The sequence below is a fragment of the Clostridium hydrogeniformans DSM 21757 genome (genome assembly GCF_000686705.1).
GTDB lineage: Bacteria > Bacillota > Clostridia > Clostridiales > Clostridiaceae > Clostridium_Z > Clostridium_Z hydrogeniformans.
Genome location: NZ_JMLJ01000006.1, coordinates 57,672 through 288,357, shown reverse-complemented (window position 1 = coordinate 288,357; position 230,686 = coordinate 57,672). Strand labels below are relative to the sequence as shown.

Sequence of the window (230,686 nt, the reverse complement as noted above, 5' to 3'; positions counted from 1 at the left end):
TGCCAACTATATCCTGAAACATAAAGTTTAAAAAATACAATTTGTTTTATTAATATCATTAGGGTAGTAAACCAAAAGATAATATCATACCTTAAGTTTACCTTAGTATTATTAAAAATTTCTTTTACTTTATTCATAGGTCCGCTCCTTTTAATGATGTTCATACTAATTATACACAAATTGTTAAAATATAAATAGCATAAATATAACAAAAAGACCTAAAATATTTGATATACTAAATATTTCAGGTCTTTTTCTTGTATTAAAATATAATTAAATTGTAAATTAAAGTATACAGCTATTTATTACTTCATCTATAGTGCTTAGTTTCTCCATAGCTATGATTATTTTAGCTGCCTTTGAAGTATCTCCAATTAATATTCCACCAACTATTATCTTATCCTTAAAGAATAGTTTCTTATAAGTTTTAGAGCTATTTATAACTAAAGTATCATAAGAAGAATCATTAAAGTCAATAGTTCCAGCAGAGAATATTTCAGTGTTTAATCCATTAAATATTACAGAGGATACAAATCCTTTAAACTCTACATTATCTCCTGAAGCATTACCTCCAGCAACCTTACCCATGTCAAGGGCAGCAGGCCAGTTACCATAAACTATTCCAGACAGCTCAGCCACATCACCACAAGCATAGATGTTTGGAATATTTGTCTCCATTTTTTCATTTACAATTATTCCACGGTTACATTCTATTCCACAATTTAATGCAAGATCTATGTTAGATCTTATACCAACAGAGAATAGAACTAAGTCAGCTTCAAGAGTTTCTCCATTATTTAATTTAACAGCTTTAACTTTATTGTTTTCTGTTATAATTTCTTCCACACAGGTTCCAAGAAGAATATTTATAGAAGAATCATTAGTTAAGGATTTAAATAACTTAGAGCCTTCATTATCAAGCTGTCTTGGAAGAAGTCTATTAGAGAATTCTACAACAGTAGTTTCAATACCTTGGCTTTCAATTTCAGCTGCTGCTTCAAGTCCTAGAAGTCCACCACCAATGATTATGGCTTTTTTGGTAGAATCTAAGGCAGATTTAAGAATTTTAGCATCTTCAAGATACTTTAATGTATAAACTCCAGAAACCTTATTGTAGTTTTGGGAGTTTAATGTAAGCTCTTCTGATAACCCAGAAACCTTAGTATTTGGGATAAAGTTATAGCTACCGTTAGCTAATATTAGTTTATCATAAGCTATCTTACTTCCATCACTAAGAATTAGTGTGTTATTATCTTTATCAATTTTATCTACAGTTACTCCAAGCTTTTCAATTATATTATTTTCCTTAAACCATTCTTTAGAGTTTAAGAAGAATCCATTATTATCGAATTCTTTTCCAAGATAATCAGAAAGTTGAGGTCTATAATAAGTAGAAACATCTTCTTTAGAAATCATAGTAATAGAAGCATTTTTATTTCTATTTCTTATAGCTGTAGCAGCTTGAAGACCAGCAGCTCCATTTCCTAATATAACAAAGTTTGCATTTTCAGAAGATGTAAATCCTGTATCATCACTTTTTACTTCAACAAATTCATCAGAAGAAGCACCACAAGCAGGGCATATTTCAGGAGGTTCATTTCCTTCAAATATTTCTCCGCAAATTACACATTTCCAAAGTTTAGTTTTATTTTTTTTACCATTATTAATCTTAGGCTTTCTTTTTTCATTAATCTTTTCTGCAAAGGATTCACCAAATTTATAGGCTTTAGTTAAATCAGTTTCAGATGGTTTAAAGTTTATCTTAAGGCTTGGAAGTAGAAGATCCATTCTAAGTTCCTTAAGTCTATTTTCCATATTAGGAATAGCTTCACCACTCCAACCATAAGAACCAAAGGCTCCAGCAACCTTATTTCCATGAACTATAGGGTTAAGCTTTGTTAAAACTTCTCTAACTGGCTCAAGAAGATCAGAGTTTATAGTTGGAGAACCAAATAATACTCCATCAGAATCAGTTATATCATTTACTACGTCACCCATTTCATGGTGGATTATATCGTACATTTTTATGTCATAATCGCCCTTAGAGTTAATTCCTCTAATTATTTCATCAGCCATAGTTTTTGTATATCCATAAGCTGAAACGTAGGAAATAGTTATCTTAGCCTTTTCACCCTTAGCTTTAGGAGTACTCCATTCCTTGTATAACTCTACAGTCTTCCATGGATTGTCTCTAAGAACAGGGCCATGACCAGGACAGATTATATCTATGTCTAAATCTTTTATCTTATCAATAGCCTTTAAAACATAAGGCTTAAATGGTCCAAATATACAATCATAATAATATCTTAAAGCTTCCATGTAATGCTCATTATTTTCAATTACATCATTAAAGATATTATTAGTGCAGTAGTGGGATCCGAAGGAGTCACAAGTAATAAGGACCTTATCCTCTGGGATATAAGTGTATATTGAATCAGGCCAATGAAGGAAAGGCGCTGATATAAACTTCATAGTCTTATTACCTAGGCTTATAGTAGTATTATCATTAACTGTTATATACTCAAATTCCTTATTAGCTATCTTTTTAACAAAATTAATAGCAGCTAAGGATCCAATTACTTTAGCCTTAGGAGAAAGATCTAAAAGCTTTGCTACTGAACCAGCATGGTCAGGCTCTGTATGATCTACTATAATGTAGTCGATTTTAGTAACATCAACGTCTAAGGAATTTAGTCTCTCTAGATATTGCTCAAAGAACTGCTCTTTAACAGTTTCAAATATAGCAACTTTTTCACTACCTTTAACTACATAAGAATTATAAGTTGTTCCATATGGTGTATACATTATTATGTCAAAAATTCTAAGGTCTGGATCTAGGGCTCCTACCCAATGAATATCTTTTTTTACTTCTAATGATTTCATAAAAACATCCCTTCCTACTAAAATAAAATTTTACTTTCCAAGCGTTATCAGCAATTGTTTAACATATTAAATTTAAATTACAAAAGAAAAAATTTTATTAACTAAATATGGAATTTTTATTAATAATATATTTTAATTAATAATTATTATTACAAGATTCATTATATACAATTATTATTTCAAAATCAACTGTATAAAATAAGTTTTGTTAAAATAAACACAATAAATTAATTCCATATAAATTTTTAGAAAAATATCTATAAATTTAAAATGAATTTAATAATAATTTCTTTAATTTAAATAGTATTTTCCGTGGATTGTTCATAAATCTCCTATTAGGATTCCCTAGATTAGGTTAGCTAATTCTTCTGTAGATATATTAGAAGTTTCTCTTGTTTTATAAAGATTATGTAAATACACTTGTAAGGCTATAGAATTATTATTATAATTATTTAAGTATTTATGTAAAATAAAGGAGAGAATATTATGATTTCAGCGCTCTTAAATAACGCAACTTTTATGGTTTTTATATTATCAGCTATTCCAGTAATGGAGCAAAGACTTGCAATACCTTTAGGGATAATAAAATATAATATGGATCCCATATATACAATGCTAGTAAGTTTTGCAGGAAGCCTTCTTCCAGTTCCTTTTATATTATTGCTTTTTAATGTAATTTTTAAATGGATGAAAAAGATTAGTTTTTTAAGACCACTTAATAATTTTATTGAAAATAAGATACAAAAGAATACTGGAAAGATAGAGAAGTATAAGGAGATAGGTCTTATACTATTTGTAGCTATTCCTCTTCCAACTACAGGTCTTTGGACTGGAAGTGCAGTAGCGTCGTTCCTAGGACTTGATTTTAAGAAGTCATTTATTTGCACTGCCTTAGGTGGAATAATTTCTGCAATAATAATAACTGTAGTATCTGTAATATTCCCATCCCTACTTGGATATTAAAATATGCTTTAAATTAGGAAGTAATAAAATAAAACTTGATTTAGAGAAGGGCATTACTTTAGATAGTGTAGAAAAGCATTACTTAAACTATGCAATTATTATAAAGTTTAAGATATGAGATGTTTAGAAGGTTTAGATATTACATTATTTTTATAGTACATATGGTTTTAAAATTTAAAAGTATAGATTATAACTTAAACACATAACTTAATATATAAAGCTTTAGAGAAACTTAAAGATCTATATATTAATAAAAGTATATAAGTAAATATTAAAAATCATAAATCAACTTAACAATAAAAAGTATATATTCAAAAAAGTTTTCACCATAATGTATAGATTTACTGAAGAAAAATTTAAAGAATAAGTTAGTGCTAGATTCTGGATATCTATATAGGGTTCCTTAATATAAAATTAACTTATATATGGTATTTATTCATTGATAAATCAGGTTTTTAAGGAATGTATAAGTTAAGAACTGACATAGTAACCCGATAAAATTTATAAACAATGAAAATACATTAAAAACTTAAGAATAAATTATATTAAAGGGTATAAGGAGAAGGATATGAATATTAATAAGGAGAATTTAACTAGGGTTTGTTTTGTACTTTTAGGTAGTTTTATATGTTCTGTATCTATAAATGGATTTTCAGTACCTTATAAGCTGCTAAGTGGAGGAGTATCAGGGATAGCTCTTATAATTCAATATGTTACAGGATTGCAGTCAGGATACTTAGTATTACTTATAAATATACCTATATTTATATTAGGATTTAAAAAAGCAGATAGGGAATTTGTGACCTTTAGTTTTATAGGAATGATAGCTTTATCTACATTTCTTATTTTAACAAAGGATATAGGTAAGTACATTCAATTAAATGATATAGTTATATCTACCTTATTTGGGGGAGTATTATATGGATTTGGAGTTGGACTAGTATTTAGAAATAGGGCTTCTCAAGGTGGATCAGATATAATAGCTTTTATACTTAAAAATTCTAGTGGCATGGATATATCAAAAATAGATTTTATAATAAATGTTATTGTGGTATTTTTAGGAGCTGTAGTAGGAGATTTAAGATTAGCTTTATACACATTACTATTAATGTATATAAAATCTGTTCTAATCCATAAGGTTATAGTTGGTTTTGATAAGAGAAAGGCATTGTTTATTGTAAGTGATAAGCATGATGAAATTGCAGAAGCTATAATGCTTAAGATAGGAAGAGGAGTTACCATGTTCTATGGAGAAGGAGCTTATACAAGGGAAGACACAAAGGTTCTTTATTGTGTAGTATCCATAAGAGAACTTGCAAGAACTAAGAGTCTTGTAGAGAAAGTTGATAATAAGGTTCTTATGTCCATAATGGATGTTTCAGAAATGAAGGGAAATGGATTTCTTACAAAGTCTCTATAGGGAAATAGAGTTATAAGAGAGAGAATTTCTTACTTATTATTGTTTATAAAGGGGTTTTATGATAATTTACTTAATTATCATAAAACCCTTTTAGATTAGCATAATTATTTGTAAAACTATTTAAGAATTATATAACTTTATATAGGTGTTAAATAGAAATAGAGAGACATAAATATATGTAAAAGAAGGTAGATGAGTTTAAGTAATTATTTATTATATTATTTAAACTATAGGACTTACCCTTATCTTTTACTATATCTATGTCTTTTTGTGTAAAGTAAACTATTGTTGAATTTTTATATGAATTAAGAGTCGAGATATTAAAATAGATTATATGAAAGTATTCTATAATTATTATAAAATATAGAGTACAAAGGGTTAATTTGTAGAATAAGGTAAGTTTTCATGGAAGGTTAATAAAAATGGTGATAAAATATATATACTGAAAAGTTTTAATATTCTTTAAAGTGAAAGGGGGAAGCTATATTTGATTTTAATATAGCTATGATTATATGAAAAAAGCAGATTTAAATATAGAAAAGTTTATTGAGTTTAAGAATAAGGTTCATAATAATGTAGGAAAAGTAATAATAGGGAAAGAAGATAAAATAGATAAAATAATAGTTGCTTTTATAGCTTCAGGACATGTCCTTCTTGAGGATGTACCTGGCACAGGAAAAACAAAGCTTGCTAAGGCATTTGCAGCTACTTTAAATTGCTCATTCAAGAGAATACAATTTACTCCAGATTTACTTCCATCAGATTTAACAGGGATATATTTTTATAATCAAAAAGAGTTAGATTTTCAATTTAAAAAGGGACCTATATTAAGTGAGTTTGTTTTGGCTGATGAAATTAATAGAGCTACCCCAAGAACTCAATCGGCTCTTTTGGAAGCTATGGAAGAAAGACAAGTTACAGTAGAGGGAAATACAATAAAATTATCCAAGCCCTTTTTTGTTATGGCTACAGAAAATCCTGTGGAACAATATGGAACCTTTCCTCTGCCAGAAGCACAGCTAGATAGATTTTTCTTAAAGTTATCTCTTGGATATCCTGAGTTCTTAGAAGAAAAAGCTATATTAGATAGGTTTATTCAAAATGATCCTTTAGAAAAACTAGAAGGTATCATTGGTAAAGAGGAAATAAGCTATGTTCAAGAAAATTACATATATGTTGAGGTAAAGGATAGTATAAAGGAATATATATTAAATATTATAGAATCAACAAGAAGCCATAGAGATATACATCTTGGAGCATCCCCTAGGGGAAGTCTTGCTCTTATGAAGGGAGCACAAGGCTATGCTGCTATAAATGGAAGAGACTATGTAATTCCAGAGGATGTAAAGACAATGGCTATATCAATACTCAGCCATAGAATAATTCTTAAATCAAGCCTAGGAGGAGAATCACATAGAGCTAAGGGTATTATTGAAGAGATCCTTAATACCGTAGAATCACCTTTAGAAAAAATATAGGTGGTGAGGAGCATGGGGGCGTATATATCATTTGTAGTTTTATTAATTATTGGAACAATTTTAGCTAAGAAGGTAGTGGACACTGGGTTTTATAATTTAGATATAAAAAGAGAGATAAGTAAGTCAAAGGTAAATATAAATGAAGTTTTTGAAATCACAACTATTATAGAAAATAAAAAGAGACTTCCTATATCTTTTATCACAATAGAAGAGGAGTATAGTGGAGAAGTTAAGAGACTTCTCAGTAATGATGATTTTCAAGATAAAAGTCATTTTTATTATAGTACATATAGTATTTCAGGAAATGAGAGACTTAAAAGAACTTATAAGGTGACCGCTAGTAAAAGAGGGGTATATATTCTTAAAAATATGAATGTATCCATAGGGGATTACTTTGGATATGCCATGGAAAATAGAGCTATAACAAATCTTTTAGAAATAGTAGTATATCCTAGGGTGATAAGTTTAAGAGAATTAAATCTTAACAATAATTCTCTTCAAGGAGAAGAGATTGTTAAGAGATGGATATATAAGGATCCATTATATGTGAAAGGTATAAGAGATTATACTCTAGAAGATAGGATGAAGGATATACATTGGAACTCTAGTATGAAGATGAATAGACTTATGGTAAAGGAGTATGATACTACATCAGAGAAAAAAGTTATGTTTATATTTAGTAATCAAAATACCACTCCTTTTTGGTCCGTTGTAAATACTGAGGATATAGAAAGAGGAATAGAGGTTATTGTGGCCTTAGGCAGAGAATTTATAAAAAGTACTACTCCAGTAGCTATTTCAACAAACAGTCAGATAATAAATATGTATGAATCAACAGAGATAAGAACTTTTCCTTATACTAATAATTTCTCATATTTACTAGAGATAGGAGCAAGAATAGATATAAGGTCTAGGGGAGAATTTAGTAAACACTTAAGAGATATTTTAAGAATATTAGATAGGAATACCATATATATTGTAGTGGCAGCTTTCTTAGATGAAGAAAGTATAAATATAATAAGTAAAATAAACTCCTTAGGCTTTACTATAAAGATAATAGATACATCAAAGGATGAGGCAATACCTAAGATATCATTTATAGAAATCATAAGCTATAAGGGGGTAAGAGGATAATGAAATTTATAAATAAGCATATAAATTCTTATAGAATTATAAAATTGTTATATACATTTTTTATAGCCTCTTTTATGTTTGCTTTAGAGATAAGTATTGTATCGCCTATGTTTAAAGTTAGGGTAGGATATAAGGATTTATTGATTTTAATACTTCTAGGACTACTTATACAAGTGGCTACTATTAAAGAAATAAAGACTAAGGTATATTTTCCTATAATAATTATTTTGGAGCTTTTATATAGCTACCTTTTTTATAGCTTTAATAGGCCAGTAAATAATATGATTTTAATATTTACATTCTTAATAGTTTATTTATTGATTTATATTTCATTAGATGAAAGTGCAATATATCATGAGTATTATAAAAGACTTGGAATTAAAACTAGTATTATATTATTAAGTCTTATAGTAAGTTATATTTTTATAGATGATTATAATAAAAATATTTTAGGAAAAGTATATATAATATATATACTAAGCTATATAAGCCTTCTTAGAGCCAGTAGGAAGGTATTTTTTAAAGTATATACTATGAAAGATGGGAAAATTAATTTAGCCTTATTAGTAGGAAGCATGTCTATTTTTCTTCCTTGGACTAATAGCCTTATTTATAGCTTAAAAACAATATATGAAGCTATTATGGAGCCCATAGTAGTTTTAGTAGCCAACATCCTATACTACATTATAGGATATCCACTTATGAAAATAACTAGAGGGGGAGGAAATAAGGCTGTAGAATTCAATAACTTTAGTAATTTAGAGAAGTTTGAGGGGAACTATAGGGAAGACTTATATTACAAAGAGTTTAAGATTATTGCCTATATTATATATGGAATAACCTTAGTTCTTTTCATATATATGGCATTTAGAATACTAAAAAGGATAAGGATAAAAAAGACTATTAAGGATGAATTTATGGAGGAAAGAGAAAAAATATCCATAAAAAAAGATAAGAAGATTTTTAATATGTATAGGGAACTTAGGAATAAGGATAATAGAGAAAAAATCTATTATTATTATAGAAGTTTTTTAAAGAAAGCTAAGGAAAAGGACTTATATAAACCTCATATGACTGCAAGACAAGTTTATGGAAAGGTTAGAGGAGAAATAAGAGGAAAGGATAAAGAACTTTTAGATTTAAAGGATATATATAATAAAGCTAAGTTTTCTAGTGAAGAGGTGACTAGTGAAATGACAAGTGCTGTAGAAAATGCATATAAATCTGTAGATAGAACTTTAAAGTAAATCTATAGTGTTTATGTAGTATATGGCATCGCTATAAGGCAAGAGATATAATTGAATTATGTGTAAGAGAAACTATAGAGAATCCTAAGATTACTCATTGTGATAATGCTGACTGTGAACGGTGTTATGGAATACCCAACAAAAATGGAGATATGCTACTCTTTTATGGAGCAGCATATCTCCGTTTTTTGTAAGCGTCCCGTTTTATGGGCTGCATATAGTTCATGGTAAACTGATCTAAGTGGAATTTTAAGTATGATTTTTTAGTTTTTCGACTAGTTTAAATCCAGTCTTTAAACTTATATAATTCCTTTTCTGAGTTTGGTGTTACTGTAACAAAATATATATTTATTGCAAAAGTATTCTTAATTAGAATTTCTAAAACAATTGGTGACTTTATTTTTAATAAATCATTCATATATAAAATCATTGTATTTAACATATTGAATATAAATATATTATGAAAATAGCAAAAAGTAAATAAAAAATACAAATAAGTAATAATATTGAAAATGAAGTGAGTGGAAATTGGGGAAAGTATTCATTATTGACTAATTAAAGTTAATTTAAGGATTAATATAGTTATCTTTTGTATTTATCACATTATAATAAAAGCTTTCGAGTAGATTCATAAAAATAAGAGATGTGAATGTGTTACATCTTATAAATGATTCTTAAAAGAAAAATATTTTTATGGTTTATGGTTACTCTAAGAATAGGAAGTAAGATTTTTATTTTAGCTATGGATAAATCCTTAACTTATCCATTAAAAATATCATTGACTTGTCTTGCTTTAGCCAGGTGGATAAATTAACTTTAAAACTTAAAACCCTATATAGGGTTTTAATATAGATACTTAACTTATCCATTAAAATATCATTGACTTATCTTGTTTTAGCCAGATGGATAAATTAGCTTAAAAACTTAAAACACTGTAGAGAATTAGTAAGAATATAAAGTTACATACAGCTATAAAAGGTATTTACAATACTATAGATAAAATAGGAGGTGGTAATATGGAGAAGAAAAGTTATTTAAATAAGAATTATAAAAATTTTAAAGAGTTTCTTTCAAAGGCTTCCTCCATGGAGCTACAAAGTTTTATACTAAATTCAAAATTTAAGAACAGATTTAACTTAGAGGTAAAAGGCATTATAGATGATATTAAAAGTAAAGGAAATGTCTTAGAAGTAAGTTCTAAGGAGATTATTTTTAATTCTAAGGGAGAAATATCTATAATAAGTTCTAGAATAATAGGAGAATTTATAGGGTCTAAATATGAAGAGGATATAATAAAATATTATAAAAATACAGGGATAAGTAGAGTTATACATGCTGTTATAGATGGGAATGAGAAGGTTCAAGGAGATTTTATCAAAATAAGTTACAAGGTACTACATGATATTTTAAATATTATATATTATGACTTAAATTTTATAAAAGATATTAGTGAAGAATTTAAGGAGAAGTATATATTGAAAGATAAAAATAATAATATTAGTCCAATTAGTATGATATCACTTTTTATTGTAGAAGATATTTGTATGTATTTAGGTATACCATTAATACTTTTTAGAGAATGTATAATAGGTTTTAAGATAACATAATGTTACATATTTTGTATATTTAGAATAAGTATGGAAGAGGGAATTTTAAAATTGATAGGTTATATATTAAAAAATATAATTCATTAATTCTGAAGTAGAATAAAAATATAGAACTTTATTATTTACTTTGATTCTATTAAAAAAATATATAAAGAAAATTACGACAAAAAAGTGGATGAATCATAGAATAAGAGCTCCAATGTAGCAATGTAAAGAGAGTTTAAAGATATGACGGAAAGATATTGTAGGATTGTTAGGAAAATATGTCATACTATGTTGTAAAAATCTTTTTTTACAAACATGGTATGACAGTTTTTTTATATTTTTAATGATATTATATATATACACGAATTTAGGAGATATTTAAGAGAAAATCATTGTTAATTATTTAGGGGGGAATCTTAAGATGGTAATAGTAGAACAACTTACAAGAGCTGACGAAAATGAAGGGAAAAATATGATATACAGCTATAGAATGATAAAGAAAATTGTTACACTTCCGTTTTATGATTTAGGTAGTGAAGTTCAATGTTTTGGCATAGAAGTAGAAAGACAGGATTTAATAAATGGAGTGGTAGTATCTATAGAAAGAGATTGGGTGGAAGCCATAAGTCCTTATAGACATAAGGTTAGAGATCTTTTGAAATTATTATACGATAATAAAGTGTCGCCACTTCACTTAGTAGACATACTATCTGAGTATATAGATGAATACGTTTTAGATTTCAATGAAAGTGAATTTCTAAAAGTTTGTACAAACTAAAACATATATAGAATGATATACAGTAACAGTATTAATTTTATAAAGATAATTTTATAGGGTTTAACTTTACTTAAATCCTAGATTTATATAAATATTTTAAACTATATTTTATATTTCAAAGTATCTTAAAGAAGATGTGATTTAGCTATTATTTTTATAATCTAATATCAATGAACTTCATCATAATATGTATATTTTAAACATTGTATATAGCCTACATCATTAAATATAAGAGGAAAATCCTTAATATTTTAAAGACAATTAAGGAGAAATATATTTATATTAAAATAATATACTTTATATTAATTTAACTCCTTGTGCTAGTTAATTTATAATATTAAAATTATTAGCTTTTAGGAGTTAAACTTTTATATAGGATTTTTAGTTTATATATGATTAACTTCTGGGGAATGAAGGTATTAAGCTTCCTATAAGGGGAGTTTTCACTTAGAAATCTTGTATAGAGTTCCTCAATCTAAAATTAACTTATACATGTTATTTATTCATTAATAAGTAAGACTTTTAAGGTATGTATAAGTTAAGAACTGACATAGTAAACCTATAGGGTTTTAACATAAACTCTTAACTTATTCATTAAAAATATACTTAGTTTACCTTGCTTTGGATAGATGTATAAATTAACTTTTAAAATTAAAACCCTGTATTTTATAAACTTAAGTTAGGAATGTTATTACAACTAAGAAAGTAAAGGGAGAAATTCATATTATCAATATATTTATGTTACTATAAATACATAGGGTGAAGGGAAGAAGGCTAAGGCTTAAATAAAATTAAAAAAGATACTAGTGGATAGGTTCGATATTAATAAGTAATATACTATAATATATAGTTAATTTATATTATTATATGTAGTTGTAGAAATAGTTAAGGTTATAGGAAACTTTGGAGGGATAAACTTGGTAACTAGTATAGGGATAGATATTATTGAAATAGACAGGATAGAGAAGGCTTGTAAAAATAATAGGTTTATAAATAGAGTTTTTAGTACTAGAGAAATAGAATATATAAAGTTTAGAGAGAATAGCTATGAAGTTATAGCAGGAGGTTTTTCAGCTAAGGAAGCAATAAGTAAGGTTTTAGGAACAGGTATAAGAGGATTTTCCTTTAAAGACTTAGAAATATTAAGGGATGATCTTGGTAAGCCTTATGTAGTACTTAATAATGAAGCTAAGAATATTGCAAAGAATAAAGAGATAGACAATATACATATTTCTATATCCCATAGTAAGGGAAATGCCATAGCCTTCGCACTAGGTGAAGGAAGAGGAAGAATAAATAAAAATAACAATAATAAATATAGAAATTTTATAAAGTCTCTAATACCTATAAGAAGTAAGGATGGTCACAAGGGAACCTATGGTAAAGCATTAATTTTTGCTGGATCTCCTGGATATACAGGAGCAGCTTATTTAAGTGCTTTAGGTGCTGTGAAAAGTGGAGCTGGAACTGTAACATTAGCTTGTAATAAGGATATTTTAGATATAATGTCTATTAAACTAAATGAAGCTATGGTTAGGGAATGGGATTTTAGTCATGATAATAATATTATTGAAAAAGCATCATCTATAGCTGTGGGACCAGGGCTTACTACTAAGGATTCAACTAGAGAAATACTTGAGAAAATAATTAGAGATGCTTCTTGCAATATAGTAATAGATGCAGATGGGCTAAATGTACTTAAAAATAATTCAAGTATACTGAAAGAGAGTAAAGAAAAAATAATTATAACACCTCATCCAAAGGAGATGAGTAGGCTAACAGGATATGAAGTTTCTTATATAAATTCTAATAGAATAAAGGTGGCAGAAGGGTTTGCCAAGGAAAATAATATAATAGTTATTTTAAAAGGGATGAATTCAGTAATAACTGATGGAGAAAATACATATATAAATCCAACAGGAAATTCATCTATGGCCTCAGGAGGAATGGGAGATGTACTTACAGGAATTATATGTGGTTTATTAGCCCAAGGAATTCCTCCCCTAGATGCTACTTTAATAGGAGCCTATGTCCATGGATATGCAGCAGATTTACTAGAAAAGGATATGTATTCTATAAGTGCCACAGTATTGGCAGAAAAAATTCCATTTGTAATAAAACATATAATAGAATAAATCCTCTTAAAAGTGAATATTAGTATTAGTAAGAACAATTTTTAAGGAAGGGGCTTAATGAAAAGAAAATCATACCTATTAGTAGTAATTATAGGGATAGCTATTATTTTATCCTCTTGTAATTTAAAACAAAAATCAGAAAAAAATATTATAAAAGATCTTAGTAAGTTAAAAACTTATGAAGCAAAGCTTAATGTAACCTTTAATAATTTTAGGGAAGAAAGAGAAGAGAATTGGACACAAATATACTCAAAAGATTTAGGTTATATAATTAAGCTAGGAGAAGATAGAACATATTTTTATAAGGATGATAATATATATGTTACAGATAACATAGCTAATAAAAAATATGTTTTAGAAAAAGAGTTTGATGAACTCTACAAATATACGGTGGTAGAAGAGGTTCTTAAACTTTTAAATAACCCAGATAGTAAAATTAGTTGTAAAAATATAGAAGGTAAAAACTATACAATTGTAGAATTAGTAATACCAGGAAGTAATAGAAATCTTGTTAGGGGTGAGGTTATTATAGATAACAGCACAGCTAAATTAGATAAATTTACAATATATGATTTAAAGGGGGATGAGAGAGTAAAGATATTATATACAGAATTTTTAAAAAACAAAGAAGTGGATAAATACTTGTTTCAAGAGTAACTTAGGAAGATAGGTATAAGTAACTATTAGTAAAAAGTAGAAAACTATAAAATAGAAGTTAAACCATATAATCCTAGGATAAAAGGAAATATTACTTTAAATTATAAAATCAATATAAGACTATTCCTAGATTCATGGTTAAATCATAGGAATTCATGGTAGCTATATTTGATATTCAGTACGAGTCTCCATGGAGGATTAGATTAGATTATTAGAATAAACAATAATGGATAGAAATTGAGGCAGTAATAGATTAGACTTGATGGAACCATAATATACAAAATAAATTATTAGAAAAAATAATTGGTTCCAAAGGTATACATAAGGGATCGAGAGGGGATAACATAAAGAAATTATGTCTAATCTTACAAAATCCTTTGACATATTGACAAAAATAGCAATATAATTATATAGGATACATATTTTTCGTCATAGAAAATAGGAGGTATTGTATTAATATGTCAATTGTCAAAGGAATAAGAAGAAACCTCTCTGATAAACATAGAACAAAAAAAAGTGATATAGTTAGTAAAAATCAGTGTCAATTTGAGGCGGAAGACCTTATATTATATAGAGATAAGGATTGTAAATACCAGGACTTAAAAAGTGGATATCAAGAGATGGCACAAATCAATTTAGAGTTTTCAGAATTATCATGTGCCTATGATTTAGATCAATGTTTAGAATATGAGTCATGGCTTTCGGAGAGTGATATGTCTAATGACACAAGTTATAGTAAAAAGAGGAGATATATTTTATGCAGACCTTAGTCCAGTAGTTGGATCAGAACAAGGCGGTATAAGACCAGTTATTATCCTTCAAAATGATATAGGAAATAAATATAGCCCTACAGTTATTGTTGGAGCTATAACTTCACAAATTAACAAAGCAAAACTTCCTACTCATGTTGAAATATCATCAGAGGAGTATGGACTAAATAAGGATTCTGTAGTATTGCTAGAGCAAATAAGAACTCTAGATAAAAGAAGGCTTAAAGAAAAGATAGGACATATGACAGACAGTGATATGGAGAAAGTTGATAAGGCTTTGTTAATAAGTATGGGATTAAATTTAAATACTTAGAATATAAAGAGAGCTGCCTCAAAATAAAAATTGAGGCAGCTTATTCTTTTATAAAATTGGGGACGGTTAACAACAAAGAGTACTTAAAAATTAATATTTTTAATAAAATATTGGGGACAGTTAACAATAAAATTTACTTAAGTGTTAAGGATTTTAAGTAACAAATAGGATTTAGAGAGAGAAATAAGAACTATAGATTAAGGGAACCTATGATTAAGATTTAAAGTATAATTTCTTAATAAAAGCATATTTGTTGTTAACCGTCCCCATTAGATTAACCTTAAACCTATATTAGAGAATAATAATAAAGATTTAAGATAAAAAAGGATAGTAAATATATATTTATATTAATAAAAAGAGTTAAAAACAAAATAAAAAGGATATATTAATAAAAAAATGTGCTACATCTTAGTTGTTTTTTTTAGTTTTTATGATACAATTATTTTGGAGATTTTTAAGAGAAAAATAAAAATAGTTAAATACTTGTTTGAATAATTTAGTATAATAATAATTAATAATATATTATTCAATTAAAATCATAGATAGTGATTGAATAACTCCATTACATAGAAAAATCAGGAGGGGAAGCTATGAAGATGAATATTGAAGAATTAAAAAGCATGGCTAAAGTAATAAGAAAGGATATTGTTGCTATGCTTACTGAATCAGGTTCAGGACACCCAGGTGGATCACTTTCAGCAGTAGAGATATTAACAACTCTTTATTTTAATGAAATGAACATAGATCCTAGAGAACCAAGGAATTTAGATAGAGATAGATTTGTTTTATCAAAAGGACATGCAGCACCAGTACTATACAGTACTTTAGCAAGAAAAGGTTTCTTTAATCCAGATGAACTTATGACTTTAAGAAAAATAAATTCTAACCTTCAAGGACATCCAAATATGAATGAGGTACCAGGAATAGATATGTCTACAGGATCTTTAGGTCAAGGTATATCTACAGCAGTTGGTATGGCTATAGCTGGTAAATTAGATAAAAAAAATTATAGAGTATACTCTTTACTTGGAGATGGAGAATTACAAGAAGGTCAAGTTTGGGAAGCAGCTATGTCAGCAGCTCACTATAAGTTAGGGAATTTAACAGCATTTATAGATAACAACGGATTACAAATAGATGGTAAATGTGAGGATGTAATGAATCCAGCACCTATAAGCAATAAATTTGAAGCTTTCGGATGGAATGTTATAAGTATAGATGGACATGACTTTGAAGCTATACTTAAGGCTATAGAAGATGCTAAGAAAGTAAGCGATAGACCAACAGCAGTAGTATGTAATACTGTTAAGGGTAAGGGTGTATCATTTATGGAAAATGAAGCAGGATGGCATGGAACAGCTCCAAATAAAGAGCAATGTGAAAAGGCTATATCTGAAATAGGAGGGGAGAACTAATGGGAAAGAAGTTAGCTACTAGAGAAGCTTATGGAAAGACTTTAGCAAAACTTGCTACTGAAAATGAAAATGTTGTAGTTTTAGATGCAGACCTTTCAAAATCTACAAAGACAGCAGACTTTAAAGCAGTGGCACCAGAAAGATTTATAAACATGGGAATAGCAGAAGGCAATATGATGAGTGTTGCAGCTGGAATATCAACCTGTGGGAAAATTCCATTTGTTAGTACCTTTGCTATGTTTGCAGCAGGAAGAGCTTTTGAACAAATAAGAAACTCCATAGGATACCCTCATTTAAATGTAAAGATATGTGCAACTCATGCAGGGCTTACAGTAGGAGAAGATGGAGCATCTCACCAAGCTATAGAAGATTTAGCTTTAATGAGAAGTATACCAGGAATGACAGTTATATGTCCTTCAGATGATGTAGAGACAGAAGCAGCTATAAGAGCTGTAGCCAAGATGGAAGGACCATGTTATGTAAGACTTGGTAGATCAGCTGTAAATACAGTTAATGATAATGAAGAGTATAAGTTTGAAATAGGTAAGGCAGTAACCTTAAGAGAAGGAAAGGATGCTACCATAGTAGCCACTGGTATAATGGTGGATGCAGCATTAGATGCTTATAACACTCTTGCAGAAGAAGGAATAAAGGTAAGAGTTTTAAATATCCATACAATAAAGCCTATAGATAGAGAAGCTTTAGAAAAGGCAGCAAGAGAAACAGGGGTTATTGTAACAGCAGAGGAACACAATGTAATAGGTGGACTTGGTTCAGCAGTAAGTGAAGTTATAACAGAAACTTATCCAGCTCCAGTATTAAAGGTTGGGGTTAAAGACACCTTTGGAGAAAGTGGAAAACCAGCTGAATTATTAGAAAAGTATGGCTTAACAGCTTCAGATATAGTTAAGACAGTTAAAAAAGCATTACAGTTGAAATAATATGTAAAAGACGTAGCTTAAAATGTAAGCTACGTTTTTTTATTAAATAACTTAAAACTTCATGGGACTTTCTAAATCTATGAGTAAGGATAGTGTATATGATTTATATTTAGGTGGATTATATAAATTTATTATGAAGGAATGAATAACCATTAAATAAGGTATGTTTAGTTGTATCAAAGACAAAAGAAATTTTATATGGTAGCACAATAAAGTATAAAGTAATAAATTTTATCTTTATAAATTTCTTAAGTACAAAAATACGTAATAACTTTCAAATAATTTTATATATTTACAAAATACTCTTTTTTATAATAATTATTTATCTTATAATAATTAAGTAATTTTAATTATTTGAATTTATTATAAGATAAATCATTTAAATCTTTAGGGGGTAAACATATGAAAGTAAATAAGACTTTAAGGGAATTTTCTATAATGAGTTTAGGAATGCTCCTAGTTGCTATTTCAGCTGAACTTTTTCTTATTCCAAATAATATTGTTTCTGGAGGGATAACAGGTCTTTGCATTGTGGTAAACAATTACATTCCGATGATATCCGTTGAAGCCTTATCTATAATTATAAATATGGTATTATTTGTAGTTGGTTTTATATTTATTGGAGGAGAGTTTGGTGGTAAAACCATATATGCTGCATTAGGACTATCAGGTACAATGTGGATTATTAAAACTTTCTTAAATCCAGTAGCTATAACAAGTGATTTAATGTTAACAGCTATTTTTGCACCAGTATTAACAGGTACGGGACTAGCACTAGTTTTTAGTCAAAATGCATCCACTGGAGGGACTGATATAATAGCCAAAATAGTTAATAAGTATGTAAAACTAGATATAGGGAAATGCATGCTTATAATAGATGCTATAGTAACTATTATGGGGGCAATAACTTTTGGGGTTCAAAAGTCTATGTATGCAATAATAATAGTATTTCTTAATGGAATGATTATAGATAAAGTTATAAATGGATTCAATGCATGTAAACAAATAATGATATTAAGTCATAGCAATGATAGAATAAGAGATTACATAATGAATGAAATTAATAGAGGATGTACTGTAGTGCCAGGAAAGGGAGCCTATAGTGGGGTGGAAACAGATATTCTTTATTCTGTATTAAGTAGAAAACAGTTTATAGAATTAAAATCTTTTATAAAAGAAATCGATCCATCTGCATTTATAATAGTAGTTGATGCTCATGAAGTACTTGGAAAAGGATTTGGAAATATAAATTAATAACTAAATAGAATATCTATAAAACACTATAAGTTTATTTAGAAGATAATAAATTATAGTGTTTTTTTAGTTAACAGAGGATTTTTAATATTTTCATCTTAGAAATTAACTTATACATAACTTCAGATTTCGAATAATCAAGGTGAAATTTTATGTATAAGTTAATATAAATGAAGTGTATTTTTAATATAGGGTTTTAAGTTTAAAAATTAATTTATACACCTTGATGAATCAAGATAGATCAATAAAACTTTAATGAATAAGTTAAGACTTAATATTAAAGCCCTATAAGTAAGTTAAGGGGTTAAGTTTAATATGTATATATGAGTGAAGTAATATGAACTCAAGGTGTTTTAATGAATAATTTTAAGAGTTATATTAAAAACATATAAGAAAGTTAAGAGAGTAGTTACCTATAAATGGTATTATAGATTAATCAATCTTTGAATTCTAATAAGGGAATTAAAGTATAATAGAATTAACATATTGTATAGTATATATAAGAAAAAGTTACAAAATATAACCAAAAATATAACTATTTTTTTAATAATAAAAATAAAACTACAAATACCTCCATGTTATGATATAATTATAAAGAATATTATGTATGAGATTATTGAGATTATTGAGATAGATAAAGTATTAAGAGTTAAGGAGTTAAAGGCATGATTGAATTTAAGAATGTATGTAAAAGCTATGATAATAATGTAATGGCGCTTAAGAATGTTGACGTTAAAATTGACAAGGGTGAATTTATATTCTTAGTAGGAGCTAGTGGAGCAGGAAAATCTACTTTTATAAAGATGCTTCTAAAGGAAATAGAACCAACATCAGGATCTATTAATGTTAATGGAAATGACTTAAGTAATATAAAAAGAAAACAAGTTCCTTATTATAGAAGAAAAATAGGAATGGTATTTCAAGATTTTAGATTAATACCAACCTTAAGTGTTTATGAGAATGTTGCTTTTGCTATGAGGGTTATAGAAGCAAATCCTAAGGATATAAGAAAAAGAGTACCTATGGTTTTAGCTATGGTAGGACTTTCAGATAAGCAAAAAATGTTCCCTACAGAACTATCAGGAGGAGAACAGCAAAGAGTATCTCTTGCAAGAGCTATAGTTAATAATCCAGCTATACTTATAGCAGACGAACCTACTGGTAACCTAGATCCAGAGACAGCAAGTGGAATAATGGAAACATTAGATGATATAAATAAATCAGGTACTACAGTAGTTATGGCAACTCATGCTAAGGATATAGTTGACATTATGAAGAAGAGAGTTATTGCTATGGAAAAAGGAAGCATAGTAAGAGATGAAAAGAGAGGTATGTACGGTTATGAAGATTAATACTTTTAAAAACTTTATTATGGATTCTTTAAAAAGTTTAAGAAGAAACAAAACTATAAGTATTGCATCTTCCCTTACAGTTGCAGCTACTCTATGTATATTTGGAGTATTTATGCTTGTTGCTTTAACTGTTAATAAACAAGTGGAAAATGTTCAATCTAAAGTTGAAGTTGTTGTTTACTTAAATGAAGGAATTACATACGGCGATCAAAGAAATGTGGAAAATAAATTATCAGAAATAGATGGAGTATCAGAAATACGTTTTGAAAGTAAAGGACAGGCCTTAAATAAGTTTAAGGATCAATTAGGAGAGAATAAAAATCTTTTAGATAGTTATAGTGAAAATGAAAATCCAATGCCAACTTCTTTTATAGTGAAAATTAATTCGCCAGAGCTTGCAAAAGAGGTTGAGGGTAAAACAAAGGACTTAAAAGGTGTTGAACAAGTAGGTAATCAAAAAGATCTTATAGAGAAGGTATCAAAAATATCATCTAGTATTAAATGGGTAGGTGTTGCCGTATTCATAGTACTTACTAGTGTATCTTTATTTTTAATTGCCAATACTATAAGACTTACAGTGTTCTCAAGACGTCGTGAAATAGGTATAATGAAGTTTGTAGGTGCTACAGACTGGTTCATAAGATGGCCATTTATAATAGAAGGAGTAATTCTTGGAGTAATTGGAGCCTTAATTTCTAATGTGGTTTTATACTTTGGATATAAGGTTTTCTATGGAAAACTTACAGAGACATTAATAACTTCCCAACTAGTATCTCCAACATATGTTGTAACCTATATGTTAATTGAATTTATATTAGCAGGTATGTTTGTAGGAGCTCTAGGAAGTGCATTATCTTTAAGAAAGTTCTTAGATGTTTAATATATAAGATAAGATAGAATTCACCTTTGCATTTTGCAAAGGTGAATTTATTTGATTTAATTTAATTATGTTAAAATAATGTATGATAATTAGGAAAGGTTTAAATATATGTTGTTATAGGGTTTAAAAGTGAAAACGTAACTTATACATAGCTTCAGGTGCCCATTAATCAAGGGGGAAGTTAAGAGTTTAGTTAGAAACCCTATAGGTTTAAGTTAGAATTATAAAGATTAAAGTATATAAAAAATTTTATATTATAATATATATTAGTTTAAGTATAGACATACTAAGACTTTAAGAATAATATATTTTTATGATAGGAATGTTTAGGCAATATAAATAATATTTATCTAATGAATATTATTTATATTTATGGTTTAAATTAATTAGTATTCACATTGCATATTTATAATATTAAATGTAGAATTGAACATATGAATATATTAGAAGTTTATAAATAATAATATTTAAAATAAAATAAATTAATTAAATTTAATTTATTCTATAAACATAGGCATCTATAGTGAAATCTAAATTTATTGAAGAAAAATTTAAGGAATAGTTTGAGTTTAGATTATGGATAATTATATAGGCTTACTATGTAACTTCTTAACTTATACATCCATTAAGAGTATGATTTCTTAATGAATCAATGAAATGTATAAGTTAATTTTATATGGATGAACCCTATAATTAGGGCCGTAATATTTTATTTACTTAAGAGCAAGATATAAATAGGAGATAGAAATTAAAAAGTTACATATTATATTAGGTATTTATACTATAGGGATTTAAGAATAAAATTTAACTTATTTATTAAAGTTTTATTGATTTATCAAGGGGTATAAATTAAGTTTAAAACTTAAAACCCTATAAGAAAAATTAAATTAAAACTTAATATATATTAAGTTTTAATTAAGGGATTTCATTAGTAACTTAAGGTTTTTTAATGGAAAACTTGTCTTATACATTACTTAAAGGATACTTTTATAAAAACATAGGATAATGTATAAGTAAAAAAGTCTAAAATAATTTTTTAGTATGTAAAAAAAGCTAAGTTGTTTTAAACATATATAGAGATTGGATGGGTAAATTATATAATAAATTAATATTTAAATTTAATAATAAAAAATTTATAGGTAAATAATAATAGTATTACAGTAATAGATGGTTATAAATGAAAGGGTGTTATATATATGGATAATGAACAAATCAATAAAAGTAATAGAAAGAAGAAAAGAATACGTAATATAGCTATTGGGGTTGCAATCCTTTTAGTTACTAATGTATCTGCTTTTTGCTTTGGAACTGTAGCAGCGGTTTCTATACCAGGGATGGGGGTTAATTCCTTTAAGATTTCAAAATCCTTAGAGGGAGTAAATGATGTATCGAAATTTAAGAAGATGTTTGAAGTTAGAGATTTAATATATAAGCTTTATGATGGAGAAATAGATGAAGATAAATTAGTAGAAGGAGCGGTAAAGGGAATGACTAACTCCTTAAACGATCCTTATACTGTATTTATGAATCAGAAGGAGTTTTCAGATTTTAATGAGAGAAATGAAGGCAGTTATGTGGGCGTAGGACTTCAGGTTGGAGTAAAAGGTAACGATATAGTTATAATTGCAGTTTTTGAAGGATCTCCAGCTGCTAAGGCAGGCGTATTACCAGGAGATGTATTAAAGAAGGTAAATGATGTAGAAGTTACAGGGAAAGAATCAGATAAGGCTGTTTCTATGATGAAAAATGGAAAAGTAAAAGAAAAAATAACCTTAACATTAGAGAGAGAAGAAAAGGGAAGTTTTACAACTGATGTGTATAGAGATACAATAAGTATGGTAACTGTAAAAGGAGAAATGCTTCAGAATAATGTTGGTTATATACAATTATCAATGTTTGATGAACATACAGGTGATGCCTTTAATGCTAAATTAAAAGAACTTCAAAGTGCAGGAATGAAGGGATTAATTTTAGATATTAGAGAAAACCCAGGCGGACTTTTAAATGAAAGTATAAAGGTCTTATCAAACTTTGTAGAAGAGGGAAAAGTAATAACCTCTACTATTGATAAATATAAAGCTGAAAAGAAGTATACATCTAAAGGTGGAAGTGCTATAGGAATGCCTCTAGTTTTACTTATAAATGAAAATAGTGCTAGTGCTTCAGAAATAGTAGCAGGTGTAATAAGAGACTATAAAATAGGAACTTTAGTTGGAAATAATACCTTTGGTAAGGGAATTGTTCAAACGGTGCTTAATCTTAATGATGGTACTGGATTTAAAGTTACAATATCAAAATATTACACACCAAATGGAGAAAATATTCATAAAAAAGGTATAGCACCAGATGTAGAAGTTAAGATGCCGAACGAATTAAGAGGCAAGGATTTTGATAAAAAGAATGATCCTCAATTTAAGAAGGCCTTAGAGATAATTAATGAAAAAATTAAGTAGGAGGGTTAATTAATGAATTTGACTATATATACGCTGAAGTCATTAGCTTATACCATAGCTAATCCTTCAATGGCACTTGTACTAATACTCCTATGTGTATTTTTATATAGAAAAAATAAGAAAATTACTATGATGCAAAAAATTATGGTGGGAGAGAGATTTATCTCTCCCTTGGAATTAACTATTTCTCAGTTAGTTCTTGGTATTTTAGGCGGTTTTATAGGAAGTATAATTTTAACTAACCTAGGGGTTATGTTTCATGAAAACTCTGGAATAGATTTAATATTTTTATTTTCATTTTTACTTATGTTTATTAAACCTAGATATATATGTTTTTCCTACTCAGGGGCAGTTTTAGGTTTGCTGGTTATAACATTAAATTCATTAGGAAGTTTAGGAATAATTAAAAGTACATATTTATCCAATATACAGTTAGATATTATGTCACTAATTACTCTTATAGCAATACTTCATATTATAGAAGGGATTCTGATTGCTATAGACGGTTCTAAAGGAGCTATACCAGTATTTACTCATAAGGATGGTAAATTAGTTGGTGGATTTTCTTTTGAAAGATATTGGCCTATACCTATAGCTATAATGTTTCTAACAACTAGGGATGCATCCATAACAGGAAGTTTTATAGATACGCCAAGTTGGTGGCCATTAATAAGAGGAGAGGTAAATATGGCACTGATTGGTGCAGCTATTGCAAGTGTGATTCCTGTTTATGGTGTTCTCGGATATAAGAGTATTACTTTTACTAAAAGTAAGAAAACAAAGGTTTTAATATCAGGAATATTTAATGTTATATATGGAATTATATTATTTGGAGTAGCTTATTTAACTAAATTTGGACTAGCTGCTAGTATTATGGCTTTAATTTTAATGCCAGCCTTACATGAAGGGATGATATTTCTTCAAGTGCTTATGGAAACAAGGGATAAGGCAAAATTCTCAAGTGATGATGAGGGGATTACAGTTTTAGAAGTAGCACCTAACTCAGAAGCTTGGAAGGTAGGCATTAAAAGTGGAGATAAAATTTTAGAAATAGATAATAACAAGGTTCTAGAATATACTATGATTTATGAGGCAATTAGTAATGGAATTAAGGAATTTAGGTTAAAGATAAAAGATGCTAAAGGAACTATAAAAGAGGTAAGTATAAATATGCCTAATGGAAATAGAAGGCTTGGATTAGTACTTATACCTAAGGTGGTTCCAGGATATGATTCAATGGTTCAAATAAAATCAAAGAGTTTTAAAGACATATTAGACAATTTTAGAGATAAAGATAAAAAGTAATAGGTAAGTATAAGGCTTCAGAAATAAGGAGTTTTATACTTACCTTTTATTTTAAAACTTTTGAAATCTTTGGGGACGGTTAACAACTTTAATGACCAATCTAATGATAAATATAAGGGACAGTTAACAACTTTATGTACTTTATATTTATATAAAAGTAAGAAATTTTGCAAGAAATAAGTTATTCACTGTATAAAAATATAAGTATTTTAATTATTAAGTTAATGCTTATATAGGGATTTAAGAATAATTTTTAACTTATTCATTAACGTTTTATTGATTTATCTTGATTTATCAAGGTGTATAAATTAACTTTTGAACTTAATTTATACATATATCCAAGGACAGATAGATCAAGGATATTTTTAATGAATAAGTTAAGTGTTTATGTAAAAAACCCTATAAATAAATGATTAAGTTGTTAACCGTCCCCAATTACAATTAGGATTATTACTAAACTGTAAGAAAAGAATATGCTTAATAGTAAGATTCATCATGTAATATTAATGGTATAAAGAAAGTAAATAATTTAGGGAGTGAACATATATGGAGATACTTAGGATTGAGAATTTATCTAAGATTTATGGAGATAAGAATAATCAGGTTAAAGCTTTAGACAATGTTAGTTTTACTATTAATAGTGGAGAATTTGTTGCTATAGTTGGAGCATCAGGGTCAGGAAAGAGTACTTTACTTCACCTAATAGGAGGATTGGATAGACCTAGTAGTGGAAAAGTTTATGTTGATGGTCAAGATATATATAGCTTAAAGGAAGAGAAACTGTCTATTTTTAGGAGGAGAAAAATAGGTTTTATATTTCAATTCTTTAATTTAATACCTATATTAAATTTAGAAGAGAATATATCGTTACCAGTACTTTTGGATGAGAGTAAGGTGGATAAGGAATATTTGGAAGAAATAATAGACCTTTTAGGACTTAAGGAAAGAAAGTCTCATCTTCCTTCTGAACTTTCAGGAGGACAGCAACAAAGGGTTTCAATAGGTAGAGCTTTAATCACTAAACCAGCAATAGTTTTAGCTGATGAGCCTACAGGAAATTTAGATTCTAAAAATTCAAAAGAAGTTATTGAACTTTTGAAATTATCAGCTAGGAAATATAAGCAAACATTAATTGTTATAACTCATGATAATAACATAGCATCAGAAGCTGATAGAATCATAAATATAGCAGATGGAAAAATAATTAAAGATGAGTACTTAAGGTAGGGGGGAGTAATATGATTAAATCTTATAAGGAGTTGACCCTTAGGTATTTAAAAAATAATAAAAAGAGAAGTATTTTCACTTTAATTGGGATAGTTCTTTCTGTTGCCTTAATAACTGCAATATGTAGCTTTTTTCCTTCTATAGATAAGTCAGGAATTAACGCTGTTAAGTCACAAAGAGGGGCATGGCAGGTTGGATATAAGAATCTAAATAAGGACTTAATAAATAAACTTAATAGTAATCCTAAGGTAGAGGATATGGTAACCATTAAGACTATTGGGAAAACAGAAATAAAAAATGGATTATCCATAGATTTATTATCATTTAAAGGTAATATAGCACCTCTTATGGCACTAGATGTTAAGGAAGGAAGTTTACCTAAGAACACTGAGGAAGTTGCATTAGAACAGTGGATAATTAGATTTTTAGGAGAAAATATAAAGGTTAATGATAAAATTTTTTTAAATACAGGTGGGGATGACAAAAATCCCAAGATGGAAGAATTTAAAGTGGTGGGTATACTCAAAAATAATGAAAAAACCCAACAAAATAAATCGGCTAGGGCAATATATTATGATGAGAGTTTAGATGGAAAGGGAGAGCAAGTTTTTATATCTCTTTATGAAAAAGGAGATTTGAAAAAGAACATAAATGAGCTTAAAAGTATACATGAGGAAGGAAGTGTTTCTTTAAATAATGATCTTCTTAGATATCAAGGGGGGTTAGAAGGTGATAATGGATTAAATTCCATACTTTCAATGGTATTTATAGTAGTAGGAATAGTTGTTATAGCCACCATAGCTATAATTTATAATGCTTTTAACATAAGTGTAGTTCAGAGAATAAAGGACCTGGGACTATTAAGAACCTTAGGGGCAACTCCAAGACAAATAAAAACCATAGTAAGAAAAGAAGGAATAATATTAGGAATAATAGCTATACCACTTGGAATAATTTCAGGTATTTTAGCCTTATTTATAATATTTATAATTTTTAATGCAATGCCTTCACAGTTTTCAGAGGGAGGATTTAAGCTAGAAATAGCAATAAAATATAATATTCTTTTAATAAGTTCAATTATTGGATTTATAACTATATATATATCTGCTATATTTCCCGCAATATATGCTTCTAAAATATCACCATTAATTGCGGTAAATTCAAGAGCTTTTGTAACTAAAGAAAAAATAAGTAAGAGAAGAGGAAAGCTTTTAAAGAAATTTGCTAAAATTCATGTAGTTATGGCATATAAAAATATAAAAAGAAATAAAAAACGCTACAGAGCAACCATTTTTTCTTTAACAATAAGCATAGTTTTAGCTATAGTATTTATAACCTTTGCTAATATAGCCTTTGGCGGAATACCTGTTGATAATAATTTATCTAGGAAAGTAGATATAAGTATAAATTTAGATGAAAAATCTAGAGATAAGGCAGAGGATATTTTAGAAAAAGTAAAAGCATTAGATGAAATAGAGAAAATTTATGTTCATTATAATACCTCTACTAGGGTTGCAATAATAAAAGAAAAGAATTTAGATTCTAGGCTTGTCGATTATTATAAGGAATTAAAGAACTATAACGAAATATCAATTAACTACAAAGGAGAAGAAGCTTTAGGGATTCCAAGTGTTGAAGTAGGATATGATCAGTATAATCTTAGTGGAATTAAGGGTTATTTAAAAGATGGTAAAATAGATATAAATGAAATGGAAAAAGAAAATGGGGTTTTAGTTGTAAATGATAATAGTTTTAGTATTAAGGGAAAAGGGCCAATAAGTGGAGATTTAACAAAACTTAAGGTTGGAGATGAAATATTAATAGGAAAAAAGGAAATGATCAATGATAATGGGGTAAGTATTGAAGAAAGGGCATCTTTAAAGGGAGTACCTATTGATGAGAATAATTTTATTAGGGTAAAGGTTCTAGGGGTTCTCAGTAAAGAGCCTATGGATATAAGAAAAACTAAGGGAGCGAAAATTATAGCTTCTCCAAAGACTTTGAAATTAATAGATGATATGGCAGAAAATAAGGTTGCCATTAATCTTACTTTAAATAAGGCTGAAGACATAGATAAGGTAATAAAAGAACTTGAGAGAATATCTGAAGAATTACTAGTTTTTCCAACTATTGTAAATGAGGTTGATGGAAATAGATCTTTAAGAAATACCTTTCTTCAAGCTAATATTTTAATATATGGTTTTGTAATAGTAATTGGGCTTATTGGAGTAGTAAATATAATAAATACAGTGAATACTAATTTAAGTTTAAGACGTAGGGAGCTTGCAGCTTTAAGGTCCATAGGAATGACTATGAAAAGATTAAATAGGATGATACTTTTAGAGGGATTACTACATGGAGCAATAAGTTCATTAATTGGAGGAATATTAGGAGCATTGATTTCAAGCTTTATGGTTAAGGCATCTAGTGGTTATGGAGGTATGAAGTTTTCTATGCCATGGGGAACGATTCTTATAACTAGCTTTATAGCTATACTGGTATCATGTTTAGCAGTAATTCCAGGAATTAAAAATCTAAAAAAAGTAAATTTAATTGAGGTTTTAAAAGAAGACATATAGGGACGGTTAACAACTTTTAGCACAATTTTAAATAAATTTAATTATCTTTATTATAGTTTAAATAGGGGTATAGGGAGTAGAATACTCCCTATAGTATAATTTATATAAAATACTAGGGACGGTTAATAATATTTAAGACAATTTGTATTTATATTTGGGTATGATTAATTAATATTAATATAGTCTAAATGGAGACTTAGAGAGGATTAACAATCCTTAGCATAATTTATATAAAACATTAATAGGGCTTTATTACTAGAGTAAGTTTAGTAGTAAGGCCTATTTAATATATAAATATTATTAAAATATAAGTGACTAGAAAGTAATATGGTAGAATATTCATTAGGAAAGAAAATTATAGGTTTTATTTAAAGAAAAATATATAAAAAAGTGCGATAATTTAAAAGATGGCAAGTTTATAATTATATAAAAGTAATCATATGTAGTTAAGTTCATAATACTTAAAATCTTATATGGTTAACTCAAGTCCTTAAAAAGTTAATAATATAAAAATAGACAGGTTTTTATATATAACCTTAAAAATTATTTATATAAGAATAGATTTTAGAAAAGGATAAATGATTTTATATAAATATCTACAGAGTGGAGGGAAGAGTATGAAAATATTATTATTAGAAGATGATGAGGCTCTAGCCTTAGGAATAGAATTTACTTTGAAGGGTGAAGGATATGATGTTGTAAGGTGTTCACTCTATAGTGAGGCTATTAGTACCTTCAAAGAAGAAGCTTTTGATTTAGCTATATTAGATATAAATCTTCCAGATGGTAATGGCTATGATGTTTGTAGATTTATGAGAAAAACTAGTGATATACCCATAATATTCTTAACGGCTTTAGATGATGAGGTAAATGTAGTATTAGGATTAGAAATAGGAGGGGATGACTATATAACTAAGCCTTTTAGGGTAAGAGAATTAGTATCAAGGATAAAGGTTATCTTAAGGCGTGTTAATAAAGAGAATATAGAATTAGATTGTTTAAAGTCAGGAGATATAGAACTAAACAAAAAGACTGCTGGTGTTAAGGTTAAGGGAGAAGAAATTTGTATTACTGCTCAAGAATATAAGCTTTTATTAATATTTATGAATAATCAAGGAAGGGTTTTAGGGAGAGAGGTAATATTGGATAAGCTTTTAGAAGGTAATGGGGGCTTTGTAGATTCTAATACTCTTTCTGTTTATATAAAAAGAATAAGAGAGAAGATTGAAGATAATCCTAAAAGTCCAAGATATATTTTAACAGTTAGAGGTCTTGGTTATAAGTGGGATGAGAAAATTATTAAGGGGTAGTGAATATGAATGATTTAATAAATAGAGAGGTTAGGGTTTCTTTAAAATCTATACTTATCATAATCTTTATAACCTTAGGATTAAATATAATTTTTTTAAATATAAAATTTAATGAAATAAAGGTGTCTTATATAAGATCAAATGAAGCTTTAATTGGAAAGGTTTATAGAATAAATCCTTATGATATAGAAAAGTTTATACCAATAATAACAAAGGGGAATAGTAAAGAAGATGAGGAAGTTGGCAGAAGTATATTAAAAGAATATGGATACCATGAAGATTTAGAAGTAGAATTCGTACCGGAAATTTATAGAGCTTTAAAAGGAGTAACAGTAAGTATTATATTATCATTAGTATTTGCTGGTATATTAATCTCTATATCAATATATTTAAACTTTAAAAGTATATATAATAACATAAGAACCTTAACAAAAGATATGAAATATGTATTAGATGGAGAGTTAAAGGATAATAGTAGTAATATGGAAGGGGATTTTGGTAAGTTAGAATTTGCTTTTAATGATGTTAAGAAAAGGCTTAGGACTAATATAGATAAGTTAAGTAAAGAAAAGGTGTTTTTAGTTGAGTTATTATCTGATATATCCCACCAACTTAAAACGCCTTTATCTTCTCTTATGGTGTTTAATGATATATTAAGTGAAAGAGAGCTTTCAAAACATCAGAGAATAGAATTTTTAGATAACTCTAGGATACAAATTAATAGGATGGAGTGGCTTATAAAGAATCTCTTAAAGCTTGCTAAGTTAGATGCAGGAGCAATAATTTTTAATAAAAATAATTATAGTTTAAATAAAACTATAGAAAATTCAATAGAGATATTAAGCCAAAAAGCATTTGAACATGAGGTGAAAATAGTTTTTGAAGCTAAAGAAGAAGTTTTTATGGTTCATGATAAAGAGTGGTTTGAAGAAGCATTAATAAATATTGTGAAAAATGGTATAGAGCATAATAATGCTAGCGGATACGTTAGAATATCCTTAGAAAATAATTCTTTATATAATAAGATTATTATTGAGGACAATGGAGTTGGGATAGACAAAGAAGATATATCAAAGATATTTATAAGATTTTATAAAAGTAAAAGAAATAAGAGTAAGGAATCGGTAGGAATAGGTTTAGCTTTAAGTAAATCTATAGTGGAAGCTCATGGGGGAATAATAGAAGTAGAGAGTGAAATAGGAAAATTTACAAAGTTTATAATTACTTTTTTAAAGTACTAAGTGAGTTATTATGCTAGTTAATTAATATTATTTAGAATTAATAATTTTTAGATGATGAATTTTTGTAAATTAAAAATTAAGGACTAAAGGCTCAATTGAGATTATCCTAAAATCTTAATATAACAAGATGTTAAGGTAAGGAGTAAATTGAATACTTTTAAATGTAAAACATATGAAATATAAATTTATAGAATAAGTATGTACATTTAATAAGTAAACTCAATATTAATGTGAATCTATATGGATTAACTTAGGCTTAAATATATTAAGGAAGAATAAATCATATTACTTTAATTAAGAATATATGTTCTCTTTAAGGAACACATATGATAAAATTTATATATATTTATTTTTATATAATAGTTTTAGAGTTTAAGTAAAATGTGTATTAAGTGAAGTTATAATAGTTAAAATTTATGAGAGAAAGATAAAATTTTTATATATAAATATAGGGTTTTAAGGTTAAAAATTAATTTATACATAGGAATAATAGCGTATTATTTAAAAAAATTTTAAAATAATAAACTAAAATTTTAGGTTATTATTCTATAGGAGATTTTAAATATTAAACTAGGATTTTAATATTATTTTATAAAGTTAATAGTTTTAATAATAAATTTACAAGGAGGTTGTAATAAATAATTATGGAAGAATTTAAGATTGTTTCAAAGTTTAAGCCAAGAGGTGACCAACCAGAGGCTGTAGATAAATTAGCTACTGCCATAGAAAAGGGAGAAAAGTTTCAAACCCTTCTTGGAGTTACAGGATCAGGTAAGACCTTTACCATGGCTAATATAATAGAGAGAGTAAAAAAACCAACCCTTGTTCTTGCCCATAACAAAACTTTAGCAGCCCAATTATGTTCAGAGTTTAAAGAATTTTTCCCAAATAACTCTGTAGAGTATTTTGTATCCTATTATGATTACTATCAACCAGAGGCTTATGTACCTCAAACAGATACATTTATAGAGAAGGATGCGGCTATAAATGATGAAATAGATAAGTTAAGGCACTCTGCAACCTCAGCTCTTTTAGAAAGAAATGATGTAATAATTGTTGCATCGGTATCGTGTATATATGGATTAGGTAATCCAGAAGAATATAAAAAGCTTACTATATCATTAAGACCGGGAATGATAAAAGATAGGGATGAGATAATAAAGAAGCTTGTGGAAATACAATATGAAAGAAATGAGATAGATTTTTCTAGAGGTACATTTAGAGTACGAGGAGATGTTTTAGATATTATACCAGCTTCATCTAGTAGTAAAGGAATAAGAGTAGAGTTTTTTGGAGATGAAATTGATAGGATAAGAGAATTTGATGTATTAACGGGTAATATATTAGCTGATAGAAAACATATTTCAATATTTCCTGCATCTCACTTTGCTACTTCAGCAGATAAGATTGAAGGAGCAGTTAAAGAAATAGAAGGAGAACTTGAAAATAGACTTAAGGCTTTAATATCCCAAGATAAACTTTTAGAGGCTCAAAGATTAAAACAAAGAACAAATTTTGATATAGAAATGATAAGAGAAATGGGATATTGCAGTGGTATAGAGAACTATTCTAGAATTTTTGATGGAAGAGCATCAGGTAGTTCACCACTTACTCTTATGGATTATTTTCCAGATGATTTCTTAATGTTTATAGATGAGAGTCATGTAACTATGCCTCAAGTTAAGGCCATGTATGGAGGAGATAGATCAAGAAAAGATTCCTTGGTAGAATATGGATTCAGATTACCTTCTGCTTATGATAATAGACCATTAAAATTTAATGAATTTGAGCAAAAGTTAAATCAGGTAGTCTTTGTAAGTGCAACACCAGCTGCCTATGAGATGGATCATTCGAAGGTGGTAGCAGAGCAAATAATAAGACCAACAGGACTTTTAGATCCAGAAATTGAGGTTAGACCTATAAAGGGACAGATTGATGATTTATATGCAGAAATAAATAAGACAATAGAAAAAGGCTTTAGAATTTTAGTTACAACGCTAACAAAGAGAATGTCAGAAGACCTAACAAAATATCTTAAAGAACTTAATGTAAAAACTACATACCTTCATTCTGATATAGATACCATAGAAAGAATGAAAATAATAAAGGAACTTAGGACAGGCGAATTTGATGTTTTAGTAGGGATTAACTTACTTAGGGAAGGTCTAGATATACCAGAAGTTGCTTTAGTTGCTATATTAGATGCAGATAAAGAAGGGTTCTTAAGGTCAGAAACTGCTTTAATTCAAACCATAGGTAGGGCAGCGAGAAATTCAGAAAGTAAAGTCATAATGTATGCAGATACAATAACTAGATCTATGAATAAGGCAATTAGTGAAACAAATAGAAGAAGAGAAATACAAATGGATTACAATGAAAAACATGGAATAATACCAACAACGGTTAAGAAGGATGTTAGAGATATAATAGAAACTTCAACAGTTGTAGAGGAAAATAAAGATACTGAATTAAAAGAAAATATTATGACAAAAGAAGACATAATAAATCTTATAGATGGATATACTAAGGAAATGATGGAGGCAGCAAAAAGTCTTGAGTTTGAAAAGGCAGCTAAACTTAGGGATAAGATTGATGAGCTAAAAAAGAATTTATAAAATTTAATTTAAAACTATTTACATTATAACTTATCAGTTGTATAATTAAGATAAGTTATTAAGAGATAATTATTATCAATTATTTAATTTATTAGGAGGTTTTTTTATGTTAGTTGAATTATGCATGAACAATGAAGGTCATGAGGAAATAGAAAAGTTAATAAAGGAAAAGTCACCAGAAACAGAAGTAGAAATACAAGGATGCTTAGGATACTGCCACGTATGTGCTACAGGAAGAAGCTTTGCATTTGTTAATGGTGATCCTATGGAAGCAGACTCAGCAGAAGAATTAGTAGAAGAAATACTTTCTAAGTAGTTACGATAATTCTCAAAAACTCCGACTCAAAATTGAGTTGGAGTTTTTTTAATGATAATTGGGGACGGTTAACAACTTATTTGAATTTAACAAATAAAAAACTAAATATATAAGTAATGAATAATATCATATTTCCATGTCTATAATCAGTTTAATGGAGGTGATATTATGCCAAGAATAGCTAGAATTAAGAGTGAAGATGGTATATACCATATAATGGTTAGAAGTATAAGTGAGGTGGATCTTTTTAAAGATAATGAGGATAAATGTAAATATATGAGTATATTAAGACATTATCAGAAGATGTATTTATTTAAGGTATATGCTTTTTGCTTAATGAGCAATCATGGGCATTTTATAATAGATGTTAACGGAGCAGATATTTCTAAGATAATGCATTGTATAAATTTTAAATATGCTAGATATTTTAATACAAAGTATAAAAGGCATGGACATTTATTTCAGGATAGATTTAAAAGTAAGCTAATAAAAGATGATAGATATTTATATAGTCTTTCACTATATATTCATAATAATGTTTTAGATATAAGGTCTTATAAAAAGGCACCAGAGAAATACAGATTCTCAAGTTTAGGTACATATATTGGAATAAAAAAAGATGAGTTTCAGGTATTAGATAGTGAGTTCATACTGGCTATGTTTTCGAAAAACTCTAATATTGCAAAAGCAGAATATATGAAAGCTATATTTATTTGCAAAGAAAAACATAAAGATGATGTAGAATTTAAAAATGAAAAAACAAAATATGAGAGCAAACGATATATAATTGAAAGAACAATATCATGGGATAAAGTAATTAGATTTATTTGTAATAAGTTTAATCTTTCATTAGAATGTATACAAACTAAAAATTTAAGAAAAGTATCAAACCCTAAGGCGTTAATGATAGTTTTGCTAAGAAGTTTATGTGATATAAATTATGATGAGATATGTAAAATTATTGGTAATACAACTGAAAGTAGGGTATCTAAATTATCAAATATGGGCTTGAATTTAATTATTGATGATAAAAGATATAGTAATATATTTGATGAATTTTTATGTGATAAATAAAAAAATAAAAAATAAATTTTGTTTTTAGTTTTGGTGAAATGTTATTGGACAAGCATCTTAAATTTATAAAAATAAAAAAATTAACATAGAAAAACTTAAAGAAAGTTTATAAACTAATAAAAAAATTTTAAAGAAAGATAATTGTTAACCGTCCCATATTGACACAAACGTGTGTTTGGGTTTAAGATTAATATAGTTAATAAATAATATATATGTGTGATGTTTAATAAAACCTATTTTAAAGGAGATAAGTATGAAGGATAAAATAGTTATAAAAGGAGCTAAGGTAAATAACTTAAAGAATGTATCCTTAGAGATCCCAAGAGATAAGCTAGTAGTTTTTACTGGACTTTCAGGATCTGGTAAGTCTTCATTAGCTTTTGATACCTTATATGCAGAAGGTCAGAGAAGATATGTTGAGAGTTTATCCTCTTATGCAAGACAGTTTTTAGGACAGATGGATAAGCCAGATGTGGAGTACATAGAAGGACTATCACCAGCAATATCAATAGATCAAAAGACTACTAGCAGAAATCCACGTTCTACAGTGGGTACTGTTACAGAGATATATGATTACTTAAGACTTTTGTATGCAAGAATAGGAACACCTCATTGTCCAAAGTGTGGAAAAGAAATATCTCAACAAAGTGTTGATCAAATGGTGGATAAAATTTTAGAATTACCTGAAAGAACCAAGCTTCAAGTACTTTCACCTATAGTTAGAGGAAGAAAAGGAACTCATGAAAAGGTAATTGAGAACATAAAGAAGAACGGATTTGTTAGAGCAAGAATAGATGGAGAACTTTTAGAAATTACTGAAGACGAAATTAAGCTTGAAAAAAATATAAAGCATAATATAGAAGCTGTCATTGACCGTTTAATAGTAAGGGATGATGTAAGAAGTAGACTTACTGATTCTATAGAAACAGCTCTTAAGCTTTCAGAGGGTTTGATAATAATTAATGTATTAGAAGAAGAGCCTTATGATATGCTGTTTTCAGAAAAATTTGCATGTATAGAATGTGGTATAAGTATAGATGAATTGGCACCGAGGTTATTTTCTTTTAACTCTCCTTTTGGAAAATGTGATCATTGTGATGGTCTTGGAACTTTAATGGAAATAGATGAGGATCTTATAATTCCAGATAAGACTAAAAGCATAAGAGAAGGAGCCATATCTCCTTGGGGAGAAGGCAGAATGAAAGAAGATTCATGGACTTACGCTGTCATGACTGCATTAACTGAGAAATATAAATTTTCTTTAGATACACCTATTAAAGATCTTAAAACAGAAGTTGTGGATGTACTTCTTTATGGAGTTAAAGGAGAAAAGCTTGTAGTAAAGTATGAAAAGGAAAATGTACAAGGAACATATATGCATAACTACGAGGGAGTAATAAATTCTCTTAAAAGAAGATATAGGGAGACAGGGTCAGATTACATAAAGCAAGAAATAGAAGCTTTTATGAGTGATAATCATTGTACTAAATGTAAGGGAGCTAGACTTAAGCCAGAGGCTCTTTCAGTAAAGATTGAAGATAAAAATATAAATGATTTTTGTGTTATGCCTATAAAAGAAGAGCTTGAATTCTTAAATTCATTAAATCTTTCAGAGAAAAATAAAATAATAAGTGATCAAATACTAAAAGAAATCTCTTCAAGACTTAAGTTTTTAATAGATGTAGGATTAGATTATCTAAATCTATCAAGAAAAGCAGGAACATTGTCAGGAGGAGAAGCTCAAAGAATAAGACTTGCAACCCAAATTGGTTCTAGTTTAGTTGGAGTTTTATATATTCTTGATGAGCCAAGTATAGGACTTCATCAAAGAGATAATGATAGGTTGATAGCAACATTAAAGCATCTTAGAGATATTGGAAATACCTTAGTTGTAGTAGAACATGATGAGGATACCATAAGAGAAGCTGACTATGTAGTTGATATAGGTCCAGGGGCTGGAGAACATGGAGGAGAGGTTGTTGTTGCAGGAACCATAGATGAAGTTAAGGCATGTGAAACTTCTTTAACAGGACAATATTTAACTGGTAAGAAAAAGATAGAAATCCCTAAGGAAAGAAGAAAAGGAAACGGACTTTCCATAGAAATAATTGGAGCCAAGGAAAATAATCTTAAAAATGTTAGTGTGAAAGTTCCATTAGGAAATCTTACAGCAGTAACAGGAGTTTCAGGATCAGGGAAGAGTACTCTTATAAATGAAATATTTTATAAGGGACTAAATAAGATTATAAATAAGTCTAAGAATATTCCAGGAGCCTATAAGGAAATTAAGGGATTTGAAAATATAGATAAAATAATAGATATAGACCAAAGTCCTATAGGAAGAACTCCACGTTCAAATCCTGCTACTTACACAGGAGTTTTTGATATAATAAGAGAAGTGTTTTCATCAACTCCAGAATCAAAAATGAGAGGATATAAGCCAGGCAGATTTTCCTTTAATGTAAAAGGAGGAAGATGCGAGTCTTGTAGTGGAGATGGAATAATAAAAATAGAAATGCAATTCTTATCTGATGTATATGTACCATGTGAGGTATGTAAAGGAAAGAGATATAATAGAGAGACCTTAGAAGTTAGATATAAGGGTAAAAATATAGATGATATACTAAAAATGACTGTAGAGGAAGCAGTAGAATTCTTTGAAAATATACCAAGAATAAAAAATAAACTTCAGACTCTATATGATGTAGGACTTGGATATGTAAGACTAGGTCAGCCATCTACTCAGTTATCGGGAGGAGAGGCTCAAAGAATAAAACTTGCCTATGAACTTTCAAAGAGAAGCACAGGAAAGACATTATATATATTAGATGAACCTACTACAGGATTACATGTAGATGATGTGGCAAGGCTTGTAACCATACTTCAAAGGCTAGTAGAAGGAGGGAATTCTGTAGTTGTAATAGAGCATAACCTAGATGTTATAAAATGTTGTGACTATATAATAGACCTTGGTCCAGAAGGTGGAGACAAGGGAGGAACTATTATAGCTAAGGGAACTCCAGAGCAAGTAGCTAATAATAAAAACTCTTATACAGGATATTATTTAAATAATATTTTATCTAATGGTTAGAATAAGGGTAATCTAAATATAAAGACTTATTAATAAATTTTTAATTGATTTTAATAATATATAAGGCTTTATTACTAAATTAGAATTAATTTTAGTAATAAGGTCTTAATTTTTCAATGGAATAATACATATTTATTATTGGATATTTAGTAATTAAATCATGTTATATTTTTAGAAATGTTTTTTTAACATTTTTTCCATGAAATGATGGTATAATAATAGGGATGATTTTAAATAAGTCGAAGAGGTGTAAGGAATGAATAAGATTTTAACTTTTGCATTTACAGCAATATTTATAGTGATTCTATATTCTATAATAATATTTTCTTTAAAGATAATGGCAAAGGATGTACGTAACGGAGGAAAGAAAAAGAGATTAAAAAAGGCTTCCTTAGGTCTTGAGGTTATATCATCAGGAGAAAATAATACTTTAAAGGTTGGAGCAGTAGTACCTATAAATGGGGAAATTACCTTAGGAAGAAGAGATGATAACTCTATAATTTTAAATGACCAATATGTATCAGGATATCATGCAAAAATATATTTAAGAAATAATCAATGCATAATAGAAGATTTAAACTCAACTAATGGAACATTTATAAATGAAGAAGATATAAAAGGAAAAAGATATGTTGAAGAAGGGGATAAAATAAAAATAGGAAGCGTAGAATTTAAAATAATAGGATAAGTAGAATTAAAAATAATAAGGTAAGTAGGTGAGTCTGTGAAAAGTAGCTTAAGAGATGAAAAGAAAATGCTATTCTTTGTGTATTTATTACTTTTTGCTATGTTTTGTAATTTATCTTTATTAAAACCAGAGTTTGATAAGAGGGCAGTAATTTTAGGAGTAGCCATGGCACTTCTTCTTGCATACTCTCATTTTATAATAAGAAAGTATTTTTCAGATGGAGATAAATATTTATTACTTTTTGTGTTTATATTATCTATGATAGGTATTGTTATTCTATATAGAATTAACCCATCCATTGCTATAAAACAAACTGTTTGGTTTACAGCAGGAATAACTGCCTATGTTTTAACAGTGGTTTTACTTCCAGATTTAAAAAGCTTTGCTAAATATGACAAGCTATATCTTATAGGCACATTAATATTTATGGCAATGGCTACATTTATAGGTAAAGAAGTTTATGGAGCCAAAAACTGGGTTATAATTGGACCAATAAGTTTTCAACCATCAGAAATAGGGAAACTTTTCTTAACTGCTTATTTAGCATCAACCTTAAGGAATTATGATGGACATTTTCACTCATTAATAAAACCAGCTTTAGTTGTTATATATTCCTTAGGATTTATGGTAATACAAAAGGATTTAGGATCAGTATTAATATTCTTTGGAATATCTGTAACCATGCTATATCTTTCTACTTCTAAAGTAAAGTATATTATAGCTACTTTTGTACTTTCAGTAGGAGGAGCCATTGCTAGTTATAAACTTTTTAGTCACGTAAGAGTAAGGGTTATGATATGGAAGGATCCGTTTAAATATGCTAATGAACAAGGATATCAAATAGTTCAGGGACTGTATTCTATAGCATCAGGAGGATTATTTGGAGCAGGCCTTGGAAAAGGATATCCAGGATTTGTTCCTGTTAATACCACAGACTACATATTCGCTATAATATGTGAGGAACTTGGAATTATAATGGGATTTGGGATAATGATTCTATTTTTCTTAATGTTCTACAGATGTATGAGGGCAGCTATTTATGTAAATGATAAATTTTCACAGCTTTTAGCAGTTGGATTTAGTGCCATGTTTGCAAGTCAGGTTTTAGTTATAGTTGGGGGAGTCATGAATGCTATTCCTTTAACTGGAATAACATTACCCTTTGTAAGTTATGGAGGAAGTTCTATGCTTACTGGATTCTTTGCAATGGCAATAATTCAAAAGATATCTGAGGAGGGTTAATATGAAGCAAGATTTAACAAATGAAGTAAAAAAAGTTTTAATAGTATTCCTCCTTTGTTTTTTAGCTTTAATAACCTATATAGCTTATTTCACTACATTTAAAGCACCAACTCTTGCAGCTAGCACCAGTAATAAAAGGCTTTGGGCTAAGAGAAATGAAGTGTTAAGAGGGACCATATATGATAGGAATGGAAAAGAGCTAACTAAGAGTGAGAGGAAGGATACTTTAACTCAGAAAAGATCCTATCCATCAGGAGACCTTTTTGCTCATGTACTAGGTTATGTAGATCCTAAATATGGGGTTACAGATCTTGAAAAACAATATGATGAAGAGCTTATGAATACTAAAAATACATTTTTTAATATAAAGGAAGCTCTAAAGAATTTTAGTATAAAAGAAGCCTTTAACAATAGGCAAGCAGAAGAAAAGGTAGGAAACTCTCTAAATACTTCCTTAGACTATGACATTCAAAAGGCAGCTTATGATGCTATAGGAAATAATAAGGGTGCTGCTGTTGTTTTAAATCCTAAAACTGGAGAGGTTTTAGCTGTGGTTTCAAAGCCTACCTATGATCCTAATAATTTAGAAGCTGTATATAATGATATAAACAATAAAAAAATATCAGGAGAGGATTCTCCTCTTATAAATAGAGCAACTCAAGGATTATATGCTCCAGGATCCACTTTTAAGGTAGTTACTGCCACATCAGCCTTAGAAAATATGCCAAATCTTACTACTAGGGTTTTTGAGGATAATGGTAAGATAGTCTTTAATGAAAAACAGTCATTAAGTAACTATGGAGGATATGCTAATGGAAATATAAAGTTTGCAGATGCTTTTAGAAAGTCCAGTAATGTGGTTTTTGGAACCTTAGCTATGGAGCTTGGTAATGATAAATTAAAGGAAACATCAGAAAAGTTTTATTTTAATAAACCAATACCTTCAGAAGGTCTAAGTATAGCTAAGAGTAGTTTTCCAAAACTTGAATCCTATGAGAAGGGAAATATAGCTCAAAGTGGTATAGGGCAAAGTAGTATATTAGCGAGTCCAATGCAAATGGCTCTAGTTGCTTCAGCAGTAGCTAATGATGGAGTTATAATGGAGCCGAAACTTGTAAGTAACATATTAAACTTTGAAGGGAAAACAGTGGATACTGTAAAGTCTAAGGAATTAGGAAGAGCAATGTCAGCTAATACAGCAAAAACTTTAAAGCCTTATATGAAATCAGTAATAGATAATGGAACTGTAGACTCATCTATTTTTAAAGGATTAAATGCTGCAGGGAAAACAGGAACAGCAGACCACCTTGATAAAAATGGAAAAGATGCAGTGCCACATTCATGGTTTATAGGATTTGCACCTTATGATAATCCTAAGATAGCCATTGCTGTAATTATTGAAAATGGAGGCGTTGGAGGCGGTAAGGCTGCAACAGCTGCATCCAGCATAATGAGAACAGCTTTAAGTAAATAATCTTAAGGAAAAGTCTTAGGACTTTTCCTTAAAGTATATTAAAGAGAATAATTAGTGAAAAGGATAGGAATATTTGGTATTAGACAATAAAATATATTATGTTTATACTAGGTGTATAAATAAAGTATATTTATGAAGTTTAAAACAAAGTCACTAACTTTGTAGCTAATTATTTTTAAGCGTCTTTAAGTCTATTTAGGAGGAATATGATGTTTGATTTTGAATATCAGTTAAAAATACTTCCAGATAAACCAGGAGTATATTTAATGAAAAACTCTTTAGGAGAAATTATATATGTGGGTAAGGCTAAAGTACTTAAGAATAGGGTAAGACAGTATTTTCAGAACTCTAAAAACCATTCTGAAAAGGTAAGAGTTATGGTATCTCATATTTCTGAGTTTGAATATATAGTAACAGATTCTGAAATGGAGGCCCTTATATTAGAATGTAACCTTATAAAAAAGTATAGGCCTAGATACAATATATTATTAAAGGATGACAAGCATTATCCATTTATAAAGGTAATAACTAATGAAGATTTTCCAAGAGTTATAATGACAAGAAGCTTTCAAAAGGATGGAAATAAGTATTTTGGACCATATACTGATGCATCTTCTGTATATGAGACCTTAGAATTAATTAAAATGATATTTCCTATAAGAACATGTAAAAGAAATATATTAGAGGAAGGACCTTTTATAAAGCCTTGCTTAAATTATTACATAAAAAAATGTAATGCTCCTTGTGCAGGATATGAAAGTAAAGAAGAATATAAAAAAACTATAAATGAGATTATAAATCTTTTAAATGGTAAGAATCAAGATATAATAAATAAAGTGAAAAAGGATATGGAAGAGGCAGCTCTAAATTTAGAATTTGAAAAAGCAGCCAATTTAAGAGATAAAATTAATGCTATTGAAAAAATATCAGAGAAGCAAAAGGTATTCTTAGGTAGTGTAGATGATGAGGACTTTATAAATACATATAGTGATGAAAAAGATACATGTATCCAGATTTTCTTCTCAAGGGATGGAAAAATTACTGGAAGAGAGGATTTCATCATTGAGAACAGGAATGAAGAAGATAAGAAAGAGATAATAGCAGAATTTATAAAAAGCTTTTATGGAGGTACAGCTGTTGTACCAAAACATATATATGTTCCAGATATTGAAGAGGATGAGAGGGATCTTTTAGAACAATGGCTTACTCTTAAAAGAGGGAGTAAATCATTTATTAAAATTCCTAAAAAGGGAGAGAAAAAAGACCTTATTAACATGGTTTTAAGGAATGCTAAAATAACCCTTGAGCAGTTTAAGATTAAGATTCTTCAAGATAAAGAACTATATAAGATTTCTATGGAAGAACTTCGTGATATTTTGGATTTAGATGAAACTCCACATAGAATCGAGGCTTATGATATTTCTAATCTTCAAGGATTTGATTCTGTAGGTTCTATGGTTGTATTTGAAAATGGAAAACCTAAGAACAGTGATTATAGAAGATTTAAGATAAAGACAGTATATGGAGCTAATGACTATGATTCTATGAGAGAAATTCTTACTAGAAGATTTAAACATGGATTAGATGAGGTTAAGGAAATTCAAGAGAAAAAGCTTAACTTTACTTCAGGAAAATTCTCTGTATTTCCAGATTTGATTCTTATGGATGGGGGACGTGGTCAAGTTAATGTTGCTCTTGATGTATTAGATAAATTAGGTGTTACAATCCCAGTGGCAGGAATGGTTAAGGATGATAAGCACCAAACTAGGGGAATTATATATAATAATATAGAGGTAGAAATTGGAAAGAAGAGAAATGCATTAAAGCTTATAACACGTATACAGGATGAGGTTCATAGGTTTGCTATAACTTACCATAGAACTTTAAGAGATAAGAAGAGTTTCTACTCTATTTTAGATGAAATACCAAATGTGGGCTCTAAAAGAAAGCGAGAACTATTGACTAAATTTACTTCTATAGATAATATTAAAAAGGCAACTTTAGAAGAATTGCTAGAAACCCCCTCCATAGATAAAAAAAGTGCAGAAAGTATAATAAACTTTTTTACAAAGGAGGAGAAATAAATGAAATGGGTATTAGACACTCATACACATACTTATGTTAGTGGTCATGCATATTCTACCTTAATGGAGAATATACAATATGCAAAAAAGCAGGGACTAGAGATACTGGGAGTAACAGATCATGGTCCTAAAATGCCAGGAGGACCTAATATATTTTACTTTGGAAATTTAAAGGTTATTCCAAGAGAAGTAGAAGGAATAACTATATTAAAAGGTTGCGAAGCTAATATAATAGATTTTAATGGTAATCTAGATATACCACTTATAATACAAGAAAACAGACTTGATATTATTATTGCAAGCCTTCATGATGTTTGTATAACTCCAGGTACATTAGAAGAAAATACTAATGCTCTTTTAGGAGCAATGGATAATAAGTTTGTAGATATAATAGGACATCCTGGAAATCCAAGCTTTCCTATAGATGAAGAATTAGTTGTAAGAAAAGCAAAGGAAATGGATAAAATTATTGAAATAAATAATAGCTCCTTTAGATCAAGACCTGGTTGTGAAGAAAACTGTTTAAATATAGCAAGGCTATGTAAAAAATATAATGTACGCGTTATCATGGGAAGTGATTCTCATTTTTGTACTGAAATAGGTGTTCTAGATAAGGCTTATTCTTTGTTACAAAAGGTTGATATGCCAGATGAACTTATAATGAATACTCATAAGTATAAGATAATAGAATATTTAAAAGGAAAAGGAAAACTTAAAGATATATAAATTATATAATTTATATAATTAAATCCTTGATTAAGGTTATAAAAATATTTTATACTATACTTATGTTTTGGATTTAAACTAATAAATAAGGGCTGAGGAGTACGGAAATGAATTATTTTAAAAATTGTGCATTAGAGCTAAAATCTTTAGTTGGAGAAAACAACATTTTACTAAATGAACCTATGAAAAACCATATTTACTTTAAGGTTGGAGGACCAGCAGATATAATGGTTATTCCAGATACAATTGAAAAAGTAATAAGTGTAGTTAATTATTGTAGAGATAAAGATATCCCTTATTTTATTATAGGAAATGGGTCTAATCTTCTTGTTAAAGATGGGGGCCTAAGAGGTGTTGTTATAAAACTTACAGAGCTTAAGGATATAACTGTTGAGGGAGAAATAATAACGGCGCAGTGTGGTGCAGAACTTAAAAATGTATCTAAAGCAGCCTTAGATAATTACTTAACTGGATTTGAGTTTGCATGTGGGATACCTGGAAGCATAGGTGGAGCTATATTTATGAATGCAGGAGCTTATGATGGAGAAATGAGCTATGTTACAGATAAGGTAGTGGTTTTAGATAATGATGGTAAGATATTAGAAGTTCAAAGAGATGATTTAGAACTTGGATATAGAACATCAGTAATAATGAAAAAAGGTTATGTTGTTTTAAGCGTTATCCTAAAACTTAAAAAAGGTGAACATGTAACTATAGATAGTAGAATAAAAGATTTAACTAAGAAAAGAGAAGATAGGCAGCCATTAGAGTATCCATCAGCAGGAAGTACTTTTAAAAGACCAGAAGGATACTTTACAGGAAAATTAATTCAAGATTTAGGACTTAAGGGAACTTCTATTGGAGGGGCCGCTGTATCAGAAAAACATGCTGGATTTATAATAAATAAAGGAAATGCTACAGCAAAGGACATATTAGATTTAATAGAGCATGTTCAAAAAACAGTTAAGGAAAGTTATGGAGTAGACTTGCATCCAGAAGTAAGAATCATTGGAGAAGATTTATCTTAATTAAGATTCTCTAGGGGATTTTAAGTCTAATCTAGTATAGATGCCCTAAGAAAATTCAAATTAAAATTATCTTTAATCTACACAGTAGAGAATGAAATAAGAGAGTATAATAAGAAGTTAATAATATATATAATTAATATTATATAGGGCATACAAAAAGAGTTTTATTGTAATTTCAATAAAACTCTTTTTGTATGCTTAGAAATTCCCGAAGATTCGGCATATTTGTTGAAAAGCTTATAACTAATTTTTAATATTATAGCAAACAATTTAACACGTTTAAGAGCTAAATTGACAGTTATAATTATATTATGTATTATAAGATTGTGAAAAGAGAGATTTGTGGGAATAAAAATATTTAGGAGGTGGCTTCAGGTAATTACCTGGAAAAATTATGGATAAATTAGTTAGAAAACAGGTTTTAAACACCGATAAGTATGTTGCTGGTAAGCCTATAAGTGAAGTTAAAAGAGAACTTGGATTAGAAGAAGTAATAAAATTAGCTTCTAATGAGAATCCAATAGGATGTTCTCCAAAAGTTAAAGAAGCTATAAAATCATTATTAGATGATACAAGCTTATATCCAGACTCAGGAAGTTTTGAGTTAAAATCTTCTATTGCTAAGAAGTTTAATGTTTCTAATAACCAAATATTCTGTGGAGCTGGATCAGACTCTTTAATAAAAGTATTATGTAATACCTTCTTAAACGAGGGTGAAGAAAGCATTATGGCAGAAGTTACATTCCCAAGATATGAATCAAACACAAAGCTTATGGGAGCAGAATGTGTAAAAATTCCTATGAAAAATAATGGATTAGATATTGAAAAAATGGTTGACGCAATAACAGATAAAACGAAGATAATATGGTTCTGTAATCCAAATAATCCAACAGGTAACATTTTTACTAAAGAAGAACTAATGAAGGTATTAGATAGAATACCAAGTAATGTAATTATAGTTATGGACGAAGCTTATGTAGAATATGTAGAAAGCAATGATTTTCCAAACTCTTTTGAACTATTACCGAAGTATTCTAATATGATAATCTTAAGGACTTTCTCTAAAGCTTATGGACTAGCTTCCTTAAGATGTGGATATGGAATCGCTAGTGAAGATATGGTTCAATATATAAATAGGGTTGTAAATCCTTTTGATGTTAGCTTATATGCTCAAGTAGGAGCAACGGCAGCTATAAATGATGATGATTTCTTAAAGAGGGTTTTAGATACAAATAGAGAAGGTAAAGAATATTTATATAAAGAATTTAAGAATATGGGACTTACTTATATAGATACTCATACAAACTTTATAATGGTAGATTTAAATAGAGATGATAAACCAATATTTGATGCTCTACTTAAAAAAGGAATAATAATAAGACCGGGATTCCTTTTAGGTATGCCAAATTGGCTTAGAATAACTATAGGAACTATGGAAGAGAACAAAAAACTTATACAAGCTATGAGAGAGTTAATAAAATAGGGACGGTTAACAACTTAAAGTCTTAATAAATAGGGACGGTTAACAACTTAATTGCATTTAAGATAGTAAAATTCTTAAATATTAAGTTCTTAACCATCCCTTTTTAATTTAAATTAAAAGCTTAAAAGTTGTTAACCGTCCCTAAATTTTATAAAAAAACTAGTAGTCTAAAAGTTGTTAACCGTTCTAAGAGTTTTCTTAAAGGTAAAGTTGGTTGTTAACCGTCCCCGTTAAAATAACAGTAAAAGGCACATATTATAGGTGGCATGACTTAAAATACTTGCTATAAGAGAATCAGTTTTTTTATAAATATAAGATAGCCAAAGACTTACTATAAATATTTGTATTAAAGGTATTAAGTTTAATGATCCATTACTAATTAAATTAGGAATATGAACAGAAGCAAAAATTAATGACGTAAAGATAGATGCCTTAAGTAAATTCATATGCTCATTAAATTTATTTAAGTAGAATCCTCTAAAGGTTATTTCTTCAAAGGGAGCAACTAAAGCTCTTCCCAAAAGTATATATGGACTTACAGTTAGGTTAACAATTAAATTATTTTTAAGAAATAAAACTAAAAATATAAATGCACTAATTAATACACCTTTTACTACTCCGTTTAATGTATTACTTTTACCTTTAATATATACTAGGGGGTTAATTTTATCTATAAACTTTAAATATAACAATGGTGGTAAAATTGAAAAAAATAAATATGTGAAAAAAGTAATAAGAAGGAGATTTAGCTCTCCTTCTTTAGATAAGTTTATATTTTTAGATAGAATAGAGATTATAAAGTTAATACATATATGTATCACAATAAATAGATATAATTTTTTATTTAATCTAGTTTTCATAGAAGAATCTCCTATTCTTTTAAATAAGGCTACTAAAGGCATCGTCATGATCCTTAATAATATCTATAAATTCCATAGCTATATCTGGATCAAATTGGGTACCAGAGTTGCTTTTAAGCTCTTCAATTCCCTCTTTAAATGATTTTCTTTTATTATAAGGTCTATTAGAGGTCATAGCATCAAAGCTATCTATAACAGTTAATACTCTAGATAAAAAAGGAATATCTTCTCCTTTTAAGCCATAAGGGTAACCCTTTCCATCATACCTTTCATGATGGTGAAGTATTAATGGAGATACATAGTTTAACGAAGCAACCTCTTTTATTATATTTACCCCTTCAGCAGGGTGCTGCTTTAGAATTTCCCATTCATCTTTGGTTAAGGGCATTTTCTTATTAAGAATATCTGAGCTTATATTAATTTTTCCGATATCATGCATATAAGCACTATATATTAAGGCTTTTTTATCTTCCTCACTTAAGTTTAATTTATCAGCTATAAGCCTGCTATACATAACAACCCTTTCTACATGGCCATAGGTATATTTATCCTTAGCATTGATTACACTTATAAGTGTTTTTATAGAAGTAACTAGATCAATTTCATTTTCCTCAATATCCTTTTTTAATTCATCTAATACTGAGGTGTAAGTCATAACTTGGTTTTTATTAAAGAATTTTGCCCTATAAAGTGCATCATCAGCAGACTTTATAAGATCTATATCATCTTTTGCCTTAGATGGAAAAGATGATATTCCAAGAGAAATAGTTAGTGTGCCATTAGGCTGATTTTCTTCACCGAAGAAGTAATACTCTTCTATTCTTCTTCTTATTTCTTCAGCTAATAAAACAGCATCGTTTTCATTAGTGTTAGGGAAAATTATAGAAAATTCCTCCCCACCATATCTAGCCACTATATCAGAGGGGCGTACTGCTTCTCTTAATATATTTGCTACCTCTTTTAAAACTAAGTCTCCTTGTTGGTGACCATAAAGATCATTATAATGTTTAAAATAATCTATATCTATAAATGCCATGGAAACTGGCTTATTTTCTTTTTTATGATAATCAATAATATAGGTTAAAGAATCATAGAAATACCTATGATTATAAAGTTCTGTAAGTCCGTCTAAATTCACCATATCTTCTAATTTCTTTATATATCTTCTTTCAGACTCCACATAATAACCAAGAGGCCAGGCAGTTAAGATAAAAACTCCTGCTATTAGTAAATCATTTTCAAAATAGATATTAACAGGACTAGAAGTTCCATATATTAAATCTATAATTAGTACTATTGTGGAAGAGATAGTAGCAGTAATTAAGCCAGACCTCATTCCAGACTGAATAGTGGATGTTATAATTATTAGTAAAAATAAAAGCTTATAATTACTTTCATGAGCGCCAGAGAATACAATTACTAACGTAAACACTAAAGAAAAACTTAAATTTTCGCCAAGGATAATTAATTTCAATACTCGGCCTTCAAACTTTGGAATGGTAGAGAAAGACCATAGAGCATATATTAAAGTTAATGAAAATAAGACTATAAATGAAGAGTACATATTATAGGTTAATATAGTAGCGTGGATATTTTCAAAAGAGGAACTAAATATTGCTATTCCTGAAAATAGTAATGAAGCTAATTTAACCATGGAAAGTATATTATTTATTGTATCTTTTTTGTTTTCTATTAAATGATTCTTCAAAATTTCCGCACCTCTTTATACTTTTAGAAGAAATAAGGTCGGAAATTCCGACCCTATTTCTTCGATTATTTACTCTTCTCTTAAGGACTCTGGTTCTTCAGGTTGATATAAGAACCAGTTACATGCTGTTGAAGCAACATTAGTTGCAAGCAATGTTAAAGCAGCAGCAGCTAATGTGAAAAAACCTTTACTAAACTTTTTCATAAATACTCCTCCATAATCTATTTAAGAAACTATCTATATTAATTAGTAGTAATTTACCAATACTAGTGAGAGTAAATACTTGCCATAATGTTCCGGATAATAAACTAATAGAATAAGATAATGGAAGGCTGTTACGGTAGTATGTACCACATATAAATAACACTAAATATAAGGTTATTACATTTATAGATTTTATTTTTAAACTAGCTCTCTTATTTAAATTTTTAATAGATTTATTTTTACTATCTACAGGAGCTAATTTATAAACTATGCAATAAGTAAAAGTAAATGATAAAATACATAAAATTAATAGCATATCAATATTCATTAATAAAGAAAGTTTTTTAGAAACTAATCCTTGAATTACACAAAAGAAGGTCCCAATAAGGAGACATCTATTTGGAGAGGTAGCATGTACACCTCCAGAAAATTTTCTAAGTATACTAACCGAAAATGAGATTATTAATACTTCTACAAGTATATTTAAGAAGTATCCTATAATAGAAACAACTAAAATTGAAATAATAATTTGTATAAATGCAAAGGCACCATAGGCTATAACTTCATTAGATTCCCTATCTAGTTGGAGTTCTTTAGAAAGTTTATCTGATATACGTTTAGATAAATTAAGCATATTCATACTGCTATAGAACCTTTCTTTTCTTAGAATGAAAATAGTATAATGATGTAAGTATAATCATAATTATTAGTGAGGGTAATCCATATAAGGTTTTACAAATAGGGCCTAAGTTATTTAAGTCTAAATTAGGTGATATAAAAGTAGTTATAAGAAATATATTTGCAGCCTCACTAGTAAGTTGTAAAATAAAGGTTATAATTGACGCGGAGACGGCTTCGTTTAGGCTAAAATTTAACGTATTTACTAATATTAATATATAAATAAATACATTAAGTACTATATGTACCCCATAATGTATTGGAAGGAGTCTAACTAAAAAACCTAAGGATGTAAGTAAAATACTAGAAATAAGACAATTTTTTCTGTAAATAGGTTTCCTTAAGAGTAAGTGCGATAATAAAATTACGATAAAAGTTTCTGGAAGTCCCCTTAAAATCAGTTCTATAAATTTAGTTTCTAACATTGCGTTCACTCCTAATTACGTATATAAGAGTAATTATAGCATTAAATACAATAAAGTAGAATACTTTACCTTAAATGTATACTCGTCCCTTAATGTGAAAAATATATAGTATAAAAATCATTAAATTTACTTATTTATTCAATTATATATATATTATACATATTTTTTCAAGTAATTACCATAAGTATTTGAAAATAAAATACTATAAAGTTAATTAAATATTTATATATAATTATGATAGATTTTAAAAATATATGTAAACTTATAGAAAGTGATTAACATAACAATTTTATAGAGAAATTATAATACATATATATTTATGACTATGATATAATATGAAAAAGAAAGATGTTTATATTAAAAATCGGATTATTTTAACAAAGCTTTAATAAGGACATCATAGGAACTTAAATATAGAAATAGTAATTTAATAAAAAGTAAACCAATACGTATATTTTAAGTTAAGTTAATGTGTTAATTTATCTATTTTAAGGTATATTATTAGATTTAAAAAGGTTTAAGCTTTTGTGGTTAATTAAGTTTAGATTTGGAAAGTTTAAGTTTTTAGGTTTAATTATCATAACATACAACATTACTAATTGAAGAAAGTAATTTTATAAATAAGGAGGCAGAAGGATGAGATTTGTTATTGTTACAGGATTATCAGGGGCAGGAAAGACGCAGGCCACAAGGAACTTAGAGGATTTAGGATATTTTTGTGTAGACAATCTACCTCCTACATTAATACCAAAGTTTGCAGAGGCGTGTAGCCAGAGCCATGGAAAGATAGAGAAAATAGCTTTAGTTATGGATATAAGAGGTGGAAAATTCTTTGATGGAGTAGCTGAAAGCTTAAAATATTTAAGTGATAATGAATATAAATATGAAATATTATTTTTAGACGCTTTAGATGAGGTTTTAGTTAAAAGATTTAAGGAAAGTAGAAGGAAACACCCTCTAGCTCCAGATGGTAGAGTTATAAAGGGAATATCTCTTGAACGTAATAGATTAAGAGAACTTAAGGATAGGGCAGATATAATAATAGATACATCTAAACTTGAAATAAAAGATTTAAGAGCTAAGATAAACGAAATCTATGGGGAAGAAGGTCAATTAGAAAGAGAACTTGCTATAACAGTTTTATCCTTTGGATTTAAGTACGGTATACCAGTGGATTCAGATCTTGTTTTTGATGTTAGGTTTATACAAAATCCTTTTTATATACCAGAGCTTAAGAAGTTTTCAGGAAAAGATGATAAGGTAAGAGATTTTGTAATGAGCCATGATGAGACTAAGGGATTTATAGAAAGACTTGATGATATGTTAAACTTTCTAATACCTAATTATGAAAAAGAGGGAAAAAGACAACTTATAGTTTCCATAGGATGTACAGGTGGTAGACATCGCTCTGTGGCTATAGCTAATGAAATATATGAAAGACTTTCAAAAGAAGGAAGAAGTGTTACTGTTGAACATAGGGATATTTCAGAAGATATAAATAAAGGTGGAATGAAGCTATGAGGCTTTCAGATTGGTTAAAGCCAGGAATTAAAGTGAAAAGATGGATTTTACTGGCTCTACTTGGAATTCTTATAATAGCATTTGCTTTAAATGAGATGATCACTTATAGATGGTACAATGTATTCTATAAGTGTTTCTTTGCTTTTTTAAATATAACAGGTATATTCATATTATATATATCAGTAACAGAGGGAGTAAAATCTATAATTGCCTTAATTAATAAGGGATATTTAAAGTTTTCTTTAGATTCTAGAAAGCTTGAAAACCTATTATATGAAAAAAGACTTTTAATTAAGGGACCTAAAATTGTAGTGATTGGTGGAGGAACAGGACTCTCTACTATGCTGAGAGGTCTTAAATACTACACATCTAATATAACAGCTGTAGTTACAGTTGGAGATGATGGAGGAGGGTCTGGTGCTTTAAGAGAGGATCTTGGAATACTTCCTCCAGGAGATATAAGAAACTGTATACTATCTTTAGCAGATACAGAACCTCTTATGGAAGAACTTCTTCAATATAGATTTGAGGAAGGTAGACTTAAGGGGCAAAGTTTTGGAAACTTATTTCTAGCTGCCATGAATGGTATCTCTGATAATTTTGAGGATGCTATTCAAAAGATGAGTTCAGTTTTGGCTGTAACAGGTAAGGTATTACCAGTTACTTTAGATGATATGGTTCTTAAAGCAAAGCTTAAAAATGGTAATATAGTTGTAGGAGAGTCTTTAATACCAGAGGAGGCTTTAGCCCAAGGTAGCCCTATAGATACCATGTTTATAGAACCTAAAGATGCTAGGGCTTTAAAGGAAGCAGTGGAAGCTATAAAAGAAGCAGATGCGGTAATACTGGGACCAGGAAGCCTTTACACTAGTATTATACCTAACTTACTTATAAAGGATATAAGTAATGCCCTTCAAAAGACAAAGGCATTAAAAATATATATATCTAATATAATGACTCAACCAGGAGAGACAGATAGATTTTCAGTTTCAAATCACATAAAAGCTCTTTATAAGCATGGTGGAAATGGAATTGTAGATTGTGTAGTAGCTAATATTGCAGATATAGATGATGAATTAAAACAAAAGTACCTATTAGATAAATCAAATTTGGTTACTATAGATAAGGAAGAATTAAATAAATTAAATGTAAAGGTAATTGAAGGAGATTTAGTTAGAATAAAAAATAGATTAATAAGACATGATGCAGATAAGCTAGCGGCTATTTTAATAGAGACAATAATGGATAAAAAGTTATTCTATGATAGAAAGAAGATAGTAGAGTATTTCTATTTATCTGAGAGATTAAAGCAAAATAAAAAAAATATTTAGGAGTAGAGAGCAATGTCATTTTCAGCTAAGGTTAAAGGAGAAATATGTAGATACACGGAATTATCAAAGGAAGAAGCTATTGCAGAGCTATCAGCAATAATGAAGGTAAGTGGAACCATATCTTTTACCAGTGGAATGCAGATAAGCTTTAAGGTGAATACAGAAAATCCCGCAACAGCTAGACTCATGTTTAGGCTTTTAAAGGACTACTTAAATATTCATGCAAGGCTTATGGTGAAAAAAAGCAATTCCTTAAAGAAGAATAATATATATATGGTAATAATAACAGAGGAAATGGGAGTTAAGGATTTATTAAAGCTTACAGGAATTCTTAAAGAAGAAGATGGGATGATGGCTTTAGACTATGGAATAAATCCACACCTTGTTAAAGATGAAACTTCCATGAGAGCTTATATAAGAGGGGCATTTTTAGGAGGGGGAAGTATCAGTAACCCAGAAAAAACCTATCACCTAGAATTTGTAACTCATAGTATTGAATATGCTGAAGACTTAAGTAAAATAATAAATAAGTTTGGACTTAATTCTAAAGTTATTCAAAGAAAATCTAGTTATATAATTTATGTAAAGGAAGGGGAACAGATAGTAGACCTTCTTAATATAATAGGTGCTCACAATGCTCTTTTAGAACTAGAAAATATAAGAATAATGAAAGAAATGAGAAATAACGTAAATAGGCTTGTTAATTGTGAGACTGCAAACCTAAGTAAAACTGTTAATGCAGCAGTAAGACAGGTGGAGAGCATTAAGCTTATACAAAGAGAAATAGGTCTTGGAAGACTTCCAAAAAACTTAAGGGAAATAGCTGAACTTAGACTTTCTTATCCAGATGAATCCCTAAAGGAATTAGGGGAAATGCTAGACCCTCCAGTGGGAAAATCAGGGGTAAATCATAGACTTAGGAAAATAGAAAAGATTGCAGAAGAATTAAGAAAAGAAGGAAGGTAAATCTATGTCTAAGCAAGAAGATATAATGCTTTATATTAAAACCTTGGAGCCAGGACATAAAATATCTGTAAGATCTATAGCAGGAGATCTTGGGGTAAGTGAAGGAACTGCATATAGGGCCATAAAGGAATGTGAAGCTATTGGGATAGTAACTACAATCCCAAGGGTTGGTACTGTTAGAGTTGAAAAAATTGATAAAAGGCATATGGAAAACTTGACTTTCTCCAAGGTTTTAAGCATTGTAAATGGATCAGTCCTTGGAGGAAAGGAAGGGTTAAATAAAAGCCTAAATAGATTTACAATTGGAGCAATGACAGTGGATGCCTTCTCAAAGTATGTATCCCCAGGAAGTCTTGTTATAGTTGGAAATAGAGAAGAAATACAGAGGTTTGCTTTAGAGCAAGATGCGGCAGTTCTAATAAGTGGAGGATTTGGATGTAGGGGTGATATTAAAAAGTTAGCAGATGATAAAAAGCTTCCTATAATATCATCAAACTATGATACTTTCACCATAGCATCTATGATAAACAAGGCATTATCTGATAATAAGATTAAAAATGATATAATTTTAATAGAAGAGGTTATGATGGAAAATCCAGCTTGTCTAACTACTGAGGATACCTTAGAAACATGGATGGACTTAGTTAAGAAGACTAAACATATAAGATATCCAGTAGTGGACAAAGATATGAGGGTTGTTGGTATAATGACTGCTAAGGATTTACCAGATGATTTAAATACAAACGAACCAATTAAGAAGCTTATGATAAAAGATCCTATTACAGTAACTCCTAAAACCACGGTTTCTTATGCAGCTCATATTATGGGATGGGAGGACATAGAATTATGTCCTGTAGTAGATGGTCGTAAATTAGTGGGGGTCATAACAAGAAAAGATGTTATAAAAGCATTTGAGTATATGAATACCCATGGATATGATGTAGAAAATCTTGAGGAATCTATACTTAAAAACTTTACCTGTGCTAATGAAGGTAGTGATAGGGTATATGAAGGAAAGATAACCCCAAGAATGCTTGATAATGTTGGAACAGCCTCATGGAGTGCTTTAAATATGTTAATAAATGCAGTAGCAGTAGATACACTTAAAAAATACAATATAACCATATCTGTAGACAATATAAGTACTTATTTTATGAAACCGGTACAAGTAGATAGTAATATAATAATAAGAAGCAGGATTTTAGATCTTGGAAGAAGCTTCTGTAAGGTAGAGGCTGAGATGTTTAATGTAAAGAAGGAATTAGTAGGTAAAAGTCTTTTATCAGCTATAATTATAAAGGAATAGGAGGAATAGTTATGTTTACACATATTGTGATGTTTAAGTTTAAAGACAAGAGTTTCACTGAGGAAGCTAAAAGTATTCTTCTTTCTATGGAGGGAAAAATAGAAGAACTTAAGTATTTAGAGGTTGGAGCAGATGTACTAGATACTGAAAGATCCTTTCATATTGTACTTATAACAAAGTTTGATTCAAAGGAAGATATGGATAAGTATCAGGTAAGTGAGTACCATGTAAATCATGTGTTAAAAAATCTAAAACCTATGATTGAAAAAAGCGTAGCAGTAGACTATTAAAAGTTTAAAATGAAACCATAAGTTGCCTTACAATTATTAAGATGGTGTAAGAGTTATAATAATTGTAAGGCAACTTATATAGAATACTAATATTAAAAATAACACATATAAATTTATATATAATAGCAACTAAGGAAGATTTTAATTAAGTCTTCCTTTTATTTATAGGATTAATTTTAGAAGTTAAAATATTTAATGCTTAATATATTAGATAATTAATCTTCTTAATTAAGAGATAAAACTTTGGTTAATTTATAAGTAGGGGAATTAAATTTATTTATGATAAAGTTTTATATTAAGAGTCTTTTTAGGGGTTATGAAAAAGCACTTTAACTATTATAGAAATTAAGGGGGATAGGTAATGAATAATTATATATGTTTTGATGTAGGGGGAACAGCAATAAAGTATGGAGTGATTAAAGAAGATGGAACAATAATATACAATAGTAAATATGATACAATACCAAAAGAAGAAGAGTTCTTAAAAAGTATAGTAAGAATTGTAGAAGAGAATAAAAAAATCTATAATGTAAAAGGAGTTTCATTAAGCCTTCCAGGTGTTATAGATCCTTTTAAAGGAGAGGTAGTTTTGAGCTATACCTTAAGATTCTTAGAAGGGAAAAATATTAAGGATTTATTGGAACAGGATGTAAACCTAAGGGTGGAAATAGAGAATGATGGAAAATGTGCGGCACTTTCCGAAAAGTTCAATGGCAATGGGAAGGACTGTGATAATTTTATATGTATAACTGTAGGGACAGGCATAGGTGGCGGAATATATGTAAATGGAGAGCTTTTAAGAGGTCATAACTTTATGGGTGGAGAGTTTGGATTTATGATAACAGAGGGAGTAAATGAAGGGGAAAATGACTTTAATATAGTTAGTGATAGAGCATCCGTAGGGTCTCTTATAAGAAGATATAAAAAACTAAAAAATATAGATATTAATGAAAAGGTAGAGGGAGATGAAATATTTGAGGAAGCTAAGGAGGATAAGGATGTAGAAAATCTACTAGAGTCATTTTATAGGAGTCTTAGTTACTGTATTTTTAATTTAAGTGGAGCAATAAATCCAGAGAGAATTCTTTTAGGCGGCGGTGTTAGTGAAAGGGAAGATTTCATATATAATATAGATAAACATCTTAATAATATAAAGTGGTGGAAGGATATAGGTTGTGATATATATACTTGTAAACATAAAAATAATGCTGGTATCCTTGGAGCGCTATACAATTTCCTTACCATAAAAAGATAAAGGGGAGAGCCTATGATTTTAGAAAATAATTTTTCTGAAATTATAGGCTTTTATTATAATACAATTCTTTAATAGTTATAGTACATTTACATAAAATTATTCTTGAAATTTACATTAGTTTATTATTGCAAGTTTAATTTATTATTTCAATTTATTATTAAGGGAAGAAGAAATCCCATTTTAAATTATATATAATACAATTAAATTATACAATTTATGTAAAAGTAATAAAGAATTAATAATTAACTACGATAAATCTACATAATGGAAGAAAATAATGTAGATACACATCTTAAAATGTAGAAATTGCAGTAATTATGTTAAAGGAGTGTTATTATACATAGAATCGGAGGAGTCTTAAATGAAAAAGCTTAAGAAGTCTTTTAAAGCAAAATTAGTAATTACATTTATATTAATAGTAACTATACCAACCCTTCTTTTAGGCTGGTTAACTTATAGTAAATCTAAAAATATATTATTAGATGAAAAGCTTCAGGAGCTTGATATTATAACTAAACAAATTGATTCTAATATAGATGAATTCTTACTAGGAAATGAATATAAAGTAAAAACCTTATCTAAGGATAAAGGGCTTATTGATATTTCAAACCTTACTAAGGAAAATGAGTTTTTGGAAAGAGCAAGACAAAAAGAGGATGGATATGAAGTACAGGAAGCTCTTTTGAATTCTAAAATTAAGGGAACTAGGGAAAATATGATGTCCCTTACAGAGGACCCAAATGTTAAGACAGCTTATATGGCAATGCCAAATAAACATATGGTTTCTGGAAAAACACAGTATATATTTAATAAAACAGAAAAAGATACCTTTGACCCTACAGAAAGGGAATGGTATAAAAGTGCAGTAGAATCAAAGGGTCAAGTTGTGTGGAGTGAGCCGTATATAGATAGAGAAGAAAATATTATGTTAGTTACTGCATCTAAAGCAATAGAAGAGAATGGAACCCTCTATGGAGTATTAGCTATAGATATTAAGCTAAATAGTCTAATTGATAAGGTAAGTTCTTTTAAGGTAGGAAAAGAAGGTAGGATTTATGTTTTAAGCTCTGATAATAAATATATAGCTAATTTGGACAAAGATTTTCTAGGAAAAGATGTGGATGATAAGAAACTGGCTCAAAATATAAAAGATAATAAAGAGCTAGGTAGATATGACAATAAGGAATACATATATAAGTTCTCAAGAAATAAGGAGACACATTGGACAACAATGGTATCATTATCTCAAGATGAATTAAGTGAAAAGTCTTATATATTAAAGGAGTTTACCTTTATTTTAACCCTAGTATTTATAGTGGTAGCTATTGCAATAAGTCTTCTTATAAGTAAACCTATTATAAAAAAACTTAATGATCTTAATATGGCATTCAAAAAGGCATCCCTTGGAGATTTAACTGTAGAGGTAAGTATTAAAGGGGAAGATGAGTTTAAAGATATTGGAGATTCTTTTAATCATATGATAAAAGATATAAATACATCCTTTAGAGAAATAGTTAAGGTGTCATCGGAAATATTAGAGAATTCTAAGACACTAGAAACCATTGGAGAGCAAACAAAAATAAGCTCTAATGAAGTAGGAAAGGCTATTGTTACAATAGCTGAAGAAACATCTGAACAGGCATTTAAGGCTGAAAAGGGAAAAGAATCTGTAGAGGGATTTTCTATGAATCTTGATCATGTATCTAAGGGAATAAATAATATAGATTTATCCATGAGAGAAACAGATCAATCTAGCAGTGAAGGAAAAGAAATTATTAATGATTTAACTATTAAGGCTTCACAAATGATAGAAAATAATAGAGAGTTAAGCCATAGTGTTTCAGAGGTTAATGAAAGTGTAGAGGAAATAACAAGTATATTAATAGCTATAGAGGGAATTGCAGAACAAACTAATCTTCTATCTTTAAATGCATCTATAGAAGCTGCAAGAGCAGGAGAAGCAGGACGTGGTTTTTCAGTGGTTGCAGAAGAGATTAGAAAACTTGCAGAAGAAAGTTCTAAGTCTACTAATGTAATAAAGAACATAATAGGAAACGTACAAGATAAGTCTAATAACTCTGTATTAGCTATAAATAATAGTACAAGCATCTTAAAAGAATATATAGAAATAGTTAAAAGTACTGAGAAGGTATTTGAAAGAATTTCTAAGGATATAAGTAAGGTATTAAAAGAGGCTATAGAAGCTAATAGACTTAATGAAAATATAATAAATGAGAAAAAAGAAGTTGAAGATTTTATAAATAATATAACAGTTTCAATAGACACTACATCAAGTACCACAGAAGAAATTTCAGCTAGTGTAGAAGAAACCATAGCTATGATGGAAAGCCTAGATAACAATGTTAAAGATTTTAATGCTCTAGCAAATAGATTGCAAGAAAAGATTGATAAATTCACAATTTAATAAACCATTCAAGGAGGAACTTATGAAAAAATTAAAAGGTATAATGGGTCAATTAATGGTAAGGAGCGTAGGTCTTGTGCTTATGCTAAGCTTAATTCTTTCAGTAAGTGCTTACTTTATAAGTAAGAATAGTTTAATAAAAAACTCTGAAATGCTTCTACAGGAATTTTCGAAAGAGGCAGCAGAAAATATACAGGCTACATTAACAGCAAATCAAAGAATAGCAGAAACTCTATCTATGTCAAAGGTGCTACAGGGAGATTCTTATTCTTTAGAAGAAAAGATAAATGTAATTAAAGAAAACCAAGATAGATATAACCACAAAAAGATTAGAATAGTAGACTTAGAAGGAAATGCTAAAGGTCCTGACGGGGTGGATATTAATGTAAGTGATAGAGACTATTTTCAGGAAGCTTTAAAAGGAAACTCTTATATTTCAGATCCATTTTACAGTAAAATAGACAATACCTTAGAAATAGCCTATAGTGCTCCTATTAAAGAAAATAATAAGATAAAAGGGGTACTTGTAATCATAAGGCATGGAAATGATTTTTCAGATGTATCAAATAGAATAAAGTTTGGAGAAACAGGAAGTGCTTATGTAATAAATAACAAGGGAACAGTTATAGCTCATAATAATAAAGAGTTAGTTGAGAAGATGGATAATACCATGGAGGCAGCTAAGAGTGATAAAAGCTTAGAAGTTTTAGCTGGAATAGAGAAAAAAATGGCAGGTGGAGAGAGCGGTATAGGAGAGTATAAGTACAATGGAAAGCAAAAGTTTATAGGTTATGCCCCTATAGCATCAAAGGGATGGTCTATTGGAGTAAATACAGAAGAAAAAGATATGCTAGCAGGGCTTAATGATCTTATTAAAATATTAAGTTTATTAACCTTAGGATCAATATTAATAGGTATGGTATTAAGTTACCTTGTAGCTAATAAAATAAGTAAAAGACTTAATCATGTTAAAGAGAGTGTAAAAGTGTTAGCTACAGGAGACTTTACTTTAAATGAGATAAAGGACATAAAAGAAGATGAGATTGGTGAAATTTATATAGCAGTAGAGGATACTAAAAAAGCAGTGGGAGATATGATAAATTCTGTTAAGGATACATCTTATAGTGTAGAAGAACAATCTACAAGTCTTGCAGCTCTTTCAGAGGAATTTGTATCATCTATTCAAAGTATAAGTGCAGCTATACAAGAGGCAGCAGAGGGAAATTCAAAACAATCTGATGAGCTTCTTCAAATAAATACATTACTTTTAGCTTTTGATAATAAAATGAATAATAATTTAAGTGAGATAACTAAGGTAAATTCTATGGCTGGAGATATAAGTGTTAAAGCAGAAAAGAGTAATGATGATATGGGATCTCTTGCAAAGTCTATGGCTACCTTAAGCAATTCATTTAAAGAATTTATTACCTCTATAAATACAATGAGAGGAAATATAAAAACAGTAAATGATATAACTACAATGATAAATAGTATAGCAGAGCAAACTAATCTTTTAGCTTTAAACGCAGCAATTGAAGCAGCAAGGGCAGGAGAAGCAGGAAGAGGATTTACAGTAGTTGCAGAAGAGATAAGAAAGCTTGCAGAGCAAAGTAAGGAATCTTCAAAAGATATATCAAGGGTAATAGATAATGTATTAAATGAAACTGATAGTATAGCAAATAAGAGTGACTCTATGAGTGGAGAACTTTCAGATGGAATAGAAAATATAGAGAGTGCAATAATGTCCTTTAAAGATATATCAGATTTAGTTATGGATATAACTCCTAAGATAACTACAATTAACAATGATTCAAAGGATATGGTAGATGATAAAAATGATATAGTAGAAAAGCTTGAAAATGCAACAGCTATATCAGAAGAGATAGCTGCAACCACAGAAGAGATAGCTGCATCAGCACAGGAACTTGGATCATCCAGTGACGAAGTTGCTAGAGCATCAGCAACTCTTCAAGAGCTTACAGAGAATGTTAAAGAAGATGTAGATAAGTTTAAGATATAAAAATTAGGGTATATGAGGTATAAGTTTCATATACCCTAATTTTATTACCACAAAAAGTTAAAAATATACAGAAAAATATATATTTACTAAAGAAGTGACAAAAATAAACGATATTATTACGGATATTTAATAAATATAAAAAAATATTTAATAACTAAAATGGTTATTATTTTAGGTATCTTAAAGAAAATGAATAGTTAAATAAAGAGAACCTATTAAAATTAAGAAATTTTTAAATATGGTATATAAATTTATATGAGTATTTATTTTTTTCAAGATATCTTTATACTAAGGAGGGAGAAAATGAGTAGACTTAAAGGAATAAAAAAGGAGCTTATGATAAATAGCTTAGTTTTAGTAGTTTTATTAAGTTTAATTCTTTCACTAGGCGCATATTTTATAAGCAAAAAAAGTTTAACCACAAATTCAGGATTACTTTTAAAGGAATTTGCAAAAGAGGCTGCTTCAAACATACAATCTACCTTAGAAGGTAATGTGAAAATAGCAGAGACCCTATCTATGGGCAAAGCTATTAAGGATGAAAATCTTTCAATGGATGAAAAATTAAATGTATTACAAGAAAACCAAGATAGATATCATCACAAGATGATAGGAATAGCAGACTTAAATGGACAGTATAGGGCTACTGGAGGAATGGATGTTAATATAAGGGAGAGAGAGTATTTCCAAGAAGCCTTAAAAGGAAAGTCCTATGTATCAGATCCCTTCTTAAGTAAAGTAGATAAAAGCTTAGAGGTGGCATATAGTACTCCTATAAAATCTGGAGATAAGATAACAGGAGTATTAGTAATTATAAGAGAAGGTACTGATTTTTCAGACATATCCAATAAGATAAAATTTGGACAATCAGGAAGTGCTTATATAATAAATCGTAAAGGGACGGTTATTGCACATAACAATAATGAATTAGTTGAAAATATGGATAATACTATGGAAGAGGCTAAAAAGGATAAAAACCTAGAGCAACTAGCAGAAATTGAAAATGGTATGGCTAGTGGTAATGTAGGGGTAGGTGAGTATAGTTACAATAAACAACATAAGTTTATCGGTTATGCACCTATAGCCTTAACAGGTTGGTCTATTGGAATAAATACAGAAGAAAAAGATATGTTAGCAGGTCTGAATACCCTTGTTAATACATTGATAATATTAACTTTAGTAGTGGTAGTAATAGCCTTAGCTTTAAACTATATTGTATCTAATAACATAGGAAAAAGGCTTAATAAGGTTAAGGATAGTGTAAAATTATTAGCTACAGGTGATTTTACTGTAAGTGATATAGGAAGTATAAAAAAGGATGAAATTGGTGAAATATATATAGCAGTAGAAGATACAAAAAAATCAGTAGGAAATATGATAAGCTCTGTTAAGGAGAGTTCTTACAATGTGGATGAGCAGGCAACAAGTCTTGCAGCTCTTTCAGAGGAGTTTGTATCATCTATTCAAAGTATAGGTGCTGCTATTCAAGAGTCAGCCTCAGGGAATTCAAAGCAATCAGAGGAACTACTTCAGATAAATACTGTGCTTTCAGTATTTGATGATAAGATGAATAATACATTAAATGAGATAGTTAAGGTAAACTCTATGGCAGGGGATATAAGTGTTAAGGCTGAAAAGAGCAATGATGATATGGGATCTCTTGCAAAATCTATGGCAACTTTAAGTAATTCATTTAAAGAGTTCGTTACATCAATAAACTCTATGAAGAATAATATAAAAACTGTAAATGATATAACAACAATGATAAACAGTATAGCAGAGCAGACAAACCTTTTAGCTTTAAATGCAGCTATTGAAGCAGCAAGAGCAGGAGAAGCAGGAAGAGGATTTACAGTGGTGGCAGAAGAAATAAGAAAATTAGCAGAGCAAAGCAAAGAGTCTTCAAAAGATATATCAAGGGTAATAGATAATGTACTAAATGAGACAGAGGATATAGTAGATAAGAGTAATTTAATGAGTGAAGATCTTTCAAATGGAATAGAAAATATAGAAGAGGCTATAGTGTCCTTTAAGGATATATCTAAGCTAGTCATGGATATATCACCTAAAATAACTGGAATTAATCAAGATTCTAAGGATATGGTAGAGGATAAGAATAATATAGTAGAAATGCTTGAAAGTGCCACTGCTATATCAGAAGAAATGGCAGCTACTACAGAAGAAGTTGCTGCATCAGCTGAGGAACTAGGGTCATCTAGCGATGAGGTGGCTAAGGCATCAGCAAGTCTTCAAGAACTTTCAGAGGGTGTTAAACTTCAAGTAGATAATTTTAAAATTTAAAGCTTAGGACATATGATTTTAAATATTAAGAATCATATGTCCTAATTTTATATATAGATATACCACAGGATAATTGAAACTAAATCACCAGCTATAATTATTTAATATGTATTATGTTTACCTTTAATGTATATTAATTTATAATAAGAACTTAATAAAAATAAATAGCAAATATGTAATGCAGCATATTAAAACTTAAACAATAAACTTGATTTAAATTCACATTATATAAATAAAGTTATATAATTATATCCATAAGAACTGTGTAAGGAGGTGGAGAACTATGGAGAACAATGCCTTGAAAAGAGACTTTTGTCATCTACATGTACATACAGAGTATTCACTTCTAGATGGATCAGGAAAGATCAGTAAGATGATTAAAAAGGTTAAAGAGCTTGGGATGAGTAGCATAGCTATTACAGATCATGGAGTTATGTATGGCTGTGTAGATTTTTATAAGGCTGCAAAGGAAGAAGGAATTAAGCCTATAATAGGTTCAGAAATATATATAGTTCCAAAGTCTAGACATATTAAAGAAGCTAATAGTGATAATAGTACATATCATTTAGTACTTTTAGTTAAGGATGAAGAGGGATATAAAAATTTAATGAAAATTGTGTCCTATGCATCTATAGAAGGATTTTATTATAAACCAAGAACAGATAGGGAGTTTTTAAGAGCTCATAGCAAAGGGTTAGTTGCCTTAAGTGCTTGTCTTGGAGGAGAAGTACAAAGACACCTTAATGGAGGCAATAAAGAAAAGGCAAAGGAAGCAGCCTTATTTTACAAAGATGTTTTTGGAGAAGATTTCTACTTAGAGCTTCAAGATCATGGACTTGAGGAAAATAAAAAGGTTAATAAACTTCTTATAGAACTTTCTAAAGAACTTAATATACCTTTAGCAGCAACTAATGATGTTCACTATATAGAAAAAGAAGATGCTAAGGCTCATGATATACTTCTTTGTATACAAACAGGGAAAACAATAAATGAAGAAAATAGGATGAGATATCCTTGGGAGAGACTTTATCTTCAGTCTCCAGATGATATGTATGAAAAATTTTCTTATGTAGAAGAGGCACTGGAGAATACACTAAAAATAGCTGACAAGTGTAACTTTGATTATGAATTTCATGTATCAAAACTTCCAGATTATCCTCTGCCTAAGGGGGAAGATCATTATGGGTATTTAAGAAAACAATGTTATTTAGGACTTGTTGATAGATATGCATCTTTAGAGAGATTTAGAAATAAGGATTTAGATGTAGAGGAAATAATTGAATACTCTAAGAGTGAAGATGAAGTAAAAGAAATAACAGATAGGCTAGAATATGAATTAAATATAATAAAACAAATGGGATATGTGGATTATTTTCTTATTGTTTGGGACTTTATAAAATATGCTGTGGACAATGGAATACCTACAGGACCAGGAAGAGGATCAGCAGCAGGATCTATAGTTGCTTATACATTAGATATAACAAAGATAGACCCTATAAAATATAGTTTGCTATTTGAGAGATTCTTAAATCCTGAGAGGATAAGTATGCCTGATATAGACTCTGACTTTTGCTATGAAAGAAGACAAGAGGTTATAGATTATGTTGTAGATAAATATGGTAAGGATAATGTGGCACAAATAATAACCTTTGGAACTATGGCAGCAAGGGCTTGTATAAGAGATGTAGGAAGGGCAATGAATTATTCCTATGGAGAAGTAGATAAGGTAGCTAAAATGATACCTACTGTCTTAAATATAACCATAGACAAGGCTTTAGATATGAACCCAGAGCTTAAGGAGGCCTATGATAAGGATGAAAGGGTTAGAGAACTTATAGATGTAAGTAGAACCCTTGAGGGACTTCCAAGACATACATCAACCCATGCAGCAGGAGTTGTTATATCCTCAAAACCATTGGTGGAATATGTGCCTCTTCAAAGAAATGAAGATAACATAGTAACTCAGTTTACCATGGGAACCTTGGAAGAATTAGGACTTTTAAAAATGGATTTCTTGGGTCTTAGGACTCTTACAGTTATGAAAGATGCTGTAAAGATGATAAAGCAAAATAGAGGGGATGAAATTGATTTAGATTCCTTAGATTTTGATGATGAAGATGTTTATAAAATGATAGGAGAAGGAAAGACTGTTGGAGTATTCCAGTTAGAATCTCCAGGAATGACTAGCTTTATGAAGGAGTTAAAACCTGACTCCCTTGAGGATATAATAGCTGGTATAAGTCTTTATAGACCAGGCCCAATGGCAGAGATTCCAAGATACGTAGAATGTAAGAGGAATCCAGATAAGGTTCAGTATGAAACTAAAGAACTAGAGAGTATTCTTAACGTAACCTATGGGGTAATGGTTTATCAAGAACAAGTAATGGAAATAGTTAGAAAACTTGCAGGATACTCCATGGGAAGAAGTGACCTTGTAAGAAGAGCCATGTCTAAGAAAAAGCATAAGGTCATGGAAGAAGAAAGAAAGAACTTTATACATGGAGTAGTAGATGAGGCTGGTAATGTAGAAGTTCCAGGATGCGTAAGAAATGGAATAACTGAAGAAGCAGCAAATAAGATATTCGATCAAATGATGGACTTTGCATCCTATGCATTTAATAAAAGTCACGCGGCAGCCTATGCAGTTATAGGATATCAAACAGGATACCTTATGAAATACTATCCAGTAGAATATATTGCTGCCATGTTAAACAGCGTTATGGGTAATAATGAAAAAGTAGCTTACTACACAGCCTTTGCAGAAAGCCTTGGGATACAGGTATTACCTCCAGATATAAATGAAAGTTATACAAGATTTACGGTAAAGGAAGATACCATAAGGTTTGGTCTAGGAGCCATAAAGAACGTTGGGTTAAATGTAATTGAGAGTGTAGTTGAATCTAGACGGAAAACTGGACATTTTAAAAGCTTCTATGATTTTTGTAATAAGGTAGATATATCAGCAGTTAATAAAAGAGCAGCTGAAAGTTTAATAAAGGCAGGAGCCTTTGATCAATTTAAAGTATTTAGATCTCAAATGTTAGCCGTTTATGAAAAAATTATGGATGGAATAAGTAATCAAAAGAAAAAAAATATAGATGGGCAGCTCTCCTTATTCTCAGCTATGGGAGAGGAAGAGGAATCCACAATTACAATAAAATATCCTAATATAAAGGAATTTGAGAAGAAATATAAGCTATCTATGGAAAAAGAAATGATAGGTTTATATCTTTCTGGTCATCCTCTTGAAGATTATGAAAGAAGCCTTAAGATGCAGACTTCGATTAGTATTTCAAAGATTCTTAAAGATTATGCTGAAACCTTTGAAGAAGTAGAGTTAGGTACAGAGGATGGAATGGCAACTATATCTAGGGCTATATTAGAGAATAATAATATTGTGCGAGATGGTCAAAGAGTAAAGGTTGGAGGAATAATATCTGAGCTTACTAGAAAGATAACAAGAAACAATGCCTTTATGGCCTTTATAAAACTTGAGGATTTAACAGGAACCATAGAGGGACTTGTATTTCCAAAGTCTTATGAGAGAATAGGACCAATGCTTAATGTGGATGATATGGTAGTAATAGAAGGAAGAGTAATGATTAGAGAGGATGAACCTCCAAAGATAGTATGTGAGAATATAATACCTTTAGAAAGGATAGATTCATCTAAGGTATATATAAAAGTTAAAGATGTAGAAACCATAAAGACAATAAAACCTTCCTTGAAAGCCCTTGTATCTAAACATGAAGGAAGCACTCCTTTACTACTATTTGCAGAGAAGGAGAGAAAGGCTTTTAAGATACCTAAGGATATGTGGGTAAACCTAGAAGGTCAGGTTCTAGATATCCTAAGGGATGCCTTTGGGGAAGAGAATGTTAAAGTAGTTGAAGAGAATTAAACATTGTATAAATTTTTCTATTATGTTAGTTAAGTCTTGAGGGAGTCAGAATTTGTGATTTCAAATTAAAAATTTTGAAATCAATGATCTAAAAAATACCGACTTAGAACATTAATTTCACTAACAGAAGAAGTTGAATTAACTAAATAATAGATGAAGGTGTGCATATAGTAGGGAAAAATCTACTATATGCATACCTTTTTTATTAGTTATAGATAATCACAGTGAAATCTAAGTTTATTCAATTAGATAATTGGATATTATTATATATATGGATATAGGAAACTAAGGTTTAAAGAGGGAATATTAAGAGCAATGTGGAATTTTTTATATAATAGAAAGGGGCGAGGATATGAAAGAAGTTTTAAAAGTAGAAGGACTTACTAAAATATATGGTGGTAGAAAAGTAGTAGATGATTTAAGCTTTTCTGTTAAGGAAGGTGAAATCTATGGATTTTTAGGACCTAATGGTGCAGGGAAAACCACTGCAATCAAGATGATACTAAATCTTATAAAGAGAGACAAGGGAAAAGTATATATAGATGGTTACGATTTAGATTTAGACTTTAAAAAAGCCATTAATAATATAGCTGCTATTGTGGAATATCCTAAGTTTTATTTGAATTTTTCTGCCTATGATAACCTAAAAATAATAAAAAATTATAGGGGGAAGGTAGAAGATGAAAAGATATTAGAGGTTTTAGAGATAGTTGGTCTTAAGGGAAGGGAAAAAGATAAAGTAAAGACTTATTCCCTTGGAATGAAGCAAAGGCTTGGCATAGCTATGACGCTTATAAATGATCCTAAAATAATACTTTTAGATGAACCAACCAATGGATTAGATCCAAAGGGAATAATTGAAGTGCGTAATATAATTATGGATCTTTCTAAAAAATTCAATAAGACAGTTTTAGTATCTTCACATTTATTACATGAGATAGAAATCATGTGTAATAATGTAGTAATAATAAATAAGGGAAAAACCATAGCTCAAGGTGAGGTTAAAACTTTAATAAATAAAGATGTGGATACTATTCATGTAGTAACTAAGGAAAAAGAGAAGCTTAAAGAATTAATGGACAAAATAGATTATGGAAATTATGCAAATGATATGAATGACGGACTTTTAATTGAACTTAAGAAAAATATGTCATGGAAGCTTATTAAGGAATTAGTAGAAAATAATATAGAAGTAAAATATATAAATGAAAAGAATCAATCCTTAGAGGAAATTTTTATAGACATTGTTGGAGGTGAATAATAGAATGGGATCAATAATAAAAAATGAATTTTTTAAGGTCTTTAGAAGTAAGGCCATATACGTTATGGAGCTTATAGGAATATTCTTAGGTGGGGGAATATTATTTTTCTTAAAAACCTTACAAAAAGGAGTATTTGGTGCAGAAGGTATGAAAGAGACTCTTACTTTTTATGATGGGCTTTCAAGTTTTACCAATGTAATAATATTTATCTTAAGTATATGGGCAGTACTCCTTGTTACCTCCATGATTACAGAGGAAAATAGAAATGGAACCCTAAAATACACTTTAATAAACCCAGTAACTAGAATAGAAGTAATAATTGCAAAAAGTATATTCCTTTATTTAACCCTTTTTATAATGGTTGCAGTACATATTATAATTGGAATTATTGCTAGTGCTATTATAGTAGGTGGGGTTAATATTAACGATATAGTAGAAATACTTATAAAGGGAATTCTAACTACCATACCAATGTTTGGATTATCTATGGTGTTATTTATACCTGCTCTTTTATTAGAAAGTACCTCTCATACTATAATAATAGGGTTTATAATAACTAATTTTATAGATGGTGTTCTAAGAATAAAACCAGCAATTCATAAATACAGTATAACTGCATATACATCTACATTTTTAAATGGTAATTCAGAAGCATATATGATCACATTAATACTATCTGCAATTTATATAATTATATTCCTCGTTTTATCAATTCTTTTGTTTAACAATAAGGAAATTAAAGCCTAAATATTTATGATATTCATGCCTTATTTATTATTTAAATAGTAAATAAGGCAAAAATTTTATATAATATTTTTAGGTAGGATGAAAATAATATTATTAAAAGTATATATGATCTTTATTAATATTATTTAGTAATAAACTTTAGTTGAAAAATATTACTAGTAGAAGTAAAATTACACTATAGAGCACTTTAGTCGTTTACATTTTGATAAAAGATAATTAATAAAATTTGCAAAAATCTTAGAGATTTTGTAAAATAATTATGATTGATAAGTGTGTTGGGAAAATTTTAACACTGGTGGGACTAACTAAGTCCCGGTGGTGATAGGAGGAATTAGATATGAGAAAGATTGCTGTATTAACTAGTGGTGGAGATGCTCCAGGAATGAATGCTGCAATAAGAGCAGTTGTTAGAACAGCTTTGGACAAAGGCTTAGAGGTTATGGGAGTTCAAAGAGGTTATTTAGGGCTAATAAATGGTGAACTATTCCCAATGGATAGACATAGTGTTTCTGATATAGTTCAAAGAGGTGGTACAATACTAAGAACAGCTAGATGTTCTGAGTTTAAGACAGAAGAAGGAAGACAAAAGGCTGCTAATGTGCTTAAGGTATATGGAATAGATGGACTTGTTGTTATAGGTGGAGACGGTTCTTTCACAGGAGCAAGACTTCTATCAAAACTTGGAGTTTCTACTATAGGATTACCAGGAACCATAGACAATGACCTTGCTTATAGTGATTATACTATAGGATTTGATACAGCTTTAAATACAGTTTTAGATGCTATAAATAAATTAAGAGATACATCATCTTCTCATGAGAGAGTAAGTATAGTTGAGGTTATGGGAAGACATTGTGGAGATATTGCTCTACATGCAGGTATAGCAGGTGGTGCTGAAGGAATAATAGTACCAGAGAAAGAGTTTGATAAAGAAGAACTTTGTAAGGTTATACTAGAAGGAAAACTTAAGGGTAAGATGCACAACTTAATACTTCTTGCAGAAGGTGTTGGTGGTGCTTATGAGCTTGCAGAGTATGTAGAAGAGATGACAGGAATAGAAACAAGAGCTACAATTTTAGGACACATACAAAGAGGTGGAAGTCCATCAGCTTTCGACAGAGTTTTAGCTTCTAGAATGGGATATAAGGCAGTTGATTTATTACTAGAAGGTAAAAGTGCAAGAGTAGTAGGAATAAGAGATGGAAAAATAGTAGATGATGATATAGATGAGGCTTTAGCTATAGAAAGATCCTTTGATGAAGAATTATATGAAATATCAAAAGCTTTATCACAATAAAGTTTAAATATACCTAAAAAATGTGCTTAATCAACGATAAGGGAGTGTATTACATGAGAAAAACTAAGATAATTTGTACAATAGGGCCAGCAAGTGAAAAAGAAGAGGTACTATCAAAAATAATTGAAGCGGGAATGAGTGTTTCAAGACACAATTTCTCTCATGGAGACCATGAAGAGCACAGAAAGAGAATGGAACTTGTTAAGTCTTTAGCTAAAAAGCATAATAAGCCAATAGCTGTAATGCTTGATACAAAGGGACCAGAAATAAGAACAGGTAACTTCTCAGCAGGTAAGGTAGAACTTAAAGAAGGTAGCAACTTTACTATATATGCAGGTGGAGATGTAGCTGGAGATGAAACTAAGTGTTCAGTTACTTATGAAGGACTTGCTAAAGATGTTAAACCAGGAGATATGATACTTATAGATGATGGTTTAGTTGGATTAGAAGTTCAATCTGTAGAAGAAAACAAGGTTACTACTTTAGTTAAGAATAGTGGAATGGTTTCAAACCATAAGGGAGTTAATGTGCCTGGGGTTTCAATAAAGCTTCCAGCAATAACTGAAAAAGATATAGCAGACTTAAAGTTTGGTTGTGAATTAGAAGTTGATTTAGTAGCAGCATCCTTTATAAGAAAAGCTTCAGACGTTGAAGAAATAAGAAAGGTTCTAAAGGCTAATGGAGGAGAGAATATAATGATCTTCCCTAAGATAGAGAACCAAGAGGGTGTTGACAATATAGATGAAATAATAGCAGTATCAGATGGTATAATGGTAGCAAGAGGAGACCTTGGAGTTGAAATTCCAATAGAAAAGGTACCAGTAGTTCAAAAACTTATAATAGAGAAGTGTAACAAGGCTGGTAAGCCAGTTATAACTGCTACTCAAATGCTTGATTCTATGATAAGAAACCCAAGACCAACAAGAGCAGAAGCTTCAGACGTAGCTAATGCAATATTTGATGGTACAGATTGTATAATGCTAAGTGGAGAAACTGCAAATGGAAAATATCCAGTAGAGGCAGTAGAGACTATGGCTAAGATAGCAGAATCTGTAGAGGCTGAGTTAGATTATGCTAAGATCTTATCAAGAAAGAGAAAAGAGCATGTTCCAGGAGTTCCAACAGCTATAAGTTTATCTTCTGTTTCTTGTGCTATGGAGCTTGGAGCTAAGGCAATAATAGCTGCAACTCAAAGTGGAAGTACTGCTAAGATGGTATCAAGATATAGACCAGAATGTACAGTAGTAGCTGTAACTCCATATGAGAAGGTTGCTAGAAAGCTTGCATTAAGCTGGGGAGTTTATCCAATATTAGCTGAAAAGCAAGATAACACAGATGCTTTAATAAATAAATCTGTAGAAGAGTGCTTAAAGGCAGGATTTGTAGCTAAGAATGACTTAGTTATAATAACTGCAGGAGTAGCTGTAAATGAAACAGGTTCTACAAACTTATTAAAGATACACCAAGTTTAATTAAAAGATTATTAGTATATAACATAAAGGATAGATGAAAAATTTCATCTATCCTTATTTTTAATAGCAAATTGAGTGAAATTAACAAAAAGTTAACAAAATTTTGTTAAACTTTGGTATATAACCTATAGGAGTAGTAAATAAATAATGATATAATTAAAATTTGTCTAAGTAGAATTAAGAAAATGGCAACTGATTCTAAATAAGGCTATTGCACCCTAACCAGGTGCATTTTTTTTGCCTTAAAATAAGGTGAATTTACACTTCAGAAATTCTTTTTAGAAAAGTAAGGGTAGATGTAAGGATAAACCTTCTAAGAAACTTTTATATATTTTCAATGAATTAAAATATATAAGTTATAATATTAAAACTACATTAGATTCAGTTAAAACTTATTGAGTCATCAATCAGTGAAATGTAAATTATTTAATTAAATATATAGAGAGAAAAAGAAAAGAAATAAAATAATCATGGAAATTATTATTTTTAAATATTCATATAGATTATTAGTTAATGTATAAGAGTAAAGTTATGATAAAATATATAAGTGTAATATCAAATTTTTATCATAGAAGGAATCTTCCTTTAGATGGTGTTCTTTCTATCATCTGAAGGTTAGATAAGCTCATCTAGGGATGTGGCAACTGTTATCCCAACCTTTTAGAGGGTGGGGGTGTTGAAGCTTATAGCCATGAGATAAAGTAAAATATTAAAATTAATAGGGTAAAATAATATATACTATGAGGTGAATGGGGAGAGTAAAATGGAATTTATAGTAGATAATAAAATACAAGAAATAGATACTATAATAGATGCTTTATTTGTTAATGCTAATATGGAGGAGCTTGAAAGGACTTATAATCATTATAATTTAAGACTTTTACCTAATGAAAAAGATTTCTTAAAAGAAATAGAGAGCAAAGTGGACAAGGAGAAGCTTAATTATTTCTTTAAGGAATATGGGGGAGAGGTAAGTATAGCCAAGGCTATGTATTCTACAAAAACTTTATATGGAAAAACTTTAGAGGAATCCTTAGATTTTATAAGAGATGAGGAGAATTCTAAGATTTTAGAATCTTTAGTAGCAGATATGTTGTTTCTTAAGTTTGGAGATAGAAGTATAGTTAGGCAAAAGCTTATTAAAAAAAGTGTAGATAAGCACTATGCTTTAGAAGTTTTAGAGGAAAGCAGTATAGAACCACATTTAAAGTGGCATATATACATGTTTATAAACCATATAGAAGAGAAAAAGAGGGAGTTCTGCAGCTTTATAGAGGCAATATATATGGAGGCTAAGGAATCCATTGATAGGCTTTTAAGAGAGTCTAAAAAGTGGAGTAATGATATTAAAAGAAGTATAGAAGAAGAAGGATTAGAATACATAAAAAATACTTTTAAAAATATTGATATAGATGATAAAGCCTATGATAAAGTCTACATATATGTTAAAGCTCTTTTAAGTTATAACTTTCAATATGTAGGATACACTGGAGAAAGAGAGTTATATATAGGATTTGGAGTGAACTATGAAAAAGTACTTAGTACATTATGGGGAAGGGATACTTTTCAATGGTTTGAGGTGGTAGCAAAATGCATTGCAGATAAGGAGAAGTTTGAAATAATTAAAATTTTAAGTGAAGAAGAAAACTATTCTTTAGAGCTTTCCAATAGACTTGGAATTGCTACATCGGATATATCTAATCAAATAAAGAATTTAGGTTTAAGTAATCTTTTGATAGAGACTAAAAGGAATAATAAATATTATTATAGTTTAAATAAGGATTCTTTAAGAAGCTGGATTGAAGTTTTAATAGAGACCCTTAAGCTTTAAATAATTAGAGAGAGGTTTATTAAATAAGATATAAATAAAAGGTAAAATCTTTATTTTAAATAGGAACTATGTTTGAATAAAGATATATAATTAAAGACACTATAGAATTATTAGAGTAAGAGAGACAGTATATAGGTTTAGCTAAAGAGCCTATATACTGTTTTAATTATAGTATAAGAAATAATTTTATAGTGTTTATAAATTATAGAAGTTACTGTTGTAATATTCTCACCTAAAAGTATGCACTAGAACTTAAAACTTTAGGATAAACTATTTATAAGTTTTACTTCAATAAGTCATAGGTTTTGATTATTTAACGCAATCAATGGTTTAAGTTCTTAGTTATTAGGGAATTAAGTAAAAATTATAAAAGAGGAGAATTTAAATGATAGAGTTAGCACTTTTAGGAATAGGTGGAGGAATGCCTATGCCGGGTAGGTATTTATCGTCTCTACTTATAAATTATAAAGGCAGAAAGATATTATTAGATTGTGGAGAAGGCACTCAAGTGTCCATGAGAGAGTTCTCAAGAGGATTTAAGACCCTAGATTTAATATTAATAACCCATACCCATGGAGATCATATAAATGGACTAGTAGGGCTTTTAGCAACCCTTGGAAATAGCGAGAGAAAAGACAAGGTCACAATAATAGGACCAGAGGGGATAACTAAGGTTATGGAGGCATTTAAAATACTTATTCCTTATTTACCTTACCCAATAGAGGTTATAGAGGTTAAAGAAAATCAGGATTTTTCATATAGATTTATGGATATTAATATAGAGGCAATATATGTAGAACATTCCTCTCCATGTATGGCTTATAACTTTTTTATAGCTAGAAGAAGAGAGTTTATAAGGGAAAAGGCAGAGGAGCTTAATATACCTAAAGAAATGTGGGGATTACTTCAGAAGGGGGATAAAGTAAATATAGTTGATAGAATTGTTGATTCAAATTTAGTATTAGGGCCAGAAAGAGGGGGAATTAAATTTTCCTATGTAACTGACACTAGGCCTATAGAAAAAATAAAGGATTTTATTAAGGATAGTGATGTTTTCTTTTGTGAGGGAACTTATGAGAGTGTTGATAAATTGGATAAGGCATTAAAAAATTATCATATGACCTTTGAAGAGGCAGCTACATTAGCTAAGGAGGGAGAAGTGGAAAAATTAGTTCTTACACATTTTTCACCCTCTATAATTAATCCAGAAGGTTTTATAGAAAATGCTAAGAATATATTTGAAAATAGTTTTATAGGGAAAGAAAGAGAAGTGATTAGCTTAAAGTTTTCGGAAGACAAATAAAATTTGTATATTGAATAGGAACCAGGGGAAAATATTAAGATAATATAAGAAAAAAGGTGGTAGCTTATGAATAAATTAACCTGTAATGCAGTTAATTGTGTAAATAATATGGGAGGCTTCTGTACAGCAAGGGTTATACATATAAATGGTATACTAGCAGATGAAAGCGCGGATACTGAGTGTGGAACCTATGGGGAGAAGATTACAACTAAGGCATTAAAGAATATAACAAATGTAAATTTAGGTGGAGCTATAGCCCAAGGTCTTAATATGAATTCTGTAGAGATATCCCCAGGCATTGTTTGTGATGCAGTAAAGTGTGTATATAATAATGGGAAAAGGGGATGTAGTGCTAAAAATCTTTTAATAAATACTGATATATTAATTGCGGCAGAAAGTCCATATTGTGAGACCTTTGTTGAATAATAATAATTGTTTTCTTTAATGTACAGTATGTATAAGTATAAAATAACTTAGATGTATAATAACTCCTCTATATTCTGAAAGAGGGGTTATTATCTATAAGTTTTATAGAAAATTTATACTATTCTATATTTTAAAATAGTATAATTGAGTAAAGTAAAACTTAATTTTTTTATTTACTTAAAGCTTAGGATAACAATTATTGTTTTATAAGTTTAAATAATAAGATATTAGGTTTTAAACTTTATATATGAATATACACAAACTTATAGGGGAGGGGTAGTAATGAGAGCATCTAGCGATAAATGTATTTATTTCTTTGGTGAAGAGGTTAAGGTTGCTTTGCACTGTAAATCAGGACAAGTAATAACTATGGAAACTAAGGATTGCTTTTCCAATCAATTAGAGGATAAAAAAGAAATAGAAAATATAAATTGGAATAATATAAATCCAGCTACAGGACCCATATATGTAGAAGAAGCTGAAGAAGGCGATGTACTTAAGATAACTATATTAGACATAAATGTAAATGGAGAAGGGTTTATACTAGCAGGAGAAAAATTAGGGGTATTTGGAGATAGTTTAAAAGGAACCACCACAAAAACAGTTAAAATAGAAGATAATAAAGTGATTTTTAATGATAAAATTTCCATACCATTAGAACCTATGATAGGTGTTATAGGGGTATATCCAAAAGAAGATAAAATTAATTCTGGTACACCAAGAGAACATGGTGGGAATATGGACAATAAAAAAATAAAAAAAGGATCAACTGTATATCTTCCTGTGTTTAAAAAAGGTGGATATATAGCTCTTGGAGACTTACACGCCGCTATGGGAGATGGAGAGATAGGTGGATCAGGAGTTGAAGTTAAGGGAGAAGTTACCCTCAAAATAGAGGTTATAAAAGAAGACATAAAGCTAAGTAGCCCTATGATTAAAGATGATAAAGGATATTACACTGTAGCTTCAGGAGAGACTTTAGATGAAGCTATAGAAATAGCTAGTTATAATATGGCTAATATTTTAATGGAGAAGACTAACATAAGTTTTGAGGAAACTGTAATGCTTTTAAGTATATGTGGAGATTTAGAAATATGCCAAGTTGTAGATCCTCTTAAGACTGTAAGATTATTTGTTCCATTAAGTATCTTTAAAAGTTATGATATAGAGTTTTAAGTTAATAAAAAAAACCTAGAGAATTAATATTAGAACATTAATTCTCTAGGTTTTCATTTTATATTTATTTAGTGAAAATAAAGTGTTTTTATATGGGATGATAAATTTTTAGAAATATATCATTTTTATATAAGTTCTATAATAAGCACCTATATTAAGTGATTGTTATCCAAACAAGTTAACAAATAGAGTTATAACTAAAGAATTTGAAAAGTCTATTAAAAATGCTCCTACAACAGGAAGGATAAAGAAGGCCTTTGGAGAAGCTCCATATTTAGATGTTATAGCCTCCATATTAGCCATTCCATTTGGTGTTGCACCCATTCCAAAGCCACAATGTCCAGCGCTCATGACAGCCGCATCATAGTCTTTTCCAAGTAATCTAAAGGTTATAAAATAAGCGAATATAGCCATTAGTATAGTTTGCCCTATTAATAAAATCAGGAGAGGACCAGCAGTACTCTTTAGTTCCCATAATCTAAGATTTATAAGAGCCATGGATAAGAATACATTAAGACTAGTATTTCCAATTATATCAACGCATTTTGAGTTTATTTTCCACTTGTTTGTTTGCTCTCCTAGATTTAAGATTATTGCTGCTATAATCATTGAATCTATATATGAAGGTAGAATTATACCTATGCTATTAAAGAATATTTCAAGGATAGAACCAAGACCCATGGATATAAAAATAACCGAAAATGTATTAAAAAGGCTAGTAGAATTTACTGGTTCTAAGTTCTCCTCATTAGCTACAGTAAAAGAATCAGCATTACTTTTTAAATTATTTCTACTTATTAAAGATTTAGCTATTGGTCCTCCTATAAGGCTACCAAAGATAAGTCCAAAGGTAGCAGCTGCCATGGCTGTAGCTGATGCTCCTTGGAAACCGTGATTGCTTTCAAATAAGGCTCCAAAGGTGGCTCCAGTTCCGTGTCCGCCAGTCATGGTTACAGAACCTGAAATAAGACCAAGCAAAGGATTTACCCCTAGTATTTTAGACAAAAATACCCCAAGTATATCCTGACATATAACTAATAGAAGGGCAGAGGCAAAGAATAATCCTACCTGAAGTCCTCCTTTTTTTATAAGTTTAAAGCTAGCCCCAAGTCCAATGGTTGTGAAAAAGGCTAACATAAAGGGTGTTTGAAGGGTAGAATCTAAGGTTATAGATATAATACCACTTTCTGTGAAAAATAAATTTAATAAAGCAAAAAGTAATCCACCTACCACTGGAGCAGGAATACAAAACTTTTCAAGAATAGAGACCTTAGATTTTATAAAGGTTCCTATGTAATAGAATAAAATAGCTAGTGCTGTAGTTTGTATCATATTAAGTTTTAAAGTCATAAAAAACCCCCCTTTTTATTTGTGTATAACAATTTCTAAATAGGCAATAATGAATTATTTAAAAAAAAATATGCAAAAATAGAAAAATTCAAATATATTATTGATTACTTAAAATAAATTTTATGAAGAAAAATAATATAATTATTATATAAGCATTTTATGATATTCGTCACAAAAATACAAGGTTTTAATACTGGGAATTTTAAAAAGTAGAATATTAACTAATATTTTCAAGGATAAAACAGTTAAAATAAAAATATTATTAAAATTCAGAATATTACAGGATTGGTTGAAAAACTTTTAAAATAAGGTTAAAATAGAGGTATATATTGCAAAATGTAATAGTATTTAACAATTGGATTTGATTTACAAATAATGAGTGAGATTTATTGTTTTAAATATTTCTATATGATACTTTGTAATTAAATAAGTAAACATTTTCAAGGGGATGTAGACTATATATAATTAGGAGGAATTTATAATGGGAAAAAGTCCAAGAGAATTATTAAATGGGTTTAATAAGGGATTCAAAGAATTTTCAAAGGAAATGCCAAAGGAAGCTAAGAGCTTTATGTCTCTTATAAACACTACCTATGAGCCAAGCTATTTAGATTTAAAGACTAAAGAACTTATTAGTGTTTCCATAGGATTATTTTCACGCTGTGAATATTGCATAGCTGTACATGTACATAATGCCTTAAGTGCAGGTGCTACTAGAGAAGAGATATTAGAAGCAGCTATGGTGGCAGTAGCCTTTGGGGGCGGCCCTTCTATGGCTTATGGTGTAACAACTGTTAAAGATTGTTTAGATGAATTCGAAAAAGATTTTCATAAAAAAGGTAACACTGAAGAAGAAGTTGGTTAATTAGTTTTAGTTAATAAGCTAATATAAACAAAAGAAGCTATTACATAGGTAAATGGAATAGCTTCTTTTTGTTTAAATATAAATAAATTTTTTTACTTAAGAAAAATTAATGGTTATAAAGTAAGGGACATATTTTAATCTTAAAGGGGGGAGTATTTAATAATTAATAAGTGTATAGAGTATGTAAAATAGCTATCAGCTAAAAGAGTAAAGGTATAAAATAAGGTGATTCTTAATATTTATATAACTATAGGGGAGATAGAGTAAAAGCCTTTACACAACATATTACATTATTTATATCTTAAAGAAAATAAGAGAATTAAGTATTTATAGTAAAAGGTTAAAAATAAGTTAGAGGGATAAATTTATATATTTGGAGGGATATTTATGGCAAATAGAAAAGATTTTCTATCCTTAGATGGAAAGGTGGCAGTTATAACTGGAGGAGCATCAGGAATAGGACTTGCTACAGTTAAAAAGCTTGGAGACTTTGGAGCAAAGGTAGCTATGGTGGATGTAAATGAAAAAGAGGGAAAGAGATTAGAAGAAGAACTAAATAAAGAAGGATTAGAAGTTAAATTTTATAAATGTGATGTTACAAGTAATTTAGAGTGTAAGGACTTAGCTGAAAATGTACAAAAAGACTTTGGAAGAATAGATATACTCTTTAATAATGCAGGAGTTGCAAGACGTAAGAGTGTTGTGGATTTAGAAGAAAAAGAATGGGATATAGTTGTAGATGTAACATTAAAGGGAGCCTATTTAATGTCTAAGTATATAATCCCTATAATGGCTGAAGGTGGTGGAGGAAGTATTATAAACACTGGTTCTGGCTGGGGATTAAAAGGTGGAGATGATGCAGCAGCCTATTGTGCAGCTAAGGGAGGAATAGTAAACCTTACAAGGGCAATGGCTATAGACCATGGAAAGGACAATATAAGGGTAAATTCAGTGAATCCAGGAGATACAGATACACCATTACTAAGGGATGAGGGACGTCAATTAGGATTTAATGAGGAAGCATTTTTAAAGGATTCAGCTAAAGGAAGACCTCTTGAAAGGTTAGGAACTCCAGAGGATATTGCTAATTCTGTTTTATTCTTTGCAAGTGGACTTTCAGAATGGATTACAGGAGCAGCACTAGTTGTCGATGGAGGAGGAATAGCTTAAAAGTAAAAGTGTTTAGAAAAGGTTTCCTTAAGCAGGAGCTATGGCTAAATTGGTTCTAGATTTTACAATATATCTAATTATTATTAAGAAAATAAATTATTAGAACTGCATAGTCTATTAGTAAAATAAATTAGGAGGGAAGATAAATGACCATAAAGGGACTTAAAAATCATCCATATATTCCTAACTCTGTTTTAGAGGTTCAGGAAGAAATGTTAAGGGAAATAGGGTTGAATTCTTTAGAGGAGCTTCATGAAGAAATTCCAGAAAATCTAAAGTTAACTAAGAACCTTAAATTACCAAAGCCTATTACCTCAGAGTTTCAGTTAAAAAGACATGTGGAAGGATTATTAAATAAAAATATAGATTGCAGAGAGTACTTAAACTTTTTAGGAGCAGGTTGTTATGATCACTATGTTCCTGCTATATGTGATGAAATAAATTCAAGAGCAGAGTTTTTAACAGCTTATGGTGGGGAGCCTTATGAGGATCATGGAAGGTTCCAGGCTTTATTTGAATTTCAAAGTTTAATGTGTGAATTACTAGAGATGGAAGTTGTAAATGTACCTACCTTTGATTTTACTCAAGCAGCTGCAACAGCTATAAGAATGGCATCAAGAGCCACAGAAAGATTTCAAGTTATTGTACCAAAATCCATGGATAGAGAGAAGTTTTTGGGTATAAAGAATTATTGTAGTCCTCAAATATCCTTTATAGAGGTTGAATATAACCTAAAGAACGGACAGATTGATCTAAAGGATTTAGAGAGTAAGCTTTCAGATAAAGTGGCAGCAGTATATTTTGAAAATCCGACTTTCTTTGGAGTGTTAGAAGAAAAGGGAAGGGAAGTTTCAGACTTGGCTCATAAATTTGGAGTATTGTCATTAGTATATGTAGATCCAAGTACCCTTGGAGTTTTAGAACCACCAGTTAGATATGGAGCAGATATAGTTTGTGGAGACGCTCAAACCTTAGGAGTTCATATGAACTATGGAGGAGGACAATGTGGCTTTATGGCTACCATGAACAACCCAAGGCTAATTAATGAATTCCCATCAAGAATATTTGGAGTAGCTCCAACAGAGGTAGAGGGAGAATATGGTTTTGGTGATGTTGCCTATGAAAGAACCTCCTTTGCTTTAAGAGAAGGGGGAAAGGAATACGTAGGAACTCAAGCAGCTATATGGGGAATAACAGCAGCAGTTTACTTATCTCTTATGGGACCAAAGGGCATGAAAGAGATAGGACAAACTATCCTTCAAAAGTCTCAATATGCTGTGGAGGAAATTTCTAAAATATCTAAGGTTAAGGGTTCAAGATTCCATGGATGTTACTTTAAGGAATTTGTTGTGGACTTTAATGAAACAGGTAAGACTGTGGAGGAAATAAATAAGGCTTTATTAAAAAGAGGAATATTTGGAGGAAGGGACTTATCTAAGGATTATGAAGACCTTGGACAATGTGGGCTTTACTGTGTTACAGAGGTTACTTCTAAAGAGGATATAGATAGGTTAGTTGATTCTTTAAAAGAAATATTAGCATAATAGGGTACTGAGATTTAAAATATAAGTTAAGTTTTCACCTATAAATACTATAAATAAGTTTAGCTTAAGAACTTAGGATATTAGAAGAATAAGTTTTTTAAAGAGATATAAATTTAGTTATAACTAGGGAAGAGAGAATTATATATGTTGTAATCATGATAATCTATTAAAAAATATAAGATTATAAAATAATATATATAAGAGAATAAGTAAAAAGTTATTATTTATATTTAGAAACTAATTTCAGAATATTATGATTATAAGGTGGGGATACCATTATTATTTCCTAAGAAATATATTATGTAAGAATCAATAATTAATAGAATAGATATTTACCTTTTAACTTTAAGGAAAGGAGAAAATATTATATGAAAAAAATAAATAGAGACCATAAGGTTAGAAAGTTCCACCAAGCAAAGTGGGATGAACCTATAATATTTGAGTTAAGTAAGAAGGGGCAAAGAGGAGTTCTTCCTCCAAAGGTAGAGGAGGAAATAGAAGAGGCTGTTGGGATAGGATTATCAAGAATCCCAGAATCTATGAGAAGAAGAGAAGAACCTAATTTACCAGAGGTTTCTCAACATATAGTTTTAAGACATTATTTAAGGCTTTCTCAAGAGACTATAGGAGCAGATTTTAATGTGGAGATAGGTCAAGGAACTTGCACCATGAAATATAGCCCAAAGGTAAATGAAACTTTAGCGAAGATGAACAAAATTACTGAGCTTCATCCTTATCAAGATACATCAACAACCCAAGGAATATTAGAAATAACATATAAGTTAGATACTTTTTTAAGAGAAATATCAGGTATGGATAGATTTTCTTTTCAACCAGGAAGTGGAAGCCAAGCAATTATGGCTATGGCATCTATAGTTAGGGCATATCATGAAAAAAATAATAATACTCATAAAGATGAAATAATAACCACTATGTTTTCTCATCCTTCTGATGCAGCAGCACCAGCATTAAAGGGATATAAAATAATAACCATATATCCAGACAAGGAGGGGTATCCAGACTTTGAAGCCTTTAAGGCAGCTGTATCTGAGAGGACAGCTGGATTTATAATAGCTAATCCAGAAGATACAGGAGTTTATAATAGTAGGATAAAAGAATTCACAGATTTAGTTCATAAGGTAGGAGGATTATGTTGTTATGACCAAGCTAATGCCAATGGACTTCTTGGAGTAACAAGGGCAAAGGAAGCAGGATTTCATATGTGCTTCTTTAATCTTCATAAGACTTTCTCTACCCCTCATGGATGTGGAGGACCAGCAACAGGGGCTTTAGGAGTTACTAAAGAATTAGAAAGCTTCTTGCCAGCACCTATTGTGGATTTCAATGGAGAGGAATATTTCTTAAACTATAACCTTGAAAATTCTATTGGAAAGGTTAGATCATTCTATGGAGTACCACAGGTAGTGCTTAAGGCATATTCTTGGATTATGAGTTTAGGTGGAGAAGGATTATATGAAGTTGGAAAGGTTGCAGTTTTAAATAATAACTATTTATTTAAAAAGGTATTAGAAATAAAGGGAGCTAGTGCTCCTTATATAGAAGGAAAGCAAAGAATAGAGCAGGTTAGATATAGCTTTGAAAAGTTATATGAAGACACTGGAGTTACCATTGAGGAGTTCCAAAATAGGATGTTCGACTTTGGATTACATTTCTGGACTAGCCATCATCCTTATATTGTTCCATCGCCATTTACCTTGGAGCCAACAGAAACTACTTCTAAAGAAGATTTAGATGAATATATTGAAGTATTAAGGCATATTTCAAAAGAGTGTTATGAAAATCCTGAAATAGTTAAAACTGCTCCTCATAATAGTGTGGTTCACAAAATAGATTACACTGTTCTAGATGATGAGAAAAAATGGTGTCCATCTTGGAGAGTTTATAAAAATATAGCTAAATAGTTTTAAACATTTAGTATATGTTCAGCTTTAGAATTTTATAAAAAGTAAGTAGACATAGGTTTTTAAAGTTTGGTATTAGGAATTTCTCATAATCTTTATCTCAATTTAAGAAAATAAGAGTTTAAAAATAGTGATTTAAAGTAAACCTTTATAAGAAAAAATAAAACTTAGCTAGGAGCTTTATAATATTTTATTTATATTTAATAACACTAAATAGTAGAAGTATAAAGCTTCTAGTAGAACCTTAAGTTTATTTATAGATAAAGAAACTTAGGGTTTTAATTTTAGGTATATTTAAGGAGGGGGAGAAGTTGAAAAAGATAGGTTTAATAATAAATCCAGTGGCAGGTATGGGAGGAAAGGTTGGGCTTAAGGGTACTGATGGAGAAGAGGTATATAATAAGGCGATTACTCTTGGGGCTGTTATGGAATCACCTTTAAAAGCTAAAAGGGCTCTAAAGGAACTTCTTCCCATAAAGGATAGTGTAGAAATCATAACTTTTAAAGGGGTTATGGGAGAGGATATAGCTTTAGAATTAGGTTTTAATACTAGGGTTATAGAGGATGAAAGTTTTAAAGAAGATACTCATAGTAATATTGAAGAGCATGAAGAAATTAAAAATGAAAGAACATATATAACTACTTCTGAGGATACCATAAGGGGGGCAAGAGCCTTAATTGAAGAAGGAGTTGACTTAATAATATTTGCTGGAGGAGATGGGACTGCGAGAAATATATATGAAGCTGTAGAACTTAAGGGAGTAGTTCTTGGAATTCCATCTGGAGTTAAAATTCATTCTCCTGTATATGCTAAGTCCCCAGTAAAAGCAGGAGAGATGGCAAGAAAGTTTTTAGAGGATAATAGGAAGACCCATGTAAAAGAAGTAGAGGTAATGGATATAGATGAGGATTCCTTTAGAAAAGGTCAGGTTAGAACAAGGCTTTATGGATATTTAAAAGTTCCCTATGATAAACAATATATGCAAAACTTAAAGTGTGGAAGTTCAATGAAAGAAGATGGGATAAAAAAATCCATGGCTAAATATATAGTTGATACCATGGAGGAAGATACCTATTATATAGTAGGACCAGGATCGACTACCAAGTTTATAATGGAAGAGCTTTCTTTAGATGGAACATTATTAGGGGTAGATGTAATTTATAATAAGAGAATAGTGAAATTAGATGGAAGTGAAAAGGAAATACTATCAATTATAAGAGGGAAAAAGTCAAAGATAATAATAACTCCTATAGGTGGACAAGGTCATATATTTGGAAGAGGTAATCAACAGTTAAGTCCAAGGATAATAGGAGAAGCTGGAAGAGACAATATAATTATAATAGCCACAAAGGAGAAAATCACAGAGTTAAAGGGAAGTCCTCTATTAGTAGATACAGGCTATGAAGTTATGGACAAGTATCTATCAGGCTATGTAAAAGTCATAACAGGCTATAAGGATATGGTAATGTATAAGGTGGAGTGTTAAATTTTATTCTTTAAAGCTAATATAGTAATAATGAATACTTATATTGAAGAAGTTTAAAAACTAATGTATACACCTAACTAAAGGAATATAATTTAAAGATCTTTTTAATGAATCAATTAAGATTATATATATGAAAAACTTAGATATATATTTGATTTAAAATAAGAGATATACTGCTAAATTACATCTATATTTTAGTTAGGTATTAAACAGTAGTTTTAATTAAGAAAGTAGAGAGGGATGGTTTATAATTATTTTATTATAAACCATCCCTCTTAAGGTTTTTATATTAATTTGTTGTAAGGTAATAATATAATTAATACTTAAAATATGTAAAGCTCTTAAGGGAAGTATATATGGATTTACATAGCCTAAGCATTAAGGTATACTTTTATAATGTATAAATTCTAGGGAAAGAATTTTATTAAGTCTCCATATAAAGTATTAGTTGAATCAATGGAGGGTTATGGAAAGTTAATCTCTACCATAGACTTTACTATTTATAAGTCATTAAGGTGAGATTTTATTAAAGTTTAATTAAGAAAAAGTATAGTGATTTAAACATAGGAGGGATTTCTTTGGTAGAGAAAAATAAGGATTATATATTAGATATAGTTTCTTTAGGATATGAAGGTGAAGGAATAGCAAAGGTAGATGGGTTTCCAGTATTTATAAAGGGAGCTTTAGAAGGAGAAAAGGTTAAGGTAAAGATAGTAAAGGTGAACAAGAACTTTGCCTTTGGAAAATTAATAGAGATAATAGAAGAAAGTGAACATAGAAAAGAACCAGTATGCTCTATATATAATAGATGTGGAGGATGTAGTCTTCAACACTCTTCCTATGAAAAACAATTAGACTTTAAGACAAAAAGGGTTGAGGATTGTTTAGTAAAGATAGGAAAGCTAAAGGATGTTAAGGTAAACCCTACTTTAGGTATGGAGAACCCTTATAGATATAGAAATAAGGTTCAGCTTCCAGTAGGAGAGAATAATAAGGAGATAAATATAGGCTTTTATGCTCCAAGAAGTCATGACATTATAGATATGAAAACCTGCCATATACAACATGAAGAGGCTGATAAGGTAGGAGAAATCATAAGATATTGGATGAAAAATAATAACATAAAAGCTTATGATGAGAAGGAACACTTAGAAAAGAAGAATAAAGCAGACCTTAAAAATAGAGTAAGACATATAATGGTGAGAAAAGGCTATAAGACAGGAGAAGTAATGGTAGTTATGGTAACTGCCTCAAGAGAATTAAAAGGAAAAGAGGAGCTTGTAGCCTTACTTAAGGAAAACATAAAGGGGTTAAAAAGTGTAGTGCAGAATGTGAATTCTAAGAACACCAATGTGGTCCTTGGAGAGGAATGTATAACCTTATGGGGAAGTGATACCATAAAGGATTATATAGGAGAATTCCACTTTAATATATCTCCATTATCTTTCTTCCAAGTAAATCCAGACCAAACAGAAGTTTTATATGGGAAAGCTCTAGAGTATGCAGGGCTTACAGGAGAAGAAACTGTCTTTGATGCTTACTGTGGAACAGGAACCATATCCTTATTCTTATCTAAGAAAGCTAAGAAAGTATATGGAGTAGAAATAGTTGCTCCAGCCATTGAAAATGCTAAAATAAATGCAAAGGAAAATGGAATAGAGAATGCGGAGTTTATAGTAGGGGAAGCAGAAAAGGTAATACCAGACCTTATAAGAGATGGAGTATATGCAGATGTAGTTGTGGTAGATCCCCCAAGAAAAGGTTGTGGAGTAGAACTACTAGAAGCCATAGGGAAAATGGGACCTAAGAGAATAGTATATGTATCTTGTGACCCAAGTACTCTAGGAAGGGATCTTGGGATATTAAAGGAAATGGGATATGAAGCAAAAGAGGTGCAGCCAGTGGATATGTTCCCTCATACGTCACACGTGGAGACGGTATGTTTGCTCACAAGTATAAAATAAACCTTTTGGTAAAAGGGATTTAGAACCCTTTAGAATAGAGCAAATTAAACTCTAAGGGGTAAAATGATAGAGAAGAGACAAGTAAAAGGATGGTAAATCAGTTACTTGTCTTTTTTGTTTTTGGGAAGTCTGTTTACTTGGACTGGTAGAGTGGAGATATATGCGTAGTGTTTGGAAATAAAAAAGATATGTAACAAAACTAAACAAAATGGATTAATTGCCGGATTTAGGGGGTATCAATATACTCTTTTATATATATTTTCCAAATTTGAAATCGATTATTCAGTCTAATAACTGTGGGGAACTCTGTGGAATGCTAGAGGATTAATTTGAATAATTTCATTTATGCATATAAAATTTCACATAATCGTGATATAATGTTAATTAAAATAGACACTATAGGAGGTTGCGACAGATGGCAGTGTGCTATAATAAACTGTTTAAGCTATTGATAGATAAGAAGATGTCTAATGCTGAACTTGCTGAAAGAGCAGGATTCAGTGCTAATATTATCACACGCCTTAAAAGGGATAGGTATGTTTCTCTTGATAGCATTGAGAAAATATGTGGTGTTCTTGGTTGTGGTGTGGATGATATATTAGAATTTATAACAGAAGACTTAAATAGCAGGAGGTTATAAGTAAATGGTAAAATCAATAGAACCTAATATTGCAGATTTAGCGAACACTTGGCTTAAATCTTACAAATTAGATTATAAATTAGAACAGGAATCTTTAAATACTGAAATAGAGAAAGCACTTTCTGATTACTTTACTAAAAATGGTGGAGCAGGTGCAAATCGTCCAGATACAAAATTACTATTACAAGACAAAAATTTAGATTTTTATCCTGTTCTCATTGAGTATAAGGGCTACAAAGATAAACTTGTAAAACTTGATGATAATGGACAAGTTGAAAATAGAACCAAAAAAAATGAGCCACATTTTAAAAATATAAATTCTTTTGCAGTAAACGGAGCAGTGCATTATGCAAATGCTTTGCTACATCATACTAGTTATACTGATATTATTGCCATTGGTATGACGGGACACAAAGATGAAACTGGAAAAATCAGACACGAAATAGGAGTTTACTATGTTTCAAAGAGTAATTTTGGCGTAGGGCAAAAAGTTGGGGAGTTTACAGATTTTTCTTTTTTAGCACCTAAATATTTTGATAAGTTTATTGAGAAAGTAAAAACTTTACATTTATCACAAGAGGAAATTGACAAACTAAAAGAACAGCGTGAAAAAGAAATTGATGCTAGTTTAGTAAAGCTCAATAATGATATTTATCAAAATGAAAAAGGTTTAGGTGAAAATGATCGTGTTTATCTCGTTGCTGCTTCTATTATTGCAACAATTGGAATACCCGGAAAAGTTAAACCACTCGAAAAATCTGATCTAAAATCTTCTACTGAAAAAGGAAGTACTGATGGCGAAATAATAGTAAGAAAAATAGAAGCTTTTTTGGGTGAAAAAGAACTACCAAAACAAAAAAAAGAACTGATTGTAAGAACTTTACAAAATACACTTTTAACTGATAATATCAACAAAGTTGAAAATGGTGAAAGTCAATTAAAAAGGGTTTTTACTAAAATTGTAGATGATCTGGGAATATATTACAAGATAGGTTTAACAACTGATTTCACAGGGAAACTTTTTAATGAAATGTATGGATGGCTCGGTTTTTCGCAAGACAAACTTAATGATGTAGTGCTTACCCCATCTTATGTTGCGACTCTTTTGGTGAAATTAGCACGGGTAAACAAAGATTCTTATGTGTGGGATTTTGCTACAGGATCTGCTGGATTGTTGGTTGCTGCTATGAATGAAATGCTCATTGATGCCAAAAACACAATTACTTCACCTGAAGAACTTACTCAAAAAGAGATTAGAATAAAAGCTGAACAATTGCTAGGTTTAGAGTTGCTTTCAAGCGTGTATATGTTAGCAATTCTAAATATGATTTTGATGGGGGATGGAAGCTCGAATATTTTAAATAAAGACTCTTTAAAAGATTTTGATGGAAATTACGGTTTTGGTAAAATAGACAGCAAATTCCCTGCTGATGCTTTTGTTCTAAACCCCCCGTATTCTGCTAATGGAAATGGTATGAACTTTGTAGAAAAAGCCCTTGGAATGATGAATAAAGGCTATGCTGCTATTATTATCCAAAACTCAGCAGGTTCAGGAAAAGCCAAAGAATACAATAAGAGAATTTTAGAAACACACACACTTTTAGCAAGTATTAAAATGCCTGTGGATATCTTTATCGGTAAATCAAGCGTACAAACTAATATATATGTTTTTAAAGTAAACGAAAAACATCATAAAGATGAAATGGTGAAGTTTATTGATTTTTCTAATGATGGATATACTAGAACTAATCGTAAAAAATCAAGTAATAATCTAAAAGATACAGACCGTGCAAAAGAACGATATGAAGAATTAGTAAACTTAGTACGTTTTGGGAAAAGTAAACTCAATATTTTTACTGATAAAGAATATTATGAAAACACCATAGACCCCCAAAATGGAGCTGACTGGAATCAAACAGTACCTATAGACACTAGACCAACATTGCAAGATTTTAAAAAAACTGTAAGTGACTATTTGGCTTGGGAAGTTTCTAATATCTTGAAACAGCAAAACAAAGAGGATCAAATCCTGGGAAAATAGATGCCCCACTTAACAAGAAACTGAAAAATGTTGAGTGGGGCGAGTATAGAATTGAAGACGTATTACAATGGCAGTCACAAAAAGAAATTGACCCTCTAAAACTTGAAGAATTAAAAGATGAGACAGAAAGCATATATCCTTTTTACGGGCAAGCGACCATAAATAATGGAATAATTTCATATCATCAGTTAACAAATAAAGTTTTGAATAATAAAAATGGAAAGCCAACAATCTTAATACATTCAAACAATCAAAATATTGTATATCTAGAAACACCTTTTTATTTAAAAGATGGACACGGTGCAACAAGTGTATTACAAAGTGAAAAATTAAATAAAATAAATCAAATGTTTATTATTGCTTCAATTGATAAAGTTATTAAAAGCAAATATTCTTATAATAAAAAAGCGACAAAAATTGAATTAAAGAATACAATTATAACCCTCCCTACAAAAAATAGTAAAATAGATTTTGAATTTATGGAGAGTTTTATAGTGGAGCTAGAAGCGGATCGTATAGCGGAGTTAGAAGCATATTTATCAGCTACCGGACTAAAAGATTATTCTTTAACAGCTGAAGAACAAAAGGTTTTAGATAATTTTGAAAATATGAAGTTTGAAAAGTTTAACGTTGTAGATTTATTTAATGTAAAAAACTCTGGAAATATTTTATCTAGAGATATTGTTGAAAATAGTGGAGAAACTCCTTACTTGTGTGCAAGTAGTGAAAATAATGCAGTAAGTTCATATATTTCTTATGATGAAACATATCTTGATAAAGGAAATTGTATTTTTATTGGTGGAAAAACTTTTGTTGTTACATACCAAGAAAAAGATTTTTATTCAAACGACAGTCATAATTTGATTTTATCTCTAAAAAATGAAGAAGAAAAAAGTAAATTAAATCAATTATACTTAGTAACTTGTATTAATAAAAGTTTGGGACATAAATATTCTTGGGGTGATAGTATAAGTAATAAAAAAATACAAACAGACAAAGTTTCACTACCCGCAAAGAACTATAAACCAAATTACGAAATAATGAGAACCTTTATCTCTGCTATTCAAAAGCTCGTTATAAAAGATGTTGTTTTGTATGCCAATAAAAAATTAGATAATACAAAAAGTATTATAAATAAAAAAGCATAGAAAAAGTAAAAGAAGTTATCGAAGTAGTCGCCAGCTCCTTCCTGTGGGTTGTTATATCTAATACGACCACAAATGATTGTTTCATTCACTATCAATTATCCTAACACAAGAGTTTACTCAATATAGACTTTTAAACCCTGATATTCATGTGTTTATATACTCAAATGAAAGAATGCTTGCCTACATGAGAGGGATGGAGAAGAATTGGTTATATTGGCGGTTTGAGGAAGTTAGCAGAGTTTATTATTCTCAGAAGATTTTTTAATACTGATATTGCTTGTCAAACAGAGTTAGCAAAATTACCTTTTTAGTAGCAATACTTTTGAGTAATAACTTCATTTTCTTTTTAAAACCTATACGTATACCATTTATTATAGGATAATACCCTCATCGCATGTGGAGACTATGGTTAAATTAGTTAAATAACATAATGTTTTGTAGATAACTTTAGAATTAAATAGAACAGTTAGTATAAAATTGCCACCATATTATATAGTATGGTGGCAAATGATTTTATAACATTTTCAAATATATTAATGTTTCTGTGGGTATTGATATGTAGTGTGGGAACATAAAAAATAATTACATAGAAAATATGGAATACAGTAGGGCTATTTGACAATTACATAGATATCCCAATTTCATTGTCTAATTCATTAACTCACACCGTTTTCGCAGAATAGTACCACAACGGAACTTTCTACTTCTTTAACTGCAATTTTGTGCTTCCTGTGAAACTAACAACTACCTTCACCAGTTCATTCAAGGTTACATGTGGAGTGTATTTTAAAGATAAAGAAGAAATAGATTTTCTTAATTCACTCTTTATTGACTTTTTCAACGCATAATGGTACGATGATAAAAAAATGAAATTTGAGGTGAAAAAATGATTAATTTTTCTTGCTAATTTTTAAAGTACATTTAATACAAGGATAAACAGGTGTGTTCTGTTTTTTTGTTGTACTTATGCAAGAAAGTTATTCTTTTTTCTCTTAATATATATTTGTGTTACGCTATAATAATTAGCTTAACTACGTATATCTATGAGCTGTAAGAATAATTATTCTTGCAGCTCTTATTTTTTTTATCAAGTAATTCTTAGCTTCAGATGGAGTTTGCTTAAAAGGAATACTTACTCCAACTGAAGTTTAGAAGAACTTATCCATGTACGTAGCATCCGTTATCTCCCATTTGTAGAAGATGGGAGATAACGAATGGTGTCATAGGATAAATAATTTCAATAAGGAGTATGAATAATATTATGATAAATAATGATACTTTGCTAACGCATGATAATCTCCATATAGAGTCGGATACTACAGGCGACACTTATATGGAGTAATAACAAGGTCGCCTATTGTTCTGATTTTGATATTTATAATATTAAATACAGAGGAGGACAAAAATATGTCTTTAATAAATGTTACAAATCTAACCTTTGGTTATGAAGGTAGTTATGATAATATTTTTGAAAATGTAAGTTTTCAAATTGATACAGATTGGAAATTAGGATTTACTGGAAGGAATGGAAGGGGAAAGACTACTTTTCTAAATCTTTTGCTTGGAAAGCACGAATATAATGGAAACATCTCAGCAGATGTGACTTTTGAATATTTTCCTTATGAGGTGCAGGAGAAAAGCAATTTTACAATAGATGTTATAAAAGAGATTAGTCCAAATTCAATGGATTGGGAAATAGTAAAAGAGTTATCTTTGTTAGATATGGATTATGATGCTTTATATAGACAGTTTAACACACTATCTAAAGGAGAGCAGACCAAAGCTTTGCTAGCTGCTATGTTTTTGAAGGAGAACTCCTTCTTACTTATTGATGAGCCTACCAATCATTTAGATTCTGAAGCTAGGCAAAAACTAAGTAATTACTTGAAAAAAAAGAAAGGATTTGTTCTGATTTCTCATGATAGGTCTTTTTTAGATAATTGTGTTGACCATATCTTGTCTATTAATAAAACTAATATTGAGATACAAAAAGGTAATTTTTCTTCATGGTGGAGAAACAAAGAATTACAAGATGGATTTGAGCAAGCAGAAAATGAAAAATTAAAAAAGGATATTAACAGACTTTCCAAATCAGCAAAACGTACATCTACGTGGTCAGATAGTGTTGAAAGCAGCAAGTATGGAACTACTAATTCTGGGAGCAAGTTAGATAAAGGATATGTTGGCCATAAAGCCGCAAAAATGATGAAGCGTGCTAAAAATATAGAAGCTAGACAACAAAACATGATTGAGGAAAAATCAAAGCTTCTTAAAAATGTTGAATACAATGAAAGTTTAAAGATAGTAACGATTCCTTTCCATGATAAAAAGCTTGTAGAACTTACAGAGGTTGTAATTAAATACAACGATAGAATTGTATGTGAAGGAGTAAGTTTCACTATAGAGCAAGGTGAAAGAATTGCTATTCAAGGAAAGAATGGCAGTGGAAAATCAAGTATATTGAAATTAATTTATGGAGAAGACATCCCCCATAGTGGAATTGTAAGAAAGAATAATAAATTAATTATTTCCTATGTATCACAAGATACTTCAGATTTATATGGTAACTTATCTGAGTATGCAGATAAACACTGTATTGACGAGAGCTTATTTAAATCAATTCTTAGAAAACTTGATTTTTCAAGAGAACAGTTTGAAAAGAATATGGAGGATTTTAGTGGGGGACAGAAGAAAAAGGTATTGATTGCCAAAAGTTTGTGTGAACGAGCACATTTGTATATTTGGGATGAACCATTGAATTTTATCGATGTTATTTCTCGTATGCAAATTGAGAAATTGTTAATTGAACATGAATCTACAATTTTGTTTGTTGAGCATGATAGTGCATTTTGTGAAAATGTTGCAACAAAAACAATAAGATTGTAAAGGGATAAATGGTAATTAGTGTATTTAATGGGAATATAAAAGTAAGATTTGAGTAAATAAATGATCTCCATTTTAAAGCTTTTGAAGATCTTTAAGTAAATATTGAAGAGTGTTGTATGTCCCTCAGACCTTTTTAGGTTTGAGGGGCTTTTGGTTAAGATGGGCTAATTCAGAAACACCAGATATACATAACTTAAAGCAATTAATATGTTTTGTATTATATTCTTTTGGGAAGAATTCTTTTACTTATTTTATTAAAGTACCTTCTATGTGTCTATCAAATCATGTATACACCATGCATTTACAAATGAAATACCTGTACACAATTTATATGATAGAATAACTTGTTGATATAGGTATAATCCTCTATTGCATAAAATAATACGAAAGGTAAAAGATATATTCATTATGATAATGATTGTAGATTCTTATGTGCTGCAAATCATGTTAGTTGATATAAACTGAAAAGGGAATATATATAAATTCAAAAAGCATATATATAAATTAAAAGATGGGTAGTATCTACTCATTTCTACAATAGGAGGAATATATGTATGGAAAGTTATAAATGCAAAGTATGTGGTTATATTCACAAAGGAGAAACACCACCTGAAGAATGTCCAGTATGTAAACAGCCTGCAAGTGCTTTTGAAAAAATAACAGACAGTAAAGAAATAAACAAAAAAGAGGATGAAAATATTAAGGTATATAAAGGTGAAAATAATCTATCCTATTTAAAGGAATATGAAAGATCTGATAAAAGCAGTCGTTATATGGATGAAATACATCAAATGGCAGTTACAGGAAAACAAATCATTGGTTCAATGGGAACAAAAATGTATATTCCAAATTGGGATGATATTCTTATATTAGGAAATCAGCTAAATCCACCTCCTTTAGATGAGTTTGCTGAAGTTGATACAGTAACAATAATTGGTAAAAATGCAAAGAAGCCAATGAGACTTGAGAACCCTGTTTATATTTCACACATGTCATTTGGAGCTTTATCTAAGGAGACAAAGATTGCATTGGCAAAAGGAAGTGCTATGGCTAAAACTGCAATGTGCAGCGGTGAGGGTGGAATTTTACCAGAAGAAATGAATACTTCTTATAAATACATATTTGAATATGTACCAAATCTTTATAGCGTTACTAAGGAAAATCTTCAAAATTCAGATGCTATTGAAATTAAAATTGGGCAGGGAAGTAAACCTGGAATGGGTGGACTTCTTCCAGCGGAAAAAGTAACTAAAGAAATAGCTGAAATAAGAAATAAACCAATGGGTCAAGATGTTATTAGTCCATCTAAATTTGATAGTATTAACTCAAAAGAAGATCTGAAGGAGTTAGTAAGTAAACTAAGAGATGAATCAGGGGGAAGACCAATTGGTATTAAAGTCGCTGCATGTAAGATTGAAAGTGATATGGAATATTGTGTGTTTGCAGAACCTGACTTCATTACAATTGATGGAAGAGGTGGAGCCACTGCAGCAAGCCCTCAGATAATTAGGGATGCCACAAGTGTTCCAACAATTTATGCATTATATAGAGCAAGAAAATATTTAGATTCTGTTAAATCAGATATACAACTTATTATTACTGGAGGATTAAGGGTATCCTCTGATTTTGCAAAAGCACTGGCCATGGGTGCAGATGCAGTTGCAATAGCTTCTTCAGCTTTGATGGCAGCAGCTTGTCAACAGTATCGAATCTGTGGAACTGGATTGTGCCCAGTAGGCATTGCAACACAAGATCCGGAACTTAGAAAACGACTAAATGTAGAAGCTGGCGCTAAGAGAGTAGCAAACTTTTTAAATGTTTCTTTAGAAGAACTTAAAACATTTGGAAGGATTACTGGACATTCAAAGATTCATGACATTTGCATTGATGATTTATGCACGATCAACAGAGAAATATCAGAATTTACAAATATAAGGCATACGTAAAACCAACTACCTATATTAGGACATAAGACTTATTTATATGATAATAAAAAATAATGGTTTCTAAGTATTGTTATAATAGTAAATAGATTACTGATGTTACTTCAATGCTTGGAAACTTTTTATATTTTATAAGAATTTATAGCAATAAAGTTAGGATAAGTATTTAATGACCTTGTCTTTATATGGTAAAGACCCAGATAACTGGAGGAGTCTCTTGTGAGTTGGATTTTTATCTGATGTCTACCAACTGTTATCCATTCTCTTAAGAGGTTGGGGATAACAATTACTAGACTCATAGACTAATTCATCTAAACTTCAGATAGTGGAAAGAACACCACCTGAAGAAAGATTTCCTCTATGAATAAGGTGTTAACTTAAGTGCATAATAAGATATAGATTTATCTTATAAATCATAGTAATAAATATAATAGGGAGGAATAAAGCAATGGCAGATATTAAAATTCAAGTACTTGATAACGCACCACTTATTATAAAAGGTGAAGCAGAATTAATTGATGGGGAAGGTAAAACTATGGAAACCTCCTCTGAGTTTCATTTATGTAGATGTGGTTTATCACAAAATAAACCTCATTGCGATGGTGCTCATCAAGGTAAATTTGAGAGTAAAGTTCGTACAAAATAATAATTAAAGAAGAACAAAAAGATAACTTTGTTTAATGTTATCTTTTTTTATTTTGGATACTTATTATATCTAAGGGATAAACAAAAAGCATATTTAGAAGTTCAATTTTTTATGCCCAAGATATCAACATACATCCATATTCTTTTACATAAAGAGAATTTTATTTGAGAAAATCTTTATGTAAAATATAAACAATGATTATAATAACACTATATTACTGTATATAATTTATCTATATACATTACTCAATAGATGTGTAGACTATGGTTAAATTAGTTAAATAATATAAGGTTTTATAGATAACCTTAGGCTTAAATAGGACACCTAGAATCAAATTGACACCATAATATATATTATGGTGTCAATTTATTTTATATTATTTTCTAAAATAAAAATAATAGATTATGGTGTTTTTGGTAGTAGGGGGGTAAGTATTGAGTAGTATTAAATAAATTAATTTGAATTATATGGTATAATTACCAATATAGTGATTGGGGTTAGTGGATAAATGAATGTACTTATTTTATAAGGAGAAATTGAATTACCATGACAAAGACTATATTCATATAATTTAAAGAAGACTAACCAGTTGGAAGATAACAAAAATGAATATTTGAAAGATATAGTGATGTTTTATACAGTTAAGTAATGTAAATATATAGCTTGTTAGGGAGAAGTAGGTGGAGGATGATTTATGAAATTATTTTTGATAAGACATGGACAAACAGATTGGAATTTAAAAGAAAAAATACAAGGAAGCTGTGATATTGAACTTAATGAAACGGGAATTAAACAGGCAGAAAAACTGAGTAATAAACTATTAGAGAAAAATTATAGATTTTCAAAGATATATTCAAGTCCACAAAGAAGAGCACTTAAAACATCAGAAATTTTAAGTGAGGCAACTAATGTTGACTATATATCAATAAAAGAATTAGAGGAGATAAATTTTGGACAATGGGAAGGGCTATCATGGACCGAAGTAAAAGAACAGTATCCAGTAGAATATAAGGAGTGGTACATAAATCGAAGATATACTAAACCTCCAAAAGGAGAATCATATCAAGAGATGTTAGAACGGGTTGTAACAGCACTTCATAAGATTATCAATGAGAATGATGATGTTGTAGTTGTAACCCATAGTGCTATAATCATGTGTTTACAATGTTATATAACCAATACGCCTTTCGATGAAATGATGAAGTTTAAAACAGATAATGCTGTAATTACTGAAATTGATAGTGAGTTGTTAGTGAAAATGTAATTAAGTAAAGATTTTAGTTTCAAAAGGTGGCTATTATGAAGCAAAATTTGATGTGGTTTTCACACTATATTCTTGGAGAAAGTATGAAAGATTTTAGGGTTTTATGATTAATAAATGGATATCCTTACAGGATATATTATTAGAAAGAGGGAGATATTATGAAAAAGGTGTTATCTTGTTTAGTCTTTATATTTGTATCAATAGGATGTTTTTATTTTGCCTTTCAAAGAGAGGTAAGTGCTACATTAGGAGTAACTCTAACAATAGTTGGTTCAATATTTGTAGGAATTGGACTTTATAAAAGCTGGCGTTGTGGAATTATTAAAGATGTAATAGACGTTTTATTTCATTTATAAAGCATAATATATTTACAATAGCAGAAGTTATAATTACTTGAATTAGAACAGGGGTAATTAATAAAAATTTTATCTAATCACTTCGACTAGAATAAAAATAATCTTCCAATATTTCATAGTAAGCTTAATATTTTCAAATATAATTTTAAGAACTTTATATAATATTAAGATCTAATAAAATTATGTAATCTATGAGCAAAGAGATATGTTTTTATGAAAATACATCTATGGGTTATTTATATGTAAAGATTAAGAATGAGTAGCTTAATCAGTATAGTATTAAAGATATTTTACAATTATATGAATTAACTTTTGAAAATAATTTACTATATGTTATAATTTTGAATAAAGATAAAGGGTCAAGGAGGTGGGGACTTGGCACAGCAATATACCAGAAAAATCATTCGTCAGGTATTTATAAAGATGCTGAATGAGCGTCCTCTTAACAAAATCACAGTTAAGGATATTGCTACAGAATGTGAAATCAACAGAAATACTTTTTATTATTACTACACAGATGTATATGCACTTCTATCAGAAATATTTCAAACAGAACTTCAGACAGTCATTGATGAATACAATGATACTCTCTCTTGGGAGGAGAGTTTTATTTTAGCTGCTAGATTTGCTTTAGAAAACAAAAAAGCTATTTATCATGTATATAATTCCATGCAAAGAGAGGAATTAGTAAATTATATATACAATGTATCAGGAAATGTGATGGTTAGGTATGTGGAAAAGGTAAGCGAAGGAATCTCAGCTTCTTTAGGAGATAGAAAAATAATTGCTTCCTTTTATCAGTGTGCCCTAACTGAAATGGTACTACACTGGATTGCCTCTGGAATGAAAGAAGATCCTGATACTATCGTCAGAAGAATTGGGCAGCTTTTTGATGGGAATATTGAGTTATCTCTTAAGCGAAGTGCTGATTTAGGCAATCTTTAGTAAAAAGCAAGAGGTTATTCTTTTTTATCAGACACTTTAAACTAAATGACTAAAAATTAAGCAAATAAACTGCCATGTTCGAATTTCGAACATGGCAGTTTGTTTATCTAATGAAAAAGACACAAAGAAACTATATCATAGACTTATAGAAATCTTACAGACAATAAGTATCCATAAAATTAGAAGAATACTTATTATTTATTACACCATATGGATATATTAAATAGAGTGAATATAAAGATCTCTAAGTATAATAGTAAGATTTAAAAGCTATTAAAATATTAGGAAAGAAGGAGATAAAATGAAATTAAAGACACATGATGATAGACTTACACTTACAAATGGAAGTTATCATGCTTTAGTAAATGCAAGAAAGCCTAAAGGAATTGAAGATAAAAAAGCATATTTAATTGGTACTGGAATTGGAGCTTTAGCTGCTGGTTGTTTTTTAATTCGTGATTCTCACATGGATGGCAGCAAGATTACCTTCTTAGAACAATTAGATATTCCAGGGGGATCTTTAGACGGAGAGGTTCGTCAAAATGTGGATTATGTAGCACGTGGTGGACGTGAAATGGGTCACCATTTTGAAGTTTTATGGGGTTTATTTAGTTCATTACCATCTACAGAAGATCCTAATATGACAGTTTTAGATCACTTTTATTATACAAACTACGATGATCCAAACTTTAGCAATTGTCGTATTACTAAAAACCAAGGTGAAAGATATGACAATGGTAAATTTAATTTAGGTCAAGAGTTAGCCATGGAATTAGCTGCTTTTGTAAATATGACAGATGAAGAACTTGAGGATAAATCTATCGAAGAGATTTTTTCTGAAGAACTTTTAAATACTGACTTCTGGATATATTGGAGAACAATGTTTGCTTTTGAGAACTGGCATAGTGCTTTAGAGATGAAATTATATATGAATCGTTTCATCCACCATGTAGGTGGTTTGCCAACTCTTTCTGCTCTGCAATTTTCAAGACATGATCAATACACTTCATTTGTAAAACCAATGGTTAAATATTTAGAGGATCATGGTGCTAAATTTGAATATGGAGTTACTGTTGATAACGTTGAGTTCTTAATTTCAGATAATAAAAAGGTGGCAAAAAGAATAGTTGCAACAGATAAAACTGGAAAAGATATATCTATTGATTTAACAGAGAATGATTTGGTATTTATCACTAATGGTTCTATGACTGAAGGTTCTGGATATGGTGACGACAATACTCCTGCTCCATTTAATAAAGAGCCAGAAGGATGTTGGAAGTTATGGAGAAATATAGCGGCTCAATCAGATGAATTCGGAAGACCAGATAAATTCTGTACAGATATAGAAAAATCTAATTGGGAGTCTTGTACAGTAACTTGTCATGATGAACGTGTTCCAGAGTATATTGAAAAGATCACAAAACGTTCACCATATGGTGGACGCACTGTAACAGGGGGAATAGTTACAGCTCTTGACTCTTCATGGTTAATGAGTTGGACAATAAATCGTCAAGAACAGTATTATGGACAACCTGAAAAAGATGTTGTTGTTTGGGTATATGGTTTATTCTCTGATGTCACTGGAGATTATATTAAAAAGCCTATGAGAGATTGTACTGGTAAGGAAATAACAAAAGAATGGTTATATCATATAGGTGTTCCTACAGAAGAAATTGAAGAATTAGCAAAATCATGTAGTGCGGTTCCTGTTATGATGCCATTTATTACATCTCAATTTATGCCTCGTGCAGCTGGAGATCGTCCATATGTTGTACCAAAGAATGGAGTAAACTTTGCTTTCCTTGGACAATTTGCTGAAACATTAGATGATCCAGGACGTGATACTGTATTTACTATAGAATATTCAGGACGTACAGCTATGGAAGCAGTATATGTTTTAACTGGAGTTGAAAAAGGAGTTCCTGAGGTATATGGTTCAAGATATGATATCAGGTATTTATTAAATGCAGGTGTGTGTTTATTAGATGGAGAAAAACCAAAACTTGATTTACCACCAATGACTAAACGTAAAATTTTCAAACAAGTAGCAGGAACAGACATTGAAAAGTTATTAAAAGAATATGGAATTGTTTAATAACATTTACAGTTAGATAATTAGATTAAAATCCCGAATTTTAAAAAATCGGGATTTTAATTTATATATATTTATTATTTATATTGCTACCCAAGCCTACCAAAGTTATTATGTTCCATTACTTCACATCTAATTCATTAATCCTCGTCCTTTTCAAACTTAAAAGGTAATTCTAAATAAGACAATAAAAAACCACGACAATTTTTAATTGTCGTGGTTTAACTTCACTTTTAAAATAGACAATAGACAATATTTAGAACTCCAAGTAGCTTTTTTCTTAAGTAGATCTAACCTCGAAATTCGATATATTCGTCATCTGGACCTTTAAAGACAACCCTTTTCCAACCCTTTTCTTGAGGGGTTCTGGGACTAGGAATATGGGGCTCGGTAACAACAGGTACACCAGCTTTTATAAGCCTATGGTAATCGGCATCGAAGTCATCGCTAATAAGGCAAAAGTGGTATCCAGAATTTACTTTTTTATTTGTCCAATTCTCAAGTTCTAATATAGTGTTACCTAGTTGAAGATAGACAACTTTTTCAATCTCAGGTATACCAGGAACATCATGTTCAAAATATTTTTTAAATCCAAAATTTTTTTCATAAAAGTCAATAGACCTTTTTCTGTCTTTTACAGAAATTGCAATATGATCAATGTGTGTAAACATTCATTAATACCTCCTAGTTCATTATTTAGTGTTTATAAACTTTGTATTAGCTTTCTTTTGGTAATATCATTTTAATCTGCAATACCACCCAATTGGAGGAAGTTGTATTTTGAAATCCATGGATTTCATCATGAGGAGAAAAAATGATGTCTTTTTCTTTTACAAGCATTGGTTCATTGTTTATAGTAATTGTACCTTCACCGGAAATTACATAAAAAACTTCATCAATATCAGAATGTTTATGATCAGGTGTTGTTTGGCCAGGAGCGTAAAGTAAAAGACCAATATCTAGCTGACCTTCTTTAAATATTTCTTTACGGGAACTTTTGCTAACTGCAAAGTCTAAAATATTTTCTATATTAATTTTTTGCATAATAAATTCTCCTTTTTTATATAGTTTTGTTGTATTTATATTTTTACTCAATCCTTTATAATTTCATAGTTACTTTTTAATTATATGGAAATAAATATTTCCATAGGGGCAGCTAAACAAAGAGTAAGTAGCACTGGTTTATCTAATGAATGAAAAAAATTTATAGCCATTGCCAACAAGTATTAATAATAAATGATGTAAAACTGACCATTAATAATCCCAATAATATAGGTTTATATTTTTTAGTGATTTTTTTCATAGTACTACCATTTATTTTAGTATGAATCAATAACAATGAATCAATTACAAGCGCTTGAATTTACAAATGAATCACTGTAAACTTATCATAGTATAGTTACTTTCTTTGTACAAGAAGGCACTTTTTAGTTCAATACTAACCAAATAGTAAGTATTTAATAAAGATGAATTGGAGGAAGTATAATGCCATGTGATAAATCATGTCCTATTGAACATACTGTAAATTTGATAGGGCATAAATGGAAAGTCTTAATAATAAGAAATCTGATTAATAACGGAACCCAAAGATTCTCTGAACTAAGTAAAGGAATTAGTGGGATAAGCCAGAAAATGCTAACCCAGCAGCTTAAACAGTTAGAATCAGACGGAATAGTTGATAGAAAGGTTTATCCGGAAGTACCACCTAAGGTGGAATACTCACTGACTGAACTTGGACGCTCATTGAAACCAATCTTGGATTCTATGAACACATGGGGTGTTGAACACATTAAACAAATCAGTGTTAAACAATAAAAACTAATTTTAGTAACTTTTAAGAAATTCATTTTCTATTATGTAAATATGAAAGTTTAATAAATATTGGAAAAGAATATTAAAATAGAGGTATTATTACTACTAAAATTTCTTAGATTAAATAATATGATTTTTTAATGATTCTATAAGAATTAATTAGTTCTTATTAAAACTATTAGTTTGTGTTTATAGTAGAGAGATAAAGGAATTAATTACATAGAAACTGTAGTAAAATAATTGACAATAATTGAATAATATAAGATGAAATTTAAGAAAAATTTAGAGTTGGTGCTAAGCTAATTTAAATGATTAGTTTAGTGACAGCTCTTTTTTGATTAAGTTTTTACCATTTTAAAAATAGGAAACATTAAAATAAAATCATATGTTTATGAATAATCATGATGATATTAGAGAAATATTGTAAGCTACAAATAATTTGGATATAATAAGCTAGATTTTTTAGTTTATATAATAATTAATAGTGTGATTTTCATAGATTACTATTATATAAATATCTGTTATGAAACATAAGTTGAAAGAAGGTGCTAAATGGAAATAGAATTAATTGATCTTGTAGATAATTTTGCTAATACTAATTTTCAAGTAGAAGGAGTATATAGTTATAATATTAAACCAGGAAGTTCAGGATGTATGAAAACAGCATCATTTCCTGGATTTATTTTTCCATTAGGTGGGGAGGCAAACTTCTGTTTTGATGGCACTTCTTACACAGCTTCTGTTGGTAATGTGATTCATGGTGGTGGGGATATGACCCTAAGTAAGAGGGTAATAGGTGATAAAGACTGGAACTACCTTTTGGTTCTTTATAGTATTAATAATTCAGAGTCAGAAGAATTTTCATTGAAAAACTTACATTTTGAGCTTGCTATAGGACAGAGTGCTAGACTTGTGGAATTATTACAGAGATTATGGAGAGCATCAAATGAGCCAGGAACAATGGCTAAATTTCAAACAGAAACTCTATTTCGTTGTGTACTAGATGAAATTTTTACTTGTGCAAATAACCAATCAAGTGGTGATGATAGAACATTATTTAAACAAGTGTCAGAGTATATTCATGAGTACTATATGGATACCTTAACTATTCGGAATCTTGCAGAGCTACATGGTGTAAATGAGAATAGATTATTTTATGTTTTTTCAAAATATGCAGGTATGGGAGCAGGAGATTATCTTATGATTCATAGGCTTAATCGTGCAAAGGAATTGTTAGTAACAAGTAATATTCCTGTAATATCTATTGCAAAAAGTGTGGGATATCATGATCCATATCATTTTAGCAAGAGATTTAAAAAGCAATTTGGAGATTCACCAAGTAAGTTTCGTGAGAAGTTCAGATATAAAGAGTAATAATATAAATTTAGTTTATCTTTTACTAAGATTTATATATTTATCTATTTTAATATTGAAGTAGGCAAAAGAAAGCTTTTAGACTTTTCTTGATTAGTAATATAAAGGCTTTCTTTTGTTTAAAGTATTTTATATTTTCAACATTAATTTTTTATTTAAATAACACAATATATTAAAACTTACCTTATTAAAAAATTTCAGCAAATATTTTCTATTAAATTTACTATTTAAAAGGAATTCAGGAATAATGCATTAAGGATTCAGTAATCATCCATTCTCATGAGATTTTTTATTTGATATATTAGTCATGAATAATCTTAGTAATATTATTGAAGTTATATATTATTTTAATTATTTAGAAGGAATGAAAATGAAAAAATTTATTATGGTATCTGTTTTAGTTATGTTAGTCTTAGGTTTACTATCAGTTCGTGATAAAGAAATAGTACAAGCATATCCGAAGTTGTGATGAAATTATAAGAATTTCAATTAGAGATTTTGTACAAAAGATTATGGCTAGGGAAGTTTTAAAAGATATTTTCAACATTTCTATAGAGACTATATAGGTATAAAAGAGGAAGTCCTATAAGAATTTTAAATAAATCTATTAAGTATTATAAGTAGTATTAAAAGGAGATGGTTATATGAAGAAGATTGCAATTTATGGAAAGGGTGGCATAGGTAAGTCCACTACAGTATCTAATGTATCTACAGCTATGGCAGAAATGGGGTTAACAGTAATGCAGATTGGATGTGATCCTAAGGCAGATTCTACTCGTAATCTAACTGGAGGCAAAAATATTCCAACAGTATTAGATACTTTAAGAGAAAAAGGGGATTTAGAACTAGATGATCTTGTATTTAAAAGCAGTACTGGAGTTTTGTGTGTAGAATCAGGAGGACCAGTACCAGGGGTAGGTTGTGCTGGACGTGGAATAATCACAGCTTTTGAAAAATTAGAAGAATTAGATGCATATGAAGTATATAAACCAGATGTTATTCTCTATGATGTATTAGGGGATGTGGTATGTGGTGGATTTGCTATGCCTATTAGGGGAGGATATGCTGATGAGGTATGTATAGTAACCTCAGGAGAAATGATGTCCCTTTACGCAGCTACAAATATAGCCCATGCTGTTAAAAGTTTTGGTAAACGTGGATATGCATCATTAAGAGGATTAATACTAAATTCTAAAAAAATTGAGAATGAAAAAGAATTAGTTAGAAAGGTTGCAGAGGAAATTGAGACTCCAGTAATTTATTCTATGGATAGAGATCCATATGTACAGAAGGCTGAGGAATTAGGAAAAAGTGTAGTTGAAGCTTTCCCAGAATGTGATATGGCAAACCACTATCGTAATTTAGCAAAGATTTTATTGGAGGGAGGGAAAGTGTAATGAAGGAATTAGAACATCTAAAACCCTTATCTTCAGTTAAGACAAATTCAGGAGTGAAGTTTTTAACTCAAGCAGCTTTTCCAGGAAATCATTGTCCCATGCATACTTCATTGGCTCTTAGTGCACAAGTTAAGGGGATGTCTACATTAGTTGTAGGTACATCAGAATGTGGATTTTATAGTCGGAATGTTGTTTCTCATGTTAAAAGCCAAGAAGAGGCACTACATTGGACCTATATTTTAGATTCAACTGAGGTGGTATTTGGATGTAGAGAAGGGTTAATTAAAGCTATTAAGGAGATGGATAAGTCAGGTGCAAAGGCCATTATGATAATTTTGACCTGTGTTCCAGAGTTAATTGGTGAGGATATGGAGGCTATTGTCCATGAAGTACAGCCTCAGGTTTCAGCAAGACTTGCCTTTGTTTTAATGGCACATTTTAAGTGTAATAGTTATCCTTCAGGATATTGGAAAACCCTATTAGCATTTGAAGGATTAATGAAAAGGGGAAAGGTAAGAGCTGACACAATTAATATTCTTGGACGTAGTCCGAAAGAAAAGTATAGTCCAATGCCTGAATTGTTAATAGCATTAGAAAAAAGAGGTTTCTATCTTAGGATGCTTGCTCCAAAATCTGACATTGAAGATTTTATTATTTCACCAGATGCATCTCTTAATATTGTACTTTCACCTTTTATGAATCCTTTAGCTGAAATGATGTGGGAAAAGTTCCAAGTCCCTTTTATAAGCCTTCATGAACTCTATGATGTAGGTGAAATTGGTGATATCTACGAAGCAGTAGAAAAAATATTAAAAATTAGATTTAATCATGAATTTGATGAACTAAGAGAAAAGGCTAATGCATTGCAGAATAAGGCAAAAGATTTGTTTCAAGGTAAAAGCTATATATTGACTCATATAGGGGCTATTATGCCTTTACCACTTGTATTATATCTAACTAAATTTAAAATGGAGCCTAAGCTTTTACATATGGATGAATTTTATCCAGATGATAAAAAATGGTCAAAAGCTATTAAAAATCAAGGATATAATCCTAGGATTTGTCATATGGTAAATTACAATGCAGATATAGAGATTCTAGAGCATATTAATGCTGAATTTTCTTTAGGAAAGCTTCTTAAAAATTCAACCTCCATTCCTTGTGTTTCACACTTAGAGGATTTATATGGACAAGTAGGATATGAAAGAACAATAACTTTATTAAGTAGGATGATAGAAGCATATGAAAAGGTAAATATTCAAGAAATAAGGAGGGATAACCATGGGAATTCATAGATTTAAACCACCAATGTCAGGCAGAATGGGGACCCTATGGACTCTTGCTTCAATAAAAGATGCTGTTTTAATTGAGTACGGATGTATGGGACATATGCAGTATGGACGAATGTTCTTAAACCAAGCTGGTATATCAAAAGGTTGCAAATTATACTCTACTCATATGGATGAAACAGATATTTCATTAGGTGACACTAGAAGAATTAATGGAACAATTGCTCAAGTTGTAGAGAGAGATAAGCCTAAAGTTATCTTTTTACTACCTTCTTCAGTACCAACTATTATTGGAACGGATTTAGTGGCTATATGTGAAGAATTACAACCAGAATACCCAAATATTCCTTTACTTCCTTTCGGATATGGAGGTTTTGACATATGTGGACATCGTGGAGTTCAGGAAGCACTCTTGCTTCTAGCAACAAAGTTACCAAAGAATATAGAAAAAACAGAAGAGCCAACCTTTAATATAATTGGTTCTTGTGCTGATCTATTTCGTTTTCATGCTGATGCAGAAGAGGTTATAAGAATAATGAAAGAGGCTTTTGGTATAAAGAAACTTTGTGTTATGACATCTGATACATCTGTAGAAGAAATTGAGAATATTGGTAGTGCTCATATTAATTTAGTAGTGCGAAGAGAAGGGGAGGCAGCTGCAAAACAATTAAAAAATAGATTTGGAACTCCCTATTTATTAGGTAGACCTTATGGAGTTGAGGGAACTGTTCAATGGATAAATAAAATAGCAGAGATCTCTGGACTAACTCCAGATAAGAACTTTATAAAGTCAGAAAAAGAAAAAGTAATGAGTCAAATTTCACCTTCAATTTCTATATTTAAGCATATAATAAGAGAGCACTCTGATGAAGTTAAAATTTCATTAGGAGGACATGCAGATGTGGTAGAAGGTATTCTTTCTTATGCAGAAAAAGAATTAGGCTTAATTAAAGGAGCATGTTGGTGTGATTGCAAAGATATGGGGAGTGGAGAGGTTCCTTGTTTTTCAGAAGATGAGTGGATGCAGGCAATATTATCAGAGAGAAAGGGACTTCTAATGGCAAGTGGAGAGGCTTTGAAATGGGCAAATAGAAATAATGAGCTTCAAATATCTAACCCTGATATTAAATGGAGGATAAACCCTTATGAGCCCCCCTTTATTGGATTTCGTGGAGCAATAAATTTAGTTAACTTATGGCTCAATGAAACTTTAGAACAAAGAAATAAGTAATAGATATATAACTATTTCTTTGTTCTAGAAAATAAGTTTACCTAAAGCAAACTAATAAAAACATCCCATAATTAAAAAAGTGGGATGTTTTTATTGTTAAATAGTACTTAACCTTTATTGTGATTGGATAAGAAAACATTACTTATTACTCTATTTATAATATTTTCCCGTACACTCTACAATATCAATTTCAATTACAGCAGTACCCTTAACCATGTTACTAGGAAGTTCTTTTCCAATAAATTCAGGTGTGTATTTTTCAACTAGCTTATTTAGAACCTCACCCTTGTAATTAATATCCTCAACAAGAGAAGCATTACCAAGAATCACAACACTATTGTACTCTGCATTAGTATTACAAGGATTATCATCATTTGCAATCAAAAGACCAATCAATTCATTAACTTCAAAACATACCTTAGAGTTTCTCTTAATATTATCGATTTTTTGTCCCTTTGGAAGACCATGTAAATAAATTTTGTTATTAAAGTAAATAAAGTGCATACCAACAGCGTAAGGGTATCCATTTTCATTAATGGTAGCAAAGCTTCCTGTTTTTGCATCATGGAGTAGAGCATCAATCTGCTCAGAGGTTAATTGAAATTTCTTCATTCTATATTGCATAATTTTATTATCCCCCTTGTAGTTTTAACTTAATAATCATTGAAGATAAACAAGTACTTGATATACTATCAAACATATCGTATCATATGAGTGTACCTGTAACAAGATACACTTATGTCGTGTAATATAGGGTACACTTTCGCATAAGGATGGTTATAATTTATGATTTACATACAAAAAGATTCAAAGTATCCAATATATCTTCAAATCTACCATAAGATCAAGGAAGATATTGAAGAAGAAAATATTATACATGGAGAACGACTTCCAGGTATTCGCACATTAGCTAAAACATTGGGGGTCGCAATAAATACTGTTAGTCGTGCTTATGCCCAGCTAGATGTGGAAGGATATATACAATCAAAACATGGCTCAGGATTTGTGGTTCAGGATACATCAAATAAGGTGATGAATGTGAATTATGTACCACATGACACAACCACTTTATCTGTGAAAACATCAGAATTGAGTCAAGCTGTAAGCTTATATGATTTTCAGTACGGAGAGATTTCTTATGAGCAATTCCCATTTAAGTTATGGAGAAAGTACACCTCTCAAATTCTTTTGTCACCAGAAAAAGAGATAGTTAATAAGTATCCAGATAGGAAGGGGGATCTATTATTAAGACAAGAAATCAAAAAACACCTACATAGATCAAGAGGAATGGTTTGTTGTGAAGAGCAAATTATTGTTGGTTGCGGACTACAATATTCCTTAGATATATTGTGCAAGATTCTTGGGGAAAAAAACAAGACAATTGCTATGGAAGAGCCAGGTTATAATGGGGCGAGGGATGTATTTATAAACAATAATTATAATCTACATTTGCTTCCAGCCAGTAAAGAGGGGCTTATTATATCATCCATCTACAATTCTTATGCATGCGCTGCCTATGTGACACCTTCACATCAATTTCCTTATGGAACTGTTATGCCAATTTCTCAGCGTAAGGAGTTACTTAATTGGGCAAATACTAATGATGCATATATAATTGAAGACGATTATGATAGTGAGCTCAGATATGATGTAAATCCAGTGCCAACGCTCCATTCACTGGATACCCATGATCGCACCATATACATAGGAACTTTTTCAAAGTCTCTTTCTCCTTCTCTTAGGGTTAATTATATGGTGTTACCAGTAAAGATTCTTACTATGTATTGTAGTATGTTTTCTTCTTATACTTCCCCAGTATCATGGCTAACACAACGTACCTTAGCTACATATATGAGGGATCAAAACTATGAGCGATATATTCATAAAACGTGCATCGCCTATAAAAGACGTCATGATGTGTTTATACAAGAAGCAACAAAAATGTTTGGTAACAAAGTAATTCTACATGGGCGTGGGGCAGGATTACATTTTATTTTGGAATTCCCAAATGGTGAAGATCAGGAGTGGCTTATTAAACAGGCAGAAAAAGTAGGGGTTAAAGTATATCCTATGCTTCCATTTTGGAAGAACCAAGATGATTGTCCTAAAAATATATTATTTTTAGGATATAGCTTGATGAGTGAACAAGAAATACGAGAAGGTATTGAATTACTAGAATCCGTATGGTTTGGAGCATTATCAAAATGAAAATTCAGTGATGAAATTTAGTACAGTATTTAATTTTCTAAATTTAAGGATTTCATTATCTTTACTATTACCTTAAAAAATAAAGAGCATTATATTATAATATGCTCTTTATTTTTGTGTTGTAAGTTAAATAGAATGGGGTTGAAGAATTAGTAATGTTATATTAGAGGATAATTTGAAACTATGAATGAGGAAGAGAAAAGATTACTAAAGTTAAAACAAATGTACAGCAACTATCGGACTTATATAAAATAAAGTTTAATAGAGGAAAGATGAAAATGAAATGTGTGAATTACGTGCATTAAAGAAGAATTAAGATAACATTAAAATATTATAAAGGCTATATATAATAGTAACATAGATAATTATATAGATAAAAAGACACCTAATATTGAAATACTAGTAGATTAAGTTTCCTTAAGTATACTAGCTAGTATTATATGGGTGTTTTTTTATTCAAAAAATAAGGAGGTAATAACAAATGGACATGATGGTATTAGAAACACAAGTTTGGCTTAATAAAACTTATGGTGATAATCCAAGATTTAAAAGAATATCAGAGGATGGAGTGACTGGATGGGGGACAATGAAAGGGCTTATAACAGCACTTCAAATTGAATTAGGAATAGAAGCTCCAAATGGGAACTTTGGTCCAGCGACAACTAGTTCATTTAAAAATCTAGCTTTAGGGTCAGACAAAACAAATCAAAACTATATATTACAAGGAGGTTTATATTGTAAGGGATATAATCCAATTGGGTTTGATGGAAGGTTTGGTAATGGTGTGCAAGGAGCTATAAAAAAGCTTCAAGTTGATGCTGGAATACCAAATACAGGAGAAGTAAATGCCTTGTTAATGAAGGCTATTCTATCAATGGATGCTTTTACATTACTGAATTATGGAGAATACCATGGAGATGAACAGATAAGAACAGTTCAAAAATATCTTAATTCAAACTATTCATCTAATCAATATTTTGCATCAGATATAGGACTAGTTCCTTGTGATGGAATTTATGCGAGTGCTACAAACAAAGCTTTATTATATGCGTTCCAAATTGAAGAAGGGATACAGGTTCCTAATGGAGTATTTGGACCTTCAACAACTAAACTTGCTCCATTATTATCTGTTGGAAGTAACAAGACTAAGTTTATTTATATACTACAATATTTGCTTTATTGCAATGGATTTGATCCAAAAGGATTTAATGGTCAGTTTGGAGCAGGACTTAAGGAGTCAGTAAGAGAGTTTCAAGGTTTCGCCGCATTATCAGCAGATGGAATAGTAGGAATGCAAACCTGGGCATCTTTATTAGTTAGTACGGGAGATAAAAATAGAAAAGGTACTCTGTGTGATTGTGCAACTACAATAACAGATGCCAAAGCTAAGACAATAAAAAACAATGGATATGTTTCTGTTGGGAGATATTTAACCGGTAAGTTTAAAATGACTCAAAGTGAAATAAATACTATTTTATCAAATGAATTAAAGATTTATCCTATTTTTGAAACAGGGGGATATAAATTATCATACTTTAATTCATATCAAGGAAATATAGATGCGAAAGAAGCTATTAAGTCAGCACATAGTTTTGGATTTGACGAAGGAACTATAATATACTTTACTGTTGATTTTGATGCATTAGATGGAGATGTAACAAGCTCAATATTACCATACTTTAGTGAAATATATGGTGTATTTAAAAGAACAGAAACTAAATATAAAATAGGAATTTATGGTCCAAGAAATGTATGTAGCAGGGTAGCTGACAATGGATACTCATGTAGTAGCTTTGTATGTGATATGTCATCAGGATTTAGTGGTAATTTAGGATATCCATTACCAAAGGATTGGGCAATAGATCAAATTTCAACAATAACAATAGGTAGTGGAGATGGACAAATAGAAATAGATAACAATATTAGCTCTGGAAGAGACCTAGGAGTTTCTAAAGTAAATCTAGGAAACTCTGCAAATGGAGTAGAAGATACAGCTACACCTCCAGGGAAACCATCAGAACCTAGCAATAATTCAGAAGTAGGTGAATGGATAGTAGTTTCTGGTCAGGAAGGAGATGAGAACAGGTATAAATATAACTTTATAGAACCTGCCATTAAGAAGTTAATAGAACACTCAATGGACAAGTTTAAGATATCCATAGAAAACAATAAGTTAAACAACACTATAACATGGATAATTGAAAAAAATTCTTATACATCTAAAGATATAAGTAATTTTACTAATACTGTAGATATACTTCATTCATTAATTAATATTAATGACAATTCAAATAACATAAAAGTAAATTTAGTGTTTGTATCAAATAAAAATGAATTTATAAACTATTTAAATACAGGAAGTACTAATGGAGGTGCAATAAGAAAAATACCAATAACAGAGTTTACTCTATTTGGACATGGAGAAAAAGGTAGATTGTTATTTGGTAAGGATTATAATATAGAAAAAGATGATATACAAAAGTTGAATTCTAACGCTTTTTCAAATACTAAGTCTATATTTTATTCATGTAATACTGCTACTGGAGACGATGATAGTTTTATATATGCTTGGCATAAGCGTATAGGAGGTAAAACTCAAGCTTGTGTTAATAAGACAGATTATGAGTTTATAACAGTTTGTGATAAATTTATGAATCCTGTATTATATGGAATAGAGTGGGCTGCTCAGAAAACAGGAAGAGCAGAGAAAGGATATATGGATGCTGGGTCAAAAAGGTATCCGATTCCATCTAAAAAAGACAAAGCATACTGGGTATATTATTAAAAAATACCCAGTATAAAATATATTTTTAAAATATATTTGTACTACTCTGAAGCCAAGCAAAAATTAGATAAAAAATAAAGATATAAATGATCATTAGTATATTAAGAGTTGTAGGAAGTTTAAATGTAAACTTCCTCATCAATATTAAGAAAATACAATATAATACAAGTGAAGGTATACTAATCTTATGCCAAAAACGAGTATCCCACATATGTATGGTATGATTTAAGGGACGCCATTTTTCAATTTCAAATACGGGAACATTATCTTTTTCATAGCCAATAAATTTTCCATATAACCTAAAGTCTTTGCAGACATAAAAGTTAATTTTACTAAATTGATCATTCTCTTTTCCAAAAGTTGATTGATAAACTTCATTTGTTTTTAAATTTGGATTACCTACAGCTTTTTTATATTCTTCAATTTTTTCAGATCCTGAAAGTACATGATAACCACCAGTAGATTGATTTGTAGATATATCTATATAGTCACCTTCATAATTGATTAATGTGGCAGGGAGTTTATATGGAATAAAAGGAATTAAAATAATTATAATTCCTAAAATTATAAGAAATATCTTTATATGCACTCTTTTTATTTTCTTCATAAATAACACCTCCATAGCTATTAATTTACCATATTTATCAAGAATAGAGTAGTTATTATATGGATATTTGAAAAGTATGTTTTACAGAAAGAGTTAAGAATGGATATATATATAGTGAATTTAAGAGATATACAATTCTATTTAAAAAAGATAATACTTACTGGATATAATAGTAGTATTCAGTAAGTTTATTTACTAAAGTATAATTATGTTAATCTAATCATAAAGTAGGTAAAAAATAAAGATATAAATAATCATTATTATATTAAGAATAAAGCTTTAGTTAATAGTTGATATGTAGTTTACTTAAGGAGTGTAAAGCTTGAAATCCATTAATTCAAAAACAATATAAAAGGGTAGCATATATTTTAAAGTAAGGATTTATATGTTACCCTTTTTTTATTTAGATATTTTTCTAAATAGGTATTGCAAATATTTAATATAGGCATATAATGTATTTAGAAGGATATCTAAATAGGAGGTGGTAACTAAATGGGTCTTACAGAGACTTTAAAAGCAATTTCTGATCCAGTAAGGCGTAATATTTTAGAACTTTTAAGAAACGGAAAAATGTCTGCGGGAGATATTGCGGAAAAGTTCGATTTAACTAATGCTACTGTTTCATATCATTTATCACAATTAAAGAAGGCCGGATTAGTCACGGAGAATAAGCATAAAAATTTCATTTATTATGAACTAAATTTATCTGTTTTTGAGGATATTCTAGTATGGATTCAACAATTAGGAGGGAAAGGTAATGAAAAAAGTTAATTGGAAAATATTAATAACTACAACTATTATTTGTATACTTCCTATTATATTAGGAATGGTTTTCTATAAATCTGTTCCAGAAAAAGTTGCAATACACTTTGACGTTAGAAATAATCCTGATAGCTATTTAAATAAAAACATTGTTCTTTTTGGATTTCCAGTTATTTTAGGAATAGTTCAAGCCTTAAGTTGTATATATAATGATACTAAAAAATCATTAAAAGACTATACTCCTAGAGTAGAATATATATACAAATCTATTATACCTATTATTAGCATAGTTCTTTATAGTATAACTCTTACTATAGCATTAGGTACAAATTTAGATGTTAGAAAATTTATATGTTTTTTACTAGGTTTTATTTTTATATTAGTTGGTAACTATATTCCTAAAACTATATCATCTTATACACATGGGGCTCGTCCAAAGAGTTTATTTAAAGATGAGAAGGTATGGAGAAGAATAAATAGGACTATGGGTTATACCTTTGTTATTTTAGGAGTTCTATTTGTGATTTCAGTATTTTTTCCAAGTCAATATTCTGTTTATGTAGTTATTTTAACTATAATTACTATAATTGTAGAAATGTTTTATTTTATATCCAAAACTTCTAAAGAATATTAGTTTAAATAAGTGTGGAAATTCATAAGAGATATGCCATTAATAATTTAGTATATTTTCATCTTATAATGAGTTTTAACACTTACGGTTTAATTTATGTCCTTTCATATAGTGAAAGAGGGCTTTGATAACTTTGTAGCCAATGTATCAAAAGTGGCTCCGGTAAGACATAGAGTGGATATAAAAGAAATATCAAATGAGGTGTGGCATCAAGTTTTTGGTGCTACAAATGAATATTTAGTAAAAGAGGGCTTTGTTACATTACCCCATAATAAAGAAGGGGAAGGCCGTTATTTAAGAAGTCTTATAATATCTCAGAACTACTTCTAAAAGAGTTTAATGTAGGAGTTGTAGAATAAAAATAGAGTATTTCACATCAATTTGCCACCAGATAATATGGTGGCAAATTAGTGTATCTTGAATATAATCTGTTAAGCATTTACTTATAAATAATTTTTACCTATGACTCTATAATAAATATTAGTTTTTCAATACTAGAATCCATTATAATCGTTTTACTACAATAGTACCCATACCAATCAACATATATAATATCATCATGTATACTATTAAAATACCAGTTTCAATTGTATGAATGCCCATTAGATATAGTAGAAGGAGTAGAGCACTACTACCTATTAGCACAAAATAAAGGACGATTAATAAATAATTTTTCATAAGCAATAAACTTCGCTCATCTACTTCAGGTACATTTCCATTTCTTTTTTTATGCCATTTCGAATTTAGAAAATTAATAACAATTCCACATAATGCTCCAAATACAATTGGAATAAATAATCCTAAGTTATAGTCTCCTTTTTCTTTTCCAATTAAATATACTACTAATGACCCGCTTAGTACAATCAGTATAATAAAAAATATATAAGTTATTATTTTATAATGTTTGTTCATAGCTATTCCTCCTTTTTTACATCATCTTCTAAATAAAATATTTCTTCAATAGGCACACCAAAGTATCTAATTAGCTTTAATGCAAGTTCTAAACTAGGATTATATTTATTATTCTCAATGGCATTTATAGTTTGCCTTGTAATTCTCAAGTCTTCAGCCATCTTTACTTGGGTAATTCCTCGCTTTTGCCTAATTTCTTTAAGATTATTAATAACTCTCAAACTTAAGTCACCTCTCAAACAATGTAAAGATATCTTTACACTAAGTATAAAATAAAACCACAAATATGTAAAGATATCTTTACATATTTGTGATTAGTAATTAAAAAAATATTTTATTTAAGAACTACGTGTAGTACCTCTAAGTTATAGAAGGGGATGAAATGAATTGATTAAGGAGAAAAGTAAAAATGAATGGTATACTCATAATATTATATAATTGACATAGTAACTTTAAGAGGGATATAATGGAAATAAAATTTAAACTGTTGATTAAGAAGAGTAATCATAGGGAAATGAAATTGTAGAGAGCTATTGATGGTGAAAATATAGTATTTCAACCTATGGTGAATGGACTTATGAGGGCAACTCGAAAGCTTTGCAAGTAGGTGTTGACGGAAATCCTAACCGTTATAATGGAAGCGTATGTTAGTACGTGTAATTTGTTTTTAGGTGGCAAAACAGAACTATAGACTTCTGTCCTTTTAGGATAGGAGTTTTTTTATTTTTAAGAAACTATCTTTATGGAAGAATAGTGGTAAAGTGAATTTCAAAATAAAATTATAAAGGGGAGTTTAAAATGGAGAGAATTTTAACAGGGGATAGAACAACTGGTAAGTTACACTTAGGTCATTATGTAGGTAGTCTTCAAAATAGAGTTAAGCTACAAAATGAGTATGATACTTTTATTATATTAGCTGATGTACAAGCTTTAACAACCCATTTTGAAAGACCAGAACTTATAAACAAAAGTATTTATGATGTGGCAATTGATAATTTATCTATAGGATTAGATCCTAACAAAATAACTATGTTTTTACAATCTAAAATAAGTGCTATTGCAGAACTTACAGTATTTTATTCAATGATTGTTTCAGTAAATTCATTGAGACATAATCCAACTATAAAGACAGAAGCTAAACAATATGGATATGATGATTTAAGCTATGGCTTTTTAGGATATCCTGTAAGTCAAGCAGCAGATATAACTTTCTGTAATGCAGACCTAGTTCCAGTTGGAGATGACCAGATTCCTCACATAGAACAGTCAAGAAAAATTGCAAGAAGGTTTAATGAGTCGTATGGAAAGGGTAAGGAGTTTATTAAAGAGCCTAAAGCATTACTTAGCAATAATCCAAGACTAATTGGATTAGATGGAAATTCAAAAATGGGCAAGAGCCTTGGAAATGCAGTCTTTCTATCAGATAATGCTGAAGAAGTTAATGAAAAAATAAAATTGGCAACTACGGATGTAAATAGAATAAAGATAACAGATAAAGGTAATCCAGAGATATGTACAGTAAACAAATATCATGAAGTCTTTAATGAAAGTGAACATAAAAACATTAATGAAATGTGTAGAAAGGCTACTATTGGGTGTGTAGCTTGTAAAAAGCTTTTAGCAAATGAAATAAATTCTATCCTTAATCCATTTAGAGAAAAACGAGGTTATTATGAGGAACATAAAGAAGAGGTACGGGACATTATACTTACAGGTAGTGAAAAGGCAAATATAGTTGGAAATAAAACTATTGAAGAAATTAAGAAGGCTATGAATATTTATATATAATAAAGTTAAATAACTGTAAAGAGATGTAACACAATAAACGATTTCCATTCCAGTAGAGATTTTCATTATATTCATCATGAAATCTACAAAAGGATTCATAATATTTTTTACTCAATGGAACAGAGGCATTGTTACTATTAGAGATGTGAAAATCATCTTTTTTAGTTGCATTTATAAATCACTACTAATAAGTTTTGTACCAATACCTTATATAAAATAAAGAGATTCTATGTTCTATTCTGGGTATATTGCATCATTTTTATATCACATAGAATGAGCAGTTGCATATTTTATGATGATATCATTGTATTTGATAGTGGTAGAATTATTCAAAGAGGTAATCATGATACTCTTATTAAAGATGAAAACAATGTTTATGGAAGCTTGTACAAAGCACAGGCAAAATACTACAGAAAAAGTCTTCCTTCAGATGGTGTTCTTTCCACCAACTAAAGGTTAGATGAGTTAATCTAAGGGCATAGAAACTGTTATACCCCATCTTTTAAGAGGATGGGGGTGTTAAAGCTTATAGACATAAGATATTTTTTAAACTGAGTTTTTAGGAAAAAATATTTCTACAAAATATTCATGATCCATATTTTTGTGAAGTAGTGCAAATTTGTATTTTACTAATATATTAGAATTCTTTAAACCAAAATGACTACACAATTTATATAGGTAGTCCATTAAATCACTTTTAATACCCCAGAACATAATCTTTTCATAATGACCTGCTACATGATATGGTGAAATAAGCTTATTTTCAGATGCAGACTTAATTTTCTCTTGAAATATATCTGTATTTATAACACTAGGTGGGAATGAAAATCCAACTAATTCTTCATCTTCTATTATTGTTCCATCTGATTTACTATGATAGAAACCCCATTGTTCAAAGGATTCTACCCCTACTGTTTTCTGTGATTTAGTAGAGTCATTTAGCAATTTTTCAAAATCTACTCTATAGATGGTAAGATCAAGTTCTTTCCATGATGAAGCTGTAGAAAATGTATAATCATTTTTAAAGTTAGAAATTGTTGTTAGTAATTTCTCCATATTTTCAGTATATTGATCAAGTTGATCTAATAAACGTTTTTTCTCATTTATAAGTTCTTTTTGTTTATTTATCATTGATAAATACCCATGAATATTTTCTGAATCTATTATTTCTTTCATTTGATTTAGGGGTATTTCCATGTATTTTCCTACTAATATCATTTCTAAAATATCTAGGTGTTCCAATGCGTAGTAACGATAATCATTTTGATCATGAATAATTGGTTTTAATAAGCCTTTTTTATCATAATGACGTAAAGTATCAATTGATATTCCATATAACTTACTTACTTGTCCGATTCGTAATAATCCGTGCATTTTTTACCCCTCCACAAGAAATTTTATAACAACTATTGACTCTTGAGTAACTCAAGGGTTTATTTTAAGTATAGTACCTAAAAAAATATAGTTTGTAAAGGGGGAAATATCATAATGGATGATATTTATATTAAGAAGTATGAAGATAGTGATTTTAGAGACGTAATTGCTTTATTAGTACAATCTTTTAAAAGTAAGTTTTGCCAGCATCAGAAGTTAAATGATATTGATATAGAAAATATTTTATACTCATTCTGGAATATGAAAGCTGATGATCCTGAGTATATTCATTTTGTAGCTAAAGAAAATAAAAAGATAGTTGGGGTAATCTTAATACGTTGTAGGGAAATAAATAATAAAAATGCAGAGATTCCTATTATATCTCTGTGTAGACAATATGGATTTTATAATATTCTAATGATGTGTATTAAAATGATACTTCTAGAAGATCACAAACTAAAGGAAGGGGAATGCTATATAGAGCATATTGCAGTTCATAGTAAATGTCGGGGAAAAGGAGTTGGCATGCTACTTCTTCAGCAAGGAGAAAAGGCACTAATAGATAGAGGATATACATCCTATACATTAGCAGTGGCTGGGGAAAATCCTGCAAAACATCTTTATGACAGATTTGGGTTTCAGGATATAACAAAGGGAGAAAGTAGATTAAAGGGATACTTTATTGGAGAATCTAGATGGACTATAATGCAGAAGGTTTATAATAATTAGGAATTCATAGAAAAAAATCAAGGTATACAGTAACAATATAATTGAAAACTCATTGAGAAATTAATTTTTGAATGAGTTTTCAATTAAGTTTCTTGTGTGGAAATATAAAGTGTTTAAAATTAAGATATTATCATTAAATTATAATAAAAATACATAGGTTCGTAATTTAAAGACAAATTGAAATTCTATTGTAACTTGGAATCTGACTTACAAGTAATTATATAAATGCTGGGATTAGCTTATGCTATAGAAAAATAAAGAGTGAAAACAATATATTTACATATAAGAAATAATATGTTATATTATGGGCGTAAACTTTTAAAAATACATTTCTTGAATTTATCAAAGTACTTTCTTTATTTAGAGTAATATATAATGATTTAACTTAACATATATGAAGAGGTTTCTTATGAAAAAGTTAGCGAATACTAAATTAAAAGAATTAAATAATTTAGCAATACCATTAATAGCTCAATCAATTTCAGGATTGCTTATAGGTTTAGCAGATGAATGTATGGTTGGGAGAATATCCATATCTGCATATAGTTCTGTAGGGATAATTGGATCATTGTTATCTTTTTTAGCAGGACTATTAGGATTTACATCAGTTTCTTTCAATATTTTAGGTTCAAAAGCAAAAGGTAAAAAGGATAATAATAATTTAAAAGATGAGTTTGTTTCATCCTTACTTCTTAACTTATTAATAGGTATATTTTTCTTCATCATAATATTTGTTTTAAAAAAACAGTTATTGATTTTAATATATGGATTTCAAGGAGAAACACTTTATGAGGGAATAAAATACCTAAATAGTATGAGCTTTTATATATTAATTCAATTATGCATATTTACATTTTCAGCTTTATTGAAAATTGAAAAGAAAACTAAATGGATTTTTATATGTTCAACAGGGACTGCAGTATTAGATGTAATATTGAATTATATATTTATATTTGGAAATTTAGGTATGCCTAAATTAGGAGTACAAGGAGCAGGATTATCAACAGTCTTTTCTATAAGTATAAATCTACTTATATATATGTATATATGTAGAAATTATTTTAGTTTTACCTATGAAAAAATTAAGCTATATAAGAAAAAAATTATGATCCATATAAAAGAAAGTCTACCTTTAATGGGACAAGAAGCATTAGAGGGAAGTATTTTTATTATAGCTATAAATGCTATTGTTTCAAGAATTGGGGTAAATGAGTTGTCTTCTTATTTAATAATAGTACAACTTGTTAATATTGCACTAATGCCTATGTATATGTACGGTTCTTCAGCTCTTACTTTAATTAGTGAAAATTATGGAGCTAAGGATGAAGAAGCTTTATGTGTTATACCAAAATTAGGAGTAATAATGTCTTTAATAATATATTCCTTTATATCTATATTTTTTATAATCTTTAGAACAGAGGTACCTAAATTAATTACTGAAAACAAAGAAATTATTTTCTTATCTAGTAATCTATTAATATTTTTTATTATGGCAAACTTAGTTCATCCAGTTTGCACTATATATAGATATTCATTACAAGCTATAGGTGAAAGTAAGTTTGTTTTGCTTAACAATGCTAAAATAAATGTAGTTTCTTTAATAATAATGCTTATTTTTATTTATGGTATTAATTTAGGTGTATATGGAGTTTTTATTGCATTATTTATAAATTATACTGGTTTATTTTATATATACAGTAAGAAGTGGAATAAAGTTCTCAGTAAGAAAGTTCAGGTTAGCTTATAAGTTTCATAGAAAACATGTTCATTCTATATAACAAAATTACTTTTATGTATTATATAGAAAATTGAGAATAAAATTACAGTATCATATGGATAATTTTCTTAACTTATTTAACAATGAAAAAAATTAACTTACAGATAAAAATCAATAGTAATCTATAAATGGGTTAAGGATTTCATATAGAAAAATCAAATAAACCTTAAATAAATATAAGATAAATATTAAAATTAAGAGAAGTATAAATTACTTCTTTTTTATTGTATAAATTTTAGGGGGGGAAAATTTGTGAGAAATAAAGATTATATGACTCCAGCTGAAAGAGGAGCTGCTATAGCAAAAGGAATGGAAGTAGATAGATTGCCTTGTAACCCTAATATTGCTAATGGGGTTGCTAGAATATATGGGTGTAAGATTTCAGAGTTTAATCATAACCCTAAAGCTATTGCTGAAGCCCAAATGGCAGCTTATAATAAGTTTGGCTGTGATAGTCTTCGTATATTTACTGATCTTTTTACATGGGCAGAAGCCATGGGGGCAGCTGTTACCTTTCCTGATGATAATACGGCTGATTTAGAAAAACCAGCAATTTTTACTATAAAAGATATTGATAAGCTGCGACCTGCAGATCCCTATAAGGATGGAAGATTACCAGTGCATATTGAAGCAATGAAATATCTTAAGGATTTTGCAAAGGATGAGATAAAATGCTCTGCTGGTATTGTTGGACCTTTTACTAATGCATTTTTCTTATTTGGGGTTAATGAAACTATGAAGCTTATTCATAAAAATCCTGAAGCCTTACATAAGCTTTGTCATATTTCTCTTGAAACCTGTAAAGCTTATGCTAAGGCAGCAATAGATATTGGATTAAATCCAACCATATCTGAGCCTATGTCTTCTTGTACAGTTATAAGTCCTAAGAATTTTAGGGAGTTCTCTTTGCCATATTTAAAGGAGTTTATTGATTATATTAAGGGATATGGAAGTAATGTTGTAGTTCATATTTGTGGTCAAACTGATAAGATTTGGAATGATATTGCAGATTTAGATATTGGGGGAATCAGTATAGATAATATTGCAAGCTTAAAAGATTGTAAAAATACAATTGGAAGTAAGACAAAGATTTTAGGAAATGTTGACCCGGCAGGAGTTATGTATTCTGGAAAGCCTAAAGATGTTCGTATTAAGACCTTAGAGGGAATTCTAGATGCTTATGATTCTTCAAAGGGCTATGTTGTAATGTCAGGATGTAGCTTACCAGTAGAAACTCCACTTGAAAATATTGAAACCATGATGAATACTGTTAGAGAGGTAGGTTATCCTGTTAAATCAGAAAAGGTTAGAGAACTTTTAGAGCATTATAAGAAAGATAGTATTCTTTAGAGGGAAAATAGGGATAAATTTATTAATAAGAGAGGTTAAAATATTTATTAAGGTTTAAAGTCAGGACCATCAGTTTTACAGTTGGTCCTGACTTTTTTAGTTTATTCTGATCTTAATGCCTCAACGGGGTCTTTTTTAGCTGCCATTTTAGCAGGAATAGTACCACCTAGTACTGTAAGAACAAGGCTAATTACAATTAAAGTAATTGCATGAACTGGGTTAAGTTGAGCTACATTATCTAATTCCGTAGCATTTTTAATAACTGCATTAATAGGGAATACCAGTAGTCTTGCAATAACTATACCAAGAGTACCAGAACAAGCACCTATAATAAATGTCTCTGCATTAAATACACGAGTAATATCTTTTTTTCTAGCTCCTAAAGCTCTTAATACACCAATTTCCTTAGTTCTTTCTAGAACAGAAATATATGTAATTATACCCACCATGATAAAGGATACAATTAAAGAGATTGCAGAGAATGCAATAAGTACCATGGTTATAGCACTCATAATACCACCTGACATTTCAGTAACTGTACCAGATAAATCATTATACACAACTTTATCAGTTTCAGATTTACCTTCATTGTACTTATCTAAATCCTTAAGAATAGATTTTTTAGCATCAAAATCCTTTGGATAAACTGAAATCATATAAGGGGTAGTGGTAGCACCTAATGCTGACATAATAGTTTCCTTTGAAGACATACCAGTAGGATTTGTTGGATCAATGGCTGTATCAAGAGGTTCACCAGTTAGCACATTAAAGTTGCTATTTTTCTGTTTTATTACTATATCTGAATTAACAGCATCATTTAGAATAAACTGAGAAAGTTCATCAGAATATGTAAAACCAGCTGGTAGGAGAGAAATTTTTATATCTTCTTTAGCTCTTAAAATACCTACAACATTTAGAGAAATAGCTTTCTCATTATTATACATATCAATAAGATTAGCAGGGTTTCCATTAATGGTGAAGAAGTTACCGTTTGATTTATAGAAATCATTATTAAGAATAGCCTTAAATTCAGTTCCAATAATTTTATTAAAATCAATGCTCTTTGCTTCTGAATCTAATCCAAAGAGTTGTAAGTTTGTTTCATCTACACCATTTTTCTTATCCACAATTAAAACAATATCATTTTTTCCCTTAGGATAGGCTCCAGCTAAAACATCATAATTTTGCTCTAAGTAACTAGGACTATTGCTATCTAATGACTTTGGATAAGATGTAAAGTTATTAGAGTTAGTTTTTATAAGGGTTGCAACATCATCTTGTTTTTTTAATAAGTTTATATTGAGCATTCTTGTATAGGAGATTCCTGATACCATTTTAGGGTCAATATTTTCTATATGATCAATATATTCTTTAGTAAGAATATTTTTATGCATAACCTTCTCTGCCATAGATTTAGTTGGATAGATAACCTTATCCTTAGGATAGTCATTCTCATCCTTTGAAGTACCTAGCATAGAACTTTGTTGACTTTTTAGGGTTTCTTGATCTATCTTTGCTGAGGTCTGAGAAATCATAATTGGGAAAGTAGAAAGTGTACCAGATTCAAAGTTTTTAATTTGTTTATCAAAACCATTAGATAGAGATAAAATTAAAGCAATTCCTATAATACCAATGCTGGATGCAAAGGCTGTAAGAAAAGTTCTTCCCTTTTTAGTTTTAATATTAGTACCAGATAGTTTTAAAGCTGTTAAAAAACTCATTTTAGTTTTCTTAAGTTTATATTGAGAGTTAACCTCTTTATCTGGTAAAGGGTTAGAGTCAGAGACAACTTCACCATCTTTAAATTCAACAGTTCTATCCGCATAGTTATGAGCTAATTCTGGATTATGGGTAACCATAATAACTAGCTTATCCTTAGCGATTTCCTTAATTAAATCCATAATTTGAACACTAGTTGTTGTATCTAGAGCACCAGTAGGTTCATCTGCTAATATAATATCTGGATCATTTGCTAAGGCTCTAGCAATAGCAACACGTTGCATTTGCCCACCAGAAAGTTGGTTAGGTTTCTTATGGATGTGATCTTTTAATCCAACTCTTTCAAGGACCTCTAGAGCTTTTTTCTTTTTATCTCCAGCAGAAACACCACTTAAGGTCATCCCCATTTCTACATTATCCATAATACTCAAATGAGTTATTAGATTGTAACTTTGGAAAATAAATCCTACACTGTTATTTCTGTAAGCATCCCAATCTATGTCCTTAAATTCTTTTGTGGACTTTCCATTAATAATTAAATCACCACTATCATAATTATCAAGTCCACCAATAACATTTAGACAAGTAGTTTTACCAGAACCACTTGTTCCAAGGATAGCAACAAATTCACTTTCGCGAAAATTCAAATCTATTCCGTTTAAGGCAACTTGTGTAAAATCGCCTGTTGTATAACTTTTCTTAATGTTTTTTAATGACAGCATTATATGTTCTCCTTTAGCATTCCACGTTTTAAAATGGCTATTTTATTATTATATGCTTCTAAAATTTCATCTTTTTCTCCAAGGCAAAGGAAAATATCCATAGTAGCTTTTTGAGTTATGGATATTAATATATCTATAATGTCATCCACATCTTTGGGACTTTGAAGGTTTAAGGTATTAATATGGATATGATCCTTAAACAAATCAAAGAACTCTTTCTGTCTACTACGATTTGCGAATTGTAGCATAACATCATTTTGAACTGTCTGATCAGAAAATATATTAATGCAAAAAGCAATATTCTCTTTTGAAGTTCCAAAATTAGTTGTGAATTTTAATATATCCTTAAATACTTCAAATATATCTCCATTATTATCCTTAAAGCTTTCTTTAATAGTAGACATAACCTCTTCATGGTAATTAGATAAAACATAAATTAACATATCTTTTTTATCTTCAAAATACATGTAGAAACTTCCCCTTGATATATTAGCATCTTGAACAATCTTATTAATAGACACTTTATCAAAAGACACTCTAGCAAATTCATTTTTAATTGCCATAATTATTTTATTCTTTTTTTCTTGAGGTAAGTTGAAGAAAGTTTCTGTTGGCAAATTAATCACTCCTTTCTAATATGACAACTTGTCACAATTATATATGACAGGTTGTCATATATCAAGCAAACGCTTATTGGTTTCATAATTATTTTACAAATAACTAGGGCGTTAAAAAATAACAGTTGACATATTAAAAAATAATCATTATTATAAATACATAGACACCCCCCATGGGGGTAGGGTAATAAAATGAAAATTAATAAAAAAACTTTAAATATAAGATGTATTTAAAATAAGAAGGGAGAAAAATAATGTTAAACAATATTTTAGAAGTAAGAGATTTAAAAAAAGAGTTTACATTAAGCAAAGATAGAAAAATACAAGCTGTAAAAGGCATAAGTTTTGATGTAAGACGAGGAGAGGTATTCGGATTTCTAGGACCTAATGGTGCAGGAAAGAGTACTACTATAAGTATGCTTACAACCCAAAAGGAAGCTACTTCTGGAGATATTCTAATTGATGGAGAGTCTTTAGTTAAAAATCCAGCTAGTGCTCGTAGAAAGATTGGGGTAGTAGCCCAACATAATAATTTAGATAGAGGATTAACTGCAAGAGAAAATCTTATTTATCATGCCAGATATTTTGGAATAGATAATAAAACTGCAAATAAAAGAGCAGATGAGTATCTTGAAAGGTTTGGCTTAACAGAGCGTCAGCATGATTATGTAAGAAGTTATTCAGGGGGAATGGCACAAAGGTTAAAGATTGCAAGAGCAATTATGCATAATCCTGATATTTTATTTCTAGATGAACCCACAACAGGCCTAGATCCAAGTTATAGAAATATTTTGTGGGAGCAAATGTTAGAACTAAATAAAGCAGGTACTACTATATTTTTAACTACCCATTACATGGAAGAACCAGAACAATTATGTGATAGAATTGCAATAGTTGATCAAGGAGAATTAAAGGCTATTGGTACTTCAGACCAGTTAAAGGCTTTAATTCCTAGTAATAATATAGTATCTATAAAATTATCAAACCTAAAAGATGAGTTTATAAAAGAGGCAAAATCACTACAAGATCTTGAAAAGGCTGTTATTCAAAATGATTTATTACTTTTATATATGAAGAATGAACATCCTGATTTTAATAAAATTCTTGAGTGGGTAAAAACATTAAACACTTCTTTAGAAAATATAAGTTTGAGTACAAGTACACTTGATGATGTATTCATTCACTTAACTGGAAAGGGGAGTATTATAAATGAATAAAATAGATAATAAAAACACCTATGGAAATGTAACATGGATGGCTTTTAAAGCAATGGTTAAAAGAGATTTAGTTATACAATCTAGAGACAAGTGGGAATTTGTTTTCCGTGTAGCTATGTTACCATTTATATTAATTTTAGCATATGGATATATATTACCAAAGATAGGGCTGCTTCCAGATACCTTTCCAACTCAGATGTTTTCAGGAATGGTTGGAATGAGTATGATAGTTACAGGAATACATGGTACTGGAGTACCTCTTACTATGGACTTTAACAACTCTAGAGAGATAGAAGATAGATTGATGGCACCTGTTAATATAAAGACTGTTGCATTAGCAAAAATGTTTGTAGGTATTATAGAATCTTGGATTGGTGGGGTGATTGTATTACCATTTTCTTTATTACTAATGGGAAATTCTTTAGATATTTCAATAAGTGCTGAAAGTATTATAATGTTAATTCCTATTTTATTACTTACATCTATAGCATCAGCAAGTTTAGGATTATTAGTAGGAACAATTATAAAACCAATGCAAATAGCAGCTATGTTCCCAGGGTTCTTAATGCCTATGGTATTCCTAGGAGCCATATTCTTCTCTTGGAGTGATTTAGGTGCAACACCGATTATTCAAAAACTAGTATTAATCAATCCATTAGTATATGTAAATGAGGCTTTAAGATCAGTTTTAACTCCAGAAATTCCTCATATGGCATCACATCTTAGTATATTAGGTATCATATTGAGCATAGTGATTATGGGATACTTTGGATCTAAGAGATTTATGAGAATGGCAAAGGGAGCTTAAAAGATAATATATAGTAAGGAAAAAGTTAGTTTAATTTATACTGCTAAAATGAAAGGATATGTTCCATTAACAAGGACATATCCTTTTTAATTTTTAACAACTATATAATCTAGCCTGCTGTTTTAGTTAGAGATTATATAGTTGTTAAAAATTATGCTTTTAAATTATATAGTTCTAAAATTAAGCTGATAAAAATCACTGAATTAAATAGATAGATTTAACCTATACAAGAAGTTAATTTGTGATTATACGTATTGAATCTATTAAAAAATCGCCTCTAAATAATAAAGTTTATAATCCCTAGAAGATAATAAAATAGGTGCTATCTTACCTCTTCTTTTCCTTTAGAAATCATAAATTCTTTTGCAAATTTTAAAAATAGCTCTGTTGAAAGAGGAAGGGTTTCATCCTTAGGTTTTATATAGTATATATGACGCATTAACCTAATGTCATCAATTATATGAATCTTACTTAAAAGTCCAAGTTTAAGTTCCTGTTTTACAGCACTTTCTGATATTACAGAGATACCTAAATTATCATATATACTTTGCTTTATTGCCTCAATACTTCCTACTACACATAAGTTATTTGAGACAAACTTAAAGTCTCCAACCTTTTCTAAATAGGAAACTAAGGAAGTATTAGGGTTAGATATTAAAAATACTTCATCTTTTAACTCCCGGATAAATATTCTTTTTTTATTAGTCCATGGGTGATTATTATTCACAACCACCACAAGAGGATCTTCTAATATAGGTTCACATAGTATGTGCTCAGTATCAGAGAAATAAGGTTGTGAGATTATACCTATGGGGTAAGTTTTATTTAAAACACCATTAATCACATTTTTAGTATACTGAACGTTATTAACTACAGTAATATAAGGATATTTTTGCCTAAATAAAAATAATATATTTGGTAGCATATATGTTCCAGGTGTATTAGAGGAGGCAATAGATATTTCAGATTGCTCCATTAGTTTTGCTTGGAGCAAATGTTCCTTTGCATTTACAAAAGTATTTGAGATTTGCTGGGCATAGGGTAAAAAAAGATGACCAGCTTTAGTTAGCTCAGCTTTTTTTGACTTTCGGCTGAATAAATTGCAGTCTAGATATTTCTCTAAGCGTTTAATTCTCATTGAAACTGCAGCTTGGGTACAGAACATATCCTCTGATGTTTTTGTAAAACTGTTATTTTTGGATATAAGTAAAAAGGTTTGAAGAGTTTCTAAATCCATTTTCAGCCTCCTTATTTGTTACTAATTATTAAAACTTTTAACTCGTTTACATATAAATATATTTTATCATATTATAAGCTAATTTCATTATAAAACATATAAAAAATGTGAAAATATCCTTATATTTAATAGGGTAATAAATAAAATTTATCATTAAGTAGTTTTTTTATTATTATAAATTATTTTTATGGATATCATAATTAAATGTGATTAGATAATCTAGTTTTTTTTTAGTATTATTGAACTATCAAATAGTTAACTTTTGAGAAAATCTTTTAATTTAATAAAGGGGGAATTTAAGTTATGGGCACAACAGTTAAGGTTAAAAAGGTTAAAAGTGCATTTGACTTAAAGATGGCATACTTTGGATTACCAATTGCATTAATTGTCCTAGCTCTTATTTGGACAATGCAAACTCCAGAGGGTCTTTCTTATACTGGAAAGATGGCTCTTGGAATATTTGCATTCGCACTAATACTTTGGGTTTCTAATGGAATTCCAAACTATGTAACATCACTAATAGTTTTAGTTCTTTTACCAGTGACAGGAGCATGGACCCAAGCAGAGGTTCTTGGAGTGTTTGGATATGATGTTATATGGCTAATGATTGCAGCCTTTGTAATTGCTTCAGGTATGGAGAAAAGTGGACTTGCTAGAAGGCTTGCACTATTTCTTATTACGAAGCTTGGAAAGAGTACAAATTCAGTACTTGTAGTATTGATGCTTGTTAACTTCTTAATTTCTTTTGTGGTTCCTTCTACTACTGCAAGAGCTGCTATGTTATTACCAATTGTTATGATGATAATTGAAATCTTTGAGGTTAACAATGAAAGTAAAAGTGATAGAAACTTTGGTAAATTACTTGCTCTTCAAGGGATTCAAGCTAATAACTTTTCTACAGCTGCTATTGTAACAGCTACTTCTTCACAAATTCTAGCTATTAGTTTTATTAAAGACCTTACAGGAGTAGATGTTTCATGGATGGATTGGTTTATAGCTGCTGCACCAATTACATTACTTACATTAGTTGCCTCATTCTTTATTGGAAAACTAATGTTTCCTATTAGTAATAGAACAGCATCTAAGGAAAAGATGACTGCTCTCCAAAATGAATATAAGAGTTTAGGAGGAATGAATTCTACTGAAATTAAGGCTCTTATTATATTTGCTATTACAATAACTCTTTGGGCTATTGATTCCTTGCAGGTTAGCTTATTTGGCTTCCAACTTAGCCTTGTTGTAGTTGCTATTGTTTCTGCTATTCTTTTCTTCCTACCTCATATAGGAATATTAGAATGGAAGGAAGCTAAAATATCTTGGAATCTTTTAGTGTTTAGTTGTGGTGCTTATGCTGGAGGATTAGCACTTGATTCATCAGGGGTTGCCTCTTGGGCACTTAATAGAATTTTTGGAAGTCTTAAACTTGAAAGCCTAGGATTCTTTGGACTTTATGCAGTGGTTATATTTATAGCGAGTTTCTCACATTTTGTATTTACAAGTAAGACAGTGAGAACTATAATCCTTATTCCTGCAATTATAGCAATTGCAAAAACAGCAGGCGTTAACCCAGTAGCTCTTGCTCTTCCAGCTTCATTTATGATTGCAGATACAGTTACATTACCACCACATAGTAAGGTTAATCTTATATACTATGGAACAGGAAACTTTACAGTTCTTGAGCAAATGACTTATGGAATAGCAGTTCTTCTTGCTAAGTGGGGAATTATGGTGGTTGCATCATTTACTTGGTTTAAGATAATTAGAATGGTATAAGGAGGTAAATGATATGAAAAAGTTAATGACTATGTTACTTATTTTAATTATGACTTTTTCCTTTTCTTCAGTAGCCTTTGGAAGTGAACTTGGAGAATTAGATTCTATAAAAGATGTGGTTCTCCCAGATAAGGAAAAGGGGAGTATTACTACCACAATTACAGGGACTACAGATGAAAAAGGGATTTTAGTTTTACCTTCTTATAAGGACACTGAAATTACAAAGGTTAATGTGAAAACTGGTAAGCTTATAGAAAATTTAAAGAAACAGAAAAATGGAAGTCTTGAATACTATGTTGCAAAGTTTGAAGAGAAAGAAAGTAAGGTTGAACTTATTTTAACTCAAACTCAGGATAAAACTTTTACAATCAGTGCATCAAAACAAAAAGAGACTTTTCCAGGTAATGTTAAAGTAGTTAATTATAAAATGAGAAATAATACCCCAATTGAAGTGAAGAAATATGAATTAGAAATGGGAATACCAGAAGGTTATGAGCTTTATAATATAGCAGGATATGATCCAGAGCTTTCTTATAAAATATTTGCAAAAGATGGCACTAAATATGGATCCTTTGACTTTGGCAGATTATCAGCAGGAAAGGATATTAAATTTTCCATTAATATTTATAAAAAAGGTGCTAATTTTAACTTCATACTTTGGGGAGCAGTTATATTAATTTCTGCATACTTTATGTATAAAAACAAAGGAGTACTAAAAGAAGCTAAGGAGTTAAAGGAAAAAGAAAAACTTTCAGCTTCAAAATAGGAGATGATTATGTGAGAAAAAAACAAGGATTACTTATTATATTAGATGGATTAGGAGATCGTCCTAACAAAGAATTAAATGGAATGACTCCCCTTGAGAGTGCTAAAACTCCAAACTTAAACTTTATTGCCTCTCAAGGAATGTGTGGAAATGTTTATCCAATATCTCCAGGAGTAAGGGTAGGTACTGATGTGGGACACCTTCATATTTTTGGATATGATAGCAATAAGGTATACCCAGGAAGAGGTCCCCTTGAAGCTTCAAGTGCCGGAATGGAATTAATGCCAGGAGATGTTGCTTTTAGAGGTAACTTTGGAACTATTGATGATAATTATACTGTTATTGATAGACGTGCTGGAAGAATTCGTGAGGGTACAAAAGAGTTAGCAGCTGCAATTAATGGACTAGTACTATCAGATGGTACTAAGGTGTTAGCTAAGGAACTTACTGAACATAGGGTTGCTATTGTTTTAAGAAATAAAGACCTAAGCAGTAAAATATCTTGCACTGATCCAGGGACTGCAGAAGAAGGGAAAAAACTTGAGATGCCAAGGGCACTAGATAAAAGTGAAGCAGCAGAGAGAACCGCAAGAAATTTATGGGAATTCACAATTCGCTCTTATGAAATATTAAAGGAACATCCTATAAATAAGCAAAGACAAGCTGAAGGCTTATATATGGCAAACTCAGTAATAACCAGAGGAGCAGGACAAGAAAAATATATTCCATCTATTAAGGATACTTATAAAATAAAAGCTGCTTGTGTAGCAGGAGACTTAACAGTTGGAGGAATTGCTGAACTTGTAGGAATGGATTATTTTACTCATGAAAGTTTTACAGGAAGCTTTGACACCAATTTAATAGGTAAGGCTAATATAGCCATTAAATTATTAAATGAAGATAAATATGATTGGGTAGTAATGCATGTTAAAGCTACTGACTTAGCAGGACATGATAATCTTCCATTAGCAAAAAAAGAAATGATTGAAAAGGTAGATAAGATAATTGGACATATATTAGGGGAAATTGACCTTAATAACTGCTATATATCATTTACAGCTGATCACTCTACCCCTTGTGAGGCAAGAGATCACACTGGGGACGGAGTACCAACAATTATTGCTGGTGGAGATGTTAGAAAAGATGGTGTTACTTCTGCAGGAGAATCTCAGTTTATGAAAGGTAGCTTAAATAATCTTACTGCAAATGATATTTTTATGTTACAGATGGATTTATTAGGATTTACTGAGAAAGTAGGAGCATAATTTTCTATATACTAGAGTATTAAATTGATAAAATAAACTTTATATTAAGAGATAATATTTAATTAGGAGGAATCTTCTTTCAGATGGTGTTCTTTCCACAATCTGAAGGTTAGATGAGTTAATCTAGGGGTTTAGCAACTGTTAACCCCCATCCTTTATAGGATGGAAGTGTTGAAGCTCCTAGCCATCAGATAAGTATTATAAGTATAAAAACAGCTTAAGAGTTACTTCTTAAGCTGTTTTTATTTTATATATAGACATTCTTATCTAAATAGATTAAAGCAGTATAAACATTATTTTTATAGGATTTATTAAGAAACTTAATGGCATCCTCATAAGACTATTTATTAAAATATTTAAAGTTTTAGAGTAAGTAAAACTTAGATATTAGAAATTTAAAATATATAAATTTTTATAAAGATTTAGGGTAGATAGATATAAACCTTAAATTTATTACAGTAGTAAAACATGATAAATAAAAATTTGTAATTTAACTTCTTAATCTAGTTAAATTTACATAAGAAAAATTAGGAGTAGTGTAAAGATAATAGGGAATAATAATCTTTATAGGGGGAGGGTAATATCTAATAAGTAACCTAGTGGAGTGTATAAGATAATTATTTATAGTAAGAATTCATTTAATAAATTCATATATAAATAAAGTATTAAATACATTAGGAAAAGGAGAAAATATATTCTGAAATAGATGAAGCTAAGGGAGAAAATAAATTTTTAATTATTGAGAGGAGATAGGAGAATGGAAAATGCTATGTTTTGCTATCAATGTGAGCAAACTTTTGGAGGAAAGGCATGTACTAAAAGTGGAGTTTGTGGGAAAGTACCAGAGATTGCAAATTTGCAAGACTTATTAATATATCAGCTTAAGGGGATATCTTGCTATGCAAAGCCTTTAATTGAAGAAGGAAAAAGCATAGATAAAGAAATAGTTAAATTTGTGGAGAATGGACTTTTTACCACATTAACAAATGTAAATTTTGATGCAGAGTTTCATGTGAAAATGCTAAAGGAATCTCAAAAGATAAAGGAAAACTTAAGAAAGAAAGCACCAAAATCTAATTATCCAAGGGAAGCTACCTATAATCTTAGTGATACTAAAGAAGATATGTTAAAAGATTCAGTAGAAGCAGGTATAATGTATGATGAAAATCTTGATGAGGATATACGATCATTAAGATCTACAATATTATATGGATTAAAAGGAATAAGCGCTTATGGACACCAAGCCAGGTTTATTGAATTTAACAGTGATCAAGTAGATAACTATTACTTTTTAGGATTAGAATCTACTACAAATGATAATCTATCCCTTGAAGATATGATACGTATGACTATGAGAACTGGTGAAATGAGTGTGGAGGTAATGAGAGTTCTTGATGAGGCTAATACCACTAGATATAAAAATCCATCCCCTCATAAGGTAAATGTTAATATTAAAAAGGGACCATTTATTATAGTATCAGGCCATGATTTAAGGGATTTAGAAATGCTTCTTCAGCAAACAGAAGGAAAAGGAATAAATATTTATACTCATGGAGAAATGCTTCCTTCTCATGGATATCCAGAACTTAAAAAATATAAACACTTAGTAGGAAATTTTGGATCTGCATGGCAAAATCAACAAAAAGAATTTGATGGAATTCCAGGATGTATTTTAATGACTACCAACTGTTTAATGAGACCAAGAGAAACTTATAAAGATAGGATATTTTCAACAAGCGTTGTAGGATGGGATGGAATAAAGCATATTGGAATTTTAGAAGATGGAACTAAGGACTTTAGTGAAATAATAGATAAAGCTTTAAACCTGGGTGGATTTAAGGAAGATGAAGAGGTAAAGGAAATATTAGTAGGTTTTGGACATCATGCAACTTTGTCCCATGCTGGAGATATAGTTAATGCAGTTAAGGAAGGAAAGTTAAGACATTTCTTCTTAATAGGTGGATGTGATGGAGCTAGACCAGGCAGAAATTATTACACGGATTTTGCTAAAATGGTTCCTGATGATTGTGTTATTCTTACTTTAGCCTGTGGTAAATATAGATTTAATAAGTTGGACTTTGGAACAGTGGCTGGATTACCAAGATTATTAGATGTGGGACAGTGCAACGATGCTTATTCTGCAGTTAGAATAGCTACAGCTCTTGGAGATGCCTTTGAAACAGACGTTAATTCATTGCCTCTTACCATTGTACTTTCATGGTATGAACAAAAGGCAGTAGCAGATTTATTAGCATTATTATCTCTTGGAATAAAAGGAATGTATTTAGGACCAAGTTTACCAGCATTTATATCTCCTAATGTATTTCAGTATTTAGTAGATACTTTTCAAATAAAACCAATTAGTATTCCAGAGGAAGACTTAAAAGATTCACTTAAACAAGCAAATTAATAGGAGGTTATATGCAATACTACGGAAGATAAGTAAATTATTATATATTTATCATTAAATCTAAATTGAATTAAGTTACAAAGAAAAATAAAAAATTTATTAAATAATAATGTTAATCAAAGTCTAAAGCTATAGTATTTTATAATTAAGTGGATTTTAAGCAAAGTATAAATATGATGTTGAATAACTAGTTTTTACAACTATTTACTCAGCATCATATTTAAAAAAAACTAGGGTGGGAATGTATGTTCGCCTAAAAATTAAAAAAATTTTAGCATAGAATCAATCTTTAGTTTTATTAACTCCATAGGAATATACTCTCTTTTAGATATTTCCTCAAGAGATAGTCCTACATACTTATTAAATAGGTTATCAGGTATTAAAAGTTCAGAGGCAAATATGTTAGCTTGTCTTTCAATCTTAGAACATAACATTAAGGTTTTATTTTTCATAAAATAACAATTATCTTTACTGTGAAGCATGGCATGTCCTAACTCATGGGATAGTACAATAATTTTCTCATTATAGTTTAAAGAGGAGTTTATAAATATTACCTTATTTCTATTTATATATTTATACATACCAGCTATGCTGCCCAGTGGTATTTCTATAAGAATCACATCTAAAAAATCAGCTAATTCATATGGGTTTCTTGTATCATATTTTTTTATTAATGCAGTTACTATATTTTTAATTTTATTGTGCATAAAGCCATCCCCCTTAGCTTATATTATTTTTTATATTTTTTAGGGGTATATTTTTCCTTATTCTTTAGTTTTACAGTTTTTAATGCTAGTTCTAGAGCATCTTTAAATAATTCCCTATCATCAGATCCGAGCTCATCCCCATTGTAATATAAAGGACCATCTTCTTGGTTTGTTAATTTATCCATTATATTATCGAGATCTTTAGCAATATCTTTTTCATCTTTTTTATTTAATAAAATATCTTTATTTACAGAAGTTTCTGTAGCTTCATTTTCTTCATTAAAGAATTTATTTACTGAGATTCCTAGAGCATTAGCTAAAGATTTTAGTGTTTCTAGACTAGGATTATATCTATTATTTTCAATATCAGCTAAATATGAACGGGATATATTTGCTTTTTTAGCCAGTTCCACTTGAGTCAATTTATTTTCTTTTCTAATAATTTTAATCTTGCTTCCTATGCTCATAATTACCTCCATAAGTAAAATATATGTCGGGAACACCGACTATAAATACATTATATCCCTATAGGGTCGGAAATACAATATAAATAATGACGTAAATACAAGTTGGATGCAGGATAAAAGAGATTTATTCACATAATTTTCCTAAATAGCTAATTAAGACGGAAAAACAAGTATAATTTATTTTACAAAATGACGGATATACAATACAATATTTTGTGAGGAGGAGGAAGGATGGAAGAAAAATTATCATGGAAGATTGGTAAGGAGATAAAGGAAGCTAGGAAAAAGATGAATTTAACTCAGAAAAATTTAGCTAAAGACATAGATATTTCAAGAAATTATTTATCAGATATAGAATGTGGAAGATATATACCTAGTGTAGAAAAGCTATTGGCTCTATCTAATAAATTAAATATAGATCTAAATTTATTTAAAAATGACGTAAATACACGTTGAAACATTGAAGGATTATATATTATAGAGGCTTAGGTTAGATAGTCATATTCTGAAAGCTATTAAATATTAAAAATAAAAATTTACACTTATGAAAAACTTTCTTTTTAATTAATTAGGAATAAAAAAGTAAAAAAGGAAGCATTATCAGTATCTATTGAGTATAAGGAATAAAAAATTTATTAACTAAATCTTATAAAAACTAAAGTTAAAGGAGTTAATATACTGAAAGTAAGTTTTTAGTAATGGTTTAAAACAGATATCAATCAATATTAATTTTGGAGAAGTACATGAAAGATTTAAAGAACTTAAAAGAAAGATTAAAGGCAACAGATAAAGAGCTTGTGGAAGCTTTGGGAATTCTTATAGAAGATGTAAGAGGAAATTTTTATAGGGTTACCCATGAAGAACTTTTAGATAAATTAGAACAAAGTTTAGAGACTTTAAGGAGGTGTTAACATGCTAGAGATATTAAAAGTATTAGCTGTAACCTTAATAATTTATATATTTGTAGATGCTGGGGAGACTTTACTAAATATATATTCAGAAAAGGAGGGAGTTTAATGAGTCAAGGATGGTTTAAATTACACAGAGAATTATTTGAAAAGGCAATATGGCAAAATTCCACTTCAGAGCAGAAGGTAATTTTAATAACTTTACTAGGAATGGCTAACCATCAAGGAAAAGAATGGGAATGGGAAGGAAAGCAATTTAAAGCAAGTCCTGGTCAATTTATTACTTCAATTGAAAGCATAATTAAACGTTGTGGTAAGGGGATTTCTGTTCAGAATGTTAAAAGCGCTATTAAAAAATTTGAAAAATATGATTTTCTAACTAATGATTCAAAGAAGACAGGAAGGCTTATAACCATAGTAAATTGGGGGACTTATCAAGGAATGGAGAATGAAGCTATTAGACAAACTAACAAAGAAGTAACTGATAAGGAACCAACAGATAAAAAAGAGTTAACTAAAAGTCAAACAAAAGATAACTTAGAGGTAACTACTAATAATAACTATAAAAATTATAAGAATTATAAGAATGAAGAAGGGAAAGAAAAGGGATCAGCTTCTTCTCAAGTCCTGTCCCTTACACAAGAAAAAATATTAAATTTATTAGGAGTTGTAAGTTATAAAACCTGGATAGCTAGTACAGAAATTGTAGAGGAGAAAGAAAAAATTATATTAATAACTAAAAATAACTTTACTAAAATCGCCATAGAAGAGAAGTTTAAAAAGAAGATAGAGATATTTTTAGGAAAAAAAGTTGAAGTTAGGTAGAAATATCAATAGAATCTTACATTTTAAATTAATGACTTAACATGGAATTTGTAAGAAGAGTTCCTTGTATTTAAAGAAATATTATATAAGACGTGGTTTAGGAATTAAAGAAATAGATTTTATTAGGAGGTAATTATGGACAAAGTATTATTTAAATCTATAGAGGAAAAGCTATATGACTATTTTTCTAAGGATAAGAAGATAAGTGGTATTAAGAATAAAATAAACTTATTACAAAATCAGAAAGAGTCTATAGAGTTTAAGCTTAAAAATACAGATATAAGCATTCCAGTAGAAAGTAGAAGTATGGTTTTTAAAGAAAAGGTTAGTTTTACTTCAGATGGTACAAGCTATATGGAAAGAACTATGATCAAAATAATAGATGGTTTATTAATAGAAAAAACTAGAAAGGAAGAAGAAATTATAAAACTAGAGGAGTTAATAAGGAATATAGAGGAAGATAACTCTATGTTAAAATCTAAAATTGAAACTATGGAGGAAGAGGATATAAGACTTTTAAAAATGAAGTATAAAGAAAGACTAAAAGACTGGCAAATAGGTGTGAAAATGAATGTACATCAAACTACCATAAGTAGACAAAGACAAAGATTGATAAAAGATATAGTTAGCTGGAATGAAGATATTATGTGCATTAAAGAAGCATTCAATTAGAATTAAAACTCTATAAAAGCTAGATATAATAGTATTATGCAAGAATATGCATCAATAAATTTATAGAGGAGAATGTATATGTTTAATAACAATTTATTACTTCAAAATGCTTATCAAGATGATACTTTAATTTGCAGTACTTCATTAGATAAGGCAAGAGTAGCAGCAAAATCTAGGGCATTAAAGGTATGTGTTGTAGGGGATAGTATTTCAGAAGGTGCAGATATAGCATTTCATGAAAATACTGCAATAGGAATGCTAGAGAAAGGCTTAAAGAATAGCTTAAGGTATGGTGTGGATTTTAAGAACTATGCTATAGGAGGAACTAGGTTGCAAGATTTAGTTAGTAACATAGTTCCTAATAGACCATGGGCATCAGGAAGACAATGGATAAAGTGTGTAACAGATTTTAATCCTGACTTATTAGTAATAGCTTTTGGAGTTAATGATGGAGCAACGTCTAATCAATTAGATTTTTATACTAATTTATTAAGGGTAAAATCAATGCTTCTAAATAATCTTCCCAATACTTCTGTAGTATTTATTAATAATACTCATACTTCTAATACTACAGGAAATAACCAAGACCTATTTACTTGGATAGCTAAGTGTCAGTATTATTTCTGTGCTCAAAACAATTATGCATGTATAAATGCTAATAGAATTTTTACTTTAGTAAGAGATGGGATTGATAAGTATAGCTATGTTGGTAGACAACAACCTATGTATGTATCAGATAATGCAAATACATGGAAAGATGCAAAAGGTATAGTAAGAGAGTTCACAGGATCATCTAACAAGATGTATTTTAATGGACCTGCTTTCTTAAGATTCCATGAGAATCCACAGAATATTAAATTTTCTACTGTTGTAAATTTAAATAACTATAATTCAGATACAACCTCATGTGTTTTTGTTGCTAGGGAAAGTGGACTTTTCTCTCATGTAATAGGAATAATATTCAATATGACTATTAATCCTAATAAAACAGTAACAATGTCTATATCCACAGGGAAAACTGATTTAGGCAAAAAAGTAACTATAACTCCTAATAAGATGTTTGAATTGGAAATAAAGTGTATTGATCAAGTGGCATCTATAATAGTGGACAAGAATATTGTTCTTGAAGTAACGTTACCAGAAGCAGTATATGAAGGTGGGTTCTATATGAATATAGATAAAGGTGGTACAGGATTAGTATTTGAATATCCAGGATTTCAATCTTCAAGGTTTAAAACCTCAGACAAATTAGTTAGTGAGGAGTTTCTTTTAGGTAAATCAGGAACTGATTTTGGTGGAAATAAAATAAATCACCTGCCAGACCATGCTTTTGATTTAATTTTTAGGAATGGAATAAGTAAAATAATTAATGCTATTTCTATATAAAAGAAGCCTTTATTAATGAAATTAAAGGTTATAGAAGAATAAAGATTTTTGAAAAGCCAAAGGACTATAGAAGATGAATAATTGATAGTCTTATAGGAGGGAGGAGTAAATCATAATAAATGAATTTAGAGATTATATAAAAACTTGTCCTTACCTAAATCTTTTTAATAATGCTATACAGATGAATGATAATATAGAGGGTTACTCTATAGAGGTTATGCCAATAGAGCCTATATTAAAAAGATATGTAAATAGTAATGATACAAAACAACATGCTTTTATATTTACATCTAAGGAAGGCCAGAGTGAAGATGTAATACAGAGAATATATAACTCAGGTTTTTATGAAAAATTTAGTAAATGGATAGAAGAAAATAATGATAAGGGAATATTCCCTAAGCTAGAAAATGGACTTGAACCATTAGAAGTTGAAGTAACCAGAACAGCTTATGCCTTATCAGTATCACAGGGAATGGCAAAATTTCAAATAAAATTAAGATTAAAATATTTAAAAAGAGAGAGGATTTGATTAAATGTCAATTAGAAAAAGAAAAATACAAGCTAACTATTTAAAGGTAAAGGAGAATTTTGAATTATTAGGAACTGGATTTACAGAACTTAATGAAACACCTACTGCAAAACCAACCAGTAAAAGATATATAAATCAATCTAGTTCTAGTCAAAGCATCACAGGTTATGAATGGAGCACAGCTTTTAATGCAGATCAAATATCTAGCGAAATTGCTATAGAACATATAAGAAATGTTGGAGAAATGCAAAAAACAGGTATAGATGCTGAAACAGAATATGTAATAGTAGATTTAGATAAGCCAGCAGAAACTGTAGGATTTAGAGCAAGAAAACTTAGGGTAGCTATAGCAGTTGAGTCTTTTGAAGCTACTGAGGGAGACTTAGGTATTACAGGAAGTTTATTAGGTCTTAGTGACCCAGTAGAAGGAACATTTGATACTACCAAAAAAACATTTACTGAGGGATTTACACCTAAAGCTTAGTTTTAGAAAGGGGAGAATATTATGATAATCAATGGAGTAGAATTACAAGATATAGATATACTTGATTTAGAAATAGCTGAAAAATATGAGAAGGCAATAGAAAGTATTGATGATATATCAACAAAGATAGAAGGTATGAAGGTATCTGAAAGTATAAAAGCACAGTGTAATGCTATTTTTGAAGTATTCAACACCATGTTTGGGAAAGGTACTGACAAAAAGGTATTTGGTGACAAAGTTAATTTATTAGTTTGTATAAAGGCATTTGAAGAACTTGTAGAAGAGATGAGTGCTAAAAATTCAGAGGTAGAAAAGCTAGCTAACAAATATTCTCCTAACAGGGCACAGAGAAGAAAGAAAAAGTAATGAATATACTTATTGATATTCTACCTACAATAGTAAATATAGAGGGCGAAAATTATGAAATTAATTCAGATTTTCGTACCTCTATTTTATTTGAACTTTTAATGCAAGAGAGAGAATTATCAGAAGAAGATAAAATTATAAAAGCATTAGAACTCTATTATCCCATAATGCCCAAAGATATTAATGAAGCAATAGATAAAATATTATGGTTTTATAGATGTGGCAGAGAGGAAATACAATCTAAAAGTAAAGGAAAAAGTAAGAGTATACAAATATATTCATATGAATTTGATGATGATTATATATATTCTGCATTTTTAGATCAGTATGGAGTTGATTTACAGGATATAGAGTATCTACATTGGTGGAAATTTAAAGCTATGTTTAAGAGTCTTAAAGAGAATAATGAGATAGTTAAGATAATGGGATATCGTAATATTGACTTAGGTAAAATCAAAGATAAGGAAGAAAAAGCTTATTATAAGAGAATGAAAGAGATTTATAAAATTCCTTCTATTATAAGTAAGGATGAAAAAGAAAAGCTTGATGAAATAGAAGAAATATTACTAAATGGCGGAGACATTAGTAAAGTGTTATAGTATATTGTGTATTAGTATTAATAGATTTTAAAGTAATATGGGAAGTTTTATGGATTTTTATTATAGTTAGCTAGTGGAAGAAAAGTATATTTAGATGTTCTAATAGTTATAAGTAGAAAAGACTAATAAATAAATTAAATTTATATAAGAGGAAAGAACAGAGATGAATTTAAAAAGCACTTACTAAATAGTAGGTGCTTTTATTTTTATCAAATGAGGTGATCAAAATTAAGGAAATAAGATGTCCCCAATGTAATCAGTTGCTTTTAAAAGTCGGTTATATCAAAGGGGAGATAAAATGCATTAGATGCAAGAAAATAGTTAAGTTAAATATTGAACAAAGAGCAGAGCCAAGCCACACCAAAGAGTAGTGAGCGTGTCGTCTTTTTATTTTATAAAAGGCAGGTGAGAAAATGGCAGATGGAATAATTTTCATAGATGTAAAGATAGAAAGTAAAGGTGCTGAAAAAGCTGAAAAAGAAGTAACGTCACTTAGTAATAAATTAGGTGACTTAGCTAAGTCTGGATTAAAAGTTTTTACAGATTCTATATCAGCTACTGGAGGAGCACTAAAAAAGTTAGGGGAAATGGGACTTAAGTATAATAGTGATATGGAGGAATCTATGACCACTCTGCAAGATAGCTTTAATGGGCTTATAGGCGAAGTGTTTACGCCTTTAGCTGATACATTAAACAATACCTTATTACCTACAGCTTTAGCCTATATTGATACCTTGAGCAAAGAATTTAAAGAAAATGGTATTACAGGACTTGTAGGGGCAATTGGAGAAATAGGAGCAGAGATGATTACAACTATATCTAATGGTTTGCCTAAGGTTATAGAATTAGCAATAGAAATTATTCAATCTTTTATATCAGGTATACAAAATAGCTTACCTCAAATAATATCAGCAGCAATGGAGATTATAGGGAGTTTAATAGCTGGAATAATGGAGATATTGCCACAATTATTAGAGCTAGGAATTCAGGTAATTATTCAGTTTGCAATGGGTATAAGTGAACAGTTACCTACATTAATACCTTTAGCATTAGAGTGTATAATGCAACTGGTTATGACTCTATTAGAGAATATGCCTCTAATTATTGAAGCAGGGTTGAATCTATTATTAAGTTTAGCCCAAGGAATATTAGATGCACTTCCACTTTTAATAGAAATGCTTCCAACAATAATAGAAGCAATGCTTGAGTATTTTAATAGTTCCCTACCAACTATTTTGTTAAAGGGCCAAGAAATATTATTAAGTATAATTGATGGAATATTAAGCATTCTACCAGATTTAATTGAAATGTTACCAACAATAATAGAAACAATACTAGAATTTTTCGTGGAAAACATGCCTCAAATGGTTGAGACTGGTATCGATGTTTTATTAGCATTAATTGATGGAATACTTGATGCAATACCTCAGCTAATTGCAATGCTCCCAACAATAATAAATACTATTATGAATACTATTACATCAAATTTACCACAAATAATTGATGCAGGGATTAAAATAACAATTGCAATAATGAAAGGATTAATAGAAGCAATACCTAGATTAATAGTAGGAGTTTTAGATATTATAGCAGCAGTTTCTAAGGCCTTCGATGATGTAGATTGGGGTGGTATAGGGCTTAATATTATTGTAGGAATAGGTAAAGGGATTATTTCAGGTGTTAAAGGTCTTGTTGGAACTGCAATAAAAGCTTGTAAGGAATTAGCGGATAATATTTTAGATTTCTTTGGTATTCACTCCCCTTCTAGGTTAATGAGAGATATGGTAGGAAAAAATCTTGCACTTGGTATAGGGGTTGGATTTGAAGATGAAAGTCAATCTATGGAGAAATCTATGGAGAGAGATTTAAGTGGTTTAGCTGCTAAAATGCAAATGGCAGTAGATCATAATGTAGCTAGTACAACTTCTGGAATTGTTTCTGGTAAAAGCATAGAAACAGAAATGGCTACTATAACAAATAATAATGATAATGGGTTAAATGTTAATATAGAAAGTTTTGTTAATAACAGAAAGCAAGATATAAAAGAGTTTGCAGAAGAACTAGAATTTTATAGACATAAATTGTCAGTAGCAAGAGGAGGTATATAATGGATAATGGATTTGTATGGAAAGGAATTCATTCCAGTGATAAAAATTTAAAGATTGTATCACTTCCAGCAATATCAACTCCAGAAGTAAGGGAGAATAAAATAATTGTTCCAGGAAGAGATGGCTATCTTACTAATACTGATAATAATTATGAGGGAGAATTAAAATCAGTTGAGTATGATTATTTTGATAATGAGTTTGATAATATTAAAAGTTGGTTAAGTGGTAATAGTAAAGTTATATTTTCCAATGAACCAGATAGATATTATAAAGCAAGAGTAATTAATAAAATAACCTTAGAGCAAGTATTGAAAAAATTTCATGGTGGAATAGTTCAATTTGATTGTCAACCTTTTGGTTATTTAAATGAAGGAAATAATATTATAACTATAGATAAAGCTACTTCTATATATAATATAGGTAACTATAAGAGCGAACCTTATATTAGGGTATATGGAACTGGGGATATAACTTTAAGAATAAATGATAATCCTATAGATCTAAAAGGGGTAGAAGAATATATAGAATTAGATACAGAACTTATGGAATGTTTTAAGGGAACTCAATCATTTAATAATAAAATGGTTGGAGAATTCCCTTATTTTATTCCAGTAGAAAATAAAATAACTTGGAATGGAAATATATCTAAGATAGAAATTAAGGGAAGGTGGAGAAGCTTATGATTAGAATTTATGATAGTAAAGAGAATAATTTTAATCATAATGGTTTAGGATTACTAAAAGATACTTTAATATGTGAAGTATATGAGGAGTTAAATTCTTTATATGAGATGTATTTGGAATACCCTATTTATGGAATGAAGGCTTCCTTAATTAAAGAGGAAAATATAATAAAAGCTTCCACGCCTCAAGGAAATCAATTGTTTAGAATATATAAAGTAGTTAAGGATTTAAATGTGCTTAAAGCTTATGCTAGGCACATTTTTTATGATTTAGCTGACAACTTTATAGAAGATACTTTTATACAAGGTCAAAATGGAGCTGGAGCATTGGATCAAATTCTTTCTAAGACTCAATATCTTCATAGTTTTAGAGGGATGTCTAGTATAAGCAAAATTAACAATTCCTATTTTGAGAGAAAAAATATTGTAGAAGCTTTACTGGATATAGGAGAAGAGAATTGTTACTTAAATAAATGGGGTGGAGAAGTAGTTCGAGATAATTTTGATATAAAGTTCTATACTCAAAGAGGAGATGATAGAGGAGTAACTATAGGTTATGGTAAGAATCTTTTAGGAATAGAGGAAGAGCTAGATATATCTACAGTAGCTACGAGAATAATACCTCAAGGCGCTGAGGGTCTCCTCCTTCCAGAAAAATATGTAGATTCACCTTATATAAATAATTATATTCATCCTAAGATACGTAAGGTGGAATTTAATAATATAAAAGCACAAAAAGAAGGAAAAGAACAACAAGACAAGGAAGCGCTGCCCTTAGAAGAAGCTTATAATGCATTACGAAGGGGAACAAAACTACTTTATGATTTAGATAAAATAGATATTCCAAAAGTTAATTATAAGATAGACTTTTTAGAACTTTCAAAAACAGAAGAATATAAGGATTATAAGATATTAGAAAGAGTATTACTTGGAGATACAGTAACTATAAAACATAGCAAAATGGATATAGATATTAAAGCTAAGGTTATTAAATATAAGTGGAATAGTATTTTAAATAAATATGAAGAGTTAGAGTTAGGTAATTTTAAAAATAGTTTTGTGGATGTAGTTTCTAAGATAGAAAGTAAAATTAAAAGCGAATTAGAAGCGTTAGAAACTTCTGTACTTGATAAGGCAAAGGATAAAGCCACAGAATTAATAAATAGTGGATTAGGTGGATATGTATTAAAAAACAGAGATGAAATTTTAATAATGGATACAGATAATATAAATACAGCAACTAAGGTTTGGAGATGGAATAAGAATGGCCTAGGATATAGTTCCACAGGATACAATGGAAAGTTTGGCTTAGCTATGACATCAGATGGGTCAATAGTAGCTGATTTTATAACTGTAGGAGTGTTAAATGGATTATTACTAAAGGCTGGTAGTGTTAAATCTAATGCAATAAGTCAAGACTATACAAAAACTATTGAGGATAAAATTACTGGGATAAAGGATACATTAACACAAGAATTTAAGGTTTCTAATGGAGAACTATTATCTTCTATAAACAGTAATAAAAAAGATATAGAAGGTAAAGTAAGTAGTCTTAATTCTCAAGTGCAACAAACAGCTAGTGGAATCCTTTCTGTTGTTCAATATAATAAAGAGGATTCAGATGGGAAAATAAGCACTTTATCTACTCAAATAAAACAAACTCAAAATAGTATATCTAGTAAGGTTGATGAAGGCAAACTTGGCTCTTTAATAGAACAAAAATCAAATAATGTTAGAATCGCTTTTAACAATATATCACAATCAATTTCTATGGAGCCAGAAGGGATAGTTGTTTCTCATAGTGGAACGGGAAACTACACTAAGCTTAATTCAGAAGGAGTAATTAGATATACAAATTATAATAAAGCAACCTACCATTATTTAAGTTGGCAATCAGAAGGTATGACAGGAGGGAAGTTTCCAGATGTTTATTTTACACTTCCAGATGAATTTAAAGGTAAGGACTTTAAGGTGAGTGTAATGCCTAAGGCCACAGGGGGAGGGTTATGGGAAGAAAGTATGGCAAGAATAAATTTAGACTATTCTAGGGACATAGATAATGGAAAAGTTAGAGTAACAGGAAATTGGGTTTCTTATGTTAGGACAGATAAAGCTTATTTAACCGACAAGGAATTAAAATTTAACATAATAGTTATAGCTTAATAGGAGGTATTAAATGGATAAATTTGATCATAATGAAAGTGATTTTTTAACATTATATTATAGTAAGGCAACTGGGAAGGTGGCTTTATATTGCTCTACAAGACAAAATATGAGTTATTTTGGAGAATTAAAGGATGATTACTCTAAAATATATGATTATATACATGTGAGCTATGATAAAGATATTATAAATAATTTTAAGGATTATAGAGTTATAGATGGAAAGTTAAGATCTGAAAAGGATAGAATAGTTAAGTTAGAGGAAGAAAATAAGGATATAAAGGAAACTATAAAAAGTCTTACCCAGGTAATACTGGAACAAGGAGGGATTTAAGTGGAGAATTATAAAGTTAAAGAAATAATCGTAGATATGGATAAGAAAAGCTATAATCAACTTTCTTTGAAGCAAGGAGAGGTTAATGGGAATAAAATAAAAGCTAAATTAATATTTAATTGCTTAGACTTTATCCCAAAGGATATAGCAGAATGTAAAGTTTTTTACAAGAAACCAGATGGAAAAAGAGTTATTCAAGATGATATAAGTTATAACAGTAATACCAGTATATTAGAATTTTTTATACCTAATCAAGCTATCGCTATTGATGGACAAGGGGAAATGGAAATAGTTTTATATAGTAAAGATAATAAGACTATAAGTGGCTTAGTCCCTTTAAGAATAGAAAGAAGTTTATCGGGAGAAATAGAAGAAAGTAGAGATGATTGGGGGAAGTTAGATAAAGCTTTCCAGTTAGCTAAAAATTCAGATGAATATAACCAAGCTGAAAGTCAAAGAAAAGCAAATGAAATTTTAAGAGTATCTAATGAAAATACTAGGATAGCTAATGAGAATAAAAGACTGGGAGATGAATCTACTAGGATAAAAAATGAGGATGTTAGACTATCAAATGAGAAAATTAGGCAAGATTTATACGATAAGTTAAGACAAAGTAAAGATAATTATGACAAGGCTGTACTAGACGGTAGTAATAGTAATCTAGAGATAATAGAGGCTAGAAAGGACAAGCTAGGTAAAATTTATAATACTATAGGAGATAGACTAGATAATATAGATAATACATCTTTAACGAAATTTAAAACTGATGCTACATTAACAAAGTTAGAAAATGTACAAGATGGGTATTTAACAGATTTAGTTATGAAGGGGAGAACTTTAGTTAATTTAATAAAATTTAGTGATTGGATAAAAGATGGGGTAGATTTTAGATATAGAATAATAGTTAATAATTTGAAAGTTAATACTAACTATACTTTTTATACTCCATTACCTACAAATATTGTTTCTGGAATTTATAAAAATGGTGGAGTACAAGAAATTGTAGGATATAGTGAGATTCCAATTAAAGTTTTTAATACAGGTACAGAAACATCTTTGGCCTTATACTTAAAATCAAAGGATAATTCAGCATTTGGTAATATAAGCTCTATATATCCTGTATTATTAGAAGGTAGTTATACTACTATTCCAAGTTATTTTGAGGGAATTAAGTCTGTTGGAGAAGTAAATTATATAGAAGGAAAGTACATTGGTAAAAATTTAATAGAAAAAGTAGAATCAGGTAGTATTGATAAAAATACAGGTTCTTATATTAATGAGAATGGATGGTATAGAAGTAATAGAGTTAAGATAGAGCCTAATAAAAATTATACTGTAAGTTTAGATAAAGATGTTTGGGGATATGTATATTATTATAAAGATGGTGCTTATATTTCTTATAATAGAACTGACTTTAAGAAAGAATGTATTATTAAAACTTCATCTAGTAATGAATGTATAATAGTAGCTAACACGAATATAATTCAACTGGAAGTTGGATCAAGTGCTACAGGTTATGAGCCTTACTATGAAGGAAGTAAAATTGATATTTTAAGTACTGGTAAGAATATTTTTAAGAGTGATAAAGGCGATTCGAGTGGTTCAGATCGTATATTTGTAACAAATTTAAATAAGGATTTACCTACTCAAGTATATTGTATAAACAATACTAACAAATATATACTCTATACAATTGCAGATAAACAAACAGACGTTTATATAAGACAGATAACAGTGCCGCCAAATTCAAATTCATTATTAATAAACTTGTCAAGCAATGAATATGTAAGATATGCAGTAGGTATGTTTTCAAATGGTTGGACTGGAAATGACCTAGAATATCTTAAAAATAATATTATGGTAACTGGTGTTTTAGATACTAAGCAAGAAACATATAAGTCTAATAAAACAAAAATTATATTAAAAGAACCTTTAAGAGAATGGGATATAATTAAAAATGATGGGGGTATAGAAAGAAATTCTAAGAAAGTTATTTTAAGTGGAATAGAATCTTGGACTACTGTTCCAGATGCACCTAATCAAGATAATACTATGATGTTTGGATTAATTCCAAGCGATATAAAACCTAGTGCTGGGCTAAATATATTATCTGACAAGTTTACCACATATCCACTTTGGTTCAATGATGTAGAGGGCATATGTTGTCCTTCAACTAGTAGGGGATTATGGATAAGAGTTTCGAAAAGTAAAGTTAAAAACTTAGATGAATTTAAACAATTTCTAGCGAAAGAAAAACCAATAGTAGTATATCCATTAGAAAATAAGGTATTAGAAGTTAATGATAAAATTCTAAATAGGTGGGATGTTATTAGAGAAAATGGATTTATAGAGAAATATAGTAGAGGTAAAGTACTAGATGGTACAGAAAATTGGTCCATAGCTAACCCTCCGAATTCAGAAAATATTGTTAATACAAATTTATTTGCAGTAGTTGGTTTTGCTGATAATCAAGTATCAGAGAAGGATACAGTTATTTGCGATAAGTTTTTTAATACTCCTGTTTACAGAACTGATGAAGAAGGAATATATATAAGTACTGGAGGCGTTTTATACCTTAGAATTTACAAAACAAAAGCTAAAGATCTGACAGAGTTAAAGACATATCTGGCTAAAGAAAGAATAGACATAATTTATAAAATCCAAACTCCAGTTATAGAACGGGTGGTAGATAACTATTTAAAAATAAGAACCTTTAAAGATGGATATATACAACAAAATCCCCTTATACCAGCTATCATAGAAGGAAAATATCCTATAAGCTTAGGTGGTTCTATAAGAAGTAATACTAATGCTATAGAACAGATGGAAAAAGAATTAGATGGAGCATGGAAAACCCTCTTAAACTTAGTAGATAAGGAATTAAAGATGTTGACCATAGAGCCTTTAACTGGAACAGATTCAGTAAGTAAAAAAGTTAATGAAATTTTAAGTGTGTGGAGGTAAATCGTATGAAATATACAGATAAGGTATTGGAAGAGTGTCCATTTTTAAAGGAAATTATAGAAAATAAGATTCAACAAGAAGTAGACAATGTTAAAATAGAGAAAGATAGGGAAATAGAAGAACTTAAAGAAAATATGAAAAATATTACAGCAGTATTGCTTATAGGAGGAGATCATAATGTATAAAATACTTATAGAGTTATGGATGGAAAGAAGAATTAAGGAAGATGAATTAGATAAAGCAATAAAATTTAAGTGGATAACAGAAGAACAGAAAAAAGAAATCATGGGGATGTAAAAGAATCTAGGCAATAAATAGCTTAGATTTTTTTATTGCCTAGAATTTTTTAAAAGAGGTTGATATGGAGAAAGAAAGTATTTTTAAAAGTATTGTAGCAACAGTAGGAACAATGTTTTCAGCTTTATTTGGAGCTTGGGACATAGCACTACAAATACTTGTGTTATTTGTAGTGCTAGATTACTTAACTGGAATGCTAAGAGGAATAATTAATAAAGATCTATCTAGCAATGCAGGATTTAAGGGAATAGCCAAAAAAAGTGTTATATTTATAGTTTTAATAGTTGGGGTAAGTTTAGATAGACTCTTAAATACAGGTCAGTGGGTATTTAGGAGCCTTATTTGTTATTTTTATATAGCAAATGAAGGAATAAGCATACTTGAAAACTGTGGAGCATTAGGATTACCACTTCCAGAAAAACTTAAGGATACATTAATTCAACTTAAGGAAGGAAATAGGAAAGGGGATAAGTAACTATGAAGATAGGGCTAAGAGGGGGTCACAGTATCAACTGTAGAGGAGCTGTAGGATTAAGAGATGAGTATTTGCAAATGCAAGATTTATATAAACATGTAAGAGATATATTAGTTACAAATGGACATATAGTTATTGATTGTAATAGCAATGCTAATACTGTCAATGGAGAATTAACAGAAGGCACAAATAAAGCTAATTCTAATAACCTAGAATTATACTTAACATTGCATATGAATAGCTATAATGGAAATGCATATGGTACTGAGGCATGGGTATATTCTACAAGTAGAAAGTCTTATTCAGTGGCTGAAAGACTAGTGAATAATTATGAGAAGCTAGGGTTTCATAATAGAGGAGTAAAAGTTAGCACTAGTCTTCATGATCTCAGAGCTAGTGTAGCTCCAGGAATAGTTTTTGAAACTTGTTTTTGTGATAGTGAAAAAGACATAAATATATGGAGCCCTACACCTTGGGAGAAGTTATCTAGATATATATGCAATGCAATAGATCCTAACATACCATTAGAGGAAACTGCTGAAAAGGAAGAAGGATATGTGGTTACTGATTATTTAGGTAAGCAGATACCTAATTATGATGGAGCAGAAGTTGTAGGAGTTATAAAATCTTATTTTAAGGATGTAGACAAAGTTTATGTTAGAGGAAATTCTATAGGTATGTGGCTGGAAACACAGTTATTACCTATGAATAAATGTAAGGAACTTAAAGAAAGATTAGGTTCATTTTTTGATTCTATAAGATAATACTAAGGGATACTACAAAATAAATTTTTGTAGTATTTTTTCCTTGAAGTTATTTAAAGAGTATTAAAGAAAATAACTAATACAATTTAAATTATAATTAGCTAATACCAGTGAAGTCATAATTAATAAATACTTTAAGAAATAGATAAGTAACATGTTAAAAGCCAGTTCAGGGAAAAATCCTTGGACTGGCTTTTTTTATTTGGCTTAATTACAAATCACTATAAGTAAATGTAAAAATAGATAACAGGGATGTATTAGTTAATAATTGACTTAAAGTGAATAAATTAGTAACATAAATATATTGGTTAATATTGTAAGAATTTAATTTATACAAAAAAATAGGAGGGGTTGTATAAAAGCAAACTTTCCGTTAAAAATCATATAAATTAAAATGGGGGGAATAGATTGAAATCTATAGAAGTTACTAATTTAGTAAAAAAATATGGGGACTTTACAGCAGTAGATAATATATCATTTTCAGTAGATAAGGGACATATATGTGCAATACTTGGACCTAATGGATCAGGAAAAACCACTACTATCAAGAGTATATGTAATTTATTGATTCCAGATAATGGTGAGATAAAACTAGAGGGTAAAGATAATAGAAAGGCCATAGATAAAATAGCAGCCTTGTTTGAAGGGACTAGAAATTTGTACTGGAGACTTACACCAATAGAAAACTTAAGGTATTTTGCTGGTATAAGAGGCTTAGGAGGAAAGAATATAGAGAAAACAATAGATGAATTATTAGAAAGATTTAATTTAACAGATAAGAAAAATGTAACAGTTAATAGTTTATCTAGGGGAATGCAGCAAAAGGTTGCCATAGCTATGACACTGATCTGTAATACAGATATCGTTCTTTTAGATGAGCCAACTCTTGGATTAGATATTGATAGTTTTATGGATATAAAAAATATCTTAAAAGATATAGCTAGAGACATGAAAAAAACTGTACTCTTAAGTACTCATGATATGAATTTAGTACAAGATGTTTGTGATGATGTGGTTGTATTAAATAAAGGAAAAATAGTAGCTCAGGATACATTAGTCAACCTCTTAGATATGTTTAAAAGCATGACTTATGAGTTTATTTTATTAAAATCTCTTTCAACAGAAGAAAAAGATTACTTATTAAAGTTAGAATATAACTTCTATTTTACTAATGATGATTCTGTACTAGAAATAGATATAGTAGACTCAAAGGAGATATACAATATTATTGACATATTAAAAGAAAAGGAAATCTTAATTAAAGAAGTAAAGCAAAGAGATATTAATTTTGAAAGGGTATATTTAAATCTTGTTGGTGGAGGTAAGAATAATGAGTAAGGTATTTTACTTATTTAAGGTCTCTATTGAGAAGTCAATAAAAGAACTTCTTAGATATAAATTTAATACTATTTCAGAAATAATGAGTCTTTATGCTTTATTTATTGCCATGTTCTTTGGAATGAAGTTATTTGGTACAAGCATGAATGTATCACCAGTAAGGTTAGGAGAAACATTAGAAGGTTTTGTAGCAGGATATTTTTTATGGACTGTAATGTTAGTAGCTTATTCAGAGACTGCAAGTAGTGTTATAAGTGATGCTAATAGAGGGACCTTAGAACAAATAAGTATGTCTGGATTAGGACTACATAATATATTAATTGTAAGAAGTATTACAAATCTTATAGTTAATTTGTTAGTTTGCTTCATAGTATTATTTACTATAATGGCAACTACAGGATATTGGATAAACTTGAAGATATTACAGCTATTAGTTTTAATATTACTGGGGATTTTCAGCATATTAGGAATTGCGTTGATGTTTGGAGGTTTAGCTCTTATATTTAAGAAAGTTCAATCCTTATTGAATATAGTTCAATATTTTTTAATAGGATTAGTTATGCCAGGAAGTAACGCATTTAGTCCTTTAATATCAGCAATCCTACCTTTTAGACCTACTATTGAAAAAGTATATGATATAACTTTGGGTGGAGAATCCCTTATGGATTTTTCTTTAGGTGACTTTGGAATTATAATTGGAAACTCTATTGTTTACTTTTTTATAGGACTATTTGTTTTCAATCAATGTAGCAAAATAGCAAAGAAAAAGGGATTACTTGGTCAATATTAATTATAAATTAAGAAATATAAAATCATTGAATTACATCTAACTATTACAATAGATTAATTTGGTTAAGGGTCTAGAGTAATAAGCATATTATAGAAGGAATCTTCCTTAAGATGGTGTTCTTTCCACCATCTTAAGGTTAGATAAGCTCATCTAGGGCTGTGGCAACTATTATCCCCACCTTTTAGAGGATGGGGGGAAAGTTTATAGCCATCAAATAAAAAGGAGAGTACTATGGAATATACTTATTTAAAAAATTATCATGTTAAAGAGGTAGCAAATATTATTTTAGCTAATTATAAAAAAGCAAGATTAGCAATGCCTATTCTATCTGATAAATATGAAAATATTGAAGTTCATTTAAAGGAAATAGAGAAATATGTGGATAATAAGAATTTTGTTGTAGCAATAGATTCTGGTAAGGTTGCTGGTTTTATCAATGGGTTTATCATTAATGAATTTAAAGGAACAGCAAAAGGAGTATTATCAATACCTTCACTTCATGGAGTAGCTGATGGATATGATAAAAAGTATTTATATAGTGAACTTTATAGAAGAGTTTCCCACTTATGGGTGGGCTTAGATTGTTATACACATGGGGTAATGGTATACCTTAATGATAAAAGAGTAATTGATACTTGGGTTATGAATGGGTTTGGGATGTTAGTGGTTGATGCTGTACGTCCCCTTGAAAAAATAGATATACCTAATATAAATAATAACATATTAATAAAAAAAGCTGATATAAGAGATATTATTAATATGGAGCATCTTTTTAAGGGGATAAACAAACATCTTTCCTCATCACCAATATATTTATATAATTCTACTAGTGAAAATTATATAGATGAATATAGAGAGTGGATTAAAACAGAAGGTAATAATCTATGGATTGCAGAGATTAATAACAAAATTATAGGTTACCTAAAAACCAATACCACTGAAATTAATATGGATGAATTAGATGATAATTGCACAATGGGAATCAATGGAGCATATGTATTACCTGAATATAGAGGGAATCATATAATGGCAAGGTTATTAAATATAGCAACTGATTGGGCTATTGAAAATGGATTGAAACGTTGTGCTACAGACTTTGAATCTGCTAATATTGAGGGAAGAGGCTTTTGGCTTAAATACTTCACCCCATATTGTTATTCTATGATAAGAAGAGTAGATGAGCGAAATCATTTAAATATATCTAATCAAGGGAATAAGTAATATGAGGGATGTTGTAATTGAAACAGAAAGATTATATATAAAATCTTGGACATTAAGTTATTCTGATGAGTTACATAATTTAAAATGAAAAATTTAGGGGGAAGAGATATGGTATGGTCAATTTTTGATTATGAAAATAGTTTTGTTAAGGTTACCAGGGAAGAAGTTAATAAAATACCATTTTTAAAGTTTAAACCTAATGGATATGAAGGGGGGTTACCAACAATCATATATTATCATGGATGGCACTCAAGTAAAGAGTTTAAAAGGTTTGAAGCTTTAGCAATTGCTAGTCATGGATATCAAGTAGTGGTACCAGATGCTCTATTTCATGGAGAAAGAGATGCTATAGACCATGATAATCCAGAAAATCTAGAGAAATATTTATGGGACATAGTACTTCAAAGTGTTGAAGAATCAAGAGAGTTTGTAGAAGGAATTATTGATAATCACAATTGTGACCCTAGTAGAATTGGAATTATGGGAAGTTCTATGGGGGCAATTACTGCAGGAGGAGTTTTTCCATATAACTCTAATATAAAATGTCTTATAGGATTTAGTGGATCTTTTGCATGGACAGAATCAATTAAAATGGGGCAACTACCAGGAGAAAATGAAGAAAATAAAAGAAAAATAGAACTTTATGATCCTATGAACAATAAAGATAAGATAAATAATAGATCTATTTTAATATTACATGGTTCAGAGGATAGATCATTACCAATTGATGGTCAGAGAGTATTTTTTAATGAAATGAAGCCACTGTATAATGAAAATTTAGATAGTTTTCAGTTTATAGAAGTTCCTAATGTGAATCATTATATAACAACAGAAATGCTTGAAAGGTCTATTATTTGGCTTAAGGAAAATCTATAGAAATATAATATACAATATAAAAGTGTTTAAGTATACATAATAAAATACCATGTTTTAAAATAATATTAGAAGTGAGCCCAGAGGGAAGTTATAAAATCTTCCCTTTATTTATTTTGAAAAAAGGTGAAAAACTACTCTTCTAACTTCCATTCATATAGACATTTTTGTTTCTCTCCAATTTGATACATTTCATTATAAGGTGGTAAATCTACTATTTCCTTAAGCTTAAGGCCTGCTTTTTCACAAGTAATTCGAGAAGGAAAATTATCTGGATTACAAGTTATTAGTAAGGTATTCATTCCATGAGCTAGAGCTACTTGTTTTATAATTTTACAAGCTTTTGAGGCATAATTATTACCTCTATAAGGTTCTTCAATATTATATCCAATATTACCACCATAATATATACCTTCATTATAACCGATTCTAATATCAATGTTACCTATTGCATCATTTGAGTTGTGGAGAGTAATTTTATATTTGTATGCAGGTACATAGTCTTTCTCAGCATTATATGGTATTTTTTCTTCTATCTTTAAGTCAATTTCCTCATCTGTTAAAAAATCAAAGTCTTTAAACTGAAACATTTTTTCTCCCATCCTTTATTTTATAGTATATTAATAAATAGTTTTTAAAGTATATAATAATCCATATACGGATTATACCATTAATTATAATATAGAGTTGAACTTATATTTAGGATATTCTTAAAATCCATATTTTTATATAAGTTAATAAGAGAATCATAAGTCAAAGGACTTTCTAAATAGACTAGGAGAAATTCCATAAACTTTTTTAAATGCTTCTGAAAATTTACTTGCACTTTCATAACCTAAAGCTGTAGCTATATTGTGAATACTCATTTCATCATGAGATAGAAATCTGATGGCTTGTTCCATTTTTTTATGTTTAATATACTGGTAAATAGTTTTACCATAAGTTGCTTTAAAGCATCTTCGGAGTTTAGATTCACTCATCTCAGCTATATTTTGCATTTTCTCTATGGTAGGAGGATTAAGTATATTTTTATCTATTTCTGATTTTAAAAGCCACATAAATTGTTTATTTTCATAGCTTAAATGATTATGTCTATGGTTAATCTTAAAAGCTTCATCGTTTTCCATATTGCTTAGAATTATAGAAAAAATTTCATATACCTTCCCAATATAATACATAGAATGAAGTTTACAATTTCTAATTGAATATTTTAGTTGTTCAAAAATCATAATTAAATCTGATGTATTATAATGCAAATGATTTAGTGATAAATTATCATATAAGAAAAATGAGGAGTTAGAAGATAAATTATTCATATATTTAAGAATAAATTCTTCAAATACAAGAGAAAAAGTATACCATATAGGTTCATCACTATTAATTATAATTTTGATTGGAGTCCCTTTTCCTTTAAATAAATGTATACCTTGATATAAACTGCGTGACCTTTTTCCATTTTCTATAATAGTAATGTTGCCACTATATAAAGAGCATATCCATATACAATTTTTAGGAACAGTATAAATATAAGTTACTGATTCTAGTAATGAGAAATAAGTATCAGTAAAAACTAGACCTTGGGTAGGTTGAACTTCTACAAACCAGCTATCTCCATTTTCTTCAGGAAGGCGATATAACATCCCATTTCCATAGGAGAATTTTTTGCAATTAAGTTTAGAAGCAAAGTCTTCAATAACTGAAATATCTGCATTTATATTCACATTATAAACTCCTTTCTAAAAATAAAGTTTTAGGCTATAGAGTTTTAAGTTTAAAAATTATTGAATACATCTATTTGAGGTCCTATAAGTGAAAGATATTTTATTGAATAAGTTAATGTTTTATATTAAAACCCTATAATTTAGTATAAGAATTAGTAGCTTACTATGTTTTGATAAGATAATTATATGCTCCAAAACGGTATAATTATATACCAAAGTAACAAGAGGTTTTTCAAGAAAATCACTTTGAATCTTGAAATTATAAAGGATTTTAGGGGATACATTTTATTTATAACCTTAGTTTGGAGTAAATGATAATCATTGACAATTGAAAAAAGGTATTGATATAATTTTCATGAATTGGCTATAGCTAACTAGTTTAAAGTTATGAATTAATTATATAAATATTAAAATGGTTTATAAAAATAGGGGGAATGAAATTAATATGAAAAAACTTAAATTTATTTCTATTGGGTTAATAATTATTATGTTTTCTACACTACTTATAGGATGTTCTAAAAGTAGCACCGAGGGTGAGGAGTCAAATAAGGAGAAGAAGACTAGAGTTGTATCTACTGTAATGGGAGATATTGAAGTCCCTACAAATCCAAAGAGAATTGTTATAAATTATTTTCAAGGGGATTTACTTGCATTAGGGGTAAAACCTTTAGCAACTGGCAATAGCCAAGGTGAAACTGCATTTAAAGATGAAGTTAAGGATGTTAAAATCATTGAAAAATGGGAATCAGAGGAGATAATGGCTCTTGAGCCAGATTTAATAATTGTAATTAGTAAAGAGGAATATGAAAAATATAAGAAAATCGCACCAACTATAGTTATTCCGTTTACTGAAATGTCCTCAGAAGAAAGATTAACTCTTATAGCTGAAGCTGTTGGGAAGCAGGAGGAGGCAAAGAAAGTAATTAATACTTTTTATAAGAAGGTAGAAGATAGCAAGGAGAAGTTAAAAAAGGCAGGAGTAATGGATAAGACTTTTACCCTTATAGAACATTGGGATAAGGAAATTATGGTATTCGGCAATAAATGGGGGAGAGGTGGAGAAATCATCTATGACTATCTTGATTTAAAGGCTCCTGAAGTTATAGAAAAAGATATAATAAATGGTGATCAAAATAGAAGTATTTCCATTGAGATTTTACCAGAATATTCTGGGGATTATATAATACAAGCAGTGTGGAAGTCGGGTAAGGATAACTTAAAAGAGAATAAAGTATGGAATAACTTACCGGCTGTAAAAAATGATAGAGTTATAAAAACAGACGGAGACCTGTTTTTCTTTATGGATTTATATTCTATGGACAAGCAGCTTGATTATATAGTTAATGCAATACTTAAAACAGTAAAGTAAACTCTAGAGAAGTAAACTATATAAATAATTTAAAGGACGTACTACTTTGATTATAGTTCAGAGATTATCTACTGTAAGGAATGCAGATAAAATTTTAGTGTTAGATGAAGGGAAAATCTATGAAGAAGTTACCCATGAGGAGCTAATAAATAATAATGGGATTTATTTATGGTTATCCACTAAGAAACATCTTTTAGTATAGGTCATAAAGTCTAGTAACAAAGAGATTACTAGGCTTTTCTATTTATAAAGTATAGAACCATAGATAATATTAAGTTTTTAGATAATTGAAGAAAATAACCATATTTTGTATAATTAAAATATATATAATTTAATTTGCAAGCATATATAATTTATAAGTTTAAGAGAGGGAAATATGAATATACATTTTGAGAGTATTAATCCAAATAACTGGAGAAGTTTTAATTCACTAAAAGTTAAAGAAAATCAGAAAATCTTTGTTTCATCTAATGTGAAAATCATGGCAAGAGCCTTTGCATATAGAGAGTGTAATAGTCAGGTACATGGTATTTATGAAGGAGGTACACCAATAGGAGTGTTATCACAATATGATTTAAAAGAAGGGGATAAACTTTTATGTGTTCTTGATCAGTTTATGATTTCAGGAGAGCATCAAGGAAAAGGTTATGGAAAAAAAGTTATGGACTTATGGATTGATTCAATAAAAAATGAAGGTAAATATGAATTAATAATTCTTTGTTATATAAAAGGCAATGAAATGGCAAAAAAATTATACCTTAATATAGGATTCTACCATACTGAAGAAAAGGATGAAGAGGAAATTATTATGAAATATAATCTAAAATAGCATGACTTTTATTTCTAGAAATATTAATGATATTTTAGAATATTGTACATTTATGTCTATAAAAAATAAAGATATTTGAGACTTTGTACACTTCTATTGTAGAAAATATAGTAGCAATTTACATATATTTAAGATAACTATTTGGCAAAGAGGGAAAAGAAAAAGGTGGTATTGTATTTTAAAATTATTATTTAAAATACAATACCACCTTTTTTATATAAGTTTACACTTTTTAAATTTCTAATAAATCAGCAAAGCCTTTTCCAAATACTTCTTTTGAGTCTGTTACAGTTATAAAAGCATCAGGGTCTACTGACTTTAGTTTTTTCTTTAATTCTAGGAACTCTTTTCTACTTACAACTACAAATAATACTGAATTCTTTTCCTTTGAATATACTCCTCTTCCTTCTAGGGCAGTACATCCTCTAGATATTTCATTTATAATTATTTTTTCTATTTCTTCACCCTTGCTAGTTATGATTATAACCTGCTTACAAAGGGTAAATCCATCTATAAATTTATCTATAAGTATTCCCATTAGAAATACTCCAAGGAGTCCTAATAATCCTTGCTCTATTCCAAAAACTTTAAAAGCTAATATTGTAACTACAAAGTCTGTGAATAATTGGCATTTACCTATATCTATATGAAAATATTTATTTATGATTTTAGCTATTATGGTTGTTCCACCTGTAGAAGAGTCTTGATTAAATACTATTGCTATACCTAAGGCTGCTATAATAGCACCAAAAATAGTAGCTAAAATTAAATTGTTTGTAAAAGAGAACTTTGGTAAAAATTTCTCCATAGCCCATAATATTATGCTTAAGCCAAAGGCAGAGTAAATACTTTTAGCACCAAAGTTTCCACCCATTAGCATAAATGCGAATATAAATAATAATACATTACATGATAGCATGGCAATTCCAGGAGAAAGCCCTGTTAATTTATTTATAAGTAATGATAATCCAGATAATCCACCAGCAACAATGTTGTTAGGGAAGAAAAAGTATTGAAGTCCTATGGCTAATAATAATATACCTAGTGTCATTAGTGCATATTCTTTTATCTTATTGTTTTTCATTTTATTCCTCCTTTTGTTTTTATAAATCTAATTACGAATATATAATTTCTTTAGATTAAGATAAACTTTTTTTATAAAACATATATTTTTATAGGATTTTAATATAAGTTTTTAACTTATTCATTAAAAATATCCTTAATTTATCTTGTCTTAGGCACATGAATAAATTAATTTTAGAATTTTAAAATATATAGTTCATCTTCTATAGTTTATGGCATAAAAAATAAAGTTAAACTAATTCATAGTAAAATTTTACTTCACATGAATTGGATTTAAACTAATAGGGGACTTTATAATCTTATTTCTATCCTTAAGGGCATAGAGAATTAGAGATGTAAAGTCTTTAGATAAATATAAATTAGTTTCTAAGATATTTTAAGCTTAAGAATAAATTTATATTTATTACTAAGAGTAGTGAGTGATATATAGTATACCTTTATTAGAAAAGATAAATTAAATATTTTATTATTTTAAAGCCTGTAACAAAAGATATAATAAAAAGCCTTAATTGTCAAGGGTTCCTTATGTTTTTAGATGTTTTAAGTAGGGAAAACTAGAACTTTATTAGGTGGTAACAGGTGTAAGCTTTAAACATCTGTTAGAAAAACAGTAATTATTTTAAGAAGAAATAAATATAAGAGGAGTTTTTTAAGCACTGTATTAAAAAATAGAGAAGATAGGGTAGTAATCTAACAAAAAAATATATTTTTTATAAATATTATGGCATATTAAAAAAATAAAAAGCAACTTTTAGTAACCCTATATAGAAAAAGAGCATAATAATTATAAGAAAAGTCATATACTTAATAGGCTATAAGATTTTAATAACAAGGTATTATTTAAGTTACAATTTAAGAAATAATATTAAAAGTTTAAAATAGAAGAGGAATAGTGAGGATTAGTTTTATAAAATAGATATTGAAAAATTATAATTAATAAGGAATAAATGTAAGATATAGGTTGAATATTATACAAATTAAGTATACAATGTGTAAGGCTAATAAAATTATAGATAACATTAACTTATTAATAGAAAAAATATTTTATTTATACTTATTTAATCATAGAGATAAAGTAATTATAGAGTATGAATTATTATACAATGTTTCATCTTATATGTAACAATTAACACATTTTGGATTGAAATCTACACTAAAATGATATTTATTAATATTAAGAATAGATTTTACTATACATTTTAAATAAAGAAAAAATTAGTTATATTATTTTTACAGGAAATTCACTTAACTTAATGAAAAAAGGTATCAATAGCAAATTGGCATTTACTTTTAATAAAGAGGGTGGTTTTTTGAATTTTAAAAGCACAAAAAATAAAATTTTATTTATTTTCACCTTGATTTTTTCCCTAATATATTTAGGGTGGCGTATATTTTTTACAATTCCTTTTGAATACGGGCTTATTGCAGTAGTAGCTGGACTGTATCTTTTAATCATAGAGATAATAGGTATGTTTGAAGCAAGTATTCATTTCTATAACATGACCAATGTGGAGTTTCCTGAACGTCCTAATATAGAAGACTATGAATATCCTCACATAGATGTATTTATAGCCACATATAATGAGCCAGTTGAACTTTTATATAAGACAATTAATGGGTGTTTATATATGGATTATCCAGATAAGTCTAAGGTTCATATATACCTATGTGATGATGGTAACCGTAAAGAGATGAAAGATTTATGTAGAAAAATGAATATAAATTATATAACCAGAGAAGAAAGGAAACATGCAAAGGCAGGAAACCTAAATCATGCAATGATGAAAACAAACTCTCCCTTAATTGTTACAATGGATGCAGATATGATTCCAATGCATGACTTTTTAATATCTTGTGTTCCTTATTTCTTTACAGGAGATAAGGTGGGATTTGTACAAACTCCCCAAAGTTTTTATAATCCAGATTTATTTCAATTTAATTTACATTCAGAGGGAAGAATTCCTAATGAACAGGATTATTTTTATTTAGACATTCAATCAGGAAGAAATAAGTCTAACTCAGTTATATATGGTGGTTCTAATACAATTATTTTAAGAGAAGCCTTAGAGGAGATTGAAGGGTTTGCAACTGGAGTTATAACAGAAGATTTTGCAACTGGAATAGAAATTCAAAGTAAGGGATATAAATGCTATGCCATAAATAGTATCCATGCCTCAGGGTTGTCACCATCAGATTTAAAAAGCTTAATTAAACAAAGAAAAAGATGGGCAAGAGGGTGTATTCAAACTGGAAGAAAGAAAAATATACTTTTTAAAAGAGGTCTTAGCATAACCCAAAAGCTTAACTATCTTGCTTCTGTTTTATATTGGTTCTTTCCTTTGAAAAGATTAATTTATATTATGGCTCCTATTTTATTTACAGTTTTTAATGTTATTGTCGTAAAGTGTACATTACTTGAAGTTATTGTATTTTGGCTTCCTATGTATGTACTTACTAATATATGTATTAAGAAGCTATCAGGAAATATTCGTAATAATAAATGGACAAATGTTTATGAAAATATTTTATTCCCATCTTTATTTTTTCCAATTATATTAGAAACCTTTTGTATTACAGAGAAAAATTTCTCAGTTACAAAAAAAAATAAGATGGAAGATGATAGAAGATACCAAATTCTTTGTGCACTTCCTCATATTGTTCTAGGGATTCTATCTGTTATTGGGATTATAAATTGTATAAGATGGACTTTTAAAACAGGATCTATTGGTATGATAGTGGTATTATTTTGGCTACTAATAAACTTTTATAATATTGTAATGTCTATTTTCTTTATGACAGGAAGAAAGAGTTATAGAAAACATGAGCGTACCATGGCAAGTGTCGATTGTACTCTTAGAAATAATGATTTTAATATAGAGTGTTTAACTAGTGACATCTCAGAGGAGGGGTTTTCTGTAACATTAGATTTCCCTAAATATATTGACCATAACTTAGAGTGGGATGTGATTTTAAACACTGATAGATACAATAGTAGATTCAAGGCTAGAATAGTACACGTATATAACATGAAAGATAGATGGAAGTACTCTTTTCAGATTATAGATATTAAGGAAGAGGATAAAAGAGAACTTTTACAAATTGTTTATGATAGAGTGCCTTCTTTACCTAAGGTACTAAAGAAGGATGGAAGTACCTTTGAAGATCTTAAAATAAATACATTTAAAAGAATGGAAAAAGAAAGGTTTTCTAATAGAAAACTAGCAAGATTCTTATTAGATGAAACTGTTAAAACTTCAGATAATGAAGAAGTTACATTAAAGGATTTTAATTATGAGTATACTAGAATTAATACTATGGGTAAGAATCCTAAAACATTAACTATACTCTTAGAAAATAATATTAAATTAAAATGTAAGTTTGTTGCATCAGCTAAAGAAGGTGGAGAGAGCCTCTATGTTATTACAAATTATAAGTCATTAATAAAAGATAAAAATTTTGAAGAGATTTTAATAAAATGGATGGGTAACTTTAAAAAAGTAACAGAAGAAAAGAAAAATATTAAGAAACAGAATAAAAATATTATTCTAGATGAACTAGATGAAATGTCCTATATATAAGGGGAGGTTGCTATGACACAGAAAAAGAGTAATATAAAAGTTTTAATGGGTTTTGTATTTAGTTTATTAGTTTTAATAGGCTTTAATTTTCCTTCATATGCGTCAGCCTCTACCTTAGATATACCTATGGAGAACTTAACTTTAAAAGATAGTGGAGGAGAAAATAGCTGGGACAAGGTTAATGAAAATGGAAATATAATTTTAAATATGAACACCAATGGATTAGAAAAAGGTTATTATACATCTCAGCTATATGTTAATTCTGAAATGGATTGGTCTTCCTATGGGGAGATAGGGTTTTATATAAAAAATCTATCGGACAAGCCTCTAAGGATTAATTTATTTATTATATTGAAGGATGGAAAATATATAACCTTAGGAGAAGACTCCTATGTATTATTAAAAAAAGACAATGAAAAAAATATGAGGTTAGGTAATATTGAAAAGGGATTAATTGAATTAGATAAGAGTTTTCAGGGAAGAGTTCACGTTCCTTTTCAAAATTTTAGGATATCTAAAGAAGAGTTAGGAGAGATAGCTTCCTATGGTATTACAGCCACAACGAAAGAAAACACTATTCAAAAGATGGAAATAGGAGGGGTTAACCTTATTTCTTCTAGTGATACTTATATTCCAGAGGATATTTCTAGCTTAAAACTTATTGGGGATAAAACTGTAATGAAGCCCATAGTTGGTGAATCCATTGAAGAGTACAGCTTAGTAATTAATAATGAAGAAGGTGGAGAAAAAAATTATAGGGTCTACTTTTCTTTAAATGAAGAGGAGAAGGGGATATCAATCACAGAAAAAGGAAGATTAACTGTAGCCACGGATACTACTGTAGATAAGGTTAATATTAAATCTATAATTGATAATAAGGTTAATATAATATTAGAAGTTTCCTTAAAGGAGTCATCTGTAAGAGAGTTAAAGGATGTAGATGGAGTAAGTCTTTTAGTACCAAAGACAGAGGAAATTAAAGAAGTTAGTAATCCTAAAAATATCTTAAATAATAAATACTTAATTTTTATATTTAGAGTCATTGGGATTTTAATAGTTCTTGTAGTATCAATGTTTTATTTTATATGGAGAAGACGATGGAAGAAGGGATTATAAATACAGTACTCAGTGAGGTATACCACTTCATATATAAAGGGGGGATTTTATGCTTTTTTCTAGTATAGTTTTTTTATTTTACTTTCTTCCAATAGTTTTAGTTACCTATTATCTTTTAAGGAAATCATATAGACTTAAAAATATTTTTTTGTTGGTGGCAAGTTTATTCTTTTATGCCTGGGGAGAACCTTGGTTTGTACTAATTATGATTCTTTCTATAATGTTAAATTATATTTTTGCACTAATAATTGATAAGTATAGAGATAAGAAATCAATAGCACGGCTTATTCTTATTTTAACCTGCGTTACTAATTTAGGAATTCTTTTTGTCTTTAAATATCTTGGATTTACTATTAGAACAATAAATGAGATGGCAAGGTTAAATCTTTCTATACCTAATATAATACTACCTATAGGAATTTCATTTTTTACCTTTCAAGCTATGTCTTATGTAATAGATGTTTATAGGGAGGATGGTAAAGTACAAAAGAACCCTCTTTATGTTGCTTTATATATATCCTTCTTTCCTCAACTAATTGCAGGACCCATTGTAAGGTATAGTACAATTGCAGACCAGATGGATAACAGAAAGGAAACCTGGCAAAAGATTTCTATAGGAACCTGTAGGTTTATTACAGGACTTGGTAAGAAGGTGCTAATTGCTAATAACATGGCAATTATAGCAGATAGAATTTTTCAAATGAATACTGATGCAGGTGTGGTAGCAAGCCTTGCATGGCTTGGATCTATTGCTTATACCCTGCAAATATTCTTTGATTTCTCAGGATATTCTGATATGGCTATTGGACTAGGATTAATGTTTGGATTTAAGTTTGAAGAGAATTTTAATTATCCATATATATCAAAGTCTGTTACAGAGTTTTGGAGAAGATGGCATATATCCCTTGGAACTTGGTTTAAGGATTATGTTTATTTTCCATTAGGAGGTTCTAGGGTAAGTAATAAGGATAAAATAATACGAAATTTATTTGTTGTTTGGATGCTTACTGGTATATGGCATGGAGCTGAATGGACATTTATATTATGGGGACTTTCTAATTTTGTTTTTATCTCCATGGAGAAGTTCTTTGGCATAGATAGAATGGAGAAACATAAAATTCTTAGAAATATATATACCTTGTTTATTATTAATTTAAACTGGGTTATCTTTAGATCTAAGAATCTTATTGAAGCAAGAAAGTTTATTTTAAATATGTTTGGAGTTTTAGGAAATGGATTTTGGAGTGATTATACCTTAATGTTTTTAAAGGAGTACAGTTTATTTTTAATAGGAGGAATTATATTTTCAATTCCCCTAGCTAAAAGAATAAATAAGTTTATTGTAGAGGGACGCAGAGGGAGTATACTTCTTGAAGTTGGGTATCCCTTTGTAGTTATCACATTATTCTTAATCTGTGTATCCTATTTAACAAAGGGTACCTACAATCCATTTATATACTTTAATTTTTAAGGGGGGATAGGTATGAATAGACAATTTATCAAAAAGTTTATAACAACCATAGCTTTTATCATATTTTTATTTACATTTTCCATATTAAACCTATATAAAAGCTATGGCCCTCTTAAGGAAACAGTAAAAAAGACAGATGTTTCTTCTTTAAGAGAATATATTTCTAATGTGGAAAAAGCAATTAATGATAATATTTATGGGAAGTATACTCTTATTGAGAGCTATGGATATATGCAAAAACTTATGGGGAAAAATGAGTTATCTAACTTTGAGGTGGTAAAGGATACAGAAGGAAAGCTACATTTTACCTATTTTACAAATAAGGAAAATCCAACCGAAGAGATTAAAGAAAAGTTAAAGGATCTTAAGGAAGAAGTAAAGGATCCAGAAACTAAGTTTATATATTTGATGACCCCTGATAAATATGTAAGGGGACATACAGAATTTCCAAGAGGCATACCTTATCATTATAATAATGAAACTGCAGATAAGTTTTTGATGGAAGTAAAATCAGAGGGAATTGATACCATAGACTTAAGAGAAGAGATTTTAGAAAGTGGAATAAAAGGAGAAGACTTATTCTTTAATACTGACCACCACTGGAAGATTGAAACTGCTTTTTGGGGATTTACACAAGTTGTTAAAAGTCTTAATGAAAAATATAATATGGGACTAGATAAGAATAATTTTTATACTGATATTAATAATTATAATATAGTCAATTACAAGAATTCTTTTGTTGGTTCTATGGGAAGAAAGACAGGAAAGTACTATACAGAGGTGGATGATTTTTCATTAATATACCCTAAGTTTAAAACAGATTATGACTTTTATTTTGAAAATAGCTTTAATAAGGGGACTTTAACAGGAAGATTTGAGGAGGCACTGGTAGCAATTAATCCACTTAGAAATAATGATGTGTATGGATTAGCACCAGATAAATATTTTTCTTATCTTTATGGGAATCAGCCCTTTGCACATATTAAAAATAAAGAAAATAAAAATGGACCTAAGGTACTATTTATAAAGGATTCTTTAGCTGTTCCATTAATATCATTCTTTTCTTCGGTATGTTCAGATGTTTATATATTAGATCCAAGATATTATAAAGATGATATGTTAAGGGTTATAAATAATACAGAATTAGATTTTATTTTTGTTTCATATTCACCACCAGACTTAGTTAAAGAGTTTTTTGATTTTAGAAAGAAATAAAAATATTTTGTAGAGTTTAAAGATTAAGCCACATACCTAGATTTTAACTGGTATGTGGCTATTAGTTCAGGGTAAAATATTTAGTTATTAGAGAAATTTATCTGATGGCTATAAGCTGTAACATCCCCATCCGCGTGTAAGCTGGGGATAACAGTTGATACGCCCCTAGATTAACTCATCTAACCTTCAGGTGGTGGAAAGAACACCACCTGAAGAAAGATTTGTTCTATATATAATTAATATAATAATTATATTATACTAATGAATTTTCAACACTAATGAAGTGGCTTAAATATTATTTCCTATATATTCTAATATTCTTCTTCTTTGTGGTTGTAATCTTTTTCACAATCACACTTTTCGTAGCCATAGTCTTTTTCATCATATTCTTTTTCATGTCTTTCATCTTTTTCACAGTCACATTTTTCATATCCGTAGTCTTTTTCATCATATTCTTTTTCAGGTTTATATTCATGTTCATCATATCCATAACCACATTTTTCATGATGAGGTCTTACAGGTCTACAATATTTATATTCAGGATACTTTCTACAACGGTAATAGTAGTATCTAGGTTCACATTCTTTCTTCTCATAACTTCTGTCATACTCATAACCCTTGTCATAATCATTATCGTAACCATTATCATAATCATAAGAATTATCATATTCTTTTTTCTTATCATGACATTTTACAGGTCTACAATATTCATACTCAGGATACTTTTTGTGTTTATAGTAGTAGTATCTAGGTTTACATTCTTTTTTCTCATAACTATTGTCATAATCATAACTATTGTCATAATCATTATCATAGCTCTTATCATAATCATAAGAATTATCATATTCTTTTTTCTTATCATGACATTTTACAGGTCTACAATACTTGTACTCAGGATACTTTTTGCAGCGATAGTAATAGTATCTAGGCTTACATTCTTTTTTCTCATATCCCTTGTCATAGTCATAGCCATAATCATAATCATCATCATTGTCATAGTTGTCATCATAGTATTTCTTACTATAACAATAGCTTCCGCCACCATAAGATTTTTTATCATTAGTATCTCTATAAGAATCATACATATAATACATAACTGTACCTCCTAAATAAGTGAAGATAGTATATTCTATGTTAATTAGAATAGATTTGTGATTAAAAATATAAAAATAAGTCGAGATTTAATAAATGTAAGGAGTGTTAAAATGTAGAATTTTATATTAAATTATAGTAATTTTGTAGAAGAGTAAACAAAGTATAGATATAAAGGTATAAGATTACATTAAAGGGAATAGAAGAGGTAGAACTATTTAATATAGTTCTACTGTTTATAGGATATATTGACATAATAATTTAATTATGTTATATAAAAATTAGGGATTAGCACTCAATGAGTGAGAGTGCTAACATCTGATTTTTTCATAAAGTAAAACCTAATTTAGGAATATAGGTATATAAATTAAATTTATATCTCTCTCTAAACCACTATAAATCAAAGATATATTAATGAAGAGGTGAAAGATTTATATTAAAACCCTATATAGGTTTTTTACATAAACACTTAACTTATACCTTAAAAATATCCTTGATTTATCTTTCTTTGGATAGATGTATAAATTAAGTTTAAAACTTAAAACCTATAGTTCTACTTTAGATAATTTTAGCTTAAACAGATTAGGGATTTTATACTTTGCCTCTATATACATAATGTGCGTAGGGGATTAAAAAGGTAAGGTCTTAAAAAAAGATGTATTGTGAAAGGGGAGATTTATTTTGGAAACAAAACAATTTAAAGCAGAATCCAAAAGACTTTTAGATCTTATGATCAACTCAATCTATACTCACAGGGAAATTTTCTTAAGAGAGCTTATTTCTAATGCTAGTGATGCCATTGATAAAATTTACTATAAGGCATTAACAGATGATTCAATTACCTTTGAAAAAGAAAACTATTATATTAAAATTCTTTCTGACAAAGAAAATAGAACAATAAGAATTTCTGATACTGGTATTGGAATGACAAGGGAAGAGCTTGATGATAATCTTGGAGTTATAGCGAAAAGTGGCTCCTTAAACTTTAAGAAAGAAAACGAATCAAAAGAAGGTCATGACATAATTGGTCAATTTGGAGTAGGTTTTTATTCAGCATTTTTAGTAGCAGATAAAGTTACTGTTATAAGTAAGGCCTTTGGAAGTAATGAAGCTTATAAGTGGGAGTCTAAAGGAGTAGAAGGCTATACAATTGAGCCATGTGATAAAGATTCCTTTGGTACAGAAATTATACTTAAGATAAAAGAAAATACAGAAGATGAAAACTTTGATGAATATATAGATGAATATAAGTTAAAATCTATAATAAAGAAATACTCTGATTTTATTAGATATCCAATAAAAATGGATATAACTGAAAGTAGACTTAAAAAAGATAGTGAAAATGAATTTGAAGAATATGTGGAGGAGCAGGTTATAAACAGTATGGTTCCTCTATGGAGAAAGAATAAAAATGAACTTAAGGAAGAGGATTATGAGAATTTTTATTCTGAAAAGCACTATGGATTTGATAAACCTATAAAACATATTCACATTAGTGTTGATGGAGCAGTTAGCTATAACTCAATTTTATTTATTCCAGAGAAAACTCCATATGATTTCTATACTAAGGAATATGAAAAGGGATTAGAACTTTATTCAAATGGAGTTTTAATTATGAATAAGTGTAGTGACTTATTACCAGATTATTTTGGGTTTGTAAAAGGTATAGTAGATTCTGAGGACTTATCTCTTAACATATCTAGAGAGATTCTTCAGCATGATAGGCAATTAAAGTTAATAGCTAAGAATATAAAAACTAAGATAAAAAATGAACTTGAAAACATATTAAAAAATGAGAGAGAAAAATATGAAAAATTCTATGAATCCTTTGGAAGACAATTAAAATATGGCGTTTACAGCGACTTTGGAGCTAATAAGGACGTACTTCAAGATTTATTAATGTTCTACTCATCAAAAGAGAAAAAGATGGTTACTTTAGCTGAATATGTTTCTAGAATGGCAGAGGATCAAAAATATATTTATTATGCTTCTGGAGAATCTAATGAAAGAATTGAAAAAATGCCACAGACAGAACTCTTATTAGATAAGGGGTATGAAATATTATACTTTACAGATGAGGTAGATGAATTCGCAATAAGAATGTTAATGTCTTATAAGGAAAAAGAATTTAAATCTGTATCAAGTGGAGATTTAGGTATAGAACCAGAAGAAAATGAAAAAGATTCTACTTTAGAAGATGATAATAAAGAGCTTTTTGGATATATGAAGGATGTACTAAAGGATAAAGTTAAGGATGTTAGAGCATCAAAAAGATTAAAGAACCATGCAGTATGCTTATCAAATGAGGGTGAGCTTACTATTGAAATGGAAAAAATACTAAACTCTATGCCTAATAATGAAAATATAAAGGCTGATAAAGTATTAGAAATAAACGTAAATAATGAGGTGTTTAAGGCATTAAAAGAAGCATATGAAAAAGACAAAGAGAAATTAAGCTTATACACTGATTTACTATATAATCAAGCATTGCTTATAGAAGGATTATCAATAAATGATCCAGTAGAATTTACAAATAATATTTGTAAGATAATGCTATAATAAGAAACCACTTTCAAGAAAATATCTTGAAAGTGGTTTTTTATAAGTATTAAATAATTTTATACTTTAAAATTATTATACATCAATGATTTTTATGAACATCAAAATTATATCCTTACTTTTCTATTGATTTTATCTTGTATTTAGCTAGAGTATTTATGTTACTGCCTGTAGGAGGTAGTACTAAGAGTAAACCTGTTAGTTTTTAATAAGATTATATAAAGTATTAATCTTAGATTTCCTACTTAACTTATAGAAAATTTTTATTAGAATAATAGATTAGAAAATTAAGAATAAGAGAAGTTTTAAACTAGGAGTACTATATAGGGCGCTTTAACATAAAAATTTAACTTATTCATTGGAAATATATTTGATTTATAATGAGTTAAATAGATATATAAATTAACTTTAAAGGTTAAAGAACTGTATCATAGGGTTTTTACACAAAACTATCTAATGTCCCTATTCCTTAGAAATATTCTTGATTTATCTTCTTTAAATAGATGTATGAATTAAGTTTAAAACTTAAAACCCCATAGGTTTAAGGTCTAAGTTAAATAATCAGACCTTAAAATACAATAATATAAGGTGGTAACTTCCTTATTACCTAAAAGACTTAGCTTTTCATCTTTTCTAAACTTATATTTGAATCCACATTTTTCATTAACTCTTTTTGAATTATAGTTAAAATCATAATGGGCACACCAAATTAAATCTAAGTTCAATTTAGTAAAGCCATATTTAATTAAAAAGTTTACAGCTTCAGGAACAAGTCCCTTTCCCCAATACTTAGGATTAAGAACATATCCTATTTCTAGTTGGTTCAAGTGAGCAAGCTTATCATCAGGTTTTCTGTTATGAAGGCCTATACTACCGATAACCTTATTTTCAGATTTTAAAACAATGGCATAGATATTATTGGTTTTTATGAACGTTTTAATTATAGCCTTACTTTCATCTTCATTTTTATGTGGTGGCCAACCAGCGTTAGGACCTACTACCTCACTTTTAGCATATTCATATAAATCCTTACTATCAGTTTCACTCCATTTCCTTAATATTAACCTGTCTGTAGTCAAAGTTTCCATATTCTTTCCCCCTTAATATAGATATCTTAAGTATTTTAATCAGATAAATATTAAATAACAGTATAACCAATAAAATAATGATTTTCAATATTTGGAATTTAGGTTATATGAACATAGATAGAGGGATTTTAATTGATTAAATATTTATTATAAATAGATACTAGAGTTATTTGTAATGAATAAAGATTTAATTTTATTAATATACATATAATGACAATAAAATCGAAAAACTATGGTATTTATAAAAATATAAAAACTTAATTTTAAGTTGTAATTTGTAGTTTTATACAAATTATTCCAATGAATAGTGATGATTAGTGAAAATTAAAGTTAGATTGAAAATATTATAAAAACATATTAATTAAAAACTTAAAAATGAAAGATATATATAATAAATTATTAATAAAGATAAAAAAAAAGTGTTGCAAGAATTAAAATATATTGATAATATATTAAAAAATACTAAAAAAATTAATAGTATATCAATAAAGTAAGTGGAATTATAATAAAATATATTGACAAGAACTACAATAGGTATATAATTATTAATAAATATAAAACAAGAAACAATTCAGAAAATTGAATGGGGGTTATTAGTGTATGGCAAAGTATATAGTGAAGAGAATTTTAAGTTGTATTTTAACTATATGGGTAGTAATTACAGCTGTATTTTTCTTAGTCCGTCTTATGCCAGGAGGTCCTTTTGATTCAGACAAAATGACGCCAGAGATTAAGGCTAACTTAAATGAAAAATATGGGTTGGACAAACCTATGGGAACTCAGTATTCCATGTATATGAAAAATTTAGTAAAAGGTGATTTTGGAGAGTCTATGGTATTTAGAGGGAAAAAAGTATCTGAAACTATAACAACTTCATTCCCGAATTCAGCAAAGGTAGGTATAGTTGCAGTAGCTGTGTCACTAGTATGTGGAGTACTTCTTGGAATAATTTCAGCTCTTAATGCTGGAAAGTGGCCAGATAGGGTTTGTATGATAATAGCAACTCTAGGAATAACAATTCCAAGCTTTGTTGTTTCTGCACTACTTATGTATGCATTCACAGTAAAGCTTAAGTTATTACCAGCATCTGGGCTTAGCAGTTGGAAAAATTATATAATGCCTGTATTTGCACTATGTTTATCATCATTAGCATTTATAACAAGACTTACAAGAAGCAAATTAGTAGATGTTTTAAAATCAGATTATATTAGAACTGCAAGAGCAAAAGGATTAAGTTCAAGAACCGTTATATTTAAGCACGCTTTAAGAAATTCACTTATACCAATAGTAACTTATCTAGGGCCATTAGTTGCAGGTATACTTACAGGATCCTTTGTAGTAGAAAAAATATTTGCAGTACCTGGACTTGGAAATCAATTTGTACAAACTGTATTAGGTAGAGATTATACCATGCTTCTAGGAGTTGTAATTTTCTATAGTACTTTAATAGTTGTATGTAACTTAGTTGTAGATATATTATATGTATTTATTGATCCAAGAATAAAGCTTGAGAATTAAGGGGGAGAGGAAATGGAAGAAAATTTAAGAATAGAGAAATCTCTTTTTACTCCTTTAAAAGAAGATGAAAAGAAATCAGAGCAAATAGTAAGACCTAGTATTGGATATTGGGCAGATGCGTGGAGAAGATTAAAGGGAAATAAGGTGGCTTTAGTATCTTTAATAGTAATTATTTTATATATAATTTTTGCAATAGTAACACCAATGATTTCACCTTTTAATTATTCAGAGACAGACTTAGTAAATCAAGATTTAAAACCTAATTTAACTCATTGGTTTGGGACAGATGCTTTAGGAAGAGATTTATTTGTAAGAGTTGCATATGGGGCAAGGTATTCCCTTATTATAGCCTTTGCAGCAACAATAATCAACCTAGTAATCGGAGTTATTTATGGTGGGGTTGCAGGATTCTTTGGAGGAAGAATTGACAACATAATGATGAGAATAGTTGATGTATTATATTCTGTTCCTACATTGATATATGTAATACTAATTATGGCAGCCTTTTTAAAACCTGAGGAAGGAAATACTGGAATTGGAACAATTGTTTTAGCACTTTCTATTTCTTATTGGGTTAGTATGGCAAGAATAGTAAGAGGAGACATACTTCAGCTTAAGCAACAAGAATTTGTATTAGCTGCTAGAACTCTTGGAGCATCTAAAAATAGAATATTATTTAAGCATTTAATACCTAACTGTATTGGATCTATTTTAGTAACAATGACTCTTTTGGTTCCAAGTGCAATATTTACAGAGGCATTCTTAAGTTTTATAGGTCTTGGAATTAATCCACCACTAGCGTCATTAGGAACTTTAGCAAATGAAGCTATGCCGGCTTTATATGTTAATGCATACCAATTAGTATTTCCAGCTCTAGCAATTTGTATAATAATTCTTTCATTCAATCTTCTTGGAGATGGTTTGACAGAAGCTTTAGATCCTAAGCATAAGAGATAGGAGGAGATAGTATGAGTAGATTATTAGAAGTGAAAAATTTAAAAACATCTTTCTCAACCTATGCTGGAGATGTACAGGCTGTAAGAGGGGTATCCTTCCATTTAGATAAAGGAGAAGCCTTAGGCATTGTTGGAGAATCAGGTTGTGGAAAGTCAGTTACTATGATGTCTATTATGAGATTGTTATCTGATAATGGAAAATTAATTGATGGTGAGATTAATTTTGATGGAAATATGATATCAAATTATTCTGAAAGACAGATGGAATCAGTAAGAGGAAATGATATAGGAATGATATTTCAGGATCCTATGACTTCATTGAACCCTGTATTTACTGTAGGGGATCAGCTTATTGAACCACTTATGAAGCATAGAAAAATAGGCAAGAAAGAAGCCTTAGAAGAGGCTATAAAAATTCTTGAACTTGTTGGAATACCAAGTCCTAGAAAGAGAATAAAGCAATATCCTCATGAATTCTCAGGTGGAATGAGACAAAGAGTAATGATAGCTATGAGCTTAATTTGTGAGCCAAAGCTTATAATTGCTGATGAGCCTACCACTGCATTAGATGTTACTATACAAGCTCAAATCTTAGATTTAATGAAGAATTTAAAGGATAAGCTTAACACATCTATTATACTTATAACCCATGACTTAGGTGTGGTTGCAGATATTTGTAGCCGCATAAATGTTATGTATGGTGGAATCATTGTTGAAACTGGAACTACTAGAGATATCTTTTATAAGGGAAGACATCCTTATACTTGGGGATTGTTAAATAGTGTTCCAAATCCTAAGAAAAAAAATAAAGAAAAGCTTCAACCTATTGATGGACAACCACCAGATTTATTAAAACCACCTGTAGGATGTCCATTTACATCTAGATGTAAATACTCAATGAAGGTTTGTTTAGAAAAACAACCACCTCTTTTTGAACTTTCAGAAGGACATAGGTGTGCATGTTGGTTATGTCATCCTGATGCACCACAGGTTGATTCACCAATAAGGAGGGGAAGAGATGGAGAATAAGAGCACCTTATTAGAAGTAAAAGATTTATGTATGTACTTTTCAGTAGCTAAGGGCATATTTTCAAAGAAAAGTTACGTAAAAGCTGTTGATAGAGTATCTTTTAAAATAAATAAAGGGGAAACCTTAGGACTAGTTGGGGAATCAGGATGTGGTAAAACTACAACTGGTAGAACCATATTAAAGCTCTATGAGCCTACAAGTGGACAGATAATCTTTGATGGTGAAGATATAACAAAAAAATCTCAAAAATCCATGCTACCTTTAAGAAAAAGAATGCAGATGATTTTTCAAGACCCATATGCTTCGCTAAATCCAAGAATGACAGTAGGAGATATAATAGGAGAGGCCATTGATATTCATGGAATCATGAAAGGAAATGAAAGAACAGAGAGAATAAGATATCTTTTAAATAAGGTTGGACTAAATGGAGACCATATTAATAGATATGCCCATGAGTTTTCAGGTGGACAAAGACAAAGAATAGGTATTGCAAGAGCATTGGCTGTTGAACCAGATTTTATTGTATGTGATGAACCAATATCAGCTCTTGATGTATCAATTCAAGCTCAAATTATTAATATGTTAGAAGAATTACAAGATGAATTTGGACTAACTTATTTATTTATTGCCCATGATTTATCAATGGTTAAGCATATATCAGATCAGATTGGAGTAATGTATCTTGGAAGGTTAGTTGAAAAGGGGCCAAGTGATGATGTTTATTTAAATCCTAAACACCCTTATACTCAAGCGCTTTTATCTTCAGTTCCTATACCAGATCCAGATGAATCAAAGCTCACTAAAAGAATCGTTTTAGAAGGAGATATACCTTCACCAATAGATCCACCTCCAGGGTGTAGATTTAAAGGAAGATGTAGATTTGCAAAACCAGTATGTTCTGAAATAGATCCAGAACTTAAGGAAGTAGAACCAGGTCATTTTGTAGCATGCCATTTATTTAAATAAATATTTTTGCCATAGGCAAATAATATAATAGATATTATAAAGGGGGACAACTTAATGAAATCCAGCAAAATAAAAAAGATATTTGCAGCTATTTTAGCTATGGCAGTAAGTATGACAGTAGTTGCAGCATGTGGTAGTAAAACAGATAGTACAAAAGATAAAGAAAAAGTTAAGCAAACTTTAGTCTATAATATAGGGGCAGATCCAAAGACTGTAGACCCAGCTTTAAATGAGGCTGTGGATGGATCCATAATTATATCTAATGCCTTTGAAGGACTTTGTAGATTAGATAAAAATGATAAGGCAATACCAGGGGTTGCAAAGGATTGGAAGATTTCTGATGATAAATTAGTGTACACTTTTAATTTAAGAGATGATGCTAAGTGGTCAGATGGAAAGAAGGTTGTAGCAGGGGATTTTGAATATGCTTGGAAAAGAGCATTAGACCCTAAAACAGGAGCTGCTTATGCATACCAATTATACTACCTAAAGGGTGGAGAAGAATATAACGTTAAGAATGGAAAAGCAGAAGAGGTTGGAGTTAAGGCAATAGATGAGAAAACTTTACAAGTAACATTAAACTCAGCTACTCCATATTTCTTAGAACTTATGGCTTTCCCAACTTATATGCCAGTTAGAAAAGATATGGTAGAATCCAAGGGAGAAGCATGGGCAAGATCAGCTGAAACTTATATATCTAATGGACCATTCAAGTTAGATAAATGGTCACAACAAGAAAAAATGGTATTTGTAAAAAATGATAACTACTGGAATAAGAATGATGTAAAACTTGATACACTAGACATAAGACTAGTTACTGATGAAATGACAGCTTATAATGAATTAAAGGCTGGAAACTTTGATATGACAGAAAGTATTCCAATAGATATGCTTCAAGATGCAAAGTCAGCAGGACTTAGACAAGATTTTGCTAACTTAGGAACTTATTTTATAGCATTAAACGTTGGTAAAAACTTTAACAAGTTAGATCCAAAGGTTCAAGCAGTATTAGGTAATGAAAAAGTTCGTCAAGCTTTATCATTAGCTATAGATAGAGAAGCAATAGTAAAAAATATAACTAAGGCAGGACAAATTCCAGCATATAGCTTCGTTCCAAAAGGAATGGAAGTTGTAACTGGCAAAGATTTTGCAGATAAAGAATACTATAATGTTAAGGGAGATTTAGAAAAGGCCAAGGCTTTATTAAAAGAAGCTGGATTCCCAGATGGACAAGGACTTCCAACATTAACTTTCTTATTTAACTCAGAAGGAGAGGGACATAAAAAGATAGCTCAATATATTCAAGATACATGGAGCAAAATGGGAGTTAAGGTTGAACTTCAACAACAAGAGTGGAAGGTATTCCAAACTTCAAGAAATACTGGAGCATATCAAATTGGAAGACATGGTTGGTCAGCTGACTATACTGACCCTATGAGTTTCCTAGATATGTGGATAACTAATGGTGGTAGCAACGATGCAGGATTTAGCAATGCTGAATATGACAAATTAATAGATGCGACTAAGAAAGAGTCTGATCCAGCTAAAAGAGCAGAATTATTTAGAAAAGCTGAGGATATTCTAATGAAGGAAATGCCTGTTATACCATTATACTTCTACACTAAAGTTAAGGGTGTTAAGCCACAAGTTAAGGGCTTTAGAGTATCACCTTTAGGTCAAGTTTATTTTGATCAAGTTCAAATAGATAAATAATTAAGAAGTAAAATAATAATATTTTAGTATATAAGAAGTTATAGGAAAAACTATATAATATTATAAAACTAAAAGTAATTTTACTTTAGAGTTAATATTTAAGGTTTAGTATTCTAAGCAGCACTGTGAATTAAGGTTCCCAGTGCTGCCTTATATTTCTAGTGAATATTTTAAAGAAAGCTAGTAATTTATAAAATAAAAATCCAATTCATTTTAAATATCATGGATTTTATAGTAATAATTATTTTTTGCAACATTTAAAAAATGATAAGTGGATACTAAAATAGGTTGAAATCTATCTATTTTTAATTAAAACCACTATATTAATTAAAAATAATATAGTTCCACCTAGAATTGGAATTATAAAGGATGGTACTAAATTTAGAAGTATTCCAGATAATATTAATGATATAGGAACCATAAGCTTTACAATACTTAATCCAAGGCTTAAAACCCTTCCTCTATACTCTTCAGGAATTATTATCTGAATTATATATGAAATAGGTATATCTATAAAGGAAATACAAATTCCAATAAGACACATGACTATCATGTAATATATAAGGTATATTGTAGTATTTAAATAATTATCAATAAAAAATAGTGGGAGACCTATTAATATCATACATAAGGATAAGGTAATTATTATTTTATTAAGGAAGTTAAAGTAAGATTCTTTTACCTCTAGAAATTTTACTATTACTGCTCCTATTATCATACCAATTGGAAAGGAACCTTGTATAATACCAAAGTTTTTAGAACTTAATTTTAATGTTTCATTAATTATATAAGGCAATGGTACTGAAACTGAAAATCCAAGAAAAAAATTTAGATAAAATAAAATATAAAAATATTTTTTTATTTCACTATTTTTAATTAAGTATAGAAAACCATCCTTTATATCATTAATTAAATTAATTTTATTATATTTTTTAGTATCTTCCTTAAAAGTCTTTTTAATATTGAAATTAAAGTCTATAAAACACTCCAATATTGCTGATAATATATAACATACTCCATTTATAACTATAAATAAGCGGATATCAATAAAAGCAAAAACTACACCTGCTATCATAGGGCCTAAGATGCCTGAGGCAGAATCTATTATTTTACTAGAGGAATTAATAGTAAGAAGCATATTATCTGAAACAATATTAGGCTTTGAAGTTTCTAGAGCCATATTAAAAAATGTAGTGAACATTGTAACTAATAAAGTTGTGGAATAAACCATTATAAGAGAAAGACCATAAATAGAACTTAGAATATAGATAATAACTAGTAAGGTTCCGGTTAAAAAGTCCATTCCTATTACAATAAGTCGTTTACTTACCTTATCAGATACTACACCTGCTATAGGGTTAAGCAATATAGATGGAATTGTACCAAGTATCAATGTGGTTGCAAAGTTTAGGGCTGAGCCTGTAACCTTTAATACGTACAACCCTATGGCAAAGGAATATATAGAAGCTCCAAATATGGAAATAAATTTTCCAACTGAAAATAATAACAGATTTTTCATTTCTTTATTAAATCTTAGTTTCTTTATTTGAGCTTTAAATGTGGTCATTTAGCCACCTCCTAGAATAAATATTATTTAATTTAATCTTAAGGTATGGTCATAACGCCACATCAATATATTAAAAGTATATTTTTTTATTTTAAAATTAATAAAAGATAGGGTTAACCCTATCTTTTTCCATAGAAAACATAATTATAGATTTTTTCACCGTGAACAAAAAAGTTTTCATACTTTCCACCCTTATCTATATATCCAGAAGTTATATCTTCTATCATATTATATTTACATTCATTAAGTTCATTTTTAATATTATCCAATAAAAAATTATTCCTATATTTTTTTTCTATTAAGCTTTCATTTTTAAAATTTTTAAAGACTATATAGGATCCAAGAAGGGTAGAATCTTCCTTAAGATAATTATCTATTCTGCTGAGTAAGAAATCTTCATGATCAAAGCTATAATTACTTGTACCAGATATATCTAATAGCATATCTATAGAATTATTTTTAATAGGGATATCTAAAAAATCACAACATATAAACAAGATGTTTTTCTTTTGATTACCTCTTTCAAGTACACTTTTTAAGAATTTATGTCTATCAATATCATGATCTACAGCAATATACAAACAATCATCAGGTAGATCTTCATAAATATTTCTAAGAAAGAATCCTACTCCACTTCCAAGTTCTAAAAGTACTTTATTATTTAAATTAAATGAGGAGATTTTTCTAGATGATAATTCTAGGTTTTTCTTCATAGTATCTAAATAACTAATATCCGTAAGGGTTATATAATTACTAATATAATTCATATTAAAATTATTTTCATATTCTTTCTTAAGCTCACTAACTTTAAGTATTCCAGATTCAATTAAATATTCTTTCTTGCAACTACAATGTAATTTTCCATCTATTATATGGTTATCTCTTATATTAGCTTCAGTAATGGTTAATTGGTTTTGACATTTTGAACATCTAAGGATAGATAGAAAGTTTAAGTTTACTCCCAGTAAAGCTTCTGACTCTTCATTTTTATTGTTTAATAGGTCTATTTTTTTAGTTAATCTATCCTTTATATTAAGTAATTCATCAATTTGTATTTCAATGGATTTATGTTTATTTAAGAAAAGATTTTTATAATAGAGGTCTTCTTCGTAATTAGTAAGTTTACCAAGACTTTTAAACATAAATATAGTCTTAATTTCAGTCAAGGTAAATCCCATATTTTTTAAATCCAAAATACTATTTAAGTTATCAGTACACTTCTCATCAAAAAAGTAGTGTCCCCCTACCTTTTCAGGAATTACAAGTCCTAAATCCATATAATGTCTTACAGCATCAATACTTACATTATTAATATTAGAAAATTCGCCTATTCTCATATTACCACCTTTGATAAATTATTTTAGCTATACTATAAAATTCTACCTTCTTTTAATAACCCCTTTTTAAAATGAATAATATGATTATTTTAAGATTTAACTTTTAGTTTTTAAAATTTATATTATAAAGCAGAGAATTATTTTTAAATAAAGAGTAAGAGTCTAAATTTAAAAATAATAAATATAATATACTATATGTTATAATTTGTAATATAAGTAATACGGAGATATTTTTGTTAATGAGGAAGGAGTAGGAGTGAGTGATAATTAAAAGTTTAAATACTTTAAATGAAGAAATTATAAAAGAGATAAGAGAATTAGAATTACTTTGTATCCAATATGATAATTTGAAGGGAGAAATATTCTTAGATAACTCTCTTACTTTTAATAGAGATATAAAAAATATTTTTTTAGCCTATGAAGACGAGAAATTAATAAGCTTAATTTATATGTTTATTCCTAGAAAAAAAGAGGCAGAAATATCAGCATACACTATGCCAGAGTATAGAAGAAGGGGATATTTTAAAGAACTGCTTTTAAGGGCTATTAAGGAGCTTCAGGAATACAATATTCCAGATATATTATTTGTATGTGAATCTCAATCTAAGAATGGAAAAGAAGTAATAAAACATATTCATGGAAAATATGATTTTACTGAGTATGTACTTAAATATAATAGTGAAAATAATATAGTAAAAAAACACAATGATTCTAAAGTAGAATTATATAAGGTAGAATTAGAGGATATGGACACACTGATTACCTTGAATGAGAAGATTTTTAAGCAAAGTTATGAAGAGATAAAGACCATGGTTATGAATACTTTTAAGTCAGAAGATAGAGAGTCGTACTTAGGAGTTTTAAATGGAGAATTTATTGGAATGGGAGCATTAGCCTTTGATGGGGATGAAGTTACTATCTTTGATTTTGGAGTATCCCCTAAGCATCAGGGAAAAGGAATAGGACAAGAACTTCTAATGTTGTTAATAAAAGAAATAAAAAAATTAAATAGAAACAATATAATTTTAGAAGTGGATAGTGAAAATGAAAGGGCATTTAATCTTTATAAAAAATGTGGATTTGAGATACAAAGAGCTGTTGAGTATTATAGAAGGAAGGTTATATAGTAAAGTATAAAAATCAAAGTATCTTAAAGTAAGTACTTTGATTTTTTATATAATGTTGAAAGATAGCCTTAAAAGTTAAAGGTGGTATTGTCCACCATCAATTTTTAATATTATTAGAAGAATTTAATTAAATAACTAAAAATTACTGCACTAGTAAAATGATGCAGTAATTTTTTTGTACTCTTAGAATAAATATAAGTTAAAGAAACCATAAATTATTTTAAAGGATGTGCAAAGAATATTTAAAATAAGTTTACTTTATTTATATGGTAAAAACTGTTAAAATTATTTATAAGAGGAAACGATTACAAAAGTTGTTTATAAGATTATATTGTTATATAATAAACAACATATATTTTATAAAAGCTTATCTGTATTAAGTTACCATAGAAAATCTTTAAATAATACTTAAGGTCTATCAATGGCCTGGTGAAGCTTAAATCAATTCCAATGATCATATCATAAGAAGTCACAAGATATGCTTTTACAATAAATTTTAATCTCCAGTTAAGAGTAGAGTGTAATTATATTTTTATAATTATAATATAATTTTAACAATATAAAACAATATAAAAGGAGAGTGGTATTATGGATTTATTTAATCCCGTTGTTATTTCTATTATAGTAATGATAATTCTTTGTTTATTAAAGCTTAATGTAATTTTATCTTTACTCATATCCGCTATTGTAGCAGGTCTCGTTGCAAATTTGAGCTTGGGACAAACTATGTCTTTATTAGTAGGAGGAATGGGAAATAATTCAGAAACAGCCCTTAGTTATCTATTACTAGGTGCTCTAGCAGTGGCTGTAAATAAAACTGGTCTTTCCACTATATTTGCTAGGAAAATGGCTCAAATAGTTAAGGGAAAGAAAATAGTATTTGTATTAATCATAGCAGGTATAAGTTGTTTTTCTCAAAACCTTATTCCTGTGCACATAGCATTTATACCTATATTAATTCCAGCTCTAATTCCTCTTATGAATAAATTAAAGGTAGATAGAAGGGCTGTTGCTTGTGCTTTAACTTTTGGATTAAAAGCACCTTATATAGCTATTCCAGTGGGATTTGGACTTATATTTCATAATACTATAAGGGATCAAATGATTGCTAATAATATAGAAGTAACCAATTCAATGATAAGTAAGGTTTTATGGATACCAGCGATGGGAATGGTCCTTGGTCTATTAATAGCAGTATTTTTTACCTATAGAAAAACTAGAGAGTATAAGGAAATATCTTTAGGAGAGCCTTCTAATAATAATGAAGAAATTAAAATGAATAGGGAACATTGGTGTGCATTAATAGCTGCCATAACTGCTTTTGTAGTTCAAATTTTAACAAAGTCACTACCACTAGGAGGTTTATGTGCCATAATAGTTTTAGCAGTGACTAAAACCATTAAGTTTAATGAAATTGATGAGCTTATGAATGATGGAATTAAGCTTATGGGATTTATAGCTTTTGTAATGCTTGTAGCAGCTGGTTATGGAAATGTTTTAAGAGAGACAGGCTCTATTGAAACATTAGTTAATTCAGTAGCTTCAATGGTAGGAGATAGCCAGTTTTTAGGAGCTTTACTAATGCTATTAGTTGGGTTACTTGTAACCATGGGAATAGGAACTTCCTTTGGAACCATTCCAATATTAGCTACTATATATTGCCCTCTTGGTCTTAGATTAGGATTTAGTCCTCTAGCTATAATTATTTTAATAGGAGTAGCAGGGGCATTAGGGGATGCTGGATCACCTGCATCAGATAGTACTCTTGGACCAACTTCTGGGCTTAATGTAGATTCTCAGCATGACCATATATGGGATACTTGTGTTCCTACATTTATCCACTACAATATACCTTTATTAGTATTTGGACTAATGGCTGCACTGATGTTTTAAGTTAAAAATTTAATATAAGATTTTATATATTGCTCTTTATTATATTAGTTAATAAACCCTAATATAATAAGGAGCAATTTATTTATATAATAGTCTTTTTAGTTTATATGGTAGTGATTAAGTTAATTTTTTATTATTTTATTGAATATATTTTGTTTTGGATAACGTAAATCAATGGAATGAATATAAGATTTACATTGTTATTTATAACATAAGTAATAAGAGTATAATAATATTAAAATATATGATATATTAGTTAATTTTTGAAAACTATAAAATTATAGGATTTTTAGCTTGAATCTTAACTTATACATGCACTTAAATCCTTTTAAATTTTAGAGCTTAAGTAGTGCATAAGATAAGTTTTGAATTAAAAACCCTATATAAGATTTTAATATAAAGTATTAATTTATTCATTAAAATATCTTAGATTTATAGTGTTTTAGATAGGGAGATAAATTAAATTTTATACTTAAAACCCTATAGTTTAAGGTAGTAAAACACAGAAACTTTAAATTAAAAAGATAATAACCTTAATAGGATATTTTAAATGATATAAGGAAGTTACTTAATCTACTTTAATTATTTAAGTTAAAAATAATTATAAGGCTCAATAGGACAACTTAATTATCTTAATAAGTTAATGGGAATAATGTTTATAAAGGGGAATATTTTATGATTAATAAAGGTAGAGACTATGAAATTACTAGCTTGATAGATAAAAATTGCCCAGTATGCAATAAGTTAGATAATATATATAATTTAGAAGGAAATAGAGTACAATTTAAAATTCCAAAGGAACATGGTGAAGGGTATGTAACACAAATATCATCTTCTAGGGATACACAGATTATAGATTTTAAAATGACCTTTAATAGAAAAGTAGAACTTAAAGGGAAATCTAAAACCCCTCATATAGATATGTTTTTTTGTATGGGGGATCATATAGATTGGAATTTTAAAGGAGATAAAAGAGATTTTCAACTATTAAAGGGAGAAAGTTTTTTTGCTAAGAACAAGGGAATAGAAAAAATAAAGAACTGTATTTATGAAAAAGATCAGAAGTTACATTTTGTAGAGCTTAAGGTCCATCCGAAAAAGTTCAATGAAATTGTTGAAAACATTCAAGATGAATGGAGAATATTTTCAAAAGATAAGTGTGAGGAAATATTTCATACTCATAAGATGAGTTCTAGCATTAATGTTATTTTAAAACAAATGATTAGTTGTCCATATAATAATGGACTTAGAAAGATTTATATGGATGGAAAGGTACTTGAGTTATTTTCAGTATATTTTAATGAAAATATAAGAGAAAAGGATAACCATAACTTAATTAATCTATCAAAGGAAGATATAAAAAGTATTTATAGGGCTAAAGAAATTTTAGATAATAATCTAGGAAGCCCCCCTACTTTATTGGCTTTAGCTAAATTAATATATATTAATGAATTTAAATTAAAAAATGGATTTAAGGAAGTTTTTAATACTACAGTTCATTCTTACATTATAGATAGAAGGCTTGAGGCTGCAAGAGATTTATTAGAGGGAAAAACCAAAACAGTAAGTGAAGTAGCAAGTATTGTAGGATATTCTAATGCCAGTCATTTTGCTTTAGCTTTTAGAAAGAAGTTTGGGGTTAATCCAGGATATTATTTAAAAAATGTAGCAGGAAAATAAAATAGTATAAATTAGAGATTAGTACTTATGAGAGTATAATAAAACTAAGAAGTCAGTATTCAATATTATGTTGATGCTGACTTCTTGTATCCTTTTTTTGTTCTTTAAAATCCTTATATGAGTAGAGAAGAAAAAGTACTAGGGACTATAATAAATAGGAAAGATAATCATTATCAATTATCTCTTAAACAATAAGGAGGGAAAAGAAGTGACAAAAAACAAAAAAGGAATCTCACGGTTATTAGAAATAGCAGGAGAGAAAAAAGTATTACTTATATTCTCAAGTATCTTTTCTTCTATTAGTGCTATATTAACACTTGTACCATATCTATCAGCTTATTTTATTATGATAGAGTTATTAAAAATGCCATCTAATCTATTACTAGCTGATAAGAGTTTAATGTTAAGGTGGGGAACTGTAGCATTAATAGGATTACTTTTAGGAATTTTATTTATGTATATATCAGGGTTACTTTCTCATATGGCGGCTTATAATATATTGTATGACATGAGAATAAAAGTTTCTAAGCATATAGGAAAGCTACCTTTAGGATATTTTACAAACACATCTACAGGAGTAATTAAAAAGGTAATGGAACAAAATGTGGAGAAAATTGAGAATTTTATTGCTCATAGTTTGCCAGATATGATTAATGTTTTAGCAACTATAGTAGTTATATTAGGAGCTATGCTTTACTTAAACCCATTGTTAGCTATATCTTGTATTATACCAATTATCTTAGGATTTTATATTCAAGGATCTGTAAGAATGGGAAAAAAAGCAGAAGATACATTAAAGAACTACCATAATTCCTTAGAAAGAATTAATTCCTCAACTATACAATATGTAAAAGGAATGCCTGTTATAAAGGTATTTGGACAAACTATTCATTCTTTTAGAAGGTTTTATGATGATATGATAAGTTATAGAGATTATTGTGTAAAGTATACAGATAATTTTCAAAATATTTATATATTATTTAAGGTGATTTTGGGTTCATTATTAACCTTTATTTTACCTGTAGGCACTTATCTTATGAGTAAAGATCCTACTAATAAAGCTTTTGCGTTAACACTATTATTTTATTTAATTATGGCTCCAAGTATAGCTTCTCCTATGTCTAAGTTTACTAATTTTGCTTCAATGATAGCGGATATATCAGAGGGAGTAGATCGTATAGATAAGCTTTTAGGAGAAGAGCCTATAGCTGAAAGTAAAAATCCTAAGATGCCAAAGAGTTTTAATATTGATTTTAAAAATGTATATTTTTCTTATAATTTAGATGAGGAAAAAGAGGCTCTATCTAATATAAGTTTTAGTGCAAAACAAGGAAAGGTAACAGCACTTGTTGGTCCATCAGGTTCAGGGAAATCCACTATAGCTAATCTTATTCCTAGGTTTTGGGATGTTAGAGAAGGAAGTATTTCCATAGGAGGAGTAGATATAAGAGACATAAAGACAGAGGATTTAATGAATACAGTATCCTTTGTATTTCAAGATGCCTTTTTATTTTATGATACCATATATGAAAATATTTTAGCAGGAAGACCAGAGGCATCAAAAGAAGAGGTTTATGCTGTAGCTAAGGCAGCTCAATGTGAAAGTTTTATTAAAAGACTTCCTAAGGGATATGAAACTCTAATAGGGGAAGGTGGAGTATATCTATCTGGAGGAGAAGCACAAAGGCTTACAGTTGCAAGAGCTATACTTAAAAACTCTCCAATATTGGTTTTAGATGAGGCCACAGCTTTTGCAGATCCAGAAAATGAATATAATATGCAGCTAGCTTTAAAGGAACTTATGAATAATAAAACTGTTATAATTATTGCCCATAGGCTATCTTCAATACAAGATGCTGATAAAATTATAGTACTTAAAGAAGGGGAAATATTAGAGGAAGGTACTCATAAAGATTTAACCCAAATTAATGGTCTTTATAAAAAAATGTGGGATGCATATACCTATTCAGGAAATTGGAAGATCCAAAGAGGAGGGGATAAAAATGAGATTGCTTTATAATATAACTGCTGGAAATCCTAAAAAACTAGTAAAACCCATAGGATTTGCTGTACTAGCTAATATTGTAAATATTTTACCTTTTGCTTTAGTTATAACGGTAGCTCAAATAATCTTTGAAGCTTTCTCTAAAGGAGTAGCTGTAGATGTAAGTAAGATGTGGGTAATATGCATAGCTTTAATTTTATCTATGATACTTATGTTTTTAGTGGAGATACCAGCCTATAGAGCGGCTTATAGAGAGGCATATATGTTATCAGCAGAAGGTCGTGCAAATCTTGCAGAACATTTAAGAAAATTATCTCTAGGATATTTAACTACTAAGGATCCAGGAGATCTTGGCAATATGATTATGGGAGACTTTACTTTAATAGAGCATTGTATATCTCACTTAATGCCACAGTTAGTGGGAGGACTAATTATGCCATTTATTGCTTTTATAGGTCTTTTATTCATAGATTTTTCTATGGCAATATCCATGTTTATTTCTTTACCTATAGCAATATTAATTATAATTGCTACCTCGAAGATTCAAAGAAGAGTAGGGAAAAAACATATGGATTCTAAAATATATTCTGCCAATAGGTTGCAGGAATATTTAAATGGAATAGGAACAATAAAGGCATATAACTTAACAGGAGATAGATTTGTAAGACTTGAGAAAGCTTTTAAAACTTTTATGAAGGAAAGCATAAGGATTGAAGGATCTCTACAACCTATATTTTTAACAGCTTTAGGTATTATTAGAGCTGGATTCCCAATAATGATATTTGTAGGAACTCACCTACTGCTAGGGGGAAACCTAGATGTTATAACCTTCTTTACCTTTTTAATTATAGGAACTAGGGTTTTTGACCCATTAAATACTGCTTTAAATAATCTGGCTGAAATTGGATATGATAACCAAGCAGGAGAGAGAATTGTGAATTTATTAAAAGAGCCTATATTAACAGGAGAAAAGAACCCTCCTAAAAATAATAGTATTAGATTTAAAGATGTTACCTTTAGCTATAGTGATAAGGCTGTTCTTAAAAACCTTTCTATAACAATGAATCAAGGAAGTTTAACAGCTATTGTAGGACCATCAGGAAGTGGAAAAACCACTGTGTTAAAACTCATATCTAGATTTTATGATCCTGAAAGTGGACAGGTTTTAATAGGGAATCAAGATATTAAAGAGACTAATCCAGAGGCACTGCTTGAGAAGATTTCTATAGTGTTTCAAGATGTATATCTTTTTCAAGATACCATTGGGAACAATATAATGTTTGGATTAGAAGGGGCTACTAAAAAACATGTGGAAGAAGCTGCAAAGAAGGCATGTTGTCATGACTTTATTATGAAGCTTCCTAATGGATATGATACTTTAGTAGGAGAAGGGGGATGTACCTTATCAGGAGGAGAAAAGCAACGTATATCTATTGCTAGGGCTATATTAAAAAATTCTCCAATAGTACTTCTAGATGAGGCAACGGCATCATTAGATCCAGAAAATGAATTAGATATACAAAAGGCTATAAATGAACTTATTAAAGGAAGAACTGTTGTAGTGGTTGCCCATAGACTTAAAACTATTGCTAATGCTGATAATATTATAGTTTTAGATAAGGGAGAAATAGTTGAAGAAGGAACTCATGAAAAGCTTTTAGAAAATAAAAGTTTATATCATAATCTTTGGATGCTTCAACAAAAATCAGGAAGATGGAGTGTTGATTCATAAAGTTTTTTTACAAGGGGTAAGCTTAATGATTTATTAATTAGAAACTAATACTATATAAAAGTATTAACTTTGATAAGTGAAAGCTTTTCAACTTAAAGATTATATTTAAGAATAAAATTTAAAATATAGATTACAAGGAAGGTAATTTGCCTTCCTTTAATTTATATTTTAAGAAAGCTAAGGGGTAATTGACTAAATATACATTAAAAAATATTACTTGTACACAAAACTTATATACAATATGATTGTATTAAGGAAATAAAAATTATCCAATTAATATATAAGTTGTTTTTAATTTAAAACTAAATTTGATTATTATATATATATTTTTAGTACTTTACCTTAGATTATTTTATAATATGTAGAAGTTTATATCCAATGAAAAGAATATAGGTAGGACTAATAAAGTGTTAGTTATTTAAAATATAGGAAAGTTTTAGTGTTTATTTCACTAAGAGCTTTAATTTTTAAATATGTATAAATATTATTGATTAAGTGTGATATTTTACTAAAGTAAAATAGAAATAAAGGGGATTTAAGGAGGAGAACAATGAGCAATTCAAGTTTATCAAATTTAATTAATGAAAGAAGATCTGCTAATAATTTTATTAAGGGAGTAGATATAACCAAAGAAGAATTAGATGAAATTTTTAAATTAGTATCATTGGCGCCATCTTGTTTTAACTTACAACATACTAAATATTTAGTTATTTTAGATAAAGATTTAAAAGAGTTATTTAGAGAAAAAGCATGTCCTCAATATAAGTTACATACTGCATCAGCAGCAGTATTAGTTCTAGGGGATAAAAAAGCTTATAAGAAGGCAGAAAGTCTTTACGAGCCAATGAAAATGTTAGGTATGCTTGATTCTGTATCCTATGCTGAAACTATAAATAGTGTTTATGGCTTATATGAATCAAGGGGAGAAGAGTTTATGAGAGATGAAGCTATAAGAAATGGATCATTATCTGCTATGATGTTTATGCTTATTGCTAAAGATAGAGGATGGGATACATGTCCAATGATGGGATTTGATATTGAAGCTACTAAAAAGTTATTTAAGATTCAGGAAGACATGGAACCAGTATTACTTATAACTATTGGAAAAGAGGATGAAAAGAAGAAAAGACTTAGAGGATATAGAAAACCAGTACAAGAATTTGTTCAATATATATAGGTAGTTTAATCATAAGAAATTATAATAATCATAAGTTTCATAAATAAAAAAGTGTACATTTATTTTAATTAGGAGGAAAATTACTTGAATATAGATATTTCAAATAATATACCTAGTTCAAAGGAATATAATAATTTAAGAATTATAGCTGGATTAAGTCCTAAAGATGAAGAAGCTTCAGAAATAGGATTAAAAAATTCTATATTTATGGTTACCTTAAGAGATAAAGAAAGGTTAGTTGGTATGGGAAGAGTTATAGGGGATGGAGGATGCTTTTATCATGTGGTGGATATTGCTGTAGACCCTTCCTATCAAGGAAAAGGCTTTGGAAAGTTAATTATGTCAGAGATAAGTAAATATTTAGATGAAAATCTTCCAAAAAATTCTTATGTTAGTTTAATTGCTGATATTCCAGCAGACAACCTATATAAACAGTTTGGATTTGAATATTCTGCACCAAGGTCTGTAGGGATGGCAAAAAGATATTAATTCTATGATTTCTTATATTATATGAAAATTACTCTATACTATAGGAAAAGATAAAAAGAGAAATTAAAAGTAACAGGGCATAAAGAAAGTGTTTAGAAAGATTAAATTGATTTTAAAAACTTAAAATTTAAAAAATATTTTTAAATAAGGAATAGAAATTTTTAGTTATAAGTTAAAAGAAGCTGTCTTATAATGTATAGATATATTATAAGATAACTTCTTTTAATTATTTAAATATATATGTATAATTAATTTTTAAAACCTTAAATTATTTTTAAAGAAGGTTTTCTTAATGCTTAAATATAAAAAATATAGTAGATGAATTTATATGGAATAATATAAATTAGTAAGTTATTATAATATTTAATACTAAATAGAAGAGGAGAAATTAGATGATACACATATTAGAAAGTTTTGATAATGCCATATTGTTGTTTATAAATAACATGTTACATAATCCAGTTTTAGATAAACTAATGGTATTTATCACTTCCTTAGGAAACTTAGGGCTTATATGGATAGCTATATCCCTTATACTTATATCAATAAAGAAATATAGAACCATTGGGTTGATATCCATAGGAGCTTTAATAATAAGTTCAATATTAGGGGAAGGAATATTAAAACATTTAATACAAAGACCTAGACCAAATGGAGAGATTAATGGAATCACTATGCTTATATCTAAACCTATAACCTATTCCTTTCCTTCAGGGCATACATCATCATCCTTTGCAGCGGCCTTAGTACTATCAAGATATTTTAAGAAATTTTCATGGATATTCTGGGGATTAGCAGTAGCTATTGCTTTTTCTAGACTATATCTATATGTACATTTTCCTTCAGATATATTAGGAGGAGCTATACTAGGACTAATAAGTGGGGGCATAGCAATAAAAATAAGTGAGAAAATTAAGGAAAAGAAAAATATATAAATAAGATATTGGTAAATAAGGGAGTATAAAAATATGGGGGGAAATCAATGAAAACACTTATAATTTATGGTTCTAAACATGGATGTTCAGAAAAATGTGCTATTAAGCTTTCAGAAAAGCTAAATTTTAAAACTGATGTGTTCAATGTTAAGCATAAGAAAAACATAGATTTTAAAAGCTATGATAAGGTTATTATTGGGGGTTCAATTTACATTGGTAATATTCAAAAGGAAGTAAAAAAATTTTGCTTAGATAATATAGAAATTTTGAAGGAAAAGAAAATAGGCCTTTATATATGTTCTATGAGTGATGGAGAAAAGGCGGAAGAATTGATAAAAACTTCTTTTCCAGAGGAATTAATAAGTAGAGCTATTTCTAAGGCATACTTTGGAGGAGAACTTATATTAAATAAAATGAATCTTTTTGAGAAGTTTATAATTAAAAAGGTAACAAAATTAGATGAGGATACTTCTAATATTAGGGATAACAATATAGCTAGATTAGCAGAGACTTTTAACAGGATTTAAATAAAATATAATATACTACACTGTCATACTTATTATTTTAAATATAGTTACAAAAATCCTTATGATGAATTTACAAAGTCATAAGGATTTTTGTATATTCTTAAAAATAAATTTTATGTAAGAGTATAGGGTCAGAGTAAATAAGCTATAAGGAAAATATATGATATAATTAACACCATAATAATAGGTATAATGGGGGAGAGTCATATGGAAAAAATAATATACACATTGATTATAGGAGCAATTGGAGGGTATTTAGGTATAAAGTTTAAGGTTCCAGCAGGAGCTTTAGTAGGATCAATGTTATTTGTTGCAGTTTATAACATATTTACAGGCCATGGACATGTACCTAAGAACTTTAAACTTATAGCCCAAATAGTAGTAGGTGCAATGCTAGGATTAAACTTCACTAAGGATGCCATATTAGAGTTAAAAAACTTAATATTACCAGCTATAGTGTTAGTTATAGGGTTAACTATATTTAGTATACTGCTAGGTGTACTTATTCATAAGTTTACAGGATTAGATTTAACCACAGCTTTATTTAGTTCTGCTCCAGGAGGACTTACAGATATGACTTTAATATCAGAGGAATATGGAGCAAAGACTCATGTAGTTGCCATATTACATTTAATAAGACTTACAACAGTTATAGCTATATTCCCTATAATAATTAACTTTTTAAAGGAGAATCTATCCTTTTAGTTTATTTACAATTTGAATTAACATAAGGTTCAAAGCTAAAAAGAATAAAAGAATTTATAGAGAAAATTAAGAAAGAATAACAACACTAAAATAGGTTAATATTGTAAGCGGATGAATTTATAGTATAATATAGTTATTAAATTATATTATATATGAAAAGGGTAAGTAAGGATATTTTGAATTTATTAAAAAGTTATGAGAAGAGATTCTAAATATTAAAAGATTTATTCTTACTTAATTAATTAGGGGGATGGATATGGTAGAACTACGAAAAATAACATACGATAATTTTAATGAGTGTATTAAATTAGAACCAAATGAAGAGCAGAAAAATTATGTGGCAAGCAATATATATAGTATTGCAGAGGCTTACGTTGCATTAACAAACAATGAATGTATTCCAATGCCATATGCCTTATATAATGATGACATTATGGTGGGATTTATAATGTTATCCTATGGGGAAGATGATAAAAATAAGGATGAAAATGTTTATGGTATATGGAGATTTATGATTGATAAAAAATATCAAGGCAAGGGGTATGGGAAGGAAGCTATGGAGAAAGCCCTTGGATTAATTAAGACATTCCCTCATGGAAAAGCTTCAACAGTGTACCTTTCTTATGAACCTGAAAACATAGTAGCAAAGTCACTTTATGCATCCTTTGGATTTGAGGAAACAGGTGAAATTGAAGAGGAAGAGGCAGTAGCTAAGCTTGTCTTGTAGAATCTATAATTGGATTAATAGTTTAATGGTGTTGAATCACTTAATATATCAACAACTATATTAAGTGATTCAAATGGATTTAAATATTTGATACTTGAGGAGGCTACAAGAGATATTTTTCAGGATTATCATATTGCATATGTTGTTGAAGCTTTCTACAAAAAAAAGTGACGGAATTTTCTGTTAATTTGAATTAAGTTCGTGAAAAATATCTTTTATATCTGATACTACTTATATTAATTTTTTTTCTGTAAGTAAAACTTCTTTATACATATATTTAATATTGTGAGAAGAATTTTAATTGTTATGTATAAGTTAATTTATAGATTAGAAATTCTATATACTATAAAATAGCTTATCCTATGCAATAAATGGAGGTGAAAGATTATGAGAAAAATTAATGCTTTAGTTAAATATGAACTTATAAATTTAAAAAGAGGAAAACTTATATGGATTATGGCAATTTTATATATTTTTGGAATTGAACAATGTATAAGTGCTATGTTTACATTTGGAGAAAACTCTTTAAGTCTAGTTAAATTAATTCAAAATTCTTGGCTACCATTAAATTTTATAATGATACCTCTTATACTTTTAAGCATGAAAGTTGGAGAAAGTGATGATGAACTGTTTAGGACAATGAATATTTCTATTAAACAAACAATGATAGGTAAGATTCTTACTCTTATTACTATAGATATTGTAATACTAGCACTTAATTTAGGCGTAGCTATAGTAATATCATTGCTAAATAAAGTATCTATGGAGTATTTTTTATATCAAATTTTAGGTTACATGATAAACTCAGTTATTTGTCTAATAGTCTGTAACTTTTTAGGATTATTAATAGGAGAAACATTGAGTAAATATGGTGGATCTATAATAGGCTTTATAGTTACAATTATATCTTTTGTAATACTATGCAACTTTTATAAAACTTCAAATGAGATATTTCCTCTTATTGATATAAAAGTTCTTACAAATAAATTTAATGTTATTGCATATGATAGTAGATATTTATATCACAATTTATTTTGGGTAATCATATCAGCTGTATTCTTTCAACTAATATTAATACATAGATATTGGCAACAAAATAAGAGAAAAGCTCTATTTAAGCTAAAAGGTACTTTAGTTATATCAATTGCTTTTTCTGCATTTTTAGGAGTAAATGTGTATTCTATGAGTCCAAAATATTATGATATAAGATCAAGAAATGATGTAATAAATGGTAGGTACACAAATGATAATAATGAAACATTTTTTGGTAAAGAGGACCTAGGATATTATGTAGATAAGTATAATATGGATTTATCTATAAATGATGGTATTGAAAATTACTGTTCAATGAAAATAAAAATAGATAAGGATAATATAAGTTCTTTAGAATTAGGATTGTATAAAGAACTTACCTTATCTAAAGTAGAGGTGGATAATAAAGCAGTAGAATTTGATAGAACTAATCATAGTTTTATAATTAATCTTCCAAGAGAATATAAAAAGGGAGAAACCATAAATGTAAATACACATTATTATGGGAAAGTAAATACAGTATGGATTAAAGGAACTCAATTATTCTTCATAAGAAATAACTGGATGTTTTTAGGTGATGTATTTGAGTGGTATCCCAAATTAAATGACAGTAGAATAAAAGAATATACTTTAGATATAAAATTCACTGGAGAAAATAAAATATATTCTAATTTAGATGGTGAAAGTGCCTTAGGAAAATGCAATATATCAGGGAAAGATCGGGATATATTTTTGGTGAGAGGTAATGTAAAAGAAAGAGAGTATAAAGGATATCTTATAGTGGGTAATGAAGAAGAAATTAGTAGTAATAATGAGTGTGATATTTTAATAAATGTCATTGAAAAGAAAGGTTTAAAGAAAATAAAAAAAATAGTGTCTTCGCCCTTTGTTCCAGGTTCGGGAAAATTGGATAAACCTTATGAAAAAGGTTATTTATATTGAAACTAATAGATGGGAAAGGAAAATAAATATGCTTAATTTAAAAGTAGATAATTTAAATTATAATTATGGTAAAGTACAAGCTCTTAAGGATATTTCATTTCAAGTGAATGAAGGATTAATAGGAGTTTTAGGAGCAAATGGTGCAGGTAAAACCACATTAATGAAGTTATTAACTACATTGTTTTCAACACAAAGTGGAGAAATTTACTTAGATGAATTAAATTATAAAAAAGACTTAAATGTAATTAGAAAGAATATAGGATATTTACCTCAGAACTTTTCTACCTATGAAAATATAAAAGGAAGAGAATTTCTAGAAGTTATAGCAAATTTAAAGCTAGATTGTCATAAGAAAACCATAGAAAATCATATAAATGAAATAGTAAAAGAGCTTAATATGGAGGAATATATCGATAGAAAATTTAAAGAATATTCAGGAGGGATGAAACAAAAATTAGGTTTCGCTCAAGTGTTAATTGGAGATCCAAGATTAATAATAGTTGATGAGCCAACAGTTGGATTAGACCCTGAACAAAGAAATGTAATTAGAGAGCTTTTTCCAATAATAAGTAGAAATAGAATTGTATTAGCCACAACTCATATAGTTGAGGATATTGAATACTATTGTAATTATTTGTTGGTAATAAATAATGGAGAATTAATATACAAGGGAACAAAAGAAAATTTCATAAAGGAAGTAGATGGATTGTTATGGGAAGCAGATGTTAATGCTGAAACCTTAATAAGTATAAAAGAAAAGAACCTAATTTTGACTACAGTATATAATGAAGAGAATTGCCATATAAAATATGTAAGTAACATACCTTTGACAGAAAATTCAGTGAATATAAAAGTAAATCTTCAGGATGCTTATATAATTCATAATAAAACCCATGTTCATTCAAAGTATAAGGAAGATTAGGAATATTTATCTAAAGTATAGTACCTATTAAGTTTTATATTTAGGTATATTAAAAAATAACAAGTTAGTATTCTAGTATATTTGACTTTTTATTTTCTTTAATGTACCTAAATGAAAGGGATAAATTTTATGATTAAGTTTTATTTAAAGATAGAAAACAACATGATTGCTAAAAACCTATTATGTATAGTAACTGTGTCAGTGTTAATGCTAAATGTTATAATACGAATTTTTGGGGAAAAGTTTATTAGTATTTCCATGGTAAATGATAATATTAAGGTGATTCCTTATAAATTATATACTTACTGTGATGTATATCTATTAATATTGTTTATAATATTAATATTTTTCTTTTTAGGTACAGATTTTAAAAACAGCATGGAAGAAATCACTTTAGCTATAGGAGGAAGTAATACCAATAAATTTATGGTTAGAAAATTAATATCAATACTCTCTCTTTATGTTATTTTATATTTAGTATCATTTATTAATATATACACTTTACATATTAAATTAGCAAATCATAAGGATATATTTATTCCACTAAAAGAAATAATTTTTTATTCTTTAACTACAAATATATTTATCATATCTTTAAGTTTATTTGTATTATTTTTATTAAGAGATATAGCAGTAAGTACTACTATAATTACATCCTATTACTTAATTGAAGAAGCTCTATGGAGATGTAAGGTAACACAGGGAAAAGGAATATTAGGGCATATTTATTACTACTATGATTATGGAAGTGAAGAATTATTTAAAGTTAGAGTTGTATATATTATAGCATCCATTGTGTTATTATTTTTCACTTATAGAATGAGCAGGTATTCAGGAAATATTCATTTTGGTCATAGAAAAATAAAAACATAATATTTAGTATAGAAGGTTGTATTATAAAAAAAGTAAGAATTAATTAGATATTGTCCAAAACAAAGGGGGTAATCAGAAAACAGATAATCTAAGTTTTAATTAGATTATCTGTTTTTATTTAATATATAAATGGATTAATCCTGTGTTTACTTAGACTTATTGTAATAGTTAAGTAAAAGTCTTTAAGTCAGTGCCTTTTAGTTCTTGATTTCAAAATTTTATAGTTTATATTTGACCTATGAATAGTTGAACTAAAAATGATACTATAACAACTAATGCAGATATAATAAACCCATGAACCATAGGAGCGAATCCAGACTTTGATAATTTACTGAAATTTGTTTTAAGCCCTATAGCGCCTAAAGACATAACCATTAAAAATTTACTACCACGAGATATTAAAGAACTTAATGCATCAGGTATTATACCAGTACTTTTTATAGCAACTACTCCAAGGAATAATAGGATAAACCAAGGAAAGATTTTTCCTATTTTTATTTTTTCTTGAGAGCACGTTACTGTACCATCAACAGAAACTTGAGCCTTAGCTTTTCTTGATAGTCTTTCATTTATAAATGAAAATATTAAAACAACAGGTATGATTGATAGGGTACGAGTAAGCTTAACTATAACAGAGAAATTTCCTGCAATATCAGAAAAGGCATACCCAGCAGCAACTACAGATGAAGTATCATTTACAGCGGTGCCTGTCCAAAGTCCATAACCAAGGTCTGTCATTCCAAAATATCTACCCATTATTGGGAAAAGAATTACCATAACCACATCAAATATAAAGGTTGCGGATATAGCATAGGCAATGTCAGAGTCTTCAGCTTCAATAACTGGAGCAATGGCTGCTACTGCAGAACCACCACATATTCCAGTTCCCGCAGATATAAGTCCAGATAATTTCCAATTCATATTAAAGGCCTTACCTAATAAATATCCTCCTCCAAAGGCTGTTACTAATGTAAACACCATAACTATTAAGGAGAATTTACCTACTTCAAATACTTGAGAAAAATTAAGAGTAACGCCCATAAGTATGATTCCAAGACGTAATAGTTTTTTAGAGGTAAAGTTTAGTCCAGGTTCAAGAATGTTATATTTTGAAACTAGGGGATTTAGACACATTCCTATTAATAGGGCAAATACCCCAGCACCAATGAGTTCATAGGGAATTAATTTGCTTATAAATACTGATATTATTGCTAGTATGGAGGTAAAGACTATACCTACTGTGTATTTTTTAAAACTTTCCAAATAAAATCAACTCCTAAATAAGATTCATCTTGATTTTATCACGGGTTATATATAAAATCTAATTATAAAAATTTATATATCCATAAGATAAATTTATAGATAGGGGGATGTTAATGTTTGATATAAGAATAGATTCTTTTTTAGCAGTGTATAGAAATAAGAGTTATACAAAGGCGGCAGAGGAATTATGTCTAACTCAACCAGCAATAACTCAGCACATTAAGGCATTAGAGAGTCAATATGGATGTAAGCTATATGAGTATTCTAATAGAAGGTTAAGACTTACAAAAGAAGGGGAAATTTTTTATAAATACACTGAATATTTAAAAGCTAATGAAAAGTTAATGGAACAAAAGCTTAGGGAAGTTAATAAAAAAAGTAAAACATTAAAGTTTGCAGCTACTTTAACCATTGGGGAATTTACCATTGCCCCCATATTGGATAAGTTTATAGAAACTTTTAGTGAATATAATATAACCATGTATGTTTTAAACACTAAAGAGGTATTAGAAAAGATTAAGTCAGGGGATATAGCCTTCGCCCTTGTTGAAGGCTTATTTAATAAAGATGAATATGAAAGTAAATTATATAAAACAGTTAAGCTTATATTAACAGCCCCCACTAATCATCCTCTTTTAAATAAAAGTACAGTGACCATAGAAGACTTAAAAAGTGAGACTATTATAGTTAGAGAAAAAGGATCGGGAACTAGGGAGGTTATAGAAAGGGGATTATTTAATAAAAACTATACCCTTAATACATTTAAAAATATTATTGAAATAGGAAATGTTAATATTATAAAAGAGCTTGTTAAAAAAGGGATGGGAATTAGCTTTATGTATGAAGATGCAGCAAGGGAAGAGATAGATAAGGGAGAGCTAGGGGAGATAAAAATATCAGAGTTTTCCATTGAAAGAGAATTTAATTTTATATATTTAAAAAATAATATAGAGTATGAAGAGATAGATAGATTTTTTTCTTTCTTTAAGTAGTTACTAGAATAAATCCGCTCTATGATGCAAGTTACATATTTTAAGTAAAATAAGGAATAGTTATTATTAAGTTATTTTAAGAAGATAATTTATATATAACTCTGATTCCTTATTTTTTTTATTTTTAATTAAGTTTTATATCTTTAATGGAGTGGTTAATAAATTGCTTTCTAAAGTTTAATATTAAGTGAAAGTTCTTTCTAAATTATTAATATAGAAGTTTAAATATAAATAAAAATAGATTAAATATAAAAGTACTTTCTAATATTTAAAAATTATTGAAAATGGTTTCGTAAGCTTTTATACTATAAAATGTAGAAAGAGTTAGAAGGAAGGAAGCAAAACATGAATAAACATTTAGAAGTTTTAAAAGGGAATTTAGTTGTATCATGTCAAGCATTACCTAATGAACCACTACATTCTTCATTTATTATGGGGAGAATGGCAAAAGCTGCACAAGATGGCGGAGCGGTAGGAATTCGTGCTAATACCAAAGAGGATATAGCTGAAATAAGAAAGAATGTGGATATTCCTATTATTGGAATAATCAAAAGAGATTATGAAGACAGCAAGATATACATTACACCCACATTAAAAGAAGTAGATGAACTTATGGAAGTAAATCCAGAGATTATTGCCTGTGATGCAACTAATAATTTAAGACCTAATGGCTTAACTTTAGATGAGTTTTATAGACAAGTTAGAGATAAATATCCAAATCAGAAATTAATGGCAGATTGTTCTACAGTAGAGGAAGCAATTTATGCAGATAAGTTAGGCTTTGATTTTATTGGAACTACATTAGTAGGATATACAGAACAAAGTAAAGGTTGCCATATTGAAGAAAATGATTTTGAAATAATTCGAATAATTCTTTCTAATGTTTCAAATAAAGTAATTGCAGAAGGGAATATTAATACTCCTGAAAAAGCAAAAAGAGTACTTGAACTTGGATGTTATAGCGTAGTAGTAGGATCTATTATTACAAGACCTCAAGTTATCACTAAATTTTTTACAGATGCCTTAAAATAAGAATTTAATATATTTAAAATCAAAAATCAATATACAAGGAGAGGATTATTATGATAAAAAACATAGATATGAAAGGGATATATAGTGCATTATTAGTATCCTTTGATGAAAATGGAAACGTAAACGAGAAGGGATTAAGAGAAATAATTCGTCATAATATTGATAAAATGAAGGTTGATGGATTATATGTTGGTGGAAGTACTGGTGAAAACTTCATGCTTTCAACAGAACAAAAAAGACAGATTTTTACTATTGCAAAAGATGAAGCTAAAAATGAGATTAAGCTAATTGCTCAAGTAGGTTCTATAAATGTATATGAATCAGTTGAATTAGCAAAGTTTGTTACAGAGCTTGGATATGATGCTATATCAGCAGTAACTCCATTTTATTATAAATTTTCATTTAAGGAAATTAAGGAATATTATAATACAATAATTAATAGCGTAGACAATCGTCTTATAATTTACTCTATTCCATTTTTAACAGGAGTAGATATGACGGTAGAACAATTTGGTGAATTATTTGAAAATGAAAAAATTATTGGAGTTAAGTTTACAGCAGCAGATTTCTATTTACTAGAAAGACTAAGAAAAGCATATCCAGAACACTTAATATATGCTGGATTTGATGAAATGATGCTTTCAGCAACTGTACTTGGAGTAGATGGAGCAATTGGTTCTACATTTAATGTAAATGGTATTCGTGCAAGACAAATCTTTGAATTAGCAAAAGAAGGTAAGGTTAAGGAAGCGTTAGAAATTCAACATGTAACAAATGATTTAATATCTGCAATTCTTGGAAATGGATTATATCCAACACTAAAAGAATTACTAGAATTACAAGGGGTTCATGCTGGACTTTGCCATAAACCAATGGCAAGCACAACTGAGGATCAAAAAGCTATGGCAAAAGAAATCTTTAATTTATATTTAAAATAATTAAAATATTATAATGGAGGGATTACTTATGCAAGGATTTACTAATATAGACTTAGGTATTTTAATAGTTTATTTAGGGGCTGTATTATTTGCAGGTTTGCATTTTTCAAAGAAGGAAATGTCAGGGAAAGAGTTCTTCAAAGGAGATGGGACTATTCCATGGTGGGTAACAAGTGTATCTATTTTTGCCACATTATTAAGTCCCATTTCATTTTTATCTTTAGCAGGTAATTCATATAGTGGCACGTGGATTATGTGGTTTGCACAATTAGGAATGATAATTGCCATTCCAATTACTATTAAGTTCTTTTTACCTATTTATAGTAAATTAGATATTGATACAGCTTATCATTATCTAGAGATAAGATTTAATAGTAAGGGGCTTCGTGTAGCTGGTGCGGTAATGTTCATTATTTATCAAATCGGTCGTATGTCAATTATTATGTACTTACCATCGGTGGTATTAGCAAAACTAACTGGTATTAATGTAAACATTTTAATAATAGCCATGGGAGTTATAGCAATAATTTATTCTTACACAGGTGGATTAAAGTCAGTGTTATGGACAGACTTCATTCAAGGAGCAGTGTTATTAGTCGGTGTTACATTTGCGCTTATTTTCTTAGCTAATGGTATAGATGGGGGATTTGGAAGTATATTTAGCAGTTTAGGAGAAGGAAAATTTCTAGATTCTAAGGATGTAATCTTTGATCCTAATATATTTAAAAATAGTGTATTTATAATACTTATAGGTGCAGGATTAAATACATGTTCATCATATATTTCAAGTCAAGATATAGTACAAAGATTTACAACTACAACAGATACAAAAAAGTTAAATAAGATGATGTTAACAAATGGAGCCTTATCAATATTTATTGCAACTGTATTTTATTTAATAGGAACTGGATTATATGTGTTTTATGGACAGAATCCTGAGTTAGCTCAAACAGCACAACAAGATCAGATATTTGCATCATATATTGCATATCAATTGCCAGTTGGAGTTACAGGCCTATTATTAGCAGCTATTTATGCGGCATCTCAATCAACTCTTTCTACTGGATTAAATTCTGTAGCAACAAGTTGGACATTAGATATTCAAGAACGTTTGTCTAAAAAAGAAATGAGTTTTGAGCTTCAAACAAAAATTGCACAATATGTTTCACTAGGAGTTGGAATAGTAGCAATAGTAGTATCAATGATATTAGCAAATGGTGAAATTAAATCAGCATATGTATGGTTTAATGGATTCATGGGATTAGTACTTGGGGTATTAGGAGGTACGTTTGTACTTGGAATATTTACTAAAGTAGGTAATGCAACTGGTGCCTTTGTAGCTCTTATAGTGTCTTCAATAGTTATGATAATAGTTAAGTATACAATGCCAGAAGTTAGTATTTGGTCATATTCTATAATATCAATTGCATCTTCATTAATAGCTGGTATTCCAGCAAGTATAATCTCTAGAAAAATAAAAGGTGATAAGCAAGAAGTTAAAATAGAAGCTACCATTTTTAATAAATAATTTCAGAGCCTTTAATCAAAGGATTTAGGAGGATGGAATATGATATTTGGAAATAAAAATAACATAAAAGAATTTAATTATTTAGAAGAAAACATAAAAAAATGTTTTGAATATGCTAATAATAATGATTTAATTAATTATGATAAAGGAAGTTATGAAATAGAGGGAAAAGATATTTTTCTAAATATAGTAGAATATGAAACAGTAACTCCAGAAGAGCGTTTCTGGGAAGCACATCGTAATTATTTAGACCTGCATTTAATGTTAAATGGAAAAGAGCAAATTGATATAAATTTTATTAACAATATGGAGCAAAAAGATTTTGTGGAAAAGGATGATTTTCTTCCTTTAGAAGGAGAGAAAAATTCTAATGTTATACTAAATCAGGGAGATTTTCTAATTTGTTATCCAAGTGATGCTCATAGAACTGCTATTTTAGTTGATAAACCATGTAAGATTAAGAAAGCGATTTTTAAAATAATTATTAAATAAGTAAAGTAATGATTTTAAGGGAGTGGTATAAATATATTTTTAATACCACTCTCTTAATATCTATTTATATAGAAAGAAGGGAATTTTAATGAAAAAATATATTTGTATTGATATTGGAGGTACATCAATAAAATACGGTGTTTTAAATGAAGAGAGAATTTTTATTGATTCAAATGAAATCCCAACAGAAGCACATAATGGAGGGTGTAGTATATTAAATAAAGTAAAAGAAATTATAAAAAAGTATATAAATGAATATAGAATATATGGGATATGTATTTCTACAGCGGGAATGGTAGATGCTGATAAGGGTGAAATTATTTATGCGTCACCAATTATTCCTAATTATACAGGTATGCAAATTAAGAAAATTATTGAAGAAACTTTTTCTATTCCCTGTGAAGTGGAGAATGATGTAAACTGTGCTTGTATTGCAGAGCATTTTTATGGAGCTGCAAAGAAAAGTTCAATAACTTTATGCCTTACTATTGGAACGGGAATTGGAGGAGGCATAATTATTAATGATGAGATTTTGCGTGGATTTTCAGGAAGTGCTTGTGAAGTAGGGTATATGAATATGTTTGATAGTACTTTTCAAGAACTAGGAGCTAGTAGCATTCTAGTTAAAAGAGTGGCTGAAATTAAAAAGTGTAGTGTTAATCATATTAATGGAAAAATTATTTTTGAAAAAGCTAAAGAAGGAGATAAAGACTGTATTCAAGCCATTGATGAATTGGCTGATATATTAGGAAGAGGAATAGCTAATATTTGTTATGTAATTAATCCAGAGGTTGTGGTACTTGGGGGAGGAATTATGGCCCAAAAAGAATATTTATATGATAAAATAAGATTAAGTATGGATAAGTACCTTATTCCTGCCATAGGGAACAAAACAAAACTAGAATTTGCAATCCATGGTAATAGTGCAGGGATGATTGGTGCCTACTATAATTTTATTAAAAGACAAAAATAGGGGTTATATGTAATGGAGAAATATGAAAAAAATATTATACCTAAAATAGAATCGTTATATAGTAATTTTACACCAGTAGAAAAAAATATTGCTGATTTTTTTATTCATAATACTAAAAATATGGATTTCTCTTCAAAGAATATATCTGAAAAGCTTTATGTTTCAGAAGCATCTTTGTCTAGGTTTTCTAAAAAGTGTGGATTTAAAGGATATAGAGAATTTTTATTTGTATATAAAAGAAGTTTTGAAGAAGAGGTACCAGTTATAATTGAAAATTGTACTAAAAAAGTCTTAAATACATACCAAGAACTTTTAAGTAAAAGTTATGCTTTAGTTGATGAGAATCAAATGAGACGTATTACAAAACTTCTTACAATAAAAAAGAGAGTTTATGTATATGGAAGAGGAAGTTCAGGATTAGCAGCACAGGAAATAAAACTTCGTTTTATGAGAATAGGAGTAAATGTAGAATCTATTACAGACAGTCATATTATGAAAATGAATACTGTATTGTTAGATTCTGATTGTATTGTAATTGGAATTAGTGTTAGTGGAAAGACCGTAGAGATTTTAAACTCTTTAAAGGCGGCAAAGGCTAAGGGAGCTACAACTATTTTAATTACTTCAAATAATGAGTATGAATTTAAGGATTTTTGTGATGAGCTTTTACTTTTAGCAGTAAAAGAAAACTTAGATAATGGAAAAGCAATTTCTCCACAATTTCCTATTTTAGTTATGGTTGATATTTTTTACACACATTTTCTTCATACAGATATACTTAATAAGGAATCATTACATGATTACACTCTTAATGTTCTTAATGATAAAGATTAAATGTTTATAGAAAGAAACTTTACTAGGAATTACTTTTATAAGTTTTCTTATTTAATGTATAAGTATAGTAAATAAAGGTTTAGAAATAGTAAAAAAATGTTTAGTGAGTTTTAAACATTAACATATAGTAAAATTATAGAAATTCTAACTAAAAACTCATTTTACAAAACAATTAAAACTCATATATAATTTAAGGGTGTACATATGTGTATAAGCTAAGTAGAATGATTAGAACTCTATAAGAATATAATTAAAATTATTATAGAGGAATATACTTTAACAAAAGAGAAAATTAAGATAGGAGTAATATATGAAAAAAAAGATTTTCAAAGGAGTTTTAATGTTTATTATTTTAATTTTAACTGTGGTAATAGGATATTTTATATTTATGACAGTTACTGATTATAAGCCAGAGGCTGTTATAAATTTAGACATTGAGAACAATAAGGAAAAAAGAGTTAGTGTAGATGATATAATGACTGTAACTACATATAACATGGGTTATGCTGGTATGGATAAGGATATAGACTTCTTTATGGATGGAGGAACTAAGTCAAGATCTATAAGTAAGGAAAAAACCTTAGAGAACTTAAGGGGAACTTTAGATACTATAAAGGCTGAAAACTCTACTTTTGTTTTTATGCAAGAGGTGGACAAGAACTCTACTAGAAGTTATAAGGTTAATGAGTATGAAGACATAAAAGAAGAATTTAAGGATTATTCCTTTTCATTTGCTATTAATTATAAGACCCCATGGGTTCCAGTACCAATAACTAAGCCCCATGGTAAAGTTTTATCAGGTATTGTTATTATGTCTAAGTTTTTTGTTGATAATAGTACAAGATATGATTTACCAGGAAAGGAAGCTTGGCCAGTTCAATTAGCAGAACTTGATAGATGTATTATGGTAAATAGAATTAAAACAGATAATAATAAGGAGCTTGTTCTGATAAATGCTCATTTATCAGCTTATGATAAGGGCGGAAAAATAAGAAAACAGCAGTTAGGTTTTTTAAGAGAATTTTTATCAGAGGAATATGAGAAAGGGAATTATGTTATTATTGGAGGGGACTGGAACCATCAAATACCAGGAAGCGATCCAAGTATCTTTGAGACTACACAAGAGTGGCCAGAGTGGTTACAAGTAATTCCAGAATCCTCTATGCCAAAGGGATTCTCATGGAAATTTGATAAAAACACTCCAACAGTTAGATCGGTAGACAAGCCTTATAAAAAGGGAGAAAACTTTAGAGCAGTTATTGATGGGTTTATGGTTTCAGATAATGTGGAAGAGATTGAAACTAGAGGAAGAGATTTAGACTTTAGATATTCTGATCATAATCCAGTAACTTTAAACTTTAAATTAAAATAGGAAATTAAAGGATTTATATTTATTAAAAAATCTATATAAGATATAAAGGGTAAGTTTAGGGTTATAGAATATTATAATGCTGAACTTACCCTTAAAGTTTACCGAGGTAAATTGAGGAGTGGAATTATTTTGATCATCACAAGAATAGATGGGGATGGTTACGTTGGATGGCTTTAATTCCAGCATTTAAAAATCGTTTTAATGATAGAACTGTTCATTTAAAATTTTCTTAATATATTAAGTTTATAAATATATCCTCATAATTATTATGAGGATATTGTATTTTAGGGAAATTTACTGTATTTTTAAGAAGAGAAATTAAATATATGAATATATTTAATTTAATGGATATGTGATTTTAAAATACAAAAATTAATATTTAAGATAATAAGAGATTTGAAATTTATTCTTTAATAATCTTTGAAAGTATTTTTTAATCGAGGCATATTTTTACAAAAGAAAAATTATTATCTAGAATAATAGCGAGAATTATTATAATCATATAAACATAAAGGAGGAAAAATGAAAAAGATATTAATTGCTTTAGCTGTTTTAGTATTATTTGGGGTAGGATTTATGTTTTTAAAACCTACTACAGAGGAAAAACCAAAAGAAGAATCTAAAGATAAGGTTCAAGAGTCTTTAAAAAAAGAAGAAGAGGACAATGTACTATCTTTTTCAGTATTAGGAGATGTACATGCTGAAACTGAAAAGTTAGAGAGAGTACTTAAAGATTTACATAATATTGATTCTAATATGGATGCATTAATTTTAAATGGTGATGTAGTAGGTCAAGGTTTAGAAAAGCAATATAAGGATGTAAATAAAACCTTAGAAAAGAATAAGAAGATTTTGCCGAAGCAAGTTATAAAAAACATAGGAAATCATGAGTTCTTTGATTATAAGATAGAGCATAATTTAAAAGAGGATGTAAATGAGTTTCTTAAAAGATACTATGACTTTTCTGGAGAAAGTAAAACTTATCATAGTAGATGGATAAAGGGATATAATTTTATTTCTCTAGGGTCTGAATCAGGTAATACTAAAGAACTTGGTTCTTTAAATGCAGATATATCAAATGAACAAAAGATTTGGTTAAAGGAAAAATTAGCAGAAAATTATAAGTCAGGAAGGCCGATATTTGTATTCTTACATCAAAATTTATTTTGGAATGCCCACCCTTGGGTAGATACATATAAGAAAAAAGAAGTAATAAATGCATTGTCAAAATATCCAGAGGTAATTTTATTTTATTCCCATAACCATGCAACCTTGAAAAGTAGAACTATATATGAGGGAGAGAAGTTTAAGGTTGTAAATACTGGAGCTGTATATTATTCCTTTAATATGAAGGAAAATGAAGTAATAATGGATAAGTTAGATATTACAGAAGGACTATATCTTAGGGCTGATGGTAATAAGGTAACTATTAAAGGAAGAGATTTTGATAATAAGGAATGGATATTTACTAAAGAATATAATTAATTTTAGTTTAACTAATTAGATGTAATTTATAATTTTAGATTTATTTTATAGTAGACTAAAGTTTGATTTATGTATTTAAAAATAGGTAATCTGTTTTCAGATTACCTATTTGTTATTATACTCAAAAGTTTTATTATATTAGGTTATTAATCTATACTGATTTAATAAATTCCCAGTAAATTAATTCAGAGTCTCTGTTAATTTCTTTAAATCCAGATTTTTCTAAGATTCTAGCAGAAGGTTTGTTATTAATTAAGCACTCAGCCTTAATGATTCTAACGCATTCTTGAAGATTTAACCAATCCATAATAGCATTTAAAGATTCGTACCCAAAACCTTTTCCTCTTTCATTCTCAACTAATCCAAATCCAACTTCAACCTCGCCATTTTCATTAGGTATTCCATGAAAACCTATATCTCCAATTACTCTCTTAGTACTTTTGTCTACTATCATCCAAGTTTCAAATCCACTTGGTACTTTGTTCTTTTCTAATGAATTATTTATAATGGGCAAAATATCCATTGTATCTTCTGTAGGCCAATATTTATCACATTTAAATCCAAGCTTCTCAACTTCTTGGCTACTTCCATTTATTAAAGATTTAGTCATCTCAAGTGTCATAGGAATTAATGTTAATCTATTTGTGTCTATGTTTTTTAAATTCATCTTATTTTCCCCTTTTCAATATAAAAAATAGTTTGTAGAAATAAATGTGGATTGATAACTGTAAATTTAACTTAAGTAATAATCCACCCTATTCAATTTATAAAACTTTTCATAAACTTAGCTCTTGTTACTATTAATTATAAAAGAATATAGCTAAAATATGTTCATACTTTTGTATAAATTGTATTATGTAGCCAATTAAATGTAAATAGTTTGTAGTAAAAATTCTTTTATTTAACCATTAAAAATTCTTTGTTAATACTAGGGGAACATATAATTTAAATATATAATATATTGATTAGAGTAGAGAGAACTATAGAAAGTAGAAATTAACAGAGGGATAGGAGTATTTATTAGGAGGTTACTATGAAGAATTTTATTGCCTTTAACAATACACCTAGTGATCTGAAGTTAGCTATATACGGAACAACCTCAGGGGGAGAACTTAAGCCTTTTTCCTCAGATTCAAGTGGAAAATTAATTATATCTTCCTCATTAACTGAAACTGTTGTAGCAAATAGTTTAGATATTAGAAATATAAGTTCTATAACAGATAGCATAGCAGTTACAGCTACTACTTTAAATATTAGAAATTTAAATGGAACCCAGGATTCTGTTAAAGTTTATAATAGAAACTTTGTAGAAGATTCAGATTCTGGAACTATTGTGGCCCTTGGAACCCGTATATTTTTATCCAAAAATATAGGTAGCTATAAAAATAATATTTATTTAGTTAGAAATACGGGAGGAGTTGCAGTTACAATAACCCTTCAGGTTGCCCCGATTGATAGTGAGGCATATTATGTGGATGATGGAACTGGCTTTAGTTTACTAGCAGGGGGAAGTAGGTTATTTAAGCCTAGTATCCTTATGAAGTATGCAAGAATTAAGGTTACAGCTGTACTTTTAGGGAGTGTGACTGTAAACTATTTTGGACAGTCCTAATTTAGGATTAAATAAAAAATAAAAAGTCTTATTATATTAAAAATAAAGGAATGAAGGAAGGATGGCTAATTATTTAGTATTTAATTGCTCAGCTAATGATCTTAAAACAACGGTCTATGGAGTATACGGAAGTGAGTTTAAACCTATTGCTGTGGACTCCAGTGGTAGGTTTTTATTTTCTCCAGTAAGTAGTATTACTGTAACAGCTTCAGGACTAGATATTAGAAGTTTAAATTCCTCCAGGGATTCTATACTTGTAACAGCTAATGGTTTAAATATCAGGAACTTAAGTGGAACTCAGGATTCAGTTCAGGTTAGTAATAATGGGTTTGTGGAGGACACCCTAAGTACAAGTGTAGCTACAGGTACAGTTTATTTATTAACTAAGAATATATCACAGTATAGGGAAAATAGTTACTTTATTAGAAATACTGGAGCGTCAAATATAACAGTTACCCTTCAAGTAGCTCCTGTGGATAGTGATATTTACTATGTGGATAATTCATCAGCTCAAAGTGTACCTTCATCAACTAATAATATTACATCAGTCACAGTACCTATGAAGTTCGCAAGGCTAAAGGTTGTAGCTTCAGGTAATACTTCTGTTGTAATTTATTACAATGGTAGAGCTTAATATTAAATCTATATTTGCTTTAATAAATTAAAGGGTTACTTCTTAGATTTTAGGAAGTGACCTTTATCTTTTGTATTATAAAGTTTTAGTATAAAAAATATTATGGATTCTTCAGTTAAGGATAGGATTAATTATTTTAAAATTATAGGTTTTCAGTAGTTCATAAAATTAAATGTAAGTTAAAAATATAATAGTAGAATTTCAGGTTAACTAGGGCTAAATTAGAGTGATTAAGAAGATTTACTCTATTGAATATTAGAGATTTTTAATAAAGTATTTTTTCTATATTGATTAGGGGTCATATTTTCAAATTTTTTAAAGGTGGTGGAAAAATGGCTTTGACTTTTAAAGCCACATCTTAATGAAACTATATCTAAGTTAAAGTTTGTATTAGTCAAAAACTCTTTTGCCATTACTATTCGTGCATTATTAATATAATCGCAAAATTTATATCCTGTATTTTCTTTAAATAAGTGGCAAAGATAAGTTCTACTTATGTGAATATAATCTGCAACTTGGGCTAGGGTGATCTCCTTATGAAGGTTACTGTGTATATAAAATAAAGCCTTTTTTATGCAGGAATTTTGGGGAGTTAATATATTATCTTTAGGAGTTCTAATATAGGATTTTACTATATTTCTTCCTAATTTAATAAGTTCTTCTTTAGAGTAACAATTATCAATAAGATCCATATTTCTTTTACATAACTTAGATACTGATATATTTGATTTTATATAAATATAGGTATAAATAAACGTATTCATTGAGTAAATAAACTTTTTAAGATGTGAAGCGTTATTGTCTTTATGAAGGATAATATTTACTTTTTTATCATACATATTTATGGCATCTTGTAGATTTTGATTAACTATTTTAACACATAATTCTCCATGATTAAAAAATATATCCATAAAAATTCTCCTTAATATTATTAAAAAACTTAGTAATATTCTTAAAATAATTTTATAAAATATATATTAGAATAATATTGATAATCAATATCAATAAATTATAACATAAATTGGAGGAATAATAAATGAGGAAAGTTTTAGCTGTGATTTTAATTGCCTTAACCATAACAACTATGGTGGCTTGTTCACCTAAAGATAATGATAAAACAAAAGAGGCATCACAAAGTAAGAAAGAAGAAACAATAGTTGCTGGGACTGTAGCAGTAGCAGAAATGTTTAATAATATGGGGGTAAAGTTAGTTGGAAGACCTACTACATCTTATGAAGTTCCAAAAGAACTTAAGGAAGTAAAAGAAATAGGTAATCCTATGAAACCAGATTTTGAAGTTATAAAGTCATTAAATCCTACAATGTTTGTATCTGCTGGAACCTTATCACAAGATCTTCAAAAATCCTTAGAAGATAGTAAGATAAATTCTAAGTTTTTAGATTTAGGAACCTTTGAAGGATATAAAAAGAGTATAGAGGAAATGGGAACTATTGGAGGCAAGGAAAAAGAAGCAGAGAAAATTTTAAAAGATATTGAAGAGAGAGAAAAGAAGGTTATTGAAGAAGTTAAGGGTAAGAATGTTCCAAAGGTTATGATAATGTTTGGTGCACCAGGAAACTTCATGATAGGAACAGAAAAGTCCTTCCTTGGAGATATGGTTAAAAAACTTGGGGGAGAAAATATTATAAAAGATGGTAAAGCACCTTATATACCAGTTAATATGGAGGTTTTAGCTAAAGAGCAACCAGATATTATTTTAGTTTTAACTCATGCAGAACCAGAGGCTGCAAAGGCTATGGTTGATAAAGAATTTAAAGACAATAAAGCTTGGCAAAACTTTAATGCAGTTAAGAATGGTAATGTAGTAACACTAGAAAATGGTTATTTTGGAATGACTGCTAATTTAAAGACCATAGATGCATTAGAAAAATTATCAAAAATTATATATAAGTAAAGAGGGGTTTTATGAAAAAAAATAGGGTGTACCTTTTAGCTATCTTTGCATTACTTTTAATATCCATATACTTTTCAATAAACATAGGAAGCGTGAAGGTACCCTTTATGGAGATTATACAAGGGCTTTTGGGAGAAGTTACTGGAGATGCAGGAATAGTACGAGATTTAAGATTACCAAGAATATTAATAGCTATATTAGTTGGAGGAAATTTAGCTGTTTCAGGAGTACTTCTTCAAGCTGTTATGAAGAATCCTTTAGCAGATCCAGGGATAACAGGAATATCAGCAGGGGCTAGCGTAATTGCAATATTTGTAATGTTATACTTTCCTAAATTATATTTTGCTATGCCTCTTATGGCTTTTACTGGAGGAGCTTTTGCCTGTTTTTTAATATATTCTTTAGCATGGAAAAAGGGGTTATCTCCTGTAAGAATAGTCCTTGCTGGAGTGGCAGTAAATTCTGTTTTAGGTGGAATTTCAGGTATGCTCTCCATATTAAATAGTGATAAAATTTCAGGAGTTCTTATGTGGTTAAATGGTAATATTGCTACAAGAGGATGGAAGGATGTGTATATTTTATTTATATATTCCTTAATAGGTATAGGACTAGCTCTTCCACTATATAAGAGTTGTAACATAATTTTATTAGGAGATAAGACAGCTAAAAATCTAGGATTCAATGTAAATGTTCAAAGAATACTTATATCTGCTGTAGCTGTGTTTTTAGCAGGGGTCTCAACATCTATAGTGGGAGTAATAGGTTTCATAGGACTTGTAGTTCCACATATTTCAAGAATGATAATAGGTTCAGATCACAAGGTATTAATACCCTTTAGTGCAGTACTAGGAGCTCTTATTTTATTGTTAGCAGATACCTTTGGAAGGGTTATAGCAGCGCCTTATGAAATTCCAGTAGGAATAGTTATGGCTGTTATTGGAGGACCATTCTTCCTTTATCTTTTAAGAAGGAGTGATAGGTAATGATAGAGGCAAAGAAATTAAGATTTACCTATATTGAGGGAAAAGATTTTATTGAAGACTTAAATATAAAAATTAAAGAAGGTAAAATAACAACAATTATAGGACCAAATGGATCAGGGAAATCTACATTATTAAATCTTTTATGTAATCTTAATAAACCTAAGTCAGGTAAGGTACTTTTAAGAGAAAAAGATATAAAGACCTTAAAATGTAAGGAGATATCAAAGACTATTGCCACAGTATTCCAAAATAATTATTGTCCTGATGATATTACTGTAGAGAAATTAGTGTATTATGGCAGGATACCACATAAAGGTTATTTTGAAGTAAACAATGAGGAAGATGAGGAAATAGTAAATTGGGCATTAAAAGCTACTAAGCTCATGGAGCTTAGAGATAAGGTTGTAATGGAACTTTCAGGAGGAGAAAGACAAAGAGCGTGGATAGCTATGGCACTAGCTCAAAGGCCTAAAGTTTTATTTTTAGATGAGCCCACTACTTATCTTGATATATTCCATCAAATAGAAGTCTTAGATCTTGTTAGAGAGTTAAATAAAAAGTATAACATAACAGTGGTAATGGTCCTTCATGATATAAATCAAGCTATGAAGTATAGTCATGAGGTAATAGTTATGAAAAATGGTGAGATAGTAGCTTTCGGAGAACCTAAAGAGATTATCAATGAAAAGCTTTTAAAGGAAGTATATAAGGTTCAAGGATTTATAAATTTATGTGACATTACAGGGGAATGTTATTTTATTCCAATGAAAGTGTGTATTTAAATGTAATATAAGGAGGAATATAAATGAAGATATTATTAACTTATTCAAGTAAAACAGGAAATACTAAGAAGGTGGCTGAAGGATTAAATCAGATTATGCCAAAGGATATAACAGATTTTATGCCAGTAAATAAGGTGGAATCCATAGATAAGTATGATTGTATCTTTGTAGGATACTGGGTGGACAAGGCCCTTCCAAATGATGAGGCTAAGGTATTTATGGAGAGTATAAAGAATAAAAAAGTAGGAGTTTTTGCAACTCTTGGAGCTTATCCAGATTCTCCTCATGGTAGGGAGTCCTTAGAAAATGGAGTTAACATATTAAAGAGTAACCACAATGAAGTAATAAGTGAATTTATATGCCAAGGAAAGATAGATGAAAGACTTGTAGAGATGTTTAAGAGTTTTCCAGAAGGACATCCTCATTATGTAACAGAAGAAAAGCTTAAAAGATATGAAATAGCTGCAAAACATCCAGATGATAATGATATAGAAAGAGCAAAAGAAATATTTGAAAAGGGAATGAAAGAGAATGGAATTAAATAAAAGAGCAAAAAGTCATCATGACTCAGCTTCAGTAATGGAAAAACTAGCAAGAGGGCCAAGGGATTTAAATGAATACCTAAGAGGTATATCTGAGAAAGGGAAATCTAGAAAGAAGTCCTCAATATATATCCATGTTCCTTTCTGTGATAAAATATGTACATTTTGTAGTATGAGAAGAAGTTTAAGCAATCCTACAGAGGATTATCATAAACTTATTATAAAAGAGATGGAGAACTACAGCACACTAGACTATATAAAAAATTCATCCTTTGATGCAGTATATTTTGGAGGTGGAACACCAACTACCCTAGAAACTAATGGGTTAAGAGAAATTTTAAGAGCATTAAAAAATAGTTTTTCTTTCACTGATGATGCTGAATTTACTATAGAAACTACAGTAACAGAACTTAGTGAAGATAAGATAGATATGTTTTATAAAGAAGGGGTAAATAGATTTAGTGTAGGGGTACAGACTTTTTCAAAAAGAGGTAGAAATCTCTTTGGAAGAAAAGGTGATGGAGAGTTTGCCTATGATAAGTTAAAAAAATTAAAAGAAGCTGGATTTTCTAATGTAAATATGGATCTTATTTATAGCTATGAAAATCAAAGTAGCGAAGATCTTTTAGAGGATTTACATAAGATATATGATCTTGATTTAGCAGGATTCTCCTTATATTCTCTTATAAATATGAAAAATTCATCTTTAGGAGCAGCAGAAGGATTAGATACTGATAAACGATTATTTAACCTTATAGGAGACAATAGTGAAAAAGAAGGTTATAGATTTTTAGAATTAACTAAAATGGTAAAGAGAGATGAATATAAGTACATCTTGAGTAGACATAATGGAGAGGATACCGTGCCTTTAGGAGCAGCTGCTGGAGGAAGTGTTGATGATATAATGATGATGAATCCAGTAGATATAGGGGAGTATAGAAATTCTATTGATGAATTTAATAAAAGAAAGGGAATGCTATTTAGCCCTATGTATAAAGAACTATCTAGAATAAAGGGGGACCTTCAGAGGGGAATAATTCCTACTAATTATTCAATGATTAAAGAAAAAGATCAGGTGTTTAAATATATAGGAGACTTAAAGAAAAGAGGACTTGCTATAGAAAAGGAAGATAAGATTTTCTTAACAAGAGAAGGCTTGTTTTGGGGAAATAATATTTCTAAAGAATTTTTGGAGCTTTTAACTTAAGAATTATAGAAACTTTTATCTGATGGCTATAAGCTTTATCCCACCATCCGCGTGTAAGGTGGGGAATAACAGTTGATACACCACTAGATTAACTCATCTAACCTTTAGGTGGGGGAAAGAACACCACCTAAAGGAAGATTCGTTCTATAAAAAATATAAAAATTCAGTTGGGAAAATATAGATAATAATATTTTTATATGTATATTATAGGCTATAATTATTAGTGCTTATATAATAGTAGAGCTTAGAATTAGATAAATAGGATGAGTGAAAAAAATGTCGAAGAAATTTTCTTGAAAAATCCTAAGGTATGTAGGTAAAATAGTAATAATTTAATATTTATCTTATCAAGAGCGGTGGAGGGACTGGCCCTGTGAAACCCAGCAACCAATAAATTTTTATTTATATGGTGCTAAATCCTGCAGATTTCCTGAGAGATAAGACTATAGTACAGTTTACCTTGATTAATTAAAGGGTTACTTCTTAGCTTTTAGGAAGTAACCTTTATTTTTATGTCTGTAGAGTTTCAGGTAGAGATATTATTAAATTAATTTTTATTATGAAGGGAGATAGTTTAATGAATAAGTCTTTAGCCTTTGAAACTAAGGCAGTAAGAGGTACAAGATGTGGGGAGGATGCTACGGGATCTATAAGTTTTCCTATATACTTAAGTACCACATTTAAACACATAGGGCTTAATGAAAGTACTGGATATGATTATTCTAGGCTACAAAATCCAACTAGGGAGGAACTTGAGAACACTTTAGCTACATTGGAGAATGGAAAGGAAGGAATGGCATTTTCCACAGGGGTCGCAGCAGTTACAGCAGTACTTCACCTATTTAAACCAAAGAATCATATAATACTCTCTGATGATCTTTATGGTGGTACTTATAGATTATTTCAGAATATATACAATGAATATGGACTAGAAGTGACCTTTGTAGATACCACAAATGTTAATAATATAGAAAAGAATTTAAGAGAAAATACTAAGGGGGTCTTTATAGAAACTCCATCTAATCCAATGATGAAGGTGGCTGATATTAAAGCTATATCAAAACTTTGCAGAGAGAAAAGAATTATATCAATAGTTGACAATACTTTTTTAACTCCATATTTTCAGAAGCCACTAGATCTTGGGGCTCATGTGGTAGTTCATAGTGGAACAAAGTATTTAGGAGGTCATAATGATGCCTTAGCTGGTTTTGTAGTCTCAAGTGATGAGGAGATAATTAATAGAATAAGATTAATCCAAAAATCCACAGGAGCCTGTTTATCGCCCTTTGATTCATGGCTTATATTAAGGGGGATTAAAACTCTTCATATAAGACTTAAAAGTGCACAGAATAATGCTATGAAAATAGCTAAATGGCTCAAGAATCAAAAGGGCATTGAAAAAGTATATTATATAGGCTTAGAAGAGCATGAAGGGTATAACATAACTAAAAAACAATGTAGTGGATTTGGAAGTATGATATCTATTAAAACCGAGAGTGTAGAATTAGCTCATAAAATTCTATCTAAGGTTAAAATAATTAGCTTTGCAGAAAGCCTTGGAGGGGTAGAATCTCTTATAACCTATCCATTTACTCAAACTCATTCAGAAATACCAGAGGCAATAAAAAAATCCTTAGGAGTTGATGAAAGACTTCTTAGATTATCTGTAGGAATTGAGGAGGTTAATGATTTAATAGAAGATCTTAATGAAGCTATAAATGGATTATAAAAAAATGATGTAATCCTAAGAATCATAATAAAAAGTCTTAATTATCCTATAGGAAAATGAGAGATAAGGATTATTAATAATAATATATAAGGCTATTTAAGAAAAGTAAAATTAGGGGAATTTATAATGGAATCATAGATTATATAACTATAAGATAGGGGATGAATAACCAATGAAATTTGGAACAAAGCTTATTCATAATGGGTTTAACATAGATAAAGAAACAGGGGCAGTAAGTACTCCTATATATCAAACATCAACTTATCATCAATTTGATATAGATAACTTTGGAAAGTATGATTATTCAAGATCAGGAAATCCAACTAGGGAGGTGCTGGAAAACACCATAGCCCATTTAGAAGGAGGGGAATGTGGATATGCCTTTTCATCAGGAATAGCAGCCATATGTTCAGTAATTAGTATTTTTTCAAAAGGAGACCATATTTTAATAGGCAAAGATGTTTATGGAGGAACCTATAGGGCAGTAACTACTATATTTAATAGATTTGGTATAGAGTTTACATTTATAAATGGAGAGAACCTTCAAGATATAAAGAAAAAAATAAAACCAAATACTAAGGCGATTTATTTAGAAACTCCATCCAATCCTTTATTAAAAATTACGGATATTAAAGAGGCATGTAAAATAGGGGAGGAAAATAATTTAATAGTTATAGTGGATAATACCTTTATGTCTCCATATTTTCAAAAGCCATTAGAACTAGGAGCTCACATTGTAGTCCATAGTGCTACAAAGTTTATAGGGGGGCATAGTGATGTAGTGGCTGGTCTTGTAGTTACTAAAAATAAGGAACTTGGAAAAAGGGTATATGGGGTTCAAAATGGCTTTGGAGCTATTCTTGGACCACAGGATTCATGGCTTATTCTTAGGGGACTTAAAACACTAAAGATAAGGATGGATTTATGCAGTAGTAATGCTAAAGCCTTAGCTAACTGGTTAAATAATAGAGAGGATATAGAAATGGTATATTATCCAGATTTAGATGGACATGTAGGACGAGAGGTTCATCTATCCCAAAGCTCTTCAGGAGGGGCTGTCCTTTCTTTTAAAACTAGCAGTGAAGAAAAAGCTCTTAAGTTTTTAAGAAATATAGAAAATACATCTGTAGGGGTAAGTCTTGGGGGAGTTGAAACTATAATATCCTATCCAGCTAAAATGTCTCATGCAGCTATACCTAGGGAGGAAAGAGAAAAATTAGGAATTGGGAATAACTTAATAAGAGTATCACTAGGGATTGAGGATATAGATGATATAAAGGAATCTTTTAATAAAGCTCTTTCTCTTTAACTTTTCTAAAGTGAAAATAATTGAATAAGGTAATTTATTTTGGATAATACTCTAGATATTTAATAGAATGAATCTTCCTTCATGGGGTACTCTTTCCACCATATGAAGGTTAGATAAGCTCATCTAGGGTTGTAGCAACTGTTATTCCCCACATTTAATAGGATGGGGGTGTTACAGCTCCTAACCATTAGATAAATTTTTGAAATTTGATAAAAAGAATAGGTTATGATAATGTTGAAATAGTAGAAATTTAATAAAAGAAAGAATTTCCTATATATAATGGTTAGGAAATTAAATATATTATTATATAAGAGTAAGGTAAAATATAGAGGTGAAAATTTTGAATAAAAAGGCATTAGAAACCTTAGAAAAGTTTTATGGATATAAGAGTTTTAGAAAAGGGCAAGATGATATAATAGAAAGTATTTTAGAAGGAAATGATGTACTTGCTATTATGCCAACAGGTGGAGGAAAGTCCATATGTTATCAGATACCAGCATTGCTTTTAGAGGGGGTAACCATTGTGGTTTCACCTCTTATTTCTCTTATGAAGGACCAAGTAGATTCAATTAAAGCCATGGGGATTGGAGCAGCTTACATAAATAGTTCCCTTAGTACTACAGAATTTAGAGAAATTATAAGTGGAATAGAGAATAATGAATATAAGATTATATATGTGGCACCAGAAAGACTAGAATCCTATGAATTTTTAAGTGTTATTACATCAGTTAATATATCCCAAGTAGCTGTGGATGAAGCTCACTGTGTATCTCAATGGGGACATGATTTTAGAAGTAGCTATAGACGCGTAATTCATTTTATAAATAGTCTTGTAAATAGGCCTATTGTTACAGGATTTACTGCAACAGCAACTGAAGAGGTTAGGGAAGATATAGTTAAGTCTTTAGGACTTAAAGAGTGCAAAGTGTTTATCTCTAGTTTTGATAGGGAGAACTTAACCATAGAGGTAATAAAGGGACAAAATAAGGATAGATTTATAAAAAACTATATTAAAAATAATAAGGATCAGTCAGGGGTTATATATTGTGCCACAAGAAAAGAAGTGGATTCTTTATATGAGATTCTTCTTCGTAATAAGTTTTCAGTGAATAGATATCATGCTGGCCTTTCTGATGAAGAGAGAAAGAAAAATCAAGAGGATTTCATACATGATAGAATAAATATAATGGTTGCAACTAATGCCTTTGGTATGGGAATAGATAAATCTAATATAAGATATGTAATTCATAATAATCTTCCTAAGAATATAGAAGGATATTACCAAGAAATAGGTAGAGCAGGCCGTGATGGGGAAGAAAGTGAATGTATATTACTTTTTAGTCCAGGGGATGTACATACCCAAAAATATTTAATAGAAATGAGTACAGAAAATATAAATAGAAAAAACAATCAATATAAAATGCTAAAGCAAATAGTGGATTTAGTTCACAGTAATGATTGTTATAAAAAATATATATTAAATTATTTTGGAGAGGAATATGAAGGCTCTTGCTTAAAATGTAGCAATTGTAATTCTCAAGGGGAAATAGTAGATAAGACCTTAGATGCTCAAAAGGTTTTATCTTGTATATATAGGATGAAAAGAAACTTTGGTACAACTATGATTATAGATGTGCTTAGAGGGTCTAAAAATAAAAAGGTTACAGATCTTGGTTTTCAGGAATTATCTACCTATGGAATAATGAAGGAATATTCAAAGGATAACTTAAAAGAATTTATAAATACTCTTATCTCCCATGGATTTATAGATTTAGATGAGGGAGCATATCCAGTAATTAAGCTTAATGAAAGATCCATTAAGGTGCTTAAAAGTGAAGATAAGGTAGAATTTAAAGAGGTTAAGGTTGAAGGAACCCTTGCAATTAATAATGATTTATTTGAAGTACTTAGAGCTTTAAGAAGAGAATTAGCACTTAGGGATGGAATAGCCCCTTATATGGTATTTGGAGATGGAACCCTAAAGGAAATGAGTATAAAATATCCAAAATCTAAAGAGGAATTTATGGATATTTCAGGGGTTGGAGCTGTTAAGTATGAAAAGTACGGAGAAGAGTTTAAATCTACTATACTTAAATATGTAGAAGAAAATAATATAAATATAGAATCCTTAAATAGTGAAGATTCTAATGATGAATTTTTACAAGTTTCTACGGATTTAGAACTTTTAGAAAAGCTTATAAATTTAAGAGAGAAAGTTTCAAAGGAAAGTGGGGAATTATCTCAAAAGATTATATCAAGAAACACTCTTAAGGAGATTAGTGGACGATATCCTGTGGATTTAGATGATCTTAAAGATATATCAGGAATGGGACCTAAAAAAATAGAGAAACTTGGAGAAGCTATAGTATCTATTGTACAAGAATATATTAATCATAAAGAGATTAAACCTAATTGGCAGGAGAAGAAAAAAAGAAAAGTTATAATAGATGGAGAATTTAGGGCAAATCATGAAATAGCCTTAGACATGCTAAGAGAAAATAAAAATATAAATGAAATAGCTAAAGAAATAGAAGTGTCTGTTTCTACTATATTAGGCTATGTTACAGATTATATTAAAGAGGGAAGCACCTTAGACTTTAAGTTAAACTTAGAAGAGCTTTATGATAATGAAGATAAAGAGGTTATATTAGAGGCATGTAAGGAACACGGGATAGATAAGGTAAGTAAGATAAAATCATATCTTCCAGACCATATAAAATATGAGTCTATAAGAGCTGTTATACTTGAAGAGTTTCTTATTGCGTAGTTAATAATAATAATAACAATTGAAGTTTTAGATAATGAACACATAAAAAATATATTAAGAATAAGAAAAAGGATAAGCTTTTAATTAAGGCTTATCCTTTTTTTTATCTATTAGAGATTACTAAAGCTTTAAAACACGTATATTTCTAATAAATAACATAAAACACCAATGACTATTGAAGGTATTGTAGTTATAATAGTTGCCCACATAGAAGATTTCTTATCCATAGCAATTAAAGGGAAAAGAGCATCTCCATCTTGAGATATGGCATTAGAAAGTAAAGCAGAAAAAGGAATGAAGCCTTTAGTAAATAAAGTTACAAATATAATTTGAGGACCGCAACCAGGGATTAATCCTATTAATGCGCCTATTATAACTGCGGCAAAACCAGTTGCAGTTAACATATTTTCAATTACAATTTCTCCTCCCATAAAATATACGCCTATATCGTATACTAAGTAGGCAAAGAATACCCAAGTACCAACAAAGGCAGTTTCTGAAGCATTATGAATAAATGTTTCTTTAAGAGAAAATAGCTTACTTTCTGTTTCAGGGTGGCTATCATCATTTAAAAATTTCTTATTTAATATCATATATACTATAGAAAATAATGTACCACCAATCCCTATAAATTTACCTAGATTAGGTATTAAAAAGTCTTTATTAACATCCACTTGAGCTAAAAGAGCAATCCCTAGTATTAAACCTATGGAAATATAAATCCAAAAGATTTTATATCCAATACCATGGGTAAACTTATAAACCTTGTCGCTAAGCTTATTACCTTCATCACTATGATGAAGAGCTATATCTATAAAGTCACCTTCACTGTGGCCAATATGCTTCTTTTCAGAAGTAGGCTCTACCTTAGAAAGTCCTCTTTCATATTCAGTTAATACACCTTCATAGGGTTTATGGCTTGTACTAGAAGAATTAGTAGTAATATTTTTTCTAAGATTTAATTTATCCTCTAGTTTAAAGTAGTCAACTAGGTATCCAACAGCTATAGCCACTATATAAGAGAGTATACTTACTAAAATATAAGCTTTCATAGAGACTGTCATAAGAACAAAGGCCGAGTCCCCCATGGTTGCTATTAAAGTAGCTATTACAGTACCAAAGCTTACACTACCCTTAATAAAGAGAGGCATAATTAAAATAGCTCCTCCACATCCAGGGGTTAACCCTAAAAATGCACCGATTAGAGGTTGTAGCTTTTTAGAATTTTCAATAGTTTTTATAAGCTTTCCCTCTTTTTTATAATCAATATAACCAAATATAATAAGAACAGCTCCAACAAAAACACCTACTTGAAGAAATGCATTTTCTGCGGAGGTAAGTATTATTTGAAATAAATCTTTAAACATATAAATCACCTCTTTATAATGAAATTGATAATCGTTCTCATTATAAACGATGAAGAAAGAATTTGCAATATTAAATTATTTTCTAGTACTGTGAAATTTATTCTATCTATGTTTTTAAAGGATAAGATAGTATAATTTTATTTAAGAGATAATCTAATGAATGACTATCTAAATGTTTAAGTGAGATCTAACAGAGGATAGAGTGGGGGATGAAAAATGAATATAGCTATAATGGTATGTAAAAAGATGACCTTTGAATGTTCTGGTACATGGTGTTTTAAAGCCTTTAATGAGAGAGAAAAAGCTTTTGAGATTTATAAGGATAATTCTAAAGTTAATCTATGTAGCTTCTTTCATTGTAATGGATGTGGAAGTGATTTAGATAAGGAATTAGAGTATAAGGTGACTCAGCTTAATAAAATGGAAGTGGATACAGTACATATGTCAAGATGTATTGAGGTTGAATGCAACAGATATAATGAAATAAAGGATTTTCTTATTAAAAACAACTTTAAGGTTGTAGAGGGAACTCATTAGGTTAAAAAATTTAAATTTATTTATAAAATAGAGTGGGTAGTGCTATAAAAGTCTAAATATAGTACTACTCACTTTATTTATTTTTAGTAAAAAGGGTCTAAATTAACTAATTACAATTAAAATACACTAAAAAATAATAAATTAATAATATTAATTTTAGAAAAACTAATATATATGAAGCAATAGAGAGAATATTGAATATATCTTTCTAAAATCACATTACACCAATATTTACCAATTAGTATAAATAAAGTAAAATGATATTACGGAAATAGAGTATGATCTTTAAAAGTATAAGTAATTAATTTACATTAAAAATATATTTACTCTTTAATATAACAAATTTAAAGATATTTTTGAAGGGAGAGTTAATAGATGAAAGCTTCTAAATTCAATATTTTTTATGACTCAGAAGAAAAAGATAAATTAATAGCCTATAACTCTAGGACAAATGCCTTAGCACTTATGTCTAAAGGGGATTATGAAAAATTTGAAAATATGATTGATGAAAATGTATTTGATAAGGAATTAAAACTGACAAATGATTTACTTCAAGGTGGGTTCTTAATAGAGGATAATATTAATGAATTAGAGATATTGAAATATTTACAGCTTAAAAAAAGGTTTTCTACTAAGGATTTAGGGTTAACCATAGCTCCTACTTTAGGATGCAATTTCGCATGTGTATATTGTTATCAGAAAGATCATAGTAATTTTACTAAGATGTCTAAGGAAGTTCAAGATAAGCTTATAGAATTTATAAGGAGTGAGGCTGATACAATATCAATTTTAGATATATCATGGTATGGAGGCGAGCCATTACTTGCCATGGATGTTATAGAGGAACTTTCTTATAAAATAATAGAAATATGTAAAGAAAAGAATATAAGCTATTCTGCTACTATTGTTACTAATGGGTATTTATTAAATAAAGATATTGTTAAGAAATTTAAAGAACTTAAAATACAGTCTATGCAGGTAACTTTAGATGGATGTGAAAAAAGTCATGATTCTAAGCGATTCTTATCAGGGGGACAGCCCACTTTTAAAAAGATAATAGAAAATATAGCTGATATAATTGATGACTTTTCTAGTGTAGCTATAAGAATAAACACGGATAAAAATAATAAAGATGAGATATTCTACATATTTGATGTTTTATCTAAGTATGGTTTAAAAGATAAGGTCATTCCTTATTTAGGATATATTGAACCTATAAATGGAAACTATGAGGAGGAAAACTGTTTAACAGTAGAAGAGTTTTCTAAACTTGAACTTGACTTTACAGATTTTTTATCAAAGTCTAATGATAAATTATCAGTTTTTGATAAATATCCTAGATCAAAATATAATTATTGCTGCGCTGATAGTCTAAATGCATATGTTATAGATCCAGAAGGAAAAATGTATAAATGCTGGTCAGATATAGGACGTGAAGAATATTGCTTAGGAACTATTAAAGATGGAATAAAAAATCCTAAATATATTTTAGAATATTCCTTATATGATACTATTAATGATAGTGAATGCAAAGATTGCAAGGTGCTTCCTATATGTATGGGAGGATGTCCGAGAACTAGGGTAGATAAGAATATAGACAGGTGTGCAGGTATAAAGTATACATTAGAGGATTACTTGAGGAAACTTGTAAGCATTAAAGATAAGAGTATAGATAATACTATTCAATCAATTAAGTGTTGTTAGTTAGTTTTTAAATTAAATCTTAAGATTTAATTTATATAATAAATTAAAAGGGGGAGAGATTGTGGAGTATTTAGTAAAACCTAAAAATGATAATCTTATGGAAGAATCTACTGTTGAGACTACAGAAAATTTGGGAAGTATAAAATCACAATGCCTTTGTAGAGAATCATGTCCAAAGCATTGCTGGGGACAAAGATGCAATCCAAGAACGGATCCATGCTAAAAATAAATAGCTAAAAACAGAGACTGAGATTAATTTGTTTTAATCTTAGTCTCTAAAAAATTTTAGTGAAAAAATTTTTATTATATTTAAGGTCAATAAGTTTTTAGTTTGGAATTTTTTCTAAATGCCTTTACTTACATTAGTAGATTTAGTTACATTGCTTGCAAATAAAAATATAGTGTATTTTATAAGTACATATATAACTAGTACTAGTGCCAAAACTTCAGAAAACTTAACTAAATAATTTAGAGATGATATTGGATTTCCACTATCAATTAAAAATTTATTAGTTTGTTTTAATGCTATACCGCTTATTACAAAAGGAAATGTAAAAGCAGAATAACTAGGATAAAACTTTAGTTTAAGAAGCTTTGGTAAATATAAAAGTACTCCTAAAAGCATAATTAAACATAACCCTAATAAGAACCATACAATAACCATATTTTTATCTTTAAAAGATGCCATATATCCAGCAAGACAAAGGCTAGCAGGTGCTGTAAATATAGCTATAGTAGGCAGAGCAGGCTCAGGAATACCTTTAGTACAAAATACTCTAAATAGTACTATAGGTAGTAATATTATGTAGGATACAAAACCAAACCAGAATAAATATTGACCAATATTGGATAGATTAAAAGCAGGAGCACTTATGCTTCCAACCACAATTCCTACATAAACTATAAAGTAACTTGGAAACACCTTTTTCATATCAAAGTTTAATATAAACTTTGTTGTAAAAAAGGCTATAAGTAAAATATGAATAGTAAGTCCTAAAACCCAAAGTATTAATGCAAAACTTGGTGCATAGGGCTTTATGTATGTGGATAAAATCATAATTCCCATAGAAAATGTTGGGAATACACTAGCTATAACAGGATTTTTTAAATCTTCAGCCACAGCCTTTGGGCAAGAAACTATTTTTATAATAAGAAGTACTAAAATTATGGCTGATAAAATTCCAAGAATATTTCTATAGATGTTACCATAAGATAGAACTAGATTACCAAGGGCCGCTAAACCTAGCATTAAGCCACAAATAGGTAAAGGTAATTTTTTAATGATTTTTTCCATGATTACACTCCATTATTTATCTGTATTTACAAAGTCAAGTTCTCTTACTATTATTTCAGCAGCTTTTTCAGCTATTTCACCAGTAAAAGAAATACATTGGTTTTTATGTTCCCCAGAACCCATATCCATTCCTTGAGTAAGGATTCTACAACATAAAACCTTGTGATTATTTTTAAAACTTTCTTGTAACTCGTTAGCTAATTTTAATGTGTTTTGAACCTTAGTGTCTCCCCCTGCAGTTCTTCCAAAGAAATATCCAAGACTCATTATTCCTCCAGAAATTGCACCACAAACACATTTTGATTTTCCTATACCAATAGGAAATCCAGAAGCCATAGCTATCATTTCTTCAGGCATGTCCAACTCAAAATTTTCTCTTATAGAAGCTACTATTGCCTCAGAGCAAAAGAAATCCCCTCTTCTGTAGAACTCTTCAGCATCTTGTTTAATTTTGTTTATACTAACTTCCTTTTTCATTTAAAATTCCCCCTTAATCATCATATTATTACATCATAAGTATAGGACATAGGAGGGGAGAAAAGAAATAGAATATACAAATAGGAAGTGCGGTTTCTATTTAAAATATCTATAGTAAAGAGGGGTTTTACTTAACATTTAAACACTATGCAAAAACCTTATATTACATTAAGTATTCATTTAACTTCATTGAAGTCAAAGAGTATATAATTAAATTAGGTAATATAATGTGTTAACTACCATAGAAAAGTTTAAAATTTTTACAAAGATTAATTTTAGTATATATATTGAAGTAATTATAAATTTATTTGAGTAA

General features: G+C 29.2%; 191 protein-coding genes and 1 riboswitch (1 of these 192 running past the window's edge). Of the genes, 158 read left to right on the top strand and 33 right to left on the bottom strand.

Annotated elements, in window-relative coordinates; translation table 11 throughout:
• Both BR69_RS0103915 and BR69_RS0103910 read right to left on the bottom strand, forming a co-directional pair.
• Positions 1 to 137, bottom strand: the 5' end (the start) of a protein-coding gene (locus BR69_RS0103915; protein WP_027632029.1) for an LTA synthase family protein. 1,690 nt of this gene lie to the left of the window's left edge; 137 of the gene's 1,827 nt are visible here — the first part of the coding sequence; the start codon lies at positions 135 to 137; the stop codon falls past the left edge of the window.
• A 148-nt stretch (positions 138 to 285) separates the two neighbouring features.
• The gene (locus BR69_RS0103910) at positions 286 to 2,883 is read right to left on the bottom strand and encodes an FprA family A-type flavoprotein (protein ID WP_027632028.1); all 2,598 of its coding nucleotides are present in this window, start codon (positions 2,881 to 2,883) and stop codon (positions 286 to 288) included.
• Between the two features lie 486 nt (positions 2,884 to 3,369).
• Here BR69_RS0103910 and BR69_RS0103905 point away from each other — a divergent pair, with 486 nt between their 5' ends.
• From BR69_RS0103905 to hisC, 33 genes are all read left to right on the top strand, one after another.
• Positions 3,370 to 3,846, top strand: a complete 477-nt coding sequence (locus BR69_RS0103905; protein ID WP_242840648.1) for a COG2426 family protein — start codon at positions 3,370 to 3,372, stop codon at positions 3,844 to 3,846.
• A gap of 568 nt (positions 3,847 to 4,414) precedes the next feature.
• On the top strand, positions 4,415 to 5,266 hold the full coding sequence (locus tag BR69_RS0103900) for a YitT family protein (RefSeq protein ID WP_027632026.1): 852 nt from the start codon (positions 4,415 to 4,417) through the stop codon (positions 5,264 to 5,266).
• A gap of 512 nt (positions 5,267 to 5,778) precedes the next feature.
• A complete protein-coding gene (locus BR69_RS0103895) occupies positions 5,779 to 6,744 on the top strand; it encodes an AAA family ATPase (protein WP_051623470.1) in 966 nt (321 codons plus the stop codon).
• Between the two features lie 12 nt (positions 6,745 to 6,756).
• On the top strand, positions 6,757 to 7,878 hold the full coding sequence (locus BR69_RS0103890; protein WP_027632024.1) for a DUF58 domain-containing protein: 1,122 nt from the start codon (positions 6,757 to 6,759) through the stop codon (positions 7,876 to 7,878).
• Complete coding sequence (locus tag BR69_RS0103885; RefSeq protein WP_027632023.1) at positions 7,878 to 9,125, top strand: hypothetical protein; 1,248 nt, start codon at positions 7,878 to 7,880, stop codon at positions 9,123 to 9,125. Before BR69_RS0103890 ends, BR69_RS0103885 begins: the two co-directional genes overlap by 1 nt.
• A 1,016-nt stretch (positions 9,126 to 10,141) precedes the next feature.
• On the top strand, positions 10,142 to 10,732 hold the full coding sequence (locus tag BR69_RS19810) for a hypothetical protein (protein ID WP_051623469.1): 591 nt from the start codon (positions 10,142 to 10,144) through the stop codon (positions 10,730 to 10,732).
• A 406-nt stretch (positions 10,733 to 11,138) separates the two neighbouring features.
• Complete coding sequence (locus BR69_RS0103870; RefSeq protein ID WP_027632022.1) at positions 11,139 to 11,495, top strand: DUF6514 family protein; 357 nt, start codon at positions 11,139 to 11,141, stop codon at positions 11,493 to 11,495.
• A 917-nt stretch (positions 11,496 to 12,412) separates the two neighbouring features.
• Positions 12,413 to 13,630, top strand: coding sequence for an NAD(P)H-hydrate dehydratase (locus BR69_RS19805; protein WP_034849313.1), 1,218 nt, complete (start codon positions 12,413 to 12,415; stop codon positions 13,628 to 13,630).
• 57 nt (positions 13,631 to 13,687) lie between these two features.
• On the top strand, positions 13,688 to 14,287 hold the full coding sequence (locus BR69_RS0103860) for a germination lipoprotein GerS-related protein (RefSeq protein ID WP_027632021.1): 600 nt from the start codon (positions 13,688 to 13,690) through the stop codon (positions 14,285 to 14,287).
• 458 nt (positions 14,288 to 14,745) lie between these two features.
• Positions 14,746 to 15,057, top strand: a complete 312-nt coding sequence (locus tag BR69_RS0103855; protein ID WP_027632020.1) for a hypothetical protein — start codon at positions 14,746 to 14,748, stop codon at positions 15,055 to 15,057.
• Positions 15,008 to 15,370: a type II toxin-antitoxin system PemK/MazF family toxin gene (locus BR69_RS0103850; protein WP_027632019.1), complete on the top strand. Its 363-nt coding sequence runs from the start codon at positions 15,008 to 15,010 to the stop codon at positions 15,368 to 15,370. Before BR69_RS0103855 ends, BR69_RS0103850 begins: the two co-directional genes overlap by 50 nt.
• 590 nt (positions 15,371 to 15,960) lie before the next feature.
• Positions 15,961 to 16,785: a transketolase gene (locus tag BR69_RS0103845; RefSeq protein ID WP_027632018.1), complete on the top strand. Its 825-nt coding sequence runs from the start codon at positions 15,961 to 15,963 to the stop codon at positions 16,783 to 16,785.
• Positions 16,785 to 17,726 (top strand): transketolase family protein, encoded by a 942-nt coding sequence (locus BR69_RS0103840; RefSeq protein WP_027632017.1) that lies wholly within the window; start codon positions 16,785 to 16,787, stop codon positions 17,724 to 17,726. The genes BR69_RS0103845 and BR69_RS0103840 overlap by 1 nt, the downstream gene beginning before the upstream one ends.
• 402 nt (positions 17,727 to 18,128) lie before the next feature.
• The gene (locus BR69_RS0103835) at positions 18,129 to 18,980 is read left to right on the top strand and encodes a YitT family protein (RefSeq protein WP_027632016.1); all 852 of its coding nucleotides are present in this window, start codon (positions 18,129 to 18,131) and stop codon (positions 18,978 to 18,980) included.
• Between the two features lie 665 nt (positions 18,981 to 19,645).
• The gene (gene ftsE / locus BR69_RS0103825) at positions 19,646 to 20,332 is read left to right on the top strand and encodes a cell division ATP-binding protein FtsE (RefSeq protein WP_027632014.1); all 687 of its coding nucleotides are present in this window, start codon (positions 19,646 to 19,648) and stop codon (positions 20,330 to 20,332) included.
• Positions 20,298 to 21,212 (top strand): permease-like cell division protein FtsX, encoded by a 915-nt coding sequence (gene ftsX / locus BR69_RS0103820; RefSeq protein WP_242840647.1) that lies wholly within the window; start codon positions 20,298 to 20,300, stop codon positions 21,210 to 21,212. The genes ftsE and ftsX overlap by 35 nt, the downstream gene beginning before the upstream one ends.
• 1,196 nt (positions 21,213 to 22,408) lie before the next feature.
• Positions 22,409 to 23,665, top strand: a complete 1,257-nt coding sequence (locus tag BR69_RS0103815) for a S41 family peptidase (RefSeq protein WP_034849312.1) — start codon at positions 22,409 to 22,411, stop codon at positions 23,663 to 23,665.
• A gap of 12 nt (positions 23,666 to 23,677) precedes the next feature.
• Positions 23,678 to 24,970 (top strand): S41 family peptidase, encoded by a 1,293-nt coding sequence (locus tag BR69_RS0103810; RefSeq protein WP_027632011.1) that lies wholly within the window; start codon positions 23,678 to 23,680, stop codon positions 24,968 to 24,970.
• A gap of 546 nt (positions 24,971 to 25,516) precedes the next feature.
• Positions 25,517 to 26,197 carry an ABC transporter ATP-binding protein gene (locus BR69_RS0103805; RefSeq protein WP_027632010.1) on the top strand — a complete coding sequence of 227 codons (681 nt, stop codon included), beginning with the start codon at positions 25,517 to 25,519 and terminating at the stop codon, positions 26,195 to 26,197.
• A gap of 11 nt (positions 26,198 to 26,208) precedes the next feature.
• Positions 26,209 to 28,776: an ABC transporter permease gene (locus BR69_RS0103800; protein ID WP_027632009.1), complete on the top strand. Its 2,568-nt coding sequence runs from the start codon at positions 26,209 to 26,211 to the stop codon at positions 28,774 to 28,776.
• A gap of 617 nt (positions 28,777 to 29,393) precedes the next feature.
• Positions 29,394 to 30,086 carry a response regulator transcription factor gene (locus BR69_RS0103795; RefSeq protein ID WP_027632008.1) on the top strand — a complete coding sequence of 231 codons (693 nt, stop codon included), beginning with the start codon at positions 29,394 to 29,396 and terminating at the stop codon, positions 30,084 to 30,086.
• Positions 30,087 to 30,091: 5 nt separating this feature from the next.
• The gene (locus tag BR69_RS0103790; protein ID WP_027632007.1) at positions 30,092 to 31,327 is read left to right on the top strand and encodes a sensor histidine kinase; all 1,236 of its coding nucleotides are present in this window, start codon (positions 30,092 to 30,094) and stop codon (positions 31,325 to 31,327) included.
• 644 nt (positions 31,328 to 31,971) lie between these two features.
• Entirely contained in the window at positions 31,972 to 33,942 is a 1,971-nt protein-coding gene (gene uvrB / locus BR69_RS0103785) for an excinuclease ABC subunit UvrB (RefSeq protein WP_027632006.1), read from the top strand.
• A gap of 106 nt (positions 33,943 to 34,048) precedes the next feature.
• Complete coding sequence (locus tag BR69_RS0103780; RefSeq protein WP_027632005.1) at positions 34,049 to 34,258, top strand: DUF1450 domain-containing protein; 210 nt, start codon at positions 34,049 to 34,051, stop codon at positions 34,256 to 34,258.
• 168 nt (positions 34,259 to 34,426) lie between these two features.
• Positions 34,427 to 35,332: a transposase gene (locus BR69_RS0103775; protein WP_027632004.1), complete on the top strand. Its 906-nt coding sequence runs from the start codon at positions 34,427 to 34,429 to the stop codon at positions 35,330 to 35,332.
• Positions 35,333 to 35,585: 253 nt separating this feature from the next.
• Positions 35,586 to 38,423 carry an excinuclease ABC subunit UvrA gene (uvrA, locus tag BR69_RS0103770; RefSeq protein WP_027632003.1) on the top strand — a complete coding sequence of 946 codons (2,838 nt, stop codon included), beginning with the start codon at positions 35,586 to 35,588 and terminating at the stop codon, positions 38,421 to 38,423.
• Between the two features lie 256 nt (positions 38,424 to 38,679).
• Positions 38,680 to 39,111, top strand: a complete 432-nt coding sequence (locus BR69_RS0103765; RefSeq protein WP_027632002.1) for an FHA domain-containing protein — start codon at positions 38,680 to 38,682, stop codon at positions 39,109 to 39,111.
• Between the two features lie 66 nt (positions 39,112 to 39,177).
• On the top strand, positions 39,178 to 40,353 hold the full coding sequence (locus BR69_RS0103760) for an FtsW/RodA/SpoVE family cell cycle protein (RefSeq protein WP_034849334.1): 1,176 nt from the start codon (positions 39,178 to 39,180) through the stop codon (positions 40,351 to 40,353).
• Between the two features lies 1 nt (position 40,354).
• The gene (locus BR69_RS0103755; RefSeq protein WP_034849308.1) at positions 40,355 to 41,827 is read left to right on the top strand and encodes a peptidoglycan D,D-transpeptidase FtsI family protein; all 1,473 of its coding nucleotides are present in this window, start codon (positions 40,355 to 40,357) and stop codon (positions 41,825 to 41,827) included.
• A gap of 209 nt (positions 41,828 to 42,036) precedes the next feature.
• Positions 42,037 to 43,911: an excinuclease ABC subunit UvrC gene (gene uvrC / locus BR69_RS0103750; RefSeq protein WP_027631999.1), complete on the top strand. Its 1,875-nt coding sequence runs from the start codon at positions 42,037 to 42,039 to the stop codon at positions 43,909 to 43,911.
• Positions 43,912 to 44,637, top strand: a complete 726-nt coding sequence (locus BR69_RS0103745) for a phosphatase (protein ID WP_027631998.1) — start codon at positions 43,912 to 43,914, stop codon at positions 44,635 to 44,637.
• 107 nt (positions 44,638 to 44,744) lie between these two features.
• Positions 44,745 to 45,665 (top strand): UDP-N-acetylmuramate dehydrogenase, encoded by a 921-nt coding sequence (gene murB, locus BR69_RS0103740; protein ID WP_027631997.1) that lies wholly within the window; start codon positions 44,745 to 44,747, stop codon positions 45,663 to 45,665.
• A 394-nt stretch (positions 45,666 to 46,059) separates the two neighbouring features.
• On the top strand, positions 46,060 to 47,148 hold the full coding sequence (hisC, locus tag BR69_RS0103735; RefSeq protein ID WP_027631996.1) for a histidinol-phosphate transaminase: 1,089 nt from the start codon (positions 46,060 to 46,062) through the stop codon (positions 47,146 to 47,148).
• 230 nt (positions 47,149 to 47,378) lie between these two features.
• Here the strand turns inward: hisC and BR69_RS0103730 are convergent, their stop codons facing one another.
• From BR69_RS0103730 to BR69_RS0103710, 5 genes are all read right to left on the bottom strand, one after another.
• On the bottom strand, positions 47,379 to 48,008 hold the full coding sequence (locus BR69_RS0103730) for a CPBP family intramembrane glutamic endopeptidase (RefSeq protein ID WP_160169933.1): 630 nt from the start codon (positions 48,006 to 48,008) through the stop codon (positions 47,379 to 47,381).
• Between the two features lie 19 nt (positions 48,009 to 48,027).
• Complete coding sequence (locus tag BR69_RS0103725) at positions 48,028 to 49,662, bottom strand: bifunctional diguanylate cyclase/phosphohydrolase (RefSeq protein ID WP_051623477.1); 1,635 nt, start codon at positions 49,660 to 49,662, stop codon at positions 48,028 to 48,030.
• 123 nt (positions 49,663 to 49,785) lie between these two features.
• A complete protein-coding gene (locus BR69_RS19800; RefSeq protein ID WP_034849304.1) occupies positions 49,786 to 49,920 on the bottom strand; it encodes a cyclic lactone autoinducer peptide in 135 nt (44 codons plus the stop codon).
• Positions 49,907 to 50,554 carry an accessory gene regulator ArgB-like protein gene (locus BR69_RS0103715; protein WP_027631993.1) on the bottom strand — a complete coding sequence of 216 codons (648 nt, stop codon included), beginning with the start codon at positions 50,552 to 50,554 and terminating at the stop codon, positions 49,907 to 49,909. Before BR69_RS0103715 ends, BR69_RS19800 begins: the two co-directional genes overlap by 14 nt.
• A gap of 10 nt (positions 50,555 to 50,564) precedes the next feature.
• Positions 50,565 to 51,023, bottom strand: a complete 459-nt coding sequence (locus tag BR69_RS0103710; protein WP_027631992.1) for a hypothetical protein — start codon at positions 51,021 to 51,023, stop codon at positions 50,565 to 50,567.
• Positions 51,024 to 51,659: 636 nt separating this feature from the next.
• Here BR69_RS0103710 and rapZ point away from each other — a divergent pair.
• From rapZ to BR69_RS0103620, 18 genes are all read left to right on the top strand, one after another.
• Positions 51,660 to 52,544, top strand: coding sequence for an RNase adapter RapZ (gene rapZ, locus BR69_RS0103705; RefSeq protein WP_027631991.1), 885 nt, complete (start codon positions 51,660 to 51,662; stop codon positions 52,542 to 52,544).
• Positions 52,541 to 53,875 (top strand): gluconeogenesis factor YvcK family protein, encoded by a 1,335-nt coding sequence (locus BR69_RS0103700; RefSeq protein WP_027631990.1) that lies wholly within the window; start codon positions 52,541 to 52,543, stop codon positions 53,873 to 53,875. The genes rapZ and BR69_RS0103700 overlap by 4 nt, the downstream gene beginning before the upstream one ends.
• Before the next feature lie 12 nt (positions 53,876 to 53,887).
• On the top strand, positions 53,888 to 54,841 hold the full coding sequence (whiA, locus tag BR69_RS0103695) for a DNA-binding protein WhiA (RefSeq protein ID WP_027631989.1): 954 nt from the start codon (positions 53,888 to 53,890) through the stop codon (positions 54,839 to 54,841).
• A gap of 4 nt (positions 54,842 to 54,845) precedes the next feature.
• Entirely contained in the window at positions 54,846 to 56,147 is a 1,302-nt protein-coding gene (locus BR69_RS0103690) for a DRTGG domain-containing protein (protein ID WP_027631988.1), read from the top strand.
• A gap of 11 nt (positions 56,148 to 56,158) precedes the next feature.
• On the top strand, positions 56,159 to 56,437 hold the full coding sequence (locus BR69_RS0103685) for a Dabb family protein (RefSeq protein WP_027631987.1): 279 nt from the start codon (positions 56,159 to 56,161) through the stop codon (positions 56,435 to 56,437).
• Between the two features lie 361 nt (positions 56,438 to 56,798).
• Positions 56,799 to 57,692 carry an ROK family protein gene (locus BR69_RS0103680; protein WP_027631986.1) on the top strand — a complete coding sequence of 298 codons (894 nt, stop codon included), beginning with the start codon at positions 56,799 to 56,801 and terminating at the stop codon, positions 57,690 to 57,692.
• 361 nt (positions 57,693 to 58,053) lie between these two features.
• The gene (locus BR69_RS0103675) at positions 58,054 to 60,117 is read left to right on the top strand and encodes a methyl-accepting chemotaxis protein (protein WP_027631985.1); all 2,064 of its coding nucleotides are present in this window, start codon (positions 58,054 to 58,056) and stop codon (positions 60,115 to 60,117) included.
• A gap of 22 nt (positions 60,118 to 60,139) precedes the next feature.
• Positions 60,140 to 62,137, top strand: a complete 1,998-nt coding sequence (locus tag BR69_RS0103670) for a methyl-accepting chemotaxis protein (RefSeq protein WP_027631984.1) — start codon at positions 60,140 to 60,142, stop codon at positions 62,135 to 62,137.
• 303 nt (positions 62,138 to 62,440) lie between these two features.
• Positions 62,441 to 64,438, top strand: coding sequence for a methyl-accepting chemotaxis protein (locus BR69_RS0103665; RefSeq protein WP_034849300.1), 1,998 nt, complete (start codon positions 62,441 to 62,443; stop codon positions 64,436 to 64,438).
• 283 nt (positions 64,439 to 64,721) lie between these two features.
• Positions 64,722 to 68,339, top strand: coding sequence for a DNA polymerase III subunit alpha (locus BR69_RS0103660; RefSeq protein ID WP_027631982.1), 3,618 nt, complete (start codon positions 64,722 to 64,724; stop codon positions 68,337 to 68,339).
• 352 nt (positions 68,340 to 68,691) lie between these two features.
• Positions 68,692 to 69,600 (top strand): ABC transporter ATP-binding protein, encoded by a 909-nt coding sequence (locus BR69_RS0103655; protein ID WP_027631981.1) that lies wholly within the window; start codon positions 68,692 to 68,694, stop codon positions 69,598 to 69,600.
• 4 nt (positions 69,601 to 69,604) lie between these two features.
• Positions 69,605 to 70,348 carry an ABC transporter permease gene (locus tag BR69_RS0103650; RefSeq protein ID WP_027631980.1) on the top strand — a complete coding sequence of 248 codons (744 nt, stop codon included), beginning with the start codon at positions 69,605 to 69,607 and terminating at the stop codon, positions 70,346 to 70,348.
• Between the two features lie 337 nt (positions 70,349 to 70,685).
• Positions 70,686 to 71,645: a 6-phosphofructokinase gene (gene pfkA / locus BR69_RS0103645; RefSeq protein WP_027631979.1), complete on the top strand. Its 960-nt coding sequence runs from the start codon at positions 70,686 to 70,688 to the stop codon at positions 71,643 to 71,645.
• A gap of 53 nt (positions 71,646 to 71,698) precedes the next feature.
• The gene (gene pyk, locus BR69_RS0103640; protein ID WP_027631978.1) at positions 71,699 to 73,117 is read left to right on the top strand and encodes a pyruvate kinase; all 1,419 of its coding nucleotides are present in this window, start codon (positions 71,699 to 71,701) and stop codon (positions 73,115 to 73,117) included.
• A 763-nt stretch (positions 73,118 to 73,880) separates the two neighbouring features.
• Complete coding sequence (locus BR69_RS0103635; protein ID WP_027631977.1) at positions 73,881 to 74,948, top strand: ArsR/SmtB family transcription factor; 1,068 nt, start codon at positions 73,881 to 73,883, stop codon at positions 74,946 to 74,948.
• A 385-nt stretch (positions 74,949 to 75,333) separates the two neighbouring features.
• Positions 75,334 to 76,251, top strand: coding sequence for a ribonuclease Z (locus tag BR69_RS0103630; protein WP_027631976.1), 918 nt, complete (start codon positions 75,334 to 75,336; stop codon positions 76,249 to 76,251).
• A gap of 66 nt (positions 76,252 to 76,317) precedes the next feature.
• A complete protein-coding gene (locus tag BR69_RS0103625) occupies positions 76,318 to 76,677 on the top strand; it encodes a DUF1540 domain-containing protein (RefSeq protein WP_027631975.1) in 360 nt (119 codons plus the stop codon).
• A gap of 282 nt (positions 76,678 to 76,959) precedes the next feature.
• A complete protein-coding gene (locus BR69_RS0103620) occupies positions 76,960 to 77,853 on the top strand; it encodes an acetamidase/formamidase family protein (RefSeq protein WP_027631974.1) in 894 nt (297 codons plus the stop codon).
• Positions 77,854 to 78,018: 165 nt separating this feature from the next.
• On the opposite strand, the gene gltS is transcribed toward BR69_RS0103620, so the two are convergent.
• Positions 78,019 to 79,203 (bottom strand): sodium/glutamate symporter, encoded by a 1,185-nt coding sequence (gene gltS / locus BR69_RS0103615; RefSeq protein ID WP_027631973.1) that lies wholly within the window; start codon positions 79,201 to 79,203, stop codon positions 78,019 to 78,021.
• 481 nt (positions 79,204 to 79,684) lie between these two features.
• Here gltS and BR69_RS0103610 point away from each other — a divergent pair, with 481 nt between their 5' ends.
• The 16 genes from BR69_RS0103610 (at position 79,685) to BR69_RS0103535 (ending at position 102,119) form a co-directional block, all read left to right on the top strand.
• A complete protein-coding gene (locus tag BR69_RS0103610; RefSeq protein ID WP_027631972.1) occupies positions 79,685 to 80,068 on the top strand; it encodes a carboxymuconolactone decarboxylase family protein in 384 nt (127 codons plus the stop codon).
• 387 nt (positions 80,069 to 80,455) lie between these two features.
• Positions 80,456 to 81,238 carry an SDR family NAD(P)-dependent oxidoreductase gene (locus tag BR69_RS0103605; protein ID WP_027631971.1) on the top strand — a complete coding sequence of 261 codons (783 nt, stop codon included), beginning with the start codon at positions 80,456 to 80,458 and terminating at the stop codon, positions 81,236 to 81,238.
• Between the two features lie 146 nt (positions 81,239 to 81,384).
• Positions 81,385 to 82,782 (top strand): aminomethyl-transferring glycine dehydrogenase subunit GcvPA, encoded by a 1,398-nt coding sequence (gcvPA, locus tag BR69_RS0103600; protein WP_027631970.1) that lies wholly within the window; start codon positions 81,385 to 81,387, stop codon positions 82,780 to 82,782.
• A 368-nt stretch (positions 82,783 to 83,150) separates the two neighbouring features.
• Entirely contained in the window at positions 83,151 to 84,704 is a 1,554-nt protein-coding gene (gene gcvPB, locus BR69_RS0103595) for an aminomethyl-transferring glycine dehydrogenase subunit GcvPB (RefSeq protein ID WP_027631969.1), read from the top strand.
• A 311-nt stretch (positions 84,705 to 85,015) separates the two neighbouring features.
• Positions 85,016 to 86,191: an ATP-NAD kinase family protein gene (locus BR69_RS0103590; RefSeq protein ID WP_027631968.1), complete on the top strand. Its 1,176-nt coding sequence runs from the start codon at positions 85,016 to 85,018 to the stop codon at positions 86,189 to 86,191.
• Between the two features lie 578 nt (positions 86,192 to 86,769).
• Entirely contained in the window at positions 86,770 to 88,155 is a 1,386-nt protein-coding gene (gene rlmD / locus BR69_RS0103585; RefSeq protein ID WP_027631967.1) for a 23S rRNA (uracil(1939)-C(5))-methyltransferase RlmD, read from the top strand.
• A gap of 415 nt (positions 88,156 to 88,570) precedes the next feature.
• Positions 88,571 to 88,795: a helix-turn-helix domain-containing protein gene (locus BR69_RS0103580; protein WP_027631966.1), complete on the top strand. Its 225-nt coding sequence runs from the start codon at positions 88,571 to 88,573 to the stop codon at positions 88,793 to 88,795.
• Positions 88,796 to 88,799: 4 nt separating this feature from the next.
• Entirely contained in the window at positions 88,800 to 90,836 is a 2,037-nt protein-coding gene (locus BR69_RS0103575; RefSeq protein WP_027631965.1) for an HsdM family class I SAM-dependent methyltransferase, read from the top strand.
• 203 nt (positions 90,837 to 91,039) lie between these two features.
• The gene (locus BR69_RS0103570; protein ID WP_242840646.1) at positions 91,040 to 91,984 is read left to right on the top strand and encodes a restriction endonuclease subunit S; all 945 of its coding nucleotides are present in this window, start codon (positions 91,040 to 91,042) and stop codon (positions 91,982 to 91,984) included.
• A gap of 1,407 nt (positions 91,985 to 93,391) precedes the next feature.
• Positions 93,392 to 94,870, top strand: coding sequence for an Lsa family ABC-F type ribosomal protection protein (locus BR69_RS0103565; protein WP_027631963.1), 1,479 nt, complete (start codon positions 93,392 to 93,394; stop codon positions 94,868 to 94,870).
• Positions 94,871 to 95,424: 554 nt separating this feature from the next.
• A complete protein-coding gene (locus tag BR69_RS0103560; protein ID WP_027631962.1) occupies positions 95,425 to 96,816 on the top strand; it encodes a glutamate synthase-related protein in 1,392 nt (463 codons plus the stop codon).
• 445 nt (positions 96,817 to 97,261) lie between these two features.
• The gene (locus tag BR69_RS0103555) at positions 97,262 to 97,459 is read left to right on the top strand and encodes a CDGSH iron-sulfur domain-containing protein (RefSeq protein WP_027631961.1); all 198 of its coding nucleotides are present in this window, start codon (positions 97,262 to 97,264) and stop codon (positions 97,457 to 97,459) included.
• A gap of 694 nt (positions 97,460 to 98,153) precedes the next feature.
• Positions 98,154 to 98,723 (top strand): alpha-ribazole phosphatase, encoded by a 570-nt coding sequence (cobC, locus tag BR69_RS0103550; RefSeq protein ID WP_027631960.1) that lies wholly within the window; start codon positions 98,154 to 98,156, stop codon positions 98,721 to 98,723.
• Between the two features lie 158 nt (positions 98,724 to 98,881).
• The gene (locus tag BR69_RS0103545) at positions 98,882 to 99,079 is read left to right on the top strand and encodes a hypothetical protein (protein ID WP_027631959.1); all 198 of its coding nucleotides are present in this window, start codon (positions 98,882 to 98,884) and stop codon (positions 99,077 to 99,079) included.
• A gap of 375 nt (positions 99,080 to 99,454) precedes the next feature.
• A complete protein-coding gene (locus tag BR69_RS0103540) occupies positions 99,455 to 100,024 on the top strand; it encodes a TetR/AcrR family transcriptional regulator (protein ID WP_027631958.1) in 570 nt (189 codons plus the stop codon).
• Between the two features lie 301 nt (positions 100,025 to 100,325).
• The gene (locus BR69_RS0103535; protein WP_027631957.1) at positions 100,326 to 102,119 is read left to right on the top strand and encodes an oleate hydratase; all 1,794 of its coding nucleotides are present in this window, start codon (positions 100,326 to 100,328) and stop codon (positions 102,117 to 102,119) included.
• Between the two features lie 287 nt (positions 102,120 to 102,406).
• Here the strand turns inward: BR69_RS0103535 and BR69_RS0103530 are convergent, their stop codons facing one another.
• The gene (locus BR69_RS0103530; protein ID WP_027631956.1) at positions 102,407 to 102,787 is read right to left on the bottom strand and encodes a VOC family protein; all 381 of its coding nucleotides are present in this window, start codon (positions 102,785 to 102,787) and stop codon (positions 102,407 to 102,409) included.
• Positions 102,788 to 102,833: 46 nt separating this feature from the next.
• Entirely contained in the window at positions 102,834 to 103,160 is a 327-nt protein-coding gene (locus BR69_RS0103525; protein WP_027631955.1) for a cupin domain-containing protein, read from the bottom strand.
• Between the two features lie 441 nt (positions 103,161 to 103,601).
• On the opposite strand from BR69_RS0103525, the gene BR69_RS0103520 reads away from it, so the two are divergent.
• The 5 genes from BR69_RS0103520 to BR69_RS0103495 all read left to right on the top strand — a co-directional run bounded on the left by BR69_RS0103520 (position 103,602) and on the right by BR69_RS0103495 (position 109,219).
• Positions 103,602 to 103,931: a winged helix-turn-helix transcriptional regulator gene (locus BR69_RS0103520; protein WP_027631954.1), complete on the top strand. Its 330-nt coding sequence runs from the start codon at positions 103,602 to 103,604 to the stop codon at positions 103,929 to 103,931.
• A 549-nt stretch (positions 103,932 to 104,480) separates the two neighbouring features.
• Positions 104,481 to 105,302, top strand: a complete 822-nt coding sequence (locus tag BR69_RS0103515; RefSeq protein ID WP_027631953.1) for a helix-turn-helix domain-containing protein — start codon at positions 104,481 to 104,483, stop codon at positions 105,300 to 105,302.
• Between the two features lie 644 nt (positions 105,303 to 105,946).
• Positions 105,947 to 106,699 carry a nucleotide-binding protein gene (locus tag BR69_RS0103505; RefSeq protein ID WP_027631952.1) on the top strand — a complete coding sequence of 251 codons (753 nt, stop codon included), beginning with the start codon at positions 105,947 to 105,949 and terminating at the stop codon, positions 106,697 to 106,699.
• Entirely contained in the window at positions 106,699 to 107,994 is a 1,296-nt protein-coding gene (locus BR69_RS0103500) for a nitrogenase component 1 (protein WP_027631951.1), read from the top strand. Before BR69_RS0103505 ends, BR69_RS0103500 begins: the two co-directional genes overlap by 1 nt.
• Complete coding sequence (locus tag BR69_RS0103495; RefSeq protein WP_027631950.1) at positions 107,981 to 109,219, top strand: nitrogenase component 1; 1,239 nt, start codon at positions 107,981 to 107,983, stop codon at positions 109,217 to 109,219. Before BR69_RS0103500 ends, BR69_RS0103495 begins: the two co-directional genes overlap by 14 nt.
• 150 nt (positions 109,220 to 109,369) lie before the next feature.
• On the opposite strand, the gene BR69_RS0103490 is transcribed toward BR69_RS0103495, so the two are convergent.
• On the bottom strand, positions 109,370 to 109,843 hold the full coding sequence (locus tag BR69_RS0103490; RefSeq protein ID WP_027631949.1) for a pyridoxamine 5'-phosphate oxidase family protein: 474 nt from the start codon (positions 109,841 to 109,843) through the stop codon (positions 109,370 to 109,372).
• Between the two features lie 162 nt (positions 109,844 to 110,005).
• Here BR69_RS0103490 and pdxR point away from each other — a divergent pair, with 162 nt between their 5' ends.
• Both pdxR and BR69_RS21025 read left to right on the top strand, forming a co-directional pair.
• Positions 110,006 to 111,427, top strand: a complete 1,422-nt coding sequence (gene pdxR / locus BR69_RS0103485) for a MocR-like pyridoxine biosynthesis transcription factor PdxR (protein WP_027631948.1) — start codon at positions 110,006 to 110,008, stop codon at positions 111,425 to 111,427.
• Positions 111,428 to 111,908: 481 nt separating this feature from the next.
• The gene (locus BR69_RS21025; protein WP_051623468.1) at positions 111,909 to 114,212 is read left to right on the top strand and encodes a glycoside hydrolase domain-containing protein; all 2,304 of its coding nucleotides are present in this window, start codon (positions 111,909 to 111,911) and stop codon (positions 114,210 to 114,212) included.
• 25 nt (positions 114,213 to 114,237) lie between these two features.
• Here BR69_RS21025 and BR69_RS0103475 read toward each other — a convergent pair whose 3' ends face one another.
• Positions 114,238 to 114,819 carry a hypothetical protein gene (locus BR69_RS0103475; RefSeq protein WP_027631947.1) on the bottom strand — a complete coding sequence of 194 codons (582 nt, stop codon included), beginning with the start codon at positions 114,817 to 114,819 and terminating at the stop codon, positions 114,238 to 114,240.
• Between the two features lie 492 nt (positions 114,820 to 115,311).
• Between BR69_RS0103475 and BR69_RS0103470 the strand changes: the two genes are divergently transcribed.
• From BR69_RS0103470 to BR69_RS0103460, 3 genes are all read left to right on the top strand, one after another.
• A complete protein-coding gene (locus tag BR69_RS0103470) occupies positions 115,312 to 115,590 on the top strand; it encodes an autorepressor SdpR family transcription factor (RefSeq protein ID WP_027631946.1) in 279 nt (92 codons plus the stop codon).
• Positions 115,577 to 116,215, top strand: coding sequence for a DUF1648 domain-containing protein (locus BR69_RS0103465; protein WP_027631945.1), 639 nt, complete (start codon positions 115,577 to 115,579; stop codon positions 116,213 to 116,215). The genes BR69_RS0103470 and BR69_RS0103465 overlap by 14 nt, the downstream gene beginning before the upstream one ends.
• A 93-nt stretch (positions 116,216 to 116,308) precedes the next feature.
• The gene (locus BR69_RS0103460) at positions 116,309 to 116,542 is read left to right on the top strand and encodes a hypothetical protein (protein ID WP_027631944.1); all 234 of its coding nucleotides are present in this window, start codon (positions 116,309 to 116,311) and stop codon (positions 116,540 to 116,542) included.
• Between the two features lie 174 nt (positions 116,543 to 116,716).
• Here BR69_RS0103460 and BR69_RS0103455 read toward each other — a convergent pair whose 3' ends face one another.
• The gene (locus BR69_RS0103455; RefSeq protein ID WP_034849295.1) at positions 116,717 to 117,124 is read right to left on the bottom strand and encodes a hypothetical protein; all 408 of its coding nucleotides are present in this window, start codon (positions 117,122 to 117,124) and stop codon (positions 116,717 to 116,719) included.
• 2 nt (positions 117,125 to 117,126) lie between these two features.
• On the bottom strand, positions 117,127 to 117,345 hold the full coding sequence (locus BR69_RS0103450; RefSeq protein ID WP_027631942.1) for a helix-turn-helix transcriptional regulator: 219 nt from the start codon (positions 117,343 to 117,345) through the stop codon (positions 117,127 to 117,129).
• Between the two features lie 577 nt (positions 117,346 to 117,922).
• Here BR69_RS0103450 and trpS point away from each other — a divergent pair.
• Positions 117,923 to 118,912, top strand: a complete 990-nt coding sequence (trpS, locus tag BR69_RS0103445) for a tryptophan--tRNA ligase (RefSeq protein ID WP_027631941.1) — start codon at positions 117,923 to 117,925, stop codon at positions 118,910 to 118,912.
• 546 nt (positions 118,913 to 119,458) lie between these two features.
• Here trpS and BR69_RS0103435 read toward each other — a convergent pair.
• Positions 119,459 to 120,286, bottom strand: coding sequence for a MerR family DNA-binding transcriptional regulator (locus tag BR69_RS0103435; RefSeq protein WP_027631940.1), 828 nt, complete (start codon positions 120,284 to 120,286; stop codon positions 119,459 to 119,461).
• Between the two features lie 114 nt (positions 120,287 to 120,400).
• Here BR69_RS0103435 and BR69_RS0103430 point away from each other — a divergent pair, with 114 nt between their 5' ends.
• The 3 genes from BR69_RS0103430 to BR69_RS0103420 all read left to right on the top strand — a co-directional run bounded on the left by BR69_RS0103430 (position 120,401) and on the right by BR69_RS0103420 (position 124,142).
• Positions 120,401 to 121,015, top strand: coding sequence for a GNAT family N-acetyltransferase (locus BR69_RS0103430; RefSeq protein ID WP_027631939.1), 615 nt, complete (start codon positions 120,401 to 120,403; stop codon positions 121,013 to 121,015).
• A gap of 409 nt (positions 121,016 to 121,424) precedes the next feature.
• Positions 121,425 to 122,762, top strand: coding sequence for an MATE family efflux transporter (locus BR69_RS0103425; protein ID WP_027631938.1), 1,338 nt, complete (start codon positions 121,425 to 121,427; stop codon positions 122,760 to 122,762).
• A 282-nt stretch (positions 122,763 to 123,044) separates the two neighbouring features.
• Positions 123,045 to 124,142 carry a uroporphyrinogen decarboxylase family protein gene (locus BR69_RS0103420; protein ID WP_027631937.1) on the top strand — a complete coding sequence of 366 codons (1,098 nt, stop codon included), beginning with the start codon at positions 123,045 to 123,047 and terminating at the stop codon, positions 124,140 to 124,142.
• A 101-nt stretch (positions 124,143 to 124,243) separates the two neighbouring features.
• On the opposite strand, the gene BR69_RS0103415 is transcribed toward BR69_RS0103420, so the two are convergent.
• Together BR69_RS0103415 and BR69_RS21020 are read right to left on the bottom strand one after the other, a co-directional pair.
• Positions 124,244 to 126,583, bottom strand: a complete 2,340-nt coding sequence (locus BR69_RS0103415) for an ABC transporter ATP-binding protein/permease (protein WP_027631936.1) — start codon at positions 126,581 to 126,583, stop codon at positions 124,244 to 124,246.
• On the bottom strand, positions 126,583 to 127,200 hold the full coding sequence (locus BR69_RS21020) for a TetR/AcrR family transcriptional regulator (protein WP_051623467.1): 618 nt from the start codon (positions 127,198 to 127,200) through the stop codon (positions 126,583 to 126,585). Before BR69_RS21020 ends, BR69_RS0103415 begins: the two co-directional genes overlap by 1 nt.
• Positions 127,201 to 127,454: 254 nt before the next feature.
• Here BR69_RS21020 and BR69_RS0103405 point away from each other — a divergent pair, with 254 nt between their 5' ends.
• Positions 127,455 to 128,417: a daunorubicin resistance protein DrrA family ABC transporter ATP-binding protein gene (locus BR69_RS0103405; RefSeq protein ID WP_027631935.1), complete on the top strand. Its 963-nt coding sequence runs from the start codon at positions 127,455 to 127,457 to the stop codon at positions 128,415 to 128,417.
• Complete coding sequence (locus tag BR69_RS0103400; RefSeq protein ID WP_034849294.1) at positions 128,410 to 129,225, top strand: ABC transporter permease; 816 nt, start codon at positions 128,410 to 128,412, stop codon at positions 129,223 to 129,225. Before BR69_RS0103405 ends, BR69_RS0103400 begins: the two co-directional genes overlap by 8 nt.
• Positions 129,226 to 129,547: 322 nt before the next feature.
• Here the strand turns inward: BR69_RS0103400 and BR69_RS0103395 are convergent, their stop codons facing one another.
• Entirely contained in the window at positions 129,548 to 130,462 is a 915-nt protein-coding gene (locus tag BR69_RS0103395) for a LysR substrate-binding domain-containing protein (protein WP_027631933.1), read from the bottom strand.
• A gap of 303 nt (positions 130,463 to 130,765) precedes the next feature.
• Between BR69_RS0103395 and BR69_RS0103390 the strand changes: the two genes are divergently transcribed.
• The 4 genes from BR69_RS0103390 to hcp all read left to right on the top strand — a co-directional run bounded on the left by BR69_RS0103390 (position 130,766) and on the right by hcp (position 136,676).
• Positions 130,766 to 132,235: an SLC13 family permease gene (locus tag BR69_RS0103390; protein ID WP_027631932.1), complete on the top strand. Its 1,470-nt coding sequence runs from the start codon at positions 130,766 to 130,768 to the stop codon at positions 132,233 to 132,235.
• A gap of 13 nt (positions 132,236 to 132,248) precedes the next feature.
• A complete protein-coding gene (locus BR69_RS19785; RefSeq protein ID WP_051623466.1) occupies positions 132,249 to 133,001 on the top strand; it encodes a hypothetical protein in 753 nt (250 codons plus the stop codon).
• An 11-nt stretch (positions 133,002 to 133,012) separates the two neighbouring features.
• Positions 133,013 to 134,266 (top strand): 2,3-bisphosphoglycerate-independent phosphoglycerate mutase, encoded by a 1,254-nt coding sequence (apgM, locus tag BR69_RS0103380; protein ID WP_027631931.1) that lies wholly within the window; start codon positions 133,013 to 133,015, stop codon positions 134,264 to 134,266.
• 757 nt (positions 134,267 to 135,023) lie between these two features.
• On the top strand, positions 135,024 to 136,676 hold the full coding sequence (gene hcp, locus BR69_RS0103375) for a hydroxylamine reductase (RefSeq protein WP_027631930.1): 1,653 nt from the start codon (positions 135,024 to 135,026) through the stop codon (positions 136,674 to 136,676).
• Between the two features lie 260 nt (positions 136,677 to 136,936).
• Here the strand turns inward: hcp and BR69_RS0103370 are convergent, their stop codons facing one another.
• The gene (locus BR69_RS0103370; protein WP_027631929.1) at positions 136,937 to 137,383 is read right to left on the bottom strand and encodes an ImmA/IrrE family metallo-endopeptidase; all 447 of its coding nucleotides are present in this window, start codon (positions 137,381 to 137,383) and stop codon (positions 136,937 to 136,939) included.
• Positions 137,384 to 137,406: 23 nt separating this feature from the next.
• On the bottom strand, positions 137,407 to 137,850 hold the full coding sequence (locus tag BR69_RS0103365; RefSeq protein ID WP_027631928.1) for a helix-turn-helix domain-containing protein: 444 nt from the start codon (positions 137,848 to 137,850) through the stop codon (positions 137,407 to 137,409).
• A 231-nt stretch (positions 137,851 to 138,081) separates the two neighbouring features.
• Between BR69_RS0103365 and BR69_RS0103360 the strand changes: the two genes are divergently transcribed.
• The 22 genes from BR69_RS0103360 (at position 138,082) to BR69_RS0103245 (ending at position 157,631) form a co-directional block, all read left to right on the top strand.
• Positions 138,082 to 138,306, top strand: a complete 225-nt coding sequence (locus tag BR69_RS0103360; RefSeq protein WP_034849293.1) for a helix-turn-helix domain-containing protein — start codon at positions 138,082 to 138,084, stop codon at positions 138,304 to 138,306.
• Between the two features lie 287 nt (positions 138,307 to 138,593).
• Positions 138,594 to 138,761: a hypothetical protein gene (locus BR69_RS21760; protein WP_160169932.1), complete on the top strand. Its 168-nt coding sequence runs from the start codon at positions 138,594 to 138,596 to the stop codon at positions 138,759 to 138,761.
• Between the two features lie 105 nt (positions 138,762 to 138,866).
• Entirely contained in the window at positions 138,867 to 139,583 is a 717-nt protein-coding gene (locus tag BR69_RS19780; protein WP_051623465.1) for a DnaA N-terminal domain-containing protein, read from the top strand.
• Positions 139,584 to 139,718: 135 nt separating this feature from the next.
• A complete protein-coding gene (locus BR69_RS0103340) occupies positions 139,719 to 140,255 on the top strand; it encodes a hypothetical protein (RefSeq protein WP_027631926.1) in 537 nt (178 codons plus the stop codon).
• Between the two features lie 78 nt (positions 140,256 to 140,333).
• Positions 140,334 to 141,641, top strand: coding sequence for an SGNH/GDSL hydrolase family protein (locus BR69_RS0103335; RefSeq protein ID WP_027631925.1), 1,308 nt, complete (start codon positions 140,334 to 140,336; stop codon positions 141,639 to 141,641).
• A 181-nt stretch (positions 141,642 to 141,822) separates the two neighbouring features.
• A complete protein-coding gene (locus tag BR69_RS0103330) occupies positions 141,823 to 142,170 on the top strand; it encodes a chloramphenicol resistance protein (protein ID WP_242840645.1) in 348 nt (115 codons plus the stop codon).
• Positions 142,171 to 142,174: 4 nt separating this feature from the next.
• Complete coding sequence (locus BR69_RS0103325; protein ID WP_027631923.1) at positions 142,175 to 142,654, top strand: hypothetical protein; 480 nt, start codon at positions 142,175 to 142,177, stop codon at positions 142,652 to 142,654.
• Between the two features lie 21 nt (positions 142,655 to 142,675).
• Positions 142,676 to 143,020, top strand: coding sequence for a DUF6673 family protein (locus BR69_RS0103320; protein WP_027631922.1), 345 nt, complete (start codon positions 142,676 to 142,678; stop codon positions 143,018 to 143,020).
• Positions 143,020 to 143,619: a bacteriophage Gp15 family protein gene (locus BR69_RS0103315; protein ID WP_027631921.1), complete on the top strand. Its 600-nt coding sequence runs from the start codon at positions 143,020 to 143,022 to the stop codon at positions 143,617 to 143,619. The genes BR69_RS0103320 and BR69_RS0103315 overlap by 1 nt, the downstream gene beginning before the upstream one ends.
• Before the next feature lie 413 nt (positions 143,620 to 144,032).
• Positions 144,033 to 145,727, top strand: coding sequence for a phage tail protein (locus BR69_RS0103310; protein WP_027631920.1), 1,695 nt, complete (start codon positions 144,033 to 144,035; stop codon positions 145,725 to 145,727).
• A complete protein-coding gene (locus tag BR69_RS0103305; protein WP_027631919.1) occupies positions 145,727 to 146,410 on the top strand; it encodes a distal tail protein Dit in 684 nt (227 codons plus the stop codon). Before BR69_RS0103310 ends, BR69_RS0103305 begins: the two co-directional genes overlap by 1 nt.
• Complete coding sequence (locus tag BR69_RS21015) at positions 146,407 to 148,572, top strand: phage tail spike protein (RefSeq protein ID WP_051623464.1); 2,166 nt, start codon at positions 146,407 to 146,409, stop codon at positions 148,570 to 148,572. The genes BR69_RS0103305 and BR69_RS21015 overlap by 4 nt, the downstream gene beginning before the upstream one ends.
• Positions 148,573 to 148,585: 13 nt before the next feature.
• Positions 148,586 to 148,906: a hypothetical protein gene (locus BR69_RS0103295; RefSeq protein ID WP_027631918.1), complete on the top strand. Its 321-nt coding sequence runs from the start codon at positions 148,586 to 148,588 to the stop codon at positions 148,904 to 148,906.
• The gene (locus tag BR69_RS0103290; protein WP_027631917.1) at positions 148,907 to 151,870 is read left to right on the top strand and encodes a BppU family phage baseplate upper protein; all 2,964 of its coding nucleotides are present in this window, start codon (positions 148,907 to 148,909) and stop codon (positions 151,868 to 151,870) included.
• Positions 151,871 to 151,875: 5 nt separating this feature from the next.
• The gene (locus BR69_RS0103285) at positions 151,876 to 152,055 is read left to right on the top strand and encodes a hypothetical protein (RefSeq protein WP_027631916.1); all 180 of its coding nucleotides are present in this window, start codon (positions 151,876 to 151,878) and stop codon (positions 152,053 to 152,055) included.
• Positions 152,048 to 152,167, top strand: a complete 120-nt coding sequence (locus tag BR69_RS22100; RefSeq protein ID WP_242840644.1) for an XkdX family protein — start codon at positions 152,048 to 152,050, stop codon at positions 152,165 to 152,167. The genes BR69_RS0103285 and BR69_RS22100 overlap by 8 nt, the downstream gene beginning before the upstream one ends.
• A gap of 64 nt (positions 152,168 to 152,231) precedes the next feature.
• Positions 152,232 to 152,642 carry a phage holin family protein gene (locus BR69_RS0103275; protein ID WP_027631915.1) on the top strand — a complete coding sequence of 137 codons (411 nt, stop codon included), beginning with the start codon at positions 152,232 to 152,234 and terminating at the stop codon, positions 152,640 to 152,642.
• A gap of 2 nt (positions 152,643 to 152,644) precedes the next feature.
• The gene (locus tag BR69_RS0103270) at positions 152,645 to 153,406 is read left to right on the top strand and encodes an N-acetylmuramoyl-L-alanine amidase (protein WP_027631914.1); all 762 of its coding nucleotides are present in this window, start codon (positions 152,645 to 152,647) and stop codon (positions 153,404 to 153,406) included.
• 408 nt (positions 153,407 to 153,814) lie between these two features.
• On the top strand, positions 153,815 to 154,744 hold the full coding sequence (locus BR69_RS19770; RefSeq protein ID WP_034849290.1) for an ABC transporter ATP-binding protein: 930 nt from the start codon (positions 153,815 to 153,817) through the stop codon (positions 154,742 to 154,744).
• Positions 154,737 to 155,534, top strand: a complete 798-nt coding sequence (locus BR69_RS0103260) for an ABC transporter permease (protein ID WP_027631913.1) — start codon at positions 154,737 to 154,739, stop codon at positions 155,532 to 155,534. Before BR69_RS19770 ends, BR69_RS0103260 begins: the two co-directional genes overlap by 8 nt.
• Positions 155,535 to 155,765: 231 nt before the next feature.
• Entirely contained in the window at positions 155,766 to 156,755 is a 990-nt protein-coding gene (locus BR69_RS0103255; protein WP_027631912.1) for a GNAT family N-acetyltransferase, read from the top strand.
• Positions 156,756 to 156,863: 108 nt separating this feature from the next.
• Positions 156,864 to 157,631, top strand: coding sequence for a prolyl oligopeptidase family serine peptidase (locus BR69_RS0103245; RefSeq protein ID WP_027631911.1), 768 nt, complete (start codon positions 156,864 to 156,866; stop codon positions 157,629 to 157,631).
• Between the two features lie 131 nt (positions 157,632 to 157,762).
• Here BR69_RS0103245 and BR69_RS0103240 read toward each other — a convergent pair whose 3' ends face one another.
• Complete coding sequence (locus tag BR69_RS0103240; protein ID WP_027631910.1) at positions 157,763 to 158,218, bottom strand: GNAT family N-acetyltransferase; 456 nt, start codon at positions 158,216 to 158,218, stop codon at positions 157,763 to 157,765.
• Between the two features lie 156 nt (positions 158,219 to 158,374).
• A complete protein-coding gene (locus tag BR69_RS0103235) occupies positions 158,375 to 159,349 on the bottom strand; it encodes a helix-turn-helix domain-containing protein (protein ID WP_027631909.1) in 975 nt (324 codons plus the stop codon).
• Between the two features lie 445 nt (positions 159,350 to 159,794).
• Between BR69_RS0103235 and BR69_RS0103230 the strand changes: the two genes are divergently transcribed.
• The 3 genes from BR69_RS0103230 to BR69_RS0103220 all read left to right on the top strand — a co-directional run bounded on the left by BR69_RS0103230 (position 159,795) and on the right by BR69_RS0103220 (position 161,547).
• Positions 159,795 to 160,718 (top strand): ABC transporter substrate-binding protein, encoded by a 924-nt coding sequence (locus BR69_RS0103230; RefSeq protein ID WP_027631908.1) that lies wholly within the window; start codon positions 159,795 to 159,797, stop codon positions 160,716 to 160,718.
• A 46-nt stretch (positions 160,719 to 160,764) separates the two neighbouring features.
• On the top strand, positions 160,765 to 160,920 hold the full coding sequence (locus BR69_RS21755; RefSeq protein ID WP_160169931.1) for a hypothetical protein: 156 nt from the start codon (positions 160,765 to 160,767) through the stop codon (positions 160,918 to 160,920).
• Positions 160,921 to 161,094: 174 nt separating this feature from the next.
• The gene (locus BR69_RS0103220) at positions 161,095 to 161,547 is read left to right on the top strand and encodes a GNAT family N-acetyltransferase (protein WP_034849287.1); all 453 of its coding nucleotides are present in this window, start codon (positions 161,095 to 161,097) and stop codon (positions 161,545 to 161,547) included.
• Positions 161,548 to 161,779: 232 nt separating this feature from the next.
• Here the strand turns inward: BR69_RS0103220 and BR69_RS0103215 are convergent, their stop codons facing one another.
• Positions 161,780 to 162,631 carry a YitT family protein gene (locus BR69_RS0103215; RefSeq protein WP_027631906.1) on the bottom strand — a complete coding sequence of 284 codons (852 nt, stop codon included), beginning with the start codon at positions 162,629 to 162,631 and terminating at the stop codon, positions 161,780 to 161,782.
• A 1,309-nt stretch (positions 162,632 to 163,940) separates the two neighbouring features.
• Here BR69_RS0103215 and BR69_RS0103210 point away from each other — a divergent pair.
• From BR69_RS0103210 to BR69_RS0103195, 4 genes are read left to right on the top strand one after another with little or no spacing between them, the layout of a single operon-like run.
• Positions 163,941 to 166,208, top strand: a complete 2,268-nt coding sequence (locus tag BR69_RS0103210) for a glycosyltransferase (RefSeq protein WP_027631905.1) — start codon at positions 163,941 to 163,943, stop codon at positions 166,206 to 166,208.
• Between the two features lie 12 nt (positions 166,209 to 166,220).
• On the top strand, positions 166,221 to 167,324 hold the full coding sequence (locus BR69_RS0103205; RefSeq protein ID WP_027631904.1) for a hypothetical protein: 1,104 nt from the start codon (positions 166,221 to 166,223) through the stop codon (positions 167,322 to 167,324).
• Between the two features lie 49 nt (positions 167,325 to 167,373).
• Positions 167,374 to 168,795, top strand: coding sequence for an MBOAT family O-acyltransferase (locus tag BR69_RS0103200; protein ID WP_027631903.1), 1,422 nt, complete (start codon positions 167,374 to 167,376; stop codon positions 168,793 to 168,795).
• 12 nt (positions 168,796 to 168,807) lie between these two features.
• Positions 168,808 to 170,010, top strand: coding sequence for an alginate O-acetyltransferase AlgX-related protein (locus tag BR69_RS0103195; RefSeq protein WP_027631902.1), 1,203 nt, complete (start codon positions 168,808 to 168,810; stop codon positions 170,008 to 170,010).
• A 311-nt stretch (positions 170,011 to 170,321) separates the two neighbouring features.
• Here the strand turns inward: BR69_RS0103195 and BR69_RS19765 are convergent, their stop codons facing one another.
• Complete coding sequence (locus tag BR69_RS19765) at positions 170,322 to 171,104, bottom strand: hypothetical protein (protein WP_034849285.1); 783 nt, start codon at positions 171,102 to 171,104, stop codon at positions 170,322 to 170,324.
• Between the two features lie 679 nt (positions 171,105 to 171,783).
• Here BR69_RS19765 and htpG point away from each other — a divergent pair.
• Positions 171,784 to 173,661: a molecular chaperone HtpG gene (gene htpG, locus BR69_RS0103185; RefSeq protein WP_027631901.1), complete on the top strand. Its 1,878-nt coding sequence runs from the start codon at positions 171,784 to 171,786 to the stop codon at positions 173,659 to 173,661.
• 548 nt (positions 173,662 to 174,209) lie between these two features.
• Here the strand turns inward: htpG and BR69_RS0103180 are convergent.
• Positions 174,210 to 174,749, bottom strand: coding sequence for a GNAT family N-acetyltransferase (locus BR69_RS0103180; RefSeq protein WP_027631900.1), 540 nt, complete (start codon positions 174,747 to 174,749; stop codon positions 174,210 to 174,212).
• A 600-nt stretch (positions 174,750 to 175,349) separates the two neighbouring features.
• Between BR69_RS0103180 and BR69_RS0103175 the strand changes: the two genes are divergently transcribed.
• The 5 genes from BR69_RS0103175 to BR69_RS0103155 are packed head-to-tail and all read left to right on the top strand — an operon-like array spanning position 175,350 to position 180,932.
• Positions 175,350 to 176,267 carry an ABC transporter permease gene (locus tag BR69_RS0103175; protein ID WP_027631899.1) on the top strand — a complete coding sequence of 306 codons (918 nt, stop codon included), beginning with the start codon at positions 175,350 to 175,352 and terminating at the stop codon, positions 176,265 to 176,267.
• A 12-nt stretch (positions 176,268 to 176,279) separates the two neighbouring features.
• Positions 176,280 to 177,224, top strand: coding sequence for an ABC transporter permease (locus BR69_RS0103170; RefSeq protein WP_027631898.1), 945 nt, complete (start codon positions 176,280 to 176,282; stop codon positions 177,222 to 177,224).
• Positions 177,225 to 177,235: 11 nt separating this feature from the next.
• Positions 177,236 to 178,252: an ABC transporter ATP-binding protein gene (locus BR69_RS0103165; protein ID WP_027631897.1), complete on the top strand. Its 1,017-nt coding sequence runs from the start codon at positions 177,236 to 177,238 to the stop codon at positions 178,250 to 178,252.
• Entirely contained in the window at positions 178,242 to 179,219 is a 978-nt protein-coding gene (locus BR69_RS0103160) for an ABC transporter ATP-binding protein (protein WP_027631896.1), read from the top strand. The genes BR69_RS0103165 and BR69_RS0103160 overlap by 11 nt, the downstream gene beginning before the upstream one ends.
• A gap of 54 nt (positions 179,220 to 179,273) precedes the next feature.
• Complete coding sequence (locus tag BR69_RS0103155; RefSeq protein WP_027631895.1) at positions 179,274 to 180,932, top strand: peptide ABC transporter substrate-binding protein; 1,659 nt, start codon at positions 179,274 to 179,276, stop codon at positions 180,930 to 180,932.
• 295 nt (positions 180,933 to 181,227) lie between these two features.
• Here the strand turns inward: BR69_RS0103155 and BR69_RS0103150 are convergent, their stop codons facing one another.
• Both BR69_RS0103150 and BR69_RS0103145 read right to left on the bottom strand, forming a co-directional pair.
• On the bottom strand, positions 181,228 to 182,499 hold the full coding sequence (locus BR69_RS0103150) for an MFS transporter (protein WP_027631894.1): 1,272 nt from the start codon (positions 182,497 to 182,499) through the stop codon (positions 181,228 to 181,230).
• A gap of 119 nt (positions 182,500 to 182,618) precedes the next feature.
• Positions 182,619 to 183,836, bottom strand: coding sequence for a MerR family transcriptional regulator (locus BR69_RS0103145; protein ID WP_027631893.1), 1,218 nt, complete (start codon positions 183,834 to 183,836; stop codon positions 182,619 to 182,621).
• Positions 183,837 to 184,096: 260 nt separating this feature from the next.
• Here BR69_RS0103145 and BR69_RS0103140 point away from each other — a divergent pair, with 260 nt between their 5' ends.
• The 14 genes from BR69_RS0103140 to BR69_RS21010 all read left to right on the top strand — a co-directional run bounded on the left by BR69_RS0103140 (position 184,097) and on the right by BR69_RS21010 (position 200,602).
• Positions 184,097 to 184,963 carry a GNAT family N-acetyltransferase gene (locus BR69_RS0103140; RefSeq protein WP_027631892.1) on the top strand — a complete coding sequence of 289 codons (867 nt, stop codon included), beginning with the start codon at positions 184,097 to 184,099 and terminating at the stop codon, positions 184,961 to 184,963.
• Between the two features lie 588 nt (positions 184,964 to 185,551).
• Positions 185,552 to 186,856 carry a Na+/H+ antiporter family protein gene (locus BR69_RS0103135; protein WP_027631891.1) on the top strand — a complete coding sequence of 435 codons (1,305 nt, stop codon included), beginning with the start codon at positions 185,552 to 185,554 and terminating at the stop codon, positions 186,854 to 186,856.
• Positions 186,857 to 187,531: 675 nt separating this feature from the next.
• Entirely contained in the window at positions 187,532 to 188,536 is a 1,005-nt protein-coding gene (locus BR69_RS0103130; RefSeq protein WP_034849281.1) for an AraC family transcriptional regulator, read from the top strand.
• Positions 188,537 to 188,744: 208 nt separating this feature from the next.
• Positions 188,745 to 190,556 carry an ABC transporter ATP-binding protein gene (locus BR69_RS0103125; protein ID WP_027631889.1) on the top strand — a complete coding sequence of 604 codons (1,812 nt, stop codon included), beginning with the start codon at positions 188,745 to 188,747 and terminating at the stop codon, positions 190,554 to 190,556.
• Entirely contained in the window at positions 190,540 to 192,273 is a 1,734-nt protein-coding gene (locus tag BR69_RS0103120) for an ABC transporter ATP-binding protein (RefSeq protein WP_027631888.1), read from the top strand. Before BR69_RS0103125 ends, BR69_RS0103120 begins: the two co-directional genes overlap by 17 nt.
• 550 nt (positions 192,274 to 192,823) lie before the next feature.
• Positions 192,824 to 193,450, top strand: coding sequence for a nitroreductase family protein (locus tag BR69_RS0103115; protein ID WP_027631887.1), 627 nt, complete (start codon positions 192,824 to 192,826; stop codon positions 193,448 to 193,450).
• 84 nt (positions 193,451 to 193,534) lie between these two features.
• Positions 193,535 to 193,939, top strand: coding sequence for a GNAT family N-acetyltransferase (locus BR69_RS0103110; RefSeq protein WP_027631886.1), 405 nt, complete (start codon positions 193,535 to 193,537; stop codon positions 193,937 to 193,939).
• A 392-nt stretch (positions 193,940 to 194,331) separates the two neighbouring features.
• Positions 194,332 to 194,874 (top strand): phosphatase PAP2 family protein, encoded by a 543-nt coding sequence (locus BR69_RS0103105; protein ID WP_034849269.1) that lies wholly within the window; start codon positions 194,332 to 194,334, stop codon positions 194,872 to 194,874.
• A gap of 47 nt (positions 194,875 to 194,921) precedes the next feature.
• Positions 194,922 to 195,401, top strand: a complete 480-nt coding sequence (locus BR69_RS0103100) for a flavodoxin domain-containing protein (RefSeq protein ID WP_027631884.1) — start codon at positions 194,922 to 194,924, stop codon at positions 195,399 to 195,401.
• Positions 195,402 to 195,608: 207 nt separating this feature from the next.
• A complete protein-coding gene (locus BR69_RS0103095) occupies positions 195,609 to 196,106 on the top strand; it encodes an AbrB family transcriptional regulator (RefSeq protein ID WP_027631883.1) in 498 nt (165 codons plus the stop codon).
• Between the two features lie 256 nt (positions 196,107 to 196,362).
• A complete protein-coding gene (locus tag BR69_RS0103090) occupies positions 196,363 to 196,833 on the top strand; it encodes a GNAT family N-acetyltransferase (RefSeq protein ID WP_027631882.1) in 471 nt (156 codons plus the stop codon).
• Positions 196,834 to 197,220: 387 nt separating this feature from the next.
• The gene (locus tag BR69_RS0103085; RefSeq protein WP_027631881.1) at positions 197,221 to 198,807 is read left to right on the top strand and encodes an ABC transporter permease; all 1,587 of its coding nucleotides are present in this window, start codon (positions 197,221 to 197,223) and stop codon (positions 198,805 to 198,807) included.
• On the top strand, positions 198,785 to 199,729 hold the full coding sequence (locus BR69_RS19760; RefSeq protein WP_242840643.1) for an ATP-binding cassette domain-containing protein: 945 nt from the start codon (positions 198,785 to 198,787) through the stop codon (positions 199,727 to 199,729). Before BR69_RS0103085 ends, BR69_RS19760 begins: the two co-directional genes overlap by 23 nt.
• Before the next feature lie 129 nt (positions 199,730 to 199,858).
• Positions 199,859 to 200,602: a hypothetical protein gene (locus BR69_RS21010; RefSeq protein ID WP_051623463.1), complete on the top strand. Its 744-nt coding sequence runs from the start codon at positions 199,859 to 199,861 to the stop codon at positions 200,600 to 200,602.
• A gap of 225 nt (positions 200,603 to 200,827) precedes the next feature.
• On the opposite strand, the gene BR69_RS0103070 is transcribed toward BR69_RS21010, so the two are convergent.
• Entirely contained in the window at positions 200,828 to 201,865 is a 1,038-nt protein-coding gene (locus tag BR69_RS0103070; protein ID WP_027631880.1) for a YeiH family protein, read from the bottom strand.
• Positions 201,866 to 201,978: 113 nt separating this feature from the next.
• On the opposite strand from BR69_RS0103070, the gene BR69_RS0103065 reads away from it, so the two are divergent.
• From BR69_RS0103065 to BR69_RS0103025, 9 genes are all read left to right on the top strand, one after another.
• Positions 201,979 to 202,857 (top strand): LysR family transcriptional regulator, encoded by an 879-nt coding sequence (locus BR69_RS0103065; protein ID WP_027631879.1) that lies wholly within the window; start codon positions 201,979 to 201,981, stop codon positions 202,855 to 202,857.
• A 345-nt stretch (positions 202,858 to 203,202) separates the two neighbouring features.
• Positions 203,203 to 203,889 (top strand): N-acetylmannosamine-6-phosphate 2-epimerase, encoded by a 687-nt coding sequence (locus tag BR69_RS0103060; protein ID WP_027631878.1) that lies wholly within the window; start codon positions 203,203 to 203,205, stop codon positions 203,887 to 203,889.
• A gap of 68 nt (positions 203,890 to 203,957) precedes the next feature.
• Complete coding sequence (locus tag BR69_RS0103055; RefSeq protein WP_034849320.1) at positions 203,958 to 204,827, top strand: N-acetylneuraminate lyase; 870 nt, start codon at positions 203,958 to 203,960, stop codon at positions 204,825 to 204,827.
• A gap of 28 nt (positions 204,828 to 204,855) precedes the next feature.
• Positions 204,856 to 206,355, top strand: coding sequence for a sodium:solute symporter family protein (locus tag BR69_RS0103050; RefSeq protein WP_027631876.1), 1,500 nt, complete (start codon positions 204,856 to 204,858; stop codon positions 206,353 to 206,355).
• A 39-nt stretch (positions 206,356 to 206,394) separates the two neighbouring features.
• A complete protein-coding gene (locus tag BR69_RS0103045; RefSeq protein ID WP_027631875.1) occupies positions 206,395 to 206,847 on the top strand; it encodes a NanQ anomerase/TabA/YiaL family protein in 453 nt (150 codons plus the stop codon).
• Between the two features lie 88 nt (positions 206,848 to 206,935).
• Entirely contained in the window at positions 206,936 to 207,820 is an 885-nt protein-coding gene (locus tag BR69_RS0103040) for an ROK family protein (RefSeq protein ID WP_027631874.1), read from the top strand.
• Positions 207,821 to 207,832: 12 nt separating this feature from the next.
• Entirely contained in the window at positions 207,833 to 208,654 is an 822-nt protein-coding gene (locus tag BR69_RS0103035) for a MurR/RpiR family transcriptional regulator (RefSeq protein ID WP_027631873.1), read from the top strand.
• A gap of 310 nt (positions 208,655 to 208,964) precedes the next feature.
• Positions 208,965 to 210,026 (top strand): exonuclease/endonuclease/phosphatase family protein, encoded by a 1,062-nt coding sequence (locus BR69_RS0103030; RefSeq protein WP_027631872.1) that lies wholly within the window; start codon positions 208,965 to 208,967, stop codon positions 210,024 to 210,026.
• A 522-nt stretch (positions 210,027 to 210,548) separates the two neighbouring features.
• Entirely contained in the window at positions 210,549 to 211,511 is a 963-nt protein-coding gene (locus BR69_RS0103025) for a metallophosphoesterase family protein (RefSeq protein WP_027631871.1), read from the top strand.
• A 151-nt stretch (positions 211,512 to 211,662) separates the two neighbouring features.
• On the opposite strand, the gene BR69_RS0103020 is transcribed toward BR69_RS0103025, so the two are convergent.
• On the bottom strand, positions 211,663 to 212,178 hold the full coding sequence (locus tag BR69_RS0103020) for a GNAT family N-acetyltransferase (RefSeq protein ID WP_027631870.1): 516 nt from the start codon (positions 212,176 to 212,178) through the stop codon (positions 211,663 to 211,665).
• A gap of 366 nt (positions 212,179 to 212,544) precedes the next feature.
• Here BR69_RS0103020 and BR69_RS0103015 point away from each other — a divergent pair, with 366 nt between their 5' ends.
• Together BR69_RS0103015 and BR69_RS0103010 are read left to right on the top strand one after the other, a co-directional pair.
• Entirely contained in the window at positions 212,545 to 213,123 is a 579-nt protein-coding gene (locus BR69_RS0103015; protein WP_027631869.1) for a DUF6385 domain-containing protein, read from the top strand.
• Between the two features lie 61 nt (positions 213,124 to 213,184).
• Positions 213,185 to 213,757: a DUF6385 domain-containing protein gene (locus BR69_RS0103010; protein WP_027631868.1), complete on the top strand. Its 573-nt coding sequence runs from the start codon at positions 213,185 to 213,187 to the stop codon at positions 213,755 to 213,757.
• Between the two features lie 245 nt (positions 213,758 to 214,002).
• On the opposite strand, the gene BR69_RS0103005 is transcribed toward BR69_RS0103010, so the two are convergent.
• Positions 214,003 to 214,668, bottom strand: a complete 666-nt coding sequence (locus BR69_RS0103005; RefSeq protein WP_027631867.1) for a helix-turn-helix transcriptional regulator — start codon at positions 214,666 to 214,668, stop codon at positions 214,003 to 214,005.
• Between the two features lie 125 nt (positions 214,669 to 214,793).
• Here BR69_RS0103005 and isdE point away from each other — a divergent pair, with 125 nt between their 5' ends.
• The 8 genes from isdE (at position 214,794) to recQ (ending at position 224,991) form a co-directional block, all read left to right on the top strand.
• Positions 214,794 to 215,672, top strand: coding sequence for a heme ABC transporter substrate-binding protein IsdE (isdE, locus tag BR69_RS0103000; RefSeq protein WP_027631866.1), 879 nt, complete (start codon positions 214,794 to 214,796; stop codon positions 215,670 to 215,672).
• A gap of 11 nt (positions 215,673 to 215,683) precedes the next feature.
• Positions 215,684 to 216,655, top strand: coding sequence for a FecCD family ABC transporter permease (locus BR69_RS0102995; protein ID WP_027631865.1), 972 nt, complete (start codon positions 215,684 to 215,686; stop codon positions 216,653 to 216,655).
• Positions 216,655 to 217,437, top strand: a complete 783-nt coding sequence (locus tag BR69_RS0102990; protein WP_027631864.1) for an ABC transporter ATP-binding protein — start codon at positions 216,655 to 216,657, stop codon at positions 217,435 to 217,437. Before BR69_RS0102995 ends, BR69_RS0102990 begins: the two co-directional genes overlap by 1 nt.
• Before the next feature lie 23 nt (positions 217,438 to 217,460).
• Complete coding sequence (locus BR69_RS0102985; RefSeq protein ID WP_027631863.1) at positions 217,461 to 217,982, top strand: flavodoxin family protein; 522 nt, start codon at positions 217,461 to 217,463, stop codon at positions 217,980 to 217,982.
• On the top strand, positions 217,969 to 219,186 hold the full coding sequence (locus BR69_RS0102980) for a coproporphyrinogen-III oxidase family protein (protein ID WP_027631862.1): 1,218 nt from the start codon (positions 217,969 to 217,971) through the stop codon (positions 219,184 to 219,186). Before BR69_RS0102985 ends, BR69_RS0102980 begins: the two co-directional genes overlap by 14 nt.
• Before the next feature lie 341 nt (positions 219,187 to 219,527).
• A riboswitch (SAM riboswitch) is annotated at positions 219,528 to 219,630 on the top strand.
• A gap of 133 nt (positions 219,631 to 219,763) precedes the next feature.
• Complete coding sequence (locus BR69_RS0102975; protein WP_027631861.1) at positions 219,764 to 220,915, top strand: trans-sulfuration enzyme family protein; 1,152 nt, start codon at positions 219,764 to 219,766, stop codon at positions 220,913 to 220,915.
• Between the two features lie 172 nt (positions 220,916 to 221,087).
• Positions 221,088 to 222,224 (top strand): aminotransferase class I/II-fold pyridoxal phosphate-dependent enzyme, encoded by a 1,137-nt coding sequence (locus BR69_RS0102970; RefSeq protein WP_027631860.1) that lies wholly within the window; start codon positions 221,088 to 221,090, stop codon positions 222,222 to 222,224.
• Positions 222,225 to 222,564: 340 nt separating this feature from the next.
• A complete protein-coding gene (recQ, locus tag BR69_RS0102965) occupies positions 222,565 to 224,991 on the top strand; it encodes a DNA helicase RecQ (protein ID WP_027631859.1) in 2,427 nt (808 codons plus the stop codon).
• Positions 224,992 to 225,119: 128 nt separating this feature from the next.
• Here the strand turns inward: recQ and BR69_RS0102960 are convergent, their stop codons facing one another.
• On the bottom strand, positions 225,120 to 226,358 hold the full coding sequence (locus tag BR69_RS0102960; RefSeq protein ID WP_034849265.1) for a putative manganese transporter: 1,239 nt from the start codon (positions 226,356 to 226,358) through the stop codon (positions 225,120 to 225,122).
• Between the two features lie 216 nt (positions 226,359 to 226,574).
• Here BR69_RS0102960 and BR69_RS0102955 point away from each other — a divergent pair, with 216 nt between their 5' ends.
• From BR69_RS0102955 to BR69_RS21750, 3 genes are all read left to right on the top strand, one after another.
• Positions 226,575 to 226,895: a CGGC domain-containing protein gene (locus BR69_RS0102955; RefSeq protein WP_027631857.1), complete on the top strand. Its 321-nt coding sequence runs from the start codon at positions 226,575 to 226,577 to the stop codon at positions 226,893 to 226,895.
• 375 nt (positions 226,896 to 227,270) lie between these two features.
• The gene (locus BR69_RS0102950) at positions 227,271 to 228,599 is read left to right on the top strand and encodes a radical SAM/SPASM domain-containing protein (protein ID WP_027631856.1); all 1,329 of its coding nucleotides are present in this window, start codon (positions 227,271 to 227,273) and stop codon (positions 228,597 to 228,599) included.
• Between the two features lie 61 nt (positions 228,600 to 228,660).
• The gene (locus BR69_RS21750) at positions 228,661 to 228,822 is read left to right on the top strand and encodes a hypothetical protein (protein WP_160169930.1); all 162 of its coding nucleotides are present in this window, start codon (positions 228,661 to 228,663) and stop codon (positions 228,820 to 228,822) included.
• Positions 228,823 to 228,942: 120 nt separating this feature from the next.
• Here the strand turns inward: BR69_RS21750 and BR69_RS19750 are convergent, their stop codons facing one another.
• Both BR69_RS19750 and BR69_RS0102935 read right to left on the bottom strand, forming a co-directional pair.
• Complete coding sequence (locus tag BR69_RS19750) at positions 228,943 to 229,893, bottom strand: TDT family transporter (protein ID WP_034849263.1); 951 nt, start codon at positions 229,891 to 229,893, stop codon at positions 228,943 to 228,945.
• A gap of 12 nt (positions 229,894 to 229,905) precedes the next feature.
• Positions 229,906 to 230,370, bottom strand: a complete 465-nt coding sequence (locus tag BR69_RS0102935) for a C-GCAxxG-C-C family protein (RefSeq protein ID WP_027631855.1) — start codon at positions 230,368 to 230,370, stop codon at positions 229,906 to 229,908.
• Positions 230,371 to 230,686: the final 316 nt, after the last annotated feature.

Excerpts from the sequence above, each read along its gene's own strand:
- BR69_RS0103910 (WP_027632028.1), bottom strand. The coding sequence starts at position 2,883 with ATGAAATCATTAGAAGTAAAAAAAGATATTCATTGGGTAGGAGCCCTA.
- BR69_RS0103905 (WP_242840648.1), top strand. The coding sequence starts at position 3,370 with ATGATTTCAGCGCTCTTAAATAACGCAACTTTTATGGTTTTTATATTA.
- BR69_RS0103900 (WP_027632026.1), top strand. The coding sequence starts at position 4,415 with ATGAATATTAATAAGGAGAATTTAACTAGGGTTTGTTTTGTACTTTTA.
- BR69_RS0103895 (WP_051623470.1), top strand. The coding sequence starts at position 5,779 with ATGAAAAAAGCAGATTTAAATATAGAAAAGTTTATTGAGTTTAAGAAT.
- BR69_RS0103890 (WP_027632024.1), top strand. The coding sequence starts at position 6,757 with ATGGGGGCGTATATATCATTTGTAGTTTTATTAATTATTGGAACAATT.
- BR69_RS0103885 (WP_027632023.1), top strand. The coding sequence starts at position 7,878 with ATGAAATTTATAAATAAGCATATAAATTCTTATAGAATTATAAAATTG.
- BR69_RS19810 (WP_051623469.1), top strand. The coding sequence starts at position 10,142 with ATGGAGAAGAAAAGTTATTTAAATAAGAATTATAAAAATTTTAAAGAG.
- BR69_RS0103870 (WP_027632022.1), top strand. The coding sequence starts at position 11,139 with ATGGTAATAGTAGAACAACTTACAAGAGCTGACGAAAATGAAGGGAAA.
- BR69_RS0103860 (WP_027632021.1), top strand. The coding sequence starts at position 13,688 with ATGAAAAGAAAATCATACCTATTAGTAGTAATTATAGGGATAGCTATT.
- BR69_RS0103855 (WP_027632020.1), top strand. The coding sequence starts at position 14,746 with ATGTCAATTGTCAAAGGAATAAGAAGAAACCTCTCTGATAAACATAGA.
- BR69_RS0103850 (WP_027632019.1), top strand. The coding sequence starts at position 15,008 with ATGACACAAGTTATAGTAAAAAGAGGAGATATATTTTATGCAGACCTT.
- BR69_RS0103845 (WP_027632018.1), top strand. The coding sequence starts at position 15,961 with ATGAAGATGAATATTGAAGAATTAAAAAGCATGGCTAAAGTAATAAGA.
- BR69_RS0103840 (WP_027632017.1), top strand. The coding sequence starts at position 16,785 with ATGGGAAAGAAGTTAGCTACTAGAGAAGCTTATGGAAAGACTTTAGCA.
- BR69_RS0103835 (WP_027632016.1), top strand. The coding sequence starts at position 18,129 with ATGAAAGTAAATAAGACTTTAAGGGAATTTTCTATAATGAGTTTAGGA.
- ftsE (WP_027632014.1), top strand. The coding sequence starts at position 19,646 with ATGATTGAATTTAAGAATGTATGTAAAAGCTATGATAATAATGTAATG.
- ftsX (WP_242840647.1), top strand. The coding sequence starts at position 20,298 with ATGAAAAGAGAGGTATGTACGGTTATGAAGATTAATACTTTTAAAAAC.
- BR69_RS0103815 (WP_034849312.1), top strand. The coding sequence starts at position 22,409 with ATGGATAATGAACAAATCAATAAAAGTAATAGAAAGAAGAAAAGAATA.
- BR69_RS0103810 (WP_027632011.1), top strand. The coding sequence starts at position 23,678 with ATGAATTTGACTATATATACGCTGAAGTCATTAGCTTATACCATAGCT.
- BR69_RS0103805 (WP_027632010.1), top strand. The coding sequence starts at position 25,517 with ATGGAGATACTTAGGATTGAGAATTTATCTAAGATTTATGGAGATAAG.
- BR69_RS0103800 (WP_027632009.1), top strand. The coding sequence starts at position 26,209 with ATGATTAAATCTTATAAGGAGTTGACCCTTAGGTATTTAAAAAATAAT.
- BR69_RS0103795 (WP_027632008.1), top strand. The coding sequence starts at position 29,394 with ATGAAAATATTATTATTAGAAGATGATGAGGCTCTAGCCTTAGGAATA.
- BR69_RS0103790 (WP_027632007.1), top strand. The coding sequence starts at position 30,092 with ATGAATGATTTAATAAATAGAGAGGTTAGGGTTTCTTTAAAATCTATA.
- uvrB (WP_027632006.1), top strand. The coding sequence starts at position 31,972 with ATGGAAGAATTTAAGATTGTTTCAAAGTTTAAGCCAAGAGGTGACCAA.
- BR69_RS0103780 (WP_027632005.1), top strand. The coding sequence starts at position 34,049 with ATGTTAGTTGAATTATGCATGAACAATGAAGGTCATGAGGAAATAGAA.
- BR69_RS0103775 (WP_027632004.1), top strand. The coding sequence starts at position 34,427 with ATGCCAAGAATAGCTAGAATTAAGAGTGAAGATGGTATATACCATATA.
- uvrA (WP_027632003.1), top strand. The coding sequence starts at position 35,586 with ATGAAGGATAAAATAGTTATAAAAGGAGCTAAGGTAAATAACTTAAAG.
- BR69_RS0103765 (WP_027632002.1), top strand. The coding sequence starts at position 38,680 with ATGAATAAGATTTTAACTTTTGCATTTACAGCAATATTTATAGTGATT.
- BR69_RS0103760 (WP_034849334.1), top strand. The coding sequence starts at position 39,178 with ATGCTATTCTTTGTGTATTTATTACTTTTTGCTATGTTTTGTAATTTA.
- BR69_RS0103755 (WP_034849308.1), top strand. The coding sequence starts at position 40,355 with ATGAAGCAAGATTTAACAAATGAAGTAAAAAAAGTTTTAATAGTATTC.
- uvrC (WP_027631999.1), top strand. The coding sequence starts at position 42,037 with ATGTTTGATTTTGAATATCAGTTAAAAATACTTCCAGATAAACCAGGA.
- BR69_RS0103745 (WP_027631998.1), top strand. The coding sequence starts at position 43,912 with ATGAAATGGGTATTAGACACTCATACACATACTTATGTTAGTGGTCAT.
- murB (WP_027631997.1), top strand. The coding sequence starts at position 44,745 with ATGAATTATTTTAAAAATTGTGCATTAGAGCTAAAATCTTTAGTTGGA.
- hisC (WP_027631996.1), top strand. The coding sequence starts at position 46,060 with ATGGATAAATTAGTTAGAAAACAGGTTTTAAACACCGATAAGTATGTT.
- BR69_RS0103730 (WP_160169933.1), bottom strand. The coding sequence starts at position 48,008 with ATGAAAACTAGATTAAATAAAAAATTATATCTATTTATTGTGATACAT.
- BR69_RS0103725 (WP_051623477.1), bottom strand. The coding sequence starts at position 49,662 with ATGGTTAAATTAGCTTCATTACTATTTTCAGGAATAGCAATATTTAGT.
- BR69_RS19800 (WP_034849304.1), bottom strand. The coding sequence starts at position 49,920 with ATGAAAAAGTTTAGTAAAGGTTTTTTCACATTAGCTGCTGCTGCTTTA.
- BR69_RS0103715 (WP_027631993.1), bottom strand. The coding sequence starts at position 50,554 with ATGCTTAATTTATCTAAACGTATATCAGATAAACTTTCTAAAGAACTC.
- BR69_RS0103710 (WP_027631992.1), bottom strand. The coding sequence starts at position 51,023 with ATGTTAGAAACTAAATTTATAGAACTGATTTTAAGGGGACTTCCAGAA.
- rapZ (WP_027631991.1), top strand. The coding sequence starts at position 51,660 with ATGAGATTTGTTATTGTTACAGGATTATCAGGGGCAGGAAAGACGCAG.
- BR69_RS0103700 (WP_027631990.1), top strand. The coding sequence starts at position 52,541 with ATGAGGCTTTCAGATTGGTTAAAGCCAGGAATTAAAGTGAAAAGATGG.
- whiA (WP_027631989.1), top strand. The coding sequence starts at position 53,888 with ATGTCATTTTCAGCTAAGGTTAAAGGAGAAATATGTAGATACACGGAA.
- BR69_RS0103690 (WP_027631988.1), top strand. The coding sequence starts at position 54,846 with ATGTCTAAGCAAGAAGATATAATGCTTTATATTAAAACCTTGGAGCCA.
- BR69_RS0103685 (WP_027631987.1), top strand. The coding sequence starts at position 56,159 with ATGTTTACACATATTGTGATGTTTAAGTTTAAAGACAAGAGTTTCACT.
- BR69_RS0103680 (WP_027631986.1), top strand. The coding sequence starts at position 56,799 with ATGAATAATTATATATGTTTTGATGTAGGGGGAACAGCAATAAAGTAT.
- BR69_RS0103675 (WP_027631985.1), top strand. The coding sequence starts at position 58,054 with ATGAAAAAGCTTAAGAAGTCTTTTAAAGCAAAATTAGTAATTACATTT.
- BR69_RS0103670 (WP_027631984.1), top strand. The coding sequence starts at position 60,140 with ATGAAAAAATTAAAAGGTATAATGGGTCAATTAATGGTAAGGAGCGTA.
- BR69_RS0103665 (WP_034849300.1), top strand. The coding sequence starts at position 62,441 with ATGAGTAGACTTAAAGGAATAAAAAAGGAGCTTATGATAAATAGCTTA.
- BR69_RS0103660 (WP_027631982.1), top strand. The coding sequence starts at position 64,722 with ATGGAGAACAATGCCTTGAAAAGAGACTTTTGTCATCTACATGTACAT.
- BR69_RS0103655 (WP_027631981.1), top strand. The coding sequence starts at position 68,692 with ATGAAAGAAGTTTTAAAAGTAGAAGGACTTACTAAAATATATGGTGGT.
- BR69_RS0103650 (WP_027631980.1), top strand. The coding sequence starts at position 69,605 with ATGGGATCAATAATAAAAAATGAATTTTTTAAGGTCTTTAGAAGTAAG.
- pfkA (WP_027631979.1), top strand. The coding sequence starts at position 70,686 with ATGAGAAAGATTGCTGTATTAACTAGTGGTGGAGATGCTCCAGGAATG.
- pyk (WP_027631978.1), top strand. The coding sequence starts at position 71,699 with ATGAGAAAAACTAAGATAATTTGTACAATAGGGCCAGCAAGTGAAAAA.
- BR69_RS0103635 (WP_027631977.1), top strand. The coding sequence starts at position 73,881 with ATGGAATTTATAGTAGATAATAAAATACAAGAAATAGATACTATAATA.
- BR69_RS0103630 (WP_027631976.1), top strand. The coding sequence starts at position 75,334 with ATGATAGAGTTAGCACTTTTAGGAATAGGTGGAGGAATGCCTATGCCG.
- BR69_RS0103625 (WP_027631975.1), top strand. The coding sequence starts at position 76,318 with ATGAATAAATTAACCTGTAATGCAGTTAATTGTGTAAATAATATGGGA.
- BR69_RS0103620 (WP_027631974.1), top strand. The coding sequence starts at position 76,960 with ATGAGAGCATCTAGCGATAAATGTATTTATTTCTTTGGTGAAGAGGTT.
- gltS (WP_027631973.1), bottom strand. The coding sequence starts at position 79,203 with ATGACTTTAAAACTTAATATGATACAAACTACAGCACTAGCTATTTTA.
- BR69_RS0103610 (WP_027631972.1), top strand. The coding sequence starts at position 79,685 with ATGGGAAAAAGTCCAAGAGAATTATTAAATGGGTTTAATAAGGGATTC.
- BR69_RS0103605 (WP_027631971.1), top strand. The coding sequence starts at position 80,456 with ATGGCAAATAGAAAAGATTTTCTATCCTTAGATGGAAAGGTGGCAGTT.
- gcvPA (WP_027631970.1), top strand. The coding sequence starts at position 81,385 with ATGACCATAAAGGGACTTAAAAATCATCCATATATTCCTAACTCTGTT.
- gcvPB (WP_027631969.1), top strand. The coding sequence starts at position 83,151 with ATGAAAAAAATAAATAGAGACCATAAGGTTAGAAAGTTCCACCAAGCA.
- BR69_RS0103580 (WP_027631966.1), top strand. The coding sequence starts at position 88,571 with ATGGCAGTGTGCTATAATAAACTGTTTAAGCTATTGATAGATAAGAAG.
- BR69_RS0103575 (WP_027631965.1), top strand. The coding sequence starts at position 88,800 with ATGGTAAAATCAATAGAACCTAATATTGCAGATTTAGCGAACACTTGG.
- BR69_RS0103565 (WP_027631963.1), top strand. The coding sequence starts at position 93,392 with ATGTCTTTAATAAATGTTACAAATCTAACCTTTGGTTATGAAGGTAGT.
- BR69_RS0103560 (WP_027631962.1), top strand. The coding sequence starts at position 95,425 with ATGGAAAGTTATAAATGCAAAGTATGTGGTTATATTCACAAAGGAGAA.
- BR69_RS0103555 (WP_027631961.1), top strand. The coding sequence starts at position 97,262 with ATGGCAGATATTAAAATTCAAGTACTTGATAACGCACCACTTATTATA.
- cobC (WP_027631960.1), top strand. The coding sequence starts at position 98,154 with ATGAAATTATTTTTGATAAGACATGGACAAACAGATTGGAATTTAAAA.
- BR69_RS0103545 (WP_027631959.1), top strand. The coding sequence starts at position 98,882 with ATGAAAAAGGTGTTATCTTGTTTAGTCTTTATATTTGTATCAATAGGA.
- BR69_RS0103535 (WP_027631957.1), top strand. The coding sequence starts at position 100,326 with ATGAAATTAAAGACACATGATGATAGACTTACACTTACAAATGGAAGT.
- BR69_RS0103530 (WP_027631956.1), bottom strand. The coding sequence starts at position 102,787 with ATGTTTACACACATTGATCATATTGCAATTTCTGTAAAAGACAGAAAA.
- BR69_RS0103525 (WP_027631955.1), bottom strand. The coding sequence starts at position 103,160 with ATGCAAAAAATTAATATAGAAAATATTTTAGACTTTGCAGTTAGCAAA.
- BR69_RS0103520 (WP_027631954.1), top strand. The coding sequence starts at position 103,602 with ATGCCATGTGATAAATCATGTCCTATTGAACATACTGTAAATTTGATA.
- BR69_RS0103515 (WP_027631953.1), top strand. The coding sequence starts at position 104,481 with ATGGAAATAGAATTAATTGATCTTGTAGATAATTTTGCTAATACTAAT.
- BR69_RS0103505 (WP_027631952.1), top strand. The coding sequence starts at position 105,947 with ATGAAGAAGATTGCAATTTATGGAAAGGGTGGCATAGGTAAGTCCACT.
- BR69_RS0103500 (WP_027631951.1), top strand. The coding sequence starts at position 106,699 with ATGAAGGAATTAGAACATCTAAAACCCTTATCTTCAGTTAAGACAAAT.
- BR69_RS0103495 (WP_027631950.1), top strand. The coding sequence starts at position 107,981 with ATGGGAATTCATAGATTTAAACCACCAATGTCAGGCAGAATGGGGACC.
- BR69_RS0103490 (WP_027631949.1), bottom strand. The coding sequence starts at position 109,843 with ATGCAATATAGAATGAAGAAATTTCAATTAACCTCTGAGCAGATTGAT.
- pdxR (WP_027631948.1), top strand. The coding sequence starts at position 110,006 with ATGATTTACATACAAAAAGATTCAAAGTATCCAATATATCTTCAAATC.
- BR69_RS21025 (WP_051623468.1), top strand. The coding sequence starts at position 111,909 with ATGGACATGATGGTATTAGAAACACAAGTTTGGCTTAATAAAACTTAT.
- BR69_RS0103475 (WP_027631947.1), bottom strand. The coding sequence starts at position 114,819 with ATGAAGAAAATAAAAAGAGTGCATATAAAGATATTTCTTATAATTTTA.
- BR69_RS0103470 (WP_027631946.1), top strand. The coding sequence starts at position 115,312 with ATGGGTCTTACAGAGACTTTAAAAGCAATTTCTGATCCAGTAAGGCGT.
- BR69_RS0103465 (WP_027631945.1), top strand. The coding sequence starts at position 115,577 with ATGAAAAAAGTTAATTGGAAAATATTAATAACTACAACTATTATTTGT.
- BR69_RS0103460 (WP_027631944.1), top strand. The coding sequence starts at position 116,309 with ATGTCCTTTCATATAGTGAAAGAGGGCTTTGATAACTTTGTAGCCAAT.
- BR69_RS0103455 (WP_034849295.1), bottom strand. The coding sequence starts at position 117,124 with ATGAACAAACATTATAAAATAATAACTTATATATTTTTTATTATACTG.
- trpS (WP_027631941.1), top strand. The coding sequence starts at position 117,923 with ATGGAGAGAATTTTAACAGGGGATAGAACAACTGGTAAGTTACACTTA.
- BR69_RS0103435 (WP_027631940.1), bottom strand. The coding sequence starts at position 120,286 with ATGCACGGATTATTACGAATCGGACAAGTAAGTAAGTTATATGGAATA.
- BR69_RS0103430 (WP_027631939.1), top strand. The coding sequence starts at position 120,401 with ATGGATGATATTTATATTAAGAAGTATGAAGATAGTGATTTTAGAGAC.
- BR69_RS0103425 (WP_027631938.1), top strand. The coding sequence starts at position 121,425 with ATGAAAAAGTTAGCGAATACTAAATTAAAAGAATTAAATAATTTAGCA.
- BR69_RS0103415 (WP_027631936.1), bottom strand. The coding sequence starts at position 126,583 with ATGCTGTCATTAAAAAACATTAAGAAAAGTTATACAACAGGCGATTTT.
- BR69_RS0103405 (WP_027631935.1), top strand. The coding sequence starts at position 127,455 with ATGTTAAACAATATTTTAGAAGTAAGAGATTTAAAAAAAGAGTTTACA.
- BR69_RS0103400 (WP_034849294.1), top strand. The coding sequence starts at position 128,410 with ATGAATAAAATAGATAATAAAAACACCTATGGAAATGTAACATGGATG.
- BR69_RS0103395 (WP_027631933.1), bottom strand. The coding sequence starts at position 130,462 with ATGGATTTAGAAACTCTTCAAACCTTTTTACTTATATCCAAAAATAAC.
- BR69_RS0103390 (WP_027631932.1), top strand. The coding sequence starts at position 130,766 with ATGGGCACAACAGTTAAGGTTAAAAAGGTTAAAAGTGCATTTGACTTA.
- BR69_RS19785 (WP_051623466.1), top strand. The coding sequence starts at position 132,249 with ATGAAAAAGTTAATGACTATGTTACTTATTTTAATTATGACTTTTTCC.
- hcp (WP_027631930.1), top strand. The coding sequence starts at position 135,024 with ATGGAAAATGCTATGTTTTGCTATCAATGTGAGCAAACTTTTGGAGGA.
- BR69_RS0103370 (WP_027631929.1), bottom strand. The coding sequence starts at position 137,383 with ATGCACAATAAAATTAAAAATATAGTAACTGCATTAATAAAAAAATAT.
- BR69_RS0103365 (WP_027631928.1), bottom strand. The coding sequence starts at position 137,850 with ATGAGCATAGGAAGCAAGATTAAAATTATTAGAAAAGAAAATAAATTG.
- BR69_RS0103360 (WP_034849293.1), top strand. The coding sequence starts at position 138,082 with ATGGAAGAAAAATTATCATGGAAGATTGGTAAGGAGATAAAGGAAGCT.
- BR69_RS21760 (WP_160169932.1), top strand. The coding sequence starts at position 138,594 with ATGAAAGATTTAAAGAACTTAAAAGAAAGATTAAAGGCAACAGATAAA.
- BR69_RS19780 (WP_051623465.1), top strand. The coding sequence starts at position 138,867 with ATGAGTCAAGGATGGTTTAAATTACACAGAGAATTATTTGAAAAGGCA.
- BR69_RS0103340 (WP_027631926.1), top strand. The coding sequence starts at position 139,719 with ATGGACAAAGTATTATTTAAATCTATAGAGGAAAAGCTATATGACTAT.
- BR69_RS0103335 (WP_027631925.1), top strand. The coding sequence starts at position 140,334 with ATGTTTAATAACAATTTATTACTTCAAAATGCTTATCAAGATGATACT.
- BR69_RS0103330 (WP_242840645.1), top strand. The coding sequence starts at position 141,823 with ATGAATGATAATATAGAGGGTTACTCTATAGAGGTTATGCCAATAGAG.
- BR69_RS0103325 (WP_027631923.1), top strand. The coding sequence starts at position 142,175 with ATGTCAATTAGAAAAAGAAAAATACAAGCTAACTATTTAAAGGTAAAG.
- BR69_RS0103320 (WP_027631922.1), top strand. The coding sequence starts at position 142,676 with ATGATAATCAATGGAGTAGAATTACAAGATATAGATATACTTGATTTA.
- BR69_RS0103315 (WP_027631921.1), top strand. The coding sequence starts at position 143,020 with ATGAATATACTTATTGATATTCTACCTACAATAGTAAATATAGAGGGC.
- BR69_RS0103310 (WP_027631920.1), top strand. The coding sequence starts at position 144,033 with ATGGCAGATGGAATAATTTTCATAGATGTAAAGATAGAAAGTAAAGGT.
- BR69_RS0103305 (WP_027631919.1), top strand. The coding sequence starts at position 145,727 with ATGGATAATGGATTTGTATGGAAAGGAATTCATTCCAGTGATAAAAAT.
- BR69_RS21015 (WP_051623464.1), top strand. The coding sequence starts at position 146,407 with ATGATTAGAATTTATGATAGTAAAGAGAATAATTTTAATCATAATGGT.
- BR69_RS0103295 (WP_027631918.1), top strand. The coding sequence starts at position 148,586 with ATGGATAAATTTGATCATAATGAAAGTGATTTTTTAACATTATATTAT.
- BR69_RS0103285 (WP_027631916.1), top strand. The coding sequence starts at position 151,876 with ATGAAATATACAGATAAGGTATTGGAAGAGTGTCCATTTTTAAAGGAA.
- BR69_RS22100 (WP_242840644.1), top strand. The coding sequence starts at position 152,048 with ATGTATAAAATACTTATAGAGTTATGGATGGAAAGAAGAATTAAGGAA.
- BR69_RS0103275 (WP_027631915.1), top strand. The coding sequence starts at position 152,232 with ATGGAGAAAGAAAGTATTTTTAAAAGTATTGTAGCAACAGTAGGAACA.
- BR69_RS0103270 (WP_027631914.1), top strand. The coding sequence starts at position 152,645 with ATGAAGATAGGGCTAAGAGGGGGTCACAGTATCAACTGTAGAGGAGCT.
- BR69_RS0103260 (WP_027631913.1), top strand. The coding sequence starts at position 154,737 with ATGAGTAAGGTATTTTACTTATTTAAGGTCTCTATTGAGAAGTCAATA.
- BR69_RS0103255 (WP_027631912.1), top strand. The coding sequence starts at position 155,766 with ATGGAATATACTTATTTAAAAAATTATCATGTTAAAGAGGTAGCAAAT.
- BR69_RS0103245 (WP_027631911.1), top strand. The coding sequence starts at position 156,864 with ATGGTATGGTCAATTTTTGATTATGAAAATAGTTTTGTTAAGGTTACC.
- BR69_RS0103240 (WP_027631910.1), bottom strand. The coding sequence starts at position 158,218 with ATGTTTCAGTTTAAAGACTTTGATTTTTTAACAGATGAGGAAATTGAC.
- BR69_RS0103230 (WP_027631908.1), top strand. The coding sequence starts at position 159,795 with ATGAAAAAACTTAAATTTATTTCTATTGGGTTAATAATTATTATGTTT.
- BR69_RS0103220 (WP_034849287.1), top strand. The coding sequence starts at position 161,095 with ATGAATATACATTTTGAGAGTATTAATCCAAATAACTGGAGAAGTTTT.
- BR69_RS0103215 (WP_027631906.1), bottom strand. The coding sequence starts at position 162,631 with ATGAAAAACAATAAGATAAAAGAATATGCACTAATGACACTAGGTATA.
- BR69_RS0103205 (WP_027631904.1), top strand. The coding sequence starts at position 166,221 with ATGACACAGAAAAAGAGTAATATAAAAGTTTTAATGGGTTTTGTATTT.
- BR69_RS0103200 (WP_027631903.1), top strand. The coding sequence starts at position 167,374 with ATGCTTTTTTCTAGTATAGTTTTTTTATTTTACTTTCTTCCAATAGTT.
- BR69_RS0103195 (WP_027631902.1), top strand. The coding sequence starts at position 168,808 with ATGAATAGACAATTTATCAAAAAGTTTATAACAACCATAGCTTTTATC.
- BR69_RS19765 (WP_034849285.1), bottom strand. The coding sequence starts at position 171,104 with ATGTATTATATGTATGATTCTTATAGAGATACTAATGATAAAAAATCT.
- BR69_RS0103180 (WP_027631900.1), bottom strand. The coding sequence starts at position 174,749 with ATGGAAACTTTGACTACAGACAGGTTAATATTAAGGAAATGGAGTGAA.
- BR69_RS0103175 (WP_027631899.1), top strand. The coding sequence starts at position 175,350 with ATGGCAAAGTATATAGTGAAGAGAATTTTAAGTTGTATTTTAACTATA.
- BR69_RS0103170 (WP_027631898.1), top strand. The coding sequence starts at position 176,280 with ATGGAAGAAAATTTAAGAATAGAGAAATCTCTTTTTACTCCTTTAAAA.
- BR69_RS0103165 (WP_027631897.1), top strand. The coding sequence starts at position 177,236 with ATGAGTAGATTATTAGAAGTGAAAAATTTAAAAACATCTTTCTCAACC.
- BR69_RS0103160 (WP_027631896.1), top strand. The coding sequence starts at position 178,242 with ATGGAGAATAAGAGCACCTTATTAGAAGTAAAAGATTTATGTATGTAC.
- BR69_RS0103155 (WP_027631895.1), top strand. The coding sequence starts at position 179,274 with ATGAAATCCAGCAAAATAAAAAAGATATTTGCAGCTATTTTAGCTATG.
- BR69_RS0103150 (WP_027631894.1), bottom strand. The coding sequence starts at position 182,499 with ATGACCACATTTAAAGCTCAAATAAAGAAACTAAGATTTAATAAAGAA.
- BR69_RS0103145 (WP_027631893.1), bottom strand. The coding sequence starts at position 183,836 with ATGAGAATAGGCGAATTTTCTAATATTAATAATGTAAGTATTGATGCT.
- BR69_RS0103135 (WP_027631891.1), top strand. The coding sequence starts at position 185,552 with ATGGATTTATTTAATCCCGTTGTTATTTCTATTATAGTAATGATAATT.
- BR69_RS0103130 (WP_034849281.1), top strand. The coding sequence starts at position 187,532 with ATGATTAATAAAGGTAGAGACTATGAAATTACTAGCTTGATAGATAAA.
- BR69_RS0103120 (WP_027631888.1), top strand. The coding sequence starts at position 190,540 with ATGAGATTGCTTTATAATATAACTGCTGGAAATCCTAAAAAACTAGTA.
- BR69_RS0103115 (WP_027631887.1), top strand. The coding sequence starts at position 192,824 with ATGAGCAATTCAAGTTTATCAAATTTAATTAATGAAAGAAGATCTGCT.
- BR69_RS0103105 (WP_034849269.1), top strand. The coding sequence starts at position 194,332 with ATGATACACATATTAGAAAGTTTTGATAATGCCATATTGTTGTTTATA.
- BR69_RS0103100 (WP_027631884.1), top strand. The coding sequence starts at position 194,922 with ATGAAAACACTTATAATTTATGGTTCTAAACATGGATGTTCAGAAAAA.
- BR69_RS0103095 (WP_027631883.1), top strand. The coding sequence starts at position 195,609 with ATGGAAAAAATAATATACACATTGATTATAGGAGCAATTGGAGGGTAT.
- BR69_RS0103090 (WP_027631882.1), top strand. The coding sequence starts at position 196,363 with ATGGTAGAACTACGAAAAATAACATACGATAATTTTAATGAGTGTATT.
- BR69_RS0103085 (WP_027631881.1), top strand. The coding sequence starts at position 197,221 with ATGAGAAAAATTAATGCTTTAGTTAAATATGAACTTATAAATTTAAAA.
- BR69_RS19760 (WP_242840643.1), top strand. The coding sequence starts at position 198,785 with ATGAAAAAGGTTATTTATATTGAAACTAATAGATGGGAAAGGAAAATA.
- BR69_RS21010 (WP_051623463.1), top strand. The coding sequence starts at position 199,859 with ATGATTAAGTTTTATTTAAAGATAGAAAACAACATGATTGCTAAAAAC.
- BR69_RS0103065 (WP_027631879.1), top strand. The coding sequence starts at position 201,979 with ATGTTTGATATAAGAATAGATTCTTTTTTAGCAGTGTATAGAAATAAG.
- BR69_RS0103060 (WP_027631878.1), top strand. The coding sequence starts at position 203,203 with ATGAATAAACATTTAGAAGTTTTAAAAGGGAATTTAGTTGTATCATGT.
- BR69_RS0103055 (WP_034849320.1), top strand. The coding sequence starts at position 203,958 with ATGAAAGGGATATATAGTGCATTATTAGTATCCTTTGATGAAAATGGA.
- BR69_RS0103050 (WP_027631876.1), top strand. The coding sequence starts at position 204,856 with ATGCAAGGATTTACTAATATAGACTTAGGTATTTTAATAGTTTATTTA.
- BR69_RS0103045 (WP_027631875.1), top strand. The coding sequence starts at position 206,395 with ATGATATTTGGAAATAAAAATAACATAAAAGAATTTAATTATTTAGAA.
- BR69_RS0103040 (WP_027631874.1), top strand. The coding sequence starts at position 206,936 with ATGAAAAAATATATTTGTATTGATATTGGAGGTACATCAATAAAATAC.
- BR69_RS0103035 (WP_027631873.1), top strand. The coding sequence starts at position 207,833 with ATGGAGAAATATGAAAAAAATATTATACCTAAAATAGAATCGTTATAT.
- BR69_RS0103030 (WP_027631872.1), top strand. The coding sequence starts at position 208,965 with ATGAAAAAAAAGATTTTCAAAGGAGTTTTAATGTTTATTATTTTAATT.
- BR69_RS0103025 (WP_027631871.1), top strand. The coding sequence starts at position 210,549 with ATGAAAAAGATATTAATTGCTTTAGCTGTTTTAGTATTATTTGGGGTA.
- BR69_RS0103020 (WP_027631870.1), bottom strand. The coding sequence starts at position 212,178 with ATGAATTTAAAAAACATAGACACAAATAGATTAACATTAATTCCTATG.
- BR69_RS0103015 (WP_027631869.1), top strand. The coding sequence starts at position 212,545 with ATGAAGAATTTTATTGCCTTTAACAATACACCTAGTGATCTGAAGTTA.
- BR69_RS0103010 (WP_027631868.1), top strand. The coding sequence starts at position 213,185 with ATGGCTAATTATTTAGTATTTAATTGCTCAGCTAATGATCTTAAAACA.
- BR69_RS0103005 (WP_027631867.1), bottom strand. The coding sequence starts at position 214,668 with ATGGATATATTTTTTAATCATGGAGAATTATGTGTTAAAATAGTTAAT.
- isdE (WP_027631866.1), top strand. The coding sequence starts at position 214,794 with ATGAGGAAAGTTTTAGCTGTGATTTTAATTGCCTTAACCATAACAACT.
- BR69_RS0102995 (WP_027631865.1), top strand. The coding sequence starts at position 215,684 with ATGAAAAAAAATAGGGTGTACCTTTTAGCTATCTTTGCATTACTTTTA.
- BR69_RS0102990 (WP_027631864.1), top strand. The coding sequence starts at position 216,655 with ATGATAGAGGCAAAGAAATTAAGATTTACCTATATTGAGGGAAAAGAT.
- BR69_RS0102985 (WP_027631863.1), top strand. The coding sequence starts at position 217,461 with ATGAAGATATTATTAACTTATTCAAGTAAAACAGGAAATACTAAGAAG.
- BR69_RS0102980 (WP_027631862.1), top strand. The coding sequence starts at position 217,969 with ATGGAATTAAATAAAAGAGCAAAAAGTCATCATGACTCAGCTTCAGTA.
- BR69_RS0102975 (WP_027631861.1), top strand. The coding sequence starts at position 219,764 with ATGAATAAGTCTTTAGCCTTTGAAACTAAGGCAGTAAGAGGTACAAGA.
- BR69_RS0102970 (WP_027631860.1), top strand. The coding sequence starts at position 221,088 with ATGAAATTTGGAACAAAGCTTATTCATAATGGGTTTAACATAGATAAA.
- BR69_RS0102960 (WP_034849265.1), bottom strand. The coding sequence starts at position 226,358 with ATGTTTAAAGATTTATTTCAAATAATACTTACCTCCGCAGAAAATGCA.
- BR69_RS0102955 (WP_027631857.1), top strand. The coding sequence starts at position 226,575 with ATGAATATAGCTATAATGGTATGTAAAAAGATGACCTTTGAATGTTCT.
- BR69_RS0102950 (WP_027631856.1), top strand. The coding sequence starts at position 227,271 with ATGAAAGCTTCTAAATTCAATATTTTTTATGACTCAGAAGAAAAAGAT.
- BR69_RS19750 (WP_034849263.1), bottom strand. The coding sequence starts at position 229,893 with ATGGAAAAAATCATTAAAAAATTACCTTTACCTATTTGTGGCTTAATG.
- BR69_RS0102935 (WP_027631855.1), bottom strand. The coding sequence starts at position 230,370 with ATGAAAAAGGAAGTTAGTATAAACAAAATTAAACAAGATGCTGAAGAG.